Below are 227,488 nucleotides of genomic sequence, written 5' to 3'. Positions count from 1 at the left end.
GTCGGTGAAGCATCCATGTGCTGTGCGTTCCATCTGCTTTCCATACGGGACGATCGTCAGCATACATCGCATTGCTAGCCGGACGTTATTCCGAAGCCCGGAATCGAGCGCGCATTTGCGCGTCGATCAACAGGTCACGGCTTGCTGACGCCCATGTTGCAACTCGGTGCGCTCATGCACGGACACGAAGCTCACACCGCATCTGTGGTGCACCACGCATTTGCGCATGACGCGCGGCGTGCCACGTCCCGCGTGGCTGCCGCGGGGCTTGCGCCGCGCAGGATCGTTGGCATACCCCTTGCATGCTCTCCTCTCGATTTCGTCAGTACCCAAACGAATCGCCGATTCGACGATCGTCAACCAGCGACCGCGCATGCAACGACTCCAGTGCACGATCGTAACCACAGAAGGGGCTTCTCATGTCAGTCCGTCTTACCCGTCGCGATGCTGGTCAGTCGAAACAGCGCACCACCGTCACGCTCCTTCGTTCGTGCGCGCTCATGCTCGTCGCGGCCTTCGGCCTGAGCCAGGCGGCTCATGCAGCGGGCGCGGAAGAAATCAAGGCGCGCGGCTATCTGAGCGTCGCGACCGAGGACGACTACAACCCGTTCGAATTCGTCGAGAACGGCAAGAACACGGGCTACGACAACGAATTGCTCGCGTTGATGCGCAAGAAGCTCGGCGTCGATGTCAAACAACAGGTGATGCCGTGGTCCGGCATTCTTCCCGGCGTCACGACGGGCAAGTACGACATGGCATTGAGCGCGGTGCTCGTCACCGAAGAGCGCAAGAAGAACTTCGATTTCGCGTCGCCGACCTGCGAGGCCGTCACGATGTACGCGACCAAAAAGGGTTCGCCGATCAGGAGCACTGACGACCTGGTCGGCAAGGTCGTGGGCGCGGAAACGGGCAGCGCGATGCTGGCGGACCTCAAGCTGTTCAACGAGGAACTGAAGAAGAAGCACGGCGGCAACGGTCTCAAGCAGATCGTCGAATATCAGTCGTATCCGGAGGCTTATCAGGATCTCGGGCTGGGCCGCGTCGATGCCGTCGCCAACACGCAGATCAGCCTGAACTCGCTCGTGAAGACGCGGCCGGACGTGTTCGTCGTCGGCCAGGCGATCGGCAAGCCGACCTATATCGCGTGGGCCGTGAAGAAGGGCAACACCGACGTGCTGAAGATGGTCGATGCCGCGCTGCTCGAACTGCGAAAGAGCGGCGAGATGTACCAACTTCAGCAGAAGTGGCTCGGCGCGAGCTACAAAGACATGCCGCAGTCGGTCAACTGAGCTTCACGCCTATACGAGCCCGCATCGATGAACGCCTTCGATTATTGGAGCATCGCACAGGGCGCGCTGGCGACCGTGCTTCTCTCGGTCGCCAGCATCGTGCTCGGCGTGCCGCTGGGGCTCGGCCTGGCGCTGATCCGCTGGGCGCGCGTGCCCTATCTCAACCGCATCGTGCTCGCTTACGTGAGCCTGATTCGCTCGTGCCCCGCCGTGACGCTGACGCTGCTGATTTTCTTCGCGCTACCGCAGTTCGGCATTTCGCTGGACCCGACGCCTGCCGCGATCCTCGCACTCACCATCAGCACCGCTGCGTTCAACTGCGAGATCTGGCGTGCCGCGCTGATCAACTTTCCGCGCGATCAGTACGACGCCGCGCTCGCCTTCGCGATGTCGCGCAGCCTGCGCTTCCGGCGCATCGTGTTGCCGCAGATCTGGCGCGCGAGCCTGCCGGGTCTCGTCAACGAGATGACCTTGCAGATCAAATCGACGCCCGCCGTCGCGGTCATCGGCATCGTCGAAATCACGCGCGCGGCCTTGCGGGTGGGCGCGCGCACCTACGATCCGCTGCCGCCCTTCGTGTTCGCGCTGGTGCTGTACGGACTCATCGTGTTCGTGCTGATCCGGGCGCAGCGCGTGATCGAGCGTCGCCAGCCCGTGGAGGCCCGCGCATGACGGAACATTTTCTGATCGTCTGGCAGCAGCGCGCGGACGTGCTCTCGGGTTTGCTCGACACGCTCGGGCTGCTCGCGGTCGCCGCCATCGCGTCGCTCGTGCTCGGCGCGCTGCTCGCACCCGCGTTGATGTCGAAGCGCCCGGTCATCGCTCGGCTCGGCATGCTCTATGTCGATGCGATGCGCTGCGCGCCGTTCCTGCTGTTCGTCTATCTGATCTATTTCGGGCTGCCGAGCGCCGGCATCCGCCTGTCGAACTGGTGGGCGGGCGCCATCGCGCTCATTCTCTACAACACCGCCTACATGGCCGAACTGCTGCGCGGCGCGTGGGCCGGCCTGCCCGTGCCGATGATCGAAGCGGCGCGCGCCTACGGGTTTCACGGCTTCGGCCTGGTTCGCCGCATCATCCTGCCGCAAGTGTTCACCGTCGCGTTGCCGATGATCGGCAATCAGCTCGTGCAAATCGTGAAGGACAGCGCGTTTCTCACGGTGATCGCGGTCGGCGAGCTGACGCATCAGATGAACGGCATTCAGGCCACCTATTTCATCCCGTTCGCCGCGTTCATCACGGCCGTGCTCCTGTACTGGGCCATCTGCCTCGTGATCGAAGGCGGCAGCGGACTAATGTCCAGATTTGCCGAGGAACGCAGAGCATGAATATTTCGAACGACGTCCCGCTCACCATCATGCGCGCGACCGAAGGATCGTCCGCACCGGCGAGCGGCGCGGCGAGCACGCCGGCGCAGACCGTCCTGCAACTGAACGGCATTTCGAAGTCGTTCGGCGAGAACCACGTGCTGCGCGATGTCTCGCTCACCGTGCACAAGGGCGAGACGGTGTGTCTGCTGGGACCGTCGGGTTGCGGCAAGTCCACGCTGCTGCGCTGCGTGAACTGGCTGGAGATTCCCGACGCCGGCACCGTTCACGTATCGGGCCGGCGCATGGGCGTGCGCGAAGGCTCGTCGATCAAAATGAACGATGCCGAACTGGCGCGTTCGCGCGCACGTATCGGCATGGTGTTTCAGCATTTCGCGCTGTGGCCGCATCTGACGGTGCTGCAGAACGTGATGGAAGCGCCGCTGCACGTGCTCGGACGTCCGCGCGACGAAGCGCGCACGGAAGCCGCCCGCCTGCTCGAACGCGTCGGCCTCGCGGCCAAGATGGACGCTTATCCGTCGCGCCTGTCGGGCGGACAGAAACAGCGCGTGGGCATCGCGCGGGCGCTGGCGATGAAGCCCGACATCCTGCTCTTCGACGAACCCACCAGCGCGCTCGACCCGATGCTCGTCGGTGAAGTGCTGAACGTGATGCGCTCGCTCGCGCAGGAAGGCGCGACCATGGTGATCGTCACGCACGAGATGGAATTCGCCCGCCAGGTGGCGAGCCGCGTCGTGTTCATGGACGCGGGACAGGTGATCGAGAGCGCGCCGCCCGAGCAGTTCTTCGGCGCACCGCAGACGCCGCGCGCGCAGCAGTTTCTCGCGCGCTTCCGCTCGCCGCATCAGGCGGCCGACGGCTGGAGCGCATCGTCCGGACACGCGTGACGTTCAGGCTCGTCGCGGCGCGCAGGCGCGCGACGGGCGAGCGGATTCACCGCGGCGCGACCATGTCCGCGGCTTGCTTCACTTCGCCATCCTTATATTTGCCCCAGGTTTGCGCCAGTTCGCTCATCGAGCGCGGATCGCAGTCGTATTCGGGCAAGGTGTCGGCATCCCAGTGACCGAACCGGTCGACGCCGCGCACGAGCGTCGCGCGACGGCGGCCCGTGACCGATCGCACATGCGCCGGCACATAGAAGAACGCGAAGCCGATACGCCGGTCGTCCGAGCGATTCGGCAGCGAGCTGTGCGCGGTGCGCTCGTGATGCATCGAGAATTCGCCCGGCTGAAGCGGCATCTCGACCGCAAGATTTTCGTCGATGCCGACGAGCGTCTGGCCCTTGGCGAGCATGTTGTCCTTCGCGTAAGTCTCGACATGCTTCAGGTCCGGCCCGCTATGCGAGCCGGGCAGCACGCGCAGCACGCCGTTGACCGAATTGGCCGGCGTCAGCGCGACCCACACGGTCACTTCCTCGTGCGGCGTCAGCCCGAAATAGGTCGAGTCCTGATGCCACGACACATAGCGAGGATCGCGGCCGTTCTTCGCGAAGATCGACGCGCCAAACAGCATGATGTCGGGCCCGATGAGATCCTCGACCGCATCGAGAATGGCCGGATGACGGCCCAGCTCGACGATCGCCGGCAAGGCCAGATGACCTTTGATCTTCAGCGTCCTGTTCACATCCTCGCCGGAGGACGCCTCGTACCGTTCGATGATGCGGCGATACTCCGCCGCCTCCCGCGCGTCGATTGCGCGCATCGGATAGACATAGCCATGCTGCTTGAAGTGCGCGACCTGCGCTTCGGTCAGATGCTTCGTCATGGACGTTCCTTTGAGTGTGCTTCGATTGGAAGACGCTTGCTCGTCCGGCAACGGCTCGCGCCCGCGCGGACGCTTACCGCATGGCTTCGTGCACCGCGCGCGCGACGCGCAGCACCGCTTCGTCCGCGCCACGCGCGCCGATCACGGACACGCCGACCGGCGCGCCATCGATCACCGTCCACGGCATGCTCACTTGCGGCAGGCCGGCCAGACCCGCGACGCACAGCATCTGCTGCGCACGCGCGCGCGTGTAATCGACCGTTTGCGCCGATGCATCGGCGCGGGGCGCGCCGCCGGGCACGGTCGGAACGACCCAGTAGACGCCTTGCGGCGAGGCTTCGGCCATCGCGCGAATCGCTTCGATGCGAACCCGCTGCGCCTGCGCGATCTGCTCGCGCGTGATGCTCAGGCTCATCGCGAAGCGCGCGCCGACGTCCGCACCGAAGCTGGCAGCGTGCTCGCGCGCCCACGGTCCGTACCGCTGGGCGATTTCCGCTGCCTGCAATACGCGGAACGCCTGCGCCCAGTCCGCGAGCGATGCCTGCGGCGCGACGAAGCTCACGCGCTCGCGGAGCGCCCCAAGCGCTGCCTCGAAGCGCGTCGCGACGGGCGCATCGGCGCAGGCGAGCAGGTTGCGCGGCACGTGAATAGCGAAGCCATCGTGATCCGATGCGACCACGCTTTGCGCCAGCACCTCGAACACGAGCGCGAGCGTGTGCGGATCGCGCGCGAACCAGCCGACCGTGTCGAAGCTGTGCGCGAGCGTGAGACATCCGTCCGTCGCGATGCGGCCGTGCGTCGGCCGCATGCCCCACACGCCGCAATAGCTCGCGGGCAGGCGCACGGAGCCACCGCAATCGGTGCCGAGCGCGATGTCCGCATCCCCCGCGGCCACCGCCACCACCGACCCGGAAGACGATCCGCCCGGAATGCGCGCCGGATCCGCAGGATTGACCGGCGTGCCGTAGTGCGCGTTGACGCCGGCGAGGCTGTAGGTGAGTTCATCGGTGACGGTCTTGCCGATCCATTGCGCGCCTTCTTCGAGCAGCGCGCGAACGGCGAGCGCGGTGCGTGCGGCGACCGGCTGCTGATCGCGCCAGACCGGATTGCCGGCGCCGGTGCGCAATCCGGCGATATCGAACACGTCCTTCACCGCGACGCGCAGCGTCGCGAGCCGCGCGCCGGTGCGCGGGGGCAGCGCGCCAGGCGGCAGCGAATCGAAGCCGTCGGCGACGAATGCGCCGTGCAGACCCGCTTGCAGAAGATCGCTTTGCGTCATGACGGATTGATCCTGCTGACATGGGCGGCGGCGTCGTCGGCCAGGTTTTTCAGCGCACGCGCAAAGAGTTCGGGCGGCGCGACATAAAGGCCGCGTCCGAGCAGGCCCGCGCGGCCGTCGCCGCCGATCATCGCGATCGCGGCGAGCGGCGCGATGCCTTCGCGCTCGACGCGAGCGGCATCGAGCACGCCGGGCAGCCGCGCGAACGCGGGATGCGGCTCCGTGTGAATGCGCGCCTGCCGCTCGCGCCAGCCGTCGGGCAAGAATGCGGCGAACGCCTGCGCAGGCTCCGGCGCGAACGCGAGCGCCTGCGCGCCGAAACCGGCCGCGTCGACGACACCGCTGTCGCCGGTCAGCGGCGCGGCCTGCGCCCGCTGTTGCGGATCGATGCGCGGTCCTTGCGGTGCGCGCGCACGGGCGGTGATCCAGCGCGAAGGCGCGCCCGCCAGCCGGATGCCGACGCGCTCACCGTTGCCTGCCAACGCCACCACCAGCGTCGACGAAGCCTCGCCCGCGCGCGCCGCCGCCGCAAGCATCAGCGCGCACGCGGCCATCCACAGCGTGAGGAAGAAGAGCGGCGTCTCGCCGAGCATCGCGTCGATCCCGGTGGATGCACCGGCCAGGCGCGGAGCAAGCAGCGCGCGCAGGGCGGTGGTGGCGGCCGTGGTGCGAGCGTGCAGGTCGTCACCGTCAGCGAGGCCGGTCTGCGCCAGCGCGAGCAGATCGAGCGGGCCGCGAGCGAGCGCGGCATCGAGCGCGGGGGCGAGCACTTCGTCGCGCCACTTCATGCGCTCGAGGATGCGCGGATCGCGGCCGCCGAAGCGAATCTGCGGACCCGCGCCGCTACCCAGCAAGGACCACGCGCGCGCGGCCGGATCGTTGGCGTCGTTCACTTCGACGAGCGTCGTGCGCGGCGAGATCACCGCCGCGAGCGGCGTCACCACGCCGTACGACTGCGCGGATTCGAGCCGCACGTCGCCTTGCGCGATCAGCCGTTCGGCGTGCGCTTCGTCCTTCGCCCAGCCCTCGTACAGACAGCACAGGATCGCCGACGAGCGCACCGACGGGGACGGCTCGCGCGGATCGTCGAAGCGCGGCCCCGCATGCAACAGCGTGAAGTCCGGCAGACCGAGCGCGTCGCGCGCCGCTACGACCGTGGGCCATTGCGGGCGCACCGCGTGCACGCGGCTCAACGCGCGTGCGTTGGCATCGTCGGCGCGCATGGTCAGCGGGCCGCGAAGCTGAACAGTCCGCGCAGGCGCGACCACAGCATCTTCCAGAACAGATTGCCGACGTCGAGCGGCGCATTCGTTGCGTTCGCCGCGTTCGACGCACTCGCCCCATTCGCCGATGGCGCGCGCGCAGCCGGACGCGCTTCGACACGGGTTTGCGCGGCAGGCGCAACAGGCGCGGCGGACCCTTCGGCTTCCTGAGCAACGGCCATCGCCGCGGCCTGCGCCTGCGCGCTGTTCGATGCCGCGCCGGCGGCGTCGAGTTTCGCCTTGAGATTTTCCGCGAACGCTTCGGTCATGCGCGTCGCCAGTTCCTTCACGATGCCGCCGCGCGAAAACTGCGCGAGGCTGCCGCCGATCGTGTAGTCGACCTTCACGTCGACACGCGTTTGGCTCGCCGCCGTGGCTTCGAGCGCGAATGCGGCCACGCCCTTCACGCGCGACGAACTCTTGCGGTCCACGCCCGTCCCGGTGATGCTGCCGCGATACTGCGCGTCGTCGAGCTTCATCTCGCCGTCGCCCGCGAACGACGCGACTATCGGCCCGAGCTTGACGGTCATCGCCAGCTTGAGCATGCCGTTGTCGACCGGCGCCGTCAGCGACGCGCCGGGCAGGCACGCGACGATCTCCGACGTGTCGTGAAAGCGCGCCCACACGGCATCGCGCGGGTAGGGGACGGTGAAGCTTTGTTCGATTTCCATTGCGTACGAGTCCGTAGAGGAGTTTCAGGCGGTCACGGCGACGGCCGCAAGCGGGGCCGCCGCGCGGGCGCGACGCGCATCGAGCACGCGGCGGATCGCGCGGACGATACCCACGTAGCCGGTGCAGCGGCACAGGTTGCCGGACAGTTCGAGGCGCACGCGCGCGTCGTCGGCATCGGGCAGGCGCATGACGATGTCGCGCGCGGTCATCAGCATGCCCGGCGTGCAATAGCCGCATTGCAGCGCGTGTTCGGCGCTGAAGGCCGCGCGCAACTCGTTCATGGTGGCGTCGTCGTCGAATCCTTCGATGGTGCGCACCGCGCTCCCCGCGCAACTGATTGCCGGCGTGATGCACGAACGCGTCGGCACGCCGTCCACGTCGATCGTGCACGCGCCGCATACGCCCTGCTCGCAGCCGATGTTGGTGCCGCACAGCATGCGCTGCTCGCGCAGGAAATCGGCGAGGCTCGTGCGCGGCTCGACGCGGTCCGCGACCGGCGCCCGGTTGACGACGAGTTCGATCGTCTTGATGAATGCGTCGCTCATGATGCGTGGTCCTGGTTGCGAATGCCCGCCGCCGCGCGCACGAGCGCGACGCGATGCACTTCATGTTCGTAGCTTCCCGCTTCGAGGCCCGCCGCCTGCAGATGCGCATCGAAGCACGCGGTTTGCGGATCGACGTCGCCAAGCAGCTCGCGGGCATCGTCGATTGCGTAGGGCGGCGCGTCGATCGCGCCGATCACCGCACGGCACACGCCGCGCGCCGCATCGTCGACGAACACGGCGATCGCTTCCGCGAACTCGCCCGGCTTGCGGTTGAACTTGTAGTAGCTCCAGCGTGCGGTCGGCGAAAGACGCGCGAACCGCACGCCGGTCAAAATCTCGTCGGCTTCGAGTGCGGTCGTGAATGCGCCGGCCATCCAGTCGGCCCCGGCGATTACGCGTGCGCCGCCCGCTCCCGTGACGAGAAACTGCGCATCGAGCGCGCGCATCGTGTTGATCCAGTCGGCGGCGGGATCGGCGTGGGCGAGACTACCGCCCAGCGTGCCGCGATTGCGCACCGCGCGATACGCGATACCGCGCGCCACGTATTCCATCAGTCCGCGCGTGCCAGTCTCGATCTTGCCATCCTCGATCTCCGCATGCGTGATGCACGCGCCGAGCGTGACCGTCGCGCCGTCGCTACCGCACGCCCGCAGCGCGGCGATGCCGCGCAGATCGACGAGCATTTCCGGTTGCGCGAGGCGCAGGTTCATCATCGGTCCGAGCGACTGGCTGCCGGACACGAACTTGCCCATGCCTGCGGTCGGGCCGATCAGCGCGATCGCCTCGTCGCAGGCGAGCGGCTTTGCATAATCGTAGGTCGCGGCTTTCATGCAGGCATTCCTTTCATCGCGTGGGCCTGGCGTTCGCGCTGCTGCGCGAGCGCTTCGACGATCAGGCGTGGTGTGATCGGCAACTGGTCGATGCGCACGCCGAGTCCGCGCAGCGCATCGTTGACTGCGTTGGCGAGGGCGGCGGGCGGACCGATGGCCCCGCTCTCGCCGATGCCCTTCTGCCCGAACTCCGTATACGGCGCGGGCGTTTCCATGTGTTCGATGCGAATCGCGGGCACTTCGGTCGCGCCGGGCAGCAGGTAGTCGGCGAGCGTCGAGGCGAGCGGCTGGCCGTCCTCGCTATACGGCATTGCCTCGTATAGCGCGGTGCCGATGCCCTGCGCCGCGCCGCCGTACACCTGCCCATCGACGACCATCGGATTGATCAGCACGCCGCCGTCTTCGACGATTGCGTAATCGAGAATCTCCGTTTTGCCGAGCGCCGGATCGACCGCGACGACCACCGCGTGGCACGCGTAGCTGAAGGTGCCCGAATCGCGCTTCGCCTGATAGGACGTCGACACTTCGAGGCCGCGCGGATCGACGTCGGGCGGCAGCAGTTGCGGCGCGAGATACCAGCTCCGCGCGATCTCCCGCAGGCTGCGCGACGCCTCGCTGCCGACCACCGCGCCGTTCTCCCAGCGCACCTCGCTCGGGGCTTCGCCGAGCAGATGCGCGCCGATCTTCATCAGCCGCTCCTTCAGTTCCTTCGCTGCGCGGCCCACCGCGCCACCCGCCATCACGATCGAGCGCGACCCCCACGTGCCCGTCGAGTACGGCGTGACGCCGGTGTCGCCGAGCACGATGCGTACGCGGTCGGTGTCGATGCCGAGCACCTCGTGCGCGATCTGCGCGAGCGTCGTCTCCATGCTCTGTCCGTGCGAATGCACGCCCGCGCGCACTTCCAGCACGCCGTCGGGCGTGAGGCGGATCACCACCGGTTCGTAGCCCGGCACCATCGGAATGCCCCAGCCGTGATACACCGACGTGCCGTGCGCGCCCTGCTCGCAGAACACCGCCATGCCGAAGCCGATGCGCCTGCCGTCCGGCTCGCCGCGCCGCTGCCGCGCGCGCACCGCGGGCAGGTCGATGGCCGCCATCGCGCGGCGCACCGCCTCGGGATAGTCGCCGCTGTCGAAGTGCTTGTTCGTGATGTTGTCGTAGGGCATCTCGTGCGGCTCGACGAGATTGCGCAGGCGCACCTCGTATGGCTCGAGGCCCGCTTCGAGCGCGATCGCATCCATGATGGTTTCGATCGCGTAGCACACGCCCGTGCGCGCCACGCCGCGATACGGCAGGATCGGCGGCTTGTTGGTGGCGACCGACCACGTGCGGCACCGGAAGCGCTCCATCTTGTACGGCCCCGGCAGGATGCTGCCGATCTGCGCCGCTTCCAGGCACGCCGAAAACGGATACGACGAATATGCGCCCGAATCGACATGCGCCTCGCATTCGACCGCGAGCAGGCGGCCGTCGCGATCCGCGTAGCCGGTGATGTCGTAATCGTGCTCGCGGCAGTTCGCATTCGCCGTGAGCTGTTCGCGGCGATCCTCGATCCAGCGCACCGGCTTTTCGAGCTGCATCGCGAGCCAGCCGCAGCAGACTTCCTCGGGCAGCAGAATGCCCTTGTAGCCGAAGCCGCCGCCGACGTCGGGCGCGATCACGCGCACTTGTCCTTCATCCAGACCGAGACATTCCGCAAGCCCCGTTCGCGTGATGTGCGGCATCTGCGCGGACGTGTGCAGGATCAGTTGCGACAATCGCCGGTCCCAGTGCGCGACGCAGCCGCGCCCTTCCATCGGCGCCATGCTCTGGCGCGCGGTGCGCAGTCTGCGCTGCACGCGGATCGGCGCGTCGCGGCGGATCGCGTCGAGATCGACAGCGGGATTCGCATCGACGAACGTTTCGAGGAACACGTTGTCGCCCCAGGGTTCGTGCACGAGCGCGGAGTCGTCGCGGCGCGCGTCGAGCATGTCGACCACGGCCGGCAGTTCCTCGAAATCGACGAACACCTGCGCGGCGAGGTCCTCGGCCTGCGCGCGGGTCGCGGCCACGCACATCGCGATGGTCTCGCCGACCTGCCGCACCTTGCCGCTCGCCAGCACCGGCTGCTCGGAACATTTAAAGCCCGGCAGACCCGAATTCGCGACGATGGGCTTGACGCCTTCCATGTCGGCGAGCGTGTAGATCGCGTGTTCGAAGCCTGCCGGCTTGTCGATGCCGACGATATGACCATGCGCGATCGGGCTGCGCACGAACGCCACATCGACCATACCGACCATGCGGATGTTGGGCACGTACTCGCCGCGCCCGCGCATGAAGCGTTCGTCTTCCTTACGCGTGAGCGACGCGCCGATGCCTTGCGGGCGCTCGCCGCCGCCCTGTTGGTCTGGACGTTTGATCATCGTGTGAACCTCGTGTTCTCAGGCGGCGCGCGCGAGCGGCAGGGTCGGTGAGACGGCGTCGTGGCGCACGCCGTCGCGCAGGCAGAACAGCGGCGACAGCATGCGATCGGTGATGAGCTGCGTGCCTTCGTTGTCCTCCAGCACCCAGCGCCCGCGACGGTCGTCGAGCACGCTGATGTCCGCGCGGCGTCCCACCTCGAGGGTGCCGATCTCGTGCTCCATGCCGACCATCTTCGCGGCGTTGCAGGTCGCCATCGCGACGACGTGATCGAGCGGCAGGCCGAGCGCGAGCATGCTGGTCATCGCGCTCACGAGGCTGAACTGCGTGCGGCCGAGGAACGAATGCTCCTCGTCCGGATGACTGTCGGGCGTACCGGCGGGCGCGGGCACATGGGTGTTGTAGCCGTGCATGTCCGCGCCGAGCGTGTCGGGCACGACGCCCGCATCGAGCACGATGCGCGCCGTCCTGAAGCTGAAGTGCGAGCCGTGGCCGACGTCGATCTTCAGGCCGCGCGCGACCGCTTCATGCACGAGCGGATGCAGTTGCCCGTTCTCTTCGACGAAGCCGCCAGGATGACGGCTGAACGGATGCGCGAGGATGTCGCCGGGCTTGAGCGTCTCGACCACCTGATTGAAGATGGAATCCGGCTGCACCGGCAGTGCGCCGCTCTGCGGCTTCGGCCACAACTGGCCGAAGTGGATGTACAAAGGCAGTTGCGCGCCACGACCGATCTGCGCGGCGATCTTCATCACGTCGAGGCCCCAGCGCGCGAAGCCGCCGATTTCCGCATGAGCCTTGATGCCCTTCACCAGATCGGGATTGGCCTTGATGGACTTGATGGTCGCGTCGGCATCGAGACAGTCCGGGCGATACAGGTCCGGATAGTAGTGACCTTCGAGCCCGCCGACCAGATAGGCGGAAATGAACGCGAGCACGCGCGTGGCCGAGCGCTCCGCCACGTAATGACGAAAGCCGGGAATCGTGATGCAGCTCGGACCGCCCTGATCGACGATCGTCGTGACGCCCGACTGCACGCCGCACTGATCCGCATTCAGGCCGAAGCGGCCCGTCACGTACTGATAGATGTGGCCGTGCGTATCGATGAGACCGGGCAGCACCAACTTGCCGCTGCAATCGACGTGTTGCGCCTGCCGCGCCTGAGTCGCGGCATCGGCGCCGATTGCGGCGATGACGCCGTTGACCACCAGAACGTCGAGCGTGGCGTCGATCTTCTGGGCTGGGTCGATGACGCGCCCCCCTTTGAGCAGAACTGGTGACATGTACTGTGCGCCTGGCCGAGTGGAAAGATGCGTGGTGTACCGCAAGTTGTATGCCGGTTTTCATGCGCCGTTTCCCGAGCCTTTTTTCTCTCTTCTAATCAACCGCTTGGAAACGCCTGAAGATATTAGATGCGTGCCGTACCACGGATCTCGTCAAACTACCCCGCACCAACTCGGATAGCGTCGCCGCGCGCCCGCACCACAGCCATGCGCAATGCCTTCTTATGGTGATTCGTCGGTGTACCCCGCATTTGTGACACGCCACGTTTTCCGCCTAGAATGAGACATCGGAGCGTCCGACGCTCGTCACCTATCCAAAGTCGAGATATGCGAAACACGGTCACCGATCACATCGACATCAACAGCGTTCGGGCGGAGCTTGCCGAGCGCCAGGCGCGCTCGCCGCTCTTCGCGCGGCCGGGCTTTCTGATTCGCCGCATGCATCAGATTCATACGTTCCTGTTCGCGCAGGAAACCGGCGAATTCAACATCACGCCGGTGCAATACAGCTTGCTGACAGCACTGGAATCGCTCGGCGAGATGGATCAGAACTCGCTCGCCATCGAAGTCGGACTGGAGCGCTCCAGCGTCGCGGAAGTCATTCCGCGTCTGAACGCGCGCGGGCTCGTCAGCCGCACGCAGGCCGAGCATGACAAGCGGCTGCGGCTCGTCAGGCTCACACCCGCCGGCAAACGTCTGGTCAGGAAGATGGCCGCCGCCGTGCAGCGCGCGCACGAGCGCACCATCGAACATCTGTCGCCCGTCGAGCGCGATGTCTTCATGCTGCAAATGATCCGGCTGGTGGAAGCCAACAACTCGGACAACCTCGTGCCCTTCCGGCTGCCCGACAGCCAGTTGCTCGCCCACGACGAAAGCGAGGCCGACGCAACGTGACCATGAACACCGACGAGCGCGCCGCCATCGCCCCTCACGCCACGCTTTCGCGCGCGGATCGCGTCTACTACACGCTGCGCGACGAAATCTTCGACATGCATCTGCTGCCTGGCGACCGGCTCACGGAAGGCGCCATCGCCGAACGCTTCGCGGTTTCGCGCACGCCCGCGCGGGAGGCTTTGCAGCGCCTGCAGAGCGATGGCCTGATGCAAGGCTATGTGCGCGGCGGCTGGGAAGTCGTGCCGATCGACAACAAGCGCTTCGACGATCTCTACGAAATGCGCCAGATGATCGAAACCTTCGCCGTACGCAAGCTCTGCGACGGCGAAGCGCCGCAGGCGGAACTGCATCTGCTGCTCGATGGGCTCGAGCGCATCTGGAAAGTGGGACGCGCGCAGCGCATCACCGATGGCCGCAAGCTCGTCGAACTGGATGAAGGGCTGCATCATGCTCTGGTCGCGGCCGCCGGCAACCACGAACTGACTTCGGCGATGCAGCGCGTCACCGACCGCATCCGCGTGGTGCGGCGACTCGATCTCGTACACGGCGACGGCATCGCCGAGACCTACGACGAACACGCGGCCATTCTCGACGCCATCCGTCACGGCGACAGCGCGCGCTGCGTCGAACTCGTGTCGCGTCATATCGGCGGGAGCCAGGCCAGCGTGAGCGGACTCACGATGCAGCGGCTGCTCGCCGCGCGCACCGAGCCGGGGCGTGCCGCCATCGCGCACGCACCGGCAAGGTCCCGGCGCACCATCTGACGGCAGCCCGCGGCGGCACTCAGGGTCGCTCGATACAGCGCTGAAATCGCCTGCCTGCAAGCCTTCTCAGGGTTTTCACCGAACCTTGGCACGGATCTCGCATGGTTCGAATTCGTTGTATACAAGGAAAACGACCATGCATCTTGAGTCTCCGCACGTCGCGGCCAACCAACTGAATCCCGCGCGCGGAACGCGCGGCATGGCGGTCGCGCCACACGCGCTCGCGTCGCAGAGCGCGCTCGCCGTCCTGCGCGAAGGCGGCAACGCGGTCGAGGCGATGATCGCCGCCGCCGCGACCATCGCGGTGGTCTATCCGCACATGAACAGCATCGGCGGAGACGGCTTCTGGCTGATCTGGCGCCCCGGTCACGCGCCCGTCGGCATCGAGGCGTGCGGCGCGGCGGCGATGCGCGCCGACATCGACACCTATCGCGCGCGCGGCCTGAGCGCGATTCCCGCGCGCGGTCCGCTCGCGGCCAACACGGTCGCGGGCACGGTGTCCGGCTGGGACTTCGCGCATCGCTTCTCGAAAGACGCGCTCGGCGGCCGCCTGCCCGTCGCGCGGCTGCTCGAGGACGCCATTCACTATGCGAAGAGCGGCATTCCCGTGACGCGCAGCCAGGCCGACTGCATCGCGGCCAAGCGCGGCGAACTGGAAAGCGTGCCGGGCTTCGCGCAGACCTTCCTGCCCGACTCGCGCGCGCCGCGCACCGGCGAGCGCTTCGTCAACGCGCGGCTGGCCGCGACGCTGCAACGGCTCGCCGATGCCGGTCTCGACGACTTCTATCGCGGCGATCTGGCGCGCAGCATCGCGAGCGATCTCGCGTCGCTGGAAACGCTCGTGAGCCTCGACGACCTCGAACGGCATCGGGCCCGCGAACGCACGCCGCTCGCGTTGCAACACACGCTCGGCACGGTCTACAACATGCCGCCGCCGACCCAGGGGCTCGTCTCGCTGCTGATCCTCGGCGTGCTGGATCGCGTGCTCACCGACGACATGGACCCGCTCGGCCCCGAGTTCGTGCACGCGTGCGTCGAGGCGACCAAGCTCGCCTTCAAGGTGCGCGACGAACACGTGACCGACCCGGACCATATGCGCATCGACCCGCTCACGCAGCTCGATCCGGCCGCGCTCGACGCAATGGCGGCTCAGGTGTCGATGTCGCGCGCGGCGGCCTGGGGCCGCGGCCGCGGCCCCGGCGACACGGTCTGGATGGGCGTCGTCGATGGCGATGGCGTCGCCGTCAGTTTCATCCAAAGCATCTATCACGAGTTCGGCAGCGGGATCGTGCTGGCGCAATCGGGCATCAACTGGCAGAACCGCGGCTGCAGCTTCTCGCTCGACGCTTCGTCGCTCAATCCGCTGATGCCGGGCCGCCGTCCGTTCCACACGCTCAATCCCGCCCTCGCCCGTTTCGCCGATGGCCGCACGATGGTGTACGGCAACATGGGCGGCGACGGTCAGCCGCAGTCGCAGAGCGCGGTGTTCTCCCGCATCGCGCGATTCGGCTGGAACCCGCAGGCCGCGATCGATGCGCCGCGCTGGCTGCTCGGCCGCACCTGGGGCCAGTCCACCGATTCGCTCAAGCTGGAAGCGCGCTTTCCCGCCGCCACCGTCGAGGCGCTGCGCGCGCTCGGCCACGACGTGGATGTGCTCGCCGCTTACGACGAAGCGATGGGCCACGCCGGCGCGATCGTTCGTTATCCGGACGGTTTGCTCGAGGGCGGCCACGATCCGCGCAGCGACGGCTCAGCCGCCGGCTGGTAACCCCGCTTCACGTCGCTTCACGTCGCTTCACGTCGCTTCACGCCGCTTCACGTCGCGACGTAACCCATTGATCTGATCCGGTCCCGCGTTTTCGTGGGACCGGAGGGCAGCTCTCGTCCTTTCGAATTCGTACTTCAACCGGGGAACGCATATGAACACTCGCATCCAGACGATGCACGACGATGTCGCCGCAAGCGCGGGCGCCGCCGTGACACATAATCGCTGGCTTCAGCTCGGCCTGGGCCTCATCTGCATGATGGCGATCTCCAGCCCGCAATACGTATGGACGCTGCTGACCAAGCCGCTGTCGGTAAAGCTCGGCGTGCCGTTGCCGCAACTGCAGGTGACCTTCTCGCTGCTCATCATCTTGCAGACGTTCTTCTCGCCGTTTCAGGGCAAACTGATCGACCGTTTCGGGCCGCGTCTGCTGATCTCGCTCGGCACGGTGATGTCGGGCCTGAGCTGGGTGCTCGCGTCGATGGCCACGACGACATCGATGCTCTATCTGACGTACGGTGTCGTCGGCGGACTGGGAACGGGCATCGTGTATGTCGGCGTTGTCGGGCTGATGGTGCGCTGGTTCCCCGACCGCCGCGGCTTCGCAGCCGGCGCGGTGGCGGCGGGCTACGGCATGGGCGCGATCGTGACCACCTTCCCGATCGCCGCATCGCTCGCGACGCGCGGCATCGACGCCACGCTGTGGATTTTCGGCATCGCCTTCGCGATCGTGGGCTTTCTCGCGTCGCAAGGCCTGCGCGTGCCGCAACATGCGGCGCTCGAGCCGACCGCGGCCGCGGCGGCATCGCGCGTGCCGAATCTTCGTCCTTCGCAAATGATGAAGTCGCCGCTCTTCTGGCTCATGTTCGCGATGATGACGATGATGTCCACCTCGGGCCTCATGGTCACCTCGCAGATGGCGACCTTCGCGGCGGACTTCGGCATCACGAAGGTCCTCGTGTTCGGCATGGCCGCGCTGCCGCTCGCGCTGACTATCGACCGCTTCACGAATGGCCTCACGCGCCCGCTATTCGGCTGGGTGTCGGACCATTTCGGCCGTGAAAACACGATGTTTTTCGCGTTCGCACTCGAAGGCGTCGCGATGGCGCTGTGGCTCCTGACGCGCGACAACGCCGTGCTGTTCGTGCTGCTCTCGGGCGTGGTGTTCTTCGGCTGGGGCGAAATCTTCTCGCTGTTCCCGTCAACGCTGACCGATACGTTCGGCACGCGCCACGCCACCGAGAATTACGGCTGGCTGTACATTTCGCAGGGCATCGGCTCGATCTTCGGCGGCCCGCTCGCGGCGCTGTTGCATCAACATACGGGTAGCTGGGTGCCGGTATTCAGCCTCGCGATCACGCTGGATATCGTCACCGCCATGCTCGCGCTGTTCGCACTCAAGCCAATGCGCGCGCGCTATCTGAACCGACAGCCGCAGGCGTAGCTTCGAGCGCGCATGACGATGATCGAGGTGCTCGCGGGCGTTGCCGAACTGGCGCGAAAGGTGAGGAGTTCCAGGAGGCGCGGCAATGGTGAGGATTTCCAGGGACTCCGGCAATGGTGAGGAATTCCAGGAGATCGCCAATGGTGAGGATTTACGGGAGCCGCCCTCCCGTCACCTCACTGCCCTTTCCAGGCCCGCGGCACCCGGTGGAAATTGCGGTCGAAGTAAATCAGGCTGTCGCCGTCGGCGCGCACGCGAATCGCGGTGGTCTCGACGAACATCACCGAGTGCGAGCCGACTTCCTTCGCTTCGACGATCTTCCCCTGCAAACTCGCGAGCGCGCCGCGCAGCACCGGCACGCCGTGCTCGCCCTCGTCCCACACCGGCAATTGAAAACGCTCTTCCATCGAAAGACCGGTCATCCCGGCGAAATGACGCGCGATGCTTTCGAGGCTCGCCGGTAAAACATTTACGCACACGTTGCGATTGCCGTCGAACACCGCATGCATCGCGCTCGATCTGTTCAGGCAGATCAGCAACGTGGGCGGCGCATCGGTGACGGAGCACACCGCGCTCGCGGTGATCCCGCAGCAGCCGTGCGACCCCGCCGTGGTGATCACGTTGACGGCCGCGCCCAGATGCGCCATCGCCTGTCTGAACTGCTGGCGCTCGTAGTCGATTCCGCTTTCAGCGGGTAACGGGTTGCTCGACATGTCGATGTCTCCTGTGTTCGGTTGCCGGTTCACGCAAGCTGCGCCGCTAGTATTTGCGAGGCTTTGCGAGCGCTTTCCGGCCAGCTATGATTAAAAGCCCAATACGATCTTTCTCGTGTGCGTTTGTCCACTCACACGTGCGTTATTCCAATGCCGCCAACCGCTCGACCGTCCGTCTCCGATGCCGCTCCTGTCGTCTATATCGTCGATGACGACAACGGCATGCGCACGTCGCTCGCGTGGCTGCTCGAATCGGTCGGCATCAAATCGCACGGCTTCGTCAGCGCGACGGATTTTTTGCGCGCGTTCGACCTGAACGTGCCCGGCTGCCTCGTGCTCGACGTGCGGATGCCGGAAGTGAGCGGCTTCGACGTGCAGGAAGAGCTGAACCGTCGCGGCGCGACGTTGCCGATCATTTTCGTCAGCGGTCACGGCGATATTCCTATGTCGGTGCGCGCGTTGCAGCACGGCGCGATCGATTTCGTCGAAAAGCCGTACAACTCGCAGCAAATGCTCGAACGCATCCAGCGCGCGATGAAACTCGCGTCCCAACGTCACACCAAACACATGCGCCAGCTCGAACTGCGCGAGCGCATCAACTCGCTCACCGCGCGCGAGAAGGAAGTGCTGAACGGCCTGATCGAAGGCAAGGCCAGCAAGGTCATCGCGGCGGATCTGTCCATCAGCGTGAAGACGGTCGACGTGTATCGCGCGAGCATCAAGGAAAAGCTCGGCGCCACGTCGATTCCGACGCTCGTGCGCGGCGTGCTCGAAGTGTGGGGCCCGTCGGACGAGCGGCAGGAATGACGCCGGCATAACACCGGCATCACAGCGGAATCACGTTGACGTCACGCCACCCCGCGCGCCAGCGTCAGCGCATATACAACCCGCCATTGATGTCCCAGCACGCGCCGTTGGCGAAATAGGCGTTACCCGACGCGAGCATCACCGCGACCTCGGCGATATACGACGCGGCGCCGAGCTTGCCCACCGGAATCGCTTCGATCACTTTTTCCAGCTTGTCGGCCGGCACGCTTTCGTGAACGATCGGCAGATCGAGCGGCCCCGGCGAGATCGCGTTGACGGTCACGCCGCGCGCGGCGAGATCGCGCGCGAACACCTTGGTCAGCGTCAGCACCCCGCCCTTCGCGGCCGCGTAGTGCGCGCCGGTTGCCGAGCCGCCGTTCTGTCCCGCGAGCGACGCGATATTGACGATGCGGCCCACACCGCGCTGCGCGAAGTACTCGCCGAACACCTGACAGCCGAACAGCACGCTGCGCAGATTCACGTTGATCACCTGATCGAACTGCTCGGCGCTGATCTCCATCACCGGCACGACTTTCGACGCACCCGCGTTGTTAACGAGCGCATCGATGCCGCCCCAGCGTTCGAGCACGCTATCGCGCGCGGCTTCGAAGTCCGCCTTGCGCGTCACGTCGAGCCGGATCGCGCAGGCGCTGGAGCCGTCCGCGCTGAGTTCGCGCGCAAGCTGCTGCGCGGGTTCGAGCGCGATATCGGCCAGCGCGACCTTGTAGCCCGCTTGATGAAAAGTACGCGCGACGACTGCACCCAGTCCGCGCGCGGCGCCCGTCACGAGCGCGATTCTGTTCGACATGGTGCCGACTCCTTATTTATGTTTCGACGGTTTGCGCGAGCCGCGCTTCGATCAGCGCGGCGACCGCGCACACCGTTTCGTCGTCGTTCTTGCGGCCGACGATTTGCAGTCCTGCTTTCAGCGGCGAATTGTCGAGCGGCACCGGCAGCGTCAACGCAGGATGGCCGCTCAGATTGAACGGCCGGATCAGCGACGACATCGCGATCACCGAGGTACCGGCGCGGGCCGCTTCGAGCGTGATCGGCAACGCGGGCATCGTCGGCAGCAGCAGCACGTCGAGTTGATCGAGCGCGCGATCCACATCGTCGGTGAAGCGGCGGCGCACCCGTTCGGCGGCATCGAGATCGGCGGCGCTGGTGGTCGCTGCCGCGCGCAGACGGGTTTCGATATCGGCGCCGAGCTTGCCGCTGTCGACCAGATGGCCGAACGCGCGCGAGGTTTCCGCGTTGATCACCGACAGTCCCGCCGCGAACGCGTCCTTCATCGACGCGAGTTCAACGGGCCGCGCGGTGAGACCGGCGCGCGTGATCACGGCGGCGATTGCGTTGGCGATCTGCTCGTCCGCGTCGACGCTGACCACGCCGACGCGCACCTGCGAAACGTCGCGACGCGCGTTGCCGGCGTCAAACGACGGATCGATCGCGCTCATCACTTCGACCACCGTATGCATGTCGCGCGCGAACGGGCCGACGCAATCGAGCGTCGTGACCTGCGGCGCCACGCGATGCCGCGACACGCGTCCGAACGTCGGCTTCAGACCGATCACGCCGCAGCACGCGGCGGGACCGCGCACCGAGCCACCGGTGTCGGTGCCGAGCGCGGCGTCCACCAGTTTCTGCCCGACCGCCGACGCCGACCCGCTCGACGAGCCGCCCGGGATACGCGCCGGATCCTGCGGATTGACCGGGGTGCCGGTGAAATCGTTGATGCCCGTCATGCCGAACGCGAGCTCGTGCATGTTCGCTTTGCCGGTGATGCGCCAGCCGGCATCGAGCAGCCGTTGCACGACCTCCGCGTGCTCCGATGCAGCCGGCGCGTCGGCGAGCGCGCGGCTCGCGGCTGTCGTCGCGTAGCCGGCGATATCGATGCTGTCCTTGATCGCGATCGTCGGCGCGTTCGCGTTGTCGGTCGCGCGCAGATCGAATGTTTGCAGCAATGCAGTCATGCGGTGACTCCTTGAGCGGGATTGACTCGCCACGGCGCGTCGAACAGACGCTCGGTGCGGAAATGGCGAATCAGCCACGTCGCGCCGCCGTCATGCGCGGCCGGCACGAAATCGATTTCGAGGCGTGCCGCGATCAATTCGGCTTTCCCATCGACGTAACCAGACGCTTGCAACATGATCCAGCGGCCCGTCGCGCTCGCGCCGTTTACGTCGATGTGCTCCGAGGTCAGAAAGTGGGTATTGGTCGCGAAATGCGGAGTGGGCGGCAGATAGCGCTGCAACATCGCGACGATTTGCGCGGGCCCTTCGAGCCGCCCGAACTTGTTCGCGTACTGCGGGCCGATGCCTTCCCAGATCGCGTCGCCGGTAAACAACGCGGCGAGCGCTTCACCCTGCAACGCGCGCACCGGCACATCGCACAGCGCCATATAGCGCGCGATCGTGTTGCGCACCGCGTTCTGCGCTTCGAGCGACTGGATGCGTGCGAGCAGAGCGTCGACAGTCGTTGCCGCGGCCTTCGCTTCGTTCATCGCGTCACCCCTGCTGCGCGGCAGCCGGCGGCACCGTCAGCGCGCGGCCGACGCGCGCTTCGATCTTGCCGTAGCGCCACAGGTTGTATTCGCCGACCGGCGTGGTGCGATACAGATTGCACACGGCCACCGCGGTATCGAAGTCGGCGACGTCGGCCATGATGTAGAAGGTCCACGGCGCGCCATCCGCATTGCCGACCACGAGGCGGTCGTCGTCCATCACGCCGAGCACGCGCACGTTTTCCATCGCTTCGACCGCATTGAGCATCTTGCCGTACGCTTGCCACACCTCGCCGATCTGTTCGCGCGGCAGGTCGAAGAAATTCTGCGTGACGCCGCAGCAGAACAGCACACGCAACGGCAGGTTTCGGGTATCGCTCATCGGAATGTTCCTTGGTTCGACTGATTAATGTTGCTTACAGGTAGCCGGGAATCGGCTGCGTGCCGACGAACACGGCGCCGGCTCCGTCGTAATTGCCTTCGCCGAGAAACGCGTGCTGGGTGACGACCATCGCGTCGCGCACGAGGCGTTGCAGCGGATGATTGCGATAGATCGCGGCGGTGCCGGCGAGCCGGTACGCGCGGTTTACGACGTCGGCGCCGTCGCGCGCGATCTGCGTCGCCGACAGACGCAGCAGGCTGACCTGATCGGGCGTCACGTCGTTGCCGGCGAGAATCGACTGCCACACGCTGTCGGTCGATTCGTAGAAGAACGCGCGCGCGGCCCGCAGTTGCGCTTCGGCCTTCGCGAGTTCGATGCGGTAATACGCGCGGTCCGCGAGTTGCGGCGCGCCGGTGGTGGTCTTGCGGCCGCCGGCCATGTTGTTGGCGACGTCGAGCGCCGCGCGTGCGAGGCCCAGGTTCACGACCGCCAGCACCTGCGCCGCGTACGCGACGGTCGGATAACGATAGAGCGGCTCGTCGACGGTCGGCGTGCCGCCGCGCACGAAGGTCCAGTCTTCGGCGACGAACTGGTTCGACACGCGCAGATCGTGACTGCCGGTGCCCTGCATCCCGACCACGTTCCAGTTTTCGACGATCTCGACCTGCTCGGGCCGGAACACCGCGGTGCGCGGTTTGCCCGGCGCTTCGCCGGCCTTGCCGGTGCCGATGCCGACGCCGAGCCAGTCCGCGCCCTTGCAGCCGCTCGCGAATTTCCACGTACCGTTGACGCGAAAACCGCCGGTCTCGGCCGTCGCGTTCTGTACCGGGAACAGGCCGCCGGCGAACACCTGGTCGGGACCGTTCGCGTAAATCGCCGCTTGCGTGTCGAGCGGCAGCGCGGCCAGATACAGATTCGCCGAGCCGAAACTCGCGACCCACGCGGCCGAACCATCGACGGTCGCAATCCGTTCGATCAGTTGCAGAAACTCGCCGGGCGCGCGCGCATCGCCGCCGAAGCGCTTCGGCGTCGCCGCCCGATAGATGCGCGCGCGCTTGAGCATGTCGATCACGTCGCGCGGCACGTGTGACAGACGCTCGAACTCCTCGCGCCGTTTCGCGATCTCGGCGATTACGTCATCGAGTGCCAGTTCTTCGAACTGGGCCGTGTCGTCCTGCTTCAGCGCGGCGGCGAGTGCCATGAGCGTCTCCGTATCCTGTGAATGGTAAGCGGTGGTGTCGGTGGTGTCGGTGGTGTCGTCGAACACGATGGAACCAGTCTAGGAACGCCAATAAACACGGACAATTGGGAAGAAAGGACGCGACTTAGGGCAATCTCCGCAGACGGGTAAGGAATTCTTTAGTAATGCGTGCCGATGCCGGTGGTATGGTGGACGCTCGCTCGTCGCGCGGTTTTGCGCGGGCCTTACCGCATCGAATGCGTCGCCATGACTACCCTGTCCGAAACCGATTTCCGCCTGCTGCTCGATTCGCTCAACCAGTGCGTGCTGCTGCACGATGCCGAGACCATCGCGATCGTGTGGGCGAATCGCGCCGCCTGCGTCGCGCTCGGCTATACGCTCGAAGAACTGCTGCCGCTGAAAGCCCACCACATGACGCGCGACGACGCGAAGTACCGCCGCGAGATCGCCGTCGATGCAATGCGCCGCTCCATCGGCGACGGACCGCAAGCGTACGAGTGGTGCTATCGCTCGCGCACCGGCGTCGATATGTTGTCCGAGGCAATCGCGACCTATGTACCGTTGAGCGGCCGGCCGGTCGTGATGGTGCAGTTTCGCGACATCAGCGCGCAGGAAGCGATGCGCCGCAAGCTGCGCAGTTACGAAGCGCGTTTGCGCGAGTACATGCAGGACCTTGGCGAAGGCGTCGCGCTGATTACGTCGCGCGGCAAGGTTGCGTATCTGAGCGAGTCCGGCCGCCGTGTGCTCGGCGTCGCGCCGGACGCGCCGCTCGGCGCCGCGCTCGACTACTGCACGCGCGAGGACCGCGACCGGCTGGCCGCGCAGTTGCGCGACGCGCCGCGTCAACATTCGGGCGATTCGAGCGATGCACAGCGCTACCGGATCACCCGGCGCGACGGCGCGCAACGCTGGCTGCGCATCTCGTGCCGGCGCGTCGATATCGACACGGCGCTGAACGGCGTGCTGGTGCACTTTCGCGACATCAGCGACGAAGTGGCGGTGGAGGAAACGCGTCGCATTGAAGCGCGCATGCTCGAATACGCGGGACGCTACAACGCGATGGGCGAGATGGCGACCGCGATCGCTCATGAATTGAGCCAGCCGCTCGCGGCGGTGCGCAACTTCGTCGAAGGGGCGATCCAGCGTCTGAATCAACCGGATGGGATCGAAAGCGCCATATGGGGTCTGCGCGCCGCCGACCGGCAAGCGGAGCATGCGGCGCTGATCATCAGGAGCGTGCGCGAATTCGTCGGCAAGCGCGAACCGGTCGCGACCGAAGCCGATCTGCGCGACGTGCTCGCTGAGGTCGCGTACTTCATCGAACTGCGCGCGCGCGACGAAGGCGTGACCGTGCGGCTCGAACAGGCCGCGCAGCCATTGCCGGTTCGTTGCGAACGCGTGCTGATTGGACAGGTGATTCTCAATCTCGCGTTCAACGCGGTCGAAGCGCTGAGCGGCGCGATGCAGACCGAGCGCGTGGTCACGCTCGCGACGTCGCAGAACGATGGCAAGGCCGAGCTTCATGTGATCGACAACGGCCCGGGCGTGCCCGACGACGTGCTCGACCGCCTGTTCGAAGGCTTTTCTTCGTCGAAGGCGGCCGGCAATGGGATCGGACTGTCGTTGTGCAAGAACATCGTCGCGCGTCACGACGGGCGCGTGTGGGCGCAGCGCGCGGCAACCGGCGGCCTCGATTGCCGCTTCGCGTTGCCGTTGCTGCCGCGCGCCTGAGACCATCGCGACGCTAGCGACCCAGCGCCCGCGCGGTCTTGCCGCCGAGGCCGAAGTCGGTGTTCGGAATGTCCTTGATCATCACCCGGGTGGACGGCAACGGTACGTCGAGCACTGCGGCGATCGTTTCGGATAACTGCGCAATCAGCGCTTCTTTCTGCACGTCGGTGCGGCCCGCGATCAGAATCGCGATGATGACCGGCAACGCGGCGGCGCTTAGCTTGCCGCCGAGGCCGGCATGCGCGGCGGCCATCTCCGAGAGCAGAATCCGCACGGACTCCGCGGGCGCGCCGATCGCGCGAACGGTCGCATCGGTCAAGCCCTCGATCAGTTGTGCTTTGCGTTCGTCCGCGTAGCCGTGCGGCAAATAGACTTCGAGTGTCGGCATGGTGATTCGCGAGTAAAACGGCGTGGGCCGGCCGGGTTGCGAGTACCGGCCGGCCCGTGGCCGTGTTCGTATAGATCAGAGCAGGAAGCCGATCGCGCTCAGCGCTTCGGTGGAATCGATCAGGCGGATCACCTTCTCGACCAGACGCGGCTCGCCGCTCGCCATGCTGATCTTGTGCGTCAGATCGGCGGCGAAGATCGTCGACACGCCCCGCTTGTACGCGATGACGATCTGCGATGACTTCACTTCGACCATGTCCGCGCTATCGCTCGCGAGCGTGAAGCGCGACACGGTGCGCACCGTGCGCGCCGCATCGGAGGCGGACGCGGAGTAACCGGAAGTCATCCGCTGCACGCGCTTTTCGCGCATATCCTGATTGTCGTACGCGTAGTTCAGCGTCGCCGCGTAGTCGGTCGTGTTCGGATCGATCGGCACCACGTAGTAGCCGGCCGGGTCCCACAGTTCGAGCCACTCGCGATAGTCGCGCCGGTCGAGCAATTCGGCTTCGCGCCAGATGAATTCGATCGCGCGCGCGAAGGTCTGGTGGGAAAAGAGTGCGTTTCTATCGTCCATCATGCCTGCTCCATCATTGCGCGCCACTGCCTGTACGCTTCGCGCATGCCGGTTTCGTCGGTTGCGTGCGCGGTCTTCTCGCCGTTCGCGGCGGTGGTTTCGCGATTCAGTCCGCGATTGACGAGGATCGGCACGTCCGGTCCCGCATGCGAGCCGCGCTGTACGCGCTCCCATGCTTCGGCGTCGTCGGGGCTGCCGAAGCCGAACGGGCCCTGGAAGTGTTCGTGAATCCGCAGACGTTCGCGGTTCGCTTCGTCGGGGCCGCCGTCCATCGCGAGCGCGACATGGCGAATCTCGGTTTCCTCGGCGGAAATCGGCCGCAGCACGCGGAAGAAGGCCATCGACAGCGCGAGGTTCGGGAACAGGTTCAGGTTGAAGCCGACGCCCATCAGCGAGCGCACGATCCGGCGCACTTCTTCCGGCGTGTGCTTTTCCGCGAGTTTCCCGGCCAGTTCGTTGAAACGCTCCTGCAGCGGCGCGCCGTCGTCCTGATCCAGATCGACCAGTTCGGGCATCAGCACCGCGAGGCTATGGCCGTTGCCGAGCGAGCGGCAGAACGCTTCGTCGCTGGTCATGAAGCTGGTGATCGCCGCCGCGGTTTCGTCATCGATCGATTTCATCCACGACTTGTGCACGACCGGGAAGTGATACAGGTCCGTGGTGTTCTCGAGCTGGATCTTCCAGTTGCCCTTGAACTTGAACTTGTGCTCGCCGTTGGCCTTGATCGGATAGCCGGCGCCCTGCTTCATGAACAGGTCGATCCACGGCTTCGCGCCGCCGAGAAAATCTTCGAGCGGTTCGATCGTTTCGTTGAAGCTCGCGAAGATCAGCCCTTGATAGACGCCGACGCGCAGCTTCTTCAGCGGCAGATCGCCTTTCTCGCACACGCCCTCGTAGCCGTCGCCATACGGCAGCGCGCGCAACGTGCCGTCGAGCGCGTACGACCAGCTGTGGTACGGGCAGGTGAAGCCCTTCGCATTGCCCTTGTGCTCTTCGCACACGGTCGCGCCGCGATGACGGCAGCGGTTTTGCAGCACGTTGACCGCGCCGCTCTTCTCGCGCACGACGATCACCGGCTGGCGGCCGATCGTCGTCGTGATGAAATCGCCCGGCTTCGGCAGTTCGCTGTCGTGCGCGACCCAGATCCACGTCTTGTAGAAAATCTGCTCGAGCTCGGCTTCGAACAACGCCGGATCGTAGTAAAGGGACGGCGCGATGCGATCGGGCTCGGCGCGCCTGGCTAAAGCGCTGGTGTCGATGGTTTGATAGGTCGGCGTACTCATCTTTGTGGGGTAGGGAAAAGTCGCGTTGTCGAAACGAAGACGCACGTCGACGCACAAAACCGCGTGCAACACATCGGCGCATCCTCTCGTTGACATCAGTCTCGCTTTGCGACGATCATGCGTCAAATCGATTAAAAACAGGTCTCCGGATAAATCCGGCTGATATCTCAAGAGTGTTCCCATGACTTCCATCGACCACGTCGATCTCAATCTGCTGCGCGTATTTCAGGCGATTGTCGAAGAGCGCAGCCTGACGAAAGCCGGCGAGCGCCTCGCGCTATCGCAACCCGCGGTCAGCTACTCGCTCGGCCGGCTGCGCACGATGTTCGACGACACGCTGTTCATTCGCACGCGCGCGGGCATGCAGCCAACGCCGGTCGCGCTCGAACTCGCGGAGATCGTCGGGCGCGCGCTCGATACCGTCAGGCAGGCGCTGCGTTACGCGGAGCGTTTCGATCCGGCGACGAGCACGCGCACGTTTCGTCTGTCGTTATCGGATGCCGGTGAGATGGCGTATCTGCCGGCGCTGTGCGCGGCCGTGCAGCAGGCCGCGCCGCGCGTGAAGCTGGTGGTCGAGCCGTTGCCGGTGGAGGAGATAGAAGAAGCGCTGCGCTCGAGCAGGCTCGACTTCGCAATCGGCAATTTGCCGTCGCTGCTGCCGCTTACCCGGCATAGCCTACTGTTCGAAGAGTCGTATGTGTGTATGACGCGAAAGCGCGCGGATTTGCCGAGCGGCAATACGCTGAAGCTGGAGCGCTTTCTGGCCGCGTCGCATGTGCAGGTGCGCTCGCTCGAACACAGTCACCATGCGCTCGATGACGCGCTGCGCGCGCAAGGCGTCGGGCGCAATATCGCGCTTGCGTTGCCGCACTTCGTCGCGGTGCCGGGTGTACTGACCGCGACCGATCTGTTCGCGACGCTACCCGAACGGCTCGCGCATATTCTCAATCGCGGCGACGCGTTCCGTATCTACGCATTGCCGGTCCCGTTGCCGAAAGCCGCCGTGACGATGCACTGGCACGAACACTTCCACGAAGACGAAGGGATCGCGTGGATGCGCGGGATGATTACCGACATCCTCGCGGGATTCGAGAAGATGTGAGGCCGAGGTTCTGATTCAGTGATGCTCACTCAAAGGTCGAGCACCAGCACCGGCGAGCGCGAGCGCGAAATACAGCAGCAGATCACGCTGTTGCTCGCGCGCTCGGCCTTGCTCAGACAGTGGTCGCGATGCTCGGGCTCGCCGCTCACTACGTCGACCATGCAGGTGCCGCACACACCCTCGCCGCATGACGTGTCCACTTCGATGCCGATCGACGCGAGCGCTTCGACGATCGATGTCTTGGCATCCACCCGCACCGTCTGACCGCTGCTCGCGAGTTGCACGTCGAAACTGTCGAGCGACGTGTCGGCTTCCAACACCGGCTCGGCCTTGAAACGTTCGAGATGAATCGCGTCGGCGGGCACGCGCGTTTGCGCGGCTTCGACGACCCGGTCCATGAACGGACCCGGCCCGCAGGTATAGACATGCGCGCCGTTGCCGGCGTCGTGCAGACACGCGTCGAGCGCGGCTTTCAGGTCTTCCGGCTCGACGCCGAAATGCAGCTTCACGTGCTGCGCGAACGGCTCGCGCGTGAGCAGCGACATGAACGCCGCATGCGCTTCGCTGCGCGCGAAATAGTGCAGCGTGAAACGCGCGCCGCGTGCGGCGAGCCGGTAGGCCATCGACAGCAACGGGGTGATGCCGATGCCCGCGCCGACCAGGATGTGCTCGCTCGCGCTTTCTTCGAGGCGAAACAGATTGCGCGGCGCGCCGACCGACAGTTCGGTGCCGACGCTCACATCGTCATGCAGCGAACGCGAGCCGCCGCGGGATTGCTCTTCTTTCTTCACCGCGAAGATTTGCGACTCCACGCATTCGGGATCGCCGCACAACGAATATTGGCGCGTGACGCCCGATGGGCTCGTCACGTCGATATGCGCGCCCGGTTCGTAGCGCTCGAATGGCAGCCCATCGAGCCGCGAGATGCTGAACGAGCGCACGCCATGCGCTTCCTCGCGCAACGCGTCGACGCGAACTTTCAGGGTTTGAGCTTGCATGATGGCCTTCCGGTGTGTTTCTTTGGGGACGATAGGCCAAGGTTAGCGGGGCTATTTGGATAAGCCAAATAGATTAAAAAGCGATGGAGGCATCAATCAGGCTGATTTTACTGGGGGGGGGGGTTGGGGAAGGTGCGATGTCGCTCACGCAGCCAGCTCCGCGCGGGCAGTATGGTCAGAACCCCTGTAACAGCAGATCGATCGCAGCAACAATTTCATCGTATCGATCACGAAGGCTCAGAACCACCTGTCTGAGTTCCTTTGCAGGAATGGTTCCCAGATATTGAGTCACCATCGAATGCTGCGTTCCTTCGATGACAAATACCGGATTGAGCCGAGTGGCAACCTTAGGTGCGTCCCTTACCGCCATCAACGGGACCACGACCCGCGTGTTGAAATGGCTCATCGTGTCCGCCTGCACGTCAAGCAGGTAACCCTCGCCATCCGGGGTTCGATAAACATCGAATCTCGCCATCAGAACATCCTGTACTTTGCGAGAGGCAGCCCATGCTTCTCGACGTATGCATTGGAGCTTTCGATCGCCTCCCTGTTTTCGACCAGCCAAGCTTCAGCCCGCGCGTCGGACACGGCCTTCGCCAGACCAGCTTCCGCTGCCTGAGACACGTTGATGCCGAGTTCCTTGGCTTCGGCAAGCAGACTTTCGGCTAAAGAGACGTTCGTCGCTTTTTTCGGGACGGCAGCATAGACAGCAACCATGAGGGACCTCCGAGGTGGGTTTTCATTACGATATTGCCACCAATGCGCATTACCGACAACATTCCGAATGCGCATTCCCTAACCTGATCCGGTCCGAATTTCTCAATACATTGGGGAAGCAGATATAAAAAAGCATTCGCGCGGCCCACGCCGCGCGAATGCTTTTTAAGTGAAGCGAAAGAGCGCGAGTTACCGCTGACGCGTCTCGTGCGTAAACCTCAGCGTCACCACAGTAATCAACCCGAGCACCATCAGGAACACGGCGACTGGCCAGTAAGCCTGATAGCGCGCAAGCAGCGCGGTCGCAATCAACGGCGACAAACCGCCCGCGAAAATCGACGCCACTTCATGCCCCAGTGCGACGCCGGAGTAACGAACCTCCGTACTGAACAACTCACCGACCAGCGCCGGCAGGGTCCCGATCATCGCGCCATGACACACCGCGGTGCCGAGCACCAACGCGAGCCACACCAGCGGCGTCGAATGCGTATTGAGCAGCCAGAAAAACGGAAACGCCATCACCACCAGCGAGAGCGCGCCGATCATATACACCGGCTTGCGCCCGATGTGGTCCGACAGTTTGCCCCATGCGAGCATCGCGCCCATTTCGACGACCATCGCGAGCATCACGCCGGTCAGCATCACCGAATTCGAAATGCCGATGAACTTGCCGTACACCAGCGAAAACGCGAGAAAAATATAGGCGCCGCCGTTTTCCGCCACGCGCAGACCCATCGCCATCAGGATCTCTTTCGGATGACGCCTGATCGCTTCGAGCACCGGCATATGGGTGGTCTTGCCGGCCTTGTCGGCGTTCTCGAAGTCGCGGCTCTCCGGCAGGTTGTGACGGATATAGACGCCGAGCGCGAAGATCAGAATGCTGGCGAGAAACGGCAGACGCCAGCCCCACGAGATGAACTGATCGTGCGGCAGCGCCTGCACCGCGAGAAACGCGGCCGACGACAGCACGAAGCCGCCGCCCACGCCCAACTGACTCCACGCCGCGAAATAACCGCGCTTTTCGGGCGGAGCATTCTCGCTGATCATCAGCACGCCGCCGCCCCATTCGCCGCCGGACGCGACGCCTTGCAGCAGGCGCAACGCGGCGAGCGCGGCCGGCGCTGCCAGACCGATATGGTCGTAAGTCGGCAGGAGCCCGATGCCGAAGGTGGCGAAACCCATGATCATCAGCGTCCACACCAGCGACGCGCGACGCCCATAACGATCGCCGATATGCCCGAACACGATGCCGCCGAGCGGCCGCGCGATGAAGCCGATCGCGAATGCGGCGAACGCGCCGATCGTGCCGATCAGCGGATTCGCATTCGGCGGAAAGAACAGTTGCCCGAGCACCAGCGCGGCCGCGGTGCCGTAGACGAAAAAGTCGTACCACTCCATCGCATTGCCGGCCACCGACGCGATGACGATTTTTCTGAGTGCGCGATCGGATTGCACGGTACTGCGTGTATCCGCGATCGACGATTGAACGGAAGCCATGTCTACTCGTATCTGATATGTGGGGAAGAGACGGCCTTTTCGGAAAAGGCTTCGAATGTCACTGAGTGTCGAGGCGACAGATAGCGGCGTCAAATTAGCCGAAAAGCACGGCGGGTATCAGTGCCGCAAATGTGCGAGACCGAATGCGCGATTTTTGCGGTACGTCGCGGCATTTCCGCGGCCTCACGCCGCCTCATGCGGCCTGCTGCGAGAACATCGTACGAATGGTTTCGCGCAGCCATGCAATGCCGGCGTCCGCCGCGAATTGCGTGTGCGTATGTACCTGGATCTCTATCGGTGGCAGAGAAAACGGCAGCGGCAGAATCCGGAAAGCCTTACCGCGATTGAAACGCTGCGCGATGCTTTTCGGAAAGATCACCGCGAGATCGGTATTCATTACGATCTCAGGCGCAACGACGAAATGCGGCAGCCGCAGCACGACGTCGCGCTTCACGTTCAATTCATCGAGCCATTGTTCGACCATCCGGTGCCCGGTCGCATTCGTGCTCGCGTAGACATAGCGCAGCGCGGCCAGGTCTTCGCGGCTCGGCCTCGTCTTGCGCAACGGGTGACCGGCGCGCACCACGCACACGTGCTCGTCGACGAATAGCGTCTGACTCACGCAGCCGGTGTCGAGACCGGGCACATAGCCGAGCGCGAGATCGATTTCGCCCGCGCGCATCGCCGCACTCACAGACTCGACCGGAACATTGGCCGCTTCGATGCGAATGCCGCGCGCGTCGCGATCGAGCAGCGCGAGGAGCGGCGGCAAAAAGTAGAACTCCGACATATCCGACATCGACACGCGGAATACCCGCTGCGCGGTCGACGGCTCGAACTTCGCCAGTTGCTGGACCGCGTCGTTGATGATCGCGAACGCTTGCGCGAGCGGCGGGTAGAGACGGAATGCGGCATCGGTGGGAACCATGCCGTTCGGGGTACGCGCGAACAACGGGTCTTCGAACAGCGTGCGCAGCCGGCGCAGCGCGTGACTGACCGCCGGTTGCGTAAGGCCGAGCCGATCGCCGGCCGCGGTCAGACTACGCAGGTCCCAGATCGCGAGAAACACGCGCAGCAGATTCAGATCGGGGATACCGGCATTCGGCTTGGTCATGCGCAGCTCTCGCAAACGAAACGCGCGTCGCTTGACGCACGACGCGCCGGTCAGTATGCCGCGAGGTTACCGTAGACGCTGCGCATTGCAAAATGAGGAGTCGCCCCGCTATACGGCGGCAGCGCGTGGAAATCGCGGCGCATGGCGTCGCGAATCGGTGACGCTAGCGCATCGGTCAGCGCGCTTGCGTCGTCGAACACGACCTTGTTGCGTTGCATCGCGTTGGCCGGCGCGAAGGGCAAATCGCTGCGGCTGTCGATGCGCGTATAGATCTCCATTTCGCGCAGCGCCGGCAATTGCAGCATCAACGGCGGATGGTGCTCCAGATAATGCGTGAGCCATGCATTGAAGTCTTGCGCGATGCCGTCATACGCGACCAGATACGTGCAGCGCGGTTCTTGTTGTGGCACGGCTGTCGCGTGCGGTGGCGTGTACTTGCGTACCGCCATCACTTGCTGAGTGAAGGCTTGCAGCGGACTCAACTGCTCGCGCAGCCCGGCCTGCAACGCACGCATGATCGTGCCATCGGCGCCGAGCGCGGCTTCGAGCGTCGCGAGTTCGTCGAAGTACCACTGCAGCACGCATGACGGCGCATTTTCGACCGCAACGATACGCGCGTCGTGTTGGCCGGCAATCGGCTCGTGCACGATAAGCTGGCGCAATCCGGCGACCGCGCTCGCGGCGCGCTGCAATTGGCCGATGTCGGCCAGCGGCTGCGCGTCGTTCGCGCCCAGCAGAAAGAGGCAGACCTGCATCGTCACGCCGCCTTGCGCGTGTCGGCCGCGCGCGCGAGTCGATGGAACTGTCGGCCGAAATAGACGAGGCCGTCGCCGTCGTCGCGCGTGGCGATGTGCGCGATCCGCACGAACATCACCGAATGCGAGCCAACGGTCTTGCTGTCGACGATCTTGCCCTCCAACGTCGCAATCGCATCGGTCAGTACCGGCACGCCCAGCCTGCCTGGCTGCCACGCGCACTGATCGAAGCGCGCGTCCATCGAACAGCCGGTCATCCCGGCGAATACGCTTGCCAGTTCCTGGGAATGCGCGCCGAGAATGTTGATGCAGATGTCGGCGTTTTCGTGCAGCACGTCGTGTACATAACTCGATTGATTGATGCACACCAGCATCGTCGGCGGCGTATCGGTCACCGAGCAGACCGCGCTCGCGGTGATTCCGCAGCGGCCGCGCGGACCATCGGTGGTGATGATGTTGACGGCCGCGCCAAGGCAGGCCATCGCGTTGCGGAAGTGCGCGCGGGTTTCGTCGTGCGTCATCGCAGTCGCTCCTCGTCGTTCAGGGATAGGGCGTCACCGGCGGGATGCCGACGAACAGCGCGCCCGACGCGTCATACGTGCCTTCGCCGAGAAACGCGTGCTGCGTGACGACGATCGAATCGCGCACCAGCCGCTGCATCCGGCTCTCGTTGTAGATGGCGCCGATGCCGGCCATCTTGTATGCGTGCATCACCACGTCGGCGCAGGTGTGCGCGGCGTGGGTCGCGGACAGACGCAGCAGATTCGCTTGTTGCGGCGACACCGGGTCGCCCGCCAGGATCGTGCGCCACGCCGATTCCGCCGACTCGAAGAAAAACGCCCGCGCGCTGCGCAGATTGGCTTCGGCTTGCGCGAGGCCCGAGCGGTAGTACCCGCGATCGGCGAGCCGCGGCGCGCCGGTCGTCGTCTTCGTCACGCCCGACAGGCCGGCGAGCAGATCGAGCGCCGCGCGCGCGAGCCCGAGATTGACCGCCGCGTGCACCTGGGCCTGAAACGCGACGGCCGGGTAGCGATAGAGCGGCTCGTCGATTAGCGCCACGCCGCCGCGCACGAAAGTCCACTGCTCGTCGACGAATTTGTTCTTCAACCGCAGATCGTGACTGCCGGTGCCCTGCATGCCGACCACGTTCCAGTTGTCGACGATCTCGACTTCGCTCGCCGGAAACACCGCGGTAAACGGCTTGCCCGCATTCGCGTCGCCCGGTTTCGCCGGCGCACCGCCGATGCCGACGCCGATCCAGTCCGCGCCTTTGCAACCGCTCGCGAAGCGCCACTGGCCCGACACGAGATAGCCGCCGGGCGCGCGTTCGGCCGGCTGCAACGGGTACAGACCGCCGGCGAACACCTGGTCCGGACCGCTCGCGTAGATGCGTGCCTGGGTTTCGAGCGGCAGCGCCGCGAGGTAGGTGTTGGCCGAACCGAACGCGGCGACCCATGCGGTCGAGCCATCGGTGATCGCAATGCGTTCGAGCATCGCCAGAAATTGCGCGGGCGGCAGCGCGTCGCCGCCGAAACGCTTCGGCGTGCTCGCGCGGAAAATGCCCGCGCGCTTCATCTTCGCGATCATGTCGCGCGGCACGTGCGAGACCTCGTGAAACTCGTCGCGACGGCGCTCGACCTCGACGATCAGTTCGTCCAGCGACAGCGGCCCCGGGTATTGTGGATAGTCATCCTGAGTATCGACGATTCGAGCGGCGTTGCAAGCGCGGGCGCTTGCGGTTTGGACGGCGTGCATGCGCGTTTCCTCTGGTTGCGATTGTGTGAGCGATGTCATTCGGCTTCCTGACGCGCACGGATGCGCATCGCCTTCGGATAGGTTTCGCGGGCGAGCAGTGTCGCGATCACGGTAATCAGGCCGAGCGCGCCGAGATAGAGCGCGACCGGGGTCGCACTGCGGTAGTGCGCGAGCAGCGCGGTAGCGATCATCGGCGACAGGCCGCCGCCGAGCACCGACGAAATTTCCCGGCCGACACCGAGCCCCGAGAAGCGCAGGTGCACCGGCAGCATTTCGCTGATGAACGCGGGTTGCGCGCCTTCGAGAATGCCGAGCGTGACGCTGTTGGCCAGCACCAGCGCGGTCATCACTTTCCAGTAGACGCCCGAGCCAAGCAGTGCGAAGTAAGGCCACGCGACGAGCACGACCGCGATCGCGCCGGCCAGATAAACCGGCTTGCGGCCGACCTTGTCGGTCAGATAGCCGAAAAACAGCGTGCACGGGATCATCAGCAGCATCGACACCGTCAGGCCGCCGAGAATCCAGCTCGACTTCACGCCGACGAACTGGCCGTACGCGAGCGAGAACGCGAAGAAGATGTACGACGCACCGCCTTCGCCGAAACGCAGACCGAAGATCGTCAGCACTTCGCGCGGACATTGGCGCAGCACTTCGAGTACCGGCAAGCGGGTCGCGCGGCTTTCATGGTTGTCACGGTTTTCGCGGCGCTTCGCTTGCGCTTCCGCGTAGGCGGCGCTTTCGCCGACCGAGCGGCGCATCCACAGACCCAGCACGACGAGCGCGGCGCTGCACAGGAACGGAATGCGCCAGCCCCAGCTGTGGAAGTCGTCCGGCGACAGGTTCTGCGCGAGCAGGAATGCGCCGGTCGACAGCACGAAGCCGAACGCCGCGCCGCACGGGCTCCAGGCGGACAGCGCGCCGCGCTTCGATTGCGGCGCGTTTTCGTGGATCAGCAAAATGCTGCCGCTCCATTCGCCGCCGGCGGCGAGCCCTTGCACGATGCGCAGACACACGAGCAGCACCGGCGCGGCGAGGCCGATCTGTTGATAGGTGGGCAGCAGGCCCATCAGCATGGTGGCCGTGCCCATCGTAAACAGCGTCAGCATCGTGACCAGCTTGCGGCCGTAGCGATCGCCGATGTGGCCGCACAACACGCCGCCGATCGGCCGCGCGATGAAACCGACGGTGAAGCCGCCGAACGCGGCGATCGTGCCGGTCAGCGGATCGCTGCCGACCGGGAAGAACAGTTTGCCGAATACGAGTGCGGCGGCCGTGCCGTACAGGAAGAAGTCATACCATTCGAGGATCTGGCCGAGTACGGCGGTGGTGACCGCGCGGCGCACATCGCTCGTCGATCGGGCGGGCCGGCGTGCCGCTAGCGGCGCGCCCAGGTCGGAATTCATCGCGTCAGAGTTCATGGCTCAGGGAGAACGAAGTTGGAGTTCCCGCACGAGATGCGCTCTGCGCAGCGGGGAGGAATCACATCCGGACGGCATGGGGCTCACGATATGAGCCGCAAAAACCGCGGTCAAATTCGGGCCAAAAATGCGGGGTATGAATTTGGTGCATGGGGCGCAGTGGGGGACTGCGCGTGCATTGATGAAGTTTATTGGGGGGGATACGGCGCACTGATATGCCGCGCTGCACAGTCGTGCGCGGGTTGAGGGAAGCGAAGGTGGCTCGACTCCCCGGATCCGTATGCGGTGTACGCGCGGCTTATCGGTGCTTTATGTGGTGACCACACGCGCGAATGGTGAGGAGTTCCAGGAGAGCTCGCAACGGTGAGGAATTCCAGGAGTTCACGCTATGGTGAGCAGTTCCAGGAGATAGCGCTATGGTGAGGTTTTACGGGAGCTGGGCGCGGCGTGCGTCCTTATGCGCTTGCAGTGGGTCCGCCTGGGTGAGCCTATCCAGGATGGTGAGGATTTCCAGGCGATCGACTATCACCGCTACGCGAACAAAAGGTGAGGAGTTCCAGGAGACAGCCTTAACGCCAGGTGCGGCGTGCATACGATGAGCGGATCACCGCTCCGCATCCGCCACCCTCAAGCTCCCGAAAAACCTCACCTCAACGCAATCGGGTGAATTCAGCAGTCCGTCAGAACTTCACCTTCACCTGAAACCCAATCGTAAACGGCAGGTTATCCGAAGGAATCGGCGGAATTACGATGAAGTTCGCGCCGACGCGCTTGTAGTCGACCATCACGATCGGCGCGACCACCGGTCCGATCGTGTGATCGTGGCCGAGCCCCCAGTTGCCGTAGTTGTAGCCCGAGATGATCCCGCCCATCACCGCGATGCGGATAAAACCCCAGTGCGCGAAGTCCGGTCCCCATACACCGCCGCCGTAATACGACGGCCGGCGCAGCGAATTTCGAAAGCCGCCGGCCGTCAGCGCCCATTGATTGTTCAACCAGCACTCGACGCCAAGCCCCGGGTTGAACTGTTCGAAGTGGGTGTCGGGATCGGGATTGATGTGATACGAGCCGAGCATTGCGTCGACCCACACGCCGCCGTCGCACCAGCTCGCGTGCGCGGCGGTGGCCGCCGCCAGGCTGGCGAACAACGCCACCGCGGTGCGCCGGATATTCTTGTTGATCTGCCGAAAGTGCATGTGTTCTCCGTCACCGGTCGGGCGCCGGTGTCATTGCCGTTGTCGCTTTGTCGTTGTATGTGCTGCCCGTCGCGCACTGTACCCGAAGCGGCGCGCACGATGTTGAGGGCACGCTCGGGCGCGCGGGCACGTGGCGTGCCGATGCGCGAAAAAGCAACGTCGCAACGATAACGGAGAACCGATGGCGAAGTGATGAACACAGCGTAAATCGCTGGCGCGCGTCGCCGCGCCCGCCCGTCAATGCAATCCGGCCCGTCTACAGTCCGAGTTCGCTCAGGCCCGGATGGTCGTCCGGACGGCGGCCGAGCGGCCAATGGTAAAGACGGTCGGCCTCGCGAATCGGCACGTCGTTGATGCTCGCGTGACGGCGCGCCATCAGACCATGCTCGTTGAACTCCCAGTTCTCGTTGCCGTACGAGCGGAACCAGTTATTCGAATCGTCGTGCCACTCGTACGCGAAGCGCACCGCGATACGATTGTCCGTCACCGCCCACAGCTCCTTGATCAACCGGTAGTCGAGTTCCTTCGCCCACTTGCGGCTCAGAAAGCCGACGATCTCCGCGCGGCCTTGCACGAACTCCGCGCGATTGCGCCAGATGCTATCGGTCGTATAGGCGAGCGAGACCCGCTCGGGTTCACGCGTGTTCCACGCGTCTTCCGCGGCGCGCACTTTCTGGATCGCGCTGTCACGCGTAAACGGCGGCAGCGGCGGACGGGTTTCGGGGGTATCGGCCATGATGGTTACTCAGTCGGTAGAGGCGCGCCGGGATGGCGGCCGTCGGGTTGCCTGGGGCTTGGTGGCTTTCGCCGTGGATTTGCGCGCGGACTTGGCTACGGATTTGGCCGCGGATTTGCGCAGGGATTTGGCCACGGCCGTGATCGCGGCTTGCGTTGCCAATGACGCCTCGGTGTCGAGCAAGCTCTTCGCGACAGCCTGCGCGTCGCGCGCCGCATCGGCTTCTCCGCTCACCAGCGCGACCGCGATCGCGCCGTCGAGCAACACCAGCCACTGCCGTGCGAGCGGCGCGGCGCGACGCGCATCGAGCGCCGCTTCGGCCGCAAGCGCGTCGCATTGCGCGCGCACGAATTCGAGCAGACGGCTCTTGTGTTTGCGAGCGACGACACGGATCGGATCGTCCGCGCTGGCGATTTCTCCGGCCGCGTTCAGAAACGCGCAGCCGTGAAAATCCGCCGAGGCAAACCATTCGCGCAACACGTCGAACATGCCGAGCAGCCGTTTGCGCGCGCTCTTGCCGCGCCGTTCGGTGCCGGCGATGAACCAGTTCATCCAGCGCTCGTCGCGCCGTTCGAGCGCGGCCGCGACCAGCGCGTCTTTCGATTCGAAGTGCGTGTAGAAGCTCTTACGCGCGGTGCCGGACTCGCGCACGATCGCATCCACGCCGGTCGCGTGGATGCCGCCGGCGTAGATCAACGCCTCGGCCGCATCGAGCAGACGGTCACGCGCGCTGCCGGGCGGCGGCGGATCAGCGGGGATAGTTTCCTGTGTCATAAACGAAAGGTAGAACGACCATTCTCCTTCGTCAAGTTTTTTTCGTCGCCCGCGGCATGAGTGTGCTTGCTGCTATCGTTCAGAACATCGCACTACCGGAATCGCTTCGATGAACTCAACCGCTATTCGCGCCGCCTGCGTGCGCGCGCTGCTCGGCGCGGCGCTGCTCAGCGCGATGGCCTGCACGCCCGTGCAGGTGCTCACGCATTCGGTCAGCCAGAATGAGGCGCGGGTGCCGGTCGGCCGCTACGAGATCGATCAGGACCACACGAGCATCACGTTCGACATCGACCACTTCAAGTATTCGCGATTTACGATGCGCTTCGATCGCAAGCACGGCCAGCTCGACTGGCATGACGGCGGTCTGGATCGCAGCACGGCCGCGGTCACGATCGACGCCGCGAGCATCGACACCAACGTGCCACTGCTCGACAAGATGGTGAAAAGCGACAGCATGCTCGACGTCGCGCGCTATCCGGAGATTCGCTTTGCGAGCACGCGTTTCGAGCGCACCGGCGAATCGCGCGGCACGCTAAGCGGCGATCTGACGATTCGCGGCGTCACGCAACCGGTGACGCTCGATGTCACATTCAACGGTTTCGCGCCCGATCCGCTGACGAAGAAAGACACGCTAGGCTTTTCCGCGGACGGTCATTTCAGCCGCGCGAAGTTCGGCCTCGCGACGTGGTATCCGGCGGTCGGCGACGACATTCACGTGCGCATTCAGGCCGAATTCGTGAAAACGCCCGCAGGCGCGTAAGCGTGCTGCGGGCGTTGTGCAATTGACAACGCGAGTCGCGTTGCCTCGGGCTCAGACTCAGGCCGTCCAGTCGAGGATCACCTTGCCGCTCTCGCCGGAGAGCATCGTCGCGAACGCCTGCTGATAGTCGTCGACCTTGAAATGGTGCGTGAGGATCGGCGACAGATCGAGCCCGCTTTGCAGCATCGCGACCATCTTGTACCAGGTCTCGAACATCTCGCGGCCATAAATGCCCTTGATTTCGAGGCCCTTGAAGATCACCTGGGTCCAGTCGATCGCGGTCTGCGCAGGCGGAATGCCGAGCAACGCGATCTTGCCGCCGTGATTCATCGCCTCCAGCATGCTCGTGAACGCGCTCGGCACGCCGGACATTTCCAGCCCGACGTCGAAGCCTTCTGCCATGTGCAGATCGTGCATCACGTCATGCAGCGATTCGCGCGACACGTTCACCGCGCGCGTCGCGCCCATCTTGCGCGCGAGTTCGAGCCGGTAGTCGTTGACGTCGGTGATCACGACGTTGCGCGCGCCGACGTGCTTTGCAATCGCGACCGCCATGATGCCGATCGGTCCCGCGCCGGTAATCAGCACGTCCTCGCCGACCAGATTAAACGACAGCGCGGTGTGCGTTGCGTTGCCGAACGGATCGAAGATCGCGGCGAGATCGTCGGAGATGTCGGGCGGAATCTTGAATGCGTTGAACGCCGGAATCACCAGGTATTCGGCAAACGCGCCTTCGCGATTCACGCCGACACCGATCGTGTTGCGGCACAAATGCCGGCGCCCCGCGCGACAGTTGCGACAGAAGCCGCAGGTGATATGCCCTTCGCCCGATACGCGGTCGCCAATCGCGAAGCCGCGCACTTCCTGCCCCATCTCGACGATTTCGCCGACATATTCGTGGCCCACGTGCATCGGCACCGGAATCGTTTTTTGCGCCCAGTCGTCCCACTTCCAGATATGAATGTCGGTACCGCAGATCGCGGTGCGCGTGATGCGGATCATCACGTCGTTGTGGCCGACTTCCGGCTTCGGCACGTCCGTGAGCGTGAGGCCCGGCGCGCGTTCGAGTTTTGCCAATGCTTTCATTCAAGACTCCTTGCTGATTCTGCCGCCTTCACGGGGCCACTCACGCGCGCTCACGCGCCGATCACGCCGAGTTCGCGGCCGACGCGCGCGAACGCCGCCACCGCGCGATCGATCTGCTCAGGCGTATGCGCGGCGCTCATCTGCGTGCGGATGCGCGCGCGCCCGCGCGGCACCACCGGGAACGAAAAGCCGATCACGTAGACGCCTTCCTTGAGCAGCGCATCGGCCATCTTGCCGGCCAGTTGCGCGTCGCCGAGCATCACCGGAATGATCGGATGTTCGCCCGGAACCAGCGTGAAGCCGAGCGCGCTCATCTCGCGACGGAAGTGCGCGCCGTTTTCGCGCACGCGTGCGCGCAGTTGCGCGCCTTCTTCACTGGCAAGCAATTCGAGTACCTTCAGCGACGCCGCCGCGATGCTCGGCGTCAGCGTGTTAGAGAACAGGTACGGGCGCGAGCGCTGCCGCAGCACTTCGACGATCTCGCGACGCGCGGCCACGTAGCCGCCCGATGCCCCGCCGAGCGCCTTGCCGAGCGTGCCGGTGATGATGTCGACGCGCGCCATCACCCCGCAATGCTCGGGCGTGCCGCGGCCATGTTCGCCGATGAAACCGACCGCGTGCGAGTCGTCGACCATTACCAGCGCGCCGTATTTGTCGGCGAGATCGCAGATGCCGGCGAGGTTCGCGATGATGCCGTCCATCGAGAACACGCCGTCGGTCGCGATCAGCTTGAAGCGCGCACCGGCCGCGTCGGCTTCCTGCAGGCGCGCTTCGAGGTCCGCGAGGTCGTTGTTCCTGTAGCGCAGACGTTTCGCTTTCGACAGCCGCACCCCGTCGATGATGCTCGCGTGATTCAGCTCGTCGCTGATGATCGCGTCGTTTTCGTCGAGCAGCGTTTCGAACAGGCCGCCGTTCGCGTCGAAGCAGCTCGAATAGAGGATGCAGTCGTCGGTTTGCAGGAAGGCGGCGAGCGCCGCCTCGAGTTGCTTGTGCACGGTCTGCGTGCCGCAGATGAAACGCACCGACGCCATGCCGAAGCCGTCGTTGTCGAGCCCCTGTTTCGCCGCTTCGATCAGGCGCGCGTCGTCGGCAAGGCCGAGATAGTTGTTCGCACAGAAGTTGAGCACGCCGCTGCCGTCGGCGAGCCGCACGTCGGCCGACTGCGGGCTCGCGATCACGCGCTCGCTTTTGTAGAAGCCGTCGGCGCGAATCTGCTCGAGGGTGTTGCGCAGATGCGCCAGGTATTGGTCTCGCATGATCGGGGCTCCTGATCGAAGTGGCGCTTGCCGTCAGAACCTGCGCCATGCGACGCATGCGCTACGTGGATGAGGGCGAGGCGGCCTGTTATAGTCGGCTGTCAGCTTTATCGGATATTTTCGTTTTTTCGAACTAAAATCCGGTATATCGAACAACTCTAAACGATGGGTCTGGAAATGGCAAGTTCGGGTACACGCCGCGCCGCGGCCAGTGCGGCGGCCGCCACGGCGCCGGCGAGCGCGTCGGCGCCGCCCGCCAATGCTGCACCGCCGCGCGTCGGCGAGCAGATTCAGCGGCTGCGCGCCGAGCGGCGCATGACGCTCGACGACCTGTCGCGCGCGGCCGGCGTGTCGAAGTCGATGCTCTCCGAGATCGAGCGCGACAAGGCCAATCCGACGATCGCGGTCGCGTGGCGCCTGACCAATGCGCTCGGCGTGAGCCTCGATTCGCTGTTCACGCCGCCGAAGGCGCCGGAGGCGATCGCCGTTTCCGGCTCGCACGATATTCCTACGCTAAGCGGTCACGACGCGAAATACCAGTTGCGCGTGTGGGGGCCGATCGATCTGGCCGGCAAATTCGAATGGTACGAGTTGACGCTGCAGCCGGGCGGGGCGCTGGTGTCGAGCGCGCACGAGCCGGGCACGCGCGAGCATCTGACCGTGCTGCATGGGTCGATCGAGGTCGAGGCGGCCGGCACGACGAAGCGGTTGAAGCTGGCCGACACCGCGAGATATGTTGCCGATGAGCCGCATGCGATTCGCAACGTCGGGCGGAGCGAGGCGAAGGCTTTGCTGGTGGTGATTCACGGATAAGCGGCAGCGCTGGACCCGTCGCGGTCCACCATCGGCCATTCGGCTAAGGTTGCGCCCGATACTGTATGTTTGTACAGTATCGGGTGTCGATTGGAGCCGAGAATGAACAACCTGAACGCCGTCCCTACCGATCAAACGCTCGCCGCGCTGCGCTACCAGACCGCCGCGCGAGATCTCGAACACATCGTGCGCAGCATCGCCGCGCGTTACATCGTCAAGCAGGTGCCGCTCACGTGGCGGCTGCTGCACGCGATCGAAGCCGAGGCGCTGGCCGACCTCGGTTTTGCGAGCCGGCACGATGCGCTGATGCTCGGGTTATTCCAGCGGCCGTCGGATCTGCCATACCCGGAGACCGACGACAGCGTCGACTTCGGCTCCTCCAATGCATTGCCCGCGGTGTTTGCGTTTGCAGTCAGCGCGTACGAGCTGGCCGCGCGGGAAGCTGCGCTGCGGGCGGCGCAGCAGCCTTCCGAACAGATGCCGCTGAAACGCACGCGAGCCTGGGGCGGCTAAGATGGCAGCCGTTTTTTGAAGCTGGTCGTCTTCCGCACCGAGACTACATAGCCACATCCAGCGCCTACAATACGCAAAACAAATGCGCAACTAACGGAAGAAACGCCGATGTCTCCTCCCCATCTGTCCGACCCCGTTCTCCGTCCCGCGCCGGATACCGATCTATTCGACCAGCAACGCGAAGACTGGCGCCGCGATCCGCAGGTCGCCTTCGACGCATGGCTCGCGAAGCAGCATTTTCGCCGCTCTTCCGCGCTGGTCTACCAGGCGCAGTGGGGGCAGTTTCTCGACTGGCTCGGCACGCGCCAGCAAACCCTCGCAACGGTCGACACGCCTGCGATCGCCGAATTTGTCGCCGGTCTCGAAATCCGCAAAACACAACGGATGCGTTATTTAAGGCTGATCGAGCGCGTGCTCGATCACGTGCGCGAAATCGAATCGGCATCGACCAATCCGGCGCGCTTTATTGCTCAGGATGGCGAAGCAGCGTGGCGCAACGCGCGCGACAACGAACCGACCAGCTTTCTCTCACACGCCGAACGCACCGCGCTGATCGCCCAACTATTTGCGCCATTACCCGCGTTATCGACCGCGCAGCGTTGGCGCGAACGCCGCGATCGCGCGTTGATTGCGGTGTTTCTGGGTGGCGGAGTGAAGACCGGCGAGGCCGCGGCTCTATCGGTTAGTTGCGTCAATGCAGGCTCGCCGTGGGTCACGATCGAGTCCGCGAATCCACTACTGACGCGCCGCACGCGGCTCGCGCCATTCGCGGCCGCGATTCTCGATGCGTGGCTGGCCGAGCGGCGGGTCACGGAACTGGCCGGCAATCTGGTATTTCCGGCCTCGCCGTCCGGACGTCCGATGCATAAGGCGACGATGCTGCGCGCGGTCGATGCGCTGGTGGAGGCCGCCGGCATCGCCGCGTCGCGCCAGTCGCGCGCGAGTCCGCAAACCTTGCGCAATACCTTTGCAGCGGACCTGTTCGAGAGCGGGGTGGAGGCCGAACAGGTCGGTCAGTGGCTCGGCTTTGTGCAGGCGGTGTCCGCGAACCGGCTGTATCGCGCGTGGCAAACGTGGTTTGAACAGCAGGATGCGCCGGCGACCGAAGTGCCGGATCCGGCGGCGCCGCCGCTGGCCGCACCTAGAAGCGACGGACGTTTGACGCGTAAACCGGGCACCGGCGAGCCCTGAAAGTCCTCACCTTCCGGGTCCCGAATTTCCTCACCTTTGGCGGTTTATCCGTTGGGTTGGCGGTGAAGCGGCGGGTGAATCGAGGGGGCGGCGGCGAGTGAAGACTAACCGCGCCGCTCATGAACCGCGTCAGAAAGAACGCGTGGACACCTCGGCCGGTTTGCCATCCGCCAGAAACTGACTGACCGCCGCCAGCCTCGAATCGCCGAGGCCCGACGAGTGCTCGCACTCCGGACACAGCAGCTCGAACCGGTGATCGACCTGCGACAGCTCCGGCTCACCTTCCTCGCATTTCGGGCAACGTGCGGGCAAGCTCACCTGCCCGTCGGCCGCGGTGCCGATCATGCGCAGTTCTTCGTTGCTGAGCCGGCCGGCACTGACCAGCGAACACAGCAAACCGGCAATCGCCGGATCGATGCCCTGCTGGGCCCGCAGGCTCGCGACCTCTTTCGTCAACGCGTCGACTTCGTCCGACTGCTCGCGCAACTGCGCATCGAGCCGGTCGCCGCGCGCCTTGGCCGCGGCAATCTGCTGGATGAACTCGAACTCCTTGCGGCTCGCGTCGCGCACGCCGGACTGATAGGTCGCGGCCATGCTGCGCAGCGAATCGAGCTCGACCAACATTGGCTTCACGCGCCGCTCGGCTTCGGCGACGGCGTCCTTGATCTGCTGCGCGTAGTGCTCGGTGCTTTGACGCAGTTCCACATGCAATGCATCGATCCGGTCGCGCAAAGCGGCATTGGTGGCCTGCTCGCTTTCGAGCCGCTGGCGCAGCGACTCGTTTTCCTGGTCGAGGCGACGGGTCGTTGCCTGTAAACCCTCTAGCTGGACATTGCCGTGCGTGGTCGCGTTCAGCAATTCGCCCTCGAGCGCGCGAAGTCGCTCCCATGCGGCGTCGGCGCGGGCTTCGCTGCGTTTGATCGCTTCGTCGGCCGCATCGCGACGGATGTCCGCGTCGCGCACGCGTTGTTCGGCCTCGTTGATCTGCGCGCGCATTTCAGCGCGTTCGCCCTCGAGCGAGGCTCTTGCCTGCGCGACGGCCTCCTCGAACAGCGCCCCGAGCAATTCGCCGGCGCGTTCTTCGAGCGCCTTCGGAATTGCGCCGGCGCCGACTTTGACGCGCGACACATTGCGGATGCGCTCCCAGAAATGGTCGATGTCCTTCGGAATATCGCTGGCGCTGCCGGTCTGGGTGAGATCGCGCACAGCCGCCATCGAGGGGCGTATACCGAGATCGAAAAACAGTCGTTTACAGGCATGCAGGGACAGCTCCTGCCGACGCACGCCTTGCGCGCGCATAGTTTCTAGCTCCTCGCGAATGGTTTGCCGCTCCTGATCCAGATTCATGTTTACCTCGGTATCGCCTGAATTGGATGGATCATAACAATTTACGTAGCGTTTGCTACTGATTTGTTCATAGCAATGGAATTGGCGTAAACGGATGGACTTTTAGGACAGAAGGGTGTCAGTAAACGCTCGCCGCGCGGTTTTTCCGTGAAACAAATCGAAGAATAGCCAATAAGTCGTTGTAAATAAAGAGACTTATTGGTCCTTTCATCGATCGTGCACTGTTTCACGGAGAGTGGCTAGTGCCAGCGGGGGTTGGGTCATCCGTGTTTCACGGGCTCGCGGGGAAAAGCTAGAGAGTAATAAAAGTAAACACCTTTGAACCCTTGTTAAAAACGTTAACGCCACGGCAAACCCTTGCCTGGCGGGGTTTACAGCGAGGTAAGGTGAAGCTTTGCGGGACAGGTGGTGAGCGTATACGGGGACTTCGAGTGATGAGGTTCGGGGACGCCGGTGAGCAGGTCCGGGAAAGAACGTGAGCGGGTTCAGGAAATGCCATATACATCGGGCTTTTCCAAAGGTGAGATTTTGCGGGACTTCGTCGCCCGGAATTGCCCGGCAGCATGCGAAAACCCCGGTCCGGATTGGTTCGCGCCGAAGTGAGCGTTTTCGGGAGGCCTTCGCACACCGGTTTTGCCGGCTATTTTGGGCCCGTAAACCTCAATGGTGAGACAGCTCGGGAGAAAACGGCGGACGAAGGTGAGGTTTTACGGGGCTGGAAAGCCGGTTTTGCTGAAACTTTGCGCATTTCGGGCCTTGAGGTGAGGTTTTACGGGAGCGTCGACGGGTTTCTGCCGGGAATCGGGCGCCAGCGCTTGCCGGCCGGTGCGGGGATTGGGGCAAAAGGTGAGCGGATTCGGGAGACGAGCGCGCGGCCGGATCAGGGGGTCTGTTTCCGGCACGGTTTTGCCGAAAGGTGAGGCTTTTCGGGAGATTTGGGGCCGCCTTTAGCACGCTAAGTTGAGGAAATACGGGGGCGAAATACCGCGGATGAGTCTTGGGAACTACGGCTGGCGGGGTTTTCCGGGGCACCGTTAACCAGATGTCGAACTCCCAAGGTGAGAGTTTTCGGGAGTATTCGAATCTCTGGTCGGAACGTGCTGCGCGGCCGAAAAGCGCTGTGAGGTGAGATTTTGCGGGAAACCACGACGGTCGAGGCTCGTCACATTTTTTCGTAAGTGATTGAAATCATTGAATTTGTAATGGCGGGCTGCTAAAGGTGAGCGTTTTCGGGACCTCGTTTGATAGCGCGTTAGGGCGGGTGGTTAACTAGAAAGGTGAGATTTTTCAGGAGGTAATTTTGAAGAAAGTCGGTACTGGTGCGGCCGGAGCGGATGCCGCTCCGCACCATCCGCTAGCGTCAAGGTGAGACTTTTCGGGGGGTCGGAGCGTTCGGACTTCGCGGAAGACGCGGTTTTGGTGGTAGCGGTGAGTCGATTGGGCTGGCGAAGCCGGATTTCGGGTGGTTGAATCGTGCGAAAACCTCGAATCTGTTTACCGGCAGGTCTCGGGATTGTTCGGTGAGTGCCGGAATGGTTAACCGCACATGAGACGACCGGGCGGCACTGCATGCGACGGCGCAGCTGTGTAGCGCCTCGCCGGAACGCTTTAGATGAGATGCGGTGCATATCCGTATGGCGCTCGCCATGCGCGCGGAACCTGGCTGTCTCACGTCATTCCGACCGCGGCCGCGGTCGCGGCTGCATATGCGCTCGCAGCCCCGAACCGGTTCGATGTCGGTGGATTGGCGCTCCGGTAGATAGGCGCGCGGCGGCGTTCAACCTGGGTGCGCTGTGCTGTCGATACGCGAACCGGTAACCCGGCCAGATGGTCAAGCCGTTATGCCTGCTTCGGCAAACCCAAACCGTTAACCGGTAAACCGGCCCCGGTTTACCGGCGCCACCCCAAAATCCACAAAAATTTTTTAAGGTGAGAAGATTCGGGATCGGATACTCCCCGTTCGGCCCGACCGGCAATGTGCCGGTTTTTGTCAGCGCCGCGACCTGCAAGGAACGCCCGAACCTGGCCGCCCAGCAATGAGGTGAGGGTTTTCGGGAGCGGTTCGAGGTGAGCCGCGCTTCGGAAACTCGCATCACCGGCAACGGTGAGACAGACGCTATAGACGCGTATCACCCCAGCCGGTATGCTCTCGCGAAATCCCCCTCCTCACCCCGACGCATGGCCACGAAGCGCGCGAAAAAGACCGATGTTGTCAGCCCGAGTTCGGCTGAACTGCGCAAAGCCGTCGAGGCGATCGCGATCCAGCCCAAGAGCGGCAAGATCACGCTGCTGACCCGCAAGCTGTTCAACGTGCTGCTCGCGGTGGCCCAGCAGGCGGACGAATCGGGCGACACGTATCGCGCGCTGCTGTCCGACATCGTCGCCAATTCCGCGTTCGATTCCAACGACACCGCGCTCGTCAAGGAGCATCTGCGCCGCATGGTGTCGGTGCAGGTCGAGTGGAGCACCGGCACGTCGAGTCAGAAGCCCGGCCGCAAATGGGGTATTTCGACGCTGATCGCCGATGCCGAAATTCTCGAAGATCCGACCACCCGCCGCGTGTGGGTCGAGTTTTCGTTTGCGCCGAAGATCAAGAAAAAGCTGCTCGATCCGGTGCAGTACGCGCGCCTGAGCCTGCAGTTCCAGAGTCAGCTGCGCAGCAGCGCGGGCCTCGCGCTCTACGAAATCTGCGTGCGCTATCTGACCAACCCGAGCCATCTGACGATGCGCGAAACCTGGGAATGGTGGCGCCCGATCCTTTCGGGCACGCCGGACACCGAGGCCGGCGACGAAGCGAAGCGCGAGTACAAGTATTTCAAGCGCGATTATCTGCGCCCGGCGATCGCCGAGGTCAACGCGGTCACGAACATCTTCGTCGAACTGATCGAGCATCGCGAAGGCCGGCGCGTCGCCGAAATCCAGTTCCGCGTGACCGAGCGCAAGCAGCCGATGCTCGCGCTCGACGAGCACCCGAACGTGTTCGACAGCACGCTGGTCGACCGGATGGTGAAGATCGGCATCCCGCTGAAGGAAGCGCAGACGCTGTACGCGGACAGCGAGGAAAATCGCATCCGCGCCGCGTTGCAGATGACCGAGCAGCGCATGCGCAGCACCTCGCTGCCGCCGGTGCGTAGCGCGCCGGCGCTGTTCAAGGATGCGCTGAAAAAGGGCTATGCGCCGCCGGTCGAGGCATTGCCGTCCACCGGCGCCGGAGCGGGCGGCAAGGCCGCGCTCGCGCCGGCCGACGATCTCAAGGCGCGGCTGCTCGGCGAATACTCGGCTTACCGCCGCAAGCAGGCGTACGAGCTGTACAACGAACAGGGCGACTCGGAGCGCGACGTCGCGCGTCAGTCGTTCGAGGAAGAGGAACTGCCGGGGCTCGGCACCCACATGCGCGACGACTGGCGTCGTCGTGGGCTGGAGTCGAAGATCGTGGAAACTGCGTTCTTCGACTGGCTCGCTCGCAAGACCTGGGGCGAACCCACCGATGGCGATCTGCTCGCCTTTACGCTGAGCCAGTCGCGCGCGGCGTAAGTCTTGACTGAGCGGAGCTCGAAGCTGGTCGGGTCGGGCTGGTAAGGTCGAAACTATCCGGATGAGCGCGGCGGCCGGTGTGTGCCGCCCCGCCCCCTTCTCTGCTTTACTTCAGCATCTTTTCAATCTGCCGCAGGATGTCGTCGCGCTTTTCACGCGTGAGACCCTTCAGGCGCAACTCGAGTCGATCGTCGCCGTACGACTTGAGGTCGCCAACCGAAACCCCACTAAGCTTGATTTCCAGACGCTGCGCATAGCGTTGCCGTCCCGCCGGCTTCGTGCTTTCCTGGGCGGTTGCGCGACCCTTGACGATGTCGGCCACCTGGCGGGTGCTCAGATCGTCGGCGAGGATCCGGTTGATCAGCCGCAGCGTCGCGTCCGTGCCGCGCGCGGCGTGGTAGCGCCCCACCTGGTACGCCATGTTCGAACCAAAGCGGTCGGGGCGCGCGACCATTTCCTGCATGATCGTCTCGGGCAACTTGGCGATCGACAGCGCAACCGCGACAGTCGATTCGTCGAGGCCGAGATGTTCGGCAAGCTCCTTCTGGCTCTGGAAATGCCGGTCGTCGAGAAAGCGCCGCCAGACCACCGCGTTGTCGAAGACCGTCTGCGAATCGCGCTGCACGTTCAAGTCGTAGCCGAGCTTGTAGCTTTGGATGCCGATCGGCAGATCGATGACGATCGCCTTCACCGATTCCTTGTTCGCCTCTTTCAGCGCGCGCACGCGCCGGCCGCCGTCGCTGACGAAGTAGTTGCCGGGGTTGTCGTAGTCGGGGATCACGTGAATCGCCTGCTGCTGCCCCTGCTTCGCCAGATTGACGGCGAGTTCGGCAATCGACGACTTCACATAGAAGTACCGTGGGTTGAACGGGCTCGGCTTGATGTTCTTCAGCGCGAGCTCGATCACCTGACCGGGACGATAGCCGTGCTCGAGCCGCCATGCCCGATAGGCCGCCGATTCGTTGGCCGACTCGGGCGCCTCGGCTTCCTGCAGACGCGGCACCACGGCCGGGATCGCGCGGCCGGCGACGGCTGGTTTGGCGTCGTTTCTGACCAGACCGTCGATCGCATTCAGACGATCGAGTGCGGTGCGCTTTTCGCTGCTGGTGGTATCGGGACGTGCTTGGAAGCCTTTGGCGAATTGGGACGGTTTCATTCAGGGTCCTTTATGCGCATAAATTCACGGGAGCAAGGCGGCGATTTCGTTCGCGCACGCCCGTACTTCTAGCGCGGCCATCTTCGCGCCGCGATCGTTCATCTGGAGTACCGTCTGCCCCAACGCCATTGCCTGCTTGTAGGCTTCCCGGGTCGGGATCTGGGTCTTCAGGAGCGGGAAGCCGAGTTCTTCGAGCGCGCGCTTGAGTTCGCGCGTGAGCATCCGCTTCTCTTCGGTCTTGTTGAGCAGGAACACCGCGCGCAGGTCTTCGTTCATCACCTGAGCCTGTTGGACCAGTTTGACGAGGCCGATGCTTGACCAGTAATCCGCGGGTGATGACGACGTCGGAATCACCGCGACACTCGCCGCGAGCAGGACGACGCCGGAAACTTTCTCGGTGATGGAGGGCGGGCAGTCGACCACGATGATGTCGTAGTCGGCCACGAACTTCTTGATCTCGCGATGGATCTGGCTGCCGGCTTCGGAGAGGTTGACGACGGGAAATGGGATACCGACATCGCCGTCAGAAGAGGCACTGGCCCAGTGAATCAGGGTGTTCTGACCATCCGCATCGACGACCAGGACGCGCTTGCCTTTCTCATGGAACGCAGCACCGAGATGCATCGCGATCGTGCTCTTCCCGACCCCGCCCTTCTGCTGTGTTACCGCGATGATTTCTGCCGCCAAATTCCACCTCCTCTTTTTAGATGCAAATGGATTTTACCTGGGCGAATTCGTATTTCAAACGATTTGTGTAAATGAGATCGGAATTAGCCTCCGAATTAGCCATTCGGCCAGGGCTTTATGCGCATAAAGGTTGCCGTGGTCTGGGCGGTTGCGGGAGTGATAGGCGGCACGCTGTGTGAGGTCTCTGTTGAGATAGGGCATGCGGTCGGGAGATCGGCTGTCGGACGATGAGGCGATGGACGATGCTTATGTTGGCTCGGGCGCGGATGTCCGAGGTTCTGCGGTACCTGTTTGCGGCGGCGTGCGATGCCCGATGCCCGATGCCCGATGCCCGATGCCCGATGCCCGATGCCCGATGCCCGATGCGCGGTAAGCGGTAAGCGGTAAGCGGTAAGCGGTAAGCGGTAAGCGGTAAGCGATGGCGATGGCGATGGCGATGGCGATGGCGATGGCGATGGCGATGGCGATGGCGATGGCGATGGCGATGGCGATGGCGATGGCGATGGCGATGGCGATGGCGATGGCGATGGCGATGGCGATGCCGATGCCGATGAGTCGCCGAGCATCTGGGGGTGCGAGTTTATGCGCATAAAGCCCGGACGGCACTCGTCGAGGTGTGGACATGCCGAAAGGCTTCAACTTCTGCGAGGGGTGCCAGTTCAGTCCAGTTCGCCGAGGCGGGAAACCGGTTTGCCCTGCCTTGCGGTCCCGCGCTGACCGGTTCGGCCGTGTGGTGGGGCCTCCGCGACAAGACGCAAATGGCTCTTCGGGTGAGATCGCGGGCGTGGACTATTTTGCGCTCGCTAGCGGCAACTGGCCTTGCGCGAAGTCGCAAAATGGGCCTCGTGTTTTCGACTGTGCCGCTCTTTCGGCGGCGCCGGTTTATGCGCATAAACCGACGCGTTGAACCTTGGGTGCCTCACCCGGACCGAGGGCACCCCAGTCGCTCAGTTGCGCATAGCGGCGAGAAATCTGTTGCGCGTGTCGCCGCATCGGTGCCTGCCAACCCGCCCATTGACGCCCTGCCCTTCCGTTCCTTGGCATCCAGGCCGACGGTCCGCCGTAACAGTCGCGCGCGCCTGAGACCGAACTGCTCGCCCGAAGCACCGCTGGTTTATGCGCATAAACCAGGTACCGCCGCCGACCTTCAGACCTGCCCGTGCCCCGCCCCTCTCAGAATCCGCATCGCCCGTTCAGCCGCTAAAATCGCACATCACGTCCCTCGCGGCGCAACCCTTTATGAGGCGCTATCCACCGCAATGATCACCATCTATCACAACCCTCGCTGCTCCAAATCCCGCGCTGCTTGCGAACTCGTCGCTGGCACCTATAACAGCGCGAACGAGCCGATCGAAGTCGTCGAATATCTGAAGCAGCCGCTCACCGTTGAGGAACTCAAGAAGCTCAACGCGCAACTCGGTTGCCCGGTGCGCGACATGATTCGCGACACCGAAGCCGAATACAAAGAACTCAATCTGGCCGACCTGTCGCTGACCGATGCCGAGCTATACGACGCTGTCGCTCAACATCCGATCCTGCTGCAACGTCCGATCGTCGTCCGAGGCGGCCGTGCGGTGATCGGCCGCCCACCGGAAAACATCGCCGCGCTGTTCTCCTGAGCGTCCAGGCGTTCTGCCCGACGCCAAACACGCGCGTCGAAATACACACGACCCCGATCCACTCAGCGGCGTTACGCCTTGATCCCCAGTGCCGCATCTTTCGTCACGATCTTCGTTGGGATCAACCGCAATTCGCTGAACGTATCCGCGATACGTTGCTGTTCCGCCAGCACCTGTGCATCGACCGGCTTATAGATATGCGCGTAATGGCGCAAGCCCGCTTCGATCACGCTCGGGTCGAGTCCCTGAATCGGCGCCAGTTGCGCGGCAGCTTCGCCGTAGTGGCCACGCACCCACTCACCTTCCTTGCCGACTTCGTCGATCACGATCGCCAGCACGTCGCCATTCTGTTGTGCGAATGGGCGCGCGCTAAGAAAGAACTGGTGGTGACTCACGATGCCCTCGGCGTCCGCTAGCAGTCGCGCATTGGTCTGCCGCTTCGCGGCTTCGAGGAACGGATCCCAGATCGCCCACGCGTCGACCGCGCCACGTTCGAAGGCCGCGCGGGCGTCCGCCGGCGGAAGATAGACGGGTTGAATCTCATTGAACTTGACGCCGTTCTTCTGCAGCGCGGCGACCAGAAACCAGTGCACATCCGAACCTTTGTTCAGCGCGATTTTCTTGCCTTTCAGATCGGCTAGCGTTTTGATCGGTGCGTCCGGATGCACGAGGATGCCTTCGGCATGCGGCGTCGGAATTTCATAAGCGGTATAGACGAAGTTCGCGCCCGCCGCTTGTGCGAACACGGGCGGCGCTTCGCCGACATAGCCGAAGTCGATCGCACCGACGTTCAGCCCTTCGAGCAACTGAGGGCCGGCCGGAAACTCGGTCCATTTGACCGCGATGCCGAGCGGCGTGAGTCGCTTCTCGAGCGTCCCGTGCGCCTTGAGCAGCACGAGCGTGTTCGCGGCTTTCTGATAACCGATGCGCAACTCCTTCGGACGGCCGTCGGCGGCGAAGGCGCTAGATGAAATGACCGGCAACGCGGCGGCGGCCAGCGTTGCACCGGCGCCGGCGAGAAACGCGCGGCGCGTGAAAAGCGGATGACGGGACATGACAGTGCTCGAAAAAAATGACGGGCGCCAGATGGCCCGATTGGCTCCGACGATAATTCGTCTGCCCGCCTGGACGAACCGATAAATTCGCATAAGCAAATCACGCGAATGCAGCGCAGCCTCAACGCGGTCCCGCGTGGCCCGTGGCCAACGCCGCACCCCCTCCCCCGCTACAATCCTCCGACGAAATACCTTCCTTCGCAGCGCGCAACCGCGCTGCCCGCCGCGTCCCGCGCACTCCATCGACCGAAACCGAAAATGGGAAGCCACCAATCGTGCCTCTAACGACCACCCTGGCCCCGTGGGCCGCCCACGACACCCAACTGATCCTCGCCTGCGCGCTCGGCCTCGCGGTGATCATCGTCGCCATCGGCGTCCTGAAGCTCGCACCGTTCCTGTCGATTCTGGTCGGCACCTTCGCCGCGGGTTTCGCGGCCGGCCTGCCGCTCGACGCCGTCGCGAGCGCGTTCAGCAAAGGCGCCGGCGCGTTGCTCGGCGACGTCGGCATCATCATTGCGCTGGGCGCGATGCTCGGTGCGCTGATGGCCGAATCGGGCGCGGCCGACCGGCTGGTGTCGACGATCCTCGAGCACTCGAGCCCGCGCACGCTGCCGTGGATGATGGCCGTCGTCGCGTTATTGATCGGCCTGCCGCTGTTCTTCGAAGTCGGTCTCGTGATGATGGTGCCGATCATCTTCGTGATGGCGCGCCGCTCGCAGCAGCCGATCCTGCGCATCGCGATTCCCGCGCTCGCCGGCATGACGACGCTGCACGCGTTGCTGCCGCCACATCCGGGACCGCTGATCGCCGTCAGCGCGTTGCATGCCGATCTGGGTTTGACGCTCGGTCTCGGCCTGATCGTCGCGATTCCGGCAGTGATTCTCGCGGGTCCGCTGTATGGGATCTGGCTGTCCAAACGGCTGCACGTCGCCGAGCCCGAGGAAATGGGCAAGCTGTTCAGCGCCGAAAAGGATGCCGGCGAGCCGCCAGGCTTCGCGATCTCGCTGATTACGATCCTGTTGCCGGTCGTGTTGATGCTCGGTCGCACGGTCGCGAAACTGCTGCTTCAACCCGAAACGCTGCCATTCGACATCCTGAATTTCCTGGGTGAGCCGTTGATTGCGCTAGGCCTGACCGTGCTGTTCGCGATAGTCGCGCTCGGCTGGTCGCGCGGGATGGCGCGTGAGCGTGTCGGCGGCATTCTGCGCAAGAGCCTGCCGCCGATCGCGGCGCTGTTGCTCACGATCGGTGCCGGCGGCGGCCTCAAGCAGGCACTGGTAATCGCGGGCATCAGCACGACGATCGGCAAGATCGCGGTCGGCGCGCACATGCCGCTGATCCTGCTCGCGTGGCTGATCGCTGTCGCGTTGCGCCAGGCCACCGGCTCGGCGACAGTCGCGACCACCACCACGGCCGGGATCGTCGCGCCGGTGGTCGCCGGTCTCAGCACGACGCACAACTCACTGATGGCGCTTGCGATCGGTGCGGGCTCGGTGTTCTTCTGCCACGTGAACGACGCCGGTTTCTGGATGGTCCGCGAATACTTCGGACTCCAATTGAAGCAGACGGTGCTGGTGTGGTCGGTGTTGCAGACGATCGTATCGGTGGTCGGACTTGCGTTGACGCTGGTGCTGTGGACCGCGTTGACGTGAACAGGACGCGGCGGCGGACGTGATCGACGCACGTGGTGGGGTCCGGCTCGCGCACACGTGCGCGCACGTGGTACGGCCGCCTTCCCGCGACCGTCTGCGCCGCTTACACTGACCGCCAGGCGACGCGCACCGTGCGCGTCGCGTCCATCGAAAGCGGAGCCACGTGATGCTCGAATTGCGACCCACCTGCGAAGGCTGCGGCAAGTCCCTCCCGCCCAATGCGGCCGACGCGATGATTTGCACGTACGAATGTACGTTCTGCGAAGTATGTGCGTTGACCACGCTGCGCAACGTATGCCCGAATTGCGGCGGCAATTTTGCGCATCGGCCGATCCGCACCCGCGCGCAACTCGCGAAGCATCCGGCCAGCACTGACGCGCATCCGGTCGCGATCGATCAGGCGTCGCACGCGAGCTTTTTCGAACGCTACCGGGACTTGCCGCCCGGCGAGCGCTAAGCGAGGCCGGCAAGACCGGCGGGCTGGACAGATCGACACGCCACGTCTTTGCCCAAGCGAAGCGGCACCGAACTCCGATTAATCTCGCGCGCCAAAGCCGCACGCTGATCACAACAGAAATTCATTCTTGCAGAAAATGATATGGCCGCATGGCAACGGCCATCCCGGCCAAGTGCCGCATAACAAACAAAGCCACGCCCCTTCCCCATCTCCGCCCGAGAGGCGTCCAATCTCAATTATTGCAATAAATTAAAAAATATCTTTTCGTCTTTGTTGTTTGTGGGCGCCAGGCGGATCGCTATTCTTCACGCCATCGATCGCATCCGATCGCGCCAACCCCACGCAACCAAGGACTTACGATGAAACGCCTGATCTCCGCCCTGCTCGCTTCCACCGCGCTGTTCGCCGCTGCTTCGGGCGTGGCTCACGCCGACGCGCCGAAGCCGTGCAACGGCCCGGCGTCGTACTGCAACGTGTTCTTCGGCAACTAGGCTTCGAAGCCGGCAGAAACACGCAGAAGCGCAAAAAAAGGGCGCCGTTCTCGCGAACGGCGCCCTTTTTGTATCCCGCACAGGCGTCGCCAAGGCGCTGCGCGTTACACAGCCGGTCTTCCTATCCACAGCCCGCGTCGTCTACCGATCGGGCGCCTTCCCACCGCCGTCGAGCCCAGCGCCGGTGCGCCACACCTGCTTGCCTTTCTCGGAAAGTTCGCCGCAGCTATGGGTGCTGTCGGCCTCGACGCCGTCGACCGCCATCTCGCCGCCGGCCGGCTCCTGCGCGCGCTGCCGGGCTTTCTTGCGCGCGGCGACCGCTTCGTCGTGGGATTTTCCTGCGTAGTCGTTACTCATGGTCCGGTCCTCCAGAAGGTCGGTGCATCCGTTTGCCTCAAATCGTTACGCACCGGAAGCAGGCTTGATTGACAAGGCAAAAGTGTCACTTATCCACAAGGTTATTCAGTGAATCTGTGGATAACTTTTAGCCCGGCCGGGTTATCCACCGCTCTAGCCGTCCGCCGCCATGCGGGCGGGCGCCATCCGCCAATTTGCCGCCGCTGTTACGCCATCTCGCGCGGCTTTTGCCTATGATTGTCAGTTCGTACCCTTTTGCGCGTCGAGCGCCCACCCCCAAGGAAGCGAATATGGCCTCTCACATTGCAGTTGTCGTCGGCAGCCTGCGACGGGATTCGTTCAATCGCCAGCTGGCTCAGGCGGTGATTTCTCTTGCTCCGTCCGACTTCACGTTCGAATTCATCGATATCGGTTCCCTGCCGCTGTACAGCCAGGACTACGATGCCGACTATCCGGAAGCCGGCCGGCAGCTCAAACAGCGGATCGAGGCGGCGGACGCTCTGCTGTTCGTGACGCCCGAATACAACCGCTCGATCCCGGGCGTGCTGAAGAACGCGCTCGACTGGGGCTCGCGCCCGTGGGGCACGAATTCGTGGGGCAACAAGCCCGGCGCGGTGATCGGCACGTCGCTCGGCGCGACCGGCACCGCGCTCGCGCAGCAGCATCTGCGCAACGTGCTCGCGTATCTCGACGTCGCGCTGATGGGACAGCCCGAGGTGTTCATCAAACACGATGCGGCCGTGATCAACGAAAAAGGCGAGATCCTCAACGAGGGCACGCGCAAGTTCCTGCAGGGCTTCGTCGATCGCTATGTCGCGTGGGTCAAGCGGCAGACGGCGGCGTAACGTATCGCAGCACCCTTCTGATCCAGCGCGTGCCGCCGTTCCAGCGGCCGCGCTTGCCCGCCCCCGATCGTTCCGGCTGCTCGCGCCTCAGCGCGCGAGCAGCCCTCTTCAACGCTTCAGCCCCTCGAGCCTCTACACGTGGTGATGCCCGGTCACCCGTTCCCAGCCATGCCGCACCGCGACCTTGAAGCGCTCCCACGTGGTATCGGGCGACGTCGCTTCCCAATGACGCCGTGCCTCGGGCTCGATCTCTTCCCACGGACGATCATGGAAGCGCGCGTCGCGGCCGATCTCCGCGCCATAGCGGTAAGCCGGCACGTAGTCTTCGTAGCGCGCGTTCTCGGCCGCATACTCGTCGTCATAGTGGGCGCGAAAATCTTCTTCGTACTCCAGATATTCGTTCGGCATCTGGCCGCCGAGACCGGCGGTCGGCTGCGCGCTGCCGGAGACGATCTCCGACGGCTGCATCACCGCGCCCGAGCCCGGCACCGCGCCGGCGGCGAGCGCGCTGCGGCCGACATCGTCGACAAGCGGATCCACGACGGGCTCGTTGAGCGGATCGCTGCCCGGCCGCTGCTCCTTCGGCGGCGGCACGAACGATTCGGCTTCGGTGTTGGCCGGCTGCGGCGCCACGCCTGTGAGCGGATCGGTGGCGAGCTGTTCGCTGGCGGGTGTCGCGAGCGGCCGCGTGGTGCCCGCCTGCGGGGTGCCGGTCACCGAATTCGCAGCGGTTGCTCCGGCGATACCGGTCGACTCGGCCGCGTTCGCCGCGCTTGCGGCGCCTGTCATACCGGTGGCCCCCGCGGCCCCGGTAACTCCGGCCGCGCCGGCGCCAACACCCGCGCCAGCGCCGGCTGCTCCCGTCCTTCCACTCGTCGGAGCCACGCCCCCAGTCGTCGCACTCGACGTATGCGGCGTCCCAGGCATCACCGCGCCGATCCCCAGCTCATCGAGGATCGAATGATCGCGTGAGCCCGCGGGTTCGGTGTCCATCTCCGGCAGCCGGTCGCCGATATCGGTCGCGCCGAGCCGCACCAGCGTATTGCGCGCGAGTTCCGCGTGCGATTCGCTGACCGCGTGCACGCACACCAGCACCGCACCGCGGCGCATCGCTTCGGCGTAGCGCGCGGTTTCGGCGGAGCGCGAACCGGTCGAGAACAGACTGCTGAAGAAGCGTTCGAGGTTCGCGAGCACGCCCGCATTGGCCACCTCGCCGGTGGCCGAGCCGACGGTCGGTTCGCCGCTCGCCTGCAACTCGATCTTGTCGCGCGCAAAGCCGGTTTGCACGAGTGTGTCGCGGGCGATTTCGGCCTGCGGGTAGCTGTCGAATAAACCAATCACGGTATGTTGCATGGTCGTCTCCCGACATGTTCTGATGAACCGGGCGGCGCCACGCGCGCCGTCCCTTCTGCATCGCGGGATGCCGCAACCTTCATGCCGGAACGAGGCACGCGCTGGAGCCGTTGGCCGCGCTCGCCGTAGCTGGCCGCCCAGGCGGGCAGCGGCGATTCGCGTACGCAAAAAAACCGGCGTACGGCTGCCGCGCTTTTACAAGGATCGGTAAATGACGCCGGGGTAATGTCTTAGGCAAACCAGTTTCTGGGACTGAAGCCGATTCCGTCATTCATCGCCAATGACGTGGAAAAGAACCCTCAGATCGAAGCCGATCTGACGCGCTTCGCTGTGCACCTGGACGAACATCTGCGCGCCGGAGTTTGAACGGAACCATCACAGATCGGCCGCGTGCGTCTGCGGATCGGCGCCGCTTTGCGCGAGATTGTGCTGGATCGTTTCGAGCAGCTTTTCCAGCAGCCCGATATCGAACGGCTTGGACAGCACCCGCACGTTCACATGCCGCGCGCGGTCGAGTTCCTCCGCGTAGCCGGTCACCAGAATCACCGGCAGTTGCGGATCGTGCGCGAGCACCGCTTCGGCGAGATCGATGCCGTTCAGCTTGCCCGGCATGTGGATGTCCGACAGCACCAAGTCGTACGGCAGCGGCTCGCCGGTGCTGGCGCGCTTCGCGCGCGCGTCGTCGAGCAGACGCAGCGCCATGTCGGCGTTGAACACGCAGCTGACCTGGTGGCCCATCATCTGCAGCAGCGCCTCGGTGCCGGCCGCCACTTCCGCGTTATCTTCGACGAGCAGGATGCGCAGCCCGTGCGGCGCGTCGTGTTCCAGCGCCAGGGCCTCGTCCGGCCGCAGCGCCTGCGGCTCGCTCGACGCGCGCGGCAGATACAGCCGCACCGAGGTGCCCGCGCCGATCGCGCTGTCGATCGCTGCGAGTCCGCCCGAGCCCTCGCAGAACGCAAACACCTGCGGCAGGCCGAGACCGGTGCCCGCACCCTTCGGCTTGGTCGTGAAAAGCGGCTCGAACGCGCGCGCGAGCACCTCGGGCGCCATCCCGGTGCCGGTGTCCTCGAGCGAGAGCTGCACGAACTCGCCGGTCAGCGGAAAGCCGTCCTCGTGACGGAACACCACGTTGCTCGCGCGCACCGTGAAACGGCCGCCGTTGGCCATCGCGTCGCGCGCATTGACCGCGACGTTGATGAGCGCGAGCTCCAGTTCCGCGACGTCGACGCGCACCGGCCACGTATTCACGCCGGCGTCGATCACCAGTGACACCTTCGCGCCCAGCGACGCGCGCAGCAATTCGCGCGCGGACGGCAGCCACTGTTCGAGCGACAACGTCTCGGTGCGCAGCGGCTGCTTGCGGGCGACGCCGAGCAACTGCCGGGTCAGCGACTGGCCGCCCTTGAGCGCGCGTTCCATCGCCGCCAGTTCGCGCTCGAGGCCGCTGACGCCGCGCCGCCGCACGATCTGCACGTTGGCCGACAGGATCATCAGCAGGTTGTTGAAGTCGTGCGCGACGCTGCCGACCAGCGTGCCGAGCGCCTCCATCTTGCGCGACTGCCGGTATGCGGATTCGATCGAGCGGCGCATCGACGCCTCGGCCTGCCAGCGCACCCATGCCTCCTGTTCCGCGCCGAGCCGCCGCAACGACAGCCACAGCACGCACCACAGCGCGATCGACGGCGTGAACATCGACAGGATCAGCACGCTCAGGTGACGGTACCAGGCAGTCCAAAGCGCCGACGTGCGATAGCCGCACAGCACGTAGACCGGATACGAGCCGACCCGCCGGAAGGCGACGATCAGATTGCCGTCGGCCAGATTCGAGCGCATCCGCACGACCCCGGCGCGCCGTCCCTCGGCGACCGCGGCGGCGAACGGCGAGTCGGCCGCGAGCGCAGTGGGGGCGCGCGGACCACGCGGGTAATACGCGAGCAGCGCGCCGTCGGTGCGCACGAGGCTCATCAGCATCGGCGTGCTGCTGCTGCCGCCGAGCAGCTCACGGTAGAACGCATCGAAATAGCTCGGCCGCAGCGCGATCGAGACCACGCCGGCGAAGCTGCCGTCGGCGCCCTTGCGCTCGACGCCCATGTTGAACACCTGCTCGCCGGCAACATGCCCGACCATCACCTTCGACACGTGTTCGAGCGCATTGCCGCTGCGAATGCCGACGAAATCGTCGCGCCCGCCGATCGACAGCGCCGGCGACGGAAAGTAGCGGCTGGTCGCGAGCAACGCGCCGTCGACGCCGAAAATCGACACGGCGGCGACTTGCGGATAGCCGCCGCCCATCGTGCGCAGCTTGTCGTGAATCGCCGCTTCGCGCGCGCGGATGCCGTGGTCGTCGAGGCCCGCGGTCAGATCGACGATGCGCGAGTTCAGCGTTTCGTTCATGTCGAACACCTTCAGCGCGTGCTCTTCGGCGACCCGCACCGTGCGCAGCGTCTGATCGGTCGAGTCGGCCTCGCGGGTGCGCAGATCGTTGTACGCCATCGCCGCGACGTAGACGAACGGCAACACGATCGCGGCCACCAGCAGCGCGATCAGCGTGATGCGCCGGACCTGGAAGTTCTGTTCCGGCACGGCGGGGAATGACGCGTCGTCCGGCTCGTCGCCAGGGCGGCGGGAAAGTCGGCTCGCGCGAGCGGAGTCGGCCCGGTCTGAAGTCATTGTCGATAAAGGCTCGAGTCGGTCGGAACTGGCAGCCCCGTAGCGTGCCGGGATTGGCACCTTGCCGCCGTTAGAACAAGCATAGACGCCGGGCGGCAAAAGTTGCCGCCAACGGGGGGCGGTTTTTACGCCGCGTGTCCGCCACAATCAGCGACAAATCGAAAAGCGCAAACGTACACAAAAGTATAAATATGAAGAATGGCGCGATGTATCGGGCCATTCGTTTTGCAAATACCGGGTGCATCGGAAAATCTGTCTAGCGAAGCCGATTCTGGTGAGTTGCCTTTGCATGGCTTTGCTTCGACAATCCACCCCACGCTATAAGGCCACCGCTGTCTGCGGGGCGAACCGCCCCCGCTGCGGCGAGCGCCTGCTGCCGCCTACGCGTTGCTCGCGGCGGCACCGGGTGCATTGTCGCGACGCAACACTGTACCCGCTCGGGGATCGTTCGGCCGCGCCGGCGTGCATCGTCCGTCGTCGGCGGCCCCATTTCTATCTGCCCAACCGCCCGACCGCCATTTCATGCTGCCCATTGTGATTGCCGACGACTCGCTGCTTGCCCGCAAGCTGCTCACGAAGGCGCTGCCGCCGGACTGGCAGGTCGACGTGTCGTACGCGACCAACGGGCGCGAGGCGCTGGAGCTGTATCGCGCGGGCAAGGCGGCGGTGCTGTTCCTCGATCTGACGATGCCGGACATGACCGGCTACGAGGTGCTCGACACGCTGCGGCACGAGGATCTGAACAGCTTCGTGATCGTCGTGTCCGCGGACGTGCAGCCGCTCGCGCAAACTCGCGTGCGCGAACTCGGCGCGCTTGCCTTCATCGCTAAACCGGTGACGCCGCAGGCGCTCCTGCCCATCCTCAAGGAGTACGGCTTGTATGCTTGAGCCCGCCTTCAACGAAGATCAGCGCGACGCGCTGCAGGAAATCGCCAATCTCGCGATGGGTCAGGCGGCCACCCGCCTCGCGCGGCTGCTCGATGCGTTCATCGAGCTGTCGGTGCCGCGCGTGCGGATGGTCGCGGTCGGCGACGCGGCCGCCGCGCTGCGCGAGATGACCGGCATCGACGATACGGTCAGCGCGGTGCGCCAGGGCTTTCGCTCTGATATCAAGGGCGAGGCGCTGGTGATCTGCCGCAGCGACAGCATCGCGCAGCTGTGCTCGCTGGTGAACGACCCGTATGCGCGCTCGAGCTACGAGACGATCAGCCAGCGCGAGCTGATGCTCGACGTCGCGAATCTGCTGGCGGGCGCGTGCGTGTCGTCGATCCTCGACCAGCTCGGTCGCACGCCGGTGTTTTCCGCGCCGGGTCTGCTCGGCGAAGCGCTCAGTTTCGACGAGGTGTTCCAGCCCGGCGCACTGCACTGGGACTGCGCGCTGCTCGTAGAAGTGAATTTCGCGCTCGAAAACCGGAGTTTTCGCGCGCACCTGGTGATGCTGATGGCCGAAGAGTCCATCCGTCACATGAACGAAGCGCTCGATGCGCTGCTGGCCAGTCTATGAATGTATCGGTTCAATCGTTGAGCGACCTGGTGGTCGAGCGGGTCGGCTTTGGCATTTTCGTGCTCGACCGCGACCTGAACGTGCTGATGTGGAATCGCTTCATGCAGGATCACAGCGGACTGTCCCCGCAGCAGGTGGTCGGCCGCTCGATCTTTGCGCATTTTCCGGAACTGCCGCGCGTGTGGTTGCAGCGCAAGATCGACAGCGTGTTCCAGCTCGGCACCTTCGCGTTCAGCTCGTGGGAGCAGCGCCCGTATCTGTTCCGCTTCGAGCATGACCGGCCGATCACCGGCGGCGTCGATTTCATGCAGCAGGACTGCACGTTCATGCCGCTGATGCGCGAGCGCGAGGTGGTGGCCGTCTGCGTGACGATCTCCGACGTCACGCACGTGAGCATCGTGCAGCGCGAACGCGAGGAAGCGGTCGCCAAGCTGCAGGAGTACGCGAATCTGGACGGCCTCACCGGCATCGCGAACCGGCGCTTCTTCGAGGCGCGGCTGCGCGATGAATTCACGCGCTGGCAGCGCTACGGCGGCGATCTGTCGATGCTGCTGTTCGATCTCGATCACTTCAAGAAGATCAACGACCAGTTCGGCCACGGCGTCGGCGATACCGTGCTGCGCGTGATGGCGCAGCGGGTGGCCGGGGTGGTGCGCGCGCAGGACACGTTCGGGCGCTTCGGCGGCGAGGAGTTCGCGCTGCTGCTGCCGTGCACGCCGCTCGACGACGCGATGCTGGTCGCCGACAAGATTCGCCGGGTCATCGAGGAGACGCCTGTCGAGCTGATCGGCACCAGCGTGCCGGTGACCGCGAGCCTGGGTGGCGCGGCCGCGCGCGAAGGCGTGCCCGCGTACGACGTGCTGATCAACGAGGCCGATGCCGCGCTGTACAGCGCGAAGCGGCAGGGGCGCAACCGCTCGGTGGCGTTCCGGCTGGCGGCCTAGCGGTCGCGAACCGCGCCGGCCACGGCTGCGCGCCCTTGCGCGCCGCCGCGTCCCGGCCGCCGGACCTGCGTCGGTCGGCAAAGATTGCTATACTTTTGGCCGTTTCCGGCCGCCAGCCGGACCTTTCGCGCCCGTTCGCGCGCGGACCCACTGCCCTGCGGGCCGGCATAAAAACTTCTTTGTTCGCCTTTCAGCAGGCGCCTCCAGCGGAGATCGTCTTGGCTGTTTCCAATCTTGTCGTGGACGATACTGAAATTGACGCCGCTGCCGCCACGTCCGGCAGCTCGTTTTATCTCGCGATGCGCATCCTGCCGGCGGCGCAGCGCGATGCGATGTATCAGGTCTATGCGTTCTGCCGCGCGGTCGACGACATCGCCGACAGCGACCTGCCGCGCGCCGAACGCGCGGCCGCGCTCGAACAATGGCGCGCCGACATCGACGCATGCTACGCCGGCGCGCCGCGCGCGTCGCTGCGCGCGCTGACCCGGCACATCCACACGTTCCGCCTGCAACGCGAAGACTTCCACGCGATGATCGACGGCATGGCGATGGACGCCGCCGCCGATATCTGCGCGCCCGACGAAGCCACCCTCGACCTCTATTGCGACCGCGTCGCGAGCGCGGCGGGCCGGTTATCGGTGAGGATATTCGGGATGCGCGACGAGCCGGGCCACCAGCTCGCGCACCATCTGGGCCGCGCGCTGCAACTGACCAACATCCTGCGCGATATCGACGAAGACGCCGGCATCAACCGCTGCTACCTGCCGCGCGAATTGCTCGCGCGCGAAGGCATCGCGGTCACGAGCCCGCAGCAGATCGCCGACGATCCGTCGCTGCCGCGCGTGTGCGCGACGCTCGCCGAGCGAGCGAAGCAGCACTTCGCCGAGTCCGACGCGATCATGGATCGCGAGCCGCGCGCGCAGGTGCGCGCGCCGCGCATCATGTCGGGCGTCTATCGCGTGCTGCTCGAGCGCACGCGGGAGCGCGGCTTCGACATTCCACGCACCAAGGTGAGCAAGCCGAAGCTGCGCCTGCTGTGGATCGTCGCGCGCTACGCGCTGTTCTGATCCCGGGCTGATGCCAAAGCTCGTCCACGTGGTCGGCGCGGGTCTGGCCGGCCTCGCCGCCGCCGTGCAGGCGCAGCGGCGCGGCGCGCGGGTCGTGCTGCACGAGGCCGAGCAGCACGCGGGCGGACGCTGTCGTTCGTACTACGACGCAAAGCTCGGCGCGACGCTCGACAGCGGCAATCACATCGTGATGGCCGGCAACACGGCGACGCTGAACTACACGCGCGCGATCGGCGCATCCGACGAACTGGTCGGCCCCGCGCAGCCCGACTATCCGTTCGTCGATCTGGCCACGCTCGCGCGCTGGAACGTGCGGCTGTCGCCGGGCATCGTGCCGTGGTGGATCTTCGACGCGCAGGCGCGCGTGCCGCAGACGCAGCCGGCCGATTACCTCGCGCTGGTGCCGTTGCTGATGGCGCGCCCCGGCCGCAGCGTCGCGCAGACGATGCGCTCTAACGGTCCGCTGTGGGACCGCTTTCTGCGGCCGCTGCTGCATGCGCTGCTGTATATGGAGCCGCGCGATGCGTCGGCGGAACTGACCGGCGCGATCGTGCGCGAGACGCTGCTCGCGGGCGGCCTTGCGTGCCGGCCGCTGCTGGCGGGCAATGGCCTCGGCAGCGCGTTCGTCGAGCCGGCGCTGCGTCTGCTGCAACATGGCGGCGCGACGATCCGGCTCGGCTCGCCGCTGCGCGCGCTGACGTTCGCGAGCGAGCCGGCGCGCGTGCAGTCGCTGCAATTCGCCGGCGAAAGCATCCCGCTCGGCGCGAACGAGGCTGTGATTCTCGCGTTGCCGCCCGAACCCGCGGCGACGCTGGTGCCGGGCCTGCGCGGACCGAACCGCTTTACCGCCGCGCTGAACGTGCACTTCGCGATCGAGCCGCCGTTCGGTTTGCCGCCGGTCACCGCGCTATTGAACGGCACGTCCGCGTGGCTGTTCGCGTTCGACGGGCGTCTGTCCGTGACGCTCGACGGCGCCGACCGTCTGCTCGACACGCCGCCCGAAGTACTGGCCGCGACCGTCTGGGCCGAGGTCGCGCGGGCCGTCGATCTGCCGCTCGCGCCGCTGCCGCCGTGGCAGGTGGTCAACGAAGCACGCGCGACGTTTGCCGCGCTGCCGGAGCAGGAGACACTGCGGCCCGGCACGCGTACGCGCTGGAACAACCTGATGCTCGCGGGCGACTGGACGGCCACCGGCCTGCCCGCGACGCTCGAAGGGGCGATCCGCTCCGGCCAGCAGGCCGCGGATACGCTGCTGAATCAACCGATGGAACGCCGATGAACGATTTATCCGAGAACCAGCCGCTGGACGCGGTGCTGTCCGAAACCGCCGACGCGGCGCTCGAACCGGCCGTGACGGCCGAAGCCGCGACTGCTGCTGCGACTGCCCCATCCGCCGCGACCGCCTTCGCCGCTCCGGCGCTCGACGCCGCGATCACCCGCGCGACCGACGCGATCCTTGCCGCGCAGCACCCCGACGGCCACTGGGTCTACGAACTCGAAGCCGACGCGACGATTCCGGCCGAATACGTGCTGCTGGTTCACTACCTCGGCGAAACGCCGAACCTCGAACTCGAACAGAAGGTCGCGCGCTATCTGCGCCGCATCCAGTTGCCCAACGGCGGCTGGCCGCTGTTCACCGACGGCGCGCTCGACATCAGCGCGAGCGTGAAGGCTTATTTCGCACTGAAGATGATCGGCGACTCGCCCGACGCCGAGCATATGGTCCGCGCGCGCGAAGCGATCCTCGCGCACGGCGGCGCGGAAAACGTGAACGTGTTCACGCGCATCCTGCTCGCATTGTTCGGCGTAGTGTCGTGGCGCGCGGTGCCGATGATGCCGGTCGAGATCATGCTGCTGCCGATGTGGTTCCCGTTCCATCTGTCGAAGGTGTCGTACTGGGCCCGTACCGTGATCGTGCCGCTGCTGGTGCTCAACGCGAAGCGGCCGCTCGCGCGCAATCCGCGCAAGGTCCGCATCGACGAGCTGTTCCGCGGCGCGCCGGTCAACACCGGCATGAACGCGCGCGCGCCGCATCAGCACGCGGGCTGGTTCGGCTTCTTCCGCGGTGTCGATACGGTGCTGCGCGCGGTCGACGGCTTGTTCCCGAAGGCGACCCGCGAGCGCGCGATTCGCGCGGCGGTCGCGTTCGTCGACGAACGTCTGAACGGCGAAGACGGCCTCGGCGCGATTTTCCCGGCGATGGCCAACTCGGTGATGATGTACGACGTGCTCGGCTATCCGGCCGATCATCCGAACCGCGCGATCGCCCGCAAGTCGCTGGATAAACTGCTCGTTATCAAGGATGACGAAGCATATTGCCAGCCGTGTCTGTCGCCGGTGTGGGATACCTCGCTGGCCGCGCACGCGCTGCTCGAAACGGGCGACGCGCGCGCCGAGCAGGCCGCCGACCGCGGACTGCAATGGCTGCTGCCGCTGCAGATCCTCGACGTGCGCGGCGACTGGATTTCGCGTCGCCCGAACGTGCGTCCGGGCGGCTGGGCGTTCCAGTACAACAATGCGCATTACCCGGACGTCGACGATACCGCGGTGGTCGCGATGGCGATGCAGCGCTCGGCGGCGCTCACGCAATCGGATGCGTATCGCACGTCGATTGCGCGCGCGCGCGAATGGGTGGTCGGGATGCAGAGCAGCGACGGCGGCTGGGGCGCGTTCGAGCCGGAAAACACCCAGTACTACCTGAACAACATTCCGTTCTCCGATCACGGCGCGCTACTCGATCCGCCGACCGCCGACGTGTCGGGCCGCTGTCTGTCGATGCTCGCGCAACTCGGCGAGTTGCCGCAGGGCAGCGAGCCGGCGCAACGAGCGTTCGCGTACATGCTGCAGGAGCAGGAGTCGGACGGCAGCTGGTACGGTCGCTGGGGCCTGAACTACATCTACGGCACGTGGACCGCGCTGTGCTCGCTGAACGCGGCCGGCATGCCGCACGACGACCCGCGCATCAGGCGCGCGGCGCAGTGGCTGCTGTCGATCCAGAACGACGACGGCGGCTGGGGCGAGGCCGGCGAGAGCTACAAGCTCGACTACCGCGGCTACGAGCGCGCGCCGAGCACCGCGTCGCAGACCGCATGGGCGTTGCTCGGTCTGATGGCGGCCGGTGAGGTCAATCATGAGGCGGTCGCGCGCGGGATCGACTATCTGCAGCGCGAACAGCGCGAGCATGGGCTGTGGGACGAAACGCGCTTTACCGCGACCGGTTTCCCGCGCGTGTTCTATCTGCGTTATCACGGCTATCGCAAGTTCTTCCCGCTGTGGGCGCTCGCGCGCTTCCGTCATCTGAAGCGCAACGGGCTCACGCGCGTGACGGTCGGGATGTAACGTGGCCGCATCGAGAATGCCGGCGGGCAACGCCGCCGCCGGGCGCCTGCCGGTGATCGTCGTGACGGGGATGGCGTTCGAAGCGCGCATCGCGCGCGGCGACGGCAGCGACGGCGTCGAGGTCGTGTACGCGGCGCGCGCCGATCTGCTCGAACGGGCGCTGAACGCGGCGCTCGCGCGCGGCGCGGCGGGCATCGTCAGCTTCGGCACTGCGGGCGGGCTCGCGCCGGAGCTGGAGCCGGGCGCGCTGATCGTCGCCGATGCGGTGCATGGGCCGAACGGGCGCATCGCTACCAATGCGGACTGGACCGCGCTGATCGCGGCCGCAGTGAGCGCGGGCGGGCTCGGCGCGCGCGTGCGACGCGGCTCGACCGCCGCGGTTGCCGCACCGCTGATCACCGCCGCCGATAAACGCGCGTTGCACGACGCGACCGGCGCGCTTGCGGTGGATATGGAATCGCATATCGCCGGCGCGACGGCTGCCGCGCACGGCTTGCCGTTCGCGGTGTGCCGCGCAATCGTCGATCCGGCGTGGCGCACGCTGCCGCCGGCCGCCACGGCCGGTCTGCGCGATGACGGCACGACCGCGCTCGGGCCGATTCTGCGGGAGTTGCTGCGCCAGCCGTCGCAGCTTGGCGCGCTGCTCAAGCTCGCTGCCGATGCGCGCGCCGCGCGGACCACTTTGGTCGAAGCGCGGCGGGCGATGGGCGAGGCGGGTGCGCTGCGGATGATGGTTGCGGTCTGAGGCCCACGCATTCGGCCTCTCTAGCCCCACACTATCGCCCCGATAAATTCAGCAAGCATTGAAAAACTAGGGAAAACCCTTATATTCGGTATAATCGTAAGTGTTAACCCTAGTTCGGATGCCTGGTGCACCCGGCTGGAAGCCTCACAGAAGGAGTGCCAGATGAATTTCCATACCAGAAAGTGGGTGAAGCCCGAAGACCTGAACCCCAACGGGACGCTGTTCGGCGGCAGCCTGCTGCGCTGGATCGACGAAGAAGCGGCGATCTACGCGATCAGCCAGCTCGATAACCAGCGGGTCGTGACCAAGTTCATGTCCGAGATCAACTTCGTCAGCTCGGCGCGTCAGGGCGACATCATCGAACTCGGTATGACGGCTACGCATTTCGGCCGCACGTCGATCACGCTGCGCTGCGAAGTGCGCAACAAGATCACCCGCAAGAGCATCCTGACGGTCGAAAAGATGGTGTTCGTCAATCTCGACGAAAACGGTGAGCCGGCGCCGCATGGCCGCACCCGCATCCGTTTCGCGGACGAGCAGTTCGCACACTATCGGGCGAATTCCCGGCCGGTGCCGCAGCCGGCGCCGGTAGCGGCTGTCGATGAAGAGCGGGTAGCCGCGCGCAGCGAAGTCGACAGCCTGCATTGAGCGGGACGCGGTCGGAGTGGTGGAGCAGGTGAGCTGGCCCTGGCGGGTAGGGCGGTGCGGTTGACGTAGTTTTTAGCGGGGCGCCCATTGCGGGCGCCCCGTTTCTATTTAGAGCGGTTGCTACTGATGCGTTATTGCGGCGCCGGGACCGCCTGCGTAGCCGACGCACCCGACGGCGCCTGAACAGCGGGCGCGGAAGGCACTGCGGGCGCGGCAGGCGCTGCGGTATCGCCCGGATCCGAGTAGTTGGGCGCAGCGGGCGACGGCGCAGCCTGGTTAGCACCGCCCGCACCCGACGCGCCATTCGGCGCCGGCGCGTTCTCACCCGGATCGGTGTAATTGGGCAAGCCGTCCGGCGCGCTGCCGGCCGCACCACCTGCGCCCGCCGCACCCGCACCCGAGGCCCCTTCCGGCGCCTCCCCGACAGCCCCCGGATCAGCGTAATTAGGCAAGCCGACCGCCGGCGCCCCAGCCGCGGGCGCGCCCGAGCCGTTCTCGCTGTGATCGTCGTAATCCGGCAGCGGCGCCGGGTTGTTACTCGTGCCGCGCAAGCGCGACAACCGCTGCTGCGTATAGGCATCGCGCACGAACGAGTATTTATCGAGCGCGGCCTGCTGCAACAGATCGGTCGCGCCGAGCAGATCCGAGCGCGTGCTGACGAACTGCAACACGTAAAGCGGATTGCGGGTCGCCGGCTCGATATAGTTGATCGGATTGAACTTCACATCGACGATGAGCCCCATGCTGTCGCGCACCGTGCTCGGTCCGAACAGCGGCAGCACGAGGAACGGACCCGACGGCACGCCCCAATGCCCAAGCGTCAGCCCGAAGTCCTGGTGATGCTTCGGCAACCCGGCCGGCGTCGCAAAGTCGAGCAGACCGCCGATGCCGAACACCGAGTTCATCGCGAAACGCATGATGTCTTCGGTCGCATCGGTGATCTTCAGCTGCAGCAGCGCGTTGGCCGCGTTGGTCAGGTCGCCGAGGTTCGAGAAGAAGTTGCTGACGGCGGTGCGCAGCGGCTGCGGCGTTACCTTCTGATAGCCCTTCGCGACCGGCACCGCGACGTAGCGGTCGACGCCGTCGTTGAACGAGAAAATCGCCCGGTTCACCGGTTCGAACGGATCGCCCGGCTTGCGGTCGGGACCGGTTGCGCAGCCGGAGATCAGACCGGCAGCGGTCAGCGCCAGCGCGGTGTTACGCAGCTTCATACGTTAAATTCCTTTTTGCTTCCCGCGACGTTGGCGTGGCTTGCCCATCAGCACCGGCTGGAACACCACCGCGCCGATCAGCGTGCAGAACAGCGACAGCGCGAGCAGCCGTCCCATGCTCGAGGTGCCGGGGTGATGCGACAGCCACAGGCTACCAAACGCAGTGGCGGTCGTGGCGGCGCTGAACAGCACCGCGTGTGTCAGGCTCGACTGCAGCAGACCGGTCTGGCCGTTGCGCCATGCCATCACGAAGTAGATCTTGAAAGCGACGCCGACACCGAGCATCAGCGGTAGCGCGATGATGTTCGCGAAGTTCAGCGGCATGCCGAACACCACGCACAGTTCGAGCGTAACGAGCGCGGACACCAGCAGCGGCACCAGCGTGCGCAGCACGTCGCCGATCCGGCGCAGCGCGATCCACAGCAGCACCGCGATCGACAGCAGCGCGTAGACCGCGGCCTGCAGGAACGCCTTGATGATCGTGTCGGCCGAATGGAGGATCGAGATCGGTCCGCCGATCGCGCCCGGCTCGGCTTTCTTCACCGCGTGCGCGAAGCGGGCGAGCATCGCGTCGTCGTTCGGATCGGTGCCGGCGGCGATCTTCGGCGAGATGTCGACGAGCGCCTTGCCGCCCTGGCCGATCCAGCGCGCGGAGATTTCCTTGGGCAGGTTCTCGCGGGTGATTTCGGTCGGCTGCAGCAGGTTTTCCAGCTGCTTCAGCGCGATGCGCAGCGTGTCGGACATCGCGATTTCGGCGCGGTCGCGGGTGGCCGCGTCGGCGCCGGCGAGCTTTTGCAGGGTGCTCGACAGATGCTGCGCTTCGGCCGCGCCCGGTCCGGGGTGATCCTCGGCGGCAAGCGACAGCTGGTTGGCCGCGCGCTTGAGCGCGGCGACGCGCACGTCGTCGGTGGCCTGCGCCGCGGGCTGCTGTTGCAGCGCCGGCAGCAACTGTTGCGCGGCGCTCGCGATCAGCATCATTTTCTGCTGCTGCTCGGCCGGCACGAAGGTGGTCAGCGTGGTCACGCGGCCCACTTCCGGCAGCTTGCGCAAACGCTCGGCCATCGCGTCGGCGTCGGCGAGCGACGGCGCGAGCGCGTGCACGTTGTTGACCGCGGCTTCCGGCGAATCCTTCAGCGAGAGCAGCGTCGCCAGCGATTCCGTATGCGGGTCTTTCAGATGCAGCGGATTGAAGTCGAAACGCAGATGCGCGAGCAGCGGCGTCCCGCCGAGCACGACGATCAGCGTGCCAATCAGCACCGGCCGGCGATGATGGTCGAGGAAGTCATCGACCGGCGCGAGCTGCTTGAAGCCCGGCGACGCGGCTTCGCCCGGCGGATTGAAGAGCTTGAGCAGCGCCGGCAGCAGCGTCATGTTGGTGAAATACGCGACGAACATCCCGACGCCGGCGATCTGGCCGAGTTCCGACACGCCGCGATACGCGGTCGGCAGGAACGAGAAGAAGCTCAGCGCGACCGCGACCGCCGCGAGCGTGAGCGGCACGCCGATGCTGTGCGCGGTGTGCATCAGCGCGGCCGACAGACGGTCGTCGCGATTGCGCTCCTCGCGATACTTGACGCCGAACTGCACGCCGAAATCGACGCCGAGCCCGACGAACAGCACCATGAACGCGACCGAAATCATGTTCAGCGCGCCGACCATCATCAGACCGAGCGCGGCCGTGATTGCAAGGCCGACGAACAGCGTGATGAACACGGCGAGGATCATCCGGCCCGAGCGCAGCGCGAGCCACAGGATGATCAGCACGACGACGAAGGTCGCGATGCCGTTGAGCACCGCGCCGTCCTGCACCGATGCGAACTCTTCGTCCGCCAGCGGTTGCTCGCCGGTCAGGCGGATCGTCGCGCCGTAGCGCGAATCCAGCTTCAGCGACGCCGCCGTTGCGCGGATCGCGCGCGACGCGTCCGCGCCCGGCTCCAGCGCGTCGTAATTGACGACCGGCTGCACCAGCACGAACGAGCGGGCCGGCTCGGTGGCCGCGCTTTTATCGACCAGCGCGCGCCACGAGAACGCCGCATGCTTGCCGGCCAGCACCTGGTCGAGCGTATTCGCGCTTTGCGAAAGCAGGTGGCTCATGTCGGCGAGCTTCACCTGGCCGAGCTGCAGCGGCAGCAGCAGGCTGGTGGTCAGCGTGCCGGCGAGGCCGGTCAGGCTCGGATCGTGCGCCAGTGCATTGACGAGCGGGCGCGACTGCACCAGTTGCGAGGTGGTGGACATGACCTCGTCGGTGGACGGAAACAGCAGGCCGTTGTGTTCGAAGAACGGGCCGCCGGCGGGCTGCGAGACCGAGATGAACTCTTTCGGATCGGCGCGCAGCGCGGCGGTCAGCGCGTTGGCGGCGGCGTCGGCGAACTCGGGCGCGCGCGCTTCGACCACCACCAGCATCGTGCTGCCCTGGTCGGGGAACGCGGCATCGAGCGCGTTCTGCACTGCCGACCATTGCTTGTCGGTCTCGATGAGACGGCTGATGTCCGTGTTGATCTTGAAGTTATGCGCGACGTAGAAGCCGCTCAGAACGGCGAGCACGAGCGACGTCACGATGATCCTCAGCGGATGACGCACCGAGTACGCGACGAGACGGACGATAGATGACTTCAGCATGTAGGCGGACGTGGCCTTATCACGGTGTTGGGTTTGACGAAGGTGCGTAAGTATACAGAGCCCGGGCCGGTGAGCCCGACTTCGGTAGCAAGTTCGGCTCCCGACCGGCCCGCCGGGAGTGGAACGCAATCCCGGCTATACTGGTCTATCCCTCATTAGCCGTGGGCCTCGAGGCCCGCCGGCGTACTTCTTCTTTCAGGTCACGACGAGCGTATGAAACGATATCTGACTGCTTTCCTGGCCGCGGCCGTGGTATCCACCGCCGCGTTTGCGCAAAGTGCCCCCGACGCGGTGGTAAAAAGCGCCGTCGAGGGTACGGTCGCCGCGATGAAGGCGGACCCGCAGGCGCGTGGCGGCGACATGGCGAAGATCACGAGCATCGTCGAAACGCACTTCCTGCCCGCCACCGACTTCCATCGCACCACCCGCATCGCGGTCGGCAAGCCGTGGGCTACCGCGACGCCCGAACAGCAAAAGCAACTGTACGAGCAGTTTACGCTGCTGCTGACCCGCACCTACGCGGCGTCGCTGTCGCAACTGCGCGATCAGGACGTGAAGTTCAGGATTGCACCGGTGAGCGTGCCCGCCGGCGCCACCGACATCGTCGTGCAATCGCACGTGCTGAGCAACGGCGGCGACGATGCGATCGACTACCGGCTCACCAAGGGCCCGTCCGGCTGGAAAATCTACGACATCAACATGATGGGCGCGTGGCTGATCCAGGTGTATCAGACCCAGTTCGCCGACCAGATCAACAAAGGCGGGATCGACGGGCTGATCAAGTTCCTGACTGCGCATAATGCGCGCGGCGGGTAAACGGGTCGACAGATTTTCGTAGTGTCAAAGAAAAAGCGCGGCGGCCAATCTGGCCACCGCGCTTTTTTTATGCGCGAAGAATAATTGCTCGCGCTGCCGGCAGGCGAGGGCGGGTGAGCTCGTGCATGCCCGACCGCCTCGGCGCCGCTCGGCGTAACGCTCAGTGCGCCGCGGTCGCGGTCTGCACCTTCTTGCCGGTGCCGGCGCGCTGGATCTCTTCCAGCTTGATTTCGACGTGGCGCGAGAACACGTATTCGGCCGGACGCTGCTTGTCGAGCGGGATGTCCGGGGCGAACGCGCCGGTCGTTTTCGGGCCGCGCAGGCTGACCTTCAGCGCTTTCAGCGGATGCGCGACGGTGTCCATCACGGCCGTTGCTTCGAAACCGCAGTGGACCATGCAGTCGGCGCACTTTTCGTAGTTGCCGGTGCCGTACTTGTCCCAGTCGGTGGTTTCCATCAGTTCCTTGAAGGTCTTCACGTAACCTTCGCCGACCAGATAGCAGGGCTTCTGCCAGCCGAACACGGTACGCGCCGGGTTGCCCCACGGCGTGCATTCGTAGCTCTGGTTGCCGGCGAGGAAGTCGAGGAACATCGCCGACTGGCTGAACGACCAGTTTTTGCCGTTGTTGCCGCGCTTGAAGATTTCGCGGAACAGTTGCTTGGTCTTGTCGCGGTTCAGGAAGTGCTGCTGGTCCGGCGCGCGCTCATACGCATAGCCCGGCGACACCGTGATGCCGTCGACGCCCATCGGCCCGAGCGTGTCGAAGAACTTGGCGACGCGTTCCGGCTGTGCGTCGTTGAACAGCGTGCAATTGATGTTGACGCGGAAACCACGGCGCTTCGCTTCGCGGATCGCGGCGACGGCCTTCTCGTACACGCCTTCCTGCGAGACCGAGTGATCGTGCGCTTGCTGGTCGCCGTCGAGGTGAACCGACCAGACGAAGTACGGATTCGGCTCGTAGTCGTCCATCTTCTTTTCCATCAGCAGCGCGTTCGTGCACAGGTACACGAATTTCTTGCGCGCCATGATGCCCTTGACGATCTGCGGCATTTCCTTGTGCAGCAGCGGCTCGCCGCCGGCGATCGAGACCACCGGCGCGCCGCATTCGTCGACTGCCTGCAGGCATTCTTCGAGTGACAGACGCTGGTTCAGGATCGGATCCGGATAGTCGATCTTGCCGCAGCCGTTGCAGGCGAGATTGCAGCGGAACAGCGGCTCCAGCATCAGGGCGAGCGGATAGCGTTTGTTGCCGGAGAGGTGCTGGCGCATGATGTATGCGCCGACGCGGACTTTCTGTAGCAGCGGAATAGACAAGACGTCCTCCTTAAACTTCGCGTGCAGCGAGTGGTTGCATCAGCTTCGATGGCAACTTGAATTCGACTTTCTCTTCACGGCCCGCCATCGTCGTGACATCGACGGGCCCCAATGCGCGCAGCGCATCGATCACGTTTTCGACCATTTCCTCGGGCGCCGACGCGCCGGCTGTGATGCCGACCGTGCGCACGCCCGCGAACCATTCGGCCTTCACTTCCGAGCCGTCCGCGACGAGGTAGCTCGCCACGCCGCTCTCGCTGCCGATTTCACGCAGCCGGTTCGAGTTCGAGCTGTTGGTCGCGCCGACCACTAGCAGCACCTCGACGTCTTTCGACAGTTCGCGCACCGCGGCCTGGCGATTCTGCGTCGCGTAACAGATGTCGCGCGTGTCCGGGCCGACGATGTCGCTGAAACGGCGCAACAGCGCGTCGATGATGCCGCGCGTGTCGTCGACCGACAGCGTGGTCTGCGTGACGTACGCGAGCGGCGCGTCGAGCGGCAGATCGAGCGTCGCGACTTCCGCTTCGCTCTGTACCAGCAGCACCTTGCCGGGAATCTGCCCGATCGTGCCTTCGACTTCCGGGTGACCCGCGTGACCGATCAGGACCAGCGTGCGGCCCGCGGCGACATACTGGCGCCCCTGCACGTGAACCTTGGTAACGAGCGGACAGGTCGCGTCGAGCACGTCGAGACCGCGTGCTTCCGCGTCGCGTTCGACGGTTTGCGCGACGCCATGCGCGCTGAATATGGCAACCGCGCCTTGCGGGACTTCATCGAGTTCTTCGACGAAACGCGCGCCTTTCTGGCGCAGATTGTCCACAACGTGACGGTTATGGACAATCTCGTGGCGGACGTACACGGGCGCGCCGTGTTGCTGTAACGCCCGATCGACGATTTCGATTGCGCGGACAACGCCCGCACAAAAACCGCGGGGCTGAGCAAGGATGACTCGCATAAGTTGGCGAACTCCGACAGACGCGGGTTTCGAATAAGTCACCACTGACTTCTCGCCGCGCTCGTCATGATTAGTTGACGTCTTGAGCCCCGGCGACCGGCCGGTACAGCAAAACCAAAACGCGCATTCTAACGCTATCGGGGCCGCTTTGCTTTTTGACGCGACCCGTGTGTTGGGCGCTAGCCGCACCTGGAGCGGGTTTCGGCGCGCCGTGCCAGGGGCGCCCTGAGGATGTCACCGGGATGTCCCATACTGCAGCGCAACGGCGGAACCCTTAAACTACCGATCCTTGCGGCGTGCATAAAGCGCCGTATTACAGAATGGTTTCGAGGCTCGCTGGATGGACGTCGATCAATACGAAAACTTTCCGATCGCGAGCGTGTTGCTGCCGAAGGCGCTGCGCGCGCCAATCGGCATTATCTACCAGGTTGTGCGCACCGCGGCCGATATCGCCCAGGACGGCGAGTCGAACGCCGCCGAGCGGCATGCGCGGCTCGCCGATTTCCGCGCCGGGCTCGACGCGCTCGCGCAGCGGCGCGCGGCGCCCGTGCATGCGCTGATGTTCGGCAAGCTGGCCGGCGTGATCGCGCAATATAAGCTGCCGCTCCAGCCGTTTTACGATCTCCTCGACGGCTGTGCGCAGGACATCGATACCGGCCGTTACGAGGATCGCGCGGCGCTGATCGATTATTGCCGGCGTTCCGCGCATCCGGTCGGGCATCTGATGCTGCATCTGATCGGCGCGGCCACGCCGCAAAATCTTGCCGATGCCGATGCAATCTGCACTGCTTCGCAACTGATCAGCTTCTGGCTCGACGTCGCCGACGACTGGCAGCGCGAGCATATATATCTGCCGCAGGCCGATATGCGGCGCTTCGGCGTGACCGAGGCCCATATCGCCAACGGTATTGCCGATGACGCATGGCGCGCGCTGATGGCGCATGAGGTCGCGTTCGTGCGCGCAACCCTGGTGCGCGGCGCGCCGCTCGCGCTGCGCATGCCGGGGCGGCTCGGCATCGAGCTGAGCGGCGCCGTGCACGCGGGCCTACGATTTCTCGAACGCATCGAGCGCGCGGATTACGATGTGTTCCGCGCGCGCCCGGTGCTCACTCCGTTCGACTGGTGCGTGGTGGCGGCGCGCACCGTGGCGATGCAATTGTCCAGACGCGTCGGTGTGGCGGCGCGCTCAATCGAGGGTAAGGCTTAATGGCGGCGGTCCTGTTCATTCTTTCGTGTGTTTCCCTGCTGATCTGGGGCGTGCTGCTGTTCGCGCGCGGAGGTTTCTGGCGCGCGCGCCCGGCCGCGCCGCTGACGGTCGCGCCGCGCGTCAATTGGCCGGCGGTCGCCGCGGTGGTGCCGGCGCGCAATGAAGTCGATGTGATCGCCGAGGCGGTCACGTCGCTGCTCAAGCAGGACTATCGCGGCGCGTTCCATGTGATCGTCGTCGACGACCACAGCTCGGACGGCACCGCCGACGCGGCCCGCGCCGCCGCGTTGCAGCTGCAGTGCCCGGAGCGCCTCACGGTGCTCGGGGCGAAGCCGCTGCCGCCGGGCTGGTCCGGCAAGGTGTGGGCGCAGTCGCAAGGCATCGAGGCGGTGCGAACGCTCGGCCTGCCCGCCGACTTCCTGCTGCTCACCGATGCCGACATCGGCCATCCACCCGAGGCGCTCACGCAACTGGTCGCGCGCGCGGACGCCGAAAAGCGCGATCTGGTCTCGCTGATGGTGCGGCTGCGCTGCGATTCGTTCTGGGAAAAGGCGCTGATTCCGGCCTTCGTGTTCTTCTTCGCGAAGCTGTATCCGTTCGCGTGGGTCAACAATCCGCGCAATCGCACCGCGGCGGCGGCGGGCGGCTGCATGCTGGTGCGCCGCAAGGCGCTCGAGGAAGCGGGCGGGATCGAGTCGATCCGTGCTGAGCTGATCGACGATTGCAGCCTTGCCGCGCGTATCAAGCATCGCGGCACCGGCCGTCATCCGATCCGTCTCGACGTCGCCGCGAACAGCGTGTCGCTGCGGCCGTACGACAGCTGGCGCGAGATCTGGAACATGATCGCGCGCACAGCGTTCACGCAGCTGCGCTATTCGCCGCTGCTGCTCGCGGGCACGCTTGCGGGGATGGCGATCATCTATCTGTTGCCGCCGCTCGCGGCACTCGTGCTCGGGCCGCTCGGCTGGCCGGCCTGGCTCGCGTGGGCGGCGATGTGCTGCGCGTATGCGCCGATGCTCGCCTACTATCGGCGCTCGCCGCTGTGGGCGCCGTTCCTGCCGCTCGTCGCGCTGTTTTATGTCGGCGCGACGTTCGCGTCGGCGGTGCGTTACTGGCGCGGCAAGGGCGGGCAGTGGAAGGCGCGCGTGCAGGCGCCGGTGCAGGAGCGTTGATGTTTTGACGGCTGCGGTGGCGCCGCATCGATACGGCGCTGCGCGGCCCGGCATTGCCGGATCGACAGATACAAAAAAAGCGGCCCACACGGGCCGCTTTTCTTTTGCGTCACGCTTCGCGCGAATTACGCGTTGCTGAGCATCATGTACATCTGGATCACCACGTCCGGCGAGAACGTGAACGGCACCCAGCCGTGGCCGGTGTGGCGCATTACCAGCAGGCGGTCGCCGTTCGACTGCTTTTGCACCGCCATCATCGGATTCTTTGTCGACACGAACTGCCAGCCCGGTGGGATCGCGGGCGGCTGCTCGGGTGTCATCGACGCGCGCGCGTTCGACAGCTCCTCGATCAGCCGGCCGATCTGCTCCGGACGCAGCGCGACCATCTGGTTGCCGATGGTCATCGTGATTTCGTCGCGCGCCGGGCGGTTGATTTCGAGCGTCGGCTGGATTTGCGGGGCGGATGGATCGGTGGCGGCCGCGGCTTGCTGCGCGTTGTCGTCTACCGGGTTCGCGTCCGCGTTTGCATCCGCGTTTGCGTCCGCGTTTTCCACGGCGGCTGCTGCGTTTTCGACAGTCGCGTCGGCATGCTCCACCGCCGCGTTTGACGCAGCCGCGTGAGCGGGTGTCTCGGGAATGTTTTCGGCCTGCGTGGCCACGACAGCCTGAATGAGCTGATCGACGCCCATTTCCAGCGCGCCGAGCTGTTCGTGAAGATTCATGCGAGGGTTCTCTTGTAAGACCCGCGATTTTACCTGCTGCGTGATGGCTTGCGCCCTTCGCTGTCGCGGGACTTGTAACAAATTGCTTACGGATACGCGTGTTTTTCCGCCTAGCCGTTCAGATAGCCCGCCTGCCGGAACCATTCGAGCGCATCGGCGAGCCCTTCGCGATACGGCCGCGCGCGATAACCCAACTCGCGCTGCGCCTTCGCCGACGAAAAATACATCTTGTTCTTCGACATTTTCAGGCCGTCGACGGTCACGAACGGTTCGCGCTTCGTGAACTTCGCGACCGCTTCGGCGCCCATCGCGAGCGGATACAGCGGCCAGCGCGGCAGGCTGATGGTCGGCGCCTTGCGCCCGGTCAGCGCGGCGATGTCGGCGAGCATCTGCTGCAGCGGCAGATTTTCGCCGCCGAGAATGTAGCGCTCGCCGATCTTGCCGCGTTCGAGCGCGAGGAAATGGCCGGCCGCGACGTCGTCGACGTGCACGAGGTTCAGGCCGGTATCGACGAACGCCGGAATCTTGCCGAGCGCCGCTTCGAGGATGATCCGGCCGGTCGGCGTCGGCTTCACGTCGCGCGGGCCGATCGGCGTGGACGGGTTGACGATCACGGCGGGCAGCCCGTCTTCGGCGATCATCCGCTCGACCGCGCGCTCGGCCAGCACCTTGCTGCGCTTGTATACGCCGATCGCCTGATCGGCTTTGAGCGGCGAGGTTTCGTCGGCGGACTGGCCGGAGCTGGTCACCTTCAGCGTCGCGACGCTGCTCGTGTAGACGATCCGCTCGACGCCTTCCTTCAGCGCCGCGCGCATCGTCGCCTCGGTGCCTTCCAGATTCGCGCGTTCGATCTCGCCCGGGTCCGGCGCCCACAGCCGGTAATCGGCGGCCACGTGCAGCAGATAGCGCACCCCGCGCAGCGCGTTGCGCATCGACGCTTCGTCGCGCATGTCGCCGACGGCGATTTCCGCATCGAGCGCTTCGAGGTTCTTGCGCGGACTCGTTGCGCGCACCAGCACGCGGACCTTGAAGCCCTTGCTCTGCGCGATGCGCGCCACCGACGAGCCGACGAAGCCGGACGCGCCGGTCACCAGCACGAGATCGCGATTCTGTTCGGTCATGTGTTTTCATCTCCTGCGTCACGGACGACGGATTGTACGTGGCGCGCGCCCGGCTGCGGGTTGTCGCGCACGCTCGCCGCGACGCGACTAGAATGCCGGCTTGAAACACAGTCAGGCATCGAAAGGAGGTAGCGGCATGGCCCCGGATCTGGACGAACGGATCGAAACTTATTACGTGCGAGTGCGCGGCATCGTGCAGGGCGTCGGCTTTCGGCTCGCCACCGTGCGCCAGGCGCACGCGCTGGGCATCAAGGGATACGTCGCGAATCTCGAGGACGGCTCGGTCGAGGCGCTGTTGCAGGGACCGGCGAATCAGATCGACCGGATGCTGTCGTGGCTGCGTCATGGACCGCCGGCGGCGCGCGTGACCGACGTGCACGGCGAAGAACGCGCGATGGATAAACGCTACGAGCGTTTCGAGCAGCATTGAGCGGCGTGGCGACGACGTAGACGCACCGGGCTCTGAAAAACAGGCGGCGCGCCGTTCGCGAGAATGGCGCGCCGCTTTGTCGTTGACGCGGCGCTTGCCGCAGCATCAGCCGTTAGCTTGCCACCAGCAAACTCTCGGCAAAGCCCCACTGATCTTCGATCCACTGATGGCTGCACACGAAGCCGGCGTCATCGGCGATCGCGGGCAATTCCTCCGCGCGATATTTGTGGCTGCTCTCGGTCCAGATCGTCTCGCCCTGTTTCATCGACACCGTCAGTTGCGCGGCGCCCACGTGCGCGGTGAGGTCGTGTTTCGCGCGCAGATGCATCTCGATGCTGCGCGCGTCCGGATTGAAGCGCGCGACGTGCTCGAACGAGTCGAGCGGGAAATCGCCGTCGAGTTCGCGGTTGATGCGCGCGAGCAGGTTTAGATTGAAGGCGGCGGTGACGCCGACCGCGTCGTCGTACGCGGAGATCAGCACCGGAGTCGGCTTGATCAGGTCGGTGCCGAGCAGCAGCGCGTCGCCGGGCGCGAGCATGTTGCGGATGTCGCGCAGAAAACGGGTCGCCGCGAGCCGGCCGAAATTACCGATCGTGCTGCCGAGAAACAGCACCAGCAGCCGGTCGCCTTTCGCGCGCTGCCGGCTCACTTCCGCGAGGCCAGCCAGATAGTCGCGCTCGTAACCGACGATCGAAATCCTTTCGATGTCGCCGAGTTCGCGCCGGCACAACTGCAATGCGCTGCGCGAAATTTCAATCGGGCAGTAAGAAGTAGGGCGTTTTTTACACAGTGCTTCGAGAATGCGGCGGGTTTTGCGGCCGCTGCCGCTGCCGAGTTCGGCAACCGTCACGTCGTGCGGCAGATGCTCGACGATGTCGGCCGCGTGCTTCGTCAGCAAGCGTTCTTCGGCGCGCGTCACCCCATATTCGGGCAATACGGTAATCACTTCAAAAAGCGCGGAGCCGACTTCGTCGTACAGATACTTCGACGGCAGCTCTTTTTGCGGCGAGTGGGTGAGGCCGGCGTGCACGTCGGCGGCGAACGCGCGGCGCAGGTCGGAAGGCGAGGTGCTAAGCGATAGGGCTGGCTGGGTCATGCTGGCTCCAGGAGTCACATTCGATGAGCGGGATAGCTGCCGGGGTCGCATACGCGCTGTGGCGCGGTTCACGCATGCGGTGGGCGAGAAGCGCGGGCATGTCGGCGTGGCGATCTGATCAACTGCGTTCAGGACTGCCAGCGTCGGCCCGGCTCGTGAGTGCTGCCAGCGCCGTCGCGAGTCGGGCGGCGACGGCGTGCGATGCTTTGGTAGCAAGATTCACGCGCGCGGCGGGCGGCAATCCGGTTCGCGCCGCCGCGACGCATAAGGTTATGTTCTAGTGCATCGACGCGCGATACGCACGACTAATTAGAACAGCTTTGCGGTCGCTTTGCAGTCGTTCGACCAAAAAGCGCCGACCCGGGCTACGGGCAACCCGTCTAGAATGCCCGTTCCGTATTCAGAACAACGTCACCGCGCGACGGCGCCGCAACCACAGCGCAGCGCTCGCGTGCTCACGAGACAGCCCTTTTCGATGACTACCACGAACGCCGCGTGGCCCGCTCGCATGCCGCGGACCCGCACTCTTTCGCCTGCGCCACGGACCGCCCGATGAATCACAACGACTTCAGGCGCGGCATTGCGTTGTCGGTCGGAGCGTCGGCGCTGTTCGCCTTACTGTCCGCTTACGCGACGCTGCTCAAACCGCTTTCCGGCCTCGACATCTTCGCGTGGCGAATCGTCTGGACCGTGCCCGGCGCGTTGCTGCTGGTCGCGCTGCGTGGCCGTCTGCCGATTCTGCGCCAACTGCTTGAACGAATGATGACGCGGCCGAAACTCGGCGGCGCGCTGGTCGTCGCGGCCGCGTTGCTCGGCGTGCAGTTGTGGCTGTTTCTCTGGGCGCCGCTGCATGGACGCATGCTCGAAGTGTCGCTCGGCTATTTCCTGCTGCCGCTGGTGATGGTGTTGGTCGGGCGTTTTCACTATCGCGAGCGGCTCGAGGTGTTGCAGTGGCTCGCGATCGCGTGCGCGGCGCTCGGCGTCGCTCACGAACTGTGGGTGACCGGCGCGTTCTCGTGGCCGACGCTGGTCGTCGCGCTCGGCTATCCGCCATATTTCGTGCTGCGCCGGCGGCTCAACGAGGATTCGCTCGCGATGTTCACCGTCGAGATGGCGCTGCTGTTGCCGGTGGCCGTCGTGTTCATCGTGAGCGGCGGCTCGCTGCATGCGATCGCCGGACGCGCGGAAATGTGGTGGCTGCTGTTGCCGGGACTCGGCGCGTTGAGCACGCTCGCGCTCGCGTCGTATCTGAAGGCGAGCCGGATGCTGCCGGTCGCTCTGTTCGGCATTCTCGGTTATGTGGAGCCGGTGCTGCTGGTGCTGGTGTCGGTGACGCTGTTGCGCGAAACGCTCAGCGCCGCTCAATTCGCCACGTATGTACCGATCTGGATCGCGGTCGGGTTGACCGCGCTGCATAGCGTGCGCTTCATTCGCTTCGCGTCGAATTGAGCGGGCTCAGCGATGTGCTTCGCTGGCCGCCGCGTTGATACGGGTCGGCCCCACCTGCGCTTCGATCGCCTCGCGCAACTCGGGCCGCCAGCCGATCCCGAACAGCGCTTCCGCCAGCACGAACAGCGGTCCGATCAACAGGCCGATCACGTCGTCGACGAAGGCCGGCTTGCGATGCTCGTACGCGACATGGCCGACGAACTGGAACGCCCAGCCGATCACGAACAGACCGATGCCGGTCGCGAGCCACACGAGCGTGCTTTGCGCGCTGACCCACTCGCCGAACGCCACGCACAGCGCGGACACGCAGGCCATCAATACGCCTAGCGGCACGTCGAGCGCGAGGTAGTAGACGGTCGCCGCGACGAACAGCAGCCACGCCGGCGACAGCGTGACCGGCAGCAGGCCGGCGCCGAAGGCAGGGCGGCTCAGCAGCACCGCGAGCGCCAGCACGATCAGCGGAATGCCGACGAAGTGCGTGGCGATATTGCGCCGGTCGCGATGGTAGGCCGCGTATTGGGTCAGTTGCTCGGTCAGCGTTCTCATCAATGCCGCTCCAAGGTTAAAGCCAGCATATCATCGACCCTGGTACGCGATGCCGTCCATCATCGAGCGTTTTTCATCGAATGAGTTGGCTGCGCTGCTCGCGCGCAGCGCGTGGTTTCGCGCGGCGCCCGTCGCGATGCAGACGCAATTGGCTACTGTTGCGGCGCGTGCCGGACGCAACTAATGCGTGCTTGCAACGGCCTTGCCCACGCGGCGCGTCAACGCACCGATCGTCGCGGCGGGCAACGTCGCGAGCAACGTGTGCAACGTAAAGTCGAGATCTTCACGCGCGATGTCGAGTTGCGCGCGAATTTCGCCGCGTACCGTTTCAGTACCGACCACATAGACGCCGAGCGGCGAATGCAGCAGTACACGTAATTGTGGCACTGGCAACACTACGTGCAACAGCGCGCGTGTCGCGCGAAACGCAATGACATTGTTGTTGCTGTGTTGAACCTGCTGCGGAGTGGCGGATTGCACCGCCGGCCGGTCGAGCGATTGCGTGAGCGTGAGAGCCATTTGATACCGCGTCTGGGGGACGCGACAGTGAGTTGGAACAGTTGGAGGGTAAACCCCTGCGCGTAAACGCGGTGCAAAGATTCGCACTCGAGTCGGTAAAAAGATACGGTGTTCGAAACGATTTCGAGCACTGTCACGAGGCGTGAGAAAAAGCGCAGAAAAAAAGGCGAGTCATACGACTCGCCCTCCCTGAACGGCACAGCCCGGCTTCGATTGGCTTGTTATTTCAACCGCATTTGCACGGCCGGTAAGCGCCGGAACCGGTCACGTGTTATTGCGTTTTCGTCGCGCCGGTTTGTGCGCCGTCGGCTTTTGCCGGGGCAGTGCTGGCCTCTTTCGCGCTCTCCGTCTTGTTCTTTGCATCGCTCGTTTCGACGGCTTTCTTCTCGCTGGACTTATGGGTCTTCGTCGTGTGGGCGGAAGTCTTCTTCACGTGCTTGTGCGCACTGGTAGCGGCGGGCGCCTTGGTCGTCGTCGCGGTCGCGCTGTCCTTGGTCGCGCCGGTGCTCGCCTTCAGATTCGCCTGACCGGCGGCGGGCGACTGCGCGGCTTGCGCGGCAGGCGCCGCTTGTGCGGGCTGGGCGGTGGACGGCGCGGCCGTTTGAGCGAATGCGGTCGACACGAGCAGAGCGGAAGCAACAGCGGCGAAAAGCGTCTTCATGATGTAACTCCTGGTTGAATCGTTAGATTCGTTTGTCGCGGCTGAAATCATTTCAGCGCGCTGCCGGTATAACGTGGGCCGGGATGCAGGAGTTGACGCGATGCTGGTGACAAAACGTAACTAGTGCGTCAGCGCGGATACAAGTCGAAGACGCTAAAAAGTAGCGACCGCGGTGTCGCCGAGCATCCGCGCCAGATCGTCGGGCGACACCGCCGGACTGAACAGGAACCCTTGCGCGACAGAGCAGCCGTGGCGGACCAGAAACTCGCGTTGCACGTCGAGTTCGACCCCTTCGGCCACCACGTCGAAGCTCAGCGTTTCGGCAATCGCGATGATCGCCAGCGACAGCGCTTCGAGTTCCGAGTCCTTGCCGATCTCGCAGACGAACGCGCGATCGATCTTGATCCGGTCGACGCTGAAGCGCTTCAGATAGCTGAGGCTCGAATAGCCGGTGCCGAAGTCGTCGATTGCGATCGACACACCGAGCGCGCGCAGTTCGCGCAGCACCCGCTGCGCTTCCTCGGCGTTGCGCATCAACGCGCCCTCGGTGACTTCGAGTTCGAGCAGGTGCGCGGGCCACCCGGCTTCGTCGAGCGCGGCGCGCACCACGCCCGGCAAATCGGTGCGCTCGAGTTGCAGCGGCGATACGTTGACCGACACGCGCATCGCCGGCAGACCCGCGCGCACCCATGCCTTCGCCTGCAAACAGGCCTGCCGCAGAACCCAGGTGCCGATGCTCTGGATCAGACCGGTTTCCTCGGCGAGCGGAATGAACACGGCCGGCGAGACCTCGCCGAGTTCGCTGTCATGCCAACGCAACAGCGCTTCCGCGCCGACGATGCAGCCGGTTTCCATATCGATCTGCGGTTGATACACGAGGCGCAATTCATCGGCTTTCGCCGCGCGCCGCAGCCGCGTGGTGAGTCGCAATTTCTCGGCGACGGCCCGGCTCAATTCCGGCTTATAGAACTGATAGCGGTTGCGGCCGCGCGATTTCGCCGCGTACAGCGCGGCATCCGCATTGCGAGTGAGCAGGTCCGGCTTCGCGCCATCCTGTGGCGACGTGCTGACGCCGATGCTCACTTCGAGATACAGCTCGTGCTCGCCGATGCTGTACGGCTCGCTCATTTCGCGAATCAGGCGGTCGAGCATCCCGGTCAGTTGCGCCGCGTCCGAACGTTCGGCGACGATCACGAATTCATCGCCGCCGTAACGCGCGACGAAATCCGTCGCGCGCAGCAGCCGCTGAAGCCGTCGCGCGACCGCCTTCAGCAGCAGATCGCCGATCCGGTGGCCGAGCGAATCGTTGACCTCCTTGAAGCGGTCGAGATCGAGAAACAGCACCGAAACGTGTTGGCCCGTCGTCGCCGCGCGCAGCAGCGACTCGCCGAGATATTCGCCGAGCAGCACCCGGTTCGGCAGGTCGGTCAATGCATCGTAGCGGGCCTGATGTTCGAGTCTTTCGTGGTACTGAATCAGCGTCGTCACATCGACCATCACGGCCATCGTCGCCGGACGGCCGTCGAGTTCGATGCGCAAATGATGCACTTCCATCGACAGCCGGTTGCCGGCGCGGGTGCGATAGACCCAGATGCCGGCCGATTGCGTCGCGTGCCGCCACTGCTCGATCCGGCGCTCGCGCAGTTGCGGCAACTGCCCGAGCACCTGCTCGACGCGCAGCTCGTTCAGCGACATTCCGAGCAACTGCTGCTGCGTGTAACCGAAATCGCGTTGCGCGCTGGCATTGGCCGCGATGATTTTCTGGGTCTCGTCGTCGGTGACCCAGATCGGCAACGGGTGCCCTTCGAAAAACCGCTGGTAGCGCGAGCGCACTTCTTCGGTTTGATGCAGCGAGCGGCGCAGATGGGAGCCGATCCGCCCATTCCAGCGAATCAGCGCAAGCAGCAGCACCGCGGCAACGACGCCGCAACTCAACAGCACGCGCGTAAACCACTTCGCGTCGAGCGACGATTTGCTGACGACCGAGTCGACTTTCGCGTCGGCCGCCAGTCGCACGTCGACAACTCGCTCCAGCACGTTATAGAAGTACGCGTCGATTTCCTCGAGTTGCGGATCGCCCATCGCGACGCTGCCAGGACGGTCCGCGACCTTGCGCGCGAGACCGAAGCTAAGCTCGCTGAGCCGGCCGATCATGTCGTCGAGCTCCGAGAGCCGCGACACGCACACGTGATTTTCGCTGCAGCTATCGCGCGCGTCGCGCGTCAACGCGAGCAGCGCGGACATCGGAAAGTCGTAGGCCGCGCGCTTGTAGAGCGGCACCGTCGCGATCGATGTGTAGAGGGTCGCGTGTTCGTCGAGCATCAGTTGCTGCAACTGGTCGAGATCGTGACGCAGGCGCCCGGACGCCTGGATCGTGCGCAGCGCACTGTCCTGTTCGCTGCTTTGGAGCAGCGCGAGGAACGTGCTCGTCGCGATCACGGCGAGAATCGCCAGCACGGCGATCAGCGTGCAGGCCTTGCGCGCAACGTCGGAGCGCAGCGCGCTCGCCTGCGCGTCGAGGCGGCGCGACGGCGAACCGGACCGTCCGAAGAGTGAATGTTTAGGTGGCTGCATCGTGGGTCTGCCTGTCCGCCTAGCGGTCGGCAAATTCCACGCGATTGCGCCCGCCCCGCTTGGCCCGGTACAACGCCGCGTCGGCGAGGCCATAGGCGGTGTCGAAGCTGGTACCCGCCGCGTTGACGCTGACGCCGAAGCTGGCCGTGATGCGTCGCTCGACCGGCGCGACCACCAGCGAATCGCTGATCGCCGCGCGCATGCGCTCGGCCAGCAGCGCGCCGTCGGCGGCCTCGCGACCCGGCAGCAGCACGGTGAATTCCTCGCCGCCCACCCGGCCGATGAAGCCCGCATCGCCGACAATCCGCCGCAGACAGTCGACCACGCCGAGAATCACCGCGTCGCCGGTCGGATGGCCGTAGTCGTCGTTGATGCGCTTGAACTCGTCGATGTCGAGAATCACCATCACCGCGCTCTCGGTGCGCAACACTTTCGCGGTCCGCTCGATTACCGCGCTGCGGTTGAGCACGCCGGTCAACGCATCGTGCGACGCGCGATACGCGAGCTGCTGCGCGAGCGCCTGCATCTCGCGTTCGGCGCGGTCACTGCGGCCGATCAGCCGGCGCGTCTCGCGCATCAGTCGCTGGAAGTGCTCGATCAGCTCGCCTAACGACTGGCGATAGTCGGCGGCTCCCGCGGCGGCGCTCGCATGCATCGCGCGTGCTTTGTCGAGCGCCGCGCTTTCGTTCCGGAACAGATCGGGCGCGTCGCTCGCGGCGGCGTCACGGGAAGAGGGCGAGCGCACGTCAGCGGCCCTGCTGCGCGACTGGACGATCGGTGAATTCGATCGCCTGGAAGTCGGCCTTCAGTTCTTCGCCGAATTCGGCGATCGTCTCGTCTTCCTCGTCGCGATACCAGTTCATTGCGACGCGGTTGCCCGCTTGCGCGGCTTCGTCCAGCGCGTCGAAGATGCTGAACAGCATCTTGGTGCTAGAACTGTTGAAGTAGGTGAGCGCGACGTCGATCGTGATTTCAGCGTCGTTATTGGCTGCGAGATACGCGCGCAATTGTTCGATGACCGGCGCGTAGAAAGCGGCCGCGTTTTCGGGGTAAGACTCGCCCTTGATCGACAACGCGTGCTGGTCGAAACGAAAGTCGACTTCGGGCGAGGTCGGCGTGGCGGAGATGTACAGGTTTTCCATGGTTCGTGCGCGTTCCTGCTCAGATGATGGCCATGAGGCAAAACAGCGTGGTGCCGGGTTCGTCGGCACGCGGATGAAAGGCGAATTCGAGCGGTGCGCTCGCATCGCGCGCCATCGTCAGGAAGCCGAGTCCGGCGCCCTTGCTGTCTTTCGGCGTGTCGGTGCGCAACGACACCTTGTACGCCTGCTTGATTTCGTCGAGCGACATGTTGCGCAGCGGTTCGAGCCGGCTGCGCAGCGCGTCGACTTCTTCGGTTGCGATCGGATTCATGCACAACATGACGTGCCGCTCGCCGTGCTTCGAGATGCACACCGCGCCCTCGCGAATTGCGCCGGCTGTATCGCCGCCGGACTCCAGTGCGCTCGACGAGTAATGCACGATGTTCTGCGACAGTTCGATAAAGGACGAGAACAGCTTGCGGCGGGTCGGACCGCTGACGCCGGCCACTTCCAGCTGCAGTTTCACGACCTCGCCCATCGACGCGACGATGTTATTGGAGAAGAAGCCCTTGTGATAGAAGAGCACGTTGCGTCGCTGCGCGAGATCGAAAAAAGCGCTGTCTGATTCGAGTAGTTGGGACATTGCGGTAATTCGTTAGATGCGGGCACAGAAGAGCGTGACGTCGTCACGTCGGGGTTGGAGACCTTGCCATTGGGCGAGCGCGAGCCGCACCCGCTCGCAGATCGCGGCCGGGGTGTCGGCGCGGTGCTCGACGACCACGTCGAGCGCGCGGCGCCGGCCGAACGAAATATTGCGCGGGCCGCCGATCTGATCGCTGAGACCATCGGTGTAGATGAACAGCAGGCTGCCCGGCGTGACGGGAATCGAGCGCAGGTGCCATGCATAGTCCGCGTGGCTGTCCACGTAGCCGACGCCCATCCGGTCGGCCGCTATCGTTTCGAACTCGGCGGCTTCGGGTGGGAGGATGTGCGCCGCGATCCGCGCGCCGGCGAAGTGCAGTACGCGCTGCTCGGTATCGAACCAGAAGAGTGCGGTGTCCAGACCGTCGTTCGATTGGTTACCGGCGTCGCCGTCGTCGAGTTGGCCCAACTGGCTTTTGACGTTGCGATTGACCGCCGCGAGCAGCGCGGCCGGGTCGCGCGGACCGATCTGTTCCAGCGCCTTCGACAGTGACGCGGAAGCGAGCAAGGTCATGAACGCGCCCGGCACGCCGTGGCCGGTGCAATCGGCGACCGCACCGAACCAGCCCGACGGAAACGCCGCGAAATGATAGAAGTCGCCGCCCACTACATCGCGTGGTTCCCAGATCATCGCCGCGTCGCGCAGCTTCATCGACAGCGTTTCGCTGGACGCGCGCAGCATCGCGCGCTGGATCACGCTCGCGTACTCGATGCTCTGCATGATCTGGCGGTTCTTCTCCGCCTGCATTTCGGCCACCGCGCTAATCAGTTGCAGACCGCTGCCGAGACCCGAGAAGCGGCCGTCGCGCGTGACGATGAAGCCGTCGACCAGTGCTTTATCGCCGGCTTCGACCGTTCTGAACGCGAGCGCCTCAATACTGATGTCTGCATCGACGATCAGCGGCTCCTTGTCCATGAACGCGATGCAGCTTTTCTTGTCGTACAGCTCGCGATGAAACGGCCGGCTCATCTGCGACATGAAGATATCGCGATTGATCAGGCCGATCGGGCGCTGGTCGTCGATCACCGCGAGGCTCTGCATATCGCGCCGCGCGGAGAAGATTTCCATTACCAGCGCGTTCGGATCTCGAGCGTCTACCGATGGAACTTCCTGACACAAGTCACCGGCCGTGCGAGGGTTGCCTTGCGCGGACGAACGGCGAAAACTCGAGAACGCTGGATGCATGGCGGCGCCAGTCGAATGAAGAACAAGCCTCGCACGCTAAGGTTTCTATATGAACATTATGTGTCAGCGGCGGGCCTGATCGAGCTGGTGGCGCGAGATCGGTAAAAAGGCCGTCACGCAAAGGTTTGCGCGACGGCGGAGAGACTGGCGAAGGGTTAAGGGGTGGCGCAAATGCAACGCCGCCCCCTCGCATTATTGAAACGGATTTTGCGTGACGCCGGGCTTCTGATCGGGTTCGTCCTTCACCTTCGCCGGTAGATTCGCGTCGGCCTGCAGGCTCGCCACGATCGCATCGAGTGCTTCCTTCAACGCGAGCGCCGCTTTCAGTCCGCGCTGGTCGCGCGTCAGTTCGAGCGTGCCGTTCAGCACGACGCGGGTCGCGCCGTTGCTGAGCGTGAGCGCATCGCCCTGGATATTGAGCACGTCGTCATCGTTCGCATAGGGTTTAAACACCTTTCAGTCCTCCTGGTCGCTGGTCCTTGAGGTCTTCCGGAATGCCCGGAAAACGGATGCCCGATACCGCTTCGAGTTCGTGAATCGTGCGGATGTCGTAGCGATTGGTCGATACATTATCGACTACGATCGCGAACGCGAGGCGCCGCGACGGCACGTAGACGACCTTGTACAACTGGGTCGGCACGAACACGCGCGTCGGTCCTATGGTCTGCAATTGCTGACCGGAGAACATCGGACCGGTGACGACGTAGGTGTCGTCGTAAGAGAGTGCGATCTTGCGCACCGCGGTTTCGATGCGAGCCCACAATCGTTGGTTGTTCTGACGGTTTTGCGGCACGATGTTCGCGAGCGAGAACGATTGCGCCATCCCCTCGTCGTTCCAGCGATTGCCGGCCGGGCTCATATGACCGCGGTCGAAACCGCTGCGCTTGTAGTCGGCGAGCGTCGCGCCTTCGCCTTCGGGCAGGCGCGCGTCTTCGAAGAACTTGTTGGTGCGCACCATATCTTTCGCTTCTTCGATATGCGCGCGCGTCAGATGCTCGGCCGACCAGAGCGGGCCGTGCGTGATCCCCGAATGCAGTACCGCGAAATCGCTATAGCAGAGCAGGCGCGTTTTCGGCGCCATCTTCTGATTGCTGAGCACCGGCCATTGCGCATTCGGCGTGAACTGGGTGCAGGAAGGCGCCGCGCTCGCGTGAGCGGCGACGGCGAATAACAGACTGGCAAGCCACTTCTTCATGGGTCGGTTGATGGGTGGGTGGGGGCGAAAGTATAGCGGGGTGGCGGGGGGGTATTGGCGTGTGACCGCTGACCACCACCAACTCAACACAGGAGTTGACTTTGGCTGACGCCAATCTTGATCCGTTGCACGCTCATCCCGAACGACACGCCACCGTTCAGCAACACATGCGCTGGCGGCCTTCACCAGGTACCGTTCGGCCGCCTCGTCACCACCCCAAACGGAACAACCCCATAAACAACAGACCCAGCGCAAGGCCGGCTCTGTCGCTTCAGCTAAAGAACATGTTCTTTATCACGACGTACGCGATGAAGCTCATCATCGCCGTGAAGAGGATCAGGAATGTGATTCGGCTTCGACGAGACCGAGTAGAAGACGAGAATGGGAAGCTAGGCATCATGTCACCATTCCACTCCAGTTGTTCCTTGATCAACGGAATATCCCCCGCCGACAGTTTCAACATTTGGGGTTTTACCGAGATTAAAACCAGCACCAAAACCTATCGCTGTTGCCGTGCCATTACCTGGAGAATACATCAGACCACTGCCGATTAAATCATATGCTCCTGTCAAACCCCCGGCGTAACCTCCTCCTGCAAAGTCATTTGCCTGTCTTGGCTTCACAGTTGGAGAATTAAGCCATACAGCGGAAATTCCAGCGCTTGCGTTAACCGGATTGGGAAAGTTCATGTTTAACCCGCCGCCAAAGTATGCATTTCCATTGCGCGTGAACGTCCCCCACACGCTTCCCACGAAGTAATCCACCTAGAAGTTCACAAAGTCAGGCAACCGGAACAACCCCGGATTCGAGCCAATTGTCGTCGCCTGATACGTCGGGCCGCTGCCCTGTGCGCTATTCACAATGTACTCCTGAAATATTGAAATCGACCGGTCAGAGCTCTGCATGCATTGCCGCCGCCGAGTGCGCCCATCAACGCACCACCTGCAATGTGCAAAGCCCACGGTCTGTCCCACCCTCATGCAAACCCGGCCAGCGCCGGGTTTGCTGTTATCACGATTTTTTTTGGGACCAAACGATAAAAGTAACTGCTATGGCAGATATCGTTGCTTTTAAAAGGACGCTCCTTCCATTTACCGCATCGAACAAGCTGTGAAGATTAAATTGTGCTAAACAGCCTTGCATAAGGGTGCAGTTCATGATTAGTCCGGCTAACCAAATGATATAAAATCCTCCCGTGCAAATCACCCATACACCAATGAAGGCCAGTAGCCACCGTATCATTTTTTCTGTCCATTAGATTGCGGCAAGTTCTGCGCTGCAGATCCAGCAATTCCTTGCCCCGCGCCACCCGCCAATGTACTAATCTCAACTGCCGCGGGATTTGGTCTAAAGAGATTCCAACCACTACCTGTCCATAATTCACTCTACGCCCAGTCTTCTGGATTGAGTCTAGGTTTAATGTGTGCGTTTGCTCCATTTCCGGCCAATCGGAGTCGATACCGTTTGAGTATATTGCAGCAATCCACGAGGATCACTTCCTCTAATTGAGAGTTGGCTAGCACCCACGGTCGGGTCGAGATGAATCTTGGTCGCAAGGTTGATTGCCGGCTGAAGAGTTCCTTCGGCGAAATAGACCTGCGCGGATATGCCACGTTGATCAGCTATTGTTTGATAGATTCGAAGCAACGAAAGAAATCGTCCAATACTTGTACTTCCCGGCCCGACGAATGAGCGCAGGGCCGAATAGACTGCCAAACATGCCGCGGCAGAATTCATCAAACATGAATCTCTCCGTTTTTCCGTGGCTGCGGGACACCGGCACGTGGAAGAGGTCAGTTTGAACAGCGCATGGATCAGTAAATGCCGGGCGTACCAAGCTAGCTGGCGCCCCACGGATTGGCCGTAACGTGGAAGGTCATATAGTCAGCGCCGGAATTATTCCGATTTTTTTCGCTGACGTTGCACCGAGAAATGCGCACAATGCCAGTCCTGCCGCGATCCCAACCGGCGCAAGTATTCCTGGCAATGTAGAAAGTCATTGCAACTATTCTTTTTGCCGAGTCAGCAAGACCAACTTTGAATACTCAATAACGAATAATGAAGTATATATCCCAATAAAAATGACAATAAAAACCATCCAAAATCTATATCGCCCAAGCCAACGCGAAATAGCTGGACCAAACATGCCACCGAAAACAGCACTCCAAAATCCGTCAAGCATCGTTAGGTTCTCTGAACATTTTGAGGCGATTGAACAGCGGCTTGGGCGGCTCTACCTGCGGCCTGCCCCAGAATTAATTTATTGACCTGGAGCACAAAGCCGGGGCTGCCGTAACTTCATTTATCGAATTTACGACGCCTGCCAGTTAAACATGCCGTTGATCGTTCTCGAACTTGCTACCGCGCTGAGAGCAGCCGCGTGGAGTTACTCAGTGAAACTACCAAATAAGCGCACCTTGCCATCTAACTATGTATTCAAAGACTGTGGCTCGTGACAAACTTGCTGTTAACAGTCGAATTATCCTTTTTTTTCTGGTATCAAGCTTGCGCAAACAAACACGCATAGAACCGCCAGCAGACCTATTCCCATTGGCACTAGCAGTCCTATCGTTGTGAAAGTAAATTCTCGAAATCGCATGAGAGCCGCATGGCCGCCGACCCTCACCAGATCCTGTGCAAACGAAAAGATATGTACTCCAATCGTCACAATAAGAAATATCGTCGAATACCGATACTTCCTGGCCCAGCGCGTGAGTGAGGATCCGAAAAGTCCGCCAAGGACGCCACTCCAGAAACCGTCAAACATGAACGTCTCCCAATCATCGATTCAATCCTGTTGCTGGACCGCACTTTGTACCGCCTTGCCAGCAGTGAGACTCAGGATGATGCCATTTACCTGGATAACAAAACCAGGAGCCGTGGCAACATTCCTTATCGAATTTTCGACACCGGCCCAGCTAAACATCGACGTTTTGAACATTCCATTAATTGCGCCGAATGTTGACGCCGCGGCGAGTCCCTCTACAGAAAACCGGTTATCGAAGCTGGTTCCTATGTCTTGGCCACCTTTGTAGTCCGTGTACGCCCCATATGCAGCTGCCCCTGTATATATTCCACCTGAAATCGTCGCACCGGTCAGTGCCGCAGTGGTCAACGAATATGCCGCCTGAGCGGCCTTATACGCGGCAAAGGCCTGCGGACCAACAGCGATTGCGGCAGTACCTCCCAAAGCCATTCCAGCAACTGCTCCTGTTTGAGCTACATTATCTGCGCCTACACTAGCGAGTTCTGCCTGAGCGTTAATCGCCGCATTCAACGTCGCATCGCTGCACTGCGCGCCCGCACCACATACCGTCGACACCAGATCCTTGCCGATGCCGAAGGGATTACCCTTGCCGCCCTTGCCATCGGCATTACCAGTACTCCGGTTATACAAATCCGCATTCGACGCCGCAAACGCGCCCATGCCCCCACCCACCAGCGCGCCACTCAACCCCGCCAGCACATTCGACGTCACATTCCCCAGCGTCATCGACCCCGTCGCGCCGCCGATCTCATCGGCCAGACCATTCAGCTTCCCGGCCCACGCCGACGACATTCCAGCGCCCGCCGCGCCCGCCGCCGCCGGGCCAATCCCGCCTCCCGCCAGACCTCCAAGCAGGGCGCCACCCGCAACATGCAACGCAACCCGATCTGCCCCACCTTCATCCCACGAATCCGCCTCCGCCTGATACTTCGCGTAGGTCTCCATATCACCGGAAGCCTTCGCCGCATCCGCCGCTTTCTGTGCCGTCTCCTGTTTGGAATCCGCATACGCCGCAATCCCCTGCGCCACTACGTGGCCGGCCGCCTGCGCCGCGGCCATCGTGTCCGCCTGCTGGTTCAGGATGCGGTTCACATCCGGCGTGTTCGAAACCGTGCCATTGGTGTTAGTGGTGTCACGACTCAGGGCCTCCACATCCTGCGTCTGCCGCGCGCCGTCCGTGACATTGATCGCTCCGGCGCCGATCGCACTGCGTGTGGTGGCGCTATCGTCACTGTTCTCGTTGAGGAACATCGGCACCGCACCGCCAGCGCCGCTCACCGATCCCGGCCCAATCGCCTTGCCGGTATTCCCGACACCCGCGCCCACACCGATGCTCCCACTAGACGCACTATAGTGCGACTGGTTCTCGATATCGCTATAGGTAAGCGTGCCGGTCGTCAGCGAATTCTTCGACGCATCCGCATCGCTCGCAATCACCGCGCCCTTCAGATCGGTATTGCCGATGACGTTGATATTGAAACCCCCGTCACCCGCCTGAATCCCCGCCTGCTCCTTGACCTGTGCATAGTTCGAATCCGCATGGCCGTTCTGCGCGCTGAAGCTCGCGCTGCCGCCGCCCTGGCTGACGCTGAAGCCGCCGCTCACACTGCTCTGATGCGCGGTGCTCACGGTCGTATCCTGCACGCTCGCAACATTCAGATTGCCGCCAACGTCGGCCGTGACCGTGCCACCATTGACGTTCGAGCCGATGATGTTCGTATCGCCACCGCTCACGATCGTCACACTGGTCTCACCGGTCACATGCGTGTTGTTCTGCATCGCGGTGTCGCTGTTCGCATCGCCATGCGCATTCGACATCGACGCCGACACCCCAAAACCCTGCGTCCCGTACGACACGCCGACGCTCGCGCTGCTCGACTTGTTCGTGCTGGCGGTCGAATCGGTATCGGTGGTGTTGAGCAGATCGACCTGGTTCCTGGCCGCAAGCACAACATCATTCGCGCTCACGTTCGAACCCGAAACGATGATATTGCCCGAGCCAGCGGAACCGTCACCCGTGGCAACGAACGTGGCCGTGCTGCCGGCCTGCACCGTCGAGCCGGTATGGATGGTCTGATCCTCGCGGTACGTGCTTTTGCTTTGATTGCTGCCGAAGCTCAGTTGTACGCCGATGCTCGGGTTCTTTCCCGCGAGCGCGCCGCCGGTCACGCCCGCCACTGCCATGGCCGAATTGCCCACCGCGGCGATCGCATGCAGTGCCGCTGCGCGGTCGTTGCCGCTGTCCGCGCTATCGCGGGTTGCCTGCGTCTGCGTGACCGCACCGTTGATCGCATCGCCGACGCTGCCTGACAGGCCCAGCGTAAAACCGCTCTGCTTCATCTCCTGCGTTTCGTCATGGTGCGCGGCATTGGCGGCCGCATCGATGATCACGTTGGTGGCCATACCTGTCACGTCCTGCGCGGCGATCACGTCGCTGCCGGTGATATGCAGGTCGTTGCCCGCGTTCATCGTCACGCTGCCGCCGGTGCTGCCCACGAGACTGCCGTTGCTCGTGACGCTGCTGTCGTGCGTAGTCTTCGTCTCCTCGCGGGTACCGAAGTTGATGCTCGCGCCGCCACCGCTCATCGCGCCGAAGCCGGAAGCGTGCTCCTCATGAACCGTGGTGCTCTGGCTCGTGTTCTGCGTGGTCGTTATGTTCAGGTCATGACCGGCCGTGAGCGTCATGTCGTTTGACGAAGCGACGGTCGACCCGCTGATATTCAGATCGTGCGCCGCGCTGGCCGCGACGGTCTCGCCCGCGACCGTCGAGCCGACCGACAGCACCGTATGCGACGTGGACGTATCGGTAATCCTCTCGCTCGACAGGATGCTGGAATGCCGGTTCTCCGACCAGCGATCCGCGTCGTGCGTTTCCGTGACCGCGCCGATCGTGATATCGCTCGCCGCCTGCAGGCTGACCGCGCCGCCCACTGCACCATCGACGCCGCCTGTCGTCACCGACGAACCAAGCACGTTGAGGTTGCCCGTTCCCGACTGGCCCGCCGCGAGGGAGACATCCCCACTCGCGTTGATGTTGCTGCCCCGGGCGGCTTCGTCGTAGGTCGAATCCTTGTGGTGCGCGATATCGCCGCCGATCGACTGGCCGGTATAGGTCGCGGTGTCCTTCGCGGCGGTCACGGTCAGGTCGCCGCCGGCGACCAGCGTCGCATCGCCGCCCGCCTGCACGTGCGTACCGGTCAGCCTCGTGTCGTTGCCGGAGACGGTAGTGAGGTTGCCGCCGGTCGTGATCGTGCTGCCGACGCTGGTTGTCGTGATGCTGCGGTGGCCGTTCAGGCCGTCCGTGGTTCCTGCCTCCTGGGTGGCCGTGAGGGTCGTCGTGCCCACGTTGATATCGCGGCCTGCCGCGATGGCTGCGTCACCCCCGGTCTGAATCGCCGCGCCATTCATGTTCACGTCTCGTCCCGCGAGCAGCGTCGCGCTATTGCTCGCTGAGATCGTGCCGACCGACTGGACCGCCATGCCGGTTGCGCTTGAAGTGAAGCCAGCGTTGCCACCCGCTACCGCAGCCCCCGCAACCGTGCTCTGGTTGACAATATCGCGGCCCGCGCTAACCACCGTATCGACGCCGCCGATGCGTCCGCCGACGTTCGTCACGTCCACCACCGCGGCCACGGTCGTCGCCCCACCACTGCCGATCACGCCCCGGTTCACAACGTTGTTGCCGATGACCGTCGTCGCCACATCGCCGGCGACATGTCCGCTGTTGCTCACATCGCCCGTCGCGTTCAGGTTCACGCGGTTACCGGCGACCAGCGCACCGCTGTCCTGCAGATCGACAGTGCTGGACTGCGCGAGATAAACCTGCGGCACCAGCACCGTCTGCTGCGTACCGTCCGGCAGTGCCACGGTCTGACTTACCAGCCACACCATGTCGGTCGTCAGTTGCGCCATCTGCGCGTCGCTCAACCCGATGCCCACCGTGAGACCGAACGCCTGCGCATACGCCACGCCGTTGTTCATCAGCGCCGTGTATTCATCCAGATTGCTCGTGGCAGGCCCAAGGAACGTCCGCCCGGTCAGCTGCGTGACCTGCTCCATCACCAGTTGCTGTTCATACATGCCGTCGCCGAGACGCTTCGCGGTCACCTGGGGATTCAGGCCGAGCCGGTCGAGCATGTAGTCGCTCGAAATGAACTTCGCGTAGCTCGTCAGGCGCGGATCGGTGACGACGAGACAGGGGGCATCGGGTGCGCTCTGATACGTGTATAGCGCGCTGGCAGGAAGCTTGAGGCCCGGAATACCGCCTGCTGCGTCGCCGAGCGTCTGCGGCCGGTTATCTGACGTACCGGTGCTGCCCAGCTGCGTGCCGGTTGCGTTACCGCCGGACACGCCAGCACCGGTGACGGTCTGGCCGACGCGATCCACGGAGCCAATGGCGATGTCCTGCGCATCGGTCTGGACAGTCTGATTCGCGGTCGCAATGGCCGGCAGCGATGCAACCGTCGTGGACGGCAGCGGCACAGCCGTACCGGTGACGGACTTCGTATCGCTGCTGTCGCCGGTTTTCTGATGCCAGTAGTAGACCGAACTGGTTGTTTCGGTGCCGGTCTGCTGCAACAGGATGCCGGTGTCGTTCACCGAGCCGCCGGTTGCACGGCGCACGAGATCGCCGCCCGCGGCCATCGTCGATGCTTCGTTGTCGATCGTGCCGCCGTCCGCGTTGATGCGGATCGAGCCCTGCGCCTGGATCGTTGCGGCCGTGCCCGCATCGACAAGCCGGTCTGTCGCGGTCGTGGTGGTGACCGTACGGCTCAGTTCGACGTAATCGTGACTGTCGCTGCCGAGCGTCGTGTCGATACGCACGTCCCCGGGCGCGATGTGCTTCGATGGATCGTAGTCCGGATAAAAAGTAAGCGTGACCGTACCGTCGCCGTTCCGGACCAGGCTCTGGTAGTACTGCACCGCGTTACTGGTAATGGTGCGGGTCTGGGCTTCCCCGGTGCAGAAGCCGCGGGGACACAACCAGTACGTATCGGTCAGCGGCGTGGTGAGCGACAGTGTCTGGTTCGCGGTGTCGATGTTCGTCACCTGCGAGGCGGGCAACGTCACCTCCAGCGGCCGGGCCAGTCTGGCGATTGCCGACGCACCGATCGCCTCCGACTTGCCGAAATACCACTGGTCGTAGACAGAACTGCTGTAGCTGCCGAGTTCGTCGATCGGTATGCCACCGGTCCACAGCGTCAGCGTCGGTCCCACCGTCGTGACAGGCGTTCCGGCTTCGGTCTGCACACCTGTGCGCTGGTTCGTCAGCGAGTGCGCGGCGACGTCGATACCGCCCGCGGCCTGGATGATGGCCGCGCTGTTCGTGATCACGCCGGTCTGGTTCGCGAGCAGACCGGTGGCGTCGCGCGCGTTATCGCGCGCCAGCTCCATGTTTCCCGCGCTGTAGATCAGTGCGCCGTCCGCATTCGTCAGCGAACTGGCCGCGTAGATGCCCAGGAACGATGCCCCGGCGATGAGTGCCTGCGCGCCCTTATTGGTCACGTCCGCGGCATTCACGAAGACGTTGTTGCCGATCACAGCGCCCGTGTTGTTCAGGCTCGCACTGTGCGTCGTCACCGTATCGCCCTCGATCCTGCCCGCGTTCGAGATATCGCCCGTGGCGTTGACCGTGGTTGCAGCCGAATTCATGTCGGCGCCTGCCGCGTTGACGACGTTGACCGCATTCACCGTCAGCGCGTTGCCCGCTTCCAGTGCGGCGCTGTTGGTGAGAGTGCCGCCGACGCCGAGCGTCAGATCGTTGTCCGCGTGTAGTACGTTCGCTGCACTGCTGGCGAAGTCCCCTTCGAGCGCCAGCGTGAGGTCGTGGCCCGCCGTCATTTCGCCGTCGCCCGCGAGCGTACCGCTGACGGCGATGTCGCGATTGGCGCGCACCACGCCGCCCGCGTTCGACATCGACGCTACGCGCAGCGACACATCCTGTGCGCTGTCGATGGAGCCGCCGTCATTAACGAGCGTCGCGGCGGGCTGGTCAAGATTCAGCGCCGTCGCGCCGCACAGCGTGCCCGCAGTGTTATCGACCGTATCGGTGACGGCGAGGGTCGCGGTGCCGCCAGCCACCAGCTGGCCCGCGGACCGGTTCACCAGGTTCCGTGCGTTGACCCGAACATCGCCGTTACCGCCCAGCACGCCGGCGGTATTCGCGATCGTGTCGGCAGCGCTGAGCGTGGTCTGCCCGATTCCCGCATTAGTGATCGAACCCGACGTGTTGTCGATGTCCGAACCGGTCACGGCAAGGTTGCCGCTCGCGCCGTTCGCGGCAATCACGCCGCCCGCGTTCGTGAGCGCGCCTCCCGCGTCGAGCGTCAGGTCCGCGCCGCTTTGTGCGGAGCCGCCCGAGTTGTCGAAATCGCCGAGCGTGGAAACCGTGAGGCCCGCGTCGCCGTATATCTGCCCGGCGTTGCGGTTGACGACTCCGCTGGCGGCCGCGACGCTTGCGGCCTGCTGCGCGGCTAGTCTGCCGCCGGTGTTGTCGAGCGATGCCGCTGCGATTTGCAGCGCGCCGTTCGTTGCGATCTGGCCGCTCACGTTGGAGAGGGCGCCAACCGGGCCGATGGCGAGTAGGCCGGTGCCCGCGTGCTCGATGTTGCCGCTGTCGTTCGTGATCGACTGTGCGCTTACCGTGAGGTCCTGCGCGTTCGATGCAATCGTGCCGCGCGTGTTATCCAGCGTGCCGCCCACGCTGATCGTCTGAGCCGCCGTACCGGTCTGCCGGATGGTGCCGTCGCGGTTGGTCAGCGCCCCTGTGCTCGATACGCGCACACGGTCGCCGTCGATCAGGCCGGACGTGTTGTCGATGGATGCCGCGGACACGGTGATATCCGTCGCCGCAAGCTGACCCTGCACGTTGGAAAGCGCAGCGGCCGCTTGCACGGCCAGCGCACCACCTGCGTTTACCGTCGCGCCCGATGTGTCCACAACCCCGCCCGCTGCAGTCAACGCAATATCGCCGTTTGCTAACGTGCTGCCGCCGGCGAGATCGAGCGACGCCCCCTGGAGCGTTACGTTGCCACCCGCGAGGTTGCTGCCGGTCGCGGAGAGCACGCCTGCCGCGTTCACGTTGAGGTCGCCACTGCCCGCAACGCTGCCGTCCGGATCGATCCCCGCACCGAGCGTGCCGGTTGACGTCACGCTACCCGCACCGATGGTGAGGTTCCGCTGCGCGTAGGTCGAGCCGCTGTTATCTAAATCGCCCGCCGCCGACACCGCCAGGTTGCCGCTCGCGATTGTCTTGCCGGCGAGAACCAGCGTGCCCTGCGTCGTGAGCGTCAGGTCACCCGCCTGGGCCGCGATCACGCCCGCATTGGACACCCCCACACCGTTTTCTGTGCCGACGAGCAGAATGCGATTCGCGTACATGCCGCCGAGCTGGCTCACGTCGATCGACACACCCGGCGCTGTGCCGCTGCCTGCGATCGACGCCGCGGCCAGCGTGTCGTGGTCGACCTGATTTGCGCCGCTGACGACATTCAGCGTATTGGCGTAGATCTTCGCGTTAGTCTGCACCGCCCTGGCAATCAGGTCCACCTGATCGATATTGCTCGCGTCGAGACCCGTGCCCTGGACGGAAATCAGGCCTCCGGTTACGTTAAAACCGCTCAGGTTGCCGCCCGCATCGAGCATCGGCGTTCCGGTGGTGAGAATGCCCCGCGTGGTATTGATGAAGCCACCGCCATCGACGACGATCCCCGACCCGTTTGCCACGACGACTTCAGCCTTGTTCCCGGCCACCTCGATGAACCCGCGCAGCTGACTTGGCGAATTGCTGTTGACCTGATTGAGAATGATCCGCGCGGACTGGCCCGGCGCAAGATTCGCGTTGCCGCTCACCTGTCCCGCGAGTTCTGTGTTGGTAATAACGGGCGAATTGTTCAGGATCGCGCCGTTTTGTTGTACATCGAACTGTGAGTACGTATTAACCGAAACGCCCGCATTCGACGGCTGATTAATATCGACCTGCGGCAAACCACTTCGCGTCTGGATCACGTTTGGCGCGTGCGCGCCTGAAGACACGATTTGAGCGTCCGCGAGAACGGGTGCGAGTGCGCACAGTGCCAGCGCAGCGAATGCCGCATCACGCATCGCGAACAGCGTGATGCGGCGCTGTGAGATCGTCGGACGGATTGCGTGCTGACTTGCGTTGGCGTGCGAAATGGCGGTTTCCGCAACAGCGACGAGCATACCCCGGCACCGGCTGAAAACCAGCCTGAACATATTTCTATTCATTCGGTGTAGCGTTTTTATTAGCTTTCCGAAAGTACCTCGCATCGCCATTAACGTGAGTTAAATCAACATTCACGTGAGTTAAAAACAGTCAATTACGTATGAAGCAAACAACGGTAATTGAAATTAGGAATTGTCCATGGACGAGCTGACGGAACTGTCGGAGCGTCAGGCACCTCGATTCGGGCCTGGCATGCAAGCATGTCGGTGAGTTGCGGAACAGCGAGCGAGAACATCGGAGAAAGAGGCGAGGGCGGAGAACGGCGCGCATGCCCGCATAGCAAAAAAATGGGCCGCTTTGCAGCGACCCGAATGCGTGGACTTCCGACTCTACGCACGCAAGCTTAAGGACTTCTTAAGTGCTGCGCCAACGGCCGCGTCTGTGTGCGTTGGCGCACGCACATGCACGCAACCATGCACGCGGCGCGAACGAACACGCGCGAAAACGCGCGAGCCATCGCCCGCGCGTGAGCCGGAAGTTTCGACCGAAACAGGGAAAGCGCGCCGAAGCGCGCGAGAACTTAATTACCGAACAGACTGTTTTCCGCGCGGACCTTTTGACGGTCCACCGCCTGCAAACGCCAGAAGCCGCTGGTGGGCTTGCGCGATTGCAACGCGGTCCAGGCGGCGGCGCCTTGCGCGGCGCTCACTCGCTCCTTTCTATCGACGTGCAGACCGCGCAACGTGCACAGCGGCGCATCGGCACTCGGCGCGCACAGCGTGGTGACGCCGTCTTCGTCGTGAAGCTCTCCCCACGGGGGCAAGTCGATCCCTTGATGCGCTTCTCTCGACCACCGGCGTTCGTCGGTATCGAGCCATAGCACAGCGTAATCGTGGCTTACGGTGGGATCGGAACCGTTGATCAGGATGGTCAGTCGCATGTTCAGTCCCGTACAAAGTGCGAAGTGCTTTATCAGTCTAGGCGGCGGCGCGCGTTATGCAAGGCCGCGGCGAGACAAGGCAGAGGAATATATTTGTGCCGCCATCACCGATCGAGGTACGTCGGATGCTGGCCCGTACAGAAGTGTTCGCGACGTGCACGCCGCGGCAAAAAAACGTGCACGTCGCGAGATCCTTCGCGATCCGTTCTGCTGTTGCGAACTCAGGCCAGATCGAGCGACGCAGTCAAATCCCCGAGCGGCGCGAGTCCATTCTTCGCGAACGCCTGATCGCGCGCGAGCACTCCATCGAGCGGCGCGAGTCCGTGCACGCGACTGATAAAACGCAGAATCGAATTGGTGTCGTACACCGTGTGATCGACATAGCCCTTTTTCGCAAGCGGCGAAATCACCAGCGCCGGAATGCGCGAGCCCGGACCCCAGCGGTCGCCGGTCGGCGGCGCGACCGGATCCCACCAGCCGCCGTTCTCATCGACGGTGACGATCACGACCGTATCCGCCCATTGCGGACCGCGCTGCAGATGTTCGACGATCGTCGCGATATGACGGTCGCCCGATTTGACGTCCGCGTAACCCGCGTGCATGTTCAGGTCGCCTTGCGGTTTGTAGAACGTGACGCTCGGCAGACGCCCGGCGTCGATGTCGGCGAGCAGCCGGTTGGTCGACGGCTCGTCGCCCATCCCGCCGTCGCGAAGATGTCGGCGGCGCGCCGCGCTGCCCGGCGCGTAGTTGGCGAAGTAGTTGAACGGCTGATGGTGATACTGGAAATCGGGCACCGCGCCGGTGTCGCGATGCTTGAGTGCGTATTGCCAGGCGCCGCTGTACCACGCCCAGTCGATCCCCTTGTCCGATAGCCGGTCGCCGATCGTCGCGTAAGTTTGCGGACGCAGCACACGCGGATCGGCGGGGTCGGCGAATGCCGGATCGCCGCCCAGAGCCGCGCGCACGTTGCTCGGCTGATACGGCGGCGCCATGGTGTTGACCGCGTAGCCGTCGGCGGTGAACGCGCCGTCGTTGACGAATCTCGGCGGGCCGTCGAGCGCCGAGGCGGGGCAGTCGGCGGCGAGCTTGAGCCGCGTGCCGGTCGGGTCGTCGCCGTCGACCACCGAAACCAGCTTTTTCGCCGGGCTGTTATGAATGTCCGGGTAGTACGGCGCCTGCGCGGAGATCAGGAAGATGTGGTTCAGCCACGAGCCGCCGAACGCCGCCATGAAGAAGTTGTCGCACAGCGTGTACTGCTGCGCGAGATTCCACAGCCGCAGCGAGTCGGCCGAATTGCGATAGTGGCCCATCACGAGGCCGCCGGAGTCGCCCCACGCGGCGAACTGGTTGTTGCGCCCCGCGTTGATCTGCATCTGGTTCTGATAGAAGCGGTGCACGAGGTCGCGCGTGATCACCCCGGTCGGCAGCGGCGCGCCCTGCGCGTCGACGAGTTGGAACGGCCGGTTGCGCAGATGGTCGAGATCGTTCTCGCCGATCATGAAGCGCTTGCCGTCCACCTCCTGCGCCTGCGGCACGAGGCCGCCCCAGATTGCCGGCAGCCGCGGAAGCGGCGTCTTGCCGTCGCGATCGAGCTGCGCGTAGCGCTCGGCGCTCACCGCGGCGAGTGGCTGCTGCACGCCCGGGTAGTTGCCGTACAGGTTCGCGAAGCTGCGGTTCTCCGCGTAGATCACGACGATCTGTTTGACCTGCGCGTGCAGCGCGGCGTCGAGCCGTGCGTCGGCGGCGCTGCGCGGCGGCGGGTTGCCCGCGAGAGCGTCGCCGGTTTTGCAGCCGCTCAGCGCGAGGCCGAGGCCGACCGCGGCGAGACCGGTGAGGACGCGGCGGCGTTCGGGATCGTCGGGCAGGTCGTTGGGGCTATCGATCGAGGTGGCGTTGTCCAGCTTCGGCGGCAAGTCAGGATCGTGGGCGGTCATCGGTGAGTTCCGAAAGAGACGTGTCGCGCGTTCGCACAGCTCGGCACGCGGGCGACACCGGTTGCGTTTTCCGGGAGGCCGGTTGGCCTCGCGACTTGATGCGGCTTGCTTGTGGTGGCTCAGCGCGGCTCGTTGCGCCGCGACTCTATGGCAGCCGGCGTTTGACGCGCCAGCTATGCTGCGTTGCATCGACGGCGAACAGCAACCAGTGCCGTGCGTTTACCGGGTGACGCCGTTGCGTCGCGTACCCGTCGACGCTCAGTTCGAGTTCGTCGTGTGCGCGCCGCTGGCAGGTTGCGTGCGCGCCGGAGCCATCGGCGAATTCGACGTGCGCGTCGGCGAGACGCGGCCCCGCGGCCGGCTCGGGCAGATGCGCGATGCGCACCGCGCAGCCCGGATAAAGATGGGAGTCGGCGACCTGAATCTGGATGGCATCGGACATGGCGGGGTCTCCACACGCTGTCTCGGCGCGGCCGCGCGGCGCGATACCCGTACGGCCGGACCGGAGCCAAGCATAGCACCGCGTGGCCGAATCGCCGCATGCTTCGCGCTATGATGACGAACCGAGGCAGGTTTTACAGATGGAACACCGTACGCCGGAGTCGAGCCGGCCTCGTATCCGATGAACCGCAGAGAAACGGCAGCCAAGATGGCAAAAGAAGAGCAGACAGGAGTGGGACGCAGGCAAACCAAAACTCGCGCGACGGCCGCCGCCGCGTCGCAGAGCGAAGCGGTACAAACCGAGGCAAAAGCACAGGCACACGCGGCGCGCGCGGACTCGCTCGCGGCATCCGATGACGACAGCGCGGGCGGCTCGACCTATCTGGTGCCGGGCCTCGAACGCGGCCTGCGCATCCTTGCCGAATTCAGCGCGCGCGAACCGGTGCTCGGCGCGCCTGAACTTTCGAAGCGGATCGGCATTCCGCGCACCACCACCTTCCGTTTGCTGCAGACGCTCGAAGCGCTCGGCTTCCTCGAACGCGTGAACGGCGACCGTTATTTCCGGCTGAGCGTCGCGGTGCTGCGGCTCGGCTTCGAATATCTGAGCTCGCTCGAACTGACCGACGTCGGCACGCCGATCCTCGAACGCCTGCGCGATGCGACCGGCTTCAGCACGCATCTGCTGATCCGCGATCAGCGCGACGTGGTGTTCGTCGCGAAGGCGCAGACGCACGAGCCGATGTTCAGTTCGGTGAAGGTGCACGTCGGCACCCGGCTGCCCGCGCATGCGACCGTGCACGGCCAGGTGCTGATGGGCGACCTGAGTTTCGAGCAGTTGCGCCAGCTGTATCCGGAGCCGCAGCTCGAACGCTTCACCGACCGCACGCCGGCGACCGTCGAGGAACTGTACGGCCGCGTGCGCGAGAGCGCGGCGCTTGGCTACGCGGTCAGCGAGGCATCGTTCGAGCGGGGGATTTCGGTGGTGAGCGCGCCGGTGCGCGACCAGAGCGGCAAGATCGCCGCGGCGCTGACCATTACGGTGCCGCGTTCGGATCTCGGCGAGAGCGCGGCGCGCGATCCACTGGTCGTGTCGGTGTGCCAGGCGGCGCTCGAGCTGTCCGAGCGGCTCAGCTACCGGCCGCGGCCGGACGATCCGACCGCGATGCAGGCACGCCGCCGGCAGGTGCCCGCGCACTGAGGGCGTCACCGGTGCGTTATCGCATGCGCGCCGGCGGCGACTTCCTCAACACTTACTTCATCGCGTTTAACGAAACCGGCCGCCTTGCGCGGCCGGTTTCATATCGTCACGTTATGAGTGGCTCAAACCCGCGCCTTAAAACGAGTGATGAATGCCGCTCAGCACGATTGCCTGATTGCGGCCGCTCGACACGCCGGCGGTGAAGAACGCCGCATCGGTGTTCGACCCCGCGCGCTGATACAGCGCGTTGATATACACCTGGGTCGACTTCGACAGCGCATAGATATTGCCGATCATGAACTGGGTCCAGCGATGGCCGGCCAGCGTGGTCGTCGCGGCGCCGCCGGCGATCGTGTTGAACGGCGTGACCGACCAGTTCGCGCCCGCGTCATAGCTCTGATAGGTATCCGAATGACCGGCGCTTTCGAGCTTCACACGCGTGTACAGGCCGTGCACCAGCACGCTGCCGAACTGGTACGACAGGCCCGCGCCCATGTTCTGCAGCTTGTCGGCGGTATAGGTCGCGGCCGGCTGGCCCTGGAAAGTCGTGATGCCGGTCGTGACGATCGACGGCGTGCGGTTGTTTTCGTTCGAGTAGCTTGCACCCGCCTTGAAGCCGCCGTTCGCATAGGTCGCCGCGAAACCGTAGGTGCGGCCGGTCGCGAAGTTGGTCTGGTTGCCGAGCCCCATCATTGCGCCGAACGTGAAGCCGCCGAACGACGCCGAGCGGAACTTCGCCGAGTTGTCGTACGGGACCACCGCGGTGTTCGCGAGCGCGTCGATATTGCCCGGGTGGAACGCATACCAGCTCGCGGCCTGATAGGCGGTGCTGAAGGTGCCGAGCACGTCGAAGCTGAACGGCGTCTGGTGACCGAAGGTCAGCGTGCCGAAGCGATCGGACGACAGCCCCACATAAGCCATCCGGTTGAACAGCACGCCGGGCTTGGCCATCGCGCCGTTGTTCGTGTAGAAGCCGTTTTCGAGCTGGAATACCGCCTTCAGACCGCCGCCCAAATCTTCCACCCCCTTCAGGCCCCAACGGTCGGGCTGCATGTTGCCCTGTTCGAGCATCCACTTCGCGTGGCCGCCCACGTTGCTGATATAGGCGACGCCGGCATCGAGGCTGCCGTATAGCGTGACACTGCTCTGCGCCCACGCGCCCGTGGTCATGCAGGTTGCCGTCAAAGCGGCTGCAATCAGTTGCTTCACCGTTGGTTCTCCTGATCAAACGACGTGGACACTCGTCGCATGCAGCGTCCTTTGATCTGTTCTTGGGGTTGATTCCGTTCTGATCCCGCGTCAGAACCTCATGGGGTTACGTTCCTAATGTTCCATATATGGACAAACGTATCGCCTATGGAAAGTATAGTGAAGTCAAAATCATTCCCAATAGTTTTCGGGATTGGGACAAACCCTCTCTTTATGGTTGCCAATCGTCCCACCATTGGCCTTATCCCTCGCCCAGCAAAGGCCCGTGTGGCATAAGGCTCAGCGCGATTCGCGGCAGCGCGGCGTCGGTGAAAAACGACAGTCGGTGTTTTCCCTGGAGAAGCTATTTTTTTATTTTGTTCGGCGCAGACACGCTCCTATAATTGTCCATACACGAACTGATGTTCCGTATATGGAACGTAAAGGCTCAGGAGAACGTGAGAAATGACTGAACAATGGCGCTGTGCCGGACATGCCGGCGACCTGTCCGAAGACTCCCCGCTCGAATTCAAATTCGACGACACGGAGGTCGGCATCTACAAGGTGGGCGACGAGATCTACGCGATGGAAAACGTCTGCCCGCACGCGTACGCGCTGCTGACGCAGGGTTTCATCGACGGCGACACCGTCGAATGTCCGCTGCACGAAGCCGTGTTCCATATTCCGACCGGCAAGTGCCTGAAAGAGCCGGGCGGCCGCGACCTGAAGATGTACTCGGTACGTCTCGCAGGTGAAGAAATCCAGATCAAGGTGGAATGACATGCGAGAGGTAGCCGTGAATTTCAATCCGTTCCTGAAGCCGTGGCTCGCGCCGCAACCGAACAACGTCGCCGGCAAGGGCGTGATCGAGAAGCCGGGCGAGAGCACCAACATGGTCTGGCAGAACCGCAAGGCCGAGCCGACCCAGTACGAAAACGACTTCGGCGATGCGCTCGAACGCGTTTTCGAAGCCGGCGCGACGCAGTTGCAGGAAGTAGTCGACGGCCTGAACCGCGACGGCTTCCGCACCCCGGAAGGCACGCAATGGAATGCCGAGCGCCTGGCCGCCGAATTCCGTCAGCTCGCCGACTAAGCCGGCTTTCCGAACCCGTTTCATCGCATTCGTACTGGAGTCTCTTCATGACGTCCCCCACTACAACTGAAAGCGCCGCCGATCCGGTCAAGGCGTATCTGGACCGCGGCCTGCGCAACTACTGGTATCCGGTCGCGCCGAGCTGGCAGGTCGGCAACGCGCCGATCGGCGTGACACGGCTCGGCGACCAGATCGTGCTGTGGCGCGACAACGAAGGCAAAGTCCACGCGCTCGAAGACCGCTGCCCGCATCGCGGCGCGCGTCTGTCGCTCGGCTGGAATCTCGGCGACCGCGTCGCGTGCTGGTATCACGGCGTCGAAGTGAACGGCGGCGGCACCGTGGTCAACGTGCCGGCGGTGTCGAACTGCCCGCTCGAAGGGCGCACCTGCGTGAAGTCGTACCCGGCCGAAGAACGCGCCGGCGCGATCTTCCTGTGGTTCGGCGACGACGCGCACAAGGAACCCGCGCCGTTGACCCTGCCGGAAGAACTGGTTGGTGAGGAGTACGCAAGCTTCCTGTGCATGTCGAACTGGAAGTGCAATTACCAGTACGCGATCGACAACGTGATGGACCCGATGCACGGCGCCTATCTGCACGCGACCTCGCACTCGATGGCCGAAGGCGACAAGCAGGCCGACATGCGTGTGCGCAAAACCGAAACCGGTCTGATGTTCGAGAAGACCGGCCAGCGCGACGTGAACTTCGACTGGGTCGAACTCGGCGACACCGGCGCGCTGTGGATGCGCCTCGCGATTCCGTACAAGAAGAAGTTCGGCCCCGGCGGCAGCTTCGGGATCATCGGCTTTGCGGTGCCGGTCGACGGCGAGAACTGCCAGGTCTACTTCTGGCGGACCCGCAAGGTGCAGGGCTGGCAGCGCGACGCATGGCGCTTCCTGTATCGCAACCGCCTCGAAGGTCTGCACTGGGACGTGCTGGAACAGGACCGCTACGTTCTGGAGAGCCTCGCGCCGAACGCGCGCGAGCACGAGTTCCTGTATCAGCACGACGTCGGCATGACGCGTGTGCGCCGCATGCTGCGGCAACGCGCGCAGCAGGATCTCGCCGCACTCGACGCGCATCGCGCGGCGAACGCGGCCCCCGCAGCCGCTGCAAGCGCCGCAGCCGGGCATAGCCATGCATAACACCGCACTCGCAGCGCTCGACGGCCGGCGCGTTCTCGTGACGGGCGGCGCGCGCGGTCTCGGCGCGGCGTTCGTACGCGCTCTGGTCGAAGCCGGTGCGCAGGTCGTGTTCGGCGACGTGCTGCACGACGAAGGCCGCGCGCTCGCCGCGTCGCTGGTCGAGCAGGGTCACGCGGCCCACTACCTGCCGCTCGATCTCGCCGACCCCGCCAGCATCAAGGAATTTGCGCAGCAGGGCGCGGCGCGCCTGGGCGGTCTCGATGCGCTGATCAACAACGCGGCGATCACCAATTCGGGCGGCAAGTTCGCCGATGAACTGTCGGTCGACACGTGGGACGCGGTGATGAACGTCAACGTGCGCGGCACCTGGCTGATGAGCAGCGCCGCGCTGCCGTATCTGCGCGACTCGGGCCGCGGCGCGGTCGTCAACATCGCGTCGGATACGGCGATGTGGGGCGCGCCGAAGCTGCTCGCGTACGTCGCCAGCAAGGGCGCGGTGATCTCGATGACCCGTTCGCTCGCGCGCGAATTCGGCGCGCACGGCGTGACCGTCAACGCGATCGCGCCGGGGCTGACCGAAGTCGAGGCGACCGCCTACGTGCCCGCCGAGCGTCACGAGTACTACCTGCAAGGCCGCGCGCTGACGCGCGCACAAGTGCCCGACGACGTAACCGGGCCGGTGCTGTTCCTGTTGTCCGATGCCGCTCGCTTTGTGACCGGCCAGCTGCTGCCGGTAAACGGCGGCTTTGTAATGAATTGATCTAGTCGAATCGAAAGGAGAAACAGATGGCGGACGCCGACAACGAACGTAAATCCTGGGACCAACCCGCGGACGCGAATTTCCAGCAGTGGCTCGACAGCCGTGTCGCGCGCTTCGAAACGCGCCGCTACGACTGGGACGCGCTGAAGTTCCAGGCCGACTACGACCCGAAGTATCGCCGTGCGCAGATGCGCTACGTCGGCACCGGCGGCACCGGCGTCGCGAAGGACATGAACACGGTGCCCGCGGGCAACTTCACGTTCTCGACGATGGTGATTCCGGCCGGCAACATCGGCCCGAGCCATATTCATACGGACGTCGAAGAAATTTTCTTCGTGCTGCGCGGCAAGATGAAAGTGATCTGCGAGCGTGACGGCGAAACGTGGGAAGCGGTACTCGGCGAGCGCGACCTGATCTCGGTGCCGCCCGGCGTGTATCGCACGGAAATCAACATCGGCGACGAAGACGCGCTGATGTGCGTGATGCTCGGTTCGGCCAAGCCGATCACGCCGACCTATCCGCCGGATTCGCCGCTCGCGAAGATCAAGCGCTAAGCACTGCGCGCGACATCCAGCGGTTTCACGTCACCTCATCCACGAAGGCAATCATGTCCGCCGTCCCGTCCGCCCACGACAAGCAGCCCGTCTCGCTCGAAGCGCGTCTGGCCCGCTATCCGGCGCAGCAAAGCAGCCTCGCGGCGCAACGCGTGCTCAGCTATCGCGAAGCCGATCGCGCCGCCGGTCGTGCCGAGACTCGTGCCGAAAATCTCGCGCTGCCGCTGGTGTTGTTGCACGGGATCGGTTCGGGCGCGGCTTCGTGGGTCCAGCAGTTCGACGCGCTCGGCGACTCGCGCCGCGTGCTGGCCTGGGATGCGCCGGGGTATGGCGCATCCACGCCGGTCGCGGCCGCGTCGCCGGCCACGCAGGATTACGCAGAAGTACTGAAGGAATGGCTCGACGTACAACGCATCGAACGCTGCGTGCTGGTCGGGCATTCGCTGGGGGCGATCGTCGCCGGCGCGTTCGCGGCCGCGCAGCCGGACTATCTGGCCGGACTGCTGCTCCTGTCGCCGGCGGGCGGCTACGGCGCGGCGGCCGCCGACGTGCGCGACGCGAAGCGCGACCAGCGCCTGGCGATGCTCAGCGAACTCGGCCCCCAGGGCCTCGCGGATAAGCGCAGCGGCAACATGCTGTCGGCCAACGCGAGCGACGAAGCACGCGCATGGGTGCGCTGGAACATGTCGCGGGTGATCCCGCACGGCTATGCGCAGGCCACCCATCTGCTCGCCAACGCGGACCTCGCGAGCGACCTCGCGCGCTACGAAGGCCGCATCTGCGTCGCGGTCGGCGCCGAAGACAGGATCACCACGCCGCAAGCCTGCGAGCGCATCGCCCAGGCGGCGCGTACCCGCTTGCAGATCGTGCCGGGCGCGGGACACGCCGGCTATATCGAAGCGCCCGCCGCCTACACCGCGATCATCGACACGTTCTGCCGCGCGAGCGGCGCGTAACAAGGCCATGCCGAGCCAATGCGGAGCCAACCCATGACACCCGACACCCTTGACGACGAACGCGCCGGCGACGCCGAGCGCAACGAAGCCGGCGCCGACGGCGCCGACGGCGGTTACCGCGTGCCCGGTCTCGAACGCGGACTGAAGATTTTGATGCAGTTTTCGCCGCGCGAGCCGGTGCTCGGCGCGCCCGAGCTGTCGCGTCGTCTGAACATTCCGCGCACCACGGTGTTCCGTTTGCTGCAGACGCTCGAATCGCTCGGCTTTCTCGAACGCGCGGACAAGGACCGCAACTATCGGCTCGGCATCGCGGTGCTGCGTCTGGGCTTCGAATATCTGAGCTCGCTGGAATTGACCGATCTCGGTCTGCCGATCATCGAAGCGCTGCGCAACGACACCGGCCTCACGAGCCACATCGTGATTCGCGACGGCCGCGACGTCGTATTCGTCGCGAAGGCGCAAAGCCATGCGCCGATTTTCAGCTCGGTGAAGGTCAACGTCGGCACGCGCCTGCCCGCGCATGCGACGACCCACGGCCAGGTGCTGATGGGCGACCTGAGCTTCGAAGAACTAAAGAAGCTGTACCCGGAACCGGAACTCGAACGCTTCACTTCGCAGACGCCGGCCACGATCCATGAGCTGTACGAACGGATTCGCGACGACGCGCGGCGCGGTTTCGCGATCAGCGAGTCGTCGTTCGAGCGCGGTATTTCGGTGGTCAGCGCGCCGGTGCGCAACGACACGAACCGCATCGTCGCGGTGATCACGACGACGATTCCGCGCCGCGAGATCGACGCGGAGCTGCTCGATCACGGTCTCGTCGACAAGGTGCGCCGCGCGGCCGACGAGCTGTCGCAGCGACTCAATTACCGGCCGAAGTCTGGGCCGAACGGTGGCAACACGTACATGAAGGCATTGGGGCTCTGATGATCCAAATCGATTTGACCGGACAGGTCGCGGTGGTGACGGGCGGTTCGTCCGGCATCGGCCTCGCAACCGCCGAACAGTTTCTGCGCGCGGGCGCGTCGGTCGCGATCTGCGGCCGCGACACCGCCCGTCTCGAAGACGCGCAAGCCGCGCTGACCGGCAAGGTGCCGGGCGCGCAATTGCTCGCGCAGCGTTGCGACGTGCTCGACGCGAACGACGTGGACGCGTTCGCGCAAGCGGTGCAGGAGCGCTTCGGCCGCACCGACATGCTGATCAACAACGCCGGCCAGGGCCGCGTGTCGACCTTCGCGGACACCAGCGACGAAGCATGGCGCGAAGAACTCGAACTGAAGTACTTCGGCGTGATCCGTCCGACCCGCGCGTTTCTGCCGATGCTGCGCGATACCGCGAACGCCGGCCGCAACGCGGCGATCGTCAACGTGAACTCGCTGCTCGCGCTGCAACCGGAGCCGCATATGGTGGCGACCTCGTCGGCGCGCGCGGGGCTGCTGAGCCTGACCAAATCGCTCGCGGTCGAATTCGCGCCGCAGCTCATTCGCGTGAACTCGATCCTGATCGGCATCGTCGAGTCGGGGCAGTGGCGCCGCCGCTACGCGACCCAGGCGGCGCCCGGCCAAAGCTGGGAAGACTGGACCGGCGAACTGGCGCGCAAGAAAAACATTCCGCTCGGCCGCTTCGGCCGTCCCGAAGAAGCCGCACAGGCGCTCTTTTATCTGGCTACCCCGCTGTCGTCGTACACGACTGGCAGTCACATCGATGTTTCTGGAGGCGTTGCACGACATGTCTAACAAAACCACCGTTGGCGAGCTGATCGCCGCCTTTCTCGAGCAATGCGGCGTTCAAACCGCATTCGGCGTGATCTCGATCCACAACATGCCGATCCTCGACGCGATCAACTCGCGCGGCAAGATCCGTTATGTCGGCGCGCGCGGCGAAGCCGGCGCGGTGAACATGGCCGACGGCCTCGCACGCGTGTCCGGCGGCCTGGGCGTCGCGTTCACGAGCACCGGCACCGCGGCGGGCAACGCGGCGGGCGCGATGGTCGAAGCACTGACCGCGGGCACCGCGCTGCTGCACGTGACCGGCCAGATCGAAACCGAATATCTGGATCAAGACCTCGCGTACATCCACGAAGCGCCGGATCAGCTGTCGATGCTGCAGTCGATCTCGAAGGCCGCGTTTCGCGTGCGCTCGGTCGAAACCGCGCTGCCGACGATCCGCGAAGCGGTACGCGTCGCGCAAACGGCGCCGAGCGGCCCGGTCAGCGTCGAGATTCCGATCGACATCCAGGCCGCCGAAATCGAATGGCCGAACGATCTTGGCGCGCCGCACGTGACCACGCTCACGCATTGCAACGAGCGCGTGAAGCATCTGGCCGAGCAACTGGCGCAGAAGAAGCGTCCGCTGCTGTGGCTCGGCGGCGGCACCCGTCATGCGCGCGCGGCGGTCGAACGTCTGGTTGCGCTCGGCTTCGGCGTGGTGACCAGCGTGCAGGGCCGCGGCGTGCTGCCCGAAGATCATCCGGCCACGCTCGGCGCGTTCAACGTGCACGCGTCGGTCGAAAGCTTCTACAAGACTTGCGACGCGCTGGTGGTGGTCGGCTCGCGTCTGCGCGGCAACGAAACGCTGAAGTACAAGCTCGCGCTGCCGCAGCCGCTGTACCGGATCGACGCCGATGCGCTGGCCGACAACCGCGGCTATCGCAACGAGATGTTCATCCACGGCGACGCCGCGTCGGTGCTCGACGAACTCGCGACGCTGCTCGAAGGCCGCCTCAACGTCGATCCAAAATTCGCGCAGGATCTCGCCGCCGCCCGCGAGAGCGCGGTCGCCGACGTCAGCAAGGGTCTCGGCCCGTACAAGCGTCTCGTCGATGCACTACAGGAAGCAGTGGGCCGCGACTACAACTGGGTGCGTGACGTGACGATCTCGAACAGCACGTGGGGCAATCGCCTGCTGAAGATCTTCTCGCCGCGCGCGGGCGTGCACGCACTCGGCGGCGGCATTGGCCAGGGGATGCAGATGGGCATCGGCGCGGCGCTTGCTGGCAACGCGGCGAAGACCGTCGCGCTGTGCGGCGACGGCGGCCTGATGGTCAACGTCGGCGAACTCGCAACGGCGGTGCAGGAAAACGCCAACGTGATGATCGTGCTGATGAACGACCAATGCTACGGCGTGATCCGCAACATCCAGGACGCGCACTACGGCGGCCGCCGCTGCTACGTGCAGCTGCATCAGCCCGATTTTGCCCAGTTCTGCGAAAGCCTGAAGCTGCCGCACTACCGGATCAAGTCGCTCGACGACGCCGCGTCGATCATCCGCGAAGGAATGGCGCAGACGGGCCCGGTGCTGGTCGAAGTGGACATGCTGTCGGTCGGCTCGTTCACCACCGCGTTCGCGGGCCCGCCGGTCAAGAAAGAGGAGCCGGAACATGCATGAAGCCAGCTACGCGGGGCAGCGCGCACCCATCGACATCGCGATGATCGGCTTCGGCGCGATCGGCCAGACCGTGTATCGCTCGGTCGTCGCCGATCCGGCGGTGCGCGTGTCGCACGTGATCGTGCCCGAGCATCAGATCGCGTCGGTGCGTGAAGCGGTCGGCGCATCGGTCGATGTGGTGTCGTCGGTGCCGGCGCTCAGCCGCAAGCCCGAGTTCGTGCTCGAGTGCGCGGGCCACGGCGCGCTGGTCGATCACGTGGTGCCGCTGCTGAAGGACGGCGTCGATTGCGCGGTCGCGTCGATCGGCGCGCTGTCGGACGTCGCGCTGCTCGACGCGCTGGCCGCGGCCGCCGACGCAGGCGACGCGACGCTGACGCTGCTGTCGGGCGCGATCGGCGGCGTCGATGCGATCTCGGCCGCGCGCTTCGGCGGTCTCGACGAAGTGCTGTACACCGGCCGCAAGCCGCCGACCGGCTGGCTCGGCACGCCGGCCGAACAGGTCTGCGAACTGGCCGCGCTGACCGAAGAGAAAGTGATTTTCGAAGGCAGCGCGCGCGACGCGGCGCGGCTCTATCCGAAGAACGCGAACGTCGCAGCGACGATTGCGCTAGCCGGACTCGGGCTCGACAACACGACGGTGCGGCTGATCGCCGATCCGCACGTGAGTCGCAACGTGCATCGGATCGTCGCGCGCGGCGCGTTCGGCGAGATGTCGCTGGAAATGAGCGGCAAGCCGCTGCCGGATAACCCGAAGACCTCCGCGCTGACCGCGTTCAGCGCGATCCGTGCACTGCGCAATCGCGCGGCGCGCTGCGTGATTTAACGACTCGCTAGACCCGCCTCAAGACCCTGGCCTGACAGCAACCGGAACGACCGACATGACTCACTTCGATACCAGCCTCGTGCCCAACGGCGATATTTTTATCGGCGGCGAATGGCGGCAAGGGCGTGGCAACCCGTATAAAAGCCTGTATCCGGCGGATCAGTCGGTCAACATGGAAATCTCGACGGCCAACGCGGACGACGCGCGCGAAGCGATCGAAGCCGCCGACGCCGCCTGGCGCAAGCCCAACTGGTCGGGTCTGAAGCCGCATCAGCGCGCGCTGATCCTGTACCGGATCGCCGACCTGATCATGGCGCGCCACGAAGCGCTGGCGAATCTGCAACGCCGCGACAACGGCAAGCCGATCGGCGAAACGCGCGTGCTGGTCGCGAGCGCGGCCAACACGTTCCGCTATTTCGCGGCCTGCCTCGAAACGCTCGACGAAGAAGTCACGCCGTCGCGCGGCGACTATCTGACCATGAGCGTGTACGAGCCGATCGGCGTGATCGCGGCGATCACGCCGTGGAATTCGCCGATCGCGTCCGACGCGCAGAAGCTCGCGCCGGCGCTCGCCGGCGGCAACGCAGTCGTGCTGAAGCCCGCTGAAGTGACGCCGCTGGTGTCGCTCGCGCTCGCTCGCATCTGCGAGGAAGCCGGCGTGCCGAAGGGCGTGGTCAGCGTGCTGCCGGGCAAGGGTTCGGTGATCGGCGACGTGCTGGTGCGCCATCCGCTCGTGAAGAAAGTGTCGTTCACCGGCGGCACCGAAGTGGGCCGCGGGATTGCGCGTATCGCGGCGGACAAGCTGATGCCGGTCTCGCTCGAACTGGGCGGCAAGTCGCCGACCATCGTGTTCGACGACGCCGATCTCGATCACGCAGTCAATGGCGTGCTGTACGGCATTTTCAGCTCGTCGGGCGAGGCGTGCATCGCCGGCTCGCGGCTGTTCGTGCAGCGCTCGATCTACGACGAATTCATGCGGCGCCTCGTGGCGGGCGCGAAGAAGCTGCGCGTCGGCGATCCGTCGCGCGAGAACACGCAGATGGGTCCGCTGATCACGCAAGCGCATCGCGAAACGATCGAACGCTATGTCGCGCTCGGTCTGGAAGAGGGCGGCCGTCTGCTGTGCGGCGGCGAGCGCCCGGTCGGCGACGGCCGCGAAGCCGGCACCTACTTCCAGCCGACGATTCTCGAAGGCCTGTCGAACGACGCGAAGATCTGCCAGGAAGAAATCTTCGGCCCGGTGCTGGTCGCGATGCCGTTCGACGACGAAGCAGCACTGCTGAAGGAAGCGAACCACAGCGTGTTCGGCCTCGCCGCCGGCATCTGGACGCGCGACTACAAACGCGCATACCGGATCGCGCGCGGCCTCGAAGCCGGCACGATCTGGATCAACACCTACAAGCTGTTCTCTATTTCGACGCCGTTCAGCGGCTGGAAAGAGAGCGGGATGGGACGCGAAAAGGGCCGTCTCGGCATTCGCGAATACATGCAACAGAAGAGCCTCTACTGGGGCTTGAACGACGCGCCGCTGGCGTGGGCGAACTAACGCGGGCAACGAAGAGGCACGTTATGACGATTCTCGGCATTGAACAGATTACCTACGGCGTGACGGATCTCGCTACCTGTCGGCGTTTTTTCGCGGACTGGGGCCTGAAAGAGACCGCGCACGACGACACGCACGCGCGCTTCATCACGCAAAACGGCTGCACGGTACTGGTGGTCGATGCGAACGACGCGTCGCTGCCGCCTGCGTTCGAAGAAGGCCCGACGCTGCGCGAAGTGACGTGGGGCGTTGCGACCAAGGCGGAACTCGACGCACTGCGCGGCCGCTTCGCCGGTCAGCCGGGCCACTTCGAAACCGATGACGCGGTCGGCTGCATCGATCCGAACGGGATGGCGATTCGTGTCGAAGTCACCCGCAAATGGGCGCTCGACGTGCAGGGTTCGCCGTCGAACGTGTGGGGCAAGACGCTGCGCGTCGATCAGCCGTCGCCGATCTACGAACGCGCGGAGCCGATCGAAGTGGGCCACGTGGTGTTCTTCACGAACAACCTCGCGGAACAGGAAAAGTTCTATCACGAGCTGCTCGGCTTCGAGACCTCGGACCGTTATCCGGGCCGCGGCGCGTTCATGCGCTGCGCGCCGCACGGCGGCCACCACGACCTGTTCCTGCTGGCGCTGCCGAACGGCAAGCGCGGGCTGAACCACGTCGCGTTCACCGTGCGCGATATCCACGAAGTGTTCGGCGGCGGGATGCACATCAACCGCTGCGGCTGGGAAACCCAGCTCGGCCCGGGCCGTCACCCGGTGTCGTCGGCGTACTTCTGGTACTTCAAGAATCCGGCCGGCTCGCTGATCGAGTACTACGCGGACGAAGACCAGCTGACGCCGGAATGGCAGCCGCGCGACTTCGAACCGGGCCCGACCGTGTTCGCCGAATGGGCGATCGACGGCGGTATCGACGGCAACACCCGGCGCCAGAAAGACGCGAAGGCGCCGGAGGGCAAGTTCATGACGGAGCGGAAAAATGACTGACGCTGCCACCGAAAAGGCGCAGGCCGCGCATGCCGGGCTCGACGCGCCGCGCACGATCGTCGTGATCGGCGGCGGCCAGGCGGCCGGCTGGATCGTGAAGACGCTGCGCAAGGAAGGCTTCGACGGCCGTCTGGTGATGATCGCCGACGAAGTGCATCTGCCGTACGAGCGGCCGCCGCTGTCGAAGGCGGTGCTGGCGGGCGACGCGGACATCGACACGGTGCGCCTCGTGAAGCCCGACGATTTCGACGCGCTGAACGTCGACGCATGGCAGCCGGACTGCGCGACCTCGATCGATCGCGAGCAACGGATCGTGCGTACGCAGTCGGGCCGTGAAGTGCAGTACGACCGCCTCGTGATCGCGACCGGCGGCGCCGCGCGCCGTCTGCCCGACGCATTGGTGAAGACTTCGCACGTCGCCTATCTGCGCACGCTCGACGAAGCGGTCGCGCTCGGCGAACGGCTGCGCGCGAGCCAGCGCGTGCTGGTGATCGGCGGCGGCTGGATCGGTCTCGAAGTCGCGGCGACCGCGCGCAAGCTCGGCGTCGCGGCGACTGTGGTGGAAGGCGCGCGGCGTCTGTGCGCGCGCTCGCTGCCGCCGCTGGTATCGAACTTCCTGCTCGAACTGCATCGCGCGAACGGCGTGGACGTGCGTCTGAACGCGGCGCTGGTCAAGCTCGACGATCACCCGAACGACGCGCAGCGGATTCGCGCAACGTTCGCCGACGGCTCGACGCTCGACGCCGATTTCGCGGTGGCCGGCATCGGTCTCGCGCCGCACACGGCGCTCGCGCAGGCGGCCGGCGTGAAGGTCGACGACGGCATCGTGGTCGATCACTTCGGCGCGACCGACGACCCGCGCATCTTCGCGTGCGGCGACGTGGCCAATCATCCGAGCGCGTGGCTCAAGCGCCGGGTGCGGCTCGAATCGTGGGCGAACGCGCAGAACCAGGCGATCTCGACCGCGAAAGCGCTGCTCGGCAGGTTCGAGCCGTACGCGGACATTCCGTGGTTCTGGTCCGATCAGTACGACGTGAACCTGCAGATTCTCGGCGACATTCCCGCCAATGCCGAACTCGCGGTACGCGGCGATCTGCCCGGCAAACGCGCAACCCTGTTTCATCTGGAAGACAACGCAATTCGCGGCGTGATCGCGATCAACACTCCGCGCGAGCTGAAGCTCTCGCGCAAGTGGATGAACCAAGGCCGGACCATCGACCTTGCCACCTTGACTGACGCCTCAACGGCGCTTGCCTAACCTTTCTACGGACGGCACCCTGGCATGAGAACCATCGATAACACTACCGGAGACCGCAGCAGCGCCGGCGTTGCTGGCGCGGTTACGCAGGGCTCCATCATCGCCCGTCTCGAGCGGATGCCGCGCAACCGGTTGCAGGTGCGCGCGCGGATCCTGATCGGACTGGCGACCTTCTTCGACGGCTTCGACGTCATCGCGATCGCGACCACGCTGCCGCTGTTGATCGCGAAGTGGAACCTGACGCCGTGGGACATCGGCTTTTTGCTCGGCTCGGGCTCGGTCGGACAACTGATCGGGGCGTTCCTGTTTCCGTGGTACGCGGAACGCGCCGGCCGCGTGAAGGCGATTGCGCTGAGCTCGGGGATTATCGGCATTACGAGTATTGCGTGCGGCTTCGCGCCGACTTTCGCGGTGTTCGTCGCGCTGCGCATCGTGCAAGGCCTCGGGCTCGGCGGCGAATTGCCGGTGGCCGCGACCTACATCAACGAAATCAGCCGCGCGCATGGCCGCGGACGTTTCGTGCTGCTGTACGAGATCGTGTTCCCGATCGGCCTGCTCGCATCGAGCGCGATGGGCGCGTGGATCGTGCCGCGCTTCGGCTGGCAGGCGATGTACTTCATCGGCGGCGCGCCGCTCATCCTGTTCTTCGTGCTGCGCAAGCTGGTGCCGGAATCGCCGCGCTGGCTCGCGGTGCGCGACCGGATGGCCGAAGCCGATTCCGCGGTGCTCGCATTCGAACGCGCGGCCAAGGTGCCGCTGCCGCCGGTCGCGCATGCGCAGGAGTTCGACGAGATGGTCAATCGCCATCCGAAGCGCCGCGTCGCGGACCTGTTCGGCAAGGCCTATCTGAAGCGCACGCTGGCGGTTGCAATGCTGTGGATCACCTGCGGCTTCATCCAGTACGGTCTGTCGACATGGCTGCCGACGATCTATCGCACCGTCTATCACGCGCCGCTGCAACTGGCGCTGAATCTGGCGGTGGCCGCTTCGGTGCTCGGCGTGCTCGGTTCGCTCGCTTGCGCGCTGCTGGTCGATACGGTCGGGCGCAAGCCGATCATCAACATCTCGTTCGTGCTGTGCGCGATTTCGCTGGCGATGGCCGGTGTGCTGCACAACTCGTCAGTGTACGTGGTTGCGACCTGCTGCGCGCTGGCGCTCGGCTTTCTCGCGAGCGGCTTCATCACCGCCTACGTGTACACGCCGGAGCTGTACCCGACCAGCATCCGCGCGATGGGCTGCGGAGTCGGCGGCGCGTGGCTGAAGGTGGCGGCGATCTTCGCGCCGACGATCGTGTCGAAGACGATGATCGGCGGCAACCTCGACGTCGCGTTCTATATCCTCGCGGCGGTGCCGTTCCTCGCGGCGGTCGCGGTGCATTTCCTCGGGATCGAGACGAAGGGGAAGGTGCTGGAGCAGTTGGAGGCTTGATGCGAGTCGCCGCGTAATTGCCGGCGCAGTAATGAAACGAAAGGCGCACCCGAGGGTGCGCCTTTCGTCTTTGCGGCGCCGCGTTGCAAGTTACAACGCCTTGCGATACACGACGAAGCCCGACTTGTCCGCGACCTTGTCGTACAGCCGCATCGCGGTGTGATTGGTCTCGTGAGTGAGCCAGTACACGCGCTCGGCGCCGTCGGCCTTCGCGCGCGCATACACCGCTTCGATCAACGCGCGGCCGACGCCTTTGCCGCGTTCGCTGTCGAGCGTGTACAGGTCCTGCAGATAACAGGTCGGGCCGGCCAGTGTGGTGTGACGGTGGTAGAGGAAATGCACGAGGCCGAGCAACTGTCCTTCGCGCTCCGCGACGAACGCATGCATCGGCTCGTAGCCGTCGAAAAAACGGTTCCACGTAATGTGCGTGATCTGGCGCGGCAACGCGGTCTCGCCGGCGCGGCCGTAGAACGCGTTATACGCGTCCCACAACGGCAGCCAGGCAGCGAAGTCGTCACGGGTGACAGCGCGAATCTGCGGCGAAGCGGACATGGATGAGGTTCCTGAGCGGTCGGCGGGCGGCGGCGCGCCCGCGGAAAGTTGATGAACCGTCAGGATAGGAAATTCGTCGCGCGATTGTTAGCTCCACGACCGGCGCGAAATCTGGGACCACGCACCCGGCGCCACGCGCCGCGCGCGAGCGGGTCAGTGCTTGCGATGACGCAGTTCGTTGCGAACCTTTTTCGCCGCGAACAGCGGCACGTAGTCCAGCACGCGGGCCTGATGCCGATAATCGGCGAGCGTTTCGGTGTACATCCGGGACACCGTTTCAGGCGGCGTATCGGTTTCTTCGGCGATGCTTTTTACGACTTCCTCAATGTTCGGCTCAGGCTGCGACATAGGATCTCTCCGGGAAAACACGGTAGGCGGCAATTGCCGGAACGCGGACAGCAGGTGTTCATTACAGGATGCGATCGGCAAGCCTGCCAATTGAATCGAACTATCGTTTGATTTCCTTCACAGAGATTTTTTGCTTGCTTAACGCTATGTGCTTAGCCGGCGAGGCCGCGCGGAAAATCAACGCACCGCGCGGCAACCGGCGTCCCGCAAATGTGCATGGCCTGCAAGCGGCACGCGGCTATTTGCCCACCTTCTCCGCGACGTGCGCAATCCGGTCGCGCACGATCCCGATCGCCTGTTTCAACGCATAAACATCCTGAAAGTATTGATACGGAATCCGGATCAAGCTCGCGTTCGCGTCGATGCTTTCGATTTCTTCATTCCATTGGGCGATCTGCGCGCGGGTCGGATTAGGGTTTTTCCATACTTCGTCTTCCAGCGCCTTGATCTCGCGGTACCAGACCACGAGGCGCTTTTTCATCCGCGTTTCGAGCAGGCGCGGCAGTGCCTGCACGAGGCCGATCAGCAGCGCGAGGAACGGCACGAGGATCAGCAGGCGCCGCTCGATCAGGCTCGCGAGCCAGAACGGCAGATAGCGATACAGGAACGGCCGGCCCGATTTGAAGTAGCGCACGCTCTCGTCGGAGATCGGGAATTCCTCGGTGCGCAGATTCGGGAACGTGCCGAGCGGCGTGAAGTAGTCCTCGCCGCCGTGCACGGTGCGCGCCGCGTCGAGCAACAGATAGACGAGCGCCGGATGCAGCGTGTCCTTCGACACCAGCAGCGCGGTCGCCGCCAGCAGCGTGACGTCGTGGCGCGGCAGATCGTCGGCGACGCTGGTCGACGCGCGCGGCAACACGATCTTCGACAGCGACGGGAATTTCTGCGCCAACGCATCGGCCTGCGCGAAGCTCATCAGCTTCAGGTTGCTGGTGAGCAGCGTGCGCTGCATCTCGGCATCCGGCCGGCCGATGAAGAACGCCGCGTCGATCTGGCCGCTTTCGAGCCCCTGGTACGCGTCGTTCGCGGCCATTTGCAGCAGCGTGGTGTTCTGGTTCGTGATGCCGCTATAGCCGAGCAGCGTCTGCGAAACGTTCAGCAGGCCGCTGCCCGGCACGCCTATCGAAATGCGTTTGCCGCGCAGTTGCGAGAGCCGGTCGACTGTCGCGTCGCCGCGGTAGAACACCCAGATCGGTTCGTACGAGACGGCGGCGATCGTCTGCAGCGCGTCGGTGTCTCGCGGGGTGACCGTGCCGGACTGGATGAAGCCGACCTGGTATGCGCTGTCGGGGTCCGTCAGGCGCTGATAGTTTTCGACCGAGCCCGACGAGCTGCGAATGTCGAGCTTGATCCCTTCGCGTTTGAGCAGCGGCGCGTAGCGATCGGCAAAGCCGCGATAGATGCCGTTGTCCGCGCCGGTGGTAATGACGATCGTGCGTTGGAACGCCGGTTGCAGCACCAGCGCGATGATCCAGCCCACTACAGCAAACAGCACGATCGCGCCGACGATCAGAATACGTCGCCGCGCGCGCGTCATCGGCATGCGCTGACTACGATGGAGCGCCGGGTTAGGTCTGCGCATCGTTACCCATCTCTCTTTGTGTGGTTTGCCTCTGAAGGAGCGCCGCGCCGGGGAATGGCGCGGGTTCCGGCTTATGGTTTATCGCGCTTTACGATACCAGAAGCCCTACGCGAGCGAGCCCGCGGCGCCGCTCAAATCCTGCGCGATGAACTCGACGAACGTGCGAATCCGGTTCGACATCTGATGGCGCGGCGAATAGACCGCGAAGATGTCGGCATTCGGCGTGTCGTGATCGGCGAGCAGCTGAACCAGCGAGCCGTCGGCCAGATATTGGCGGATGTCCCACTCCGCGCGCATCAGGATGCCGTGGCCCGCGAGCGCCCATTTGACCGCGATCTCGCCGTCGTTGGTGGTCAGCGTGCCTTTGATGCGCACGCTTTCCGTCTTGCGCGCGGCGCCGCGTCCGGAAGTCAGTCGCCACACGCCGTACGCTTCGTCGCCCTGGCGAATGCCGATGCAGTCGTGGCGGCTCAGGTCGCGCGCGTTGAGCGGCGTGCCGCGCGCGGCGAGGTACGACGGCGCCGCGCACAACAGGCGCCGGTTCGGCGCGAGTCGGCGCGCGACCACGCGGGTATCGGGCGGCTCGCCGAAACGGATGCAGACGTCGTAGCTGTCGTCGGTGAGCGGCGGTGCGGTGACCGACAGCTGCAACTGCACCGACACCTGCGGGTACTTCGCGACGAAACGCGAAATGGCCGGCCCGACATAACCGCGCCCGAAGCCGAGCGTCGCGTTCACGCGCAGCAGCCCCTTCGGCGTCTGCTTCGCCGCGCCGAGCAGCTCGGCGAGTTCGTCGATCTCGTCGAGAATCCGCCGCGCGTGCGCGAGGTACAGCTCGCCTTCGGGCGTCAGCATCATCCGCCGCGTGGTGCGGTTCACCAGCGCGACGCCCGCGCGCTGCTCCATCTGCGTGAGCCGTTTGCTGACCGCGGCGGCCGTCAGCCCCAGCTCGCGCGCGGCCGCGCTGAGGCTGCCGCTGGCGGCGAGCGTCGAAAAAAAGCTCAGATCGGCCGGCTGGACAGTGTTCCGCAGCGCGTTGGCAGCCATTTCACTTGTGAATTCAGGTTAAAGATGCTTTGAGTTTAGCACCGGTTTTTAGCCGGGCGAGCGCGCTAGAGTGAAGCCATACACCCTTCACCAAGGACGGAGACATGAAAACCTATCGCATCGCAACCATCCCCGGCGACGGCATCGGCAAGGAGGTCGTGCCGGCCGGCGCGCAAGTGCTCGAAGCGCTCGCGAACTGCACCCGCGCATTCGCGTTCGAGTTCGAGAACTTCGACTGGGGCGGCGACTACTACCGCGAGCACGGCGTGATGATGCCGGCCGACGGCCTGGACGCGATCCGCGACAAGGACGCGATCCTGTTCGGCTCGGCGGGCGACAAGGACATTCCCGACCACATCACGCTGTGGGGTCTGCGGCTGAAGATCTGCCAGGGCTTCGACCAGTACGCGAACGTGCGCCCGACCCGCATCCTGCCCGGCATCGATGCGCCGCTGAAGTACTGCAAGCCGGAGGACCTGAACTGGGTGATCGTGCGGGAAAATTCGGAGGGCGAATATTCGGGCGTCGGCGGTCGCGTGCACCAGGGCCATCCCATCGAGGCGGCGACCGACGTGTCGATCCTCACGCGCGCCGGTGTCGAACGGATCATGCGCTTCGCGTTCCGGCTCGCGCAGTCGCGCCCGCGCAAGCTGCTTACGGTGATCACGAAGAGCAACGCGCAGCGTCACGCGATGGTGATGTGGGACGAGATCGCGCTCGAAGTCTCCAGGGAGTTTCCGGACGTCACGTGGGACAAGGAGCTGGTCGACGCCGCGACCGCGCGGATGGTCAACCGGCCGGCCACGCTCGACACGATCGTCGCGACCAACCTGCACGCCGACATCCTCAGCGACCTCGCGGCCGCGCTGGCGGGAAGCCTCGGCATCGCGCCGACCGGCAACATCGATCCGGAGCACCGCTATCCGTCGATGTTCGAGCCGATCCACGGCTCCGCGTTCGACATCATGGGCAAGGGGTTAGCGAATCCGGTCGGCACGTTCTGGTCGGTCGTGATGCTGCTCGAACACCTCGGCGAAACCGACGCCGCGCGCCGCGTGATGCAGGCGATCGAAGCGGTGACCGCGAACAACGCGCTGCATACGCGCGACCTGGGCGGCAACGCGACCACCGCGCAGGTGACCGCGGCGGTGTGCGCGTTCATCGAGCAGGCGGTGGCGCCGGCGGCGAACGCGGCCTGAAGATGGGCTGAACGACGGGCTGAACGTCGGGCTGAACATCGGGCTGAACATCGGGCCGGCGCGCTCGCGTCGCACCAACCTCATCTAATCAGTACGGCCCAACGACGGCCGGCGTCAAAGCTCGCGCGCGGCGTTTCGCGCCGCGCGCCGCAGGAGGAGACAATGACTTCCGAACTCGAAACCCGGGTGTCCCGCAAGCTGATGCTGCGGATCATCCCGTTCGTGATGCTGCTGTATTTCGTGAGCTTTCTCGATCGCGTGAACGTCGGCTTTGCCGCGCTCACGATGAACAAGGCGATCGGACTTTCGCCGACCGCGTTCGGACTCGGCGGCGGGCTGTTCTTCATCGGCTACTTTCTGTTCGAAGTGCCATCGAACCTGATCTTGCACAAGGTCGGCGCGCGCCGCTGGATTGCGCGCGTGATGGTGTCGTGGGGGATCGTGTCGCTCGCGTCCGCGTTCGTGGTCGGGCCGAACAGTTTCTACGCGCTGCGCTTCATTCTCGGCGTCGCGGAAGCGGGCTTCTTTCCCGGCATCATCCTGTATCTGAGCCTGTGGTTTCCGACCCGCCAGCGCGCGGTCGCGGCCGCGTGGTTCATGGCCGCCGCGCCGATCTCGACCGCGATCGGCTCGCCGCTGTCCGGCGCGATCATGAAGCTGCCGCCGATCGCCGGCCTCGCCGACTGGCAGTTGCTGTACATCATCGAAGCGGTGCCGGCAATCGTGCTCGGCTTCTTTGTGCTCAAGTATCTGACCGACAAGCCCGCGCAAGCGCAGTGGTTGCAGCCGGACGAGCGCGACTGGCTGATCGCGAAGCTCAGGAGCGAGGCCGAGGCGCGGCAGACGCATACCGGGCATACGGCCGGCGCGCTCAGTGCATTGCGTGATCCGCGAGTGCTCGCGTTGGCGCTGATTTACTTCGGCACGTCGGCGGGGCTTTATACGCTCGGCTTGTGGGCGCCGCTGATCATTCGGCAATACGGCTTCGGTTCGTTCGAAACGGGCTTGCTCGCCGGTGTGCCGAGCGTGCTCGCGGTGATCGCGATGGTGCTGTGGGCGAAGCACTCGGACCGTACCGAGGAGCGCACGTGGCACGTGGTGATTCCGTGCGCGTTGGCCTGTGTCGGCTTCCTGTTCGCCGGCAATGCGACGAGCGCGTTGATGATCGTGCTGGCGCTGGTGATCGTGAATATCGGCATCAGCGCGGCCAAGGCGCCATTGTGGGCGATGCCGAGCATGTTCCTGTCGGGTGCGGGCGCGGCTGCGGGGATCGCGATGATCAATTCGGTGGGGAACCTGGGCGGCTTCGTCGGACCGTTTGCGATCGGCTGGCTCAAGAACGTGACCGGCGGTTATTCGGCGGGTCTGTATGTGGTCGGCGCGACGTTGGCGGTGTCGGCGGTGGTGACGTTGATGTTGAGCCGGCAGACGAGGCGGGCGCCGGTTGGAGTGGAAGAGCGGCATGGTCATTGAGGATTGCCCGACGACGTGAAATGCGAAACATGAAACACGCAACGGCCGCCGGATCATCATTCCGGCGGCCATCGTCGTTTCACACTCAAAGCCCCTACCAGAACCCATGTACCGAAACGACGCGGCGAAAAGCTGAGGGTTCGCTCGAACTCTTCTGCAAGTGGCCACACTCCGTAAGCATTTCAAAGTGCCGTTGGGATTTTCTTTCTCCGCTCGGGCCGCCGTTCGGTCGGCCTATCTTCCCCCTCATTCCCGCCAACTCCCGTCCTGCTTCGATCTTCCGATTTGATAAATGTCGTCTTTGCTGTTTTAGATCAGAGAAAAGAAGTTCTTTAGGACAATTCTTAAAGACGTGTGCGACGAGATCGCGCTAGCTTTGATCCGACCTCAAACCAATAAGGACTGAGAGTAACCGGCGGCATTGCAGTGCGGTCGGAATGGCCCGCACGCGATGCGCGCCATTCACCAATGGGAGACCATATGGCTGAGAGGATGCGGCCCGCAGCGGACATCATTGCGGATATGAAAAAGAAGTTTAACGAAGCGTTCGAGGGGGCGAACGGACAGGAGTGCATTGGTTGGCGCGTGACATTCAAGGTATTCAAGAGTTTCCCGGACGTGCCATACGCACAGACGATGCACCATCAGACTGGCGAAATGATCCCGATCAGTTCAATCAAGGCATTGTCATGCGGTTACGACATGCGGCATGCGATCGGGGAGCCGTTGGGTTGCAAGTGCATTCCTCGCTCGCCGGGTCGTTACTACGAGCGGTACGTCGTCAAGGATGACGAAGGCAATCCGGTCCCGAACGTGCCGTACCGCATTCTCGATAGTGGCAAGCCGATCCAGTCCGGAGTGACGGATTCACAAGGCAGGACCGAGCGCATCGCAACCTCGCGATTAAAGCATGTAACTTTGGAATTGGAGCACTGAGATATGAATAACAACGAGCACGGCTTCAGAATGCCGACAGAAGTGGAAGATGACGATTGGGTCGTTGTGCATCCTGGGCCATGGACAAACGCGAACCCCAATTCATTGGTGGAAGTGGTCATCAATACGACCCCGATCTGCCCGAACATGACCAATAAGGAGTTCAGAAAGGAAGTCATGAGGGCACGAGATATCGGCGTTAGTTTGATCAAACAACGCATCAAGGCCGTGGCACTCTGGGAAGAAAAGGAGCAGGATCGCGCGCGAGCTTTTTTCGCCCGCTCAGACATAGAAATGCGAACGTATCTCGGCACGAGACTGCCGCGGTTGATGAAGGCGATGCAGCAACTGGTACCCGAAAATATAATTCGGTGGGACAGTCGAACAGGTAAACCGATGTCATGTAGCCTCAAACCACACAAACCGGATTCCCAAGCCTCTGTGTGCAAGCCCGATTCGGAAAAGCGGATTATCGCTATCCATTCAGCTTACTGCGAGAAACCGTTCGGCAGGCTGTCGGTAGGTTGCAAGGTGAAGACGATTATCCACGAATGCACCCACTTCACCGACACCTTCAATTCCGATGATCACGTTTATGTGGACTCGGAAGCCGGGGCACGGTTCTGGGCTAGCAATAATCCCGAACGAGCGTTTGAGAACGCGGACAGCATAACGGGATATATCGCAACTTTCGATATCGAAAAGAAATGAAGGCCACAAGACTCAATCTACGGTGTCGCGCTCTGGCCGCGGCTCTCGCCTTGTGCGTGTGGAGTTGCGAATCGGCTTACGCCGAGCACTCGCAGGAAGTGGCTCCGAAGCCGGCGGGAACCTGCCGATTCCTTAAAAGCGTTGAATTGGAGTTGCCATTTAACACTACCGAGCTTTCGAAAGAACAGCGCCAGACAATTGCAGCGGCTTTTGAAGGTACAAAGGCGTGGCCAAAGGTCGATATTCAGGCATTTGTCACTGCTGGGGCTTATACAGGCGAACGCGATCTGGAAAGTCTGAAACAGCGTCGCGGCGAGCTGGTAAAAGCGTATTTGACGGAACTGGGCATGAAAAGCGAGGCGATATACGTCTGGCCTAAAACCATGATGGATTTTTTTGTGGTGAAGCGTCCCGACGGCGAACCCGTTGTTCAAGCGATTTACATCGAATTGACTCCGATCTGCGCGGGCAGTTGTCAATGGATGTGCGATGATCCACCGCCGAAATAGCATCAAGAGTGGTGAGAGTAGCCGGATATGTAGCCACTTTTGATACAGACGAAATAGAAAAAATATGAATTACAAGTTCCGCACCCTTGCCGGCGTGTTTAGCTTATGCGTGAGTCTTTGCGGACCAGCTTTCTCAGGGCAAGTAGTCGACGGCATGAAGGCGGAGCGGCAAACCTCCACCGGATATCGCTTTGTTGAGCACGTGGATCTACAGTTGCCGTTCAACACGACAGCGCTCTCGAAGGATGACCGGCAGGCAATCGAAAAAGCTGTGAGAAAAGCACAGGAATGGCAGAAACTTCCATATGTGGGGCTTCAGATTATCGTAGTCTCGGGCGCATATATCGGCGAGCGTGATCTGGATATCTTGCAGGATCGGCGTGGTGAGGTGGCTTTGCGCATAGCGCTGCCTGACAGGGGAGTCAGGCTTTCCGCCTGAATCCCTCTCCGCCGCGCGAGTTTCAGCCGTTCTGGTCGTCCATGGCTGAGAAGATGTGGCCCGCAGCGGACAGCGATATTTTTATGAAAAGGAAGCGAGGAATAACGATGGTTGGAGGTGCAGTAACCGTGAGACGCGCTTTTGCCATCATGCTGATGTCTCTTCCCACGTTATGTCTGGCGAAGTCACCACCATGCGACAGATATCCCACCAACGTCGCCGAGGTTGCACTGACAAACTGGGGTCTAACTGACCCGGCAAAGATCGACCATTCGAAAACCCGAGCCGTGCAACTGGCATCCGAAAAGATCGGCAAGGACGAGGACGGCGAGCAACTGTGGCGTCAGGTCTATCACATTACGTTTCACGAAAAAGGCGGCAAAGAGTTAAAGGTTATTACCGTGGGTGAGGCCGCCTGGTCAGAATGCTCAATGAGTGGCGTTGAGGTTTTTATCGTCTCGCGACACTCAGCGCCAGTTGACAGACTGTTCAAGCAGATTGAGTGAGTCGCATCAGCTGCGTCCCGGAGCCGCCGCGGAGATTGCGGGGCCAGCGCTCATAATCACGGAATGAGCGACCGGAGTTTTCGACCCATCAACGTATGGGCCTTTTTTTCTCCGGTCATTTTTGGCGGTTATCTGAGCCTGTGGTTTCCGACCCGCCAGCGCACGGTCGCGGCCGCGTGGTTCATGGCCGGCGCGCTCAGTGCGTTGCGCGATCCGCGAGTGCTCGCGTCGGCGCTGATCTGCTTCGGCACGTCGGCGGGTGCAACGCGAAACATAAAACACGCAACGGCCGCCGGATCGTCACTCCGGCGGCCATCGTTACTCACGCCAAAGCCCCTACCTGAACCCACGCGCCGAAACCTTCTTGCCTTCGAAGCTTTCCTGCACCCCCTGCACGCAGTTCATCGGGCAGCTATAGCCGGGAGCCGATTGTGCAAAAGGAACCGACGCCCGATACACGACCGACTCGATCTGCGTGCCGTCGTCGACGATCACGATGTTCAGATCGGTTTCGACATTGGCCGGCACCGAGCCACCCGCCGTATAAACCACCGACATCGTGCCGGTGCAATCCGCGTTCACCGTATAAGTGCCGCTTTGAAACGGATTGAAGCCGGTATCGCCGCCTTTCGGCACGCCGTTGATACTGCCGAAATCGGTGCGGGTGAAGGTGCCTTTGCCGTTGAATGTGATGAGCGCGACGTCATCGAGAATCGACGGGCTGGCGAACGGATGCAGCACGTTGCTCGAATCCAGCAGGCCGAGAATTTCTCCGTGACCGATAAAGCCATACGCGCCATTGAGCGTGGCCGTCGAGCAGGTACCGCCGCCGCCGCCGTCGTCACCACCGCGGCCGCCGCCGGCTTGCACTGCGCCACTGAACGACAGCAGCACCACTGCGGCGGTGGCCGACAGGATGCCTGAATAACGGATGTTCATCATCATCTCCTTGTTGGCGATTCAGGCGCTCGATCTGGTGGCGTGCAGCCGCACCCCGGTTCCGGGGCATGGCGCCTGATTCGAATTCACGCAATGAAAAGGGAAAGGCCGCGGTGCCCGCGGGCATCGTCGCGTCGAAACACAGCGGGGGAGGACGAGCGGCCAGCGGAGCGGCCGGCTGTTCCCGGAAGACGCGGCGAGAGAACCCGCGGATGGGCCGAAGTAGTGAGCGACGAAACGCTGTTACCCGGCCGGCGTATGACGGCGGGTGTCCGCGGACGCGTACAGAAGAGGTGTGCGCAAGTCCGCGCGAGGATGACTTCGTGGGTCAGCCATGCCGCAAAGTCGCATGGCGAAAACCAGTGTAGGTCACGCGATTTGCCGTGACCTGATGAATATCGGACAAAAGCGCGCCACATTCAGATCGCGCGGCAGGAAACGTCGCGCCGGCTTCGCGTGGAGCGTTGAAATACAACGGCCGCCGGTTTCACACCGGCGGCCGTCGTTATCGAAGCGAGGGTGCGAGTGCGCGCGCTCCGCTCACATCGCTTGTGCTCAGTTCTGCTTGACCCACACCCCGCCGCTGCTCGGCAGGTTGCCCTGGGTCCACCACTTCGCGCAGTACTTCGCGCTCTGGTACGTCACGCACGAACCGCCGGTGTAGGCCATCGTCGACGACCACGTCGGGGTCGCACCGCCGGTTTGCAGCCACACCGCCGCTTGTCCCGGCACTTCGCCCTGGGTCCACCACTGCGCCTTGTACGTCGAGCCTTGATACGTGACGGTCATGCCGGCGGTATAGATCTGCGTCGCCGACCATGCCACGCCCGCCACCGGCGTCGTGGTGGTGCCGCCGGTCGCGCCCGTGCTGCCCGAGCCCGACGACCCGGAACTCGCGCTGCCGCTGGAACCGCTACCCGACGAACCGCTGCCCGACGAGCCGCTGCCCGACGAGCCGCTCGACGAACTCCCCGAGCTGCTGCTCCCGCTGGAACCGCTGCTCGAGCCGCCCGCGTACGACGCGTCCTTCGTCACGCCCTTACCCCAGGAGCCGTTGAGCTGCTGGAAAATCGTCGCGAACCCATACGGCGTTTGCGTGATGCCCGAGCAATCCGACGCGGTGTACGCGCCGTTGTTCGGGCACGACTGGTCGCGGCCCACCGACCAGTTGCTCAGCAGACCGAAACCGTCGCTGCGCGCGAGGTTCAGCAGCGTCTGCGCGTCAGCGAGCGTGAAGGTTTCACCCTGCACGTCGTTCATGCCGATCATCGGCGTGACGCCGACCATCTGCCACAGCTGCGCGTCGGTTTTGGTCTGGCCGGCCGACTTGAACGCGGTATCGAGCTGCGAGTACAGCGACGAGGCCGCCTGGGCGGCCGCGGTGCCCATCTCGATCGATGCGCTGCCGTAGTCCATCGCCATCACGTTGATCGCGTCGAACGTGACCTTGTTGGAGATCGCCGAGTTCAGAATATTGACGCCGTCCTGCGTCAGCCCGGTCGGCATCACCGGCAGCGTCAGCGTCACGTGCAGCGTCGCGCCCTTCGCGGTTGCCGCGGTCTGCAACGCCTGCACCGCCTGGAAGTTACGGGTGATCGCCGCGGTATCTTGCTGCGCCGCGCCCTCGATGTCGAAGTCGATATGCGTCACCGAGTAGCTGTCGATCACGGTCTGATACGCGCTTTGCAGCGCGGACGCGGTCGAGCAGGCCTGCATCAGCGGCGTGCCGTTGGCGCCGCCGAACGAGATCGCGACTTCGCCGCCCTTGGCCCGGTAGTTCGTCAGCGAGGTCGACAGCGACGTGAGCAGGTCGGAGCTATTTCCCGGGCCGATGTTCTGCACGCCGCCCCACGACGGCACGCACTGCTTGCTGCCGGCGGCGACCACGAAGGCCATCGTGAACTGCTGGATGCCGTTCTGTACGCCGATCACGTCGAGCTGCGGAGTCGGCCACGCCGTCATGTCCGCATAGGGCGCGTAGACGCCGGTCGCGCAGGCGCTGGTCAGCGCGCTCAGATACAAGGCCGATGCGGCCAGAACCCTCGATGTTTTTCCCTTCATTTTTCTCTCTCAGTTTTAATAGATGCGCAAACGCTTTCGCAGCAATGGATCCGCCGACGCCACGCGTTTGAATGCGCGCCGTATTATCGGCAAACGTTTGCGAACCCGGAATGTCGATTGAGCATAATCGCGGGAGCACCAGGGTTTTCCTTATCTCAAAAGTCGCGGCGTCGATGCGGGATGAATGAGCGGGCAGCGCGGAAACGATTTCAGTGCGCGCGCACTGCGGGGTCGAATGTTTGTTCGTGCCCGGCAACGCGGCTAAGCTACGTGCTTTGACTTGACGCCGCGTGAGCCGATGCCCGCTTTGCGTCAGCCTTTCCCGACAACTCTCCCCCTATGTTCACCTACACCGGTGGTGCCGTTCTCTTTGCCGCGGTGCTGCACGCGAGCTGGAATGCGCTGTTGCACGGCAACCGCGATCGCTTTCTGTCGATGACGTGGATGAGCGTCGCGATCGCGGCGCTGTCCACCTTCATCGTGATGCGTCTGCCGTTGCCGCCATCGGCGGCGTGGCCGTATGTCGTCGCGTCGGGGCTCGTGCATATCGTCTACAACGTCAGTCTGGTGCGCTCGTATCGGCGCAGCGACCTCGGCCAGGCGTATCCGATCGCACGCGGCTCGTCGCCGCTGCTCGTCACGCTCGGCGCGGCGCTGTTCGCGCACGAGCCGATCGGCGCGCTGCATGCGCTCGGTATCGTGATGGTGTCGGGCGGGATCATCGCGCTGGCGTGGCAGAAAGGCCGGGTCTCCCCCGCGGTGGGCATGGCGGCCCTGGTCACCGGCGCGACGATCGCGGTCTATACGGTGATCGACGGAATCGGCGTGCGGCTGTCGGGCGGCGCGGCGCTTACCTATACCGCGTGGATGTTCCTGTTCTACTGGCTGATGCCGGTGCTGTTCGTCGCAAAACGCGGCGTCGCGGCGCTCTGGATGCCGCTGCGCGAAACGCCGCTGGCGGTCGGCTCGTCGCTCGCCGGCGGCCTCGTGTCGTACGCCGCGTACGGGATCGTGATCTGGGCGTTGCAGGCGGGCGCGATGGGCTCGGTCTCGGCGTTGCGCGAGACGAGCGTGGTGTTCGCGGTGCTGATCGGGCGGATGTTTCTCGGCGAAACGGTCAGCGCGAGGCGCTGGCTCGCGTGCGTGGTGATCGCGAGCGGCGCGGTTTGCCTCGGCTTATGAGCGCGGCGTGAGCCGGGCGAGTGCCGCGCGAATGCCGCGCGTCGAACAGCCGGCCACGCGGCGACTTTTCAATCGCCGGGCAGTCGATAAGCAAACTCGTACGAATGCGCGCCGTCCACCATCTCGATCCTGAACTCGCCTTCGATGCCGGCTAGCTCGCCGGTGCCCGAATCCGGCACGACGGTCACGGCCAGCGAAGAAGCGCCGCGCTTCATCGTGCCGCTGTGCTGCAATACGAAGCTGCCCTGTTTGCCGGCGAGCGTGCCGCTCACCTGTTCGATCGCGACGTAGCCGGCCGAGCCCTTCACGTCGGTCATCGCGCTCAGCATTTGCCCCCGGGTGGTCGCGACGAGGTCGCCGGAGCTCTGCTTGTCGATCGACATGCGGCCGAGTTTCGCTTCGTCTTCCGCGTTGTCGAACGGCAGCGGTTGCATGGAAACGATGAAGGTGCCTTTAGCGATGCGAGTCATCGGAGATTCCTCCTGGCGTGAATGGAGCGCGAGCGGATCGATAGCGCTCGCGTGACCTGCAAACCTAGCACACGCGGCTGTCAGGAAGCCGCATTCGCGGCGGCGTCGCCGGTGCCGAACGCGTCCGCGAATTCGCGCCTGAGCCACGCGAGGCCCAGGTCCTGATCGTGCGCGGCGGCCCACATCGCCGACACTTCGTAACCTGGCACGTCGAACGGCAGCGGACTCATCGCGAGACCGAGCGTGTCGCGCCACACGCGGCCGATGAAATCCGGCACCGTCGCGATCGCCGCCGTGCGTTGCACGATGAATGGACTGGTCGCGAAGTTCGAACTGGAAAATACCACCTCGCGTCGCAGACCCTGCATTTCCAGCCGGTCGTCGATAAAGCCATGCAGCCCCGCGCTGAACGACGTGAGGATATGGCGATGGCGCAGAAACTCTTCCATCGATAGCTGTTTGCGCCGCGTTTTCACGAGGGCCGGGTTATAGACGCTGACGAAGCGCCACGCGAACAGCGGCAGCCGCCGCTGCCACGGCACGCACTCGCGGAATACTCCGAGCGCGAGTTCGATCGTGCCGTCGTCGAGCATCGCGGCGGCGCGCGTCGAATCGGTGGTGCGTGCGATCAGTTTCACGCTGGGCGCGCGCTCGGCGACGCGCGCCATGATCTCCGGCATCAACAGGACTTCCAACGAATCGCTCAGGCCGATGCGAAACACCCGCTGTGCGTGCGCGGGTTCGAACACGGCAGGTTGGGTGAGCGCCTGATGCAGCGATTGCAGGAACGGCTCGATCTGCCGCGCGAGTTCGAGCGCGCGCGGCGTCGGCGTCATCCCTTGCGGCGTGCGGACGAACAGCTCGTCGCCGAAGGTTGCGCGCAGCCGTCTGAGCGCGCCGCTCATCGCCGGCTGGCCGAGAAAGAGCCGCTGCGCGGCCCGTGTGACGCTGCGCTCGGCCAGCAAGGCGCGGAAGGCCAGCAGCAGGTTCAGGTCGAAACGGCGGAAATCATTTTCAATGATGTTGGCCATGATCCCAAACGATTTGAGTGATGGGCGTGCAGCGCGCATTCTACTGCCACGGGTCGTTCCGTTCACTTCCATTCACTCACAGGAGCAGGGACATGGACTGGCAGAATCAGAAGGTCGTGGTGCTGGGCGGTTCGTCGGGAATCGGTCTCGCGACGGTGGCGCGGCTCGCGGCGGCCGGCGCGAGCGTCGTCGCGGTCGGGCGCGAGCGCGCCAAACTGGATCGCGCGATCAGTGGGCTCGGCGGCCTCGGCGAGCGGGTAAGCGGCGCGGCGCTCGATTGCGGCGATCGCGGCGCGCTCGAACGCTTCTTCGGCGAGCAGGGCCGCATCGATCATCTGGTGCTGACGCTATCGGGCGGCGAGGGCGCCGGCCGTTTTGCCGAGCTGGACCTGGCGGCGTTGCGGCGCGGTTTCGAAGCGAAGTTCTGGCCGCAACTGGAAGCCGCGCAGAGCGCTTTGCCGACGCTGCGCAGCGACGGCAGCCTGACGTTTCTCACCGCGATTTCTGCGCGTATCGCGAATCCGGGCACGGCCGGCTTGGGCGCGATCAATGGCGCGCTGGAGAGCATGATCGGCACGCTCGCGCGCGAGCTGGCGCCGCTGCGGGTCAATGCGGTGTCGCCGGGCGTCGTCGATACGCCGTGGTGGGACAGGTTTCCGGCCAGCGTGAAGGACGAGCTGTTTAGTCAGCAGCGTGAAACGTTGCCGGTGCGCCGCGTCGGCCAGGCCGACGACGTCGCGCACGCGTTGCAGTTTCTGCTGGAGAACCCGTTCATGACGGGTGCGGTGATCGAGTGCGACGGGGGTTTGCGGTTGTTGTAGCGGCGCGGCCGGCCGTGCCCGCGTACGCCGCTCATTCACATCGCTTACGCCGCCTCGCGCCCTGCCGCGACGGCGCCACCCGGCTGCGCCTGCGCGAGGTGGCGCAGCAGCTTCGCCACCATCAGCACGACGACGAACGCGAGCACCACGAAAAACAGCGCGAGCGGCGCGAGGATCTGCACCGACACGAAGCCCGCCAGCCCCATCATCGCCGACGACACCAGCAGCAGCGCGCAGCCGAGAATCGCGCTGGTCAGCCCGGCGATGTGCGGGAACAGCGAATTGCCCTTGGCCATCAGCGTCGGGTACATCGCGCCCGCGCAGAAGCCCATCACCAGCACCGGCGCCGCGAGCGTCCACACGCGCAGGCCCACCGTCAGCGACAGCAGCAGCATCGCCACCGCCGCGGCCGCCATCAGCCGCGAGCCGAGCAGCAGGCGTTGCTCTGCGGTCGGCAGACGCGGGCCGTGCAGCCGGTTCGACAGGCCGCCGAGGAAATACATCATGCCGATGCCGAGCGCGAGATAGCCGAAGAAGGTCGGCGGCTTGTGCAGCGTGGTCTGCACCATGAACGGCCCGACGATGTTGAACACCAGCAGGATGCTGTAGCACAGCCCCTGCGCGAGGAAGCAGCTCTGGAACACCGGGCTCGACAGCACCTTGCGCGCGTTCGCGACCAGCGTGCGCACTTCGAGATGCACCGGCCTCGGCAAGGTCTCGCGATAACGCCACAACAGCGCCCACATCACCAGCGAATAAAGCAGTAGGAACACCAGACACGCGCGCCAGCCGAACGCGGTCTGCAGATGCGCGCCGATCACCGGCGCGATGATCGGCGCGAGCCCCCACGCGATCGACATATAGGTGAATGCGTGGACCAGCGCGATGCCGGCGAACGAGTCGGTGATGATCGCTTTCGCGAGCAGGTTGGTGGTCGCGATGCCGAAGCCCTGCAACGCGCGCGCGAGGAGGAAGGTCTCCAGATTCGGCGCGGCGAGCGACAGCAGGCAGCCGACCGTATACGTCGACAGCCCGAACGCGAGCACACGCTTGCGGCCGTACGCATCGGCGATGGGGCCGAAGACCAGCTGGCCGAACGCGTAGGCGGCCATGTAGCCGGTCACGCTGCTCTGGATCGCCTGCGGCGAGGTCGAGAAGTAGTGCGCCATCGCGGGCAGCGCGGGCACATAGATGTCGATCGCGAGCTGTCCGGCGGACGCGAACAGGCAGATCATGAACAGCAGGAAGCGCGGTGAGTTTGGGGCGGCGGAAGCGGGCAGGCGGGCGGCGGTAGCGTGGGTCATGGGTGCATCGAAACGATGTTCTGGCGGCGGCGCGGCAGCGGCGCGTTCGGAGTGCGAACGGAGGGCGCAGGCAAAGAGCGCCATTATCGCCGGTATTGCCTTTGCGGGTTGACAGCGAGTGGGACCTCCCGCTGGTGGAGGAATGGCTTGGGACGGCGAGGCCGTGCAATAATCGCCGCACCCATGTGACTGGCGCATACGGATAGAGCACTATCGGGGAGCATGGGGTCGTTAGCCGCCGCGCGCCTGGGCATTACCTACTTTCTCTGGAGATGGGTTATGCCGGATTTCGCGCATTTGCTGATGTTCGCCCTCGTGGCCTTGGGAATGGTACTGACGCCCGGGCCGAACATGATCTACCTGATTTCCCGCTCGATCTGCCAGGGCAGACGCGCCGGCCTGATTTCGTTGGGCGGGGTGGCGCTGGGCTTCGTGTTCTACATGCTCTGCGCGGCATTCGGGATTACCGCGTTCATCTTCGCGGTTCCGTACGCCTACGACGCGCTGCGCTTCGGCGGCGCTTTATACCTTCTCTATCTGGCGTGGCAAGCCGTCAAACCGGGCGGCCGTTCGGCGTTCGCAGTGCGCGACTTGCCGGTCGATACGCCGCGCAAGCTGTTCAGCATGGGCTTCATCACCAATCTGGCGAATCCGAAAATCGCGATCATGTATCTGTCTTTGCTGCCGCAGTTCATCGCGCCGGGACATGGCAGCGTGCTTACGCAATCGCTGGCGCTCGGCAGCGTGCAGATTACGATCAGCCTCGCGGTCAATGCGCTGATCGCCGTGATGGCCGGATCGATCGCGAGCTTTCTCGCCGGACGTCCGCTGTGGTTGCTGGTGCAGCGCTGGCTGATGGGCGGCGTGCTGACGGGCCTCGCAGTGCGGATGGCCTTCGAATCGCGCAAGTGACAGATTCACTTCGAGCATGCCTGCATCGACTGCAACAACGCGGTCTGAGCGAACGGATCCTGAAAGAACGCGTCGTCGAGATTTGCGGGCCGCTCGTTGGCGGAGTCGTTGCGCGCGCATTGCCTGTTTTGCGCCACGGCGCGGGACGCGCTCCAGACCAGCGCGCCCACCATCACCGCGAGCAATAGCGCAGCCACCGCGAAGCCGGTCAGCCACAAGCGGGCTTCGGTGCTCGTTGCGGTGCTCGTCGTTGTGTTCTCGTGCGAAACCCGTGAAGCTTCGCTGCTGTGCGTAGAGGATGAATTCATCTCGATGACCCCGAATCGTCCGCATTAAAGGAAAACCGGCGCCACCATCTTCCATCCGCGCGTAAGATCGGAAAAGTTGAGTTTACTGACCGCCAGATTCAGTTTTCCTGACCGACAAAATTCCGATGAGAGAAATCAGCCTCGATCGCTTGCGCACGCTAGTCGTGATCGCCGACCTCGGTTCTTTTGCCGAGGCCGCTCGCGTGCTTCATCTCGCACCGCCGACCGTGAGTCTGCATATCGCAGAGCTGGAAAGCCGCGTCGGCGCGCCGTTACTGTCGCGCAAACGCGGCCAGGTGCGGCCGTCGGCGATCGGCGAGACGCTGATCGGGCATGCGCGGCAGTTGCTGAGCGATGCCGAACATGCATTCGACGACGTGCGGCGCCAGGCCGAAGGATTGGGCGGGCGGGTTCGGCTCGGCGCGTCGACCAGCGCGATCGCGAACCTGCTGCCGCAAGCTCTGGGACGACTCGCGAACGAGCATCCCGGTATCGATGTGCAGATCGCCGTGCTGACTTCCGCGCAGACGCTTGCCAGACTGGCGGACGAATCGCTCGACGTCGGCATCGTCGCGCTGCCTCAGCCGCCGGTCAAAGGACTGTCGATCGAACGCTGGCGGCGCGATCCGGTGGTCGCGCTGATGCCGGCGCAGTGGCGGTGTCCGGCGCGCATCACGCCGCAATGGCTGGCGGCGAAACCGCTGATCCTCAACGACGCAGGCACCCGTCTGTCGCGCCTGACGACCGAATGGTTCAGCGCCGCCGGCCAGCACCCGAGTCCGCGCATTCAGCTCAACTACGCGGACGCGATCAGAAGTCTCGTCGCGGCCGGATACGGCGCGGCGTTGCTGCCGCAGGAAAGCGGCCGCGCGCTGCCGGCGGACGAGCGAATCGTTACGCGGCCGTTACGGCCGGCGTTGTGGCGGCAACTGGGGCTTGCCTATCGGGCGGGCAGCGGCGAGGCCGCCACAGCGCATGTGCTCGACGTTTTACGAAGTCTGCGCGAGGGCTGACGGCGGCGGGTGCGAAGGCCGCGTGCTGGAATGCCGCGCGAAGTCCGTGCGCGAAAGGCCACTGCATCCGGCGAGGCTAACCGAACCGCAGCCGGTTGCCGAACGGATCGGCGATCCGACTTCATCGACGCCGGGCCGCGGCACGGCCTTCGCGGGCGGAAACTGCGCGGCAACGGCGACAGCGCCGATAATGGACCCTGCTCGTTAAGCGCTTCCAGGAATAAAAGCGCACGTTCGCGCGTTAGTCATCGGACGGATGTCGCGCGGCGCGGTTGGCAGCCGTCAGCCACGTTCACGGATCGCGCTTCGAGCGACCGGATTTCAACCAGCTTTCGCAGACCTGCGCGTCTGTGCGAACGGAACCACCATGAACACCGAAGCGGACACTCTCGCCGGATCGACCGATGCAGCTTCCCCGCCGCGCTACACGCGCATTGCGATCGTGCTGCACTGGCTGATCGCGCTGCTGATCATCGCCAACGTCGTGCTCGGTCTGAGCGCCGAGTCGCTGCCGGACGACTGGGTGCGTCCGGTGATCGATACGCACAAGTCGATCGGCATCACCGTGCTCGGGCTCGCGCTGCTGCGGATTCTGTGGCGCGTGTCGCATCGGCCGCCGCCGTTGCCGCGCGAGTTTCCGGCGTGGGAGAAGGGCGCCGCGCATCTCGCGCACTTCGCGCTGTATCTGCTGATGATCGGCTTGCCGCTGTCCGGCTGGCTGCACGATTCGGCGTGGAAAGACGCGGCGACCCATCCGATGCATTGGTTCGGCCTGTTCGAGTGGCCGCGCATCGGCTATGTGATGCGCGCAGAACCGGCGCTGCGCGAGAGCTTGCACGACCGTTTCGGCGCGCTGCATACGTGGCTCGGCTACGCGCTTTATGCGTTGCTGGCGATGCATATCGGCGGCGCGCTGAAGCATGAGTGGATCGATCGAAAGTCGGTATTGAAGCGCATGGCGCCGTGACGCGCCAGCGACCGCGCCGCCACTCTTAAATCACCAACGCCAACGCCAAACCCACATCACCCCTTGAAGAACACCCTCGAACAAGCCCTCGCTCTAGCGTCGCCGCGCATCCTGCCGCGTCGCCCGACGCTCGCCAGCACGTTGATCCATGCCGGCGTCGTCGTGCTGTGGCTGCTGCTGTTCGCGCGCGCGTTCTTTCTGCAAGGCGCGCTCGCGTGGTCGACCGGGATTGCGTACGTCGTCTACGACACGCTGCTGCTCGCGTTCGTCACGTGGAAATCGCTGCCGCTCCTGCGCCGCACGGCGCCGCTCGAAGCCGCCTACGAGCGGCGCGACCTGCCGGGCATGGGCGTGATCGTCGCGTCGCATAACGAGGCGGCGGTGCTGCCGGTCACGCTGGCCGCGCTGCTGCGTCAGACCCACGGCCCCGCGCAGATCGTGATCGCCGACGACGGCTCGACCGACGCGACCCGCGAGCTGCTAACCGCACGCTTCGGCCTGACGCCCGCCGCCGACGGCGTGCTGAGCGCGCCGAGCGCACTGCATCCGAATCTTTACTGGCTGCGCGTGCCGCACGGCGGCAAGGCGCGCGCGCTGAACGCGGCGATCACGGTGATGACGACCGACACCGTGATGACCGTCGATGCCGACACGCTGCTCGACGACGACGCGACCTACGCGATGCGCGCCGCGTTCGCGAGCGATCCGCAGCTGGTCGCGGCGGCCGGGATCCTCGTTCCGGTCTGCGGCAAGTCGCTGTCGGGGCGCGTGTTCCAGTGGTTCCAGACCTACGAGTACATGCGCAATTTCATCGCGCGTTTCGCGTGGATGCGCGCGGACAGCCTGCTGCTGATCTCCGGCGCGTTCGCATCGTTCCGGCGCGACGCGCTGGTCGCGGTCGGCGGCTTCGATCCGCAGTGCCTCGTCGAAGATTACGAACTGATTCACCGGCTGCGCCGCTATTCGGTCGATCACGGCCTCGGCTGGGACGTGCGGGTGGTCGGCCACGCGCATGCGCGCACCGACGCGCCCGATCACCTCGCGAGCTTTCTGCGCCAGCGCCGCCGCTGGTTCGCCGGCTTCCTGCAGACGCAGTACTGGAATCGCGACATGACCGGCAACCCGCGTTACGGCACGCTCGGCACACTGATGCTGCCGGTCAAGGCGTTCGACACGATGCAGCCGGTCTACGGACTGACCGCGTTCGGGTTGCTGCTCGGTTTCCTCGTCGGCGGCCACGGCGCGATCGTCGTGTCGATCTTCAGCGTGATCGGCCTGAAGACCGCGATCGATCTCGCGTTCTACCTGTGGAGCATCCACCTGTACCGGCGCTGGACCGGCGAGCGCAGCGGCAACAGTCTCGGCATGGCGATGCTCGCGGCGCTCGCCGAGCCGTTCACGTTCCAGCTCGTCCGTCATCTCGGCGCGGCGCTCGGCTGGCTGCAGTTTCTGCGCGGCGGTCGCGCATGGGGCCTGCAACGGCGCTCCGGCCTGGTCGCGGACGACGAGCGCTGACGCCGGCGGGACGCGGGGGCGCGCGCAAGCGGCGCGGCGACAGCGGGCGGGTGCCTGCGCTGGACCCATCGGCCGGCTGCATCTAGTAGACTCACATTCGATGTCGCGCGCGAATCGCAGCGCGACGACCCACTATCCGCTCGTGCACGGAGGCTTGACCCATGCATGCTGTTCCCCCGCTCGAACAAGATCTCGCCGACGCAACCGTGGCCGCCTCGCCGGCTCCGGCAGCGCCGCAGCATTGCGCTTCTCCCGCGTCGGCAGCCGGCGCTCACGCGCACGCTCCCGGCCACGCCGCCAGCAGCGCGCCGGTGCGCGATCTGCGCCGTGTCGGTATCCATCCGGATTACTGGTATCCGCTCGCGTGGTCGCATGAAGTGAAGCGCGGCAAGACGCATGGCGTGACCTTCGCGGGCGACCCGATCGTGCTCGCGCGCACCGAGAGCGGCAAGGTGTTCGCGCTCGAAGACCGTTGCGCGCATCGCCAGGTGCCGCTGCATCAAGGGGTGGTCGACGGCGAATCGATTCGCTGCGGCTATCACGGCTGGACCTACGACTGCTCCGGCAAGTGCATCGACGTGCCGTATCTGGGCCGCGAGCGTCTGCCCAACGGCGTGCGCTCGTATCCGTGTCAGGAAGTCGAAGGGCTGATCTTCGTGTTCCCGGGCGACGCCGCGCTCGCCGAACAGCGGCCGCTGCCGGCGCTCGGCTCGGTGTCGGACCCGAAGTACAAGACGCGCCGCTTCGGCCGTCCGGTCAAATGTCATTACTCGTTCATGCACGAGAACCTGATGGACATGAACCATCAGTTTCTGCATCGCCGCCAGATGGGCCAGATGCGCGCGCGCTCGCTCGGGCGGCGCAAAGGCGACGGCTGGGTCGAGGTCGATTACACGTTCGCGCGGATGGCCGGTCAGCAGCCGCTCGGCGAGGCGATCGTGTTCGGCCAGAACCGCAAGACCGGCGGCCACAACGACAAGGACGTGATGACGATCCGCACCGAGTATCCGTTCCAGACGCTGCAGATCCGCAACGCGGAGCAGACGCTGGTGATGGATCTGTGGATCATCTACGTGCCGCTCGATCGCGAGCAGCGCACCAATCGAACGTTCGGGCTGCTATCGATTCGCAAGCCCGGCATTCCGGGCGTGCTGAATCTCGCGTGGCCGCTGCTGGTGTGGTTTACCGAACGCATCTTCAAGGAGGACCGCGAGATCGTCGAGGCCGAGCAACGCGCGCACGACTCGCAGGGCGCCGACTGGAATCACGAGGTGTTCCCGGTCATCAACGATCTGCGCGCGCTGCTGCGCGAGTGCGGCGCGCCGGATCAGGTGGTGGGCGCCGGCACCGGCGACACCGCGGTGATCCGCTTCTGGGATTCGCGTCACGGCAATCCGCTCGCCAAGACCTGAGCGCGGCCGGCGCGCTGTAATTGCTCGGGGAAATTGCTCGCGGAAGTCGCTCGTCGTTGCTGTTATGTGCGGAGCGTTTTCCGCGCTCAAAATCCACACTTTTGTTTCGGCGCTGCTGCGTAAGCGTTGGCGCCGCCCGTCGCGCGCGGGTTTGCCGTCCTGCGCGAATTAATCCATCTCCCCGCCGTAGACAATGCGCGACACGCAAGCGGCGATAATGTCGCGCCGCCCGGTTATTGCGCGCGAGTTTGCGCCAAGTCGGCCTGGGCCCGTGATGCACCCGTGTACCATGACGCTTTTTTCGAACTTCAAGATACTTCCGTGACCACGCAACAAACCACCACCGCCTCGCGTAAATCCCTCACTCTGATGCAACTGCTCGGCCTCATCGGCGGCGCCGGGCTGATCGCATCGATCGCACTGAACCTGCTGCTGCAGTCGCACTGACACACGGCCCGCCGCGCGCGAGCCACCGCCAACCGGCGCGCGTCGCCGGCCCCTCCGAGATTATTCCGATTGCCATGTACAAGAAGGGCGTAGCCGTAGAAATCCAGTTTTCCCCCGAGCGACTCAACGACGGCGCCGGCGATCCGTACTGGATCGATCTGACCCAGGACGAGGCTCAGCGTCTGTTCGACAGCCTGCAGGCGCGGCTCGCGGGAACCGGCAGCGGCACGGTCGCGCCGCTGGTCGTCAGTCTGGATGCGACGCCCAGAATCGACGCGCCGCTGCTCGACGCATCGGCTGCGCCCGCGGCGGAGCAGGCCGGGTCCGCCGACGACTTCAAGCAATGGGTCTGTGTGATTTGCGGCTGGGTCTACGACGAAGCGGCCGGCCTGCCGGAAGAAGGCATCGCGCCGGGCACCCGCTGGGCCGATGTGCCGGCCGACTGGCGCTGCCCGCTGTGCGATGTGGGTAAGGAAGATTTTGCGCTGGTGGAGTTTTAACGCGTTTGTTCCACGCAGTTCATTCCGGGTAATCCGCTCCCTCAGTGGTCGCCCGCCAGTTGTCGAAATCCGCGCGCATCAACTCGAGTTTCTTGTAGGCGAGATCGAGCGCGGTCTTGCCGAGCAGCAGGCGTAATGGGGGTTGGTCCGATAGCGCGGCATCGATGATCGCCTGCGCGGCACGCACCGGGTCGCCCGCCTGGTTGCCGCTGCGCGCGGCGGTTTGCTTGCGGCGCTCGCCGGCGGTCGCCTCGTATGCGTCGAGCCGGATGGCCGATTCCTTGATCGACGGTCCCGCCCAATTGGTGCGGAATGGCCCCGGCTCGACGATCAGCACGCCGATGCCGAGGGGCTTCACTTCGAGCGCGAGCGATTCCGACAGACCTTCCACCGCATATTTGGTCGCGTGGTAGTAGCCGGTCGCCGCGAAACTCGTCACCCCCCCGATCGACGACACGTTGACGATCAACCCGCTGCGCTGCTCGCGCATGATCGGCAGCACCGCTTTCGTCATGTCGATGAGACCGAACACGTTGGTCTCGAACATCGCGCGGACTTCGCTGTCCTCACCTTCCTCGATCGCGGCCAGATAGCCATAGCCCGCGTTGTTGACGAGCGCGTCGATGCGGCCGAAGTGGCGCTTCGCCTGCTCGACGACGGTGGCGATCTGCGCGCGATTGGTTACGTCGAGCGGCAGCACCAGCGCGCGGTCGCCGTGACCCGCGGCGATGTCCGTCACTTTCGACGCATCGCGCGCGGTGACGACCGCGCGCCAGCCGCGTTCGAGCACGAGCTTCGCGAGTTCGCGGCCGAAGCCGGTCGAACAGCCGGTAATCAGCCAGACGGGATTGTCTCGATTCATCATTTGGGAACTCCTGTTGATGGCCTACGACGTTTAAGGACTCCGACATGACGCGGGCGTGAGGCGCGCCCGCATCGGTATGCAGTTGAGTTGAGCTTGAAACGTGCCCGGTGTGCGGGGCGGATGACCGGCGGGGCGGTACCGGCGAACGCGCCGGGTTCGGCGCGGCTTCGCTCGAGAGTGAGAAGAGGGACTGCCGTCGTGACTGCGTTCTGACCGCGTATTACCGCGGTATCACCGTGTTACGACCGCATCAACCGCTCGAATTACGCTGACCGTCTCTGCCCGGTGTGGCGTTTCAATTGTAGTCGCAGCCCCGCGGCTTCGCTTTGCAGCGCTTCGACGAACGCATCCACGAGCGGTTGCGCGGGCCGGTGTTCGGGACGGATCACGCTGACCCGAAACGGCAGTGACAGCGCAAGCGGCCGAATGTGCAGATCGCGGCCGGCGAAGTCGATCGCGGTCAGCGGATTGACGATCGCGATGCCAAGCCCTTGCCGCACGAAGCTGCACACGGAAACCGCAGTCGGCGTTTCGACCACCAACCGACGCTCGATGCCCGCTTGCGCGAATGCTTCGTCGATTTGCAGCCGGTACGGATCGTTCGCGGACAGGCTGATGAACGGCTGGTCCGCGAAGTCTTTCAACGCAATCACACGCTTGCCGAGCAGCGGATGCCCATCGGGCAGCACGCACACTTCATCGACTTCGAGCAGCGGCGTCAGGCGCGTGCCGGGCGGCGGGCGATCGTGCTCGGTGAGGCCGAGGTCGTAGCGCTGCGCGGTCAGCCATTCCTCCAGAAATGGCGATTCCTGCGTCGCGATCGATACGCTGACGCCCGCCTGCGCATCGTGAAAGCGTTTGACCGCGCCCGGCAGGATCGAATGCGAGAACATCGGCAGCGCGATCGCCGACAACTGGCCGCCCTTGAATGCACGCAGCGCGGCCGCCGTCGATGCGACCCGTTCGAGTCCGACATACGCACGCCGGATTTCGTCGAACAGCGTCAGCGCCGCCTGAGTGGGGCGCAAGCGGCCCTGCACGCGCTCGAACAGCGCGAAGCCGATGCTTTGCTCCATCCGCGCGAGTTCGCGGCTCACGGTGGGCTGCGACGTGAACAGCATCTCGGCCGCCTTGGTGACGCTGCCGGCGGTCATCAGCGCGCGAAATACTTCGATGTGGCGGTGCGTGAGTGCCATTTGCGGCCCTATATCAGTAGTGAATAGCCGAGCGACAAATTGGTATTTTACTGAATGAAGAGTGAACCGCATCATGTCGGCTTCTGCTTGCTTCTGCTTCATCACGCCCCGACATGGAACGCAACATGACACCCTTCAATCCGCGCCAACTCGCCGAACTCGCGCGCCGATACGGCACGCCTCTGTGGGTTTATGACGCCGCTACGATCCGCCAGCGCATCGCCGAACTGCGCAGCTTCGATACGATCCGCTTCGCGCAGAAGGCGTGTTCGAACCTGCATATCCTGAAGCTGATGCGCGCGGAAGGGGTGGTGGTCGATGCGGTTTCGGCGGGTGAACTCGCGCGTAGTTTTGCTGCGGGCTTTAAGGCCGAACCCGCGGCTGAACCTGCGGCCGAACCCGCCGCTGAATCCACCCCGCACCACGCGGCCGAAGGCGTCGTCTTCACCGCCGACGTTCTCGACCACGCGACACTCGCCACCGTGCTCGCGCACAACATCACCGTCAACGCCGGCTCGCTCGACATGCTCGAGCGGCTCGGCCGCCACGCGAGCGAAGGCCATCGCGTGTGGCTTCGAATCAATCCGGGCTTCGGCCATGGCCACAGCAACAAGACCAACACCGGCGGCGAGCACAGCAAGCACGGCATCTGGCGCGACGACCTGCCGCGCGCGCTCGAACTCGTGCGCCGCTACCGGCTCAAGCTCGTCGGGCTGCACATGCATATCGGCTCCGGCGTCGATTACACGCATCTGGCGCGCGTCTGCGACGCGATGGTCGATGCGGTCGCGCAACTCGATCACGATATCGAAGCGATTTCGGCGGGCGGCGGTCTGTCGGTCCCGTATCGCGACGGCGACGCGGCGGTCGATACCGCGCATTACTTCCGCCTGTGGGACGACGCGCGCCAGCGCATCGAAGCGCATTTCGGTCATCGGGTGCGACTCGAAATCGAGCCGGGGCGCTTTCTGGTCGCGCAGGCGGGCGCGCTGGTCGCCGAAGTGCATGCGCTGAGCCGGCGACCGTCGCGGCAATTCGCGCTGATCGACGCGGGCTTCAACGATCTGGTGCGGCCATCGTTCTATGGCAGCCATCACGAGATCAGTGTGCTGAAGCCCGACGGCACGCCGAGCAGCGCGCCGGCCGCCGCTTGCACGGTAGCGGGTCCGCTGTGCGAAGCGGGCGACGTGTTCACGCAGGCCGAAGGCGGCATCGTCACGAGTCGTGAGTTGCCGGCGCCCGCGGTGGGCGACCTGATCGTGTTTCATGACGCTGGCGCGTACGGTGCGTCGATGTCATCGAACTACAACAGCCGGCCGCTCGCGCCCGAAGTGTTGATCGAGCACGGTCACGCGCGGCTGATCCGGCGCCGGCAACATATCGACGAATTGCTCGCGCTCGAAGCCTGCTAGAAACTGATCGCGAACCCGAACGATATGCCGTGCACGTTGTGCCCGAACACATAGCGCACCATCGCCCGCGTGCGCGTGATGATGATCGGATATTTGCTGCTGTCGAGTTCGAGGCCGACGCCGAGCGACGTGAGGTCATTGAAACCCAGCACGCCGGCGCTGTCGCCGAAGTAGTGCGAGTACGCGGCTTCGAGCACATAGCGCACCGGCCGGTCGAGCGCGCGCCAGCCGGTGGGCGCGCGCCAGCGGGTCCAGAGACTCACCTGCTGCGCCATCGCCGACCCCTGCACCGCTTCGGACGAGCCGCCGAAACTGCGTAGATAGATGTCGGTCGCGCGTAGCTCGGCATCGATCTCGTAGTTCTCCCGATAGTGCTCGTAGTCGAGCACCAGCGAGCCGCCGTAGCCGTACGCATCGAGCGAGCCGTTCTGGAGAAACTGCAGGTTGCTGTCGGTGACGTGATTGAAGATCGTTTGCCCCACTTTCAGATCGCTGGACACGCGCCCGATCGTTCCGTTCAGGATCGGCCGGAACACCAGTTCGTCAGTGATCCGAAAGTCCCAGCCGATACCCACGGTGCCGCTGAACGTGTTCCACGCGGTCGGCACCGAGCGCTGCTCCGCGCCATCGGTCGCGACGAATACCGGATCGTAGCGGCTATACGCGAGCGTGCCTTCCAGGTACAGCGGAAACTTCTTGCTGAGCGTGAAGCCGCCGCCGAACTGCGACTGCGCGAAACCGGGATTGCCGGTCAGCCCGTTGTTCACCGACAGGTTGCTGGTGGTCACGTCCGGCACCGTCGTGTAGCTCATCACCGCGAGCACGGCGTCCGCGTGCCGCTTCACGTTGCCGCCGATCACCGTATTGCTCGATAGCTGGCCCGGCGGGTTCTGCGCGTAGGTGGCGCATGGCAACAGGGTCAACGCGAGCGCGAGCCACCCGCACAATCCGGCGGCACGTCTGCAGGCTGACCTGGCGGATACCCAAAGCACGCACATTGCGCATTCCTGTCGGTTGGGGCGTATTACTCGTGTTTCGCGGATCGCTACTGATTGTGCGGGGCCGCGCCATGCGCGGCCTCCTGCACGCCTCTGACCGCCGCGGCTGTAATCAGGCCGATGAACAGCAGCCCGATCAGTCCGAGCAGCACCGCATCGATGCGCCCGAACGCGGTGGTCGGCACGACGTCGCCATAGCCGATCGTCAGTGCGGTAATCGCGCACAAATACCAGGTTTGTCCGAGCGACGCAGGCGTTCTGTTCACGGTCTCGACCGCACCGCCGTAGTAGTACATCGCAATACTGAGCACGACGAACAGCCCGAGCATGAAGCCCAGGATCGTGCGCATGTACCACAGCGTCACGCAGAACTCGCGCAGGATTTCGCGCGCGCCCACCCGTTTGACGGCGCTGCGTTCGGGATCGTCTATCACGCTGTCTCCCCGGCGTCGCGGCTAACGCGCCTGCGGTCGAGGATCAGAATCATCCCGCACGCGTAAAGCGTGACGGCCACGAACAGCCCCATGCGGATCGCGAACGCGCGATACACGTCCTTGCCGGCCGCGCTGTCCTGCACCGACTGGCCGAGCAAAATGATCATCGTGACGAGGCCGTTCAGCCAGAAGCCCGGCGAGTTGCGGGTCGGCGCGAGCCGGAACAGCTTGCGCCCGACCAGCAGACCGAACAGCAGCATCCATAGAAAGAACATCCATAGTTGCGGGAACAGCTTGAGAGCAAACCAGAATGCGATTGCGAGAAGGCCGCCGAGCAGCGTCGAGCCGAGCAGATCGCGCGCTGCGCTGCGCGCGGTCGCGGTGCAGCTTTGCCGGCCGAGGCTGACGGATTTCATGATGATCGGCATATAGCTGGCCGGATCGGTGAGCGCCAGCAGATACGCGGGCATCACCACGAGTGCGGCGCGCAGCGCGATGTACGTCGCCTGGGCGTCGGACACGCGCGCGGCGGCCGGCGCGGGCCGAGCTGCCGCGTTGTCGGGAAACAGCCGGTGCGCGACGATCGAGACCAGCAACGCCAGCAGCAGCCCCTTGACCAGCGCGCCGACGACGGTCGCCGCCAGTTGCAGGTCCGCGGTCCCCGCCGCGGAAATCATCGTCAGGCCGGCGGCGAGGAAGGTCGCGACCAGACTGCTGCCGCCGCGCAGCCCATAGCGAAAGGCGACGAACAGCAGCAGCGCGATCAGCAGCACGCCGGCCAATGCATAGTGGCGCAGCAGCGGCACCAGCAACAGACCGCTGCCCGCGGTCAGGCCGACCACCAGCGCGACGGCCAGCGCCTGCCGCAACGACAGCGGGCGGGTCTGCGTCGCCAGCAGGAACACCGCGAACACGGGCGCCACGACCGGAATCGGCAAGCCGAGCGCGAAGCTGAGCGCGAGACACAGCGCGGTGCCGCTTGCCATTCGTAGCGCGCGCTGTCCGGAAACCAGCAGCCTGGGGTCTAGCGTGCTCATTGCGTCGTTCGGTTCAGTAAAGATAGGAGACCCAACTCATCGCGCGCAGAAACAGCCTGCCCAGCGGATTGAGCGGATTGTTCGCACTCGGAAACGCCATCACCTCGGCTTGCCCGCCGACCCGGACGTTGCGCAAACGGGCGCGTTCGTTTGCATCGAATTCGACGAGCACCGGAAAACGCTGCGCGGGACGTAGCCAGTCGCGGCTGTTCTGGATCGACGGCAACGCGCCGGGCGCGGTAGGCTGGCCGACGCTCACGCCGTAGCCGATGCTGCGAATCCGGCCGTGGAAAATCTCGCCGGGCAGTGCATCGAGTGCGATGGCCACCTCGGTGCCCGGCTGCAAATGGCCGAGATTGTTTTCGGTCATATCCGCGCTGATCCACACATCGCGGATCGCGATCAGCGTCATTACCGGATTGCCCGCCGCGGTGAACTGGCCGACTTCGGTACGCAGATCGGTGATCACGCCGCCGCTGCGCGCGTTCACACGCGTATTCGCGAGATCGAGTTCCGCTTTCGCGAGCGCCGCGGCCGCGCTGCGCAACTGCGCGTTGTCCGGCTCCGCGCCGCCTTGCTGCTCGCGCGCGCGTTCGACCTCCGCGCGTGCTGCCGCCACTTGGCTGCGCGCCTGCTCGTGAGTCGCGCGCGCGACTTCGAGTCGTCGCAGCGATACGGTGCCTTCGTCTTCGCGGTACAGCCTTTCCAGACGGTCGCTGTCCTGAGCCGCCTTGACTTCGTTCGCGATCGCCGCGCGCAGCGACGCGCGCGCCGAATCGATCCCGGCGGTGCTCGCGCCGAGCTGGCGGCGCGTGGTCTCCAGATCGGCGCGCGCGCGATCGGCGGCGAGCCGGTATTGCTCGCCATCGACTTCGAACAGCAGGTCGCCGGCGTTGACCTGCTGGTTGTCGTGCACCGCGACTCGCGTCACGCGTCCCGACACTTCCGCGGCGACCGGCACGACGTAGGCCTGCACGCGCGCCTGTTGCGTGTACGGCGTCAGGCGATCGGCCAGCAGATACCAGATCAGGCTGACGACGATCAGACCGATTACCCACTTCAACGCGCGGCCGGAAGGCTCGGCGGCCGGCGGCGATGATGGCGGCGGGGGCGGTGCCGCCGGGGCCGGTGCAGGTGCCGGTGGCGGTGCCGCCGCTGGCGAAGCCGAAGCGTCCGCACTTGCCGGCGCGGCGCCGGAGGACTTGGACGTATCGCTCATCGCGAGGCCCCCTGCGCGGCGGCAGGAGCGGCAGCAGCAGCCCCCGGCGCGCTCACGTCGTTCAACAGATCGCCCCAATCGGTGCGCTGTTGCATCTGCGCGCGCGTCGCGCTGTCGATCAGCGGCTGCTCCGCATACCAGCCGCCGCCCAGCGCCTTGTACAGCGCGATCAGACTGCCAATCGAATTGCTGCGGTTGACCACGTACGCATCCTGTTGCGCGAACAACGCGCGCTGCGCATCGAGCACGCGCTGAAAGTCCGAATAGCCTTCGCGGTAGATCGTATTGGCGAGCGTCAGCGAGCGCCGTGCGGCCCCCTGCGCGTCGTCCAGAATCCGGTCGCGCCGCAGCGCGGCGAGCATCGCGGTCGCCGCATCGTCGGCCTCGCGCGCCGCTTCGCGCACGGTGTTCTGATACGCGACGGTCAGCTGTTGCAGCCGCACGTCCTGCACGCGCACGTTGTTGACGATCCTGCCGTGATCGAACACGTTCCACGTGACGCTGGGGCCGGCCGCGAGCGCCAGCGTGCTCGGCGCGCCGGCGAGCGCACTGGCGCTCCACACGAGCGAACCGAGCAACGTCACGGACGGATACAGATCGGCTTTCGCGACGCCGATCAACGCCGATTGCGCGGCCATCTGATACTCGGCCGCGAGTACGTCGGGACGCCGCAACAGTAGCTCGGCGGGCACCTGCTGCAATACCGCGCGATCGACGAGCGGCAGCACGCCTTCCTTGCCGGGCTGCACGTCGAGTTCGGGCAGCGGGCCCGGCGGCCGGCCGAGCAGCACCGACAGCGCATGCTGCGCGAGCACGATCTGACTCTCGAGATCGGGGATGCTGCTTAGCGTTCCCAGGTATTGCGTGTTCGCCTGCTGCAGATCGAGTTCGTCGCTCTCGCCGCTCTTGAACAGCTTCTGCGCGATGTCGTAGCTGCGTTTTTGCAAAGCCGCGTTGTCGCGCGCGATCCGCAGCCGCGCTTCGGCGGTACGCAGCGTGAAATAGGTATCGGCGAGTTGCGCATGCAACAGCACCAGCGCGGCGTCGCGATTGGCCTGGGCGGCGAAGAAACCGGCATCGGCGGATTCGATCGCGCGGCTGAAGCGCCCCCAGAAGTCGAGTTCCCAGCCGATGCTGAAACTTGCTCCATACTGCCAGGCGCCGCTCGAGCGCGAATTGCCGAAGCCATCCGAGCGCCGGCCCGCCGAATACAGCGCGTCGGCGTTGGCCTGCTGCACCTGCGGGTAGCGGCCCGCGAGCGCGATGCCCAGTTGCGCGCGCGCCTCGATCACGCGCAGGCCGGCGATCTTCAGATCGCCGTTGCCGGCGTCGGCCTGAGCCATCAGTTGTTCGAGGTTGCGGTCGTCGAAGACCTGCCACCATTGGCGGACGTCGGGCTGCGCGGCCTGGCGCGTGAGCTGCTCGATCGACGCGCTGCTCCAGTGCTCGCTCCACGCTTCATGCTGCGGATGAAAATCCGGACCGACCTGAATGCAGCCGCTGACCGACGCCGCGACACCCACCACCACGCACAGCGCCGGCGCGGCCACGAACAGCGCCGCGCGCGGCCGCGCCGCCGTTGCCGATGCGTGCAGTGAAGGCGACACGACGCCGTCCCCGTCGTCTCAGGGTTCGACGTGTGTCTGACACGGCTTGGGTTCCGGCTGGTCGTTGACCCAGCGCCAGAACAGCTGATATCCGACCGCCAGCATCACGGGCCCGATGAACAGTCCGATCACCCCGCCCGTGACCATTCCGCCGAGCGCGCCGATCAGCACGACCGGCATCGGCACCGCGACGCCGCGCCCGAGCAGCAGCGGCTTGAGCACGTTGTCGGCGAGACCGGCGACGAACACGTAGACCGAGAAGATGACCGTCGCGGTGCTGACACCTTCGGTCAGGATCACGAACACGATCACCGGTATCGTGATCAGCGTGGCGGGCAACTGCATGATGCCGATCAGCAGCACCGCGAGCGCGAGCAGGCCGGCGCCGGGGATGCCCATCACGATGAAGCCGATGCCGATCAGCAGCATCTGTATGAACGCGATGCCGACCACGCCTTGCGCGACCGCGCGGATCGTGGACGTGCACAGGTCGGCGATCTGCGGGCCGTTTTCGAGGCCGGAAATGCGCGACGCGATCTGCACCGCGCTGCGATGGCCCTTCTCGCCGTACGCCATCAGAATGCCGGCGACGATCAGCGCGACGAAGAACACCAGCAGTCCCGCGCCGAGTCCGGTCACGGTGCCGAGCAACGCGACGCCCGCTTCCTTCAACTGCGGCGCGAACTTTTGCACGAGGCCGGTCAGATCGGTCGACGCCTGGGCCCAGAAGTCGTAGACCCGTCGGCCGACCAGCGGCCACGCGGCGACGGAGTCGGCCGGCGGCGGAATCCGGAAGTCGCCGCTGCGGAAGATGTCCATCGCGCGTTCGAGCGAATGAGCGACCGCGACGCCGAGCGCATAGGTCGGGACCAGAATCACCGCGAACGAAATCAGGATGATCAGCGTCGCGACGAGCCCGTCCTTGCCGCCCAGCCGCGCGCGCAGTCTGGCCTGCAGCGGATAGAGCGTAATCGCGAGGATCACGGCCCACACCATCAGGTTCAGGAACGGCACGAACACGCGGAAGCAGGCGATGGCCAGCACCGCGACGAGGCCGGCGCGGATCAGTACGTCGAGCAATTCCCGGGATAGCCCCCTGCGGGCGGTCTGCGTGGGTAGCATCGATTTTCTCCTCGCGGGACCCCGCAAGGGTCTCCAGACAACCCGCCTGGCTTGCCGGGGGAATCCGGCGTGGCTCCCTTGTACCGTTCGGCGCCGCTATCGGAAATAGTAGGGGCGGCACCAGGTGGGGCCTATTGGACCAAGGTCCTATGCGGGCGGCGAAAATACCGGCAGCGACGCGTCCGCCGCGCTTACCGCGCCCGCACCGTACGGGTGTACGACGCGACCATCGTCGCGAACTCCTGCGCGGCCGGCGTCAGCGGAAGCGCCGCGCGTTGCAGCAGACAGACGTTCTGCGCGGGGGCGCGCTCGCGCACGTCGATCGTGGTCAGCCGTTCCGCGAACGGTCCGCGCCTGGCGATCACCGACGCCTCCAGCGACAGGCAATCGGTCGCGCCGACCAGATGGAGCGTTTCATACAGACCCTCGACGGTCGCGACGATCTTCGGCGCGGGCAGTCCGTGGCTCTCGAACAGATGGCTGAGCCGGTTCACATGCGGCTCCTCGGTCAGATTCGGCGAACGCGTGGTCACCCACGGGCAATCGACCAGTTCGGCCAGCGACTTCGCGCGCGCCCGCGGATGTCCTTTCCGGCAGACGATTACCGGATCGGACGGATACAGCGGCGTGACCGACAGATCGGCGGTGTCGGTCCGTTTCGACACCAGCGCGACCGCGAAATCGAGCGTGCCTTCGCGAATCCACGAAATCATCATCCGCGAGGTGCCGGTGCGCAGATGCACGGCGACCCGCTCGAAGCGCGCGCGAAACTCCATCAGGACCGGCGCGAACGCATCGACGAGCGGCTCGGTCGTCATCCCGAACGTGACCTCGCCCGCGTAATCGCCGCGCAACTGCTGGACCTCCTGCTCGGCGCGCTCGCACTCGCCGAGGATCGCGCCGGCCCGTTGCAACAGCCGCTGCCCGAGCGCGGTCAGCGCGATGCCGCGATTGGTGCGGGTAAACAGCGTCGCGCCGAGCATCGCTTCGAGATTCTGCAATTGCTGCGTGATGCCGCTCTGCGCAATGCCGAGCGCGCGCGACGCCGCGCGGATGCTGCCATGTTCGGCGACCGCGGTGAACGCGCGCAGCTGGGAGAGGGTCAACGCCATGAGGCCGGAATGTGTGATCGGTAAAAGTGATCATGATAGTCCGAACGGGGCTTCTTCGAGGCGCGGCGCCCGCATAGGATCACGCTGTCCCGCTCATCCATCTCACCGGCTCGCCCTCATGAAACTTCCGCTGACGATCCTCTGCGCCGCGCTGACTTACAGCAGCGGCGCGTTTGCCGCCGACCCGAACACGCTGCGTCTGGGCATCGACCCGACTTATCCGCCGATGGACTCGAAAGCGCCCGACGGCAGCCTGAAAGGCTTCGATGTCGATCTCGGCAACGAGATCTGCAAGCGCATTCACGCGCATTGCCAATGGGTCGAACTCGAATTTTCCGGAATGATTCCTGCGTTGCAGGCGCGCAAGATCGACGCGGTGCTGTCGTCGATGGCGATTACCGACAAGCGCGAGCAGCAGATCCTGTTCTCGTCGAAGCTGTTCCAGTTCAAGTCGCACCTGATCGCGCGCCAGGGCTCGCCGCTAGCGGCCGACGCCAATGCGCTGGCGGGCAAGCAGATCGGCGTGCAGACCGGCACCCAGTTCGAGAGCTATGCGCTGAAGAACTGGGCGCCGCTCGGTGCGCATGTGACCGCGTACAAGAGCCAGGACGAAGTGTTCGCCGATCTGCAAAATGGCCGGCTCGACGGCGCGCTGCTCGGCACCGTCGAAGCGGATTACGGCTTTCTGCGCACGCCCGCGGGCAAGGGCTTCACGTTCGTCGGCGGGCCGCTGTCGATGGGCGATCGCGGCGTCGGGATCGGCCTGCGCAAGGATGAAACGGCGGTGCAGGCGTCGATCAACGAGGCGATCGCGTCGATGCGCAAAGACGGCACGTATGCGCAGATTGCGAAGAAGTACTTCGACTTCGATCCGTACGGCAATTGATTCTGGTCGATCCCGGTCGACTCCGATTGATCGCAATGGGCCTTTTTCAGCCTGCGGCAGCTTCTTCTAAAAAATTCACTTCACCGTTTCTCCACTCATGAACAGGCAATCGATTCCGCTTCTGTCGCCCGCGATCGGCACGCATCGCGAACTGGTGGCGTTTCATTTCGGCCCGGCAGGCGGCAGCGGCGGCAATGGTGGCACCGGCGGCGCGCAGAAGATCTACGTGCAGGCCTCGCTGCATGCGGACGAAACACCCGCGATGCTGACCACCGTGCTGCTCAAACGCCGTCTGCTGGAACTCGAAAAGGCCGGCGCGCTGAACGCTGAAATCGTGCTGGTGCCGGTCGCGAATCCGGTCGGGCTCGGGCAATACGTGCTCGGCCAGTTCGTCGGCCGCTTCGATCTGGGGAGCGGCAAGAATTTCAACCGGCATTTCGTGCAGTTCGCGAAGCTGGTGGAGCAGGCCGAACATGCGCTCGGCGCCGATGCGCAAGAGAACAGGCGCATCGTGCGCGCGTTGGTCGGCGCGCAGCTGGACCAGCAGAAGCCGTTGACCGAATTCGACTCGCTGCAACTGGCGCTGTTGAAGCTGTCGTTCGATGCGGACGTGGTGATCGATCTGCATTGCTCGCTCGAAGCGGCGATGCACGTGTACACGAGCGAAGCGGCGTGGGCCGAGTTCGAGCCGTTGTCGCGTTACCTGGGCGCCGAGGCGTCGCTGCTCGCGACCGACTCCGGCGCCGGCGCGTTCGACGAAACCCACAGCCTGCTGTGGTGGACGCTGCAACAGCGGATGCCGGCGGACAAGCCGGTGCCGACCGGTTCGATCGCGGTGACGGTCGAATGCCGCGGCCAGCGCGATGTGTCGTACGAAGCCGCGCAGCAGGATGCGGACGCGCTGATCGACTACCTGGTGTGGCGCGGTGCGATTCGCGGCGACGCGAAGCCGTTGCCGCCGCTGCTGTCGCCGGCCACGCCGCTCGCAGGCAGCGAGCAGTTCTATGCGCCGGTGAGCGGGATCCTCGTGCATCGCGCGAAGATTGGCGACACGATCCGGGTCGGCCAGCCGCTGTTCGATATCGTCGATCCGTTGAGCGACGAAACCACCACGATTGCGAGCCAGACCGAAGGGGTGCTGTATATGCGGCGTGCGATCCGCTTCGTGACCGCGGGCGCGCCGCTCGGCCGCGTCACCGGTACGCGGCCGATCAGGACTGGCGTGTTGCTGGGGGCGTGACGCAGATGAAGTCATGACGGCGCGCCGCTGCTTCGAGCGGCGCGCCGGCCGTCGCTACGGTTGCTGCTTTCTGCCGACCAGATAGCTGACGCCGTCCGGTCCATCACGCTCGGTGTGCGCGTTGTTCGCGATGCCAATCGTTTTGCTCAGCTCACCGTCAACACCGGCGCGACCGCGGCCGGATCGCTGATGCTCGGCCGGCCGTTTTCGACGTGACCGGCGAAGCGGCGCGAAAAGCTCGCGTCGTCGCTGCTCGTCACCGTCAGGTCGTACCAGTGATGGCTCGATGCGAGCACCCAGCCTTCCTCGACTTGCGAGTTGGCCGGCACCAGCACGCTGCGCGGCTTCGCGCCGTACGCGTTGTCGGTCACGCTCAGCCGCGCGAGCGCGCCGCCGCGGTTGTTGAACTTCAGGAACACGTTGCCGTTCGCGACATCGTATTGCGCGGTCACTTCCGGCTGTGCCGGCGTGCCGTTGCCGTGTCCGGTCACGTGACCTTTCTGGCCGCCTTGCGTATTTGCCTGCGTATTTGTCTGGGTGTTACCGGCGAACTTGCGCACGAAGCCGTTCGGACCGAATACCTCGAACGTGTAGACGCCGTTCGTCGAGGTCAGATCGAACGTATCGCTGAGCGACTTGCCGGCTTCGACCGTGTAGCGCCACGGACCGTCGCCGCGGTTCGATGCGTACACATAGAAGTGCGCGCCCTGCTCGCCGGTGTTGCCGATCGACAGCGTAAAGCTGTTCTTGTGCACGTCGGCCGCGCCGTTCACATGCAGCTCGTAAGGCAACGCGCGCGCGAAACGGATGCCCGCTTCCTGCGCATCGATCGCGCCCGGCGTCGCCGGCACGGTCGGCTTCGGCTGCGTCGCGCATTGATTGTCGGCGATGCTCTTGTAGTTGCTGGTGTCCGGCAGCGACGGCATCTTCGAGTCCGGCGTGCGGAAGTCGAATGCGGTCGTCAGATCGCCGCACACCGCGCGACGCCACGGCGTGATGTTCGGCTCGTGCACGCCGAACCGCGTTTCGATGAAGCGGATCACCGACGTGTGATCGAACACCTGCGAGCACACGAAGCCGCCCTTGCTCCACGGCGACACGATCGTCATCGGCACGCGCGGGCCGAGGCCGTAGGGCAAACCGTCGGCGGTGTAGCTGCCGCCGCGCTGCGGATTGACGACGTTGTGGATTTCGCCGTCGGTCGTGACCGTCGACTTGCCTTGCGCGGCCGTGGTCGCCGGTTGCGGCGGCACGATGTGATCGAAGAAGCCGTCGTTCTCGTCGTACATGATGAACAGCACGGTCTTGCTCCACACTTCGGGGTTCGACGTCAGCGCGTCGAGAATCTGCGACGTGTATTCGGCGCCGTACGCGGGCGTGTATTGCGGATGCTCCGAGTACGCGGCCGGCGGGCACAGCCACGACACTTGCGGCAGACGGTTAGCAAGCACGTCGGCCTTCAGGTCTTCGATCGTGCGCACGGTCTGCGCGCGCTCATAGAGCGGCGAGCCCGGCTGCGCGTTGATGAAGTTCGTGAAGTTCTGCAGGATGTTGGTGCCGTAGTTGCCGTTCAGCGGATCGGCGCCGGTCAGCCCCTGCTGATAGATCTGCCACGAAATGCCGGCGTTTTGCAGGCGTTCCGGGTAGGTGGTCCAGGACAGCAACTGATAGTTCGGCGGACCGTCGCCGTCCACCCAATCGTTGTTGTCGAGCAGCGGGCCGCCGAAGTTGCCGGTCGGATCGACCGTGCCGGTCATCAGGTACGAGCGGTTCGGGTGGGTCGGTCCCGGCAGCGAGCAGAAGTACGCATCGCAGACCGTGAATGCATCGGCCAGCGCGTAATGGAACGGGATATCGCTGCGCAGGTGATAGCCCATCGTCATGTCGGTCTTGTTGGCGGGCCACTGGTCGTAACGGCCGCCGTCGATCGCCGCGTGGGTCTTGTACCACGAGTGATCGAGATCGCCGACGCATTGCGCGCTGGTCGTCGCGGTGTTCAGATGGAACGGCAGCACCGGCTTGGTCGCGTCCGCCTTCGACGGCTGATACCAGACCGGCTTGCCGCCGGGCAGCGGAATCGGGAAGCGGTCGTTGTAGCCGCGCACGCCGCGCAGATGGCCGAGGTAGTGGTCGAACGAGCGGTTTTCCTGCATGAACACGACGATGTGCTCGACATCGTTGATCGTGCCGGTGCGCGAAAACGCCGGCACGGCCAGTGCATTGCGGATCGACTCGGGCAACGCGGTCATCGCGGCGGCGGCGCCGGCCGACGATGCGACGGTCTGCAGGAAACGGCGACGGCTAGTTGAGGTCATCGAATATCACCTTCTGCGTGGGGGAAGAATAGCGCGCATTGGCACGCCGGAATGGGTTGGATTAGTTAAGGACGACTGGCTAGTTGCTCGCGCTGTCACCGGGCGCGTAACGCATCACCGGTGCGATCTGCTGGCTGTCGGCCGCGAGATTGGCCTGCATGTTTTGCGCGATCGGGTCGGAGGCTGCTGCTGCGAGATTGGCCGCGGGGCCAGTGGCAGTGCCGAAGCTGTTCGCGCCGAGGTTGGCGGCGCTGCGTGCGAGCGGCGCGGAAGCATCGAGGGTCGCCGCGGCCGGGGGCGCGAGCGTCGCCGTCGCGGCCTGCGCGCTGTCGTTCGCGCCCGCCGCAGTTGTCGATGCCGCGGTCGATGCGGTGGTCGCGGGCGGCGCGTCGTCGGCGCCGCAACCGCTCAAGGCCAGCGTGACGAGCGCGAGCAACGCGATGCTCACGATGCACGGGTTTTTTCTCATGTCTGCATCCGGTTCGGTGAAAGCGCATGCAGTCTCGCTACCTTTCGAGAAATTAATGTGAAACGTTTGCGCGGAGCATAACTTTCGGAAAATCGTTGGTTTTCCGAAAGAAAATCGAAAGTCGCGGGAAGGACAATGGTCACCCCATTGCCATTTGCGCTATGGTTCGCGCATGACGATTGCGCATCGGCACGCTTATATGACACGAATCGAATCACCGCTCGCGATCGCGCGACTCGGAGACGAATGGCTGGAGGCGGACGGCTTCGGCGGCTTCGCGTCGGGCACGGTCGGCATATTGCGCACGCGCCGCTATCACGCGTTGCTGCTCGCCGCGACGCGTGCGCCGGGCGGCCGGATGGTGCTGGTCAACGGTGTCGAAGCGTGGCTCGAAGCGAACGGGCGGCGTTATCCGCTGAGCATGCAGCGCTATGGGCCCGACGTGATCTATCCGGATCTGCGCGGCAGCCTCGTCAGCTTCGATACGACGCCGTGGCCGACGTGGCGGGTTCAGCTCGATGAGCGGACGGTAGTGACTGCCGAGGTGTTCGTCGGCAAGACGAGCGGCGAAACGGTGTTGCGCTGGCGGCTCGAAGGTGGCGGCCATCTCGGTGGTCCCGGCGCGCAGGTGCTGAAGGTCCGGCCGCTGCTGTCGGGGCGCGACTATCACGCGCTGCACCACGAGAACCCGGCGTTCAACTTCAACCCGACGCTCAACGACGACCGCTCGTGCGCGAGCTGGCAACCGTACGGCGGTCTGCCGCTCGTGCGGGTCGCGACCAACGGGGAGTACACGCACGCGCCGGACTGGTATCGCAACTTCTGCTACGTGCGGGAACAGGAACGCGGCCTCGATTGCAGCGAGGACCTCGCCGCGCCGGGTGTATTCAGCTTCGATCTCGCCGACGGCGAAGCGGTGATGGTGTTGAGTGCTTCGGCTGTGGGCAACGCCAGGACTAACGCGGATGCCAACGCCAACGCCAACGCCAACGGCGACGCGAAAACTTCGACCGCCGCTCACGCCGCCACCCTCGCGGAAGCGGAGCTGCAACGCCGCAACGCACTCGGCTCCCGCCTGCAACGCTCCGCCGATGCGTACGTCGTCACGCGCAACGAAGGCCGCACGATCCTCGCCGGTTTCCCGTGGTTCACCGACTGGGGCCGCGACACCTTCATCGCGATGCGCGGACTGCTGATCGCATCGAACCGTCTCGACGACGCCGAAGCGATCCTGCTCGAGTGGTCGAACACGCTGTCGGACGGGATGCTGCCGAACCGTTTTCCCGACTACGGCGACGCGCCCGAATACAACTCGGTCGACGCATCGTTATGGTTCGTCGTCGCGGTGCACGACTATCTGGCGACGCCCCATGCGAGCGACGCCACCCGCGCGCGCTTGCAGCAGGCCGTCGAAGCGATCCTCACCGGCTATACGAACGGCACCCGCTTCAACATAGGCGTCTGCGTGTTCGACGGTCTGCTGCGAGCGGGCACCCCCGGCGTGCAGCTCACCTGGATGGACGCCAAAGTCGGCGATTGGGTGGTCACGCCGCGCATCGGCAAGCCGGTCGAAGTGCAGGCGTTGTGGATCAACGCGCTGCGTATCGCGTCCGCGTGGAATTCAAGGTGGCGCGAACCGGCCGAGCGCGCGACGCTCGCGTTCCGGCAGCGCTTCATCGATCCGGACACCCAGGCATTGTTCGACAATGTCGACGTGGATCACGTGCCGGCCACCGTCGATCGCGCGATTCGCCCGAACCAGATCTTCGCGATCGGCGGATTGCCGTTTGCGCTGCTCGAAGGCGCGGCCGCGCGCGCGGTGCTCGCCCAGGTCGAAGCGCAACTGCTGACCCCCGTCGGCCTGCGCTCGCTCGCGCCGTCCGACCCCGCCTATCGCGGCGATTACGGCGGCCCACCGCTCGCGCGCGACGGCGCCTATCACCAGGGCACCGTGTGGGTGTGGCTGATCGGCCCGTTCGTCGAAGCGTGGCTGCGGGTCGAGGGCACCGGCGCCGACCAGCTCGCGCAAGCGCGCACGCGTTTTCTCGCGCCGCTCTACGCGCAGCTCGATAACGCGGGCCTCGATCATCTGTCGGAGATCGCCGCCGGTGACCCGCCGCACGCGAGCGCCGGCACGCCGTTTCAGGCGTGGTCGCTAGGCGAATTGCTGCGCCTCGAAAGTCTGCTGGCCCGGTTCGAGCGCGGCGGCGCGTAAACCGCGCTACGATGTGGGTCCCACCGCCAGGCCTGCTGCAAGGACGTTGTTATGCCACCGCTGCGCGCTGCCAATCTGCTTGCCACCATCGAAGGTTCCCGCCTGCATTCGGCCGACTGCGGCCACTGGCAGCGCTGGGGACCGTATCTGAGCGAACGCCAGTGGGGCACCGTGCGCGAGGACTACAGCGCGAACGGCACCGCATGGGACTCGTTCCCGCACGACCACGCGCGCAGCCGTGCGTATCGCTGGGGCGAGGACGGCATCGGCGGTTTCTGCGACGACTGGCTCAACTGGTGCGTGTCGCTTGCGCTGTGGAACCGTAAGGATCCGATCATCAAGGAGCGTCTGTTCGGGCTGACGAACTCGCAGGGCAATCACGGCGAGGACGTGAAGGAGCTGTACTTCTATCTCGACGGCACGCCGACCCACTCGTATATGCGGATGCTGTACAAGTACCCGCACGCGGCCTATCCGTATCAGGATCTGATCGACGAAAACGCGCGGCGCGGCGGCGATATGCCGGAGTACGAAATTCTCGACACCGGCGTGTTCGACGATGCACGCTATTTCGACGTGCAGATCGAATACGCGAAGCACTCGCCCGACGACATCGTGATGCGCGTGACGATCGAAAATCGCGCGGACGAAGCGGCGTCGCTCGACGTGCTGCCGCAGATCTGGGCGCGTAACTCGTGGTCGTGGAAAGAGAACAACGACAAGCCGAAGCTCACGCTGGGCAGCGGCCACGACGGGGTGGCGCACCTTACCGGCCATCATCACCGCCACGAGCCGATTGTCGTCAATGCGTGGTCACCCGATGCGCCGCAACTCGCGTGGCTGTTCTGCGAAAACGACACGAATGTGAAGCGGCTGTTCAATATGGACGGCGCCGGCCCGTTCAAGGACGGCTTCAACGACTACCTCGTGCACGGCGACGCGAACGCGATTCGCGGCGACGCCGGCACCAAGGCCGCCGCGCACGCGGCGCTCGATCTCGCGCCGCATGGCCGCGCGGTGATCTATCTGCGGTGGCGCCCCCAATCGGCGGTGGACGATGCGCCGTTCGACGCCGATGCGCTGTTCGCGCGCCGCATCGCCGAAGCCGACGAATTCTACGGCGCGTTGCAGCACGAGATCACCGATCCCGACGCGCGTCTCGTGCAACGCCAGGCGCTCGGCGGGATGCTGTGGTCGAAGCAGTACTACCAGTACGACGTGCAGCGCTGGATGGACGGCGACCCGTTGCAGCCGAAGCCGCCCGCCGAGCGCAGGCGCGGTCGCAACGCGGACTGGCGGCATCTGTGCAACGCGGACATCGTATCGATGCCGGACAAGTGGGAGTACCCGTGGTACGCGTCGTGGGACCTCGCGTTTCATGCGGCCGCGTTCGCGCTGATCGATCCCGCGTTCGCGAAGAAGCAACTGCTGCTGCTCGTGAAAGACCGCTATCAGCATCCGAACGGCCAGCTTCCCGCATACGAATGGGCGCTCGGCGACGCGAATCCGCCGGTGCATGCGTGGGCCGCGTGGCGCGTGTACGAGATCGATCGCGCGCTGACCGGTAAGGCCGATCGCGATTTCCTCGAACTGGTTTTTCATAAACTGCTGCTGAATTTCTCGTGGTGGGTGAACCGCAAGGACGCCGACGGCCACAATATTTTTCAGGGCGGTTTTCTCGGGCTCGACAACGTCGGCATCTTCGATCGCTCGTCGCCGCTGCCGACCGGCGGCCATATCGACCAGGCCGACGGCACCGCATGGATGGCCGCGTATGCGCTCGATCTGATGCGCATCGCGCTCGAACTCGCGTACGCGAATCACGTATTCGTCGATATCGGCGTGAAGTTCTTCGAGCATTTCCTGTATATCGCCGAGGCGGTCAGTTGCGACGACGGCTGCGATACCGGTCTGTGGGACAGCGAGGACGAATTCTTCTACGACAAACTGCGCCTGCCCGACGGCAGCAGTCTGCCGATGCGCGTGCGCTCGGTCGTCGGACTGATTCCGCTATTCGCGGTGCACGTGCTCGAAGAGCGTCTGCATGGCAATTTGCCCGGACTTCGCGAGCGGCTCGTGTGGTTCCTCGAACACCGGCCCGATCTCGCGAAACTGGTGTCGCGCTGGAACGAGCCCGGCAAGGGCAATGCGCTATTGCTGTCGCTGCTGCGCGGGCATCGGATGAAGGCATTGTTACGGCGCGCGCTCGACGAAAGCGAATTTCTTTCCGACCACGGCGTGCGCGCGTTGTCGCGTTTTCATCGCGAGCAGCCGTTCGTGTTCCAGCACGACGGCAACAGCTTCTGCGTGAAGTACCTGCCGGCCGAATCCGATACGCGCGTGTTCGGCGGCAATTCGAACTGGCGCGGGCCGGTGTGGATGCCGGTCAACTATCTGCTGATCGAATCGCTATACGAGTTTCATCGCTATTACGGCGACGAGTTTCGCGTCGAATATCCGACCGGCTCGGGGCAGAAGTTCTCGCTGAGCGAAATCGCCGATGAACTCGCGCGCCGCGCGACCACGCTGTTTCTGAAGAACAAGGACGGCGAGCGGCCGGTGATGGGCGGGTATCCGCTGTTGCAGGCGGACCCGCGTTCGCGGGACCTGATCCTGTTCCACGAATACTTTCATGGCGATAACGGGCGCGGCGTCGGAGCGTCGCATCAGACCGGCTGGACCGGGCTCGTCGCGTTGCTGTTGCAGCCGCGCGCGATGGCGGCGTCGGGCAATGTGCCGTTGGCAGGCGAGGAGCAGGCGCGGGCGCCGATTCCGGCGGGACCGGACGTGGTGACGGCAACCGCATCGCCACAACCGGCTGAACCTGTCGCGGCCGCGACGACGAAATAGCGTACGCCCGCATGCATGCCTCGCTATGTGCGACCGCCGCGCCCGCGCATAGCGATGAATGCGAAAGCGATTGAACTGTGAGACGGCGCGCGCGGTCTTTCACGTATCGCCACGCTATTGAAGTGGCTTGCCAAGGTACCCGTGAATTCCATGTCGACGACACCGAACCCTTCCGCTCCTTCCACTCAATCCGGCGCCGCGCGCACGCCGAGTTGCAAGGTCAGTGCAAGCCCGCACGATGCGGTGCCGTCGGCGGCCGGCAAGAAGCCCGCGCCGCCATGCACGCTGGTGATCTTCGGCGCGGGTGGCGACCTGACCCGGCGTCTGCTGATGCCGGCGCTCTACAACCTCGCGGTCGACGGCCTGCTCGACGAGCGCATGAAGATCATCGGCGTCAATCACGGCGCGCGCGAAACGGGCGAGTGGGTCGAAGAACTGCACAAGTCGCTGCAACAGTTCGCCGCCGACAAAGCCAGCACCTTCCACGCCGGCAAGCTCGACGACAACGCATGGAACTGGGTCGCGCAACGCCTCGAATACATGGCCGGCGAGTTCGAAGCCGACGACGTGTTCACGCAGCTCAAACAGCGGCTCGACCAGCAACCCGGCAGCAACGCGATCTTCTACCTCGCGGTCGGCGCGCGCTTTTTCAAACCGATCTCCGAGCGGCTCGGCAAAGCCGGCCTGCTGAAAGAAGGCGACGGCGCGAACGGCGGCTTTCGCCGCCTGGTGATCGAGAAACCGTTCGGCACCGACCTCGCGTCGGCGCGCGATCTGAACGCGCATATCCTGTCGTACGCGAGCGAATCGCAGATTTATCGGATCGATCACTTTCTCGGCAAGGACACCGTGCAGAGCATTCTCGCGGTGCGCTTCGCAAATGCGCTGTTCGAGCCGATCTGGCGGCGCGAGTACATCGACAGCGTGCAGATCACCGCGGCGGAAACGATCGGCGTGGAAGGGCGCGCGCGCTTCTACGAGCAGACCGGCGCGTTTCGCGACATGATGCCGAACCACCTGTTCCAGCTGCTCGGGATGGTCGCGATGGAACCGCCCAATTCGTTCGATGCCGAAGCGGTGCGCAATAAAAAGGCCGAACTGTTCGACGCGATCCAGCCGCTGACGCCGGATGACGTGGTGTTCGGTCAGTACCAGAAAGGGCCGTCGGGAATCGGCTATCTGGAAGAGCCGGATGTCGCCGCGAACAGCACGACGGAAACTTATGCGGCGGCGCGCGTGTTCGTCGAGAACTGGCGCTGGGCCGGCGTGCCGTTCTATTTGCGCACCGGCAAGCGGCTCGCCGCGCGCCGCACGGAAATTTCGGTGCAGTTGAAGCCGGTGCCGTTCCTGCTGTTCCGCGATACGCCGGTCGATGCGCTGACGCCGAACGTGCTGACCTTGCGCATCGATCCTTCGCATGGGACGAGCTTCGATTTCAATGTGAAAACACCGGGGCCGGTGATGCAGATCGGCGCGGTGCAGTCGTCGTTCGATTACAACGACTTCTTCGCGGCGCACGCGAACGTCGGCTACGAAACGCTGCTGTACGACTGCATGCTCGGCGACGCGACGCTGTTCCAGCGCGCGGACAGCATCGAGACGAGCTGGTGCGCGGTCGACGACGTGCTGCATCCGAAAAACGGCGGCGCGATGGCGGTGCACGGTTATGCGGCGGGCAGCGAAGGACCGGCGCAGGCCGATGCGCTGCTCGCACGCGATGGGCGTGCGTGGCGGCCGCTGCAGCAGAGCGCGCCCGTCAGGAAGTCACAGGAGTAAACGGTCGGTATGTACACATCCGCAGCATGCACAGTCGGGGAGGCACCGTGACTACACGTAAGACGAGCGCAGTGAAACAGAGTGCAGTGAAGAAGGGCGCTGTGAAGAGCGCTGTCAGGAAGAGCGCCGCGAAAAAGAGCCCAATACGGCAGGCAGCAGCGAAACAACGCATAGCGAAGCAGGACGCATTGAAGCTAAGCGCGACGGCCAACGAGAACATCCTTGCGATCGACGTCGGCGGCACCGGCCTGAAAGCCGCGATCATCGGCGCCGACGGCAAGATGAAAACAGAGCGCGTGCGAGTCGCGACACCGCATCCGTGCACGCCGGATCAACTGGTGGACGCGCTCGTGCAACTGGTCGCGCCGCTAATCGAGCAGGCACCCCCGGCAATGATCTCGATCGGCTTTCCGGGCGTGGTGCGCGACAATCGCATCCTCACCGCGCCGCATTTCGGCGTCGAAGGCTGGCACGACATTCCGCTCGCGGATCAACTCGCGCAGCGCGTCGGCGGTCTGCCGGTGCGGATGATCAACGATGCGGAAATGCAGGGCTTCGCGGCGATCGAAGGTCACGGCCTCGAATTCGTGCTGACGCTCGGCACCGGCGCGGGCACCGCGATGTTTCGCGACGGCGAGCTGATGCCGCATCTGGAACTCGCGCATCATCCGGTCAGCAAGAAGGGCGTCGCGTACGACGAATACATCGGCGAGGCGGCGCGCGAGAAGGTCGGCAACAAGCGCTGGAATCGTCGCGTGCAGAAGGTGATCGGCATCCTGGACGCGCTGGTGAATTACGACAAGCTGTGGATCGGCGGCGGCAACGCGGCGCGTCTGAAGTTCGAGCTGCCGCCGCACGTGGCGACCGTGTCGAACGATGCCGGCATCGAGGGCGGCGCGCGTCTGTGGCATCCGCTGTCGGTGCGCGAGACCCGGCAGTTCCCGGAGGCAACGGAAAAGACCGGGCGGTTCAAGCCGAAGTGACGGTTGATTAGCAGCGCGAAGCTCGTTCAGTGATCGAATGCAATGCCGCCCCGGAGACGCCCCATGACGACCCGCCTCAATCTCTCTCTCACCCGCCGCCTGCTATCGGTGGGCACCTGCGCGCTGCTCGCGTACGCGAGCGCGCAGGCCTACGCGCAACAGGCGTTTTCGCTGACGTCGCCGGGTCTTGCCGACGGCGGTACGCTCGATTCGAGTCACGCGGCAAGCGCGAACAATTGCGGCGGCCGCAACATCTCGCCGGCGCTGCAATGGCATAACGCACCGGCGGGCACGAAAAGTTTCGCGGTGACGATTTCCGATCCGGATGGCGCGAAGGGCCTCGGCGTCGTGCACTGGGTCGTCTACGGAATCGCGCCGTCGGCCACCGGGCTCGCCGCCGGAGAAGCCGCGCCGGCCGGCAGCGCGGCGGGCCTGAACGTGACCGGCGGTCCCGGCTATCACGGTCCGTGTCCGCCGGTCGGCGAGGTGCCGCATCACTACGTGGTGCAGGTGTTCGCGCTCGATCTCGCGCCCGGCGCATTGCCGGCCGGTCTGAAGAAAGACGCGCTGTTCGAGGCGATTCAGGGGCATGTGCTCGCGGCGACGAGCACGGTGCTGCGCTACGGGCGCTGAGCGGCGCGGCTGACGAGCCTGGTCCACGCCGCCGCGTTCGCCTTCAGGCCAGCGGTTTGTCGCGTCGGGGCGAGCCGCCGCGCCGCGTGCGCCGACAGACTCCGCCGCGGCCCGTCAATCTGCCGCGCTTATCGCGCGGCATCCCCCCACCGATATTGCACGGTCGCGTCATCGAGCTGCGTCTTCAGCGCATCGTCGAGCACGTAATCCACGGCCGCGAGCGTATCGCTCAACTGCTCGGCCCGGCTCGCGCCGATGATCGCCGACGAGATCAACGGATTTGCGAGCACCCACGCGAGCGACACTTTCGTCAGCGATTCGCCGGTCGGCGCGACCAGCGCCTTCAATTGCTCGATGGTTTCGAACTCGCGTTCGTGCCAGTAGCGCTGCTGATACATCGCGCCCGCGTTGCCGACGCTCGCGGTGAAACGTCCTTCGGCGGGTGCCGCGTCGTGCCGGTGCTTGCCGGTCAGCAGTCCGCCCGCGAGCGGGTTATACGGCATCACCGCAAGCTGTTCCTCGGCGGCGAGCGGCAGCAGTTCGCGTTCGATCTGCCGGAACAGCAGGTTGTAGCGCGGCTGCACCGACACGAAACGCGCGACGCGCAGCACGTCCGCGCGTCCCAACGCACGCGCGAGCCGGTAGGCGAGAAAGTTCGACACGCCGACATAGCGCGCCTTGCCCGAGCGCACGATCGTATCGAGCGCTTCGAGGGTTTCGTCGAGCGGGGTGTGCGGGTCGTCGGAATGCAACTGGTACAGGTCGACATAATCGGTGCCGAGGCGGCGCAGCGATGCATCGATCGCGTCGAGCAGATGTTTGCGCGACGCGCCCTGGTCCCACGCGGCCGGCCCCATCTTGCCGACCGCCTTGGTCGCGACGATGAAGCGCTCGCGCTTGCCCTTCAGCCAGCGGCCGACGATCTCCTCGGTGCGGCCGGCCAGATCCTCGCCGCCGCCGAGCGGATAGACGTTCGCGGTGTCGATGAAATTGACGCCGGCGTCCGCCGCGGTGTCGAGAATGCGATGCGACGCGTTTTCCTCGGTTTGCAGCCCGAAGGTCATGGTGCCCAGACACAGACGCGAAACGCTCAGACCGGTACGGCCGAATTGACGGTATTGCATAAATCGACTCCAGAAGAGGATGGGAACGCTTGCCCGCCGACGGCGGACCCGCAGTGTTGTAAAAAGGATAAACGGAGTCGAAATTTCGTGTGCGCAACCGCCACCGGTCAACGTTATTTAATTGAAAGAATATTTGTAATGTGAAATCGATAGAGCGCATTGTATTTAATTGGATTAACTGCGCCGAACATTTCAGTAGCGTAATGATCAGACGTGGCGGTGCGCATGAAAATTACATTAAGCCTACGTCGGTAAAACACTGAAACAAATCGCTTACGTCACGTAAGCGCGCGGCGCGATTGATACCGTTTTATGCGTGTGGAATGATAGCGATTCTCATTTAAAACACAGCCAGCCATCCCGTCTTCTCCGGGCTCATCCCGGGCAGGGCCAGCCAGCCACTTGCGACTTCGTCATGAAATCCGCTTCGGATATGCGGATCAGGCAAGCGCATTTCCGACGGGATTTCCATGCTCAATCACACGCCGCTGGCGGCAGCGCTCGCGCTAGCTTTCACTGTTCCTTTCGCGACGCCGGTCATCGCGCAGACCGCGCCGCAAAGCGCATCACAACCGGCAGCAACGCCTGGCACCGCCCCGGTCGCCGACGCGCAGACCCTGCCGACCATCGGCGTGCAGGCCCAGGCGGTGCAGCAGGACTTCCAGGCGGAGCGTGCAACGGTGGGCGCGAAGACGCCGACCGCGCTGCGCGACATTCCGCAGACTGTCACCGTGATCAATCGCGACCTGCTGTCGTCGCAGGGCGCGACGTCGTTTACCGACGCGCTGCGCAACGCGCCGGGCGTGACGATCGGCGCGGCAGAAGGCGGCCAGATCGGCAACAACATCAACCTGCGCGGCTTCACCGCGCAGAACGACATCTATCTGGACGGCTTCCGCGACCGCAACCAGTACTACCGCGACACCTTCGATCTCGAATCGCTCGAAGTGCTGTACGGTCCGTCGTCGATGCTGTTCGGCCGCGGCTCGACCGGCGGCGTGATCAACCAGGTCAGCAAGAAAGCGAACCTGAAGGACTCGGCCGAAGTGACCGGGATGATCGGTACCGACGACCGCTATCGCTCGACCGTCGACGTCAACCACAAGCTCACCGACACCTCGGCGATCCGCCTGAACGCGTTCGGCCAAAGCCTCGGTTCGACGCGCGACGTGATGAAGAACAAGGACTTCGGCGTCGCGCCGGAACTGCGCTTCGGCATCGGCACGCCGACCGAAATTACGTTGTCCGCACTGATCCAGCGTAACAACGACATGCCCGACTACGGGATTCAGGCGTTGAACGGCCGGCCCTCGCCGGTGCCGAAGAACACCTTTTACGGGCTGACCAGCGACCGCACGATTCAGGACGTGCAGATCTTCAACGCGGCGATCAAGCACCGGTTCTCCGAGAACCTGACGCTGACGAACCAGACGCAGATCTCGCACTCGACCACCGACGCGCGCGAAACCGCGCCGCAAGCGGTGCTGACCGGACCGCTGTCGTCGAGCACCGCGCTCACCAACGGCAACTTCACGACGCTGTCGCCGTCGCAGCTCTTCATCAAGCTGCAAAGTCACGACCGCGTGATCGAGAATCACGCGATCTACAACGACACGATGCTCGAATACAAATTCAATACCGGCTCGATCAGGCACGACCTGATCGCCGGTATCGAAGTGGGCCGCGATACCTACACGAACCAGGCGTACACGCGTAACAACCTGCCGGTCGTGCCGATGCTCAATCCGCCGATCATCGGCACGCCCGCGAACGTGACGACCACGGTCGGCAATTTCGCGGACTCGAGCGCGAACGAAATCGCCGCGTACCTGAACGACACGGTCACGCTGACGCCGCACTGGAAGATCGTCGGCGGTCTGCGCTGGGATCGCTTCTCGGCGGAGATTCACAACACGGTCAGCGCGCCCGCTTACGCAAGCCAGACCAACTACTTCACCAGCGTGCGCGCGGGGGTGATCTACCAGCCGACCGACTGGCAGTCGTACTACGTGTCGTACGGCACGTCGTTCAATCCGTCGCTCGAAACGCTGACGGTCACCAATCTCACGCAGAACCTCGCGCCGGAATCGACGAAGTCGTATGAAGTGGGCGGCAAGTGGGATCTGTTCGGCGGCAATATTTCGTTGAACTCGGCATTTTTCCGTCAGGAAATGGATAACGCGCGCACCCAGGTTTCGCCGACCGAATACTCGCTGGCCGGCGACATCCGCGTGGACGGTTTCCAGGCGGGCGTGACCGGTCACATCACCGAAAAGTGGCAGGTTTTCGGCGGCTACACGTACATGGACGCGACGATCCTGAAGGCGGCCGACGGCACCCAGGGCCATACGCCGGCCAACACGCCGCGCAACACGCTGACGTTCTGGACCACTTATGCGATCACCTCGCACTGGGAAATCGGCGGCGGTCCGATCTATATGTCGCCGCGCTACGCGTCGAACACGAACTACGTGAAGGTGCCGGGCTACACGCGTTGGGACGCGACCGCCGCGTATCACGCGAAGAAATTCGACGTGCGTCTGAACCTGCTGAACCTGACCAACAAGTACTACTACGACGCGTTGATTCCGTCGGACGGCGGCCGTTCGGTGCCGGGCATCGGCCGCACGCTACTCGCTACTTTCGACTACCGTTTTTAATCCGCGCCCGGGTGCGCGGCTCGCGCGCGTTTTTGTCGTGCACCCGGCGCATGCGTTAGGCTTACGGTTTTGTTTACGAAAAGCTGACGAGAAGGACCCATCATGTTGCTGCACATTCCGAACGTACTGGACGCCGCGCAAGTGCGCTCGCTGCGCAAGCGGCTCGACCACGCGGGCGACGCGTGGGTCGACGGCCGCGCGACCGCCGGGTATCAGGGCGCGCCCGTCAAGCGTAACCAGCAGATCGCCGAACACACGCCGGTCGCGCGCGAACTCGGCGACGTGATTCTCGCGGCGATCGAGCGCAATCCGCTGTTCATCAGCGCGGTGCTGCCCAATCAGGTCTATCCGCCGCTGTTCAATCGCTACGAAGGCGGGATGACGTTCGGCAGTCATGTCGACGGCGCGGTGCGGGTGTTGCCGAACGGCGTGAAGCTGCGCACCGATGTGTCGGTGACGCTTTTCCTGAGCGCGCCCGACGAATACGACGGCGGCGAACTCGTGATCGAAGACACCTACGGGGTGCAGCAGGTGAAGCTGCCGGCCGGCGACATGATCGTTTATCCGGCCACCAGCCTGCATCAGGTCACGCCGGTCACGCGCGGCGCGCGCGTGGCGAGCTTTTTCTGGGTGCAAAGCCTCGTGCGCAGCGATACGCAGCGCGCGCTGCTGTTCGATATGGACACCGCGATTCAACGGCTCAATGCCACCCAGGCCGACGACACCGCGCGCCGCAGTCTCGTCGGCTGTTATCACAATCTGTTGCGTAGCTGGAGCGAAACTTGAGCGATTCGGACCTCATCGAAATTCAACCGCCCGCGGCCGGCAAACCCGGCAAACCGGGCAATCACGACCGGCAGCGCCTCGCCGGCGACGAACTGAAAGCGCGTCAGCAGCGCTCGCGCCGCGCGACGTTCATCAAATGGCTGCGCAAAGTGCATGGCTGGGTCGGGCTGTGGGGTGCCGCGCTCGGTCTGCTGTTCGGCACTACCGGGTTTTTTCTCAATCATCGCGCCGGCCCGCTGAAGGTTTCGACCGGTACGCCGCAAGTGGCGACGATGCAGGTGCCGCTGCCGCAACCGGCGCCGCAAACGCCGCGTGAGCTCGGGCAATGGCTGAAGCAGGAATTGAAACTTGCCGGCAAGCCGGGGCGGATGCAGCAGGAGCCCGCGCGTCCGGTGGCGTGGGGCGAGCGCAGCATCGTGCAGCCGGAGCACTGGCAAATGACGTTCGCGACGCCGAAGGAGAACACGTCGATCGAGTACTGGGTCGGCAATAACTATGTGACCGTCAAGCGCAGCGCGAACACCTTTCTCGCGATGCTGACGAATCTGCATAAAGGCGTTGGTCTCAGCGTCGGTTGGGTGCTGCTGATCGATACGCTGGCGGGCAGTCTGATTCTGCTGTCGTTGACCGGCGTGTTGTTGTGGACCGAGTTGAACAAGCGCAAGACGGTCGGCGTGGTGCTGGTGGTCGGCTCGATCGCGGCGGCGGCGGTGCTAGGGACGATGTAGGCCCGCGCGCGGGTTGCGGCCGGCACGCGCTAGAATCGTCGCAGCCCCACTTCCGCTGGCCTTGCCGCCGTCCGCCGATGACCTCTTCCGCCAATTCCGCCGATGCCGTCCATCCCGCACATGCTGCCAGCAGCGCAGATATCGTCGATGCCGCGCTGACGACGCGCCGCTCGGTCCGCGCGTTTCTGCCCACGCCGGTGCCGCGCGCCGACCTCGAAGCGATTCTCGAAGCGGCCAGCCGCGCGCCGTCCGGCACCAATACCCAGCCGTGGAAGGTCTACGTACTGACCGGCGAAGCGCTCGCGCGTTTGTCGCGCGAACTGCTCGGCGCGTATGACGACCCGCAGCGCGACACGCTCTATCGCGAGGAATATCCGTACTATCCGCAGCAGTGGCTGTCGCCGTTCATCGACCGGCGCCGCAAGATCGGCTGGGACATGTATGGTCTGCTCGGCATCGGGAAGGGCGACAAGGCCCGCATGCACGAACAGCACGCGCGCAACTTCCGCTTCTTCGGCGCGCCGGTCGGTCTGATGTTTACGATCGATCGCAGTCTGGAGCGCGGCAGCTGGCTCGACTACGGGATGTTCCTGCAAGCCATCATGACGGCCGCGCGCGGCCGCGGACTCGATACCTGTCCGCAGGCCGCGTTCATCCAGTTTCATCGGCTGATTGCCGCGCATCTCGGCTTGCCCGACAACGAACAGTTCGTCTGCGGCATGTCGCTCGGTTTCGCCGACGAAAGCGCGCCGGTCAATGCGTTGCGCACCGAACGCGAACCGGTCGGCCAGTTCGCGCGCTTTCTCGATTGAGCGTATTCGTCTGTCCCCATCGGAACAAATGAAAATGAAAACATCGCGCCGCCACTTTCTATTGCTGAGCGCGGGCGTCGGTTCGTCGCTCGTGTTCTCGCGTGCCGCATTCGCGGCGGGCGCGCCCGCCACGCTCAGCGTCAGCGATCCGCAGGCGCAGGCGGTGGGTTATGTCGAAGATGCGTCGAAAGTCGATAAGGCGAAATTCCCGAACTTCGCGGCGGGGCAGTCGTGCGCGAATTGCTCGCTGTTTCAGGGCAGCGCGTCGGATCCGTTTGGCGGCTGCACGCTGTTCGGCGAGAAGCAGGTCGCGGCGCGCGGCTGGTGCAGCGCTTACTCGAATATGTGAGCGTGGACAAAGCCGGCGGCGCGCGCCGCCGCATCGCGCGGCATCTATCTCTACAGCAGCGCCTTCAATACCAGCTCATACGAATGGCCGATCCACACGGCGGCGTCGCGATGATCGCGTAATGCATCGCCGGTATTCGGATGCAGAAATACATCGAGCGCGCCGTGATTGAGCGTCAGCCAGCCGACCACGTCGGCGAACTGCGCCTGCGTGAACGCGAGCTGATAGGACCACATTGGATGCGGGCCGACCGGCCGTTCATGAAACCGGCCGATCTGCAATTGCTCGCCCCAACGCGCAGCGATCTGTTCGCGAAACGCCCATGCGGCGTCGCGGCTCGCCGCATCGAAATAGATGTGGGCATGCCAGCTCTCGATGGCTGACGGTTCACGAAAAGTCATATCAGAGTTCATCGCGTATCAGTCTTTATCCGACATTCGTTCTGCTTCGGTGTCCGCCGGCGTGCGCGCTGCAACGCGCATGTGAAACTGTCTATCGTCCGCGCCGACGATTTCGAAGCCGAGTCGATCGTACAGCCGTTTGGCGGGATTGTCCTTGAACACGTGCAACGCGACCGGCACCGACTCGGCCACGGCGGCGCGCAGGACCACGCGCAATACCTGTTCGCCGATGCCGCGCCTTTGAAACGCCGGCGCGATCTGCAACTGTTCGACGAACCATCCGGCGTCGTTGCGGAATGCCTTCAGCAGACCGGCGGGCGCGCCGTCGACGCAGATGACCTGGGCGTCGTCGTAGCGATCGAGCAGGCGCGCGCGATGAGTCGCTTCGTCGACCGGTTCGCCCGCGCGCAGCAGGTGTTCGGTCATCGTCGCGCGACGCAGTTCGAGCAGGAACGTCTCGTCGCCCGCATGCGCGCGGCGCAGGCTCAGGTCGGGTTGTCGGGCAGGCGGTGGGGCGGACATGGCGGCAAGGTTGCGGTGCTCGATGGTGTGCGCGAGCACGGGTAACAATTGTCTTCGATTGTCGCGCCCGCTGCGCTTTTTTACCACGCGGTTATGTTGCGGCCTTTCCACTTTGCGATGCAGTGCGAGCGCTCGTTGCGGCGAGCCGGGGCACGCATACGGGCATACGACTTGCTCAAGCATCGTTCGCTTGTCGCGAGCGCGGGCCGATCGGCGCGGCGTTGGCTCGATAACGAAGCGGACCACTCTAATCATACGAACGATGCTGAACGCGGAACCCCATACCGTCACGCGCGACGCCGCCGGCCAGGCCGTCTCGCTCGTGTTCTATCCCGACACCGGCTGTTTGCGTTTTGCCGATCCGCACGGCGTTTGCCACGAACTGCGGCCGCCGCATTCGTGGCTGGCTATCACGGCCGCGTCGCGCGGCGTGCGGCGCGGCACCCAGGCACTCGCCGATGCGTTGAACGTGCTGCTGCACGAGTTCTGTATCGAGCGGCCGCGCTGGTTCAATGGACCGGTGCGCGTGTCGGCCGATGTCGCGCCCGATGCGTTATTCAGAACAGCAGCCGTTGCCAGCGCGCACGAGCGCAAGCGTCACGCGTCCATCGCGGAGCCGTTCACCGCGAGCGAGAGCGCGCTGCCAATCGCGCAATAAAGGATTCACGCGGCGGCGTCGGCTCGCGGTGCATGCACTAGCGACGCCGCAGTGATACAGCGGTTTCCCGGTGACGTTCGCGTGATGAAGCGAACGTCCAGATCAACGTTGGGAGGTGGGCTATGTCGACGATCGAAGCGGTACCCAGCGTCTCCGCGGATGGGCGCGCGGTGATTTTCCAGTTGTCGTCGCGAGGTCGCGATCTCGAATGCGCGGTCACGCGCGAGGCGCTCGAACAGTTCTTCTGGCTGCAACGCGGCGCCGGTGAGGCGCGCATTCTGAAGACCTTTGCCGATGGCCGCAAACGCATTACCGCAGTGGCCGAACGAAAAATGCTCGCGCGTCCCGGCGAAAAAGTGCTGCTGACGATCGCCGATTTTTCGTCGCGCGGTTGAAATTCACGGTTCAGAAGCGCGGCACGTTTGCGATGAGGCGAGCGCTGCCGTGGCCGTGCTCGCATTCGCGTGCGGCCGTGCTCGCTTCGCGGGAGTGCGGCGTCAGGCCGGGTATTCGCTCTCTCGGGTCAACACGGCTGCGCGAGGCGTCGATACGATTCGCGCCCCGCCGCATCCGTCCGACCAAAGCCCTGTTACATCCATTCGCCAAATTAACGCGCCAATGCCCCTCGCTTCGCGCAATTGCATTCGCGCGTGCTCCCCTACACTGATTTCCATGGAGCGACGCATTACGAGCCCATCGACGCGATTCCCCCGCGTCGTGTTTTGAACCGTACCGTTGATGGCAGTCAGTAGCTAGCAGTGGCAGTTTGCAACACGCAGTTCGTAGCACGCAGTTCGCGGCAATGAGCAGTCGGTAGTGCGCAGTCCGTAGTACAGGCAGTGTGCAACACAGGCAATACCAGCGTGCAACCCACTCAAAGGGCAAACGCGAAGAAGCAGGGGGTAGCGGCGAGGTGAGTTTGATACGAGGGACCGGACCGCATGCAAGAGCATCACGCCCAAGCGGTAGAAATTGCAGGTGCGGTAATCGCAGGTGCATTTGGTAATTCGTAGTTTCGTAGCAACAGCCTTGTAAGTTTGGTGGTTATAGGTCGGCAGGCATCCACGCGCATGTTCGACTGTTCCATCCTGTCAAACCCTGTCCCTCGCGGGACAGGGTTTTTTTTCGGCGTCGCCGAAACCGCTCTTGCATCCGCGGGGTTCGAACCGATATGCGCGCATTGCGTTCTACGCTACGGTCTGTTGAATCCGGCTTAATAGGTCGCAAATAGAATTTCGTGAACTTGTCGGACACCCAATGCGTCGGATGATTGAGCGCGGCGTCTGCCGTTGTCGCGTGCCGGAGTCGGGGCGCGCAACAAAGAGAGGAGGTTGAATCGATATGTCGAGCAAATCGCGAGTCCGCAAGCACGGCCAACCGGCCATGTCCCCGTTATTACGCGCGCTGACCACGAGCCGCACCGCCCACCAGCCGGTGACCCAGACGATGCTGCTGCAAGCCTACGCGGCGCTCGACGCGTTGCGCGGCGGCCACGGCTCGCGCACGTTGCACACGACGCTGAGCCGGCATCTGCTGGTATCGCAGGAACTCGCGTGCGGCGGCCTCGCTGACGATTTGCTGACGGAGATCGAGCGAGCGCATGCGGCGCTGGTGCGGCTGGATTCGCGCGAACGCGAAACCGGCAAATGGACGCTCGACGACGACGAATACGCGCGTCTGTGCGCGGCGCTGGCGATTTTCGACAGCCAGTTGGCGACGGCGTCGCTGAGCGAACTGGCGAGCGCGCAGGCGCGGATGATCGAAGGCTTGATGCGCTCGGCGCGGTTGCGCGCGCTGGCGGACGCGGTGGTTTGAACGAAAAACCGCCGCGCCGGGTGCGCGGCGAACCGCAGCGCCGGTCTGACGAAAAACGCCCCAAAGCCTGGACCTGTGTCCAGACTTTGGGGCGTAATTCATTGCGCAGTGCCCTAAAAAAATCGGGCGCTTCTCAGCAACCGCGGCGCAAGTCGCGAAGCCTCACGTCGCAAGCCCACGCCCCCCACGACCGCCAACGGTCCCCAACGACCTCAATCGTTGAACTGCGTCACGTCGTAATACGCGATTCCGCTCTGTCCGCCGCGCAACTGAATCGAGCGCGAGCCGCCCGTCGCCAGTGCCGGGAACGGGCAATTCGTGCAGGTTTGCGTCCCGCTCGAATCGACACCGGCGCTCACCGTCGTCTGGTACTGGCCGGCCGTAGTATTGTTCGGCTGACCGGCGGAGAAGCCATTCACCTGCTGCAAGCTCGAACCCGCCAGCGCGCTCGCCTGAATTTGCACCGAGTTGACCGGCACCGTCAGATCGAGCCCGTCCACCGGCGTCGACCACGTGATGCTCAGCGCGTACTGCGCGGCGGCGAGCGCGGTGCCGGGCGTGAGGAACTGCGTGGTCGCGTCGTTCATGATCAGCGTCGGCCACTGCGCCGCGTTGCCCGCCGATGCATTGAGCGCACTGCCCGGATTGATCACCGACGACTGCCCGAGCTGCACGCCATTGCGGTCGTAGAACGTGACCGTATAGGTCGAGTAGAGCGGCACGCTGCCCGCATCGACCGCTTGCGCCGCGTAATAGCCGCTCGACGCAGGCGCGCTGAAGCTCGCCGTCGACGACAACGACTGCCACGACCAGCGATACAGCGACGTATTGCTGCTCGTTGTCGCGGGCGCGACCGGCGGTGCGCTCAACGCGGTATCGGCGAGAGCCAGCGTGTTGTCGCCCGACGCGGCGTGCGGCATCAGCCACACCGGCGCGGCAAGACCCGGCCCGGTGACCGAAGCCGAATACACGTTCGGATTCGCCGCGGTCGGAATCGTGATGTCGAGTCCGGCTTCATAGCGGTTCACGTCGTTCAGGCGCGTATCGACGAACGTGCGGCGCTGCAGTTGCGACGTGAGCGCGACCGCGAACGATGACTGATCGCCGAGCAGATCCCAGCCGAGCTGCGCGCCGCCGGCGAGCGTGACCGGCGTCGCCAGCGCCTGCGCAATGCTGTACAGCAGACCCGGCTGGCCGCTCGCGAGCGTGAACGGCAGCTGTACGAGCGCGAGCTGCTTGCCGTTGCGCGTGAAAAACGCGAGCGTCTTCGGCGAGCCGAACACCGCGCCGGTCATCTGGGCATCGGTCAGGCCGTGCGCGCCGGCGAGATCGGTCGAGCCGTTTTCCTTGAACGACGCGTCGAGCGCCGGCGTGCACGACGCGGCGTTCAACGTGCCATTCGCCGCGCACGCGGTCAGCAGCGCGGCGAGCGGTTCCAGATAGTTCGCGGGCGCGGGCGGCGCGGCGAGCACCGCGCCCATCGCGGTTTTGTTGTTCAGCGCGACGCCCGCGCCCGGCGCCGCGTTCGACACCAGCGTGCGGCCGCCGTTGGCGCTCGTGACGACCGAGACCGAATCGATCACCGCGTCGGCGCCGCTGTGGTTCGGCGTGAACGCGACGCCGACCGGATCGAAGCCGGCTGACGGAATACCGTTCTGTTGCAGCAGGTTCGCGAGGATCGTGTCGAGCGTGATGGTCGCGAGTTGTACCGCTTGCAGCGTCACTTTCGCGAGCGTGCCGGTCGATGCGAGGTCGAGCGGATTGCCCGAACTCGTCAGCATCGCGGCGAGCGCGGTGGTCAGCGTGGTCACGTTGACGACGGCCGGCGCGCTGCCGGCCGGCAGCTTCGCGACCACCGAAACGAGCGGCGCGCTGAGCCCGCTCGCGTCCTTCGCGACGATGAAGAACGGCAGCGTCATGTTTTTTACGGAAAGGCTGTACGCGCCCTGCGTGTCGGTGGTCGCGGTGGCCCGGGCGCCGCTCGCGTCGATGAGCGTGAGCTTCGCGCCGGCCAGCGCGCTGCCCGCCGCGACGGTGCCGCCGATCGACGTCGTGGTCGCGGGCGCCGTGCTCGACGAACCGGTGCCGGAATCGCCACCGCTGCCGCAACCGCCGAGTTGTAAAAGGACGCTGGCGACGGCGGCTGCGATGCCGCCACGCACGATCGATCGATGCATGAATTTCCCCGTGGTTCGGATTGTTTGAATGAGCGTCGGGCCGCTTGAAGCGGCGGTGCCGGTCCGGCCGCTAACCCGGCCGTTTTTAGCGTGGTTTCGAATGGAGTTCGGAGAATACTTCAAAGCGGGGGTTGGGTGGCGGGCGGCGATCGTGAGGGGACTGCGGGCGTGGGCTGACGAGTGTACGTAGTGGAGTGCGGGAGTGCGCCGCCCCTTCTGCCGCGGCGCGTTTGCCGCTGCGATTGCCGCTTGCTAGACTGGCTGGCGCTGTCCTGCGCCGAACCTGACGCCGAAGCCGACGCAAAAAGCCGACGCCATTGCCGGCGCATCCCACCCGAGCCTTAGCGGAGACATCATGTCCTACATGCTGCTCATCGTCGAACCCGTCGAACAACGCAGCGAGCGCGGCGAAGCCGCGGGCCGCGATCTCTATGCGCAGATGCTGCGTTTCGCCGACGACCTGAAGGCGCGCGGCAAGCTGCGCGCGGCCGAATCGCTGACTTCGCAGAACGAAGCGGTACGCGTGCAGGTCCGCAACGATCAGCCGGAGCTGATCGACGGCCCGTTCGCGGAGGCGAAGGAAATGATCGGCGGCTTTTATCTGCTGAATTGCGACAGCCGCGAGGAAGCGCTCGAAATCGCGCAGGCCTGTCCGGCGGCGGGCTGGTGCACGGTCGAGGTGCGCAAGCTCGGGCCGTGCTTCATGTAGCGGCCGATCCCGCGCGGCCCGCTACACCGATCCGCTTCCCGATACCCCACGTACGGTCCACCTACCGGCTCAGTGTTTTCCCTGATCCCGCGCTGTCATCGCGTGTGTCGATCTCCGTGCCTGTCGCTCGTCGTGTCAATAACGGGCGCGCTGTGGTCTCGCGTTCCGCCGGCGACCCGTTCGCCCTCTCTGACGAAGACAACGCAAAAAGGAGCCAACACCATGCGATTCATGATCATCGTCAAGGCCACCGCCGCCAGCGAAGCCGGCCAGATGCCGGAAGCGTCGCTGATCGCCGCGATGGGCGCGTACCACGAAGAACTCGCGAAAGCGGGCGTGCTGCTCGACGCGAGCGGCCTGCAGCCGAGCTCGAAAGGCTGGCGCGTGCAGTACAGCGGCGGCAAGCGGACAGTGATCGACGGACCGTTCGCCGACACCAAGGAACTGATCGCCGGCTACACGCTGATCCAGGTGCGTTCGCGCGACGAAGCGATGGAGTGGGCGCGCCGCTTTCCCGCACCGTTCGGCGAACATGCCGACGGCGAAATCGAAGTGCGCCAGCTGTTCGAGCTTGAAGACTTCGAACAGGGCCCGGAAATCGAGCCATTGCGCAAGCTCGAAGAAAGCCGCCGCTGAGCAGGCAGCGCAACGACAGCAGCCTGCGCAACCGGCTCAACCAGACCAGACAGACAGTCAGGACCCCACATCATGCACAAACAGATCTACGTGAATCTGCCGGTGGACAACGTCGAGCGCTCGAAGGCCTTCTTCACCGCGCTCGGCTTCGGCATCGAGCCGCGCTTTAGCAACGAGCACGCGGTGAGTCTGATCGTCGGCGACAACATCTACGCGATGCTGCTCGAGAAACCCATGTTCCAGTCGTTCACCCCGAAGCCGGTCGCCAATGCGAAGGAGAGCACCGAAGTGCTGGTATGCCTGTCGTGTGAGAGCCGCGCGGAAGTCGACGCGCTCGTCGCGAAGGCGCTCGCCGCCGGCGGCCGCGCGCCGCGTGAGCCGCAGGACCACGGTTTCATGTACGGACACGGCTTCGAGGACCTCGACGGGCATATCTGGGAGCTCGCCTACATGGAACCGAACGCCTCTCCGGCCGCCGCGGGTTAAGGCCGTGACGACCCAGGCGACGCATCGTGCGATCGAGGCTGTCTGGCGGATCGAAGCGGCCAAGGTCATCGCCCACGTCGCGCGGATCGTGCGTGACGTGGGGCTCGCCGAGGAACTCGCGCAGGACGCGCTGGTGGCCGCGCTCGAACACTGGCCGGCGGCCGGCGTGCCCGACAACCCGGGAGCGTGGCTGATGACGACCGCGAAAAACCGCGCGCTCGACCGTCTGCGCCAGGAAGCGCTGCACGCGCGCAAACGCGAGGAACTCGGCCACGATCTCGACGCGATCGAAGCGCACGTGGTGCCGGATTTCGTCGATGCGCTCGACGCCGCGCGCGCCGACGACATCGGCGACGATCTGCTGCGGCTGATCTTCACCGCGTGCCATCCGGTGCTGTCCACCGATGCTCGCGTCGCGCTGACGCTGCGGCTGCTCGGCGGCCTCACCACCGACGAAATCGCCCGCGCGTTCCTCGTGCCGGAGCCGACCATCGCACAGCGGATCGTGCGCGCGAAGCGCACGCTCACCGCGGCGCGCGTGCCGTTCGAAGTGCCGCAGGCGGATGCGCGCGCGGCGCGGCTCGCGTCGGTATTGCAGGTGATCTACCTGATTTTCAACGAAGGCTATTCGGCGACCGCCGGCGACGACTGGATGCGCCCGGCGCTGTGCGAGGAAGCGCTGCGGCTCGGCCGCGTGCTCGGGGGACTCGTGCCGGATGAAAGCGAGGTGCTCGGCCTTGTCGCGTTGATGGAGATTCAGGCGTCGCGCACGCATGCGCGCGTCGATGCGCAGGGGCGGCCGGTGTTGCTGCTCGATCAGGATCGCAGCCGCTGGGATCCGCTGCTGATTCGCCGCGGGCTCGCCGCGTTGCAACGCGCGCAGGCGCTCGGCGGCGGCGGCGGGCCGTATGCGTTGCAGGCCGCGCTAGCCGCGTGCCACGCCCGCGCGCGGCGCGCCGAGGATACCGACTGGGCGCAGATCGTCGCGCTCTACGATGCGTTGGCGCAGGTCGCGCCGTCGCCGGTGGTCGAGTTGAACCGCGCGGTGGCGGTCGGGATGGCGTTCGGGCCGGCGGCGGGGCTCGAGATCGTCGATCGGCTCGCGGCTGATCCGGCGCTCGCCAATTACCACTGGCTGCCGAGCGTGCGCGGCGATCTGCTGGTCAAGCTCGCGCGCATCGACGAAGCGCGCGCGGAGTTCGAGCGCGCCGCGGCGATGACGCGCAATGCGCGCGAGCGGGACTTATTGCTGGAGCGGGTGCGCGGGCTCGCGCATTGAATCGCGCGTCAGATCATTCAACGAAGCAACTGTCGCACGCCCAACGCGACGATCAGCCCGCCGCACACGCGATCGACCCACATCTTGCTGCGCCGGTACGCGGCCGCGATCCGCGCATGCGATAGCGCCAGCGCGACGAAGCCATACCAGCTGCTCGCGACCACCAGCACCATGCCGAGCATCGCCGCGAACGTGCCGGTGCTCACATGCGCGGGCGCCGCCGACGAAAACACCGCGGCAAAGAACGCGATCGATTTCGGATTCGCGATGTTGGTCGCGAAGCCCTGCGCGAACGCCTGGCGAAAGCCGCCCGACGGCGCGTTGCCGAGCGCCGCCTGCTTCGCCGCCGACGCATTGAAGATCAGCCGCCCGCCGAACCACAGCAGATAACACGCGCCGGCCACCCGGACCAGCAGCGCGAGCCACGGAAACGCGGCGAACACGATACCGACGCCGAGAATTGCGCAACTCGCCCAGAACAGATTGACGAGCACGATGCCGGCGACCATCGCGAGCGCCTCGATGCGGGTCGCCGACGCGGCCTTGTGCGCGACCGCGACGAAGTTTGGGCCGGGGCTCACGACCCCGGCGATATACACGGAAAACACGCCGAGCACGGCGCCAGCATCGACCACGACATACTCCTTGATTTGATTGGCACTGCGGGGCCCGGCCGCTACAACCCGAAAAACGCCGCGCCGGCAGTCAAAACGCCTCCCGCGGCGACGACGAACGACAGATTGCGCAGCCAGTTCTTGCGCGTGAGCAGCGTGATCGCACACAGCGCGATCGCCACCTGAATCAGCAAGGTGGCCTGCGCCCAGCGGTGATGACCGTGCAGCAGCGCTTCGCTGCGGGTATCGGCGGCGACCACCTGCTTTTCGATCGCTTCGGCGTTCGCGCGGATCGGCTCTTTCTGCTGCTTGTATTTCTCGACGTCGGCGACGAATTTCGCATGCGCGTCGCTGTTCGGCGCCGCTAGCGCCGCGCCCAGTTCGGCGAGGTTCTCCTTCTCGCCTTTCGCCTGATAGTAGGACCACTGGTTCGCCGCTTCGGTCTTCTTGATCGCGGCTTCGTTCTTGAAGAACAGCGCGAGGTTTTCGCTGTTGCCGCTCTGGTACGCGCACAGCGCGCCGATCGTCGCGAGGATCGCGGTCATCACCGCCATCCGGCTCGCGAACGGATCGGGGTCGCCGTGGCCGCGTTGGCCGGCGTGCTCGACCGCGTGGTCGTGCGGACCATGCACTTCGTATTCTTCAGACATCTGATTCTCCGGGGCGCTGCTTTTCTTGTCGACGCCGGGCGGCGTGTGGCCCGGCGGGCTCAATCTTAGCGCGTCGCGCGCGGGCTCAGGCGACCGATTGCGGCGCGCGCGCACGCCGTTGATGATCGGCCGCGAGGAACATGTACATCGCCGGCACCACGAACAACGTGAACAGCGTGCCGATCGACATTCCGGTGAAGATCACCAGACCCATCGCGTTGCGGCCGGCCGCGCCCGCGCCCGACGCGATCACGAGCGGCAGCACGCCGAGGACCATCGCGGCGGTCGTCATCAGGATCGGCCGCAGTCGCACGCCGGCGGCTTCTTCGATCGCATCGCGCTTCGAGCGGCCGGCGCGCTGCAATTCGTTGGCGAACTGCACGATCAGGATGCCGTGCTTGCTGACGAGCCCCATCAGCGTGACGAGGCCGACCTGGGTATAGATGTTCAGCGTCGTCAGGCCGACGTTGATGAAGATCAGCGCGCCGAACAGCGCCATCGGCACCGAGATCAGAATCACGATCGGATCGCGGAAGCTCTCGAATTGCGCGGCGAGCGCGAGAAACACGATGATCGTCGCGAGCAGCAGCGTGATCACGAAGCCGCCCGACTCCTGCACGAACTGGCGCGACTCGCCCGAGTAATCGGCCGCATAGCCGGCCGGCGCGACCTGGGTGGTCGCGTTGCGCAGAAATTCGAGCACCTGGCCTTGCGACACGCCCGGCACGATCACGCCGGAGATCGTCGCCGAATTGAGCTGCTGGAAGTGATTGATCGATTCGGGCACGACGGTGTGCCGCAAATGCGCGATCGTCGAGGCCGCAATCACGCTGCCGTCCGGCGTGCGCAGATAGTAGTCGAGCACCTGCGACGGATTGAGCCGGTCGGTCTGCAACACCTGCGGAATCACCTTGTACGAACGCCCGGCAATCGAGAAGTAGTTCACGTAGCCGCCGCCGAGCGCCGACCCGAGCGCCTGGCCGACATCGCTTTGCGACATCCCGAGCGAGGCGACCTTATCGCGGTCGACCACCAGCGCGACTTCCGGCTTGTCGATCTTCAGATCGGTATCGACGAAGAAGAACATCCCGCTCTCGCGCGCTTTTTCGAGCACCGCCTGCGATACCTCGTTCAGGTTCTCGAACGGCTCGGTGGTACTGATCACGAACTGCACCGGCAAGCCCTGCGAGCCCGGCAGCGGCGGAAACTGGAACGCGGCGACGCGCGCGCCGGCGATCTGATTCCACTTCTGCTGCAACTCCTGTTGCAGCACGGTCGCGTTCTTGCCGCGCTGATCCCAGGTCTTGAACAGCACGCCGCCGATCCCCTGGTTGATGGTCGGCGAGCCGGTCAGCTGGAACATCTGCGCGTATTCGGGCAGCGCCTTCGATGCTTCGAACACCTGGTCCGCGTAGGTCTGCATCTGCTGGATCGTCGCGTTCGGCGGCCCGACGATCTGCGACAGCACCACGCCCTGGTCCTCCTGCGGCGCGAGTTCGGACTGCGACGTCATGAACAGGTACACGGTCCCGCACAGCAGCAGCGCGCCCATCAGCACGTACACCGGCCAGGTATCGAGCGTCGCGTGCAGCAGGCGGCCGTAGCCGCGATGCACGCGCTCGAACTGGCGGTCGACGAAACGCGCGAAGCGCCCCGACTCCTGCTCGGCGCGGAAAAAGCGCGAGCACATCATCGGCGACAAGGTCAGCGCGATCACGCCGGAGACCGTGACCGCGCCCGCCAGCGTGAACGCGAATTCGGTGAACAGCGCGCCGGTCAGCCCGCCCTGAAAACCGATCGGCGCGTACACCGCGATCAGGACCACGGTCATCGCGACGATCGGACCGCCGAGTTCGCGCGCGGCGATCAGCGCGGCGTCGAAAGGCGTCTTGCCCTCGTGCTTCATATGACGGTCGACGTTTTCGACGACGATGATCGCGTCGTCCACCACCAGCCCGATCGCGAGCACCAGCGCGAGCAGCGTCAGCAGGTTGATCGAGTAGCCGAGCACCTGCATCACGAAGAACGTGCCGATCAGCGACAGCGGCATCGCGATCAGCGGCACGATCACGGCGCGGAAACTGCCGAGAAACAGAAAGATCACCACCGTCACGATCAGCAGCGCTTCGACCAGCGTCTTGATCACTTCGTCGATCGCGGTGTTCACGAAGTCGGTCGCGTCATACACGATGTCGCCCGTCATGCCGGTCGGGAACTGCTTCTGCAACTCGGGGAACACGACCTTCACGCGCTTCGCGACGTCGAGAATGTTCGCGTCCGGCGCGACCTTGATGCCGATGAACACCGAACGCTTGCCGCTGAACGCGACGTTGAAGTCGTAACTGTCGGCGCCGAGCACGACGTTCGCGACATCTTCCAGACGCACGATCGAGCCGTTCTTCTGCTTGACCACCAACTGCTTGAAGTCTTCGACGGTGTGCAGATCGGTGCCCGCTTCCAGATCGACGCTGACCATCTGCCCTTTGGTCGAGCCGAGCGTCGCCAGATAGTTGTTGTTGCCGAGCGCGGCATACACGTCGCTCGCGCTTACGCCGTGCGCGGCCAAGCGCGCCGAATCGAGCCACGCGCGCATCGCGAACTGGCGGCCGCCGAGCACTTCGGCGGTCTGCACGCCCTGGATCGAATCGAGCTTCGGCTTGACCACGCGCAGCAGGTAGTCGGTCACGTTGTTGCTCGGCAGCACGCTGCTGTAGAAGCCCATGTACATCGCGTCGGTGGTCTGCCCGGTCTGCACCGTCAGCACCGGCTGCTGCGCCTGCGGCGGCAACTGGTTGCGCACCGAACCGATCTGCGTGTTGATTTCGGTCAGCGCGCGGTTCGCGTCGTAGTTCAGGCGCAGCGTCGCGATGATCGTCGACACGCCGGTGATGCTGGTCGACGACATATAGTCGATCCCCTGCGCCTGCGCGATCGCCGCTTCGAGCGGCTGCGTGATGAAGCCGGCGATGGTGTCGGAGTTCGCGCCGTAGTACGCGGTGGTGATCGTGACCACCGCGTTTTCGGTCTGCGGATACTGGCTGACCTTGAGCACCGCGAGCGCGCGCAGGCCGAGCACGAGGATCAGCAGGCTCACCACCGAAGCGAGCACCGGCCGGCGGATGAAGATGTCCGTGAACATGATCGGGCAGCCTCGCTTATTGTTCCTGCGGCGCCGGGTTAGGACTGTCGGCCGGCTGCACGCGGTTGTCGATGATCAGCGGCGTGCCGTTCTTCAGCTTGATCTGGCCGCTGGTCACGACCTGCGCGCCTTCGTCGAGCCCCTTCAGAATCGCCACCTGGTCGCCGCGCGTCGGCCCCGGGGTCACGAAGACCTGCTGCGCGACCGGCAGCGTCTTGCCCTGCGCGTTCGGCTGCGTGCCCGGCTTCACGATAAAGACCGTCGCGCCGTACGGGTTGTAGGTGATCGCGGTTTGCGGCAGCGTCAGGTGCCGTTCGGCGACGCCCGAGTCGATCTTCACGTTCGCGTACATGCCGGGCAGCAGCTTGCGCTCGCGATTGTCGACGCTCGCCTCGATCTGCACGTTGCGCGTCGCGCTATCCACTTTCGGACTGACCGAGCGGATCTTGCCGGCGAAGCTTTGGCCGCTGTACGCATTGGTATCGACGCTGACCGGCGCGCCGATCGCGAGCAGGCCGAGTTGCTGCTGCGGCACCGAGAAGTCGGCATAGATCGGATCGATTGCTTGCAGCGTGACGATCGCGTCCCCGGGGTTCAGGTATTGGCCGGGGTTGATCGTCGTGATGCCCAGGCGCCCCGCGAACGGCGCGCGAATCGTCTTCTTGTCGACCAGCGCCAGCTGTTGCGCGACCTGGGCTTTCTTGGCTTTCAGATCGGCCGCGTCCGCGTCGAGCTGGGCCTTCGCGATCGCCTTGATGTCGTACTGCGCGCGGTCGCGTTCGTAGACGGTCCGCGCGAGTTCGGCGGCGGCCTGCAGCGATTGCAGCAGCGCGACGTCGCTGTCGGCGTTCAGTCGCACGAGGATCTGGCCGGCCTTCGCTTCCTGACCGGACACGAATGCGACTTCGCGCACGAGTCCCGCGACTTCGGTCGTCACGTCGACGCCGCGCACCGCGCGCAGGCTGCCGACCGCCGCGAGCTGCGGCTGCCACGACTGGTAGTGGACCACCACCGCCGATACCGTGGCGGGCGGCGCGGTGTTGGCCGCCATGAACTTCGCGAACATGTGCGCGCGGAACAGGTTGAAGCCGACCAGCGCGGCGAGCAGCAGCCCCACGCAGATCAACATGATCAGCATCCGCTTTGCCATTCGTTTTCTTTCGGTCATCGTGGTGTCCTTGCTCGGCGCGGGCGAGGGCGTGGCGTTGGATTGCGGCGCGGCTAGTGCGGTGTTGCCGCGGTCGCGGTCGGGGACGTGGACGCGGCGGGCCCGGCTTGCGGCGCGGCGTCGTTCCACCAGCCTCCGCCGAGCGCCTGGAACAGCGCCGCGGTATCGGCATAGCGCGCGGCCTGTGCCTGCGCGAGACTCACGACCGTTTGCTGATACTGCCGCTGCGCATCGAGCAGTGCCAGATAGCTGACCCCGCCGACCCGGTACTGCCCACGCGTCAATTCGAGCGCATCGCCGGCCGCGCGCGACGCGTCGGTCTGCGCGGCGAGGCCGGTCGCGTCGTGATCGAGCGCGCGCAACGTGTCGGCGACATTCTGGAACGCTAACAAAACCGTTTCGCGGTACTGCGCATCGGCCTGCTCGTAAGCGGCCTCGGCTGCGCGCTTCTGCGCGCTCAGCTGGCCGCCGTGAAACACCGGTTGCAGCAAGCCGGCACCAATGCTCCAGATCGTGCTGCCGGCCCGCAGCACCTGGGCCGGCGTCAGCGCTTCGGCGCCGTAGCTCGCGGACAGCGTGATCTGCGGATACATCGCCGCGGTCGCGACGCCGATCTGTGCGCTCGCCTGATGCAGCGTCGCGTCGGCGGCGAGGATGTCGGGCCGCTGGCGCACCAGCGACGACGGCAGGCTGACCGGCAGCGTGGCGGGCAGCGAGAACATGTCGAGCGTGAACTCGGGCACGCCGGGGTCGCCCGGCAGCTTGCCGGCGAGTACCGCCAGTTGATGACGGGTTTGATCGAGTTGCTGGTAGAGCGGCGGCAGCGTCGCGCGGGTCTGTGCGAGCAGCGTTTGCTGCGCGAGCACGGCCGCCCGGCTGACGCCGCCGAGCGCGAACTGCTGCTCGAGCACCTTCAACTGTTCCTGTTCCTCGACCGCGATCCGCTCGGTCGCGTCGATCTGCGCGCGCACTGAAGCCTGCTTGACCGCGGCGGTCACGAGGTTGGCCGAGATCGTCAGCCACGCGGCCTGCAACTGGTACTGCTGATAGTCGATCTGCGCGTGCAGCGCTTCCAGTGCGCGCCGCGCGCCGCCGAACAAGTCGAGCTTGTACGACACGCTGACCGACGCGTTGTAAAGATTGAATTCCTCGACGAGGCCGGGCTCGCCGAACGCGATGCCGTTGATTTTTTCGCGGGTCGCGCCCAGTTGCGCGTCGACGCTCGGCAGCAGCGTGCCGCCCGCTTGCGCGCTGAAGTTTTCGCGGGCCTGGCGCAGCGCGGCCTGCGCGGCGGTCATGTTCGGACTATTGGCGATGGCTTCGCGGATCAGCGCGTCGAGCGGTTCGCAGTGAAACAGCGTCCACCACGCGGCGGGAATGTCCTCGCCGGGCGCGAAACGCTGCGGCAGGCCGGCAGCGCCGGGCGCGGAGGCGGTCTGTTTGGGCAGGGGTGTGGCGGTGAAGGTATCGGTGGCGGGCGGGGGCGGCGCGTGGTAATTCGGGCCCACCATGCAACCGGCCAGCGCGACGCAGCCGCCAAGCGCGGCGTAGAGGCGCCGCCGGACCATCCGCTGACTTACGTCGCTCATCGATCCACCTTCTGGCCAGTGGCGGGTGGACCGGAAAGATGTTCAGGTCACCCGAACGTTTCTGGAAGTTGCTAACCGACGCTGGAATTTACCACGCACTGTGCGCACTGCGCTCGGCCTCGCGGCGGCTGGCGGGCCGGGCGGCTGCCAGCGTTAGGGCTTTCAGCCGCGATGCCCCATCAGCATCAGCAGCAACGACAGCGTCACGATCGAGCCGACCGTCGACAGCAGAATCGTGCGCGACGTGATGTGCGCTTCGCGCCGGTAGAACTCCGCGAGCATGAACGGGCCGGTGCCGGTCGGCAGCGCGGCGAGCACGACGGCCATTTCAACCAGCGTCGGCGCGAGTCCGAACACGCGCGCCGCGAGCCACCAGGTCAGCGCCGGCTGCACGATCAGCTTGACGCCGGTCAGGAGCAGCGAGATGCCGCCCGCGCCGGCCTCGCGTGGGCGCTTCTCCGCGAGAAACAGACCGAGGCTCACCAGCGCGCACGGACTCGCCGCGCCGGCCAGCAGTTTCAGGAAGGTCTCGGCGCTGGCCGGCAGCGTCACGTGCAGACTCGCCACCGCGACGCCGGCGAGCGGCGACACGATCAGCGGATTGCGCGCGAGCGAGCGCAGCACCTTCAGGCCGAGCTTGTGCGGCGTGCGCTCGGTCTGCAAGCCGATTTCGATCAGCACGATCGCGACCGCGAACAGCACGCAGGCGACGAGGATCGTCGCGATGGTGGTCGGCGTGAGACTTGCTTGACCGAACGCGATCACGCCGAGCGGAAAGCCGATGTAGCCGGTATTGGGATACGACGCCGCGATTGCGTCGACGCTCGCATCGGCGAGATGCCGGCCGTTGAAAACACGCAGCGCGAGGATCAGCGCGAACACGGCCACGCAGGCAATCGAAAAGGTCGCGACGAAAGCCGGCTGATACAGCTGATGCCAGGTCGCGTGCGCCATCGTGTCGAACAGCAGCGCGGGCAGCGCGAGCCAGACCACAAAACGGTTCAGTTCGGACGCGGCGTTCGGGCCGAGCACGCCGCGCCGCCGGCACGCAAAGCCCGCGAAAATGAGGCCGAAAACGGGAAGCAGGATTTCGAGGGTGGCTAACATTGGGTGCGGAAGACGGCTTGGCGAGCGGGATCGAACGGTTGCAAGGAGGTGCTGGAACGGACGACCCGCCAGCGTAGCGAATTGCGTTGATACAATCCAATACCGTCTGATGGGTTGATTAATACCTTTTCTGCATCGTCAAATTTCGGGGCTATCGTGATCGATGTGAAACCGCTGCGCTACTTCGTGACGCTCGCTGAAACGCGCCATTTCGGCCGCGCGGCGGCGCGGCTGAATCTGTCGCAGCCGCCGCTGAGCCGGCAGCTCGCGGCACTCGAAGCGAGTCTCGGCGTGACGCTGCTCGAGCGCAGTCCGCGCAGCGTCATGCTGACGGCGGCGGGCGAGCGCTTTTATGCCGATGCGAAGGCGATTCTTGCGTCGCTCGAGCAGGCGGTCGACAACGCGCGGGCCGCCGCGCACGGCGCGGCCGGCAAGCTGGAAATCGGCTTCACGATGTGCTCCGCGTACAGCGTCGTGCCCGGCTATGCGCGCGCGTTCGGCGCCGCGTATCCGGAGGTCGAGCTGAAGCTGCGCGAGGTGGTGTCGAACGATCTGGCCGCGCAGGTGCTGGCCGGCCATATCGATGCGGCGATCATGTTCCCGAACCTGCCCGATAAGGGGCTCGCGACCCGCACGGTGTTGAGCGAGCCGCTATGCGTGGCGCTGTCGCGCACTCATCCGCGCGCGCGGGCGCGGCGTTTGAAGATCGCGCAACTGGCGGGTGAGCCGTTCGTGCTGGCGTCGGAGGAAGTCGCGCCGAGTCTGCGTGCGGCGATTCTCGAACATTGCCGCTCGGGCGGCTTCGAGCCCGATATCCGCTTCGAGGTGCAGTTGCAGCAGACGGTGTTGAGTCTGGTCGATGAAGGGGTGGGAGTCGCGCTGGTTCCGTCGTCGATGCGCAAGGCGCAACTGGCCGGCGTGGTGTTCCGGCCGCTCGCCGACGCGCCCCTGATCGAGCAGGTGCTGGCGTGGTCGCCGGCGAATCGGAATCCTTGTTTGGAGCGGTTTTTGGAGTTGGCGTGACGCAGTAACGACGCAGTCGCTCAGTCGCTCACACGCTTGCCGCCCCACTCGCGGGCGCCGGCTCGTCGGCCGGATAGCGCCGCGCGTCCTGCTTGATGCGCCGGCGCATCACGAACGTCCATAGCGTCAGCAACCCGTACACGCCATAACGCAGCAGGTTCGACGCGAGCACCGCGCGCGGATCGTCCGGCCAGCGCAGCACGATCGCGCTGCGCAGCAGGTTCTCGCCGATCATGCCGATGCCCCAGACGAGCGTCATCAGACGGATCGAGGCGGCGAGCGTCGGACGTTCGCGCCAATGGCGCTCGAACAGGTCGGCGCCGCGATGATCTTCGCGCGACATCGTCGAGCGCGCCAGATAGAACACCATCGGCTTGTGCAGCGCGAGCGACGCGACGAAAACGACGCCGATAAAGCCCGACACCATCGGATCTTCGAGCGCTTGCAGATGCGTATCGCCGACGATCAATTGCACCGCCAGCGATGGCAGCACCCCCGCGAGCACCAGCGCGCTTAGCGCATCAAAGTGTCGGTAGCGCAACGGGTCCAGCGCGATCCACACGAGCAACGGCAGCGCCGAGACAGCGAGCGCGCCTGTCGGCCCCCAATGCGGGACCGCGAGCCGGTACGTGAGCCAGGGCAGCGCGACGTTGACGAGCAAGGCGCTCAGATAACGCAGGCGGGATTTCATCGGCGGGATGAAAGCAGATGTGGAAGGCAGCTCCCGTTGCGCGCTGGCGCGCCGGAGACGCGGGTCGGGCCGGCGAACTAGCGCGGACTGATGCCGGCAGTGTAGGGCGAAGTTGCTGCGCCGGCCGTGGAGGGCGGCGCACGGCGAGGCAAAGGCGGCGCGCCGCTTCTAACAAACCAGCCGCCGCCTAGCGACCCTGATCCGCCGCCCGCCGCGCCGCGATCAAATCCGCGAGTTTCTCCACCTGCTGCCCCTGCGCATCGAAATTGCCCGCATCGAGCCAGCGCGCGTAGCACTCGCGCAGCGCTGGCCATTCGCTATCGATAATCGAAAACCACGCGGTATCGCGATTGCGCTCGCGATACACGATCGCCTGCCGGAAGATCCCCTCGAACGTGAAGCCATAGCGCAACGCGGCCTTGCGCGATGGTTCGTTCAGCGAATCGCATTTCCACTCGAAGCGTCGATAGCCTAGCTTGTCGAACACTTCGCTCATCAGCAGAAACATCGCTTCGGTCGCGATGCGCGTGCGCTTGAGCAGCGGCGAATAGGTGACGTGGCCGACTTCGATCACGCCGTTCGCCGGATCGATCCGCATCAGCGCGAGCGTGCCGACCGGCTTGCCGGTCGCGAGGTCGATCACCGTGTGATGCAACGGATCCTTCGACGCCGCCATCCGCGTCAGATGCTCACGATACGCGCTGAGGCTGTCGAACGGGCCGACCGTCAGATAGGTCCAATCGCGGCCGTCGGCGGCCGAGCGATAGGCGTCGAACAGCGCTTCGGCGTCGCGCTCGACGTCGACCGCTTCGAGCCGGCAATAGCGGCCCTGTAGCGGCGCGCGGCCCGGTGCCTGCGCGCCGTGCCAGCCGGGCACCGGCGCGCCGATCGGCTGACCGTAAAGGTTTTGTCTCGGGGCCATGTCTGTTCTCCTGTCGGTCGAGGCGGGCAATGAGGATGGTTGTCGATGGAGAACGATACGGCAAGCGTGGTATGTTCAAAAGATCCACGCAACGCCCAATCGATAGGTCCAGCCACCATGCTCGAAATCATCGGCCCGCTCGTTCATGCGGACCCGCGTGCCGGTTCTGCCGGGACGGCGACTGCCATCGCCACTGCAACTGCCGGTGCCGGCACCGCTGCGGCTGCCGCGCGGCCCGCGCCGCTGCAAAAGCAGCTGATCGAACGTCTTCAGCAGGCGATTCTCACTGGCCGCCTGCCGGCCGGCTCGCCGCTGCCTTCATCGCGGCTGCTGGCGGCGGAAATGGGGGTGTCGCGCAACACCGTCGTGATCGCTTACGAGCATCTGGCCGCGGTCGGCTACGTGATCGCCGACCGCAAGGGCACCCGCGTGAGCCCGCTGTCGAGTCCGGCCGCGCGCGGCGAGCCGGCGGCGGCGCCGGCCCAGCCCGAAGTGACCTACGCGGCGCGTGTCGATCAGTTCGCCGCCGCGCACCAGCACGCGGACAACGCCTCTGCGCTGACCCCGGGTACGCCCGCGCTCGATCGCTTCCCCCTCGCCGCGTGGCGCCGCGCGCTGGAACGGGCGATGGAGCGTTCGTTGCCGCAGGCGCTCGGCTACGGGCCGCCCGCCGGCGAGCCGACCTTGCGCGACGCGCTCGCCGCGCATCTGCGGATGGCGCGCGGGGTGCGCTGCGACGGCTCGCAGATCGTGATCACCGAGGGCGCGCAGGAAGCGCTGAACCTGTGCGTGCGTCTCTTCACGAATCCGGGCGACATCGCGTGGGTCGAGGATCCCGGCTATCGCGGCGCGAAGGCCGCGTTCACCGGGGGCGACTTGCGCACGCTGCCGATTCCGGTCGACGCCGAAGGGATGGCCGCGCCGGACGATGCGTGGGCCACGCATCCGCCGAAGCTGATCTACACGTCGCCCGCGCATCAGTATCCGAGCGGCGCGGTGCTGTCGGTCGCGCGCCGGCTCGCGCTGATCGCGCACGCGCGGCGCTACGGCGCGTGGCTGATCGAAGACGATTACGACGGCGAAGTCCGCCATACCGGCGAGCCGATCGCGAGCATGCAGGGGCTCGTCGATGACGCGCCGGTGCTCTATGTCGGCTCGTTCAGCAAAACGATGTTCCCGGCGTTGCGGATCGGCTTCGTCGTGCTGCCGCGCAACCTCGCCGCGCAGGTCGCTGTTGCACTGCGGGAACTGCTGCGCGGCGGACATCGGCTGGAGCAACTGGCGCTCGCGCATTTCATCGCAAGCGGCGAGTTCGGGCGGCATCTCGGACGGATGCGGCGCCTGTATCGCGAGCGGCAGCAGGCGTTGCGCGATGCGCTCGCGCGACACTTCGCGCCCGAGCTGATTCTCGGCGGCGACTGCGGGATGCATCTGACGCTGCGTTTGCCGGCATCGATCGACGATCGCGAACTGTCGGAGCTCGCGCAGACGCGCGGGCTTAGTCCACGGGCGCTGTCCGGCTTTGCGATGGCGCCGTCGGCGGACGTTAACGGCCTGGTGATCGGTTATGGGAACACGGCGGCCGAGCGGTTGGGGCCGGCGGTCGAGGTGCTGGCGGAACTGGCGCGAGGGCTGGACAAACGCGCCGCGAAATCCGCCGGTCAGGCCGGCCGGCAGGGCCGCTCGCGCGCCGCGCGTGGCATGTGATTTTGATGACTGTGCGCGCGGCTCGTGTCGCGCTATCGTGTCGCCTATGCGCGGCGCTTGCCGAGCCGACAGCCTCGCGTCGCCCGCATGTGCCGCTGTGGCGGCCCCCCGCATCGCGGGCGCGGTGCCCGCACGGGCACGAACCATGCCGTGGTTTTTGATAACGATCTAATCCGACCGGAGACGACATGAAGGAAATCGAACCGACCCCGTGGTTTGACCTTGCCACCGATACGCCCGTCCGCGAAGGCTGGTACGAGGTGCAGCTGGCGAGCGGGGACACGGCGTTCGCGAAATTTGGCGACGGCGTGTGGACCGAAAAACCGTTGCTCGTATTCACGCATTGGCGCGGCCTGTCGGCCGATCCGTCGCAAGCCGCAGACGGCACGGCCGAATCGATCGCCGCCGAAGCGACCGCGGCCGAAGGCGTGCGCGCCGCCTGGAATGCGTTTTTCCCGGGCCTGGGCGAAGAGCAGCACAAACCGCTCGATGCGCTGCCGAACGGTAAGGCGCCGCATTGACGGTTGCCTGATGGTTGATTGAAGTACGGCCCGGGCGGCGGTTCGCGGTTGCCGCCCGGGTGTCCGATTGCGCTTTTTCCTCTCCCGCTACAATCGGCGTCATCCTTCCGACGCCAGACTCCCAAGCTATGAACGCCACTCGAGAACCCGTGGAATTATCGCGCGCGACGCAACTGCTCAATCATGGACCGGTCACGATCATCACCAGCGCGCACGACGGGCGCTCGAACGTGATGGCCGCGTCGTGGGCGATGCCGCTCGATTTCAATCCGCCGAAGGTGGTGGTGGTCGTCGATAGTCGCACGCTGACGCGCGGGCTGATCGAAGCGAGCGGTGTATTCGGGCTGCAATTGCCGAGTCGCGGTTTCGCCGCGCAAACGCTCGCGGTCGGCACGCATGCCGGCGCCGAACTCGATAAGTTCTCCGCATTCGAGCTCGAGACTTTCGCCGCGCAAAAGATCGATGTGCCGATGCTGGCCGGCTGCATCGTGTGGCTGGAATGCAAGGTGATTCCGGACGATAGCCAGCGGCACGATCTGATCATCGGCGAAGTGGTCGCCGCCTATGCGGATAGCCGCGTGTATTCGCACAACCGCTGGCATTTCGGCGACGATCCGGACCTGCGTACTTGCCATTACGTGGCTGGCGGCACGTTCTTCGCAACCGGCGATGCGTTCGAGGTGGAGGCGGCGAACGCAGCGGCGCAGTGACGGGCGTGGTTTGGCGAGGGGACGCTTGTTTCAGTTCTTGCCTTCGGCGAATGCGGTCAGTGCATCGCCGGCGAGCCGGTAACGCACCCATTCACTTTGCGGGTTAGCGCCGATCGATTTATAGAAACCGATGGCCGGCTCGTTCCAGTCGAGTACGCTCCATTCGAAACGGCCACAGCCGGTTTCGCAGGCGATCTGCGCGAGATGGCGCAGCATCTGTTTGCCGGCGCCGCTGCCGCGCGATGCGGGCGATACGTACAGATCTTCCAGGTAAAGTCCCTGTTTGCCGAGCCACGTCGAATACGAGAAGAAATAGACGCAAAAGCCGACGGGCTCGCCGTTCATTTCGCAGATCAGTGCTTTGGCGGGCGCGCCTTCTGAAAACAGGCTCTTTTCGATGTCCGCGACGGTGGCGATCACTTCGTGCCCGGCTTTTTCATAGACCGCGAGTTCGGTGATGAAGCGCAGGATCAGGGCGGCGTCGGAGGCGGTGGCGGGGCGGATTTGGGTGGTCAAGGGAGGGCTCGGTGGGTGGGCGACTGAACCGGGGATCGGTTTAGATCAGCTGTATATCGTAGCGTTATTAGCCAATGAGCGGGTACTGGTCGCGCCGTTTGTCCGAATTTCCTGCTGCAACTATCAGCTTTGTCCGATAGCATCCAGCTGACCTATTCGTGAGAATTTTGAAGAGAAGGAACTTTTCTCCCGGACGAGTTTGCGTGTTCGTTCGGATTACAAAAACGAACAGGACAGCGATGTCATGAACGAGACCAAAATCGGCTACTACAAGATTAATAAACTGCTGTGGAGGTGGACGCTGCATGAAGGTGCGGATGGTTGCGAAATCGTTCGCGAAGCGCAGCTTTCGATGGATCGCGTTCCGCCTCCGTTATCGCGAATCCGGGAACCCAAAGCACGACCGAGCAAGCCGTCAGCCAAGCTGACTAAGCCGGACCCTCTAATCAAGTTCCTCGATGATATTGAAATGGTCGCCAACGCACTTGGTCGTTTCAAGACATGGTTGACCGCGCCGGAGACACCGAAGCAAGCCAAACCTGCCCCGCCTGCATTAAGCCCGGAAGAGACTGTTCCGCCGTTCGATATTCAGGAGATTCCGAGAGCGATGCGCAAGGAGTTCATGCCAGTATCAGCAACGCTGATGGAGCGCTGGTTCGCTGGTGAACTCAACTACGGCCGCACCAGTGATGAAACCTCAGCCGAAATTAATCAGAACGGTGAACGGTATCCGCCGAGCATGTACGACACGACCACTGTCAAACTTGATTGGATCCTCAAGCATCGACGAGCGCGAGACCAATACGATGCTTTGATTAACACCGCCATTTACACTCTCCCTGCGCAGGATGTGCTAAAGCGTATTCTGAAACCGTTTAAAGCAAGTGCACTCCTTGATGCCTGGCAAATCTGTGGAATGAAACAGGAAAATCTCCACGATCACTTTCAATTTCAATATGTCACGGTGGGAAGCTCACTGTCTCAGAAGTTGGGCGAACTTGTTGGTGCCCAATTCCGTAACAACGGTGTTCCGGATGATTTGACGGGATCGCTGGGTGCTTTCAATATATATGCATCGATCGCACACGTAATGATTCACAGAGAGGGTAATGGCACGGTTGCCGAAGTCTCCGCAATCTACATCTACGTCAAGGATAGCTATGACTTCACAGACAAGGCTGGTGAAGTGTCCCAATATCTTGGGCATTGGGGGCAAAACGGAGTGATCGTTCTCGCGTACAACGGTGCGATGTCACATATAAATAAGCCGAAATTGTACTTTTCCTATCCAGTTGCCATGGGAAACCCGAAGGTCAAAGGCAATGTGTATTATCCGATCCACAACAAAGATTTCAGAGAGTGGGCGATTAGACATAAGCGTGGCGGAGACTTCGTGATTTATTCGGATCGCAAGCTGGTTCGGATCGATCCCCCGCTCAAGGTTTACCTATGAAATGGCAGGGATTGGTTAAGTTGATAGCGCTTACCCTTGTTGTGGGTGGCTTGCTACTCCAGGGTCTTGTCCATGTTTCAGACACGGAAGGGAGTGAATGCGTTAGGAAAATCTCTCCAAAGCAACACTATATTGCGGAGCGCTGTCTGCTCCAGTGGAGAGGAGGGAACGGGCCGGAATACCTTGGTCGACTGTATGACGCCCAGTCGGGCGAATTGTTGGTCCGTAGAACATTCAGTACACCTGTTCCAGAGATTGAATGGACCGATGAGGACGCCGTTTCATTCTCCAGGGGCGGCGACGAGGAGTCTTACGTGATGTTGCCGCCGTCGCTTCACGACCGTGTGATCGCAACGTATTTCCGGTACGGCCTTTGAGCGCTCGAGTATGCGAGCAGTCGTCGCGTCGCCGCGGTTGCAATGACGATTGACGCCCACCACCAACTTCGTTTACTGTCGCTCCATGAACTTCCAGCCGATCCTCTTCGCCGCGACCACCACCACGACCACCTTCACAGGCGGGTCGTCCGGAGGTTGCGCGCGCTAAAGCTGGAATCCAGCACAGGCAGCGACAAACGCTCAAGGCCCCGCCGGCAACGGACGGGGCCTTTGTCGTTTCCGGTCTCTCCGTTTGCGGCATTCATCGTGTATTCGACCCAAAGGAGCAGGACCATGAACGACATCGACCATCGCGTACTCGGCAATAATCTCGATCTTTTCCATCAGCAGGAAGAAGGCGCCGGCATGGTGTTCTGGCATCCGCGCGGCTGGATGCTTTATCGCGTGCTCGAAGACTACGTGCGCGAGCGCATGCAGTGCGCGGGCTTTCGCGAGATACGCACGCCGCAACTGCTGGCGCGCTCGCTGTGGGAGAAGAGCGGCCATTGGGAGAAATTCGGTGCGTCGATGTATTCGCTCGACGACGCCGAAGCGGGGCGAGCGCTCTGTCTGAAGCCGATGAGTTGTCCGTGTCACGTGCAGGTGTTCAGCCAGCGAGTGCGCTCCTATCGTGAGCTGCCGCTGCGCTACAGCGAATTCGGTGCATGTCATCGCGACGAACCGTCCGGGTCGCTCGAAGGGTTGAAACGCACGCGCGCGTTCGTGCAGGACGACGCACACGTGTTCTGCGCGCCCACGCATATCGAGGCTGAAGTCGGGCGCTTCTGTGCGTTGCTGCGCGCGACGTACGCGGACCTCGGTTTTCCGGCTTTCAAGGTCGCGCTGGCGACGCGTCCCGCATTGCGCGCCGGTAGCGACGCCACGTGGGATCGCGCGGAAGCGGCGTTGGCCAATGCGGCGCGCGCGGCCGGCATTGCATTCGACGTACTCGAAGGCGAGGGCGCTTTTTACGGGCCAAAACTCGAATTCCATTTGACGGACAGCCGCGCGCGCAGTTGGCAGTGCGGCACGATCCAGCTCGACTTCGTGCTGCCTGAGCGGCTCGGTGCCGAGTACGTGAACGAGCGCAACGAACGCGAGCGGCCGGTGATGATCCATCATGCGGTGCTTGGCAGCATCGAACGCTTCATCGCGATGCTGCTCGAACATGATGAAGGCTGGCTGCCGATGTGGCTCGCGCCGGAGCAGGTCGTGATCGCGACGATTAGCGATGCGAATCAGGCTTACGCGGATGAGGTCGCGCAGGCGCTCGACGAAGCCGGCGGGCGCGTGTCGCTCGACGGCAGGCCGGAACGGCTGGAGAAGAAGGTCGTCGATGCGCGGGAGAAGCGGGTGCCGGTGCTGGTCGTCGTGGGCTCGCGGGATCAACGCGATCGCACGATCAGCGTTCGGTCGCGGGACGGACGGCAGGCGGTGTTTGCGTTGGAGGAGGGTGTCGAGTATTTGAGGAGGATGGCGGCGATGCCGATGTCGCTGAAGTGAAGAGGTGCCACGCGGTTGTGTCGTGGCTTAAGGAATTGGTTCGCAAAAATCATCCAAATCCCATGGCGGATCGGTACTGAAAAGACTTAAGTTCGTTTGCACCCGGTTGCGGGTACAACAGGAGGAAAGGCATGAAGACAAGAATAGCAGCGCTCGCCATTCTATCGCTCAGTACCTTTGCAGCAGCATCCGGCGATGCGATCTCCACAGTTGATGCTGCAGCGGATAAAGCCGCCGAGGTCACGCGCATGTGCCGGTTGTCGACCAATCAGACGAAATGCCTGCTGTTTGACGTGTCGGATCACAAAAGCTATTTCATGGTTGGCGTCCACGAGAAGCATTCGCCGGAATGCGGCGGCGATCCGGCGTCGGCGCCTGCATTGTTCTTTATGAAGATACGAAAGCGCGATGGGGCTGTGCTCACCAATCAAAAGGATGGGGAGCATTTTCGGCCACTTTGGTCGACACCCCGAATGGAAGGGTGCAACGCGAACTGATCACGCGAGATGCCATGTACTTCGCGTGCTGCCGCATTTATCCGCTCATTCGCCCGCGGACGATCCTTATAAACCGTCAGGGATACTTTCCGGCCGGCGTGCGGAGAAACGTACTAGTCCCGCCTAACAGGCAGCGGCCGCCGCCGCAAACAATCCGACGGCGACTCGCCAAAGTGCTTTTTATATTCGATCGAGAAGCGGCCAAGATGAGCGAAGCCCCACCGGGTTGCGATTTCCGTGATCGACCCATTACCGGACGCTTGCAGGTCGAGCAATTCTTCCCGTACGCGCTCGAGTCGCAATTGGCGCACGTAGTTCATCGGGCTCATCCCGTAGTAGTTTTTAAAGCCCGCGAACAAGCTGCTCGCGCTCACGCCCGCATGTTCGGCGATCCGCTCGATCGTCAACGGTTCTCGAACGTTCGCGCGAATGAACTCCTCGACCCGGCGGACGAAAAACGGTGCGAGCGTGCCGGCCGGACGGCGTATGCCGTCGCGGGCGGTATTAGGCTGGCCGTAGATCAGCGCATTGATCAACGTCGATTCGAACTGACTGAAGGCCAGCGGGTTTGTCAACGGATGATCGCGCATGCTCATCGCGTCCGCCAATAGCGGTAGCAGTTGCATCAGGTAAGCACCGCCGGGCGACGCCAGTTGCAACTCCGGCTCGAACTCCACCGGGCGGCTAAAAGCGTCGCCGAGATGCCGTTCGCAATGTTGCTCCAGCGCGCCGCGCTCGACCCGCAGAATCACTTGCGGGCACGCGTCGCCCCAGCGCATCCGTAGCGGCAAAGACGGAGAAAGCAGCGAAGCCGTTTGCGGACTCGAAACGAAACGCCGGTTGCCGCATTCGATTTCCGCGCTGCCCTGAAGCGGAATTTGCAGCAGGAAAAAGTTCTCCAACCGCCCCGGGTCGATCACGACCTCGCTGCCGTAATCGAGCAGGTTCAACGACACGTCGCCGAGCCGCGCATGATGCATGCGTCCGAGCAGGCCGTGATGGCCTGTCACCACCGAAAGTCCGTGCGGCCGGAAGATTCTCCCGACGATTGCCCGCACTTCTTCCAGGTCGGTCGACTGCATCAACAGGTTGTCGCGGTTGAAGCAGGGCGCTGTTGCGAGCCTGTGCGCGTCTCCACCGCTATTCGACCGATGCTCCACCAAGATTGCTCTCCAGGCTTACGCGCAGGTTTCGCCGCGCCTTACATTCATCGTTTCGATGCCGGTGTCGCCGCATCGGGCCGGCGACGGGAAGAACCCGATCTCGATTCTTGCACATCCTAGGAAAGGGCTATCCGGTTCGCATCGGCAAATACCCGGCTTGATCGCGGCGTGGCAGGAAGTATCTGGAGTTATCGGACAGCGACCGTAGTTCCCGGATAGTCGCTGGCGTGGGCGGGCATCGTGCCGGCCCGCGTGCCGGCCGCTCAGTTGAAATGGTGCACGTAGCGCAGAATCACCCGCGTACCTTCCGGCCGGTTGCGCGCATTCGCCTCGAAATACGCGTTGAACATCAGGTGATCGTGCTGGGAGAAGCTGTACATCGCGCCCGGCCCGATCGCCCAGACCGCTTCGCGTTGGCCGGACACGCTTTGTCCATTGACCTTCAAATCCGAAATCTGCCGCAGCCAGTAGCCGTTTAAGCCGATCCGCAAGCCCGGCATCACCTCGTATTCGGTCGCGAGGTTCGCGTGCAGCGCCTGGCCGGCCTGCGATGAACTCGCGTCCGCGCCGAGCCCCTGATACGGGCGATTGTTGCGGGCGTTCCACAGATAGTGAAGCCGCCAGGAAACCGTCCATTTCGAATTGATCCAGAGTGTCGCGGCCCAGTAGGGATCGATCGACCAGAAACCGCTGCCCGGATTGATCGCTTTGCTGGGGTCGTACGCGCCGGTCGGCGCAATGATCTGGAATTCGAAACGATGCACGAAACGGGGACCGTCCGGGCCCATCACCGGATCGAACTGAATGAACGGTCCGATCAGAATATCGCCGAAGCCGGTGCGCGAGGTCAGCGCGACATTGCCGAGGCCGTCGTCGGTATGCGCCGACGCGACCCACGGCAGGATCACGTCGAGACCCGGATGCGCGCCGCCGATTTTGAACGGCGATTGATAGACGAGTTGCGTCAGGCCCGCAAAAACATTGATGTTCTGCTTCGGCAACGCAACCTTGTTGCCGGCATTGTCGTTGATGCGCCCGGCCGTGTAGTACTCGAGATACTGCGTGCCATACCAGCCCGGACCGGCGGGCGGCGCGCCGTCGAGAAAGCTCGTGAAGCCGAGGTTCAGGTTCGGCAGGTCGCTGGCCGACGCCGGCGTATTGCAGGTCAGTCCGAACGCCGCGAGACAGGCGAGCAGCACGCGGGATGCGCATCGTTTCATGGGGTCTCCTGTGTTGTTATAAGGGCTGCCAAGTATCGGCTTCAGGCAAGGGCCGGATGGTCGGCCACCGCGCCGTACTGCCCGAGATGGAAAACCAGCGGCGCGTGTCCGCCCACTTCGAAATGCTCGATCTGGCCGACGAAGATCAGGTGATCGCCGCCTTCGTGCTGCGCGAGATTGCGGCACACGAAGTGCGCGCTGCAACCGTCGAGCACCATCGTGCCGCCGAGGCTTTCGCGGCAGGCGACGCCGACATATTTGTCCGGCGCGGGTTTCGCAAAGCGGCGCGACAGTTCGATCTGGTGTTCGGCCAGCACGTTGATTGCGAAATGCCCGGCATCGACGAAGTCCGCGCAACTGGGCGAGTTCTTGCCGATACTCCACAGCACGAGCGGCGGATCGAGCGACAGCGATGCAAACGAGTTCGCGGTCAGTCCGATCTTGCGACCGTCGCGCGCGGCGGCGGTGATGACGGTCACGCCGGTCGGATACTGGCCGAACGCGTTGCGCAACTGTCGCAGCGCATGCGCGAGATCATCGGGAGCCGCTGCGGCGGGCGGGGTAGCGGTCGGGGTAACGGTCGGGGCTTCCAGGGCTTGCGACATGAGCTTTCTCCTTGGTCGTTGCTGATGCGTCAGGCGGCGCGCGCGGCGCGCGCCGCGTGTTCGCCGATCACGGCCGCGCACGCGGCCGGATCGAACCACCACGGCGAGAACGTGCGCGGGTCGTCGAAACCGTTGGCGATCAGCGAGGCTAGCGACGGAAACTGGCCGGCTGCGCCGAGCAGTTCGAGAATGTGCGGCGGGGGCGGCGTAAGCAGCGAGTTGGTCCACATGACGACCGCTTGTGCGTACGACCAGTAGCGCTCGAAGGTCTGCTGCATCCAGTCTTCGCTGAACGCGGCGCCGCTGCGCTCGAGAATCGCGTCGAGATAGACCTTCGTGCACTTCGCGGCATTGTTCGACCCCTGGCCCGTAATCGGATCGTTGACAACGATCGCATCGGCCATCCCGAACACGGTCTTGCCGGACGGCAGCCGGAAGTAGGGATTGCGTACGGTGGGTGCGAAACGGCCGGACAGCACGCCGTTCGGATCGGTCAGCTCGACGTTCGCACAGCGTTCCGCTTCCCAGGGCAGATACTTGCGCAGCAACGCGAGACTCGTCGCGAGATGCTGTTCCGGCGTCCGCACGTCGCCCCAGCAATCGAACGGGCCGCCCGGTATGCCTTCGAACACCATGATCTCGCACGGGCCCGTCGTGGTCAGCGCGGGAAACACGAAGTATTCGCCGACGCCCGGAATCAGATTGAAACGCACCCGCGAGTACGGCGAGGAAGGCGTCATGCCCTTCACGTAGGTCAGCGCCAGCGCACGCTGCGGCTTGTCGAACGGGCTGCGTTGCGGGTTGCGGCCCAGCAGATTGACGATTTCGCCTTTGCCCGCGGCCAGCAGCACGAGATCATGGCTTTGTGCGAGTTGTTCCATTTCGGGCACGCCGACATCGCAGATCCGTACGTGGGCGCCGCGCTGTTCGACCGCTTCGAGCCAGGCCGACATCTTGACGCGCTGGTCGACCGACTGCGCATGGTTGGTCAGGCGTGCAGACCAGTCGATCAGCTTCGCACCAGGTACCTCCGGGTGCGGAATCGCTAGGCCGATGCCTTCGACCGGCGGGCACTGCTGCTCCCACCAGTTCAGACCGAGGTCGCGCTCGATCTGCAGCGACGTATTGAACATGCACTGACTCGACATGACTTTGCCGGTGCGGATTTGCTGCGCGTCGCGATTGGTGGCGAGCGTGACCTCGTAATCGCGTTCGAGCAGCGCGAGAGCGAGTTGCAGGCCCGACTGGCCGGCGCCGACGATGGCGACTTTTCTCATGATGGATCCCTCGATGTGGATGACGGTTGAAAGCGTGGTCGCAAAAAGCGCGCGTTGGATCTATTCGGCCAAGCGGGGAATGGCCGGGCTCGCCTGCTCGGGGCCCATTGCCGAATAGCCGCCGTCCACCGCGTAATCGGCACCCGTCACGAAGCTCGCGGCAGCGCTGCACAAAAACGTGACGACGTGTGCGACTTCCTCCGGATTGCCGACGCGTCCGAGCAGATGAAACGGCGCGGCCACGCGATCGGTTTTCGCGCGATCGCCATGCGTGAGTTCGTCCATCACGCGCGACCACGTCCAGCCTGGCGAGACCGAATTCACGCGGATGCCGTCCGGCGCGAGGTCCATTGCCATGCTGCGGGTCAGGGCCTTGAGCGCGGTTTTCGACGTCGGGTAAAGCCAGCGTCCGGTCTGCGCGCAGCCGGCCGAAATCGAGCTGAAGTTCACGATCGAACCGCCGCCGCGTTTGACCATGTACGGATGCACGAGCTTCGCGAGCACCACTGCCGAGATCACGTTCACGTTCATCGCCGCGAGCCAGTCGTTGCGGTTTGCCTGGATACCGTTGTCCACGTAACTGCAGGCGAGGTTGACGAGGATGTCGATGCCGCCGAACGTGGCGGCGACGGTGGCAACCGCCTGCTCCAGCGCGCTGTCGCTGGTGATGTCGGTTTCGATGAAAAGGCCGTTGGGGCCGAGCCCTTCGGCCACGTGGGCGCCGTTGCGCGCGTCGATATCGAGTACGGCGACACGGGCGCCGGCGGCTGCCAGATCTTTGGCGACTGCCGCGCCGATCAACGTCGCGCCGCCCGTCACGAGCGCGGTCTTGCCTGCGAGCGAGGTCATGATTGCGTCTCCGTTAATGAGTTAGTTGGTGTGGGGTGTGTGTATGAGTTCAGCGTGCGTCGTTGACGGCGACGCTGTCTCGCCAGCGCCTCATCAGCGTGTTCGACGGCACCGTTTCGTCGAGCAGCTTGCGTGCTGTATCGACACCGGTGGTCGGCAGGCCGTGCGGATCGAGCAGGCCGATCTGCACCAGCACGCTGGCCTGATCCCAGTAGATGTGCTCGTGATAGAGCTTGTCGCCGCGGAACTTCACGACTGCGAGCAGAGGAATTTCGACGCGCTTGCCGGTCGGCGCGACGCCGGGCAGCATCCAGTCGATCTCCGTGCTATGGGTGAAGCAGAACAGCATTTCGTCGACGATCTGCGTCGCGCCGATCGTGCGGGAAATCGGCGTAATGGCGGTGTCGGGCGGATTCGCGTGCACGAAATGGTGGCGGTAGAAGCGCTTTAACTCCGTATAGCCGACCCCGCCCGTCAATGTGGGGATATGGTTCACGTAGGGTTCGGCCACCATCGTGGCCATCGTGGCGTCGACGTCGCGCGTGGCAAACTCGTGTGCGAGGTGCTGGTCCCAGAGCGCCGACAGGTCGTAGTACGGGCCCATCGACTTGCGAAAGGCGGCGACCGCGCGCTCATGCGCGATCATCGCCGCGGGTTTGTCGTAATGCTCGCCGCCGTTGCGGGCGAACGCGTGATCGACGCCCGGATAGACATGAACATCGATGTGGTCATTGCCCGCGAGCGCGGTCGCGATCCGCTGCTGCGCTTCGGGCGGGCAGAAGCGATCGAGTGCGGCGAGGTTCAGCACCAGCCGCCCTTTGATTCGGGCGGCTTCTTCGAGCGCCCGTTCGATGCCCACGCCGTAGTAGCTGACCGCGCAAGCGACGGGCAGACGGCAGGCCGCCAGATAAGCGAGTTTGCCGCCGAGGCAGAAGCCCAGCACGCCGGTCTCGCCGTCACATTCGGGCAATCCGCGCAGCACGTCGAGTGTCGCGGCGATATCGGCAACGCCTTTGTTTTCGTCGTACTGACGATACAGTTCGAACGCGCGCGCGAAATCGGCTTCCGTATAACCGAGTTCAATACCCGTTTCGACCCGCCAGTACAGGTCGGGCGCCAGCACCGTATAGCCTTCTTCCGCGTAATAGTCGGCTACGTCGCGAATGGTCTGGTTGACGCCGAAAATTTCCTGGCACAACACGATGCCGGGGCCGGAGCCGCTCGCCGGCCTCGCGAGGTACGCACGGAACGCGCGGCCGTCCGGTGCCGGAATCTGTATGTATCGTCCTTTCATCAGAGCCTCTCTGTTTCGGTGTGCTTGAGTGGCTCCAGTGTTCGGCGACAAAACAAAGCGGGCTATCCGATTCGTTCAACGGGTATCCACGGAATACAAAAACCTCGGGTCAGGGCGCCGTCAATCCTGTTAGCAGGGGTGATCTTCCAATTAAACAAATCATCTCCGTCAACCGGATTAGTCCTATTTACATATTTATCGTCATTCTCCGCATTGGTTTTTCATTTATTTACCATTTCGACTCGCTTTCTGCGTTATTTTCTCGGGGCATTAAATACGCGCGGCGGGGAAGCTGAATAAACGGATTTTCCAACGCATCTTTAGCGCGAATTCCAAACACGTTCTTCAGCAAATTCGAATCTGTCCGTCCGCAACACGATCAAATTGGTCCACGTATGAAAATCTGCAAAAGGCTGGCGGCGTTGCCGCTGACTGCCGCGGTATCGCTTGCCTGTAACGCGCAGCAAAATCCCACCCCTGCCGACACCGCCGCCGCCGCGCGCGCCAATGTCGAACAGAACCGGCAGGTTCAGCAACACCGCGACGCGCAGCAACGCGACGCGGCGGTCAATGCGGGTTCGGTACGCTCGGCCGTTCAAGGCGCTTCCGGTTGGCCGGAACTGCCCACGGAAACACCGTGCTTCCGGATCGACGAGTTCGTGCTGGAGGTTCCGGCGACGCTGCCCGAACCGGTGCAGGCACAAGGCGCGTCGGCACTCCCGCAAGACCGCTTCGCGTTCGTGCGCGAATGGCTCGACCATTACCGCGGTCAATGCATCGGCAAACAGGGTATCGATACGCTCACCAAAGCTCTGCAACAACAGATTCTGAGTCGCGGCTACATCACGACGCGAGTGCTGCTGCCCGAGCAGGATCTGTCGAGCGGCGCGATGAAATTCGCACTCGTGCCGGGCGTGATCAGACAGGTCCGCTTCGCCGATCCTGCCACGCGCGGCACATGGAAATCCGCCTTCCCCACCGGCGACGGCAATCTGCTGAACCTGCGCGATCTCGAACAGGGCCTCGAACAGATGAAACGTGTCCCGAGCCAGGATGTCGACATGCAGATCGTGCCGACCGACGTCCCCGCCGAAAGCGACGTCGTGATTTCGGTGAAACGCACGAGGCCGTGGACAGTGGTCGCATCCATCGACAACTCCGGCACGCGCGCCACCGGCAAACTGCAAGGCAGCCTGAGCGTCGGTATCGACAACCCGCTCGGCCTGAACGACATCTTCAACGTAGGCGTGACGCAGGATCTGGAATTCGGCGACAAGACGCTCGGCTCGCATGGCTGGAATGGTTCGTACTCGATCCCCTGGGGTTACTGGACCGGCACGTTGTCCGCGTATACGAACACCTATTACCAGCAGATCGCTGGCGCCAACGAGACGTTTGTCGCGAGCGGCAATGCGCAGACGGTGGACTTCAAATTGCAACGGGTGCTGATGCGCAGCCAGAACAATGTGCTCGGCGCGCACTTCCGTCTGATGAAGCGCTTCGGCGAAAGCTTCATCGAAGATTTCGCGATTCCGCAGCAACGCCGCAACAACACGTTCATCGAGGCGGCGCTGACCGATCGCCACTACTTCGGCGCGGCGCAGTTCGACGGCTCGCTCGCTTACCGGCAGGGAATCGGCGGACTGGGCGCGACGCCCGACCTCCACCCGGATGGTCCGACCTACCGCTTCCATATGGCCGTGCTCGACGCGAATCTGTCGGTGCCGTTCCAGATCGCGAGCCAGCCGCTGCGCTACGTGACGAGCGTGCATGGCCAGTTCACGAACAACACCCTGAACTACATCGACGACCTGACGATCGGCAGCCGCTACACGGTGCGCGGTTTCGACGGCGAAACGATGCTCGCGGCCGAGCGCGGTTTCTTCTGGCGCAACGAGTTGCAATTGCCGATCGGTTCAACCGGTCAGGCGCTTTACGCAGGCCACGACTATGGCCATGTATTCGGGCCGAGCGCGGGCTATCTGGCCGGCACGCAACTGGCCGGTGCGGTAATCGGCATCAAGGGAAGTGCGCGAGCTAAGGCGGGGGCAGTCGGCTATGACCTGTTTGCCGGCACGCCGATCTACAAGCCGTCCGGTTTTCCGACGGCGCGGGTCACGGTCGGATTTCAGTTGACCGCGCAGTACTAGCCCCGATGCGCGATTGCTGTCCTATAGTTGTTCGATGCGGTCCGGGCCGCCGGCACGTGTCGTCAAGACGTGAATCCCACGATCAGGGAGAGCAACGCAATGGCAACTTCCCGCTTTGTTCTGTTGATAGCCCGCGGTATCCCGGCACGAATGTATGGGCTCGCGTTGGCCGTGGGAGTCGCCGTGACGATTGCCGCTTGCGGCGGCGACAACCTCACGTCGAACGAGCCGGCCTATGCGACAGAGGCACGCCCGCAGATCAACGCGATGCTCGCCGATACTTTGACTTCCGGCGCAGTCGTGTACGTGCAATCGCCGCATGGCGATTGGCTCGAATCGTTCGGCACCGCGCAGAGAGGCACGAATACGCCGATTCCGGTCAACGCGCATTTCCGCGTCGGCAGTGTGACGAAGACCTGGACCGGCACGGTGATTTTGCAACTGGTGCAGGAAGGCAAGCTCGCGCTGACCGACCCGGTCGGCAAATACGTTGCGAACGTGCCGAACGGCGACCAGATCACGATCGAGCAATTGCTGGAAATGCGCAGCGGTCTCTACAACTACTCGACCAACCTCCCGTTCAATCAGACGCTCGACGCGCAGCCGAACAAAGTGTGGACCACGAAAGAACTGCTCGACATCGGCTTCAGCCAGCCGGTGTATTTCGCACCGGGCGCCGGTTTCCGCTACTCGAACACGAACACGGTGCTGCTCGGACTGATCATCGAACAGCTAACCGGGATGAGTGCCGCCGACGCGATCAAGGCGCGTCTATTTGCGCCGCTCGGTTTGACCGGGACCTTCCTGCCGCCGCAGAACGATACGTCGCTGCCCGCGCCGGCGCCGCATGGCTATCAGTGGGGCACCAACGTCGAGACGATCGATAGCGACGAACTGTCTCCCGCGCGGCAGGCGGCGGCGAACAACGGCACGCTGCAACCGGCCGATGTGACGTCCGCGAATACGTCGTGGGCATGGACGGCCGGCTCGGGCATTTCGACGGCGAAAGAACTGGCGGCGTACGTGCAGCGGATGGTGGGCGGCGGCTATCTGAACGCTGATTTACAGGCGCAACGGCTCGCGAGCTGCCGGTCGGTGGATCCGTCGAATCCGAACGCCGCGAGTTACTGCCTGGGCCTTGCCAGATTCGGCACGTTCTATGGACACACCGGAGAAATACCCGGCTTCAATACATTCATGGGCTACGATCCGGCCACCAGAACGACGATCGTCACGTGGGCCGCGACCGCAGCGGCGCCGGATGGCCGCTCGCCCGCGAACGAGATCGCGCGAATCCTGATGGCGGAACTGAGCAAGGCGGCGGATATACCGGATGAGGGGCGGCCCTAGCGGAAGGAAATAAACCGGCTGGCAATGGCCGCGATTGCGTACCGGTTTCACGATGCGTGACTGCGTGGCGGTCCATTGCAGCGGAACCCGAGCTCAGCCGTTTTCCGCTGCCGCCCCGGTATCGCGCGACGATTCGGCCGTTCGCGCATCCACCCCCTCCCCGGTTTGCCGCGGCGGACCACCGGCCATCCCCGGCCGCAACATCGCTCCACCGAGCACGCCCGCTGCGGCCGCAAAGATCGCACCGACGAGAAACGCGACGTGATAGCCGCTGTTGAGCGCGACGGTCGCATCCGCCGAAGCAGCCAGCGCCTCGCTACGCGCGGCCGCGAGACTCGCGAGCACCGCCAGGCCGAGCGCGCCGCCCATCATGAACGACGTATTCACGATGCCCGACGCGAGCCCCGAATCGGCCGGATCCACGTCGCTCATTGCGGCGAGCAGCAGCGGATTGAACGCGACGCCGGCGCCGATGCCGAGCAGGACCATGCCGGGCAACACATCCACGACGAAGCTGCCGTCGAGCGGCGCCCGCGCGAACAGCGCAAGGCCCGCCGCCGCGAGCAGCAAGCCCACCGCGAGCGGCCGGCGCAGCCCGAAGCGCATCACGACCCGCGCCGACAGGCCCAACGAAAAGAACGCCATGATCAGATTCGCGGGCAGAAACGCGAGGCCGACCTGCAACGGCCGATAGCCGAGCACGCGTTGCAGATACAGCGCCGAGATAAAAAACCACGCGAACATCGCGGCCGCCCACAGCACGCCGACCACGTTCGCGGTCGCGACGTTGCGCAGTCGCAGAAGACCCAGCGGCATCAACGGATGTTCGACGCGCGCTTCGAGCAACAGGAACACCGCGAGCAACAGCAGCGCGACGCCGAGCAGCCCCAGCGTTTGCAGCGAGGTCCAGCCCGCCTCGTTGCCGTTGACGACCGCATAGACCGCGAGCATTAGCGACGCGGTGATGCTGACCGCGCCGGCCACGTCGAGCCGTTCGCCGTGCGCGTGTCCGCGCGCGGCCGGCAGCAGCGCGACGCACAGCGCATAGACCGCGATGCCGATCGGCAGATTGACGAGGAAGATCCAGTGCCAGCTGAGCAGGTTGGTCAGCAGTCCGCCGAGCAGCACGCCGATGCTGCCGCCGCCCGCGCAGACGAAGCCGTACACCCCCATCGCTTTCGCGCGCTCGCCGGCTTCGGTGAACAGATTCATGATCAGCGACAGCGATACCGCCGACACGATCGCGCCGCCGAGCCCCTGCACCGCGCGCGCGGCGATCAGCAGAAGCTGCGAGTTCGCGAGTCCGCAGGCGAGCGACGCGAGCGTAAACAGCGTGATGCCGCCGAGAAACAGCCGCCGGTGCCCATACAGATCGCCGAGCCGTCCGCCGAGCAGCAGGCAGCCGCCGAACGTCAGCATGTACGCATTGACGACCCACACCAGCGAGGTTTCGCTGAAGTGGAGATCGGCGGCGATCGACGGCAACGCGACGTTGACGATCGTCGTGTCGAGCACGATCATCAGCACACCCAGGCACAGCACGATCAGTGCGAGCCAGCGTCGTTTGCCATGCAGGGAATGGGTCATGGCGCTCGTGCTCAGACCTTCGATTGAGTGCCCATCAGCGTATTCGACGGCAAGGTTTCGTCGAGCAGCTTGCGCGCGCTTTCGATCCCCGCGACCGGCAGCCCTGTCGGATCGAGCAGCCCGACCTGCACCAGCACCGACGCCTGATCCCAGTAGATGTGCTCGTTATAGAGCTTGTCGCCGCGGAAGCACACCACCGCGAGCATCGGCACTTCGAAGTACTTGCCGGTCGGCGCGACGCCCGGCAGCAGCCAGTCGATCGCGCAGCTATGCGTGCAGCTGAAAATGAATTCGTCGACCACACGATCGGAGCCGATCGTGCGTGAGATCGGAATCAGCTTCGTATCAGGCGGATTCGAGTTGACGAAGTGATGCGTGTAGAAGCGCTTGAGGCGGTCGTGGCCGACGCCGCCGGTCATCGTCGGCACATGATTCACATAGGGCTCGGCGACCATTGTCGGCATGACCGCGTCGACGTCGCGCGTCGCGAACTCGTGATAGCAGTGCGCCTCCCACAACTCGTTCAGATCGTAGACCGGGCCGAGCACCTTGCGCAGCAGCGCGAGCGTGCGCGAGTACGCCATCATCGCGGCGGGTTTGTTGTATTGCGGGCGCTGCGGCGCGGCGAACGCGTGATCGCAATCGGGGTACACGTACTGCTCGATCTGGGGCCGCGTGCGCAATGCGGCGCTGATGCGCTCGCGCGTTTCGGGCGGGCAGTGCGCGTCGTTTGCGGCGAAGTGGAACACCATCGGACAGCAGATCGAGCGCACGTCGTCGAGCAGGTCTTCGAGGCCGACGCCGTAGTAGCTGACCGCGCAATCGACGTCGGTGCGCGCGGCGGCCAGAAAAGCGAGCTTGCCGCCCAGGCAGAAACCGACCGTGCCGACTTTGCCCGCGTGTTCGGGCATTGCGCGCAGCGTCGCGATGGTCGCGGCGATGTCGTTGACCGCGAGATCGGCGTCGAACAGGTTCAGATAGCCGAGCGCCTGCTGCATGTCGGCGTCGCCGTAGCCGAGTGCGATGCCCGGCTTGATGCGCCAGAACAGGTCGGGCACCAGCACCACGTAGCCTTCTTCGGCGTAGCGGTCGGCGGTCGCCTTCATCGAGTCGTTGACGCCGAAGATTTCCTGCAGCAGCACGATCCCCGGGCCGGAGCCTTGCTCGGGGCGCGCGACATAAGCGTTGAAATGGCCGCCGTCCTCGGCGGTGATTTCGATGAAAGAACCGGCCATACGGTTTGTCTCCAATAACGTGTTGCGGTCGATCCAAAGGTGGGCGCGTGAGCGCTTGCCTGTCACGCCATCATCCGCAACTCGAACCGTTTCAGCTTGCCGGTTTCGGTGCGCGGCAGCGCGCCGACGAACGTGATGACGCGCGGATATTTGTAAGGCGCGACGTTATTCTTAACGAAATCCTGAAGTTGCGCGACCAGTTTATCGTCGGCGGTATAGCCGGGATTGAGCACCACGAAGGCCCGCACGATCTGGCCGCGGGTTTCGTCGGGCACGCCGATCACCCCGCATTCGGCGACCGCCTCGTGTTGCAGCAGCACGCTTTCCACTTCCGGGCCGGAGATGTTGTAGCCGGCCGAGACGATCATGTCGTCGGCGCGCGCCTGGTAGAACACGTAGCCGTCCGCGTCGAGATAGACCGAATCGCCGGGCAGATTCCAGCCGTCGCGCACGAAGCGCTGTTGCCGCTCGTCGGCCAGATAGCGGCAGCCGGTCGGCCCGCGCACCGCGAGCTTGCCGATCGTGCCGGGCGGCACCGGCCGCATGTCGTCGTCGACTGCTTGCACCACATAGCCGGGCACCGCGCGGCCGATCGCATTGCGCCGAATCTCCGCGCCCTGCGATGAAATAAAAATGTGGATCAGCTCGGTGCCGCCGATTCCGTCGATCATGTCGATGCCGGTCGCATCGCGCCATAGCCGCCGGGTCGAATCGGGCAGCGCCTCGCCGGCCGATACGCTTTTGTGCAACGAACTGACGTCGTGCTGCGCGACCAGCGGCGCCATCTGCCGATAGAAGGTCGGCGCGGTGAAGACGATCGTCGCACGAAACCGCTCGATCGTTTCGAGTAGCGTTTTCGGCGAGAGCTTTTCGATCAACACCGTCGACGCGCCGACCCGCAGCGGAAAACACAGCAGCCCGCCGAGTCCGAACGTGAACGCGAGCGGCGGCGTGCCGCAAAAAATATCGCCGGGCGACGGCTTCAACGTATGACGTGGAAACAGATCGCACATCGCGACTACGTCGCGATGGAAATGCATGCAGCCTTTCGGCGCGCCGGTCGTGCCGCTCGTAAATGCGATCAGGCAGACGTCGTCGGCGGCGGTGTCGCAGGCGGTGAACTGCTCGGGCTTGTTGACCGCGAGCGTTTCGAGAGAGTCAGCGGAGTCGTCGTGAAAGCGCCGCGTTTGCGTGAGCCGCGCGCAGTAGAACTCATCGTGCGGATTCGTGCAGCGTTCGAGTTCTTCGAGCAGTCGCGCGTCGCACAGCGCGGCGGCGATCTGCGCTTTCTCGATGATCTGCTTCAGTTCCTTCGCGCGCAGCAGCGGCATCGTCGGCACGACAACGAGGCCGGCCTTCAGCGCCGCGAGCATCGTGACGGCCATCTGCAGCGTGTTCGGCCCGCGCAGCAGCACCCGGTTACCGGGCCGCAGCCCCATTTCGTCGACCAGCACATGCGCGCTGCGATTGACCAGCGCCAGAAGTTCGCCGTAGGTGGTCGCGCGCGGCTTGCCGTCCACGTCGGACCAGATTGCCGGCCGGTCGCGATGCCCCGCGTCGATGGTCCGCTCCAGCAATTCGGTCGCGCAATTGAGCCGCGGCGGGTATGCGACGTCCGGATTGTCGAGCAGAAAGACGGGCCATTGATCCTGCGGCGGAAGGTTGTCGCGCGCGAAGGTATCGACATGGGCTGACGGTTCCATCATGGTCTCCCGGGGCATTGAGCCGGAAAAGCGCTGGGTTGGTGGAATGGCTTTGGGTAGTGTCTCGATGCGATGCGTGAAATGTTCAGTACAACGTTCAATGCGACTGCGGTGCAAGCTTCCGTGCGTTGCTTCAGTCCGGGATCACGGCGGTCGCCTCGATCTCGACCTTCGCGCGGTCCTCCATCAGCGCGACGACCTGCACCGCGCTCATCGCGATGTCGTAATCGCCGATCAGCTCGCGAAATGCGCGGCCGATGTCCTTCAGCGCCGCGAGGTACTCGCGCTTGTCGGTCACGTACCACGTGAGCCGCACCAGATGCTCGGGCTTGCCGCCCGCTTCGCGCAGCACCGCGAGCAGATTGCTCAGCGCCTGTGTGGCCTGCGCGGCGAAGTCGTCGGTGTGGAACTGCGCCTGTTCGTCCCAGCCGATCTGACCGGCGATGAATACCTGTGTGCCGGATGCCGCGACGCCGTTCGCATAGCCGCGCGGTTTGATCCAGCCGGCCGGAAGGAGAGCTTTTTTCATGAGCGATGCGCCTCGATGGAGGGGGACGACGACGGGGCGAACGCTGCGAGCGCGCTCGCGATGTCGCCGGGGATATCGATGGATTCGCCGGTCTCGAACGACATGAACACCAGTACCTGCTTCGCGCAAAAACGCGTTTCGCCGTCGCAGTGGCCGTGAATTTCGATGCCGAGCGAGCTGCGGCCCACGCGGGTCACGCTGAGCGCCAGCAGAATCGTTTCGCCGAGCCGGCTCGGGCGCGAGAAGTCGCAGTCGAGCTTGACGATCGGCAGGCCGGTGCGGCGCTCGCCGATCATCCGCGCGTAGTCGATATGCAGCCCTTCGTAGAACCAGTCCTCGACCAGCACGTTGGTCATCACGAGGTACTGCGGGAAGTAGACGATGCCGGCCGGATCGCAATGCGAGAAGCGGATTCGTACCGGCCGCTCGAACGTCGTGCTCATTGCGCGGCCCCGTTCGCGGCGGCGTGCGCCTTCAGCAGATCGCGCCCGACGATCAACTGCTGCACTTCGGTCGCGCCTTCGTAGATGCGCAGCGCGCGAATCTCGCGGTACAGCATTTCGACCGCGTGGCCGCTTTGCACGCCCATCCCGCCATACAGTTGCACCGCCGCGTCGATTACCTGCTGCGCGCCTTCGCTCGCCTGCCACTTCGCCATCGCCGCTTCGCGCGTGACGGTTTCGCCCTGATCGCGCAGCCAAGCGGCGCGATAGACGAGCAGCGCGCTGCTGTCGATCGTCAGCGCCATCTGCGCGAGTTTTGCCTGGGTCAACTGAAAGTCGCCGAGCGTCTGGCCGAACATCCGGCGCGACGCCGCGCGGTCGAGCCCCTCGGCCATCGCATGGCGCGCGAAGCCGAGCGACGCGGCCGCGACCGACGTGCGGAAAATATCGAGCGTACGCATCGCGATTTTGAAGCCCTCGCCGCGGGCACCGAGCAACTGACTGCGCGGCACGCGCGCGCCGGAAAAGCGCAGCCGTGCGAGCGGATGCGGCGCGATCACGTCGATCCGTTCGGCGATCTCGAAGCCGGGCGTCCCGGCATCGACGATAAAAGCGCTGATCCCGCGCGCGCCCGGCGCCTCGCCGGTGCGCGCGAACACCACGTAGAAATTGGCGATTCCGCCGTTCGAAATCCACGTCTTCTCGCCGTCGAGCACGTAGTGGTCGCCGTCTTCGCGGGCGACGAGCGCCATCGCCGCGACGTCCGAACCGGCTTGCGGCTCCGACAGCGCGAACGCGGCGATCGCTGTTCCGCTCGCGACGCGCGGCAGATAGCGCGATTTCTGCTCATGCGTGCCGGCCAGCGAGATCGCGCCGGAGCCGAGCCCCTGCATCGCGAGCGCGAAATCGGCGAGGCCCGAGTAGCGCGCGAGCGTCTCGCGCAGCAGACAGACCGCGCGAGTGTCGACCGTGTCGCCGTGACCGCCGTACGCGACACCGCCGACGCCGTATTTCAGCCAGCCCGCCGCGCCGAGTTCGCGCACCAGCCGGCGGCAGGTCGCATCGGTGTCGGCATGTTCCTGGTGGCCGAGATGCGCGCGGCACCATTGATCGATCGCGGCGGCCAGCTCGCGATGACGCGGCTCGAAAAACGGCCACGCGAGCGGGCTGTGCGGATCCAGTTGGGAGTTCTGACGGTCGGCGCTCAACTCAGTCTCCTTCGAACACCGGGCGGGTCTTCGCCGCGAACGCGTTGTACGCGCGCTCGAAATCGCGCGTGCCCATACAGATTGCCTGCGCCAGCGCTTCCGATTCGATCGCTTCGTCGATGCTCATGCTCCATTCCTGATGCAGCATCTTCTTCGTGATGCCGTGCGCGAAGGTGGGGCCGGACGCGAGTTCGGCGGCCAGCTTCTGCGCTTCTTCGAGCAGCGCCGCCGGCTCGCACAAGCGGTTGTAGAAGCCCCACGCGTGGCCTTCGTCGCCGCTCGCCGAACGGCCGGTGTACAGCAGCTCGGCCGCGCGACCCTGGCCGATGATGCGCGGCAGCATCGCGCACGCGCCCATGTCGCAACCGGCGAGGCCCACGCGCGTGAACAGGAACGCGAGCTTGCTGCGCGCGGTGGCCAGACGCAGATCGGATGACATTGCGAGAATCGCGCCGGCGCCCGCGCAGACGCCGTCCACCGCCGCGATGATCGGCTGCGGGCAGTGGCGCATCGCCTTCACGAGGTCGCCGGTCATGCGCGTAAACAGCAGCAGTTCGGGCATCGGCAGATCGATCAGTGGCGCGATGATGTCGTGCACGTCGCCGCCGGAACAGAAGTTCTCGCCCGCGCCGTGCAGCACGACCGCTTTAACGTCGGTCGCGTACGCGAGATCGCGAAACAGGTCGCGCAGCTCCGCATACGATTCGAAAGTCAGCGGGTTCTTGCGCTCGGGACGGTTCAGCGTGATCGTCGCGACCTTGCCTGTCACGGACCAGCCGAAGTGTTGCGCGTCGTATCCGGCGAGCGTCAGGCGGTTGCCGCCCAGCAGCGCGTCGGCGTTGGATCGTGTCATGTATTCCTCCGGTCCCAAACTTCTGGGTAGCAGTACGAATTCAGCCCTTCAGACTGTCGAGCAGATGCTGCTTGAGCTTGCCGAGGTCCTGGTGGGTGTGCATTTTTTCGTCGAGGCTCAGGCCGCCGAACATTTCGACGACCCATTGTTCGTGGGCGACCGCCATCCGGTCGAACGCGGCGCGGCCAGCTGGCGTCAGGCAGACGCTGATCGAGCGGCGGTCGTTCGGATCGGTGTCGCGCGCGACCAGCCCTTCTTTTTCGAGCTGATCGGTGATGCCGGTCACGTTGCCGCCGGTCACCATCATGCGGCGCGACAGCTCGGTCATCTTCAGTCCTTCGGGATGCCGTTCGAGCTGCGCCATCAGATCGAAACGCGGCAACGTGGTGTCGAATTCGGTGCGCAGCCGTTTGCGCAGCTCGGCCTGCACGAGGTTGGTGGTGGTCAGCATGCGCAGCCATAAACGCAGGCCCATATGGCTGTCCGCGCCGGTGCTCATTTCGAGGTCCACGACGTTCTGCGCGTTCTGACGGATCGAAGTCGATTTGCTCACATTACTTCTCCGCCCGAGATGGAAATGGATTGCCCGGTGATCGCTTCGGCGCCGGGACTGCACAGCCACAGCACCGCATTGGCGACCTGCTCGGGACTGACGAAGCGGCGCTGCGGATTCGAGCGCAACAGCGTTTCGCGCGCCTGTTGTTCGGTGCGCGAGGTCTTGCTGGTGATCTGTTCGAGCGACGCGTGCAGCAGTTCGGTTTCGGTGTAGCCTGGGCATACCGCGTTGACCGTGATGCCGCGCGTCGCGGTTTCGAGCGCGAGCGAGCGGGTCAGACCGATCACGCCATGCTTGGCCGCGCAATACGCGGCGACATACGCATAGCCGATCTGCCCGGCGGTGCTCGCGACGTTGACGATGCGGCCATGCCCGCGCTCCAGCATGCCGGGCAACACCGCGCGGGTGCCGAGGAACACGCCGGTCAGGTTCACGTCGAGCATGCGTTGCCACAGCGCGGTGTCGGTGTGGGCAAACGGCGCGGCCTGCGCCTGGCCCGCGTTGTTGACGAGGATATCGACCGCGCCCGCTGCCTCGAATGCACGGGTGACCGAGTCTTCCTGCGTGACGTCCACTGCGATGCAGCCGACTTCGCCGAGCGCCGCGAACTGTTCGCGCTGCGCTTCGAGACGCTGAGCGTTGCGGCCCATCAGCGTGACGCGCGCGCCGGCGCGCAGCAGCGCCTCGGCGATTGCCGCGCCGATGCCGCTGCCGCCGCCGGTGACGACCGCGTGCCGGCCGCAAAGAGAGGTATCCGAAGTATTCACACGGTTCCTTCGGCGCGTTGCGCGCGTTGTTGCGCCGTCAGGCCGGCATTGGCGAGCGCTTGCGCGCGCTCGCGTTCCAGATTGCGTTCGAGTTGCATCTTCGCGGCGGTATAGGGCTTCGGCCATGCGACGTCGAGATAGCCGATCTTCGCCGCTTCGTTCAGCGTCCACGACGGATTCGCGAGATGCGGACGCGCGATCGCACACAGATCCGCGCGGCCGGCCGCGATGATGCTGTTCACGTGATCCGCTTCGGAAATCGCACCGACCGCGATCGTCGCGATCCCGGCTTCGTTGCGCACGCGGTCCGCGAACGGCGTCTGGAACATGCGGCCGAACACCGGCTTTTCCGCCTTGCTGACCTGACCCGACGACACGTCGATCAGGTCCGCGCCGGCCGCCTTGAACGCCTGCGCGATCTTCACCGCGTCGTCGGGCGTATTGCCGCCTTCGACCCAGTCGTGCGCGGAAATCCGCACCGAAATCGGTTTGTCCTGCGGCCATACCATGCGAATCGCGTTGAAAACCGCCAGCGGATAGCGCAGCCGGTTTTCGAGCGAGCCGCCGTATTCGTCGGTACGTTGATTGGTCAGCGGCGACAGGAAGCTCGACAGGAAATAGCCGTGCGCACAGTGCAGTTCGAGCCAGTCGAAACCGGCTTCGATCGACATGCGGGTCGCGTCGACGAATTGCTGCTCGATCGCGCGCATTTCTTCATGCGTGGCCTCGCGCGAATGCTGGCTGATACCGGGCAGATACTGCTGCGGCGACGCGGAAATCAGCGGCCAGTTGCCTTCTTCGAGCGGCTGATCGATCCCTTCCCATGCGACCCGCGTCGAGCCTTTCGCGCCGGAGTGACCGAGCTGGATGCCGATTTTCGCGTCCGACTGCAGATGCACCAGATCGACGATGCGTTTCCACGCAGCCCGTTGCCCGGCCGTGTACATGCCCGGACATCCCGGCGTGATGCGCGCTTCGGGCGACACGCAGGTCATCTCGGTCATCACCAGCGCGGCGCCGCCCATTGCGCGGGCGCCGAGGTGCATCAGGTGATAGTCGCCGGGGATGCCGTCGACGGCCGAGTATTGCGCCATCGGCGACACGATCACGCGGTTTTTCAGCGTGATGCCGCGCACGGAGAACGGCGTGAACATCGGCGGAATTGAATGCTTGTCGGGCGCGCGTTCCACACCCGCGCGCCGCGCGAGCCAATCTTCGAAGCCGGACAGATATTCGGCATCGCGCTCGCGCAGGTTCTCATGCGAGATGCGCTGCGAGCGCGTGAGCAGCGAATACGCGAACTGTTCCGGCTCGAACGACGTATAGCGATCGACATGCTCGAACCATTCGGTCGAATTGCGCGCGGCGTTCTGGATCCGCAGCACGTCGACGCTGCGCACTTCGGTGTAGTGGCGGAGGGCGTCGGCGAGGTTGTCCGCGTCTTCGCCCGGATGCGCGCTGATGCTGTTCGCGAGTTCGATCGCGTCTTCGAGTGCGAGCTTGGTGCCCGAGCCGATCGAGAAGTGGGCGGTGTGCGCGGCGTCGCCCATCAGCACGATCGGCGTGCGGGTGCCGTTCGGATTGCCGCGCCAGTGCACCCACTCCTTGTTGACCACGCGCGGAAAGCGGATCCATTGCGACGAGCCGCGCAGATGCGAAGCATTCGACATCAGCGCATTGCCGTCCAGGTACTTCGCGAACAGCTTCTCGCAGAACGCGATGCTGTCTTCCTTGCTCATTTCGTCGAGCCCGGCGGCGCGCCACACACGTTCCGGCGTTTCGACGATGAAGGTCGAGGTCTGATCGTCGAAGCGGTACGCGTGCGCCTGGAACCAGCCGAATTCGGTTTCTTCGAACGCGAACGTGAACGCGTCGAATAGTTTCTTCGTGCCGAGCCACACGAAGCGGCAGTCGCGCACGTCGATATCGGGCTGATAGGTGTCCGCATACTTTTGCCGGACCATGCTGTTCAGGCCGTCGCTGGCGATGATCAGGTCTGCTTCGTAAGCGCTGTCGTCCACCACCTGGGTTTCGAATACCAGCTTCACGCCGAGTTCTTCGCACCGCGCCTGCAGGATATTCAGCAGACGTTTGCGGCCGATCCCGCAGAAGCCGTGGCCCGACGAACGGACGCTGCGGCCGCGGAAGTGGATTTCGATGTCGTCCCAGTGGTTGAACGCGTCGAGGATCGCGTCGGCGCTCGGGGCGTCGGCGGCGCGCAGATTGCCGAGCGTCTGATCGGAGAACACGACGCCCCAGCCGAAGGTGTCGTACGGGCGGTTGCGCTCGACCACCGTGACGTCGTAGCCGGGGTTGCGTTGCTTCATCAACAGACCGAAGTACAGGCCGGCCGGGCCGCCACCGATACAGACTATGCGCATGCTGATCCCCAAATGGACTCTCGCGTCAGATTAATTTAGGTTTAGATAGTTTAGATGTCAAGTAAATGGGCGTAGGAACAGACCCAGGGTTTGCCCAGGCGTGACCCTGGAAATAAAGACTGTCAGCCGCGAACGAAAACCATCAGAGCTGATGCGAAATTCCGGGTGTCACGCCATTCCTGCTGCTAGCGGTTGCGGCTTCGCACCATCAAAAATTGTGGTACATCCCCAGCGTTGCGCTTACGACGCTGTGCCCTTTGCCGACCAGCGCGCCACCGGCGGTACTGTCGTAGTTATAGGTGAGCGCGGACTGCGGCCCATTCTTGATCACGCCGACACGCGCATAGAGGGCGGAGCGCTTGGACAGGAAATAATCGCTGCCCACCGTGGCGCCGTACGCGTAATTCTGGTGGATCGTCGTATCGCGATAGGCAAGCGACAGCCGGTACAGCGTGCGCCCCGCATAGCGCTGCACGCTCGTCGAGTAGAGCCTGGCGATGCCGTCGCCGGCATAACGCGGAACTTGCTGAACGAACGCGGCGGAACCGAGAAACGGACCGAAGTCATGCTGCGCATTTGCGATGAACACGTCGGTGCGCACGGAGGGTTGGGTTGTCTTGTCCGCGGTGCAACTGCCCGGTACGCCAGGATCGCACCACGACTGTCCATACGAAAGACCGACGGTGTTCGTCTGGTCGCTATATACCAGCGACACCCCGCGCGTATGCGAGGCCGGTCCGACGCTCTGATCGGTTTTGAACGCATAGCTCAAACCCGCGCGGAAGTAACCGGCAAACCGTGGCGACGCGTAAGTGATGAGATTGTTGACCCGGTTCAGACCATCCGCATTGGCCCCATAGCCCAGGTCGGAGACCGACGCCAGAGACGTATATATCGATTCGTGAGCGTTCGCGAAGAACGGGTCGACCGCGAGTGAAGCGGTGCCGGTCGTGCTGTACGTGCGCCCAAAAATCAGCTTGCCGTAAAAAGGATTGTCGACGCCGACGAACGACGC

Annotated in this window: 209 protein-coding genes and 1 riboswitch (2 of these 210 cut by a window edge); of the genes, 95 read left to right on the top strand and 114 right to left on the bottom strand. The window is 64.6% G+C overall.

Going from position 1 to position 227,488, the window contains the following annotated elements:
• Nucleotides 1-17: the start of a MarR family winged helix-turn-helix transcriptional regulator gene (locus LJ656_RS14525; protein ID WP_230510102.1), read on the bottom strand. 511 nt of this gene lie to the left of the window's left edge; only the first 17 of its 528 coding nucleotides appear in the window; the start codon lies at nt 15-17; the stop codon falls past the left edge of the window.
• 402 nt (nt 18-419) lie between these two features.
• On the opposite strand from LJ656_RS14525, the gene LJ656_RS14520 reads away from it, so the two are divergent.
• From LJ656_RS14520 to LJ656_RS14505, 4 genes are read left to right on the top strand one after another with little or no spacing between them, the layout of a single operon-like run.
• Complete coding sequence (locus LJ656_RS14520; RefSeq protein ID WP_230510101.1) at nt 420-1,289, top strand: transporter substrate-binding domain-containing protein; 870 nt, start codon at nt 420-422, stop codon at nt 1,287-1,289.
• A 27-nt stretch (nt 1,290-1,316) separates the two neighbouring features.
• The gene (locus tag LJ656_RS14515) at nt 1,317-1,961 is read left to right on the top strand and encodes an amino acid ABC transporter permease (protein ID WP_230510100.1); all 645 of its coding nucleotides are present in this window, start codon (nt 1,317-1,319) and stop codon (nt 1,959-1,961) included.
• On the top strand, nt 1,958-2,617 hold the full coding sequence (locus LJ656_RS14510; RefSeq protein ID WP_230510099.1) for an amino acid ABC transporter permease: 660 nt from the start codon (nt 1,958-1,960) through the stop codon (nt 2,615-2,617). The genes LJ656_RS14515 and LJ656_RS14510 overlap by 4 nt, the downstream gene beginning before the upstream one ends.
• Nucleotides 2,614-3,504: an amino acid ABC transporter ATP-binding protein gene (locus LJ656_RS14505; RefSeq protein ID WP_230510098.1), complete on the top strand. Its 891-nt coding sequence runs from the start codon at nt 2,614-2,616 to the stop codon at nt 3,502-3,504. Before LJ656_RS14510 ends, LJ656_RS14505 begins: the two co-directional genes overlap by 4 nt.
• Nucleotides 3,505-3,550: 46 nt before the next feature.
• Here the strand turns inward: LJ656_RS14505 and LJ656_RS14500 are convergent, their stop codons facing one another.
• The 8 genes from LJ656_RS14500 to LJ656_RS14465 all read right to left on the bottom strand — a co-directional run bounded on the left by LJ656_RS14500 (nt 3,551) and on the right by LJ656_RS14465 (nt 12,655).
• Nucleotides 3,551-4,381 (bottom strand): phytanoyl-CoA dioxygenase family protein, encoded by an 831-nt coding sequence (locus LJ656_RS14500; protein WP_230510097.1) that lies wholly within the window; start codon nt 4,379-4,381, stop codon nt 3,551-3,553.
• 73 nt (nt 4,382-4,454) lie between these two features.
• Nucleotides 4,455-5,660 carry an amidase gene (locus tag LJ656_RS14495; RefSeq protein ID WP_230510096.1) on the bottom strand — a complete coding sequence of 402 codons (1,206 nt, stop codon included), beginning with the start codon at nt 5,658-5,660 and terminating at the stop codon, nt 4,455-4,457.
• Nucleotides 5,657-6,883: an oxamate carbamoyltransferase subunit AllG family protein gene (locus tag LJ656_RS14490; RefSeq protein WP_230510095.1), complete on the bottom strand. Its 1,227-nt coding sequence runs from the start codon at nt 6,881-6,883 to the stop codon at nt 5,657-5,659. Before LJ656_RS14490 ends, LJ656_RS14495 begins: the two co-directional genes overlap by 4 nt.
• Before the next feature lie 2 nt (nt 6,884-6,885).
• On the bottom strand, nt 6,886-7,593 hold the full coding sequence (locus LJ656_RS14485; RefSeq protein ID WP_230510094.1) for an SRPBCC family protein: 708 nt from the start codon (nt 7,591-7,593) through the stop codon (nt 6,886-6,888).
• Nucleotides 7,594-7,617: 24 nt separating this feature from the next.
• The gene (locus LJ656_RS14480) at nt 7,618-8,139 is read right to left on the bottom strand and encodes a (2Fe-2S)-binding protein (RefSeq protein ID WP_230510093.1); all 522 of its coding nucleotides are present in this window, start codon (nt 8,137-8,139) and stop codon (nt 7,618-7,620) included.
• A complete protein-coding gene (locus LJ656_RS14475; protein ID WP_230510092.1) occupies nt 8,136-8,969 on the bottom strand; it encodes an FAD binding domain-containing protein in 834 nt (277 codons plus the stop codon). Before LJ656_RS14475 ends, LJ656_RS14480 begins: the two co-directional genes overlap by 4 nt.
• Nucleotides 8,966-11,374, bottom strand: a complete 2,409-nt coding sequence (locus LJ656_RS14470) for a xanthine dehydrogenase family protein molybdopterin-binding subunit (protein WP_230510091.1) — start codon at nt 11,372-11,374, stop codon at nt 8,966-8,968. Before LJ656_RS14470 ends, LJ656_RS14475 begins: the two co-directional genes overlap by 4 nt.
• An 18-nt stretch (nt 11,375-11,392) precedes the next feature.
• On the bottom strand, nt 11,393-12,655 hold the full coding sequence (locus tag LJ656_RS14465) for an amidohydrolase/deacetylase family metallohydrolase (RefSeq protein ID WP_230510090.1): 1,263 nt from the start codon (nt 12,653-12,655) through the stop codon (nt 11,393-11,395).
• Nucleotides 12,656-12,982: 327 nt separating this feature from the next.
• Between LJ656_RS14465 and LJ656_RS14460 the strand changes: the two genes are divergently transcribed.
• The 4 genes from LJ656_RS14460 to oxlT all read left to right on the top strand — a co-directional run bounded on the left by LJ656_RS14460 (nt 12,983) and on the right by oxlT (nt 17,522).
• Complete coding sequence (locus LJ656_RS14460; protein WP_230510089.1) at nt 12,983-13,549, top strand: MarR family winged helix-turn-helix transcriptional regulator; 567 nt, start codon at nt 12,983-12,985, stop codon at nt 13,547-13,549.
• Between the two features lie 2 nt (nt 13,550-13,551).
• Nucleotides 13,552-14,313, top strand: a complete 762-nt coding sequence (locus LJ656_RS14455; RefSeq protein ID WP_230510088.1) for a GntR family transcriptional regulator — start codon at nt 13,552-13,554, stop codon at nt 14,311-14,313.
• Nucleotides 14,314-14,449: 136 nt separating this feature from the next.
• The gene (locus LJ656_RS14450; protein WP_230510087.1) at nt 14,450-16,081 is read left to right on the top strand and encodes a gamma-glutamyltransferase family protein; all 1,632 of its coding nucleotides are present in this window, start codon (nt 14,450-14,452) and stop codon (nt 16,079-16,081) included.
• A gap of 151 nt (nt 16,082-16,232) precedes the next feature.
• Nucleotides 16,233-17,522, top strand: coding sequence for an oxalate/formate MFS antiporter (gene oxlT, locus LJ656_RS14445; RefSeq protein ID WP_230510086.1), 1,290 nt, complete (start codon nt 16,233-16,235; stop codon nt 17,520-17,522).
• Nucleotides 17,523-17,698: 176 nt separating this feature from the next.
• On the opposite strand, the gene hpaC (LJ656_RS14440) is transcribed toward oxlT, so the two are convergent.
• Nucleotides 17,699-18,235 (bottom strand): 4-hydroxyphenylacetate 3-monooxygenase, reductase component, encoded by a 537-nt coding sequence (gene hpaC / locus LJ656_RS14440; RefSeq protein WP_230510085.1) that lies wholly within the window; start codon nt 18,233-18,235, stop codon nt 17,699-17,701.
• Between the two features lie 150 nt (nt 18,236-18,385).
• Here hpaC (LJ656_RS14440) and LJ656_RS14435 point away from each other — a divergent pair, with 150 nt between their 5' ends.
• Nucleotides 18,386-19,042 (top strand): response regulator transcription factor, encoded by a 657-nt coding sequence (locus LJ656_RS14435; RefSeq protein WP_230510084.1) that lies wholly within the window; start codon nt 18,386-18,388, stop codon nt 19,040-19,042.
• Nucleotides 19,043-19,106: 64 nt separating this feature from the next.
• On the opposite strand, the gene LJ656_RS14430 is transcribed toward LJ656_RS14435, so the two are convergent.
• The 5 genes from LJ656_RS14430 to LJ656_RS14410 are packed head-to-tail and all read right to left on the bottom strand — an operon-like array spanning nt 19,107 to nt 23,128.
• Complete coding sequence (locus tag LJ656_RS14430; protein WP_230510083.1) at nt 19,107-19,850, bottom strand: SDR family NAD(P)-dependent oxidoreductase; 744 nt, start codon at nt 19,848-19,850, stop codon at nt 19,107-19,109.
• A 16-nt stretch (nt 19,851-19,866) separates the two neighbouring features.
• Nucleotides 19,867-21,015 carry an amidase gene (locus LJ656_RS14425; protein WP_230510082.1) on the bottom strand — a complete coding sequence of 383 codons (1,149 nt, stop codon included), beginning with the start codon at nt 21,013-21,015 and terminating at the stop codon, nt 19,867-19,869.
• Entirely contained in the window at nt 21,012-21,545 is a 534-nt protein-coding gene (locus tag LJ656_RS14420) for a nuclear transport factor 2 family protein (protein WP_230510081.1), read from the bottom strand. Before LJ656_RS14420 ends, LJ656_RS14425 begins: the two co-directional genes overlap by 4 nt.
• A 4-nt stretch (nt 21,546-21,549) precedes the next feature.
• The gene (locus LJ656_RS14415) at nt 21,550-21,927 is read right to left on the bottom strand and encodes a hypothetical protein (protein WP_230510080.1); all 378 of its coding nucleotides are present in this window, start codon (nt 21,925-21,927) and stop codon (nt 21,550-21,552) included.
• Between the two features lie 34 nt (nt 21,928-21,961).
• Entirely contained in the window at nt 21,962-23,128 is a 1,167-nt protein-coding gene (locus LJ656_RS14410; RefSeq protein ID WP_230510079.1) for an acyl-CoA dehydrogenase family protein, read from the bottom strand.
• 246 nt (nt 23,129-23,374) lie between these two features.
• Between LJ656_RS14410 and LJ656_RS14405 the strand changes: the two genes are divergently transcribed.
• Nucleotides 23,375-24,859 (top strand): PAS domain-containing sensor histidine kinase, encoded by a 1,485-nt coding sequence (locus LJ656_RS14405; protein WP_230510078.1) that lies wholly within the window; start codon nt 23,375-23,377, stop codon nt 24,857-24,859.
• Between the two features lie 13 nt (nt 24,860-24,872).
• Here the strand turns inward: LJ656_RS14405 and LJ656_RS14400 are convergent, their stop codons facing one another.
• The 3 genes from LJ656_RS14400 to LJ656_RS14390 form a co-directional block, all read right to left on the bottom strand.
• Nucleotides 24,873-25,247: a 2-hydroxymuconate tautomerase family protein gene (locus tag LJ656_RS14400; protein WP_230510077.1), complete on the bottom strand. Its 375-nt coding sequence runs from the start codon at nt 25,245-25,247 to the stop codon at nt 24,873-24,875.
• Between the two features lie 75 nt (nt 25,248-25,322).
• Nucleotides 25,323-25,823: an aromatic-ring-hydroxylating dioxygenase subunit beta gene (locus tag LJ656_RS14395; RefSeq protein ID WP_230510076.1), complete on the bottom strand. Its 501-nt coding sequence runs from the start codon at nt 25,821-25,823 to the stop codon at nt 25,323-25,325.
• Nucleotides 25,820-27,103, bottom strand: coding sequence for an aromatic ring-hydroxylating oxygenase subunit alpha (locus LJ656_RS14390; RefSeq protein ID WP_230510075.1), 1,284 nt, complete (start codon nt 27,101-27,103; stop codon nt 25,820-25,822). The genes LJ656_RS14395 and LJ656_RS14390 overlap by 4 nt, the downstream gene beginning before the upstream one ends.
• Nucleotides 27,104-27,284: 181 nt before the next feature.
• Here LJ656_RS14390 and LJ656_RS14385 point away from each other — a divergent pair, with 181 nt between their 5' ends.
• Complete coding sequence (locus LJ656_RS14385) at nt 27,285-28,205, top strand: LysR family transcriptional regulator (RefSeq protein ID WP_230510074.1); 921 nt, start codon at nt 27,285-27,287, stop codon at nt 28,203-28,205.
• A 29-nt stretch (nt 28,206-28,234) separates the two neighbouring features.
• Here the strand turns inward: LJ656_RS14385 and LJ656_RS14380 are convergent, their stop codons facing one another.
• From LJ656_RS14380 to LJ656_RS14325, 12 genes are all read right to left on the bottom strand, one after another.
• Entirely contained in the window at nt 28,235-29,203 is a 969-nt protein-coding gene (locus LJ656_RS14380; protein ID WP_230510073.1) for a PDR/VanB family oxidoreductase, read from the bottom strand.
• Between the two features lie 175 nt (nt 29,204-29,378).
• A complete protein-coding gene (locus LJ656_RS14375) occupies nt 29,379-29,678 on the bottom strand; it encodes a CcdB family protein (protein ID WP_230510072.1) in 300 nt (99 codons plus the stop codon).
• Nucleotides 29,678-29,920, bottom strand: a complete 243-nt coding sequence (locus LJ656_RS14370; RefSeq protein WP_230510071.1) for a type II toxin-antitoxin system CcdA family antitoxin — start codon at nt 29,918-29,920, stop codon at nt 29,678-29,680. The genes LJ656_RS14375 and LJ656_RS14370 overlap by 1 nt, the downstream gene beginning before the upstream one ends.
• 189 nt (nt 29,921-30,109) lie before the next feature.
• Nucleotides 30,110-31,417 carry an MFS transporter gene (locus tag LJ656_RS14365; protein WP_230510070.1) on the bottom strand — a complete coding sequence of 436 codons (1,308 nt, stop codon included), beginning with the start codon at nt 31,415-31,417 and terminating at the stop codon, nt 30,110-30,112.
• Nucleotides 31,418-31,610: 193 nt separating this feature from the next.
• A complete protein-coding gene (locus LJ656_RS14360; RefSeq protein WP_230510069.1) occupies nt 31,611-32,531 on the bottom strand; it encodes a LysR family transcriptional regulator in 921 nt (306 codons plus the stop codon).
• Between the two features lie 50 nt (nt 32,532-32,581).
• Entirely contained in the window at nt 32,582-33,286 is a 705-nt protein-coding gene (locus LJ656_RS14355) for an EthD family reductase (RefSeq protein ID WP_230510068.1), read from the bottom strand.
• A 2-nt stretch (nt 33,287-33,288) separates the two neighbouring features.
• Nucleotides 33,289-33,807 carry a 4-hydroxyphenylacetate 3-monooxygenase, reductase component gene (gene hpaC / locus LJ656_RS14350; protein ID WP_230510067.1) on the bottom strand — a complete coding sequence of 173 codons (519 nt, stop codon included), beginning with the start codon at nt 33,805-33,807 and terminating at the stop codon, nt 33,289-33,291.
• A 19-nt stretch (nt 33,808-33,826) separates the two neighbouring features.
• Nucleotides 33,827-35,041 carry an acyl-CoA dehydrogenase family protein gene (locus tag LJ656_RS14345; RefSeq protein WP_230510066.1) on the bottom strand — a complete coding sequence of 405 codons (1,215 nt, stop codon included), beginning with the start codon at nt 35,039-35,041 and terminating at the stop codon, nt 33,827-33,829.
• Nucleotides 35,042-35,076: 35 nt separating this feature from the next.
• The gene (locus LJ656_RS14340) at nt 35,077-36,444 is read right to left on the bottom strand and encodes an MFS transporter (RefSeq protein ID WP_230510065.1); all 1,368 of its coding nucleotides are present in this window, start codon (nt 36,442-36,444) and stop codon (nt 35,077-35,079) included.
• A 695-nt stretch (nt 36,445-37,139) separates the two neighbouring features.
• Nucleotides 37,140-37,655 (bottom strand): hypothetical protein, encoded by a 516-nt coding sequence (locus LJ656_RS14335; RefSeq protein WP_230510064.1) that lies wholly within the window; start codon nt 37,653-37,655, stop codon nt 37,140-37,142.
• A gap of 256 nt (nt 37,656-37,911) precedes the next feature.
• Nucleotides 37,912-38,391 (bottom strand): nuclear transport factor 2 family protein, encoded by a 480-nt coding sequence (locus LJ656_RS14330; protein WP_230510063.1) that lies wholly within the window; start codon nt 38,389-38,391, stop codon nt 37,912-37,914.
• Between the two features lie 9 nt (nt 38,392-38,400).
• Nucleotides 38,401-39,165 (bottom strand): TetR/AcrR family transcriptional regulator, encoded by a 765-nt coding sequence (locus tag LJ656_RS14325; protein ID WP_230510062.1) that lies wholly within the window; start codon nt 39,163-39,165, stop codon nt 38,401-38,403.
• A 109-nt stretch (nt 39,166-39,274) separates the two neighbouring features.
• Here LJ656_RS14325 and LJ656_RS14320 point away from each other — a divergent pair, with 109 nt between their 5' ends.
• Nucleotides 39,275-39,925, top strand: coding sequence for a YceI family protein (locus LJ656_RS14320; protein WP_230510061.1), 651 nt, complete (start codon nt 39,275-39,277; stop codon nt 39,923-39,925).
• 57 nt (nt 39,926-39,982) lie between these two features.
• Here the strand turns inward: LJ656_RS14320 and tdh are convergent, their stop codons facing one another.
• Complete coding sequence (gene tdh / locus LJ656_RS14315) at nt 39,983-41,011, bottom strand: L-threonine 3-dehydrogenase (RefSeq protein WP_230510060.1); 1,029 nt, start codon at nt 41,009-41,011, stop codon at nt 39,983-39,985.
• Nucleotides 41,012-41,061: 50 nt separating this feature from the next.
• Complete coding sequence (locus LJ656_RS14310; RefSeq protein WP_230510059.1) at nt 41,062-42,267, bottom strand: glycine C-acetyltransferase; 1,206 nt, start codon at nt 42,265-42,267, stop codon at nt 41,062-41,064.
• Nucleotides 42,268-42,432: 165 nt separating this feature from the next.
• Here LJ656_RS14310 and LJ656_RS14305 point away from each other — a divergent pair, with 165 nt between their 5' ends.
• From LJ656_RS14305 to LJ656_RS14295, 3 genes are all read left to right on the top strand, one after another.
• Nucleotides 42,433-43,080 (top strand): helix-turn-helix domain-containing protein, encoded by a 648-nt coding sequence (locus LJ656_RS14305; RefSeq protein ID WP_230510058.1) that lies wholly within the window; start codon nt 42,433-42,435, stop codon nt 43,078-43,080.
• Between the two features lie 102 nt (nt 43,081-43,182).
• A complete protein-coding gene (locus LJ656_RS14300; protein ID WP_230510057.1) occupies nt 43,183-43,593 on the top strand; it encodes a DUF2471 family protein in 411 nt (136 codons plus the stop codon).
• Between the two features lie 108 nt (nt 43,594-43,701).
• Nucleotides 43,702-44,784, top strand: coding sequence for a tyrosine-type recombinase/integrase (locus LJ656_RS14295; protein WP_230510056.1), 1,083 nt, complete (start codon nt 43,702-43,704; stop codon nt 44,782-44,784).
• A gap of 129 nt (nt 44,785-44,913) precedes the next feature.
• Here LJ656_RS14295 and LJ656_RS14290 read toward each other — a convergent pair whose 3' ends face one another.
• Complete coding sequence (locus LJ656_RS14290; protein WP_230510055.1) at nt 44,914-46,131, bottom strand: DNA-binding protein; 1,218 nt, start codon at nt 46,129-46,131, stop codon at nt 44,914-44,916.
• A 2,178-nt stretch (nt 46,132-48,309) separates the two neighbouring features.
• Here LJ656_RS14290 and LJ656_RS14285 point away from each other — a divergent pair.
• The gene (locus LJ656_RS14285; protein WP_230510054.1) at nt 48,310-49,665 is read left to right on the top strand and encodes a replication initiation protein; all 1,356 of its coding nucleotides are present in this window, start codon (nt 48,310-48,312) and stop codon (nt 49,663-49,665) included.
• A gap of 106 nt (nt 49,666-49,771) precedes the next feature.
• Here the strand turns inward: LJ656_RS14285 and LJ656_RS14280 are convergent, their stop codons facing one another.
• From LJ656_RS14280 to LJ656_RS14270, 3 genes are all read right to left on the bottom strand, one after another.
• Nucleotides 49,772-50,821: a ParB/RepB/Spo0J family partition protein gene (locus LJ656_RS14280; RefSeq protein WP_230510053.1), complete on the bottom strand. Its 1,050-nt coding sequence runs from the start codon at nt 50,819-50,821 to the stop codon at nt 49,772-49,774.
• Between the two features lie 24 nt (nt 50,822-50,845).
• Nucleotides 50,846-51,508: a ParA family partition ATPase gene (gene parA / locus LJ656_RS14275; RefSeq protein ID WP_230510052.1), complete on the bottom strand. Its 663-nt coding sequence runs from the start codon at nt 51,506-51,508 to the stop codon at nt 50,846-50,848.
• Between the two features lie 246 nt (nt 51,509-51,754).
• Entirely contained in the window at nt 51,755-52,132 is a 378-nt protein-coding gene (locus tag LJ656_RS14270) for a hypothetical protein (RefSeq protein ID WP_230510051.1), read from the bottom strand.
• 635 nt (nt 52,133-52,767) lie between these two features.
• On the opposite strand from LJ656_RS14270, the gene arsC reads away from it, so the two are divergent.
• The gene (arsC, locus tag LJ656_RS14265) at nt 52,768-53,127 is read left to right on the top strand and encodes an arsenate reductase (glutaredoxin) (protein ID WP_230510189.1); all 360 of its coding nucleotides are present in this window, start codon (nt 52,768-52,770) and stop codon (nt 53,125-53,127) included.
• A gap of 71 nt (nt 53,128-53,198) precedes the next feature.
• Here arsC and LJ656_RS14260 read toward each other — a convergent pair whose 3' ends face one another.
• A complete protein-coding gene (locus LJ656_RS14260; protein WP_230510050.1) occupies nt 53,199-54,182 on the bottom strand; it encodes a sulfonate ABC transporter substrate-binding protein in 984 nt (327 codons plus the stop codon).
• Nucleotides 54,183-54,457: 275 nt separating this feature from the next.
• Between LJ656_RS14260 and LJ656_RS14255 the strand changes: the two genes are divergently transcribed.
• From LJ656_RS14255 to LJ656_RS34870, 3 genes are all read left to right on the top strand, one after another.
• A complete protein-coding gene (locus tag LJ656_RS14255) occupies nt 54,458-55,834 on the top strand; it encodes a GntT/GntP/DsdX family permease (protein ID WP_230510049.1) in 1,377 nt (458 codons plus the stop codon).
• A gap of 166 nt (nt 55,835-56,000) precedes the next feature.
• A complete protein-coding gene (locus tag LJ656_RS14250; protein WP_230510048.1) occupies nt 56,001-56,291 on the top strand; it encodes a DUF1272 domain-containing protein in 291 nt (96 codons plus the stop codon).
• A 359-nt stretch (nt 56,292-56,650) separates the two neighbouring features.
• Nucleotides 56,651-56,782: a hypothetical protein gene (locus LJ656_RS34870; protein ID WP_256701922.1), complete on the top strand. Its 132-nt coding sequence runs from the start codon at nt 56,651-56,653 to the stop codon at nt 56,780-56,782.
• Between the two features lie 141 nt (nt 56,783-56,923).
• Here LJ656_RS34870 and LJ656_RS14245 read toward each other — a convergent pair whose 3' ends face one another.
• Complete coding sequence (locus LJ656_RS14245) at nt 56,924-57,139, bottom strand: hypothetical protein (protein WP_230510047.1); 216 nt, start codon at nt 57,137-57,139, stop codon at nt 56,924-56,926.
• Between the two features lie 290 nt (nt 57,140-57,429).
• Here LJ656_RS14245 and LJ656_RS14240 point away from each other — a divergent pair, with 290 nt between their 5' ends.
• Nucleotides 57,430-57,984 (top strand): NADPH-dependent FMN reductase, encoded by a 555-nt coding sequence (locus LJ656_RS14240; protein WP_230510046.1) that lies wholly within the window; start codon nt 57,430-57,432, stop codon nt 57,982-57,984.
• Nucleotides 57,985-58,116: 132 nt separating this feature from the next.
• On the opposite strand, the gene LJ656_RS14235 is transcribed toward LJ656_RS14240, so the two are convergent.
• A complete protein-coding gene (locus LJ656_RS14235; protein WP_230510045.1) occupies nt 58,117-59,337 on the bottom strand; it encodes a hypothetical protein in 1,221 nt (406 codons plus the stop codon).
• A 375-nt stretch (nt 59,338-59,712) separates the two neighbouring features.
• Complete coding sequence (locus LJ656_RS14230; RefSeq protein WP_230510044.1) at nt 59,713-62,007, bottom strand: hybrid sensor histidine kinase/response regulator; 2,295 nt, start codon at nt 62,005-62,007, stop codon at nt 59,713-59,715.
• 522 nt (nt 62,008-62,529) lie between these two features.
• Here LJ656_RS14230 and LJ656_RS14225 point away from each other — a divergent pair.
• The 8 genes from LJ656_RS14225 to LJ656_RS14190 all read left to right on the top strand — a co-directional run bounded on the left by LJ656_RS14225 (nt 62,530) and on the right by LJ656_RS14190 (nt 70,254).
• On the top strand, nt 62,530-62,895 hold the full coding sequence (locus LJ656_RS14225; RefSeq protein ID WP_230510043.1) for a response regulator: 366 nt from the start codon (nt 62,530-62,532) through the stop codon (nt 62,893-62,895).
• Nucleotides 62,888-63,511, top strand: a complete 624-nt coding sequence (locus tag LJ656_RS14220; RefSeq protein WP_230510042.1) for a chemotaxis protein CheC — start codon at nt 62,888-62,890, stop codon at nt 63,509-63,511. Before LJ656_RS14225 ends, LJ656_RS14220 begins: the two co-directional genes overlap by 8 nt.
• A complete protein-coding gene (locus LJ656_RS14215; protein WP_230510041.1) occupies nt 63,508-64,455 on the top strand; it encodes a sensor domain-containing diguanylate cyclase in 948 nt (315 codons plus the stop codon). The genes LJ656_RS14220 and LJ656_RS14215 overlap by 4 nt, the downstream gene beginning before the upstream one ends.
• A 218-nt stretch (nt 64,456-64,673) precedes the next feature.
• Entirely contained in the window at nt 64,674-65,522 is an 849-nt protein-coding gene (hpnD, locus tag LJ656_RS14210; protein WP_230510040.1) for a presqualene diphosphate synthase HpnD, read from the top strand.
• Between the two features lie 10 nt (nt 65,523-65,532).
• On the top strand, nt 65,533-66,801 hold the full coding sequence (gene hpnE, locus LJ656_RS14205) for a hydroxysqualene dehydroxylase HpnE (RefSeq protein WP_230510039.1): 1,269 nt from the start codon (nt 65,533-65,535) through the stop codon (nt 66,799-66,801).
• On the top strand, nt 66,798-68,861 hold the full coding sequence (shc, locus tag LJ656_RS14200) for a squalene--hopene cyclase (protein ID WP_230510038.1): 2,064 nt from the start codon (nt 66,798-66,800) through the stop codon (nt 68,859-68,861). The genes hpnE and shc overlap by 4 nt, the downstream gene beginning before the upstream one ends.
• 16 nt (nt 68,862-68,877) lie before the next feature.
• The gene (locus LJ656_RS14195; RefSeq protein WP_230510188.1) at nt 68,878-69,606 is read left to right on the top strand and encodes a phosphorylase; all 729 of its coding nucleotides are present in this window, start codon (nt 68,878-68,880) and stop codon (nt 69,604-69,606) included.
• Nucleotides 69,607-69,768: 162 nt separating this feature from the next.
• The gene (locus tag LJ656_RS14190) at nt 69,769-70,254 is read left to right on the top strand and encodes an acyl-CoA thioesterase (RefSeq protein WP_075298474.1); all 486 of its coding nucleotides are present in this window, start codon (nt 69,769-69,771) and stop codon (nt 70,252-70,254) included.
• A 131-nt stretch (nt 70,255-70,385) separates the two neighbouring features.
• Here LJ656_RS14190 and LJ656_RS14185 read toward each other — a convergent pair whose 3' ends face one another.
• The gene (locus LJ656_RS14185; RefSeq protein ID WP_230510037.1) at nt 70,386-71,465 is read right to left on the bottom strand and encodes an MlaA family lipoprotein; all 1,080 of its coding nucleotides are present in this window, start codon (nt 71,463-71,465) and stop codon (nt 70,386-70,388) included.
• A gap of 3 nt (nt 71,466-71,468) precedes the next feature.
• Nucleotides 71,469-74,084, bottom strand: a complete 2,616-nt coding sequence (hpnN, locus tag LJ656_RS14180) for a hopanoid transporter HpnN (protein WP_230510036.1) — start codon at nt 74,082-74,084, stop codon at nt 71,469-71,471.
• A gap of 213 nt (nt 74,085-74,297) precedes the next feature.
• Between hpnN and LJ656_RS14175 the strand changes: the two genes are divergently transcribed.
• Entirely contained in the window at nt 74,298-74,900 is a 603-nt protein-coding gene (locus LJ656_RS14175) for an MlaC/ttg2D family ABC transporter substrate-binding protein (RefSeq protein ID WP_230510035.1), read from the top strand.
• 160 nt (nt 74,901-75,060) lie between these two features.
• On the opposite strand, the gene hpnH is transcribed toward LJ656_RS14175, so the two are convergent.
• Nucleotides 75,061-76,215 (bottom strand): adenosyl-hopene transferase HpnH, encoded by a 1,155-nt coding sequence (gene hpnH, locus LJ656_RS14170; protein ID WP_230510034.1) that lies wholly within the window; start codon nt 76,213-76,215, stop codon nt 75,061-75,063.
• A 10-nt stretch (nt 76,216-76,225) separates the two neighbouring features.
• Complete coding sequence (ispH, locus tag LJ656_RS14165; RefSeq protein WP_230510033.1) at nt 76,226-77,170, bottom strand: 4-hydroxy-3-methylbut-2-enyl diphosphate reductase; 945 nt, start codon at nt 77,168-77,170, stop codon at nt 76,226-76,228.
• Nucleotides 77,171-77,510: 340 nt separating this feature from the next.
• Between ispH and hpnC the strand changes: the two genes are divergently transcribed.
• Nucleotides 77,511-78,377 (top strand): squalene synthase HpnC, encoded by an 867-nt coding sequence (gene hpnC, locus LJ656_RS14160; RefSeq protein WP_230510032.1) that lies wholly within the window; start codon nt 77,511-77,513, stop codon nt 78,375-78,377.
• Nucleotides 78,377-79,549 carry a glycosyltransferase gene (locus tag LJ656_RS14155; protein WP_230510031.1) on the top strand — a complete coding sequence of 391 codons (1,173 nt, stop codon included), beginning with the start codon at nt 78,377-78,379 and terminating at the stop codon, nt 79,547-79,549. Before hpnC ends, LJ656_RS14155 begins: the two co-directional genes overlap by 1 nt.
• 125 nt (nt 79,550-79,674) lie before the next feature.
• Here the strand turns inward: LJ656_RS14155 and LJ656_RS14150 are convergent, their stop codons facing one another.
• A complete protein-coding gene (locus tag LJ656_RS14150) occupies nt 79,675-80,271 on the bottom strand; it encodes a hypothetical protein (protein WP_230510030.1) in 597 nt (198 codons plus the stop codon).
• A gap of 110 nt (nt 80,272-80,381) precedes the next feature.
• Nucleotides 80,382-81,392 carry a hopanoid-associated sugar epimerase gene (hpnA, locus tag LJ656_RS14145; protein ID WP_230510029.1) on the bottom strand — a complete coding sequence of 337 codons (1,011 nt, stop codon included), beginning with the start codon at nt 81,390-81,392 and terminating at the stop codon, nt 80,382-80,384.
• Between the two features lie 136 nt (nt 81,393-81,528).
• On the opposite strand from hpnA, the gene LJ656_RS14140 reads away from it, so the two are divergent.
• Nucleotides 81,529-81,822, top strand: coding sequence for an acylphosphatase (locus tag LJ656_RS14140; protein ID WP_230510028.1), 294 nt, complete (start codon nt 81,529-81,531; stop codon nt 81,820-81,822).
• Between the two features lie 112 nt (nt 81,823-81,934).
• Here the strand turns inward: LJ656_RS14140 and egtD are convergent, their stop codons facing one another.
• Entirely contained in the window at nt 81,935-82,918 is a 984-nt protein-coding gene (egtD, locus tag LJ656_RS14135; RefSeq protein WP_230510027.1) for an L-histidine N(alpha)-methyltransferase, read from the bottom strand.
• A gap of 552 nt (nt 82,919-83,470) precedes the next feature.
• On the opposite strand from egtD, the gene rarD reads away from it, so the two are divergent.
• A complete protein-coding gene (gene rarD / locus LJ656_RS14130) occupies nt 83,471-84,367 on the top strand; it encodes an EamA family transporter RarD (protein WP_230510026.1) in 897 nt (298 codons plus the stop codon).
• Between the two features lie 6 nt (nt 84,368-84,373).
• Here rarD and LJ656_RS14125 read toward each other — a convergent pair whose 3' ends face one another.
• From LJ656_RS14125 to LJ656_RS14075, 11 genes are all read right to left on the bottom strand, one after another.
• A complete protein-coding gene (locus LJ656_RS14125; protein WP_230510025.1) occupies nt 84,374-84,913 on the bottom strand; it encodes an Mpo1 family 2-hydroxy fatty acid dioxygenase in 540 nt (179 codons plus the stop codon).
• 180 nt (nt 84,914-85,093) lie between these two features.
• A complete protein-coding gene (locus LJ656_RS14120) occupies nt 85,094-85,432 on the bottom strand; it encodes a hypothetical protein (RefSeq protein ID WP_230510024.1) in 339 nt (112 codons plus the stop codon).
• A 271-nt stretch (nt 85,433-85,703) separates the two neighbouring features.
• Nucleotides 85,704-86,093, bottom strand: coding sequence for a hypothetical protein (locus LJ656_RS14115; RefSeq protein ID WP_230510023.1), 390 nt, complete (start codon nt 86,091-86,093; stop codon nt 85,704-85,706).
• Between the two features lie 153 nt (nt 86,094-86,246).
• Nucleotides 86,247-88,667: a putative bifunctional diguanylate cyclase/phosphodiesterase gene (locus tag LJ656_RS14110; protein ID WP_230510022.1), complete on the bottom strand. Its 2,421-nt coding sequence runs from the start codon at nt 88,665-88,667 to the stop codon at nt 86,247-86,249.
• Between the two features lie 19 nt (nt 88,668-88,686).
• Nucleotides 88,687-89,412: a GGDEF domain-containing protein gene (locus tag LJ656_RS14105; protein WP_230510021.1), complete on the bottom strand. Its 726-nt coding sequence runs from the start codon at nt 89,410-89,412 to the stop codon at nt 88,687-88,689.
• 1 nt (nt 89,413) lies between these two features.
• On the bottom strand, nt 89,414-89,809 hold the full coding sequence (locus LJ656_RS14100; protein ID WP_230510020.1) for a DUF1987 domain-containing protein: 396 nt from the start codon (nt 89,807-89,809) through the stop codon (nt 89,414-89,416).
• Nucleotides 89,810-89,828: 19 nt separating this feature from the next.
• Nucleotides 89,829-90,392: a SiaB family protein kinase gene (locus LJ656_RS14095; protein ID WP_230510019.1), complete on the bottom strand. Its 564-nt coding sequence runs from the start codon at nt 90,390-90,392 to the stop codon at nt 89,829-89,831.
• Between the two features lie 12 nt (nt 90,393-90,404).
• Nucleotides 90,405-91,520 carry a PP2C family protein-serine/threonine phosphatase gene (locus tag LJ656_RS14090; RefSeq protein ID WP_230510018.1) on the bottom strand — a complete coding sequence of 372 codons (1,116 nt, stop codon included), beginning with the start codon at nt 91,518-91,520 and terminating at the stop codon, nt 90,405-90,407.
• A gap of 309 nt (nt 91,521-91,829) precedes the next feature.
• Nucleotides 91,830-92,090, bottom strand: a complete 261-nt coding sequence (locus LJ656_RS14085) for a hypothetical protein (RefSeq protein WP_230510017.1) — start codon at nt 92,088-92,090, stop codon at nt 91,830-91,832.
• On the bottom strand, nt 92,083-92,832 hold the full coding sequence (locus LJ656_RS14080) for a DNA/RNA non-specific endonuclease (RefSeq protein WP_230510016.1): 750 nt from the start codon (nt 92,830-92,832) through the stop codon (nt 92,083-92,085). The genes LJ656_RS14085 and LJ656_RS14080 overlap by 8 nt, the downstream gene beginning before the upstream one ends.
• Before the next feature lie 401 nt (nt 92,833-93,233).
• Nucleotides 93,234-93,521, bottom strand: a complete 288-nt coding sequence (locus LJ656_RS14075; RefSeq protein ID WP_230510015.1) for a hypothetical protein — start codon at nt 93,519-93,521, stop codon at nt 93,234-93,236.
• Between the two features lie 1,179 nt (nt 93,522-94,700).
• Here LJ656_RS14075 and LJ656_RS14070 point away from each other — a divergent pair.
• Nucleotides 94,701-95,099 carry a hypothetical protein gene (locus LJ656_RS14070; RefSeq protein WP_230510014.1) on the top strand — a complete coding sequence of 133 codons (399 nt, stop codon included), beginning with the start codon at nt 94,701-94,703 and terminating at the stop codon, nt 95,097-95,099.
• Nucleotides 95,100-95,620: 521 nt separating this feature from the next.
• Here LJ656_RS14070 and LJ656_RS14065 read toward each other — a convergent pair.
• The 4 genes from LJ656_RS14065 to LJ656_RS14050 form a co-directional block, all read right to left on the bottom strand.
• Nucleotides 95,621-103,846, bottom strand: coding sequence for a hemagglutinin repeat-containing protein (locus LJ656_RS14065; protein ID WP_425605933.1), 8,226 nt, complete (start codon nt 103,844-103,846; stop codon nt 95,621-95,623).
• A gap of 518 nt (nt 103,847-104,364) precedes the next feature.
• Entirely contained in the window at nt 104,365-104,724 is a 360-nt protein-coding gene (locus LJ656_RS14060) for a DUF3564 domain-containing protein (RefSeq protein ID WP_230510012.1), read from the bottom strand.
• Nucleotides 104,725-104,945: 221 nt separating this feature from the next.
• Nucleotides 104,946-106,658 carry an acid phosphatase gene (locus LJ656_RS14055; protein ID WP_230510011.1) on the bottom strand — a complete coding sequence of 571 codons (1,713 nt, stop codon included), beginning with the start codon at nt 106,656-106,658 and terminating at the stop codon, nt 104,946-104,948.
• Between the two features lie 145 nt (nt 106,659-106,803).
• Complete coding sequence (locus tag LJ656_RS14050) at nt 106,804-107,100, bottom strand: hypothetical protein (RefSeq protein ID WP_230510010.1); 297 nt, start codon at nt 107,098-107,100, stop codon at nt 106,804-106,806.
• A gap of 207 nt (nt 107,101-107,307) precedes the next feature.
• On the opposite strand from LJ656_RS14050, the gene LJ656_RS14045 reads away from it, so the two are divergent.
• Complete coding sequence (locus LJ656_RS14045) at nt 107,308-108,297, top strand: IclR family transcriptional regulator (protein ID WP_230510009.1); 990 nt, start codon at nt 107,308-107,310, stop codon at nt 108,295-108,297.
• Between the two features lie 135 nt (nt 108,298-108,432).
• Here LJ656_RS14045 and LJ656_RS14040 read toward each other — a convergent pair whose 3' ends face one another.
• Entirely contained in the window at nt 108,433-109,506 is a 1,074-nt protein-coding gene (locus tag LJ656_RS14040) for a porin (RefSeq protein ID WP_329958875.1), read from the bottom strand.
• A gap of 444 nt (nt 109,507-109,950) precedes the next feature.
• Between LJ656_RS14040 and LJ656_RS14035 the strand changes: the two genes are divergently transcribed.
• Genes LJ656_RS14035 through LJ656_RS13970 form a run of 14 tightly spaced genes read left to right on the top strand, consistent with a single transcriptional unit; the run spans nt 109,951 to nt 123,421 of the window.
• Entirely contained in the window at nt 109,951-110,265 is a 315-nt protein-coding gene (locus LJ656_RS14035) for a non-heme iron oxygenase ferredoxin subunit (protein WP_075298394.1), read from the top strand.
• A gap of 1 nt (nt 110,266) precedes the next feature.
• Nucleotides 110,267-110,578 (top strand): recombinase-like helix-turn-helix domain-containing protein, encoded by a 312-nt coding sequence (locus LJ656_RS14030; protein WP_230510008.1) that lies wholly within the window; start codon nt 110,267-110,269, stop codon nt 110,576-110,578.
• 47 nt (nt 110,579-110,625) lie between these two features.
• Nucleotides 110,626-111,720: an aromatic ring-hydroxylating dioxygenase subunit alpha gene (locus LJ656_RS14025; RefSeq protein ID WP_230510007.1), complete on the top strand. Its 1,095-nt coding sequence runs from the start codon at nt 110,626-110,628 to the stop codon at nt 111,718-111,720.
• Entirely contained in the window at nt 111,713-112,480 is a 768-nt protein-coding gene (locus tag LJ656_RS14020; RefSeq protein WP_230510006.1) for an SDR family oxidoreductase, read from the top strand. Before LJ656_RS14025 ends, LJ656_RS14020 begins: the two co-directional genes overlap by 8 nt.
• 26 nt (nt 112,481-112,506) lie before the next feature.
• Nucleotides 112,507-113,034 carry a cupin domain-containing protein gene (locus tag LJ656_RS14015; RefSeq protein WP_230510005.1) on the top strand — a complete coding sequence of 176 codons (528 nt, stop codon included), beginning with the start codon at nt 112,507-112,509 and terminating at the stop codon, nt 113,032-113,034.
• A gap of 53 nt (nt 113,035-113,087) precedes the next feature.
• Nucleotides 113,088-113,990: an alpha/beta fold hydrolase gene (locus tag LJ656_RS14010; protein ID WP_230510004.1), complete on the top strand. Its 903-nt coding sequence runs from the start codon at nt 113,088-113,090 to the stop codon at nt 113,988-113,990.
• A 33-nt stretch (nt 113,991-114,023) separates the two neighbouring features.
• A complete protein-coding gene (locus LJ656_RS14005; RefSeq protein ID WP_230510003.1) occupies nt 114,024-114,917 on the top strand; it encodes an IclR family transcriptional regulator in 894 nt (297 codons plus the stop codon).
• Nucleotides 114,917-115,726, top strand: a complete 810-nt coding sequence (locus LJ656_RS14000) for an SDR family oxidoreductase (RefSeq protein ID WP_230510002.1) — start codon at nt 114,917-114,919, stop codon at nt 115,724-115,726. Before LJ656_RS14005 ends, LJ656_RS14000 begins: the two co-directional genes overlap by 1 nt.
• Nucleotides 115,719-117,377: a thiamine pyrophosphate-binding protein gene (locus LJ656_RS13995; protein WP_230510001.1), complete on the top strand. Its 1,659-nt coding sequence runs from the start codon at nt 115,719-115,721 to the stop codon at nt 117,375-117,377. The genes LJ656_RS14000 and LJ656_RS13995 overlap by 8 nt, the downstream gene beginning before the upstream one ends.
• A complete protein-coding gene (locus LJ656_RS13990) occupies nt 117,370-118,200 on the top strand; it encodes an aspartate dehydrogenase (protein ID WP_230510000.1) in 831 nt (276 codons plus the stop codon). Before LJ656_RS13995 ends, LJ656_RS13990 begins: the two co-directional genes overlap by 8 nt.
• 55 nt (nt 118,201-118,255) lie before the next feature.
• Nucleotides 118,256-119,746: an aldehyde dehydrogenase gene (locus tag LJ656_RS13985; protein ID WP_230509999.1), complete on the top strand. Its 1,491-nt coding sequence runs from the start codon at nt 118,256-118,258 to the stop codon at nt 119,744-119,746.
• A 23-nt stretch (nt 119,747-119,769) separates the two neighbouring features.
• Nucleotides 119,770-120,735: a VOC family protein gene (locus LJ656_RS13980; RefSeq protein ID WP_230509998.1), complete on the top strand. Its 966-nt coding sequence runs from the start codon at nt 119,770-119,772 to the stop codon at nt 120,733-120,735.
• Entirely contained in the window at nt 120,728-121,993 is a 1,266-nt protein-coding gene (locus LJ656_RS13975; RefSeq protein WP_230509997.1) for an NAD(P)/FAD-dependent oxidoreductase, read from the top strand. Before LJ656_RS13980 ends, LJ656_RS13975 begins: the two co-directional genes overlap by 8 nt.
• 24 nt (nt 121,994-122,017) lie before the next feature.
• Nucleotides 122,018-123,421 carry an MFS transporter gene (locus LJ656_RS13970; protein WP_230509996.1) on the top strand — a complete coding sequence of 468 codons (1,404 nt, stop codon included), beginning with the start codon at nt 122,018-122,020 and terminating at the stop codon, nt 123,419-123,421.
• A 90-nt stretch (nt 123,422-123,511) separates the two neighbouring features.
• Here the strand turns inward: LJ656_RS13970 and LJ656_RS13965 are convergent, their stop codons facing one another.
• The 4 genes from LJ656_RS13965 to LJ656_RS13950 all read right to left on the bottom strand — a co-directional run bounded on the left by LJ656_RS13965 (nt 123,512) and on the right by LJ656_RS13950 (nt 126,935).
• A complete protein-coding gene (locus tag LJ656_RS13965; protein ID WP_230509995.1) occupies nt 123,512-123,973 on the bottom strand; it encodes a GNAT family N-acetyltransferase in 462 nt (153 codons plus the stop codon).
• Nucleotides 123,974-124,126: 153 nt separating this feature from the next.
• Nucleotides 124,127-124,321 (bottom strand): DUF3562 domain-containing protein, encoded by a 195-nt coding sequence (locus LJ656_RS13960; protein WP_230509994.1) that lies wholly within the window; start codon nt 124,319-124,321, stop codon nt 124,127-124,129.
• A 238-nt stretch (nt 124,322-124,559) separates the two neighbouring features.
• The gene (locus LJ656_RS13955) at nt 124,560-125,858 is read right to left on the bottom strand and encodes a TAXI family TRAP transporter solute-binding subunit (protein WP_230510186.1); all 1,299 of its coding nucleotides are present in this window, start codon (nt 125,856-125,858) and stop codon (nt 124,560-124,562) included.
• A gap of 150 nt (nt 125,859-126,008) precedes the next feature.
• The gene (locus tag LJ656_RS13950; RefSeq protein ID WP_230510185.1) at nt 126,009-126,935 is read right to left on the bottom strand and encodes a LysR family transcriptional regulator; all 927 of its coding nucleotides are present in this window, start codon (nt 126,933-126,935) and stop codon (nt 126,009-126,011) included.
• 119 nt (nt 126,936-127,054) lie between these two features.
• On the opposite strand from LJ656_RS13950, the gene LJ656_RS13945 reads away from it, so the two are divergent.
• From LJ656_RS13945 to LJ656_RS13915, 7 genes are all read left to right on the top strand, one after another.
• Entirely contained in the window at nt 127,055-128,149 is a 1,095-nt protein-coding gene (locus tag LJ656_RS13945) for a tartrate dehydrogenase (protein ID WP_230509993.1), read from the top strand.
• Nucleotides 128,150-128,311: 162 nt separating this feature from the next.
• Nucleotides 128,312-129,622: an MFS transporter gene (locus tag LJ656_RS13940; RefSeq protein ID WP_230509992.1), complete on the top strand. Its 1,311-nt coding sequence runs from the start codon at nt 128,312-128,314 to the stop codon at nt 129,620-129,622.
• 480 nt (nt 129,623-130,102) lie between these two features.
• Nucleotides 130,103-130,558, top strand: a complete 456-nt coding sequence (locus LJ656_RS13935; RefSeq protein WP_230509991.1) for an Ig-like domain-containing protein — start codon at nt 130,103-130,105, stop codon at nt 130,556-130,558.
• A 3-nt stretch (nt 130,559-130,561) separates the two neighbouring features.
• Complete coding sequence (locus tag LJ656_RS13930; RefSeq protein ID WP_230509990.1) at nt 130,562-131,269, top strand: M35 family metalloendopeptidase; 708 nt, start codon at nt 130,562-130,564, stop codon at nt 131,267-131,269.
• Entirely contained in the window at nt 131,266-131,778 is a 513-nt protein-coding gene (locus LJ656_RS13925) for an OmpA family protein (protein ID WP_230509989.1), read from the top strand. Before LJ656_RS13930 ends, LJ656_RS13925 begins: the two co-directional genes overlap by 4 nt.
• A gap of 64 nt (nt 131,779-131,842) precedes the next feature.
• Nucleotides 131,843-132,217, top strand: a complete 375-nt coding sequence (locus LJ656_RS13920; protein WP_230509988.1) for a hypothetical protein — start codon at nt 131,843-131,845, stop codon at nt 132,215-132,217.
• 41 nt (nt 132,218-132,258) lie between these two features.
• Nucleotides 132,259-132,723, top strand: coding sequence for a hypothetical protein (locus LJ656_RS13915; protein ID WP_230509987.1), 465 nt, complete (start codon nt 132,259-132,261; stop codon nt 132,721-132,723).
• Nucleotides 132,724-133,059: 336 nt separating this feature from the next.
• Here the strand turns inward: LJ656_RS13915 and LJ656_RS13910 are convergent, their stop codons facing one another.
• Nucleotides 133,060-133,662 (bottom strand): hypothetical protein, encoded by a 603-nt coding sequence (locus LJ656_RS13910; protein WP_230509986.1) that lies wholly within the window; start codon nt 133,660-133,662, stop codon nt 133,060-133,062.
• A gap of 555 nt (nt 133,663-134,217) precedes the next feature.
• Nucleotides 134,218-135,723, bottom strand: coding sequence for a chitinase (locus tag LJ656_RS13905; RefSeq protein WP_230509985.1), 1,506 nt, complete (start codon nt 135,721-135,723; stop codon nt 134,218-134,220).
• A gap of 339 nt (nt 135,724-136,062) precedes the next feature.
• Between LJ656_RS13905 and LJ656_RS13900 the strand changes: the two genes are divergently transcribed.
• On the top strand, nt 136,063-136,905 hold the full coding sequence (locus LJ656_RS13900) for a DMT family transporter (protein WP_230509984.1): 843 nt from the start codon (nt 136,063-136,065) through the stop codon (nt 136,903-136,905).
• 68 nt (nt 136,906-136,973) lie between these two features.
• Here LJ656_RS13900 and LJ656_RS13895 read toward each other — a convergent pair whose 3' ends face one another.
• Nucleotides 136,974-137,375: a DUF3224 domain-containing protein gene (locus LJ656_RS13895; RefSeq protein ID WP_230509983.1), complete on the bottom strand. Its 402-nt coding sequence runs from the start codon at nt 137,373-137,375 to the stop codon at nt 136,974-136,976.
• An 80-nt stretch (nt 137,376-137,455) separates the two neighbouring features.
• Nucleotides 137,456-138,406: a LysR family transcriptional regulator gene (locus LJ656_RS13890; RefSeq protein WP_230509982.1), complete on the bottom strand. Its 951-nt coding sequence runs from the start codon at nt 138,404-138,406 to the stop codon at nt 137,456-137,458.
• A 92-nt stretch (nt 138,407-138,498) separates the two neighbouring features.
• Here LJ656_RS13890 and LJ656_RS13885 point away from each other — a divergent pair, with 92 nt between their 5' ends.
• Nucleotides 138,499-139,227, top strand: a complete 729-nt coding sequence (locus tag LJ656_RS13885; RefSeq protein WP_230509981.1) for an SDR family oxidoreductase — start codon at nt 138,499-138,501, stop codon at nt 139,225-139,227.
• A gap of 44 nt (nt 139,228-139,271) precedes the next feature.
• Here LJ656_RS13885 and LJ656_RS13880 read toward each other — a convergent pair whose 3' ends face one another.
• Nucleotides 139,272-140,531, bottom strand: coding sequence for a multidrug effflux MFS transporter (locus tag LJ656_RS13880; RefSeq protein ID WP_230509980.1), 1,260 nt, complete (start codon nt 140,529-140,531; stop codon nt 139,272-139,274).
• Between the two features lie 175 nt (nt 140,532-140,706).
• A riboswitch (ZMP/ZTP riboswitch) is annotated at nt 140,707-140,790 on the top strand.
• Nucleotides 140,791-140,810: 20 nt separating this feature from the next.
• Here LJ656_RS13880 and LJ656_RS13875 point away from each other — a divergent pair.
• Nucleotides 140,811-141,443: a LysE family translocator gene (locus tag LJ656_RS13875; RefSeq protein ID WP_230509979.1), complete on the top strand. Its 633-nt coding sequence runs from the start codon at nt 140,811-140,813 to the stop codon at nt 141,441-141,443.
• A 5-nt stretch (nt 141,444-141,448) separates the two neighbouring features.
• Here the strand turns inward: LJ656_RS13875 and LJ656_RS13870 are convergent, their stop codons facing one another.
• Nucleotides 141,449-141,751 (bottom strand): hypothetical protein, encoded by a 303-nt coding sequence (locus LJ656_RS13870; RefSeq protein WP_230509978.1) that lies wholly within the window; start codon nt 141,749-141,751, stop codon nt 141,449-141,451.
• A gap of 125 nt (nt 141,752-141,876) precedes the next feature.
• Between LJ656_RS13870 and LJ656_RS13865 the strand changes: the two genes are divergently transcribed.
• From LJ656_RS13865 to LJ656_RS13845, 6 genes are all read left to right on the top strand, one after another.
• The gene (locus LJ656_RS13865) at nt 141,877-142,764 is read left to right on the top strand and encodes a LysR family transcriptional regulator (RefSeq protein WP_230509977.1); all 888 of its coding nucleotides are present in this window, start codon (nt 141,877-141,879) and stop codon (nt 142,762-142,764) included.
• A 367-nt stretch (nt 142,765-143,131) separates the two neighbouring features.
• Nucleotides 143,132-143,731 (top strand): cytochrome b, encoded by a 600-nt coding sequence (locus LJ656_RS13860; RefSeq protein WP_230509976.1) that lies wholly within the window; start codon nt 143,132-143,134, stop codon nt 143,729-143,731.
• A 63-nt stretch (nt 143,732-143,794) separates the two neighbouring features.
• The gene (locus LJ656_RS13855) at nt 143,795-145,246 is read left to right on the top strand and encodes a glycosyltransferase family 2 protein (RefSeq protein ID WP_230509975.1); all 1,452 of its coding nucleotides are present in this window, start codon (nt 143,795-143,797) and stop codon (nt 145,244-145,246) included.
• A gap of 161 nt (nt 145,247-145,407) precedes the next feature.
• Entirely contained in the window at nt 145,408-146,658 is a 1,251-nt protein-coding gene (locus tag LJ656_RS13850) for an aromatic ring-hydroxylating oxygenase subunit alpha (protein WP_230509974.1), read from the top strand.
• 321 nt (nt 146,659-146,979) lie between these two features.
• Entirely contained in the window at nt 146,980-147,105 is a 126-nt protein-coding gene (locus LJ656_RS34865; RefSeq protein ID WP_268998625.1) for a hypothetical protein, read from the top strand.
• Between the two features lie 74 nt (nt 147,106-147,179).
• The gene (locus LJ656_RS13845) at nt 147,180-147,605 is read left to right on the top strand and encodes a rubredoxin (protein ID WP_230509973.1); all 426 of its coding nucleotides are present in this window, start codon (nt 147,180-147,182) and stop codon (nt 147,603-147,605) included.
• A 19-nt stretch (nt 147,606-147,624) separates the two neighbouring features.
• Here LJ656_RS13845 and LJ656_RS13840 read toward each other — a convergent pair whose 3' ends face one another.
• Together LJ656_RS13840 and LJ656_RS13835 are read right to left on the bottom strand one after the other, a co-directional pair.
• On the bottom strand, nt 147,625-148,470 hold the full coding sequence (locus tag LJ656_RS13840) for an oxidoreductase (RefSeq protein ID WP_230509972.1): 846 nt from the start codon (nt 148,468-148,470) through the stop codon (nt 147,625-147,627).
• 263 nt (nt 148,471-148,733) lie between these two features.
• A complete protein-coding gene (locus tag LJ656_RS13835; RefSeq protein ID WP_230509971.1) occupies nt 148,734-149,666 on the bottom strand; it encodes a LysR family transcriptional regulator in 933 nt (310 codons plus the stop codon).
• A 125-nt stretch (nt 149,667-149,791) separates the two neighbouring features.
• Between LJ656_RS13835 and lysA the strand changes: the two genes are divergently transcribed.
• The gene (gene lysA, locus LJ656_RS13830) at nt 149,792-151,078 is read left to right on the top strand and encodes a diaminopimelate decarboxylase (protein WP_230509970.1); all 1,287 of its coding nucleotides are present in this window, start codon (nt 149,792-149,794) and stop codon (nt 151,076-151,078) included.
• Here the strand turns inward: lysA and LJ656_RS13825 are convergent.
• The 7 genes from LJ656_RS13825 to LJ656_RS13795 all read right to left on the bottom strand — a co-directional run bounded on the left by LJ656_RS13825 (nt 151,075) and on the right by LJ656_RS13795 (nt 158,607).
• The gene (locus LJ656_RS13825) at nt 151,075-152,076 is read right to left on the bottom strand and encodes a hypothetical protein (RefSeq protein ID WP_425605930.1); all 1,002 of its coding nucleotides are present in this window, start codon (nt 152,074-152,076) and stop codon (nt 151,075-151,077) included. The genes lysA and LJ656_RS13825 overlap by 4 nt on opposite strands.
• Nucleotides 152,077-152,123: 47 nt before the next feature.
• The gene (locus LJ656_RS13820; protein WP_230510184.1) at nt 152,124-152,426 is read right to left on the bottom strand and encodes an ion channel; all 303 of its coding nucleotides are present in this window, start codon (nt 152,424-152,426) and stop codon (nt 152,124-152,126) included.
• An 80-nt stretch (nt 152,427-152,506) separates the two neighbouring features.
• A complete protein-coding gene (locus tag LJ656_RS13815; protein WP_230509968.1) occupies nt 152,507-153,547 on the bottom strand; it encodes a DUF2955 domain-containing protein in 1,041 nt (346 codons plus the stop codon).
• A gap of 13 nt (nt 153,548-153,560) precedes the next feature.
• Complete coding sequence (locus LJ656_RS13810; RefSeq protein WP_230509967.1) at nt 153,561-154,610, bottom strand: HlyD family secretion protein; 1,050 nt, start codon at nt 154,608-154,610, stop codon at nt 153,561-153,563.
• A gap of 152 nt (nt 154,611-154,762) precedes the next feature.
• Complete coding sequence (locus LJ656_RS13805; RefSeq protein ID WP_230510183.1) at nt 154,763-156,316, bottom strand: efflux transporter outer membrane subunit; 1,554 nt, start codon at nt 156,314-156,316, stop codon at nt 154,763-154,765.
• Nucleotides 156,317-156,391: 75 nt separating this feature from the next.
• A complete protein-coding gene (locus LJ656_RS13800; RefSeq protein WP_230509966.1) occupies nt 156,392-157,495 on the bottom strand; it encodes an AI-2E family transporter in 1,104 nt (367 codons plus the stop codon).
• A 191-nt stretch (nt 157,496-157,686) separates the two neighbouring features.
• Nucleotides 157,687-158,607 (bottom strand): LysR substrate-binding domain-containing protein, encoded by a 921-nt coding sequence (locus tag LJ656_RS13795; protein WP_230509965.1) that lies wholly within the window; start codon nt 158,605-158,607, stop codon nt 157,687-157,689.
• A gap of 118 nt (nt 158,608-158,725) precedes the next feature.
• Between LJ656_RS13795 and LJ656_RS13790 the strand changes: the two genes are divergently transcribed.
• On the top strand, nt 158,726-159,493 hold the full coding sequence (locus LJ656_RS13790) for a transporter substrate-binding domain-containing protein (RefSeq protein ID WP_230509964.1): 768 nt from the start codon (nt 158,726-158,728) through the stop codon (nt 159,491-159,493).
• Nucleotides 159,494-159,590: 97 nt separating this feature from the next.
• Nucleotides 159,591-160,733, top strand: a complete 1,143-nt coding sequence (locus tag LJ656_RS13785; RefSeq protein ID WP_230509963.1) for a succinylglutamate desuccinylase/aspartoacylase family protein — start codon at nt 159,591-159,593, stop codon at nt 160,731-160,733.
• A gap of 146 nt (nt 160,734-160,879) precedes the next feature.
• Here the strand turns inward: LJ656_RS13785 and LJ656_RS13780 are convergent, their stop codons facing one another.
• On the bottom strand, nt 160,880-163,048 hold the full coding sequence (locus tag LJ656_RS13780) for a phosphocholine-specific phospholipase C (protein ID WP_230509962.1): 2,169 nt from the start codon (nt 163,046-163,048) through the stop codon (nt 160,880-160,882).
• Between the two features lie 79 nt (nt 163,049-163,127).
• Nucleotides 163,128-163,517, bottom strand: coding sequence for a hypothetical protein (locus LJ656_RS13775; protein WP_230509961.1), 390 nt, complete (start codon nt 163,515-163,517; stop codon nt 163,128-163,130).
• A 199-nt stretch (nt 163,518-163,716) separates the two neighbouring features.
• On the opposite strand from LJ656_RS13775, the gene LJ656_RS13770 reads away from it, so the two are divergent.
• From LJ656_RS13770 to LJ656_RS13750, 5 genes are all read left to right on the top strand, one after another.
• The gene (locus LJ656_RS13770) at nt 163,717-165,732 is read left to right on the top strand and encodes an amylo-alpha-1,6-glucosidase (protein WP_230509960.1); all 2,016 of its coding nucleotides are present in this window, start codon (nt 163,717-163,719) and stop codon (nt 165,730-165,732) included.
• Nucleotides 165,733-165,783: 51 nt separating this feature from the next.
• Complete coding sequence (locus LJ656_RS13765) at nt 165,784-168,582, top strand: MGH1-like glycoside hydrolase domain-containing protein (RefSeq protein ID WP_230509959.1); 2,799 nt, start codon at nt 165,784-165,786, stop codon at nt 168,580-168,582.
• 150 nt (nt 168,583-168,732) lie between these two features.
• The gene (gene zwf, locus LJ656_RS13760) at nt 168,733-170,358 is read left to right on the top strand and encodes a glucose-6-phosphate dehydrogenase (RefSeq protein ID WP_230509958.1); all 1,626 of its coding nucleotides are present in this window, start codon (nt 168,733-168,735) and stop codon (nt 170,356-170,358) included.
• A gap of 188 nt (nt 170,359-170,546) precedes the next feature.
• Nucleotides 170,547-171,341 carry an ROK family protein gene (locus tag LJ656_RS13755; protein WP_329958874.1) on the top strand — a complete coding sequence of 265 codons (795 nt, stop codon included), beginning with the start codon at nt 170,547-170,549 and terminating at the stop codon, nt 171,339-171,341.
• Between the two features lie 63 nt (nt 171,342-171,404).
• Nucleotides 171,405-171,974 (top strand): YbhB/YbcL family Raf kinase inhibitor-like protein, encoded by a 570-nt coding sequence (locus tag LJ656_RS13750; RefSeq protein WP_230509957.1) that lies wholly within the window; start codon nt 171,405-171,407, stop codon nt 171,972-171,974.
• A 128-nt stretch (nt 171,975-172,102) separates the two neighbouring features.
• On the opposite strand, the gene LJ656_RS13745 is transcribed toward LJ656_RS13750, so the two are convergent.
• Nucleotides 172,103-173,098 (bottom strand): aldo/keto reductase, encoded by a 996-nt coding sequence (locus tag LJ656_RS13745; RefSeq protein WP_230509956.1) that lies wholly within the window; start codon nt 173,096-173,098, stop codon nt 172,103-172,105.
• Nucleotides 173,099-173,568: 470 nt separating this feature from the next.
• Here LJ656_RS13745 and LJ656_RS13740 point away from each other — a divergent pair, with 470 nt between their 5' ends.
• From LJ656_RS13740 to LJ656_RS13720, 5 genes are all read left to right on the top strand, one after another.
• A complete protein-coding gene (locus tag LJ656_RS13740) occupies nt 173,569-175,758 on the top strand; it encodes a TonB-dependent receptor (protein WP_230509955.1) in 2,190 nt (729 codons plus the stop codon).
• A 102-nt stretch (nt 175,759-175,860) separates the two neighbouring features.
• Complete coding sequence (locus tag LJ656_RS13735; protein WP_230509954.1) at nt 175,861-176,544, top strand: Fe2+-dependent dioxygenase; 684 nt, start codon at nt 175,861-175,863, stop codon at nt 176,542-176,544.
• Nucleotides 176,541-177,272: a PepSY-associated TM helix domain-containing protein gene (locus LJ656_RS13730; protein ID WP_230509953.1), complete on the top strand. Its 732-nt coding sequence runs from the start codon at nt 176,541-176,543 to the stop codon at nt 177,270-177,272. The genes LJ656_RS13735 and LJ656_RS13730 overlap by 4 nt, the downstream gene beginning before the upstream one ends.
• Before the next feature lie 77 nt (nt 177,273-177,349).
• Nucleotides 177,350-178,084 carry a nitroreductase gene (locus LJ656_RS13725; protein ID WP_230509952.1) on the top strand — a complete coding sequence of 245 codons (735 nt, stop codon included), beginning with the start codon at nt 177,350-177,352 and terminating at the stop codon, nt 178,082-178,084.
• 34 nt (nt 178,085-178,118) lie between these two features.
• Entirely contained in the window at nt 178,119-178,433 is a 315-nt protein-coding gene (locus tag LJ656_RS13720) for a high-potential iron-sulfur protein (protein WP_230509951.1), read from the top strand.
• 50 nt (nt 178,434-178,483) lie between these two features.
• Here LJ656_RS13720 and LJ656_RS13715 read toward each other — a convergent pair whose 3' ends face one another.
• Both LJ656_RS13715 and LJ656_RS13710 read right to left on the bottom strand, forming a co-directional pair.
• The gene (locus LJ656_RS13715; protein WP_230509950.1) at nt 178,484-178,834 is read right to left on the bottom strand and encodes a DOPA 4,5-dioxygenase family protein; all 351 of its coding nucleotides are present in this window, start codon (nt 178,832-178,834) and stop codon (nt 178,484-178,486) included.
• 18 nt (nt 178,835-178,852) lie between these two features.
• Nucleotides 178,853-179,356 (bottom strand): GNAT family N-acetyltransferase, encoded by a 504-nt coding sequence (locus tag LJ656_RS13710; protein ID WP_230509949.1) that lies wholly within the window; start codon nt 179,354-179,356, stop codon nt 178,853-178,855.
• Nucleotides 179,357-179,618: 262 nt separating this feature from the next.
• On the opposite strand from LJ656_RS13710, the gene LJ656_RS13705 reads away from it, so the two are divergent.
• The 3 genes from LJ656_RS13705 to LJ656_RS13695 all read left to right on the top strand — a co-directional run bounded on the left by LJ656_RS13705 (nt 179,619) and on the right by LJ656_RS13695 (nt 181,829).
• Nucleotides 179,619-180,014, top strand: a complete 396-nt coding sequence (locus LJ656_RS13705; protein WP_230509948.1) for a hypothetical protein — start codon at nt 179,619-179,621, stop codon at nt 180,012-180,014.
• A 122-nt stretch (nt 180,015-180,136) separates the two neighbouring features.
• Complete coding sequence (locus tag LJ656_RS13700; RefSeq protein WP_230509947.1) at nt 180,137-180,409, top strand: DUF1488 family protein; 273 nt, start codon at nt 180,137-180,139, stop codon at nt 180,407-180,409.
• A 946-nt stretch (nt 180,410-181,355) separates the two neighbouring features.
• Nucleotides 181,356-181,829, top strand: coding sequence for a hypothetical protein (locus LJ656_RS13695; RefSeq protein WP_230509946.1), 474 nt, complete (start codon nt 181,356-181,358; stop codon nt 181,827-181,829).
• 212 nt (nt 181,830-182,041) lie between these two features.
• Here LJ656_RS13695 and LJ656_RS13690 read toward each other — a convergent pair whose 3' ends face one another.
• Nucleotides 182,042-184,006: a hypothetical protein gene (locus LJ656_RS13690; protein WP_230509945.1), complete on the bottom strand. Its 1,965-nt coding sequence runs from the start codon at nt 184,004-184,006 to the stop codon at nt 182,042-182,044.
• A 355-nt stretch (nt 184,007-184,361) separates the two neighbouring features.
• Here LJ656_RS13690 and LJ656_RS13685 point away from each other — a divergent pair, with 355 nt between their 5' ends.
• From LJ656_RS13685 to LJ656_RS13670, 4 genes are all read left to right on the top strand, one after another.
• Complete coding sequence (locus LJ656_RS13685) at nt 184,362-184,715, top strand: YciI family protein (RefSeq protein WP_230509944.1); 354 nt, start codon at nt 184,362-184,364, stop codon at nt 184,713-184,715.
• 222 nt (nt 184,716-184,937) lie between these two features.
• Complete coding sequence (locus LJ656_RS13680; protein WP_230509943.1) at nt 184,938-185,351, top strand: YciI family protein; 414 nt, start codon at nt 184,938-184,940, stop codon at nt 185,349-185,351.
• A 72-nt stretch (nt 185,352-185,423) separates the two neighbouring features.
• The gene (locus LJ656_RS13675) at nt 185,424-185,837 is read left to right on the top strand and encodes a VOC family protein (RefSeq protein WP_230509942.1); all 414 of its coding nucleotides are present in this window, start codon (nt 185,424-185,426) and stop codon (nt 185,835-185,837) included.
• Nucleotides 185,838-185,841: 4 nt separating this feature from the next.
• On the top strand, nt 185,842-187,116 hold the full coding sequence (locus tag LJ656_RS13670; protein ID WP_230509941.1) for an RNA polymerase sigma factor: 1,275 nt from the start codon (nt 185,842-185,844) through the stop codon (nt 187,114-187,116).
• A gap of 17 nt (nt 187,117-187,133) precedes the next feature.
• Here the strand turns inward: LJ656_RS13670 and LJ656_RS13665 are convergent, their stop codons facing one another.
• The 6 genes from LJ656_RS13665 to LJ656_RS13640 form a co-directional block, all read right to left on the bottom strand.
• Nucleotides 187,134-187,751, bottom strand: coding sequence for a LysE family translocator (locus LJ656_RS13665; protein ID WP_230509940.1), 618 nt, complete (start codon nt 187,749-187,751; stop codon nt 187,134-187,136).
• A 41-nt stretch (nt 187,752-187,792) separates the two neighbouring features.
• Complete coding sequence (locus LJ656_RS13660; RefSeq protein ID WP_230509939.1) at nt 187,793-188,380, bottom strand: DUF4337 domain-containing protein; 588 nt, start codon at nt 188,378-188,380, stop codon at nt 187,793-187,795.
• Nucleotides 188,381-188,465: 85 nt separating this feature from the next.
• On the bottom strand, nt 188,466-191,519 hold the full coding sequence (locus LJ656_RS13655) for an efflux RND transporter permease subunit (protein ID WP_268998623.1): 3,054 nt from the start codon (nt 191,517-191,519) through the stop codon (nt 188,466-188,468).
• 16 nt (nt 191,520-191,535) lie between these two features.
• A complete protein-coding gene (locus tag LJ656_RS13650; RefSeq protein ID WP_230509938.1) occupies nt 191,536-192,687 on the bottom strand; it encodes an efflux RND transporter periplasmic adaptor subunit in 1,152 nt (383 codons plus the stop codon).
• 53 nt (nt 192,688-192,740) lie between these two features.
• Nucleotides 192,741-194,276 (bottom strand): efflux transporter outer membrane subunit, encoded by a 1,536-nt coding sequence (locus LJ656_RS13645; protein ID WP_230509937.1) that lies wholly within the window; start codon nt 194,274-194,276, stop codon nt 192,741-192,743.
• Nucleotides 194,277-194,438: 162 nt separating this feature from the next.
• Nucleotides 194,439-195,383 (bottom strand): AEC family transporter, encoded by a 945-nt coding sequence (locus LJ656_RS13640; protein ID WP_230509936.1) that lies wholly within the window; start codon nt 195,381-195,383, stop codon nt 194,439-194,441.
• Nucleotides 195,384-195,539: 156 nt separating this feature from the next.
• Here LJ656_RS13640 and LJ656_RS13635 point away from each other — a divergent pair, with 156 nt between their 5' ends.
• A complete protein-coding gene (locus LJ656_RS13635; protein WP_230509935.1) occupies nt 195,540-196,406 on the top strand; it encodes a LysR family transcriptional regulator in 867 nt (288 codons plus the stop codon).
• 28 nt (nt 196,407-196,434) lie between these two features.
• On the opposite strand, the gene LJ656_RS13630 is transcribed toward LJ656_RS13635, so the two are convergent.
• Both LJ656_RS13630 and LJ656_RS13625 read right to left on the bottom strand, forming a co-directional pair.
• Nucleotides 196,435-197,097 carry a VC0807 family protein gene (locus LJ656_RS13630; protein ID WP_230509934.1) on the bottom strand — a complete coding sequence of 221 codons (663 nt, stop codon included), beginning with the start codon at nt 197,095-197,097 and terminating at the stop codon, nt 196,435-196,437.
• Between the two features lie 187 nt (nt 197,098-197,284).
• Nucleotides 197,285-198,019 (bottom strand): GNAT family N-acetyltransferase, encoded by a 735-nt coding sequence (locus LJ656_RS13625; RefSeq protein WP_230509933.1) that lies wholly within the window; start codon nt 198,017-198,019, stop codon nt 197,285-197,287.
• 117 nt (nt 198,020-198,136) lie between these two features.
• Between LJ656_RS13625 and pdxR the strand changes: the two genes are divergently transcribed.
• The 3 genes from pdxR (at nt 198,137) to LJ656_RS13610 (ending at nt 200,957) form a co-directional block, all read left to right on the top strand.
• Complete coding sequence (gene pdxR / locus LJ656_RS13620) at nt 198,137-199,726, top strand: MocR-like pyridoxine biosynthesis transcription factor PdxR (protein ID WP_230509932.1); 1,590 nt, start codon at nt 198,137-198,139, stop codon at nt 199,724-199,726.
• 188 nt (nt 199,727-199,914) lie between these two features.
• Entirely contained in the window at nt 199,915-200,247 is a 333-nt protein-coding gene (locus LJ656_RS13615; RefSeq protein WP_230509931.1) for a hypothetical protein, read from the top strand.
• A 128-nt stretch (nt 200,248-200,375) separates the two neighbouring features.
• The gene (locus LJ656_RS13610) at nt 200,376-200,957 is read left to right on the top strand and encodes a flavin reductase family protein (protein WP_230509930.1); all 582 of its coding nucleotides are present in this window, start codon (nt 200,376-200,378) and stop codon (nt 200,955-200,957) included.
• Nucleotides 200,958-200,987: 30 nt separating this feature from the next.
• Here the strand turns inward: LJ656_RS13610 and LJ656_RS13605 are convergent, their stop codons facing one another.
• Entirely contained in the window at nt 200,988-201,473 is a 486-nt protein-coding gene (locus LJ656_RS13605; protein ID WP_230509929.1) for a GNAT family N-acetyltransferase, read from the bottom strand.
• A 244-nt stretch (nt 201,474-201,717) separates the two neighbouring features.
• Between LJ656_RS13605 and LJ656_RS13600 the strand changes: the two genes are divergently transcribed.
• The 3 genes from LJ656_RS13600 to LJ656_RS13590 all read left to right on the top strand — a co-directional run bounded on the left by LJ656_RS13600 (nt 201,718) and on the right by LJ656_RS13590 (nt 205,303).
• A complete protein-coding gene (locus LJ656_RS13600) occupies nt 201,718-202,926 on the top strand; it encodes a DUF6402 family protein (RefSeq protein ID WP_230509928.1) in 1,209 nt (402 codons plus the stop codon).
• Between the two features lie 671 nt (nt 202,927-203,597).
• Nucleotides 203,598-204,806, top strand: coding sequence for a threonine--tRNA ligase (thrS, locus tag LJ656_RS13595; RefSeq protein WP_230509927.1), 1,209 nt, complete (start codon nt 203,598-203,600; stop codon nt 204,804-204,806).
• 131 nt (nt 204,807-204,937) lie between these two features.
• Nucleotides 204,938-205,303 (top strand): hypothetical protein, encoded by a 366-nt coding sequence (locus LJ656_RS13590; protein ID WP_230509926.1) that lies wholly within the window; start codon nt 204,938-204,940, stop codon nt 205,301-205,303.
• A 113-nt stretch (nt 205,304-205,416) separates the two neighbouring features.
• Here LJ656_RS13590 and LJ656_RS13585 read toward each other — a convergent pair whose 3' ends face one another.
• From LJ656_RS13585 to LJ656_RS13560, 6 genes are all read right to left on the bottom strand, one after another.
• Nucleotides 205,417-206,385 (bottom strand): AraC family transcriptional regulator, encoded by a 969-nt coding sequence (locus LJ656_RS13585; RefSeq protein WP_230509925.1) that lies wholly within the window; start codon nt 206,383-206,385, stop codon nt 205,417-205,419.
• A 344-nt stretch (nt 206,386-206,729) separates the two neighbouring features.
• The gene (locus tag LJ656_RS13580) at nt 206,730-207,686 is read right to left on the bottom strand and encodes a SphA family protein (protein ID WP_230509924.1); all 957 of its coding nucleotides are present in this window, start codon (nt 207,684-207,686) and stop codon (nt 206,730-206,732) included.
• Between the two features lie 41 nt (nt 207,687-207,727).
• Nucleotides 207,728-208,291, bottom strand: coding sequence for a flavin reductase family protein (locus LJ656_RS13575; protein WP_230509923.1), 564 nt, complete (start codon nt 208,289-208,291; stop codon nt 207,728-207,730).
• 29 nt (nt 208,292-208,320) lie between these two features.
• Nucleotides 208,321-209,568: a styrene monooxygenase/indole monooxygenase family protein gene (locus tag LJ656_RS13570; RefSeq protein WP_230509922.1), complete on the bottom strand. Its 1,248-nt coding sequence runs from the start codon at nt 209,566-209,568 to the stop codon at nt 208,321-208,323.
• A 60-nt stretch (nt 209,569-209,628) separates the two neighbouring features.
• Nucleotides 209,629-210,417: an SDR family oxidoreductase gene (locus LJ656_RS13565; protein WP_230509921.1), complete on the bottom strand. Its 789-nt coding sequence runs from the start codon at nt 210,415-210,417 to the stop codon at nt 209,629-209,631.
• Nucleotides 210,418-210,466: 49 nt separating this feature from the next.
• A complete protein-coding gene (locus LJ656_RS13560) occupies nt 210,467-211,711 on the bottom strand; it encodes a dienelactone hydrolase family protein (protein ID WP_230509920.1) in 1,245 nt (414 codons plus the stop codon).
• Between the two features lie 395 nt (nt 211,712-212,106).
• On the opposite strand from LJ656_RS13560, the gene LJ656_RS13555 reads away from it, so the two are divergent.
• Together LJ656_RS13555 and LJ656_RS13550 are read left to right on the top strand one after the other, a co-directional pair.
• Nucleotides 212,107-213,861: a ShlB/FhaC/HecB family hemolysin secretion/activation protein gene (locus LJ656_RS13555; protein WP_230509919.1), complete on the top strand. Its 1,755-nt coding sequence runs from the start codon at nt 212,107-212,109 to the stop codon at nt 213,859-213,861.
• Nucleotides 213,862-214,044: 183 nt separating this feature from the next.
• Nucleotides 214,045-215,211 (top strand): serine hydrolase domain-containing protein, encoded by a 1,167-nt coding sequence (locus LJ656_RS13550; protein WP_230509918.1) that lies wholly within the window; start codon nt 214,045-214,047, stop codon nt 215,209-215,211.
• Nucleotides 215,212-215,304: 93 nt separating this feature from the next.
• Here LJ656_RS13550 and LJ656_RS13545 read toward each other — a convergent pair whose 3' ends face one another.
• The 11 genes from LJ656_RS13545 to LJ656_RS13495 all read right to left on the bottom strand — a co-directional run.
• Entirely contained in the window at nt 215,305-216,798 is a 1,494-nt protein-coding gene (locus LJ656_RS13545) for a DHA2 family efflux MFS transporter permease subunit (RefSeq protein WP_230509917.1), read from the bottom strand.
• A gap of 11 nt (nt 216,799-216,809) precedes the next feature.
• A complete protein-coding gene (locus LJ656_RS13540; RefSeq protein WP_230509916.1) occupies nt 216,810-218,033 on the bottom strand; it encodes a dienelactone hydrolase family protein in 1,224 nt (407 codons plus the stop codon).
• 62 nt (nt 218,034-218,095) lie between these two features.
• The gene (locus LJ656_RS13535; protein ID WP_230509915.1) at nt 218,096-219,736 is read right to left on the bottom strand and encodes an AMP-binding protein; all 1,641 of its coding nucleotides are present in this window, start codon (nt 219,734-219,736) and stop codon (nt 218,096-218,098) included.
• 133 nt (nt 219,737-219,869) lie between these two features.
• Nucleotides 219,870-220,265: a RidA family protein gene (locus LJ656_RS13530; protein ID WP_230509914.1), complete on the bottom strand. Its 396-nt coding sequence runs from the start codon at nt 220,263-220,265 to the stop codon at nt 219,870-219,872.
• Nucleotides 220,262-220,708: an acyl-CoA thioesterase gene (locus LJ656_RS13525; protein WP_230509913.1), complete on the bottom strand. Its 447-nt coding sequence runs from the start codon at nt 220,706-220,708 to the stop codon at nt 220,262-220,264. Before LJ656_RS13525 ends, LJ656_RS13530 begins: the two co-directional genes overlap by 4 nt.
• Nucleotides 220,705-221,916, bottom strand: coding sequence for an acyl-CoA dehydrogenase family protein (locus tag LJ656_RS13520; protein ID WP_230509912.1), 1,212 nt, complete (start codon nt 221,914-221,916; stop codon nt 220,705-220,707). The genes LJ656_RS13525 and LJ656_RS13520 overlap by 4 nt, the downstream gene beginning before the upstream one ends.
• Nucleotide 221,917: 1 nt before the next feature.
• Nucleotides 221,918-222,769 (bottom strand): enoyl-CoA hydratase family protein, encoded by an 852-nt coding sequence (locus LJ656_RS13515; RefSeq protein ID WP_230509911.1) that lies wholly within the window; start codon nt 222,767-222,769, stop codon nt 221,918-221,920.
• A gap of 40 nt (nt 222,770-222,809) precedes the next feature.
• Nucleotides 222,810-223,322: a MarR family winged helix-turn-helix transcriptional regulator gene (locus LJ656_RS13510; RefSeq protein WP_329958873.1), complete on the bottom strand. Its 513-nt coding sequence runs from the start codon at nt 223,320-223,322 to the stop codon at nt 222,810-222,812.
• Nucleotides 223,319-224,092: an SDR family NAD(P)-dependent oxidoreductase gene (locus tag LJ656_RS13505; RefSeq protein ID WP_230509910.1), complete on the bottom strand. Its 774-nt coding sequence runs from the start codon at nt 224,090-224,092 to the stop codon at nt 223,319-223,321. The genes LJ656_RS13510 and LJ656_RS13505 overlap by 4 nt, the downstream gene beginning before the upstream one ends.
• The gene (locus LJ656_RS13500) at nt 224,089-226,473 is read right to left on the bottom strand and encodes a bifunctional salicylyl-CoA 5-hydroxylase/oxidoreductase (RefSeq protein ID WP_230509909.1); all 2,385 of its coding nucleotides are present in this window, start codon (nt 226,471-226,473) and stop codon (nt 224,089-224,091) included. Before LJ656_RS13500 ends, LJ656_RS13505 begins: the two co-directional genes overlap by 4 nt.
• A gap of 208 nt (nt 226,474-226,681) precedes the next feature.
• Nucleotides 226,682-227,488, bottom strand: the 3' portion of a protein-coding gene (locus LJ656_RS13495; RefSeq protein WP_230509908.1) for a porin. 351 nt of this gene lie beyond the right edge of the window; the window shows 807 of its 1,158 coding nt (coding positions 352-1,158); its start codon lies off the right edge, out of view — the gene reads right to left on this strand; the stop codon is at nt 226,682-226,684.

Origin of the sequence: Paraburkholderia sejongensis, from assembly GCF_020880815.1 — a bacterium.
In the GTDB taxonomy this organism is placed as follows: domain Bacteria; phylum Pseudomonadota; class Gammaproteobacteria; order Burkholderiales; family Burkholderiaceae; genus Paraburkholderia; species Paraburkholderia sejongensis.
This window is presented reverse-complemented; position numbering and strand designations above follow the sequence as displayed.

What these genes read in the sequence shown, in the direction of transcription:
- LJ656_RS14520 (WP_230510101.1), top strand. Translation starts at nt 420, where the DNA reads ATGTCAGTCCGTCTTACCCGTCGCGATGCTGGTCAGTCGAAACAGCGC.
- LJ656_RS14515 (WP_230510100.1), top strand. Translation starts at nt 1,317, where the DNA reads ATGAACGCCTTCGATTATTGGAGCATCGCACAGGGCGCGCTGGCGACC.
- LJ656_RS14510 (WP_230510099.1), top strand. Translation starts at nt 1,958, where the DNA reads ATGACGGAACATTTTCTGATCGTCTGGCAGCAGCGCGCGGACGTGCTC.
- LJ656_RS14505 (WP_230510098.1), top strand. Translation starts at nt 2,614, where the DNA reads ATGAATATTTCGAACGACGTCCCGCTCACCATCATGCGCGCGACCGAA.
- LJ656_RS14500 (WP_230510097.1), bottom strand. Translation starts at nt 4,381, where the DNA reads ATGACGAAGCATCTGACCGAAGCGCAGGTCGCGCACTTCAAGCAGCAT.
- LJ656_RS14495 (WP_230510096.1), bottom strand. Translation starts at nt 5,660, where the DNA reads ATGACGCAAAGCGATCTTCTGCAAGCGGGTCTGCACGGCGCATTCGTC.
- LJ656_RS14490 (WP_230510095.1), bottom strand. Translation starts at nt 6,883, where the DNA reads ATGCGCGCCGACGATGCCAACGCACGCGCGTTGAGCCGCGTGCACGCG.
- LJ656_RS14485 (WP_230510094.1), bottom strand. Translation starts at nt 7,593, where the DNA reads ATGGAAATCGAACAAAGCTTCACCGTCCCCTACCCGCGCGATGCCGTG.
- LJ656_RS14480 (WP_230510093.1), bottom strand. Translation starts at nt 8,139, where the DNA reads ATGAGCGACGCATTCATCAAGACGATCGAACTCGTCGTCAACCGGGCG.
- LJ656_RS14475 (WP_230510092.1), bottom strand. Translation starts at nt 8,969, where the DNA reads ATGAAAGCCGCGACCTACGATTATGCAAAGCCGCTCGCCTGCGACGAG.
- LJ656_RS14470 (WP_230510091.1), bottom strand. Translation starts at nt 11,374, where the DNA reads ATGATCAAACGTCCAGACCAACAGGGCGGCGGCGAGCGCCCGCAAGGC.
- LJ656_RS14465 (WP_230510090.1), bottom strand. Translation starts at nt 12,655, where the DNA reads ATGTCACCAGTTCTGCTCAAAGGGGGGCGCGTCATCGACCCAGCCCAG.
- LJ656_RS14460 (WP_230510089.1), top strand. Translation starts at nt 12,983, where the DNA reads ATGCGAAACACGGTCACCGATCACATCGACATCAACAGCGTTCGGGCG.
- LJ656_RS14455 (WP_230510088.1), top strand. Translation starts at nt 13,552, where the DNA reads ATGAACACCGACGAGCGCGCCGCCATCGCCCCTCACGCCACGCTTTCG.
- LJ656_RS14450 (WP_230510087.1), top strand. Translation starts at nt 14,450, where the DNA reads ATGCATCTTGAGTCTCCGCACGTCGCGGCCAACCAACTGAATCCCGCG.
- oxlT (WP_230510086.1), top strand. Translation starts at nt 16,233, where the DNA reads ATGAACACTCGCATCCAGACGATGCACGACGATGTCGCCGCAAGCGCG.
- hpaC (WP_230510085.1), bottom strand. Translation starts at nt 18,235, where the DNA reads ATGTCGAGCAACCCGTTACCCGCTGAAAGCGGAATCGACTACGAGCGC.
- LJ656_RS14435 (WP_230510084.1), top strand. Translation starts at nt 18,386, where the DNA reads ATGCCGCCAACCGCTCGACCGTCCGTCTCCGATGCCGCTCCTGTCGTC.
- LJ656_RS14430 (WP_230510083.1), bottom strand. Translation starts at nt 19,850, where the DNA reads ATGTCGAACAGAATCGCGCTCGTGACGGGCGCCGCGCGCGGACTGGGT.
- LJ656_RS14425 (WP_230510082.1), bottom strand. Translation starts at nt 21,015, where the DNA reads ATGACTGCATTGCTGCAAACATTCGATCTGCGCGCGACCGACAACGCG.
- LJ656_RS14420 (WP_230510081.1), bottom strand. Translation starts at nt 21,545, where the DNA reads ATGAACGAAGCGAAGGCCGCGGCAACGACTGTCGACGCTCTGCTCGCA.
- LJ656_RS14415 (WP_230510080.1), bottom strand. Translation starts at nt 21,927, where the DNA reads ATGAGCGATACCCGAAACCTGCCGTTGCGTGTGCTGTTCTGCTGCGGC.
- LJ656_RS14410 (WP_230510079.1), bottom strand. Translation starts at nt 23,128, where the DNA reads ATGGCACTCGCCGCCGCGCTGAAGCAGGACGACACGGCCCAGTTCGAA.
- LJ656_RS14405 (WP_230510078.1), top strand. Translation starts at nt 23,375, where the DNA reads ATGACTACCCTGTCCGAAACCGATTTCCGCCTGCTGCTCGATTCGCTC.
- LJ656_RS14400 (WP_230510077.1), bottom strand. Translation starts at nt 25,247, where the DNA reads ATGCCGACACTCGAAGTCTATTTGCCGCACGGCTACGCGGACGAACGC.
- LJ656_RS14395 (WP_230510076.1), bottom strand. Translation starts at nt 25,823, where the DNA reads ATGATGGACGATAGAAACGCACTCTTTTCCCACCAGACCTTCGCGCGC.
- LJ656_RS14390 (WP_230510075.1), bottom strand. Translation starts at nt 27,103, where the DNA reads ATGAGTACGCCGACCTATCAAACCATCGACACCAGCGCTTTAGCCAGG.
- LJ656_RS14385 (WP_230510074.1), top strand. Translation starts at nt 27,285, where the DNA reads ATGACTTCCATCGACCACGTCGATCTCAATCTGCTGCGCGTATTTCAG.
- LJ656_RS14380 (WP_230510073.1), bottom strand. Translation starts at nt 29,203, where the DNA reads ATGCAAGCTCAAACCCTGAAAGTTCGCGTCGACGCGTTGCGCGAGGAA.
- LJ656_RS14375 (WP_230510072.1), bottom strand. Translation starts at nt 29,678, where the DNA reads ATGGCGAGATTCGATGTTTATCGAACCCCGGATGGCGAGGGTTACCTG.
- LJ656_RS14370 (WP_230510071.1), bottom strand. Translation starts at nt 29,920, where the DNA reads ATGGTTGCTGTCTATGCTGCCGTCCCGAAAAAAGCGACGAACGTCTCT.
- LJ656_RS14365 (WP_230510070.1), bottom strand. Translation starts at nt 31,417, where the DNA reads ATGGCTTCCGTTCAATCGTCGATCGCGGATACACGCAGTACCGTGCAA.
- LJ656_RS14360 (WP_230510069.1), bottom strand. Translation starts at nt 32,531, where the DNA reads ATGACCAAGCCGAATGCCGGTATCCCCGATCTGAATCTGCTGCGCGTG.
- LJ656_RS14355 (WP_230510068.1), bottom strand. Translation starts at nt 33,286, where the DNA reads ATGCAGGTCTGCCTCTTTCTGCTGGGCGCGAACGACGCGCAGCCGCTG.
- hpaC (WP_230510067.1), bottom strand. Translation starts at nt 33,807, where the DNA reads ATGACGCACGACGAAACCCGCGCGCACTTCCGCAACGCGATGGCCTGC.
- LJ656_RS14345 (WP_230510066.1), bottom strand. Translation starts at nt 35,041, where the DNA reads ATGCACGCCGTCCAAACCGCAAGCGCCCGCGCTTGCAACGCCGCTCGA.
- LJ656_RS14340 (WP_230510065.1), bottom strand. Translation starts at nt 36,444, where the DNA reads ATGAATTCCGACCTGGGCGCGCCGCTAGCGGCACGCCGGCCCGCCCGA.
- LJ656_RS14335 (WP_230510064.1), bottom strand. Translation starts at nt 37,655, where the DNA reads ATGCACTTTCGGCAGATCAACAAGAATATCCGGCGCACCGCGGTGGCG.
- LJ656_RS14330 (WP_230510063.1), bottom strand. Translation starts at nt 38,391, where the DNA reads ATGGCCGATACCCCCGAAACCCGTCCGCCGCTGCCGCCGTTTACGCGT.
- LJ656_RS14325 (WP_230510062.1), bottom strand. Translation starts at nt 39,165, where the DNA reads ATGACACAGGAAACTATCCCCGCTGATCCGCCGCCGCCCGGCAGCGCG.
- LJ656_RS14320 (WP_230510061.1), top strand. Translation starts at nt 39,275, where the DNA reads ATGAACTCAACCGCTATTCGCGCCGCCTGCGTGCGCGCGCTGCTCGGC.
- tdh (WP_230510060.1), bottom strand. Translation starts at nt 41,011, where the DNA reads ATGAAAGCATTGGCAAAACTCGAACGCGCGCCGGGCCTCACGCTCACG.
- LJ656_RS14310 (WP_230510059.1), bottom strand. Translation starts at nt 42,267, where the DNA reads ATGCGAGACCAATACCTGGCGCATCTGCGCAACACCCTCGAGCAGATT.
- LJ656_RS14305 (WP_230510058.1), top strand. Translation starts at nt 42,433, where the DNA reads ATGGGTCTGGAAATGGCAAGTTCGGGTACACGCCGCGCCGCGGCCAGT.
- LJ656_RS14300 (WP_230510057.1), top strand. Translation starts at nt 43,183, where the DNA reads ATGAACAACCTGAACGCCGTCCCTACCGATCAAACGCTCGCCGCGCTG.
- LJ656_RS14295 (WP_230510056.1), top strand. Translation starts at nt 43,702, where the DNA reads ATGTCTCCTCCCCATCTGTCCGACCCCGTTCTCCGTCCCGCGCCGGAT.
- LJ656_RS14290 (WP_230510055.1), bottom strand. Translation starts at nt 46,131, where the DNA reads ATGAATCTGGATCAGGAGCGGCAAACCATTCGCGAGGAGCTAGAAACT.
- LJ656_RS14285 (WP_230510054.1), top strand. Translation starts at nt 48,310, where the DNA reads ATGGCCACGAAGCGCGCGAAAAAGACCGATGTTGTCAGCCCGAGTTCG.
- LJ656_RS14280 (WP_230510053.1), bottom strand. Translation starts at nt 50,821, where the DNA reads ATGAAACCGTCCCAATTCGCCAAAGGCTTCCAAGCACGTCCCGATACC.
- LJ656_RS14270 (WP_230510051.1), bottom strand. Translation starts at nt 52,132, where the DNA reads ATGTCCACACCTCGACGAGTGCCGTCCGGGCTTTATGCGCATAAACTC.
- arsC (WP_230510189.1), top strand. Translation starts at nt 52,768, where the DNA reads ATGATCACCATCTATCACAACCCTCGCTGCTCCAAATCCCGCGCTGCT.
- LJ656_RS14260 (WP_230510050.1), bottom strand. Translation starts at nt 54,182, where the DNA reads ATGTCCCGTCATCCGCTTTTCACGCGCCGCGCGTTTCTCGCCGGCGCC.
- LJ656_RS14250 (WP_230510048.1), top strand. Translation starts at nt 56,001, where the DNA reads ATGCTCGAATTGCGACCCACCTGCGAAGGCTGCGGCAAGTCCCTCCCG.
- LJ656_RS34870 (WP_256701922.1), top strand. Translation starts at nt 56,651, where the DNA reads ATGAAACGCCTGATCTCCGCCCTGCTCGCTTCCACCGCGCTGTTCGCC.
- LJ656_RS14245 (WP_230510047.1), bottom strand. Translation starts at nt 57,139, where the DNA reads ATGAGTAACGACTACGCAGGAAAATCCCACGACGAAGCGGTCGCCGCG.
- LJ656_RS14240 (WP_230510046.1), top strand. Translation starts at nt 57,430, where the DNA reads ATGGCCTCTCACATTGCAGTTGTCGTCGGCAGCCTGCGACGGGATTCG.
- LJ656_RS14235 (WP_230510045.1), bottom strand. Translation starts at nt 59,337, where the DNA reads ATGCAACATACCGTGATTGGTTTATTCGACAGCTACCCGCAGGCCGAA.
- LJ656_RS14230 (WP_230510044.1), bottom strand. Translation starts at nt 62,007, where the DNA reads ATGACTTCAGACCGGGCCGACTCCGCTCGCGCGAGCCGACTTTCCCGC.
- LJ656_RS14225 (WP_230510043.1), top strand. Translation starts at nt 62,530, where the DNA reads ATGCTGCCCATTGTGATTGCCGACGACTCGCTGCTTGCCCGCAAGCTG.
- LJ656_RS14220 (WP_230510042.1), top strand. Translation starts at nt 62,888, where the DNA reads ATGCTTGAGCCCGCCTTCAACGAAGATCAGCGCGACGCGCTGCAGGAA.
- LJ656_RS14215 (WP_230510041.1), top strand. Translation starts at nt 63,508, where the DNA reads ATGAATGTATCGGTTCAATCGTTGAGCGACCTGGTGGTCGAGCGGGTC.
- hpnE (WP_230510039.1), top strand. Translation starts at nt 65,533, where the DNA reads ATGCCAAAGCTCGTCCACGTGGTCGGCGCGGGTCTGGCCGGCCTCGCC.
- shc (WP_230510038.1), top strand. Translation starts at nt 66,798, where the DNA reads ATGAACGATTTATCCGAGAACCAGCCGCTGGACGCGGTGCTGTCCGAA.
- LJ656_RS14195 (WP_230510188.1), top strand. Translation starts at nt 68,878, where the DNA reads ATGCCGGCGGGCAACGCCGCCGCCGGGCGCCTGCCGGTGATCGTCGTG.
- LJ656_RS14190 (WP_075298474.1), top strand. Translation starts at nt 69,769, where the DNA reads ATGAATTTCCATACCAGAAAGTGGGTGAAGCCCGAAGACCTGAACCCC.
- LJ656_RS14185 (WP_230510037.1), bottom strand. Translation starts at nt 71,465, where the DNA reads ATGAAGCTGCGTAACACCGCGCTGGCGCTGACCGCTGCCGGTCTGATC.
- hpnN (WP_230510036.1), bottom strand. Translation starts at nt 74,084, where the DNA reads ATGCTGAAGTCATCTATCGTCCGTCTCGTCGCGTACTCGGTGCGTCAT.
- LJ656_RS14175 (WP_230510035.1), top strand. Translation starts at nt 74,298, where the DNA reads ATGAAACGATATCTGACTGCTTTCCTGGCCGCGGCCGTGGTATCCACC.
- ispH (WP_230510033.1), bottom strand. Translation starts at nt 77,170, where the DNA reads ATGCGAGTCATCCTTGCTCAGCCCCGCGGTTTTTGTGCGGGCGTTGTC.
- hpnC (WP_230510032.1), top strand. Translation starts at nt 77,511, where the DNA reads ATGGACGTCGATCAATACGAAAACTTTCCGATCGCGAGCGTGTTGCTG.
- LJ656_RS14155 (WP_230510031.1), top strand. Translation starts at nt 78,377, where the DNA reads ATGGCGGCGGTCCTGTTCATTCTTTCGTGTGTTTCCCTGCTGATCTGG.
- LJ656_RS14150 (WP_230510030.1), bottom strand. Translation starts at nt 80,271, where the DNA reads ATGAATCTTCACGAACAGCTCGGCGCGCTGGAAATGGGCGTCGATCAG.
- hpnA (WP_230510029.1), bottom strand. Translation starts at nt 81,392, where the DNA reads ATGACCGAACAGAATCGCGATCTCGTGCTGGTGACCGGCGCGTCCGGC.
- LJ656_RS14140 (WP_230510028.1), top strand. Translation starts at nt 81,529, where the DNA reads ATGGCCCCGGATCTGGACGAACGGATCGAAACTTATTACGTGCGAGTG.
- egtD (WP_230510027.1), bottom strand. Translation starts at nt 82,918, where the DNA reads ATGACCCAGCCAGCCCTATCGCTTAGCACCTCGCCTTCCGACCTGCGC.
- rarD (WP_230510026.1), top strand. Translation starts at nt 83,471, where the DNA reads ATGAATCACAACGACTTCAGGCGCGGCATTGCGTTGTCGGTCGGAGCG.
- LJ656_RS14125 (WP_230510025.1), bottom strand. Translation starts at nt 84,913, where the DNA reads ATGAGAACGCTGACCGAGCAACTGACCCAATACGCGGCCTACCATCGC.
- LJ656_RS14120 (WP_230510024.1), bottom strand. Translation starts at nt 85,432, where the DNA reads ATGGCTCTCACGCTCACGCAATCGCTCGACCGGCCGGCGGTGCAATCC.
- LJ656_RS14115 (WP_230510023.1), bottom strand. Translation starts at nt 86,093, where the DNA reads ATGAAGACGCTTTTCGCCGCTGTTGCTTCCGCTCTGCTCGTGTCGACC.
- LJ656_RS14110 (WP_230510022.1), bottom strand. Translation starts at nt 88,667, where the DNA reads ATGCAGCCACCTAAACATTCACTCTTCGGACGGTCCGGTTCGCCGTCG.
- LJ656_RS14100 (WP_230510020.1), bottom strand. Translation starts at nt 89,809, where the DNA reads ATGGAAAACCTGTACATCTCCGCCACGCCGACCTCGCCCGAAGTCGAC.
- LJ656_RS14095 (WP_230510019.1), bottom strand. Translation starts at nt 90,392, where the DNA reads ATGTCCCAACTACTCGAATCAGACAGCGCTTTTTTCGATCTCGCGCAG.
- LJ656_RS14090 (WP_230510018.1), bottom strand. Translation starts at nt 91,520, where the DNA reads ATGGAAATCTTCTCCGCGCGGCGCGATATGCAGAGCCTCGCGGTGATC.
- LJ656_RS14080 (WP_230510016.1), bottom strand. Translation starts at nt 92,832, where the DNA reads ATGAAGAAGTGGCTTGCCAGTCTGTTATTCGCCGTCGCCGCTCACGCG.
- LJ656_RS14075 (WP_230510015.1), bottom strand. Translation starts at nt 93,521, where the DNA reads ATGAACTTTCCCAATCCGGTTAACGCAAGCGCTGGAATTTCCGCTGTA.
- LJ656_RS14065 (WP_425605933.1), bottom strand. Translation starts at nt 103,846, where the DNA reads ATGAATAGAAATATGTTCAGGCTGGTTTTCAGCCGGTGCCGGGGTATG.
- LJ656_RS14060 (WP_230510012.1), bottom strand. Translation starts at nt 104,724, where the DNA reads ATGCGACTGACCATCCTGATCAACGGTTCCGATCCCACCGTAAGCCAC.
- LJ656_RS14055 (WP_230510011.1), bottom strand. Translation starts at nt 106,658, where the DNA reads ATGACCGCCCACGATCCTGACTTGCCGCCGAAGCTGGACAACGCCACC.
- LJ656_RS14050 (WP_230510010.1), bottom strand. Translation starts at nt 107,100, where the DNA reads ATGTCCGATGCCATCCAGATTCAGGTCGCCGACTCCCATCTTTATCCG.
- LJ656_RS14045 (WP_230510009.1), top strand. Translation starts at nt 107,308, where the DNA reads ATGGCAAAAGAAGAGCAGACAGGAGTGGGACGCAGGCAAACCAAAACT.
- LJ656_RS14035 (WP_075298394.1), top strand. Translation starts at nt 109,951, where the DNA reads ATGACTGAACAATGGCGCTGTGCCGGACATGCCGGCGACCTGTCCGAA.
- LJ656_RS14030 (WP_230510008.1), top strand. Translation starts at nt 110,267, where the DNA reads ATGCGAGAGGTAGCCGTGAATTTCAATCCGTTCCTGAAGCCGTGGCTC.
- LJ656_RS14025 (WP_230510007.1), top strand. Translation starts at nt 110,626, where the DNA reads ATGACGTCCCCCACTACAACTGAAAGCGCCGCCGATCCGGTCAAGGCG.
- LJ656_RS14020 (WP_230510006.1), top strand. Translation starts at nt 111,713, where the DNA reads ATGCATAACACCGCACTCGCAGCGCTCGACGGCCGGCGCGTTCTCGTG.
- LJ656_RS14015 (WP_230510005.1), top strand. Translation starts at nt 112,507, where the DNA reads ATGGCGGACGCCGACAACGAACGTAAATCCTGGGACCAACCCGCGGAC.
- LJ656_RS14010 (WP_230510004.1), top strand. Translation starts at nt 113,088, where the DNA reads ATGTCCGCCGTCCCGTCCGCCCACGACAAGCAGCCCGTCTCGCTCGAA.
- LJ656_RS14005 (WP_230510003.1), top strand. Translation starts at nt 114,024, where the DNA reads ATGACACCCGACACCCTTGACGACGAACGCGCCGGCGACGCCGAGCGC.
- LJ656_RS14000 (WP_230510002.1), top strand. Translation starts at nt 114,917, where the DNA reads ATGATCCAAATCGATTTGACCGGACAGGTCGCGGTGGTGACGGGCGGT.
- LJ656_RS13995 (WP_230510001.1), top strand. Translation starts at nt 115,719, where the DNA reads ATGTCTAACAAAACCACCGTTGGCGAGCTGATCGCCGCCTTTCTCGAG.
- LJ656_RS13990 (WP_230510000.1), top strand. Translation starts at nt 117,370, where the DNA reads ATGCATGAAGCCAGCTACGCGGGGCAGCGCGCACCCATCGACATCGCG.
- LJ656_RS13985 (WP_230509999.1), top strand. Translation starts at nt 118,256, where the DNA reads ATGACTCACTTCGATACCAGCCTCGTGCCCAACGGCGATATTTTTATC.
- LJ656_RS13980 (WP_230509998.1), top strand. Translation starts at nt 119,770, where the DNA reads ATGACGATTCTCGGCATTGAACAGATTACCTACGGCGTGACGGATCTC.
- LJ656_RS13975 (WP_230509997.1), top strand. Translation starts at nt 120,728, where the DNA reads ATGACTGACGCTGCCACCGAAAAGGCGCAGGCCGCGCATGCCGGGCTC.
- LJ656_RS13970 (WP_230509996.1), top strand. Translation starts at nt 122,018, where the DNA reads ATGAGAACCATCGATAACACTACCGGAGACCGCAGCAGCGCCGGCGTT.
- LJ656_RS13965 (WP_230509995.1), bottom strand. Translation starts at nt 123,973, where the DNA reads ATGTCCGCTTCGCCGCAGATTCGCGCTGTCACCCGTGACGACTTCGCT.
- LJ656_RS13960 (WP_230509994.1), bottom strand. Translation starts at nt 124,321, where the DNA reads ATGTCGCAGCCTGAGCCGAACATTGAGGAAGTCGTAAAAAGCATCGCC.
- LJ656_RS13955 (WP_230510186.1), bottom strand. Translation starts at nt 125,858, where the DNA reads ATGACGCGCGCGCGGCGACGTATTCTGATCGTCGGCGCGATCGTGCTG.
- LJ656_RS13945 (WP_230509993.1), top strand. Translation starts at nt 127,055, where the DNA reads ATGAAAACCTATCGCATCGCAACCATCCCCGGCGACGGCATCGGCAAG.
- LJ656_RS13940 (WP_230509992.1), top strand. Translation starts at nt 128,312, where the DNA reads ATGACTTCCGAACTCGAAACCCGGGTGTCCCGCAAGCTGATGCTGCGG.
- LJ656_RS13935 (WP_230509991.1), top strand. Translation starts at nt 130,103, where the DNA reads ATGGCTGAGAGGATGCGGCCCGCAGCGGACATCATTGCGGATATGAAA.
- LJ656_RS13930 (WP_230509990.1), top strand. Translation starts at nt 130,562, where the DNA reads ATGAATAACAACGAGCACGGCTTCAGAATGCCGACAGAAGTGGAAGAT.
- LJ656_RS13925 (WP_230509989.1), top strand. Translation starts at nt 131,266, where the DNA reads ATGAAGGCCACAAGACTCAATCTACGGTGTCGCGCTCTGGCCGCGGCT.
- LJ656_RS13920 (WP_230509988.1), top strand. Translation starts at nt 131,843, where the DNA reads ATGAATTACAAGTTCCGCACCCTTGCCGGCGTGTTTAGCTTATGCGTG.
- LJ656_RS13915 (WP_230509987.1), top strand. Translation starts at nt 132,259, where the DNA reads ATGGCTGAGAAGATGTGGCCCGCAGCGGACAGCGATATTTTTATGAAA.
- LJ656_RS13910 (WP_230509986.1), bottom strand. Translation starts at nt 133,662, where the DNA reads ATGAACATCCGTTATTCAGGCATCCTGTCGGCCACCGCCGCAGTGGTG.
- LJ656_RS13905 (WP_230509985.1), bottom strand. Translation starts at nt 135,723, where the DNA reads ATGAAGGGAAAAACATCGAGGGTTCTGGCCGCATCGGCCTTGTATCTG.
- LJ656_RS13900 (WP_230509984.1), top strand. Translation starts at nt 136,063, where the DNA reads ATGTTCACCTACACCGGTGGTGCCGTTCTCTTTGCCGCGGTGCTGCAC.
- LJ656_RS13895 (WP_230509983.1), bottom strand. Translation starts at nt 137,375, where the DNA reads ATGACTCGCATCGCTAAAGGCACCTTCATCGTTTCCATGCAACCGCTG.
- LJ656_RS13890 (WP_230509982.1), bottom strand. Translation starts at nt 138,406, where the DNA reads ATGGCCAACATCATTGAAAATGATTTCCGCCGTTTCGACCTGAACCTG.
- LJ656_RS13885 (WP_230509981.1), top strand. Translation starts at nt 138,499, where the DNA reads ATGGACTGGCAGAATCAGAAGGTCGTGGTGCTGGGCGGTTCGTCGGGA.
- LJ656_RS13880 (WP_230509980.1), bottom strand. Translation starts at nt 140,531, where the DNA reads ATGACCCACGCTACCGCCGCCCGCCTGCCCGCTTCCGCCGCCCCAAAC.
- LJ656_RS13875 (WP_230509979.1), top strand. Translation starts at nt 140,811, where the DNA reads ATGCCGGATTTCGCGCATTTGCTGATGTTCGCCCTCGTGGCCTTGGGA.
- LJ656_RS13870 (WP_230509978.1), bottom strand. Translation starts at nt 141,751, where the DNA reads ATGAATTCATCCTCTACGCACAGCAGCGAAGCTTCACGGGTTTCGCAC.
- LJ656_RS13865 (WP_230509977.1), top strand. Translation starts at nt 141,877, where the DNA reads ATGAGAGAAATCAGCCTCGATCGCTTGCGCACGCTAGTCGTGATCGCC.
- LJ656_RS13860 (WP_230509976.1), top strand. Translation starts at nt 143,132, where the DNA reads ATGAACACCGAAGCGGACACTCTCGCCGGATCGACCGATGCAGCTTCC.
- LJ656_RS13850 (WP_230509974.1), top strand. Translation starts at nt 145,408, where the DNA reads ATGCATGCTGTTCCCCCGCTCGAACAAGATCTCGCCGACGCAACCGTG.
- LJ656_RS13845 (WP_230509973.1), top strand. Translation starts at nt 147,180, where the DNA reads ATGTACAAGAAGGGCGTAGCCGTAGAAATCCAGTTTTCCCCCGAGCGA.
- LJ656_RS13840 (WP_230509972.1), bottom strand. Translation starts at nt 148,470, where the DNA reads ATGATGAATCGAGACAATCCCGTCTGGCTGATTACCGGCTGTTCGACC.
- LJ656_RS13835 (WP_230509971.1), bottom strand. Translation starts at nt 149,666, where the DNA reads ATGGCACTCACGCACCGCCACATCGAAGTATTTCGCGCGCTGATGACC.
- lysA (WP_230509970.1), top strand. Translation starts at nt 149,792, where the DNA reads ATGACACCCTTCAATCCGCGCCAACTCGCCGAACTCGCGCGCCGATAC.
- LJ656_RS13825 (WP_425605930.1), bottom strand. Translation starts at nt 152,076, where the DNA reads ATGTGCGTGCTTTGGGTATCCGCCAGGTCAGCCTGCAGACGTGCCGCC.
- LJ656_RS13820 (WP_230510184.1), bottom strand. Translation starts at nt 152,426, where the DNA reads ATGCGCACGATCCTGGGCTTCATGCTCGGGCTGTTCGTCGTGCTCAGT.
- LJ656_RS13815 (WP_230509968.1), bottom strand. Translation starts at nt 153,547, where the DNA reads ATGAGCACGCTAGACCCCAGGCTGCTGGTTTCCGGACAGCGCGCGCTA.
- LJ656_RS13800 (WP_230509966.1), bottom strand. Translation starts at nt 157,495, where the DNA reads ATGCTACCCACGCAGACCGCCCGCAGGGGGCTATCCCGGGAATTGCTC.
- LJ656_RS13795 (WP_230509965.1), bottom strand. Translation starts at nt 158,607, where the DNA reads ATGGCGTTGACCCTCTCCCAGCTGCGCGCGTTCACCGCGGTCGCCGAA.
- LJ656_RS13790 (WP_230509964.1), top strand. Translation starts at nt 158,726, where the DNA reads ATGAAACTTCCGCTGACGATCCTCTGCGCCGCGCTGACTTACAGCAGC.
- LJ656_RS13785 (WP_230509963.1), top strand. Translation starts at nt 159,591, where the DNA reads ATGAACAGGCAATCGATTCCGCTTCTGTCGCCCGCGATCGGCACGCAT.
- LJ656_RS13780 (WP_230509962.1), bottom strand. Translation starts at nt 163,048, where the DNA reads ATGACCTCAACTAGCCGTCGCCGTTTCCTGCAGACCGTCGCATCGTCG.
- LJ656_RS13775 (WP_230509961.1), bottom strand. Translation starts at nt 163,517, where the DNA reads ATGAGAAAAAACCCGTGCATCGTGAGCATCGCGTTGCTCGCGCTCGTC.
- LJ656_RS13770 (WP_230509960.1), top strand. Translation starts at nt 163,717, where the DNA reads ATGACACGAATCGAATCACCGCTCGCGATCGCGCGACTCGGAGACGAA.
- LJ656_RS13765 (WP_230509959.1), top strand. Translation starts at nt 165,784, where the DNA reads ATGCCACCGCTGCGCGCTGCCAATCTGCTTGCCACCATCGAAGGTTCC.
- zwf (WP_230509958.1), top strand. Translation starts at nt 168,733, where the DNA reads ATGTCGACGACACCGAACCCTTCCGCTCCTTCCACTCAATCCGGCGCC.
- LJ656_RS13750 (WP_230509957.1), top strand. Translation starts at nt 171,405, where the DNA reads ATGACGACCCGCCTCAATCTCTCTCTCACCCGCCGCCTGCTATCGGTG.
- LJ656_RS13745 (WP_230509956.1), bottom strand. Translation starts at nt 173,098, where the DNA reads ATGCAATACCGTCAATTCGGCCGTACCGGTCTGAGCGTTTCGCGTCTG.
- LJ656_RS13740 (WP_230509955.1), top strand. Translation starts at nt 173,569, where the DNA reads ATGCTCAATCACACGCCGCTGGCGGCAGCGCTCGCGCTAGCTTTCACT.
- LJ656_RS13735 (WP_230509954.1), top strand. Translation starts at nt 175,861, where the DNA reads ATGTTGCTGCACATTCCGAACGTACTGGACGCCGCGCAAGTGCGCTCG.
- LJ656_RS13725 (WP_230509952.1), top strand. Translation starts at nt 177,350, where the DNA reads ATGACCTCTTCCGCCAATTCCGCCGATGCCGTCCATCCCGCACATGCT.
- LJ656_RS13720 (WP_230509951.1), top strand. Translation starts at nt 178,119, where the DNA reads ATGAAAACATCGCGCCGCCACTTTCTATTGCTGAGCGCGGGCGTCGGT.
- LJ656_RS13715 (WP_230509950.1), bottom strand. Translation starts at nt 178,834, where the DNA reads ATGACTTTTCGTGAACCGTCAGCCATCGAGAGCTGGCATGCCCACATC.
- LJ656_RS13710 (WP_230509949.1), bottom strand. Translation starts at nt 179,356, where the DNA reads ATGTCCGCCCCACCGCCTGCCCGACAACCCGACCTGAGCCTGCGCCGC.
- LJ656_RS13705 (WP_230509948.1), top strand. Translation starts at nt 179,619, where the DNA reads ATGCTGAACGCGGAACCCCATACCGTCACGCGCGACGCCGCCGGCCAG.
- LJ656_RS13700 (WP_230509947.1), top strand. Translation starts at nt 180,137, where the DNA reads ATGTCGACGATCGAAGCGGTACCCAGCGTCTCCGCGGATGGGCGCGCG.
- LJ656_RS13695 (WP_230509946.1), top strand. Translation starts at nt 181,356, where the DNA reads ATGTCGAGCAAATCGCGAGTCCGCAAGCACGGCCAACCGGCCATGTCC.
- LJ656_RS13690 (WP_230509945.1), bottom strand. Translation starts at nt 184,006, where the DNA reads ATGCATCGATCGATCGTGCGTGGCGGCATCGCAGCCGCCGTCGCCAGC.
- LJ656_RS13685 (WP_230509944.1), top strand. Translation starts at nt 184,362, where the DNA reads ATGTCCTACATGCTGCTCATCGTCGAACCCGTCGAACAACGCAGCGAG.
- LJ656_RS13680 (WP_230509943.1), top strand. Translation starts at nt 184,938, where the DNA reads ATGCGATTCATGATCATCGTCAAGGCCACCGCCGCCAGCGAAGCCGGC.
- LJ656_RS13675 (WP_230509942.1), top strand. Translation starts at nt 185,424, where the DNA reads ATGCACAAACAGATCTACGTGAATCTGCCGGTGGACAACGTCGAGCGC.
- LJ656_RS13660 (WP_230509939.1), bottom strand. Translation starts at nt 188,380, where the DNA reads ATGTCTGAAGAATACGAAGTGCATGGTCCGCACGACCACGCGGTCGAG.
- LJ656_RS13655 (WP_268998623.1), bottom strand. Translation starts at nt 191,519, where the DNA reads ATGTTCACGGACATCTTCATCCGCCGGCCGGTGCTCGCTTCGGTGGTG.
- LJ656_RS13650 (WP_230509938.1), bottom strand. Translation starts at nt 192,687, where the DNA reads ATGACCGAAAGAAAACGAATGGCAAAGCGGATGCTGATCATGTTGATC.
- LJ656_RS13645 (WP_230509937.1), bottom strand. Translation starts at nt 194,276, where the DNA reads ATGAGCGACGTAAGTCAGCGGATGGTCCGGCGGCGCCTCTACGCCGCG.
- LJ656_RS13640 (WP_230509936.1), bottom strand. Translation starts at nt 195,383, where the DNA reads ATGTTAGCCACCCTCGAAATCCTGCTTCCCGTTTTCGGCCTCATTTTC.
- LJ656_RS13630 (WP_230509934.1), bottom strand. Translation starts at nt 197,097, where the DNA reads ATGAAATCCCGCCTGCGTTATCTGAGCGCCTTGCTCGTCAACGTCGCG.
- LJ656_RS13625 (WP_230509933.1), bottom strand. Translation starts at nt 198,019, where the DNA reads ATGGCCCCGAGACAAAACCTTTACGGTCAGCCGATCGGCGCGCCGGTG.
- pdxR (WP_230509932.1), top strand. Translation starts at nt 198,137, where the DNA reads ATGCTCGAAATCATCGGCCCGCTCGTTCATGCGGACCCGCGTGCCGGT.
- LJ656_RS13615 (WP_230509931.1), top strand. Translation starts at nt 199,915, where the DNA reads ATGAAGGAAATCGAACCGACCCCGTGGTTTGACCTTGCCACCGATACG.
- LJ656_RS13610 (WP_230509930.1), top strand. Translation starts at nt 200,376, where the DNA reads ATGAACGCCACTCGAGAACCCGTGGAATTATCGCGCGCGACGCAACTG.
- LJ656_RS13600 (WP_230509928.1), top strand. Translation starts at nt 201,718, where the DNA reads ATGAACGAGACCAAAATCGGCTACTACAAGATTAATAAACTGCTGTGG.
- thrS (WP_230509927.1), top strand. Translation starts at nt 203,598, where the DNA reads ATGAACGACATCGACCATCGCGTACTCGGCAATAATCTCGATCTTTTC.
- LJ656_RS13590 (WP_230509926.1), top strand. Translation starts at nt 204,938, where the DNA reads ATGAAGACAAGAATAGCAGCGCTCGCCATTCTATCGCTCAGTACCTTT.
- LJ656_RS13585 (WP_230509925.1), bottom strand. Translation starts at nt 206,385, where the DNA reads ATGCAGTCGACCGACCTGGAAGAAGTGCGGGCAATCGTCGGGAGAATC.
- LJ656_RS13580 (WP_230509924.1), bottom strand. Translation starts at nt 207,686, where the DNA reads ATGAAACGATGCGCATCCCGCGTGCTGCTCGCCTGTCTCGCGGCGTTC.
- LJ656_RS13575 (WP_230509923.1), bottom strand. Translation starts at nt 208,291, where the DNA reads ATGTCGCAAGCCCTGGAAGCCCCGACCGTTACCCCGACCGCTACCCCG.
- LJ656_RS13570 (WP_230509922.1), bottom strand. Translation starts at nt 209,568, where the DNA reads ATGAGAAAAGTCGCCATCGTCGGCGCCGGCCAGTCGGGCCTGCAACTC.
- LJ656_RS13565 (WP_230509921.1), bottom strand. Translation starts at nt 210,417, where the DNA reads ATGACCTCGCTCGCAGGCAAGACCGCGCTCGTGACGGGCGGCGCGACG.
- LJ656_RS13560 (WP_230509920.1), bottom strand. Translation starts at nt 211,711, where the DNA reads ATGAAAGGACGATACATACAGATTCCGGCACCGGACGGCCGCGCGTTC.
- LJ656_RS13555 (WP_230509919.1), top strand. Translation starts at nt 212,107, where the DNA reads ATGAAAATCTGCAAAAGGCTGGCGGCGTTGCCGCTGACTGCCGCGGTA.
- LJ656_RS13545 (WP_230509917.1), bottom strand. Translation starts at nt 216,798, where the DNA reads ATGACCCATTCCCTGCATGGCAAACGACGCTGGCTCGCACTGATCGTG.
- LJ656_RS13540 (WP_230509916.1), bottom strand. Translation starts at nt 218,033, where the DNA reads ATGGCCGGTTCTTTCATCGAAATCACCGCCGAGGACGGCGGCCATTTC.
- LJ656_RS13535 (WP_230509915.1), bottom strand. Translation starts at nt 219,736, where the DNA reads ATGGAACCGTCAGCCCATGTCGATACCTTCGCGCGCGACAACCTTCCG.
- LJ656_RS13530 (WP_230509914.1), bottom strand. Translation starts at nt 220,265, where the DNA reads ATGAAAAAAGCTCTCCTTCCGGCCGGCTGGATCAAACCGCGCGGCTAT.
- LJ656_RS13525 (WP_230509913.1), bottom strand. Translation starts at nt 220,708, where the DNA reads ATGAGCACGACGTTCGAGCGGCCGGTACGAATCCGCTTCTCGCATTGC.
- LJ656_RS13515 (WP_230509911.1), bottom strand. Translation starts at nt 222,769, where the DNA reads ATGACACGATCCAACGCCGACGCGCTGCTGGGCGGCAACCGCCTGACG.
- LJ656_RS13500 (WP_230509909.1), bottom strand. Translation starts at nt 226,473, where the DNA reads ATGCGCATAGTCTGTATCGGTGGCGGCCCGGCCGGCCTGTACTTCGGT.